The sequence below is a fragment of the Azospirillum sp. UENF 312511 genome, assembly GCF_058780635.1.
Map to the genome: position 1 here is coordinate 173,336 of NZ_JBSNCG010000003.1, position 222,232 is coordinate 395,567.

A 222,232-nucleotide genomic window follows, 5' to 3' on the forward strand; every position below is an offset into this window, starting at 1 on the left:
AAGCGCATCCCCCTCACCCTAACCCTCTCCCCGGAGGGGAGAGGGGATTATGACCACCGATCCCTTCAAGCCGGAACGGCGGTTCCTTCCGTCGGCTCCGCCTCGGCCGCCCGTACCTTGCGGCGTTCATGGGCCGCCCAAGCCCGCTCGTGCAGATGATAGGCCACCGTGTTGCACAGCGGCTCCACCAGCGCCAACGCGCCGCCCACCGCGATGCTGCCGGTCATCAGATAGCCGACCGTGAAGGCCACCGTGAAGTGGATGCAGGCAAAGCTGAAGGTCTTGGTCATCGCTGAACTCCCGAACGCCGCCGTTTCTGTTCAGCCTCAGCATGCGCGTCGGACGGCGACAGGTCCAATCGAACGATCCAAACAGATCAATAGACAGTCCCTATTCATCAACGGAAGGGACGGCGGCGGTCGCCCGCTTCCGGCACGCTGCCGCGGCGCAGCCGGGTGCCCGGCGGAACGACTTCGAAGGCGCGGCTGTGCGCCGGCTCCAGCAACCGCACCTCGGGCCGCTTGAAGAAGGGAATCAGCGCAGCCCCCATGACGAACCCGCCGACATGCGCCCAGAAGGCCACCCCGCCGCTGTCGTCGGAGGTCGGGGTGGTGACTCCGCTGAGGATTTGCCCAAGGAACCAGAAGCCCAGCACCAGCACCGCCGGGACGCTGATGACACGCACGATGATGATGAACCAGAAGAAGACGCCGACATTGGCCCGCGGGTGCAGCACCAGATAGGCGCCAAGCACCCCGCCGATGGCACCGCTCGCCCCCACCATCGGCACCTCCGAGGTTGGGGCGGCGAAGCTCTGGGCGAGCGCCGCCGCCGTCCCGCAGAGCAGGTAAAAGACCACGAAGCGGCCCCGCCCCATGCTGTCCTCGACGTTGTTGCCGAAGATCCAGAGGTACAGCATGTTGCCGGCGAGGTGCAGAAAGCCGCCATGCATGAACATGGAGGTGACGACGGACATCCAGGGCGGAACGACCCGCAACGGCTCCGGCAGCTCGGCGTGGCCGAACAGCACCGCCGGAACGAGGCCGAAGGAATAGACCGCGAGGTTTCCGGCCCGCGCGCCCAGCGAGAGCTGCCACAGGAACACCATCACGCACAGCGCGATCAGCGCCATGGTGACGACCGGCGTCCGCCGTGTCGGGTTGTCGTCGTAGATGGGCAGGAACAGCATCGGCGGCGCTTTCGGTTGGGGCGGCCCTGTTCAGTACGATGGTCCCGCCTAACAGTTCCGCCAAGACGTACGGGACACACGTACAGGCGGAAGTCGGCAAAGAAAAACCGGCGCCCCTCGCGGAGCGCCGGTTTCGCTGACTAAAGCCGCGGTGCGGATCAGGTGCCCGCTATCAGGTGCCCTGGGGCTCCGGGTCCATCCCGCCGCTTTCCTTGGTGGTCGGCACCGACGGGCGACGGCCCGAGGTCGGGGTCGGCTGCTTCGGCGGGGCCGGGGAGAAGCCTTCGCGCTCGTCGTTGCGGATCAGCGGCTCGCCGCGCAGCAGGCGGGCGATGTCCTCACCGCTCAGGGTCTCATACTCCAGCAGGCCCTTGGCGATGGTGTGCAGCTGGTCGATGTTCTCCGTCAGGATGCGGCGAGCCTCGCCGTACGCCTCGTCGACGATCCGGCGAATTTCCTCGTCCACCGTGCGGGCCGTGGCGTCGGACATGTTCTTGTGCTGGGTGACGGAGTGGCCGAGGAAGACCTCCTGCGTCGGCTCGCCGTAGAGCAGCGGGCCCAGCTTGTCGCTCATGCCCCACTCGGTGACCATGCGGCGCGACATGTCGGTCGCCATCTTGATGTCGCCCGACGCGCCGGTGGTCACACGGTCCTTGCCGAAGATCAGCTCTTCCGCGATGCGGCCGCCCATGGCGACGCGCAGGTCGGCGTGCAGCTTGGCCTGGGACAGCGAGATGCGGTCGCCTTCCGGCAGACGCATCACCATGCCGAGCGCGCGGCCGCGCGGGATGATGGTGGCCTTGTGCACCGGATCGCTGTCCGGCTGGTGGATGGCGACGATGGCGTGACCGGCCTCGTGATAGGCGGTCAGCTTCTTCTCGTCCTCGGTCATGACCATGGAGCGGCGTTCCGCGCCCATCATGACCTTGTCCTTGGCGGCCTCGAACTCGGCCATGCCGACGACGCGCTTGCCGATGCGGGCGGCGAGCAGAGCGGCCTCGTTGACGAGGTTGGCGAGGTCGGCGCCCGAGAAGCCCGGGGTGCCGCGCGCGATGACCTTGGCGTCGACGTCCGGGGACAGCGGCACCTTGCGCATGTGGACCTTGAGGATCTTCTCGCGGCCCAGCACGTCGGGGTTCGGCACGACGACCTGACGGTCGAAGCGGCCCGGACGCAGCAGCGCGGGGTCGAGCACGTCGGGACGGTTGGTCGCGGCGATGAGGATGACGCCCTCGTTCGCCTCGAAGCCGTCCATCTCGACCAGCAGCTGGTTCAGGGTCTGCTCGCGCTCGTCGTTGCCACCGCCCAGGCCGGCGCCACGATGGCGGCCGACGGCGTCGATTTCGTCGATGAAGATGATGCAGGGGGCGTTCTTCTTGCCCTGCTCGAACATGTCGCGGACGCGGCTGGCGCCGACACCCACGAACATCTCGACGAAGTCGGAGCCGGAGATGGTGAAGAAGGGCACGTTGGCCTCACCCGCCACGGCGCGCGCGGTCAGGGTCTTACCGGTGCCCGGCGGGCCGACGAGCAGCACGCCCTTCGGGATCTTGCCGCCCAGACGCTGGAACTTCTGCGGGTCCTTCAGGAACTCGACGATTTCCGCCAGCTCCTGCTTGGCCTCGTCGATGCCGGCGACGTCGTCGAAGGTGACCCGGCCGACCTTCTCCGTCAGCAGGCGCGCGCGGGACTTGCCAAAGCCCATGGCCTTGCCGCCGCCCGACTGCATCTGACGCATGAAGAAGATCCAGACGCCGATCAGCAGCAGCATCGGGAACCAGGACAGCAGGACGGAGAACAGCGACGGCACGTTGCTGTCGTCCGGAACGGCGCTGATGCGCACGTTCTTCTGCGTCAGCCGCTCGACCAGCCCGGCTTCGGGCGGGACGTAGGTGCTGAAGGACCGGCCGTCGGTGAAGTGGCCGGAGACCTGGTTTCCTTTGATGGTGACGTCGGCCACTTGGCCGCGGTCCACTTCGGCGAGAAGCTCGCTGAACGGAACCGTCGTCTGCGGGCTGCGCGTGGAAGAGCTCTGGAACAGGTTGAACAGGGCCACCAGCAGCAGCCCGATGATGATCCAGAGCGCGAGATTCTTGCCGAAATTGTTCACGTCAAAAGCCTTTCTGCGAACCCTGCGCGGAAAGGTAGGCTGATGCGGAGCCACCCCTCCCGGGCTTACGGGCACGTTCCCAGATTAAATAATGCCGACACGGTCCGAAACAACCGGAAAAGCTGGACCGGCCAACACCACCCCGGGCGCGTGCAAAGCGACCGCCGAAAGGGGGAATCCGGGCCGCGAAAATCCCAGATGCGGCACCGCCGCCAGCCCGTTTCCGTCCCACAGCGCCGGCAGCGTCTCACGGACCGGTTCGGGCAGGCCGATGCGGCCCGAATCCGGGCCTGCGGACCGCACCATTTGCCACCCTTCCCGCCCCAATGTTGCCACGGTCACCGCCCCGCCCGCCCCCACCGCCAGCCGAACGGCGAATCGGCGATCCCACCAGACTTCTCCGCCGGGGGTAAGGCTCAGCCGTTCGGTGACCCCGACCGGCTCCCGCGCGATCACCAAATGCCCCTTCCGCGGAAGGATGCGGCAGCCGCCCAAGGTACGCCCCCGGAAGCCTTCCCCCGCGATCTCGGCGAACAGGCGCTCCGCCGCCTCGTCCTTCGGCGGGTAGGCGGCACCCCCCGTCGCGGCGATGCAGCGGGTCAGCGCGCGCAGGCCAAGCTCCTCCGGTGCCGCCAGCAACGGCTTCGGGTCCAGCCGCAGCCAGCCCTCCGGATGGACCTCCACGGCCTCGGCCAGCAGGGCGGCGGTTCCCGCTTCCAGCGCGTTGCGGGCGCGGGCGGCCCGGCGGGCGAGGTCGGCCAGACGCGGCGGGTCCAGCCCTTCAGCGGCCAGCGCCTCCCCCGCCGCGCGCAGGCGGGCGCGGGCGAAGCGCGGGTTGCGGTTGGAGGGGTCCTCGATCCACTCCTGACCGAAGGCGCGGCAGGTCGCCACCAGCCGTTCATGGGGCAGGTCCAGCAGCGGCCGGATCACCCGCACCGCACCGGCCGCGCGCACCGGCGCCATGCCGGCCAGTCCGTCGATTCCGGAGCCGCGGGCGAAGCGCAGAAGCACCGTCTCCGCCTGGTCGTCGCGGTGGTGGGCGAGCGCCAGATGGAGAATGCCCTCTTCCCGGCAGCGCTCGGCCAGCAGGCGGTGGCGCGCGGCGCGGGCTGCCTCCTGGATGCCGGTCGCCGGCTTCTCGCCGTCCCAGCGCAGAATGGCGTGGGCGACGCCGCGGGCCCGGAGCCAGCCGCCCACACGAGCAGCCTCCGCCGCGGACTCGGCGCGCAGGCCATGATCGACGATCAGCGCGAGGACATCCCCGCCCCGCTCCGCCGCCCACCGTTGGACGAGCAGAACCAGCCCGAGGCTGTCCGCCCCGCCGGACACGCCCACGGCCACGCGCGGCCGCGTCTCGAAGCCGCCCAGCCGGTCCATGCGGGCGGCGAACTCACGCGCGGAGATCGGCCCCGCGGAAATCGGCCCCGCCGGGTCGGACGCGTTCACCGCACCCGTCAGGCGCAGTTCAGGCGGCGGCGCTCGGTGTCGGCACGGCGCTTCACGCTGGCCGAGGCTTCGGGGAACTTGGTGATCAGCTGGTTGAAGGCCGTGCAGGCGTCCTTCTTCTGGTTCAGCTGCTGCAGCGACATGCCGAGCTTCAGCAGGTTGTCGGCCGCCTTGTTGTTCTTCGGATACTTTTGCACGCCCTCGGCGAAGGCGACGGCGGCGTCCTGGAACTTGTTGCGGACGTAGTAGGTCTCACCCAGCCAATACTGGGCGTTGCCGGCGAGCTGGTGACCCTTGTTCTTCGCCAGGAAGTCGCTGAAGGCCTTTTCCGCCTTGTCGTAGTCGGACTGGCGCAGCAGTTCGAAGGCGTGCTCGTACTGCTTTTCCGGGGTCGAGTTGGCGGGCAGCGGCGCCACGGCGGCAGTCTGCGCCGGCTTGTCGGCAGCCTTCTCCGACGCCTTGGCGGCGCTGGGGGCCGCGGCCGGAGCCGCCGCGCTGGGCTTGGCCGGGGCGCCGAAGGGATCGCTGGCCGCCCCGCCGCCCTTGCTCTCCAGCTCCTTCAGGCGGAAATCGATGTCGCTGTTGACCCGCTCCAGCCGGTCCTTCATCTGCGAGATCTGATAGGTCGCCTCTTCGTAGCGCCCGGTCAGCTCCGACAAGGCGCGCTCCAGCTTCTGCAGCCGCACCTCGAAATCCGCGGCCAGGGACGGCTGGATCTCGGCGGTCTGCCCCCGCGTGTAGGAAGACCCCGGGTAGGCCTGCGCCACCTCGACGCGCCCGCCCAGCGCTTCCACCCCCGACTCCAGCCGGTCCAGACGGTCCTGCAGCGAAGCCGTCTGCGCGAAGACGGAACCGCTGCACAGCAGGCCGCCAAGCAGCAGGGCGGCGAAAGAAGTGGTCTTGGTCATGCGTCGAGGGTCCTGTCCGGGCGGGGAATGCCGTCGTGGGAGGGTGGCGGCCCAAGCGGGCGAAACTATGGCGGCTGTTTACCAGAAGCGCGCGCCCCTTGCACGGTGGTGATTTGGAAATCTCCCGCGCACCGGGCGCAACTCCTAAAGAGACCACAGAAAAAGGCCCCTTCCCGGTGTCCCGGAAAGGGGCCTTTTCCCTTAGAAGGTCATTAAAGAGCGTCTTACGCCTTGAGGATGCCGCGTCCGGCGAAGCGGGCGGCGGTGCCGAGCATCTCCTCGATGCGGATCAGCTGGTTGTACTTGGCCAGACGGTCGGAGCGCGACAGCGAGCCGGTCTTGATCTGGCCGCAGTTGGTGGCGACCGCCAGATCGGCGATGGTGCTGTCCTCGGTCTCGCCCGAACGGTGCGACAGCACCGCCGTGTAGCCGGCCTTGTGCGCCATGTCCACGGCTTCCAGCGTCTCCGACAGCGTGCCGATCTGGTTGACCTTGACCAGGATCGAGTTGCCCACGCCCTTCCGGATGCCGTCCGCCAGACGCGCCGGGTTGGTGACGAACAGGTCGTCGCCGACCAGCTGCACCTTGCTGCCGATGGCGTCGGTCAGCGCCTTCCAGCCCTCCCAATCGTCCTCGGCCATGCCGTCCTCGATCGAGATGATCGGGTAGCGGCCGACCAGATCGGCCCAGTAGGCCACCATCTGCTCCGACGCCAGCGACTTGCCCTCGCCGGCCAGCTCGTACTTGCCGTTCTTGAAGAACTCGGTCGAGGCGGCGTCGATGGCCAGCATGACGTCGTCGCCCGGCTTGTAGCCGGCGGCCTCGATGGCCTTCATCACGAAGCCCAGCGCGTCCTCGGTCGAGGCGAGGTTGGGGGCGAAGCCGCCCTCGTCGCCGACGTTGGTGTTGTGGCCGGCGTCCTTGAGCTTCTTCTTGAGCGCCTGGAAGATCTCCGAGCCCATGCGGATGGCCTCGGCGGCGCTCTCCGCGCCGACCGGCATGACCATGAACTCCTGGATGTCGATCGGGTTGTCGGCGTGGGCGCCGCCGTTGATGATGTTCATCATCGGCACCGGCAGCAGGTTGGCGAAGGCGCCGCCGACGTAGCGGAACAGCGGCAGGGCCGCCTCTTCCGCCGAGGCCTTGGCGACGGCGAGCGAGACGCCGAGGATGGCGTTGGCGCCGAGGCGGCCCTTGTTGGGGGTGCCGTCCAGCTCGATCATGGCGAGGTCGAGGGCGCGCTGGTTGGAGCCGTCGAGGCCGGCGATGGCGTCGAAGATCTCGCCGTTGACCAACTCCACGGCCTTCAGCACGCCCTTGCCGCCGTAGCGGGACTTGTCGCCGTCGCGCAGCTCCACCGCCTCGTGCGCGCCGGTCGAGGCGCCCGACGGGACGGCGGCGCGGCCGAAGGCGCCGGATTCGAGCAGGACGTCCACCTCGACGGTCGGGTTCCCACGGCTGTCGAGGATCTCGCGGGCGTGGATTTCGGTAATGGCGCTCATGTTTGTCCTTCCTCCGCGTTGCGCGCGTCCACTGGATGATCTTTCCAGGCGGATGATCTTTCCAGGCGAAAAAGAAGCGCGCGGGCTTGATAGCCCTGCGTGCGGGGGGATGCAAGGCCGCTGGGGCGCAACAACGCGCGGAAGGACGCCCGGACGGTGGAGCCCCCCTATCCGGTTGTGCAGCGCACCTGCATCCAAAGTCGCATAGACCACCTTGTCCCGTACCCGTAGCGTTCTAACGTTCGCTAGCGGGGCCGCCCGCAGCGGGCGGCAACAGCCCCTGGGAATCATCCCAAGGCCAATCCAAGCGCGGAGGACCCAACCATGAAGACCTGGCGCAAGCCCCAAATCGTCGAGATCGCCGTCGGCACCGAAATCAACGCCTACGCCTGCGCCCGTCTCTGAGCGCCGGTCGGTTCCCATGTGTGACGACCGCCGCCTGATTCGGGCCGCCTGATTAGGGAAGGCACCCCATGCTGACGATCCTCGTCCTTGGCTCCGCCGCGGGCGGCGGTTTTCCCCAGTGGAACTGCAACTGCGCGGGCTGCCGCCGCGCCCGCTCCGGCGACCCGGCGGCCCGTCCCCGCACCCAGTCGTCGCTCGCCGTCAGCGGTGGCGACGGGCGCTGGCTGTTGCTGAACGCCTCGCCGGACATCGGTCAGCAGATCCTCGCCAATCCGGCGCTGCACCCGCAGACCGCCGTGCGCCACAGCCCCATCGCCGCAGCGGTGCTGACCAACGCCGACATCGACCATGTGGCGGGCCTGCTGACGCTGCGCGAATCCCAGCCGCTGGCCGTTTACGCCACCGACCGGGTGCATCGTGTGCTGGAGGCGAACGCCGTATTCCGCGTGGTCAACCCGGAGCTGGCGCCGCGCCGCGCCATGGCGCTGGACCGGCCCTGGGTTCCCGCCGACGCCGCCGGAACCCCCTTCCCCTTCGAGATCGAAGCCTTCGCCGTTCCCGGCAAGGTCGCGCTCTATCTGGAGGACCCGTCCGCCACCGGCTTCGGCTCGGTGGCGGAGGACACGGTGGCTCTGCGCATCCGCGACCGCAACGGCGACGGGGAGTTCTTCTACATCCCCGGCTGCTCGGCCATGCCGGACTGGCTGGCCGACCGGCTGCGCGGGGCGCCGCTGGTGCTGTTCGACGGCACCACCTGGACCGACGACGAGATGATCCGCGCCGGCACCGGCAGCAAGACCGGCCAGCGCATGGGCCACATGGCGATGTCCGGCCCGGACGGCTCCATCGCCGCCTTCGCGGGGCTGGGCGTGCAGCGCAAGGTCTTCGTCCACATCAACAACACCAACCCGGCCCTGCTGGACGACTCGCCCGAACGGGCCGCCGCCACCGCCGAAGGTTGGGAGATCGCCCACGACGGGATGGAGTTCACGCTATGACGTCACTGCTGTCGCGCGAAGGTTTGGAACGCGAGCTGCGCGCCATCGGCGAGCGCCAGTACCACGACCTCCACCCCTTCCACAAACTGCTGCACGGCGGGAAGCTGAAGCGCGGGCAGGTCCAGGCCTGGGCGCTGAACCGCTTCTATTATCAGGTCTGCATTCCCAAGAAGGATCTGGCCCTGATGGCGCGGATGGACGATCCGGCGCTGCGCCGCATCTGGATTCAGCGCGTGCTCGACCACGACGGTTTCGGCGAGAGCCGGGAGCGCGAGGAGGGTAAGGTCGGCGGGATCGAGCGCTGGCTGCGCCTGACCGACGGACTGGGGCTGGACCGCGACTATGTCACCTCGCTGAGGGGCATCCTGCCGGCGACCCGCTACGCCGTCGATTCCTACGTCCATTTCGTGTCGAGCAAATCGACGCTGGAGGCCGTCGCCTCGTCCCTGACCGAGCTGTTCGCCCCGGCCATCCACCGCGAGCGCATCGCCGGGTTCGAGGCCTATTACGCCTTCGCCAACGACGCCACCCTGTCCTACTTCCGCAAGCGGCTGGACGAGGCGCCGCGCGACGTCGAGTTCGGGCTCGACTACGTGCTCGACAACGCCCGGACACCGGAGCAGCAGCAGCAGGTGATCGCCGCGCTGCGCCACAAGGCGGAGCTGCTGTGGGCGCAATTGGACGCGCTGCACCACGCCTATGTGTCGCCCGGCCTGATCCCGCCCGGCGCCTTCGTGCCGGACGACATGGAACCGACGGTCTACCGGCGATGACGGACGGCGTGACCGAGGAGGACCGGGTCCGGCTGGCCCCCGGCGTCATGCTCCGCCAGGACCGGGTGCGCGGCCACTGGCAGCTTCTGGGGCCGGAGCGCGTGCTGATCCTGGACGAGGTGGCGCTGGAGGTGGTGCGGGCCGTCACTGCACGGCCTCGGACGGGCCAGCCTCCGGTGACGGTGGGTACGGCCGTGGAGGTACTGGCCGCGCAATTCGACGCGCCGCGGGACGAGATCGCCGCGGATGTGTTGGAACTGTTGGGCGACATGATCGCGAAAGGGTTCCTGACCCGATGACCTTCTGTGGCGCCACGACCGGACTCGAACCGCCGCTGGCCCTGCTGGCGGAACTGACGCACCGCTGCCCGCTGCGCTGCGCCTACTGCTCCAATCCGCTGGCGCTCGAGCCGGCCAGCCGCGAGCTGGACACCGCCGCCTGGTGCCGCGTGCTCGACGAGGCGGCGGAACTCGGCATCATCCAGGTGCATTTCTCCGGCGGCGAGCCGACGGCGCGCAAGGACTTGGAGGCGCTGATCGCCCACGCCACCGCGGCCGGGCTCTACGCCAACCTCATCACCTCGGCGGTGCTGCTCGACCGGGCGCGGCTGGAGCGGCTGCGCGATGCCGGGCTCCAGCATGTGCAGATCGGCTTCCAGGACACCCAGCCCGCCAAGGCCGAACTGATCAGCGGCTTCCCCGGCGGCCAGCCGAAGAAGCTGGAGGTGGCGCGCGGGGTCACCGACGTTGGCATGGCGCTGACGGTCAACGCCATCGTACAGCGCCACAACATCGACCGGGTGGACGATTTCATCGACATGGCGCTGGAGCTGAAGGCCGGCCGGATCGAGATCGCCAACGTCCAGTATTACGGCTGGGCGCTGAAGAACCGGGCCGCCCTGATGCCGACCCGCGAGCAGCTGGTCCGCATGGACGAGCGGGTGCGCGTCCGCCTGCCGGAGCTGAAAGGCCGGCTGGTCGTCGATTACGTGGTGCCCGACTATTACGCCAAGCGCCCCAAGGCCTGCATGGGCGGCTGGGGCCGCAAATTCCTGAACGTGACGCCCAGCGGCTCGGTTCTGCCCTGCCACGCCGCCGAGACGATTCCCGGCATGACCTTCGACCGGGTGACGGAGCGCCCGCTGGCCGACATCTGGGCCAACTCCGCCGCCTTTCAGCGCTACCGCGGCACCGACTGGATGCCCCAGCCCTGCCGGAGCTGCGACCAGAAGGAGATCGACTGGGGCGGCTGCCGCTGTCAGGCGCTGGCGCTGACCGGAAGCGCCGACAACACCGACCCGGTGTGCGACCTGTCGGAGCACCACGGGCTGCTCGCCGACATAGCCGCAGAGGACGGCGGCATAGCCGAGGCGCCGATCACCTACCGGAGCTTCAGCCTCTTGTGACGCTATCTTAGCCCTCTCCCCTCCGGGGAGAGGGTGGCCCGGAGGGCCGGTGAGGGGGGTGCGCTTGTGCCGAACGTACCGCCACGCATACCCCCCTCACCCTAACCCTCTCCCCAGAGGAGAGGGGATTGGCTCACTTCTTCGGGGCGGTCGCCGCCGAGGCGCTGGTCTTGGAGCCACCGACCGCGGCGATGCGGCCCTTGATGTCGTCGTAGACGTTCTGCGGCACGATCTTCTTGCTGACCAGCTCGTCCTTGGACCGGTAGGGGCGGTTCTTCACGATGGCCTCGGACCGCGCCTCGCCGATTCCCGGCAGGGTCTGAAGCTCGTCCTTGCCGGCGGTGTTGAGGTCGATGACCTTGGCCTTTGCCGTCGTCGACGACGACCCGCTGCCCATCGGCGGGGCCGTGGTGGTGCCGCTGTGGCCCGGCGGCATGGCCGGCTTGGCCTGCGGCATCGGCGTGGTGGAAGGCGTTGCGGACGGCGCGGTCGATTGCGCGAGGGAGGGAACGGCGATCATCGCGCCAACACTGGCGATGGCGGCGATGGCGCACAGGCGGATCGGCTTCATGGCGTTGCTCCATGGCTCATTCCGCGGGCGCTCCACCATAAGCGCGGCGCCCGCGGTGCCAAGGCAACGCCGGGACCGGCACGCCGTTCCCGAACCTGTCCTTTCGTCAGCCTTTTGCGAGCCGATCGAAGGCCTGGAGCCGTGCCAGCAGGGCCGGCATCTCCTTCAGCGGGACCATGTTCGGGCCGTCGCTGGGCGCGCAGTCCGGATTCTCATGGGTTTCCATGAAGACCGCGGCAACGCCCACGGCGATGGCGGCGCGGGCCAGCACCGGAACGAACTCGCGCTGGCCGCCGGAGGTGGTGCCCTGCCCGCCCGGCTGCTGCACGGAATGGGTGGCGTCGAACACCACCGGGAATCCAGTCTCCGCCATGATCGGCAGGGACCGCATGTCCGACACCAGCGTGTTGTAGCCAAAGCTGGCGCCGCGCTCGCACAGCAGCACCTTGTCGTTGCCCGACGCCACCAGCTTCGCCGCGACGTTCTTCATGTCCCAGGGGGCGAGGAACTGGCCCTTCTTGACGTTGACCGCCCGGCCCGTCTTGGCGGCGGCGATCAGCAGGTCGGTCTGGCGGCACAGGAAGGCGGGGATCTGGAGGACGTCCATCACCTCGGCCACCGCGGCGCACTGGTCGGCCTCGTGCACGTCGGTGATCACCGGGCAGCCGAACCGCTCCTTGATCTCGGCGAAGATCGGCAGCGCCTTGTCCATGCCGAGGCCGCGCGCCGTGCTGATGGAGGTGCGGTTGGCCTTGTCGAAGGACGACTTGTAGATCAGCCCGATGCCCAGCGCGCCGGTCATCTCCACCAGCGCCGCCGCCGTCTCCAGCGCGTGGTCGCGGCTCTCCATCTGGCACGGTCCGGCGATCAGGGTGAAGGGCCGATCGTTGGCGATGGTCAGGTTGCCGATCTGGACGGTCTTGGCGGTGGTCATCCCGTGCTCTCCAAAAAGCAATGCGAGGGGACGCATGCCGAAGGCCCCCTCGCGCTGCCCATTCCTTCCCAGATATCGGCGATCCCGGTCAACCGGAATGGCGTCAACCCAGATGCTGCTTGAAGAAGGCTGCCGTGCGTCCGTTGGCAAGCTCGGCCGCCTCGGCGTCGAAATGGGCGCCGCCGGCGCGGGCGAAGGCGTGATCGACGCCGGGGTAGACGTGGGCGGTGATGTTCGGGTTGCCCTTCACCGCGGCCAGGATTTTCTCCCGTGCCTCCGCCGGGACGAACTGGTCCTTCTCGGCGATGTGCATCAGCAGCGGCTTGGTGATGCTCGCCGCCTCGCCGGCCAGACCGTCGAGACCGACGCCGTAATAGCTGACGTTGGCATCGGAATCGGAACGCGCCGCCATCATGAAGGCGAGCCGGCCGCCCAGGCAGTAGCCGACCGACCCGGCCTTGCCGGTGCAATCCGGATTCTGGCGCAACCACGCCAGGGTGGCCTTGAGGTCGTCCACCGCCTTGTCCTGGTCCATGCCGTTCATCAGGGCGAAGGCGCGGCTCCACTCCTCCTGGGTCTTGTCGGTGATCTGGACGCCCGGCTCCTGCCGCCAGAACAGGTCCGGACAGACGGCCAGCCAGCCCTGGGCGGCGAAGCCGTCGCACAGGTCGCGCATGACCTGATTGACCCCGAAGATTTCCTGGATGACGACGAGTCCCGGCGCCGGTCCGCCGCCCGCCGGCTTGGCCACATAGGCGGAAAAGCTGCCGCCGTCGCCGGCGGGGATGCTGATGTCGGTCATGGTTGTGTTCCTTCCCTTGGTTTTTTCCTGGCCCATAACGCAAAAGCGGCGGCCGTTGGCTCGGCCGCCGCTGTCACTATACCCACGGGAAACCCGGAACCGGAACACGCGGGGGAGGAATGCCCTCCCCCGTATGGTCACATCACACCAGCCGGCTCTGCTCGATCGCCGCCTTGATGAAGGAGGTGAAGAGCGGGTGCGGGTCGAAGGGCTTGGACTTCAGCTCCGGGTGGAACTGCACGCCGATGAACCAGGGATGGTCCGGGATCTCGACGATCTCGGGCAGCTCGCCATCCGGCGACAGGCCGGAGAACAGCAGGCCGACCTTCTCCAGCCGGTCCTTGTAATAGACGTTCACCTCGTAGCGGTGGCGGTGCCGCTCGGTGATGTCGGTGGTGCCGTAGACCTCCGCGACCTTGCTGCCGGGGACCAGCTTCGCCGGGTAGGTGCCGAGACGCATGGTACCGCCGAGATCGGTGCCCTCCGTGCGCTTCTCCAGGCTGTTGCCGCGCATCCACTCGGTCATCAGGCCGACCACCGGGTTGCCGGGCTTGCCCAGTTCGGTCGAGCCGGCGTCGACGATCCCGGCCATGTTGCGGGCCGATTCGATCACCGCCATCTGCATGCCGAAGCAGATGCCGAAATACGGCACCTTGCGCTCGCGGGCGAACTGGGCGGCGCGGATCTTGCCCTCCGTGCCGCGCGAGCCGAAGCCGCCCGGCACCAGGATGCCGTGGACGTTCTCCAGCCGCTGGACGGCGCTGTCGTCCTCGAAGATCTCCGAGTCGATCCAGTCGAGCTTGACCTTCACGTTGTTGGCGATGCCGCCGTGGGTCAGCGCCTCGGCCAGCGACTTGTAGCTGTCGAGCAGGCTGGTGTACTTGCCGACGACGGCGATGGTCACCTCGCCCTGCGGCTTGCGCACGCGCTCGACGATGCTGGTCCAGCGCGAGAGGTCCGGCTTGCCCTCGGTCGGCAGGCCGAAATAGGCCAGAACCTGGGTGTCGAAGCCTTCCTCGTGATAGCTGACCGGGACCTGATAGATCGAATCGACGTCCAGGGCAGCGATGACGCGCTCCGGCCGGATGTTGCAGAACAGCGCGATCTTCTTGCGCTCGTTCTCCGGAATCGGACGGTCGGCGCGGCAGAGCAGGATGTTGGCCTGAATGCCCATGCCCAGCAGCTCCTTCACGGAATGCTGCGTCGGCTTGGTCTTCAGCTCGCCCGCCGTCGGGATGTAGGGCAGCAGGGTCAGGTGGATGAACAGGGCGTTCTCCGGACCGACCTCATTGCCGAACTGGCGGATGGCCTCCAGGAAGGGGGTCGAACTCGATGTCGCCCACCGTGCCGCCGATCTCGCAGAGGATAAAGTCCTCGTCGGTCGTCTCGGCGCCGATGAAGTCCTTGATCTGATCGGTGACGTGCGGAATCACCTGCACGGTCGCGCCCAGATAGTCGCCGCGGCGCTCCTTGGCGATCACGTTCGAATAGATGCGGCCCGTGGTGATGTTGTCGCCACGGCGCGCGGCCACGCCGGTGAAGCGCTCGTAATGGCCGAGGTCGAGGTCGGTCTCAGCGCCGTCGTCGGTCACATAGACCTCGCCGTGCTGGTACGGGCTCATCGTGCCGGGGTCCACGTTCAGGTACGGGTCCAGCTTGCGAAGCCGCACCTTGTAGCCGCGCGCCTGGAGAAGCGCCCCAAGCGCCGCCGACGCCAGACCTTTGCCCAGCGAGGAAACGACGCCACCGGTGATGAAGATGTAGCGAGTCATGTCCGTCCGAAGACCTTCAGAGCCTGATCCGTTCCCCGAGTTCGGACCGTCCCCCGGGCGCTGCCCAGATCGACGATCCTCAAAAGAAAGAGGCGGCTTCGGGGGAGGCCGCCTCACGTCAGACCCGGCCGGAGCCGCGTCGCGTTTTGCCGGGCCGCTGTTACTGGGCGACCGGCGGGGCGGGCTGCGCCGGCGCGGCCGGCTGGGCGGGAGCCGCCGGGGCCACGGGCTGGGCCGGCATCGTGTCGATGATCGAGGTCGGCGCCCTGTGCGCGCCCGCCAGGACCGCCAGGACCAGGCTGGTCGCCATGAAGCAGCCCGCCAGGATGCCGGTGGTCCGCGTCAGCAGATTGGCGGTGCCGCGGGTGGACATCATGCCCCCCATATTGCCGCCGCCGATGCCGAGACCGCCGCCTTCCGACCGCTGGATCAGGATGACCCCGACCAGCGCCAGGGCGATCAGCAGGTGAATGACCAGAAGCACCGATTCCATGCAGCCCGTTCCCTTGATCCCTTCCCGGAGCGGTCCGCAGGGACCGCCCAAACCAACAGCGCGCCACGGACCTTGGCAAGGGCCCGTGGCGCGCGCCCACTGTTTTTAACGCGGTCCTGCGCGATATGCTAGCGGCAACTGGTGGCGATCGCCCAGAAATCGTCCGCCTTCAGCGCGGCGCCGCCGACCAGCGCGCCGTCCACATTCTCCACCGCCATCAGTTCCGCCGCGTTGCCCGGCTTCACCGAGCCGCCGTAGAGGACGCGCACCGCCTCGGGATCGGCGGTCTTGCCGGCCAGCTCCGCCCGGATGTGGGCGTGCATCGCCTTGACGTCGTCGGGAGTCGCGGTCTTGCCGGTGCCGATGGCCCAGACCGGCTCGTAGGCGATGACGGTGTTCGCCGCGGTGGCGCCTTCCGGGATCGAGCCCTTGAGCTGGCTGGCGACCACGCTGTTCGCCTGCCCGGCGTCGCGCTGGGCCTCCGTCTCGCCGACGCAGATGATGGCGATCAGACCCGCCTTGTGGGCGGCGGCGGCCTTGGCGGCGACCTGGGCGTCGGATTCGGCGTGGTCGGCGCGGCGCTCCGAATGGCCAAGGATGACGTAACGGCAGCCGGCGTCGGTCAGCATCGCCGGGCTGACGTCGCCGGTGTGCGCGCCGGAGGTCTTGGCGTGGCAGTCCTGCGCGCCGAGCGCCAGCGGGCTGCCGGAAATGGCGTCGCCCACCGGGAACAGCAGCGGGAAGGGCGGGCACACCAGCATGTCGAAGGCGACCGTCCCAGCCCCCGTCAGGCGCCCGGCGAGGTCCGAGGCCAGATCCAGCCCGTCGGCCTTCAGCCCGTTCATCTTCCAGTTCCCGGCAATCAGTTTGCGGCGTGCGGCCATGGCGTTTTCGTCCTCCGGCTCTCGTTTGTTGATGTGGGCGTTGTCGCGGGTGTTCGTTTTCAAAGTGCGCCCCCTGTCTAGCAAGGAGCGCCGGGCATTTCCACCCGCCCAACGGGTTCTTTCCGATGGGGAAACGCGGGGGAAATGGGGTGTTGCCGGGCTTTCGCGGGGTGCCTATGATGCCGCCCCGGCCGCAGGGCCGCCCTTTGCGCACTCACTTCGGGTCCCATGCTTCAGTTCATCCGCACTTACGCCGGTTCGTGGGTCGTCAAGATCCTGTTCGTGCTCCTCATCGTCAGCTTCGCGGCCTGGGGCATCGGCGACATGATCCGCACAGGCGGGATTTCCAGCACCGTCGCCTCCGTCGGCAAGGTGGAGATCGACCGGGCGGAGCTGGACCAGGAGTTCCGCCGCCAGATGGAACGGCTGCGCCCGATGATGGGCGGCAACCTGACGACGGAGCAGGCGCGCCAGTTCGGCCTGCTCGACCAGTCGCTGTCGGCGCTGGTGCAGCGCGCGCTCTACGATCAGGCGGCGCGCGACGCCGGGATCTCGGTCGGCCCGGACGTGGTGCGCCAGCGCATCGCCGAGGAGCCGGCCTTCCGCAACGCGCAGAACCAGTTCGACCCGAACCAGTTCCGCAGCGTGCTGCGCAACAACCAGCTGACCGAGGACGGCTACGTTGCCCTGTTGCGCCGCGAGACCGCGCGCGAGCTGGTGGCCGGCGCGGTCGGCGCCGGGGTGACCCCGCCGAAGCCGCTCGTCCAGGACCTCTACCGCTTCCGCGGGGAGCGCCGCGTGGCCGAGGTGGTCACCCTGCCCAATGCCGCAATCGGCGACGTCGGCGTGCCCGACGAGGCGGAGCTGACCCGCTATTACGAGGACCATCAGGTCCGCTTCACCGCGCCGGAATACCGCTCGCTGAGCATCGCCCAGCTCTCCGCCGACGAGATCGCCAAGGACATCCAGATCCCCGACAACGAGCTGCGCGCCGCCTACGACGAGCGCGCCGACGAGCTCGGCACGCCGGAGCGCCGCACGGTGGAGATGGTCCTGGCCGACGACGAGGCCAAGGCGAAGCAGATCGCCGAGGCCGCCAAGACCAGGGGCCTGACCGCCGCCGCCAAGGACGCCGGGACCGACGTCATCACGCTCGACAACGTCACCCGCAACGAGCTGCCGGAGATCGGCGACGCCGCCTTCGCCCTGGCCCAGGGTGCCGTCAGCGACGCGGTGCGCAGCGGGCTGGGCTGGCACGTCCTGACGGTCACCGCCGTCCAGCCGGGCGCCACCAAGAGCTTCGAGGAGGCCCGCGACCAGCTCCTCGCCGAGCTGCGCAAGGAGAAGGCGATGGATTCGCTCTACTCCATTGCCAACCGGGTCGAGGACCAGCTCGCCAGCGGCGCTCCGCTGGAGGAGGTCGCCCAGGCCCAGTCGCTGCCCATCGCCAAGATCGCCGCGGTCGACAGCAGCGGCAAGGCGCCGGACGGCAAGGACGCCGCCCCGGGCCGCCCGAACTTCGCTGCCATGGTGCAGACCGCCTTCCAGCTCGCCTCCGGCGCCACCTCGAACCTGACCGAGGCCCCCAACAACGTCTTCTACGCCGTGCGCGTCGACGGCGTGACGCCGGCCGCCCCCAAGGCGCTGGCCGAGGTGCGCGATCAGGCCGTCGCCGGCTGGCAGGACGACAAGCGCGCCAAGCTGGCCGCCGAGAAGGCTCAGGACATCGCCGCCAAGCTGAAGCAGGGCTCGGAGGCCGCGGCGCAGGACGTCGCCAGCCAGTCCGGCGCCAGCTTCGCCATGACCACGCCCTTCACCCGCGACGCCCGTTCGGTCGAGGGGCTGCCGGGCGAGCTGGTGCGCAAGCTGTTCGAGGTGAAGCCCGGCGAGACGGTGACCGGCGCCACCGCCGACAGCCAGGTCGTCGCCCGCCTGAAGGAGATCATCCCGGCGGACCCGGCGGCCTCCGACGCCACGCTGGCGACCGTGGAGAGCACCGTGGCCCAGGGGCTGGAAAGCGACATCATGGCCCAGTTCGGCAACGCGCTGCGCAACAGCTACCCGGTCGAGGTTCACCGCAACCGCATCGACCAGTTCTTCGCCAGCGGCAACTAATCCAACTCCGTCGCCCACTCAGTCGAGGCCCGTCCCGTGAAGGTTCAGCCGGAATTCGCCGCCTTCCACACCGCTTATGAGGCCGGCAAGCCGCAGGTGGTGTGGACCACGCTGGTCAGCGATCTGGAGACCCCCGTCTCCGCCTACATGAAGCTGGCCGACGGGCGGCCCTTCGGCTTCCTCTTCGAATCGGCGGAGCGCGGGGCGGGGTCGCGGCGCGACCGCTATTCGGTGATCGGCTTCAAGCCCGATCTGGTGTGGCGCTGCCGCCGCGACCGGGCGGAGGTGAACCGCAACGCCCTGCACGACCGCGACGCCTACGAGCCCATCGAGACCGCCCCGCTGGAGTCGCTGCGCGCCCTCATCAACGAGAGCCGGATCGACCTGCCGGACGCCCTGCCGCCGATGGCCGCCGGCCTGTTCGGCTACCTGACCTACGACATGGTCCGGCTGATGGAACGGCTGCCGGACGACAACCCGGACGAGCTGGGCATCCCCGACGCCATCCTGTCGCGGCCGAGCATCGTCGCCATCTTCGACAGCCACACCGATTCGGTGACGCTCGTCACCCCGGTCTGGCCGAAGCCGGGGGTCGACGGCAACGCCGCCTACGGCGACGCCCGCGAGCGTCTGATGGACGCGGTGGCCGATCTGGAGCGCCCTCTGCCCTACCGGCGGGAGCCGCGGACCAAGGACGGGCTGCCGCTCGCCTGGACCTCCAACACGACGCGCGAGGAGTATCACGCGATCGTGGAGCGGGCGAAGGAGTACATCCGGGCCGGCGACATCTTCCAGGTCGTGCCGTCCCAGCGCATCCGCTTCCCCTTCAAGCCGTCGCCGCTGGCGCTGTACCGCACGCTGCGCCGCCTGAACCCGTCGCCCTTCCTGTTCCACTGCGACTTCGGCGAGCTGTCGGTCGTCGGCTCCAGCCCGGAGATCCTGGTGCGCGTGCGCGACGGCAAGGTGACCGTCCGCCCCATCGCCGGCACCCGCAAACGCGGCGCCACGGCGAAGGAGGACCAGGCGCTGGCCGAGGATTTGCTGAGCGATCCGAAGGAGCTGGCCGAGCATCTGATGCTGCTCGACCTCGGCCGCAACGACGTAGGCCGCGTGGCGCGCACCGGCACCGTCAAGGTGACGCAGAAGATGATCGTGGAGCTGTACAGCCACGTCATGCACATCGTCTCCAACGTCGAGGGCGACCTCGACCCGAAGCACGACGCGCTGGACGCGCTGATCGCCGGCTTCCCGGCCGGCACCGTCTCGGGCGCGCCGAAGGTCCGCGCCATGCAGATCATCGACGAGCTGGAGAAGGCCCGCCGCGGCGTCTACGCCGGCTGCGTGGGTTATTTCGGCGCGTCGGGCGCCATGGACACCTGCATCGCGCTGCGCACCGCCGTTCTGAAGGACGGCATGATGTATGTGCAGGCCGGCGGCGGCGTGGTCGCCGACAGCGATCCGGAGGCCGAGTATCAGGAGACCGTCAACAAGTCGATGGCCCTGATCCGCGCCGCGGAGGAAACCGTCCGCGAGACCTCCGCCCGGTAAGGACCGCATGCCCCTCGATGCGCTGCTGCTGCCGCTGATCGTCAAGATCGTGGCGGCGGCCCTGGTCGTCGTCGCCGCCTCGCTGGCGGCGGAGAAGGCCGGCCCCTTCTATGGCGGCATGATCACCGCCCTGCCCGTCTCGACCGGCCCGGCCTTCGTGATGCTCGCGATGGAGCATGGCGACGGCTTCGTCGCCGACGCCGCCCTGTCGGGAATGGTCGGGAACGCGACGATCGTCCTCTATCTGGCGCTTCTCGTGCGGATAGCCCCGCGCTGGAGTATGCCGGCGACGGTCATCGCCAGTTCCGTCTTCTGGATCGCCACGGCGGCCACGCTGCGCTCCGCCGTCGCGTGGACGCTGCCGCTGGCGCTGCTGCTGACGCTGGCCTGCAATGGGATCGCCGCTTGGGCGGTGTCGACGCCGATTCCACAGGACACGGTGGTCCGGGTGGCGCGGTCGCGCTGGTACGACATCCCGGCCCGCGCCGGTCTGGTCGGCCTGCTGGTCGCCACGGTGACCACGCTCAGCCACAGCATCGGCCCGGCGGCCACCGGCATCGCCGCCGTGTTCCCCATCGCGCTCACCAGCCTGACGGCGATCCTGCACGGCCGCCTGGGCGGCGGCGTGGTCGCCGCGGCGATGCGCAGCGCGCTGCTGACCAACCCCGGCTTGGCCCTTGCGCTGACCACCGCCCATCTGCTGGCCGAGCCCGCCGGACGGTTCGTCGCGCTCGGCGTCGCTCTGGCGGTGTCGCTGTCCTGGGCCGGCGGCCTGCTGGTGTGGCGGCTGCGCCAGCCCGCCTGACCGGACCTCAGGCTGCCTGACCGCCGAAGTCGAAGCCGGCGCCTTCCACGGCCTTCTTCACCGTCTCCGGGGCGACTCCGCCCTCCACGGCCACGGTGCCGGCGTCGAGGTCCACCGTCACGGCAGCGCCCGGCGCCAGCTTGCCGATGGCGTTGGTGACGGAGCGGGCGCAGCCGCCACAGGTCATGCCGCCGACCTTGTAGGTGTCAGCCATGGAATTCTCCTCAAGCGGGACCGGCGGTCACCCGCCGGTGTGGTGGGCGCGCACGACGGCGCTGACCGGAACCAGGACGAAGCCGCGTTTCTGCACCTCCGGCATCCAGGAGGCCAGTGCGTCGATTGTCGCATCGTGCGGGTGGCCGATGGCGATGGCGTAGCCCTGCCGGCGCGCCACCTGCTCCGTCTTGGCGAGCTGGCCGCGCACCGCCGACACGGTCATCTCGTTGTCGAGGAAGATGTCGCGCCCGGCGAAGGGCATCTGAAACTCCCGCGCGAGGGTCAGGCCGGCGCTTTTCGCGGTGGTCCGGCTGTCCAGCCACAACAGGCCGCGCCGCGCGATCTCCCCCAGCACGGGCGCCATGGCCGCGGAGTCGGCGGTGAAGCGGCTGCCCATGTGGTTGTTGACCCCGACATAGCCGTCGAAGCTGTCCAGCGCCGCCTTGGTCCGGCGCAGGATCTCCCCCTTGTCCAGCGACACGCGCAGCGCCTGCGGTCCCGGATCGGCCGAGCCGCTCGGCTCCATGGGAAGATGAAGCATCAGCTCGTGCCCGGCGGCGCGGGCGGCACGGGCCTGGGCCGGCAGCTCGTGGGCGTAGGGCAGCCACGCCAGCGTCAACGGCGCCGGCAGCGACACCGCGCGATTCGAACGCTTGCGGTCCACGCCCATGTCGTCGATGACGATGGCGATGGCCGGCTTGCCCGGCGGGGCGCGGAAGGGCAGCGCGTTCTTCTTCCACAGCGGCGAGCCGGGGGCCACCTTGGGCGGTTCCAGCGGGGCGACGGGAGGCGGCAGCATCGCCACCACCGGCTTCGGCGTCATGGCCGGCGGCGGGGGTGGTGCGGGGAACCGGAACGGGGGCCGGCGCCTCGGTCACCTCGGGAGGCGGTGCCGGAACGGGCACCGGAGCGGGTTCGGCCTCGCGAACCGGCGGAGGCGGAGGCGGCACTTCGGCGACCTTGGGCGGCGGTGCCTTGATCGGCGAAGCGGGGGCGATGACCGGCGCCTCCCGCTCGACCACGCTCTCCCTCTCCGGTGCGTCGCGCCCGATGATAAAGCGCGCGCCGAGCGCCACCGCGAAGACCACGATCACGCCAGCCAGCGCCAGCAGGACCGGTGAGACGGCGCGTCCCGATGCGGCGGCGGGCGTTTTCGGCGATGGCTTCCGTGCCGCGGCTTTCTGAGGCTTGCGCGGCGGTTTCTTGGCCATGGGAAGGAATCTCGAACCCTGGTTTCCGGTTTGCGCGCAAGGTGGCACCCCCGCTCCGTCCCTGCAACAGCGGAGCGGGGTGGAGGCCTCCACCGGCTGGGACTATGCTGTGACCGCCATGCTCCGCACCCTCCCCCTCCTGGCGGTCCTTGCCGCCGCCACCGCGCCTCCGGCCCGCGCCGACGAGGTCCGCTGCCCGCCCAGCCTGACCGTGCAGGCCCAGCCGGAGGCGCCCGGCGGCTGGTCGCCCTACCCGGCGAAGGACCAGCACGCCTTCGCGGGCGTCACCCTGGTGGAAGGCGACCGGGCGTCGCAGATGGCCGCCCCGGCCCCGGCGGCACTGGAGCCGGACCGCAGCCTGCGGCGGGGCCGATCGGAAATCCGGCAATGGGACTTCCCCGCCGCGCGGCGCGACAACGTCTTCCTGATCTGCCGCTACGCCGGGACGCAGGCCACGCTGGCCATCGACCTGCCGCGCACCGTGCGGCGCTGCCAGATCACCGAGGAGACCGACGCGCGTGGCATGGTGCTGGACAAGCCGGCGACGGCGCCGCAGTTCCTCTGCCGCTGATTCTCCGCCAAGTCGAGGTTCGGACGGGCTGGAAATCCATGGCCTCAGCCGCTAGGGTACCCGCCTTGGAACAAGGCCGGAACGGTGTTCCGGGACGATCGGGCCGGGAACAATGACCCGTGACCAACGGACCGGAAACGACAGGCCGGAAGGATGCCGGGGCGCCCCATGCTGCTGCTCATCGATAATTACGACAGCTTCACCTACAACCTCGTCCATTACCTGGGCGAACTGGGCGCCGAACTGGACGTCCGCCGCAACGACAGCCTGACGGTGGCGGAGGCCATGGCGCTCCGCCCCGAAGGGATCGTGCTGTCGCCCGGCCCCTGCGACCCGGACAAGGCGGGCATCTGCCTGCCGCTGATCGACGCCGCCGCCAAGGCCGGCGTTCCGCTGATGGGCGTGTGCCTGGGCCATCAGGCCATCGGGCAGGCCTTCGGCGGCACGGTGCTGCGCGCGCCGGTGCCGATGCACGGCAAGGTCGACCGCATGTTCCACCAGGGGCGCGGCGTCCTGAAGGACCTGCCCTCGCCCTTCCGGGCCACCCGCTACCATTCGCTGATCGTCGAGCGCGCCACCCTGCCCGCCTGCCTGGAGGTCACCGGCGAGACGGAGGACGGCCTGATCATGGCGCTGTCCCACCGCGAGTTGCCGATCCACGGCGTCCAGTTCCACCCGGAAAGCATCGAGAGCGAGCACGGGCACAAGATCCTGGAAAACTTCCTGAACACGACCCGCCGGCTGGAGACCGCCGCATGAGCACGCCGTCCGCGCCGCACGGCGACCTGACCGACATGAAGGCCATCCTCGCCAAGGTCGCCGCCGGCAACGCCCTGACCGAGCCGGAGGCCTCGATGGCCTTCGACATCATCATGTCGGGCAACGCCACCCCGTCGCAGATGGGCGGCTTCCTGATGGCGCTGCGCGTGCGCGGCGAGACGGTGGACGAGATCACCGGCGCCGCTCGCGTCATGCGCGCCAAGGCGATCCCGGTGGAGGCCCCCGAGGGCACCATCGACACCTGCGGCACCGGCGGCGACGGCTCGGGCACCTACAACATCTCCACCGCCGCGGCGGTCGTCATCGCGGCCTGCGGCGTGCCGGTGGCCAAGCACGGCAACCGCGCCATGTCGTCCAAGTCGGGCGCCGCCGACGTGCTGGGCGCGCTGGGCGTCAACCTGGACTGCGACATGGGTCTGGTGCGCAAGGCCCTGTGGGACGCGCGCATCGGCTTCCTGATGGCGCCGCGCCACCATCTCGCCATGCGCAACGTCGGCCCGACCCGCGTCGAGCTGGGCACGCGCACCATCTTCAACCTGCTGGGGCCGCTGTCCAACCCGGCCAGCGCCAAGCGCCAGCTTCTCGGCGTCTACGCCAAGCAGTGGGTGGAGCCGCTGGCCCATGTGCTGAAGCGCCTGGGGTCGGAGGCCGCCTGGATCGTCCATGGCTCCGACGGGCTGGACGAGATCACCACCACCGGCCCGACCACCGTCGCCCAGTTGAAGGACGGTGAGGTCACGGTGTTCGAGATCGAGCCGGAACAGGCCGGCATCTTCCGTGCCCGGCCCGAGCTTCTGAAGGGCGGTGACGCCCATGTGAACGCCGAGGCCATCCGCGCGCTGTTCGACGGCGTCCAGGGCGCCTACCGTGACATCGTTCTGCTGAACGCCGCCGCCGCGCTGCATGTGGCGGGCAAGGCCGGCGACCTGAAGGAAGGCGTCGAGCGGGCCCGCCACGCCATCGACAGCGGTGCCGCCCGCGCCGTGCTCCAGCACCTCGTGTCCATCACCAATTCATCCGCCACCACCGAACCGGTTGCCGCGCCATGAGCGACGTCCTGACCCGAATCTGCGACGACAAGCGCGCGCTGGTCCACGCCCGCAAGTCCGCCCGTCCGCTGTCCGCGGTGGAGGACGCCGCCCGCAGCGCCGACCCGGCGCGCGGCTTCATCCGCGCGCTGCGCCGCACGGTGGACGGGGGCCGCTACGGCCTGATCGCCGAGATCAAGAAGGCCAGCCCGTCCAAGGGCCTGATCCGCCCGGACTTCGACCCGCCGTCGCTGGCCCGCGCCTACCGTGAGGGCGGCGCCACCTGCCTGTCGGTGCTGACGGACGAGCCTTACTTTCAGGGCTGCGACGACTATCTGCTGGCCGCCCGCGCCGCGGTGGACCTGCCGGTGCTGCGCAAGGACTTCATGGTCGATCCCTACCAGATCGCCGAATCCCGTGCGCTCGGCGCCGACTGTATCCTCATCATCATGGCGGCGCTGAGCGACGCGCAGGCCGCGGAGATCGAGGACGCCGCCATCGCCTGGGGCCTGGACGTGCTGGTTGAGGTGCACAACCGCGAGGAGCTGGACCGCGCCCTTGCGTTGAAAACCCCGCTTCTCGGCGTGAACAACCGGAACCTGAAGACCCTGGCGGTGGACATCGCCACGACCGAGGAACTGGCGGCCCATGTGCCCGCCGATCGCATGCTGGTCGCCGAAAGCGGTCTCTACAGCCCGTCGGACCTGTCGCGCATGGCCGCGGTCGGCGCGCGCTGCTTCCTGGTCGGTGAATCGCTGATGCGGCAGGAGGATGTGACCGCGGCCACCCGCGCCCTGCTCGCCTGAGACAAAACAAGAAAGCAATGGGGAGGAGCGACGCCGTGCCGAACGTGACCATTGCCCGGGAAAGCCCGCTCCAGGACGAAGTGGTTCAGCTCATCGAAGAGCTGGACCGCTATCTGGGCGACTTATACCCGGCCGAGAGCAACCACCTGCTCGACCTGCAATCGCTGGCCAAGCCGGACATCCGTTTCCTGGTCGCCCGGCGGTCGGGAACCGTGGTCGGCTGCGGCGCCATGCGCATCGACACCGACGGTGGCTATGGCGAGGTCAAACGGATGTTCGTCCAGCCGACCGCGCGCGGCGGCCAGATCGGGCGCCGCCTTCTGGAACGCATCGAGGATGAGGCCCGTGCCGCCGGCCTGTCCCTGCTGCGGCTGGAGACCGGCGTCTATCAGGACGAGGCCATTGCCCTCTACCGCAAGCAGGGTTTCGCCAACCGCGGCCCGTTCGGCCCCTACGGTCCGGACCCGCTGAGCCTGTTCATGGAGAAACCCCTATGACCGACCAGCCCGCAAGCGGCTTCACCCACTTCGACGCCGAAGGCCGCGCGGTCATGGTGGACGTGTCCGGCAAGGCCGACACGGAGCGCTCGGCGACCGCCCGCGGCTCCGTCCTGATGCAGCCGGAAACGCTGGCCCTCATCCTCCAGGGCGGCCTCAAGAAGGGCGACGTCCTGTCGGTGGCGCGGCTGGCCGGCATCATGGGGGCCAAGCGCACGCCGGACCTGATCCCGCTGTGCCACCCGCTGATGCTGACGTCGGTCAAGGTGGACCTGACCTGCGACCCCGAGCGCAACGCCGTGGACATCACCGCCACCTGCAAGCTCAGGGGCCAGACCGGCGTGGAAATGGAGGCGCTAACCGCCGTGTCGGTCGCCGCACTCACCGTCTACGACATGTGCAAGGCGGTGGACCGCGGCATGACCATCACCGAGGTGAAGCTGCTGCACAAGGCCGGTGGCAAGAGCGGCGAATGGGGGAGCGCGGTCTGATGCTACAGGTCGGTGAAGCCCGCGCCCGCATCCTCGCCGCCTTCACCGCCCTGCCGGCGGAGACGGTGCCGTTGCCCGACGCGCTGGGGCGCGTCCTGGCGGAGCCCGCCGGCGCTCGCCTGACTCAGCCGCCCTTCGCCGCCGCGGCCATGGACGGCTGGGCCGTCCGCGCCGCCGACATCGTCCCGGCGTCGGCGGAAGCTCCCGTCACGCTGCGCCGCATCGGCGAGTCCGCCGCTGGCCACGCCTTCGCCGGATCGGTCGGCGCGGGCGAGGCCGTGCGCATCTTTACCGGCGCGCCCCTGCCCGCCGGGGCCGACGCCGTGGTGATGCAGGAGGATTGCGAGGACGCCGGGGACCGCGTGCGCGTCGGGCGCGCCGTGCCCGCGGGTCGCTTCATCCGTCCCGCCGGATTGGACTTCACCGCGGGAGAGGAGTTGCTTCCCAAAGGACGGCTGCTCACCGCCCGCGACGTCGCCCTGGCCGCCGCGGCCAACCTGCCCTGGCTGCGCGTCCACCGCCGACCGCGGGTCGCCGTGCTCGCCACCGGGGACGAGATCGCCCTGCCCGGCGATCCGCTGGGACCGAGCCAGATCGTCAGCTCCAACGCGCTCGGCCTCTGCGCGCTGGTCGCCAGCCAGGGCGGCCTCGCCCACAATCTCGGCGTGGCCAAGGACGATCCGGAGCATCTCGCCGCCATGGCCGCCGGGGCGGCCGGCTGCGACCTGCTGGTGACCACGGGCGGCGCCTCGCAAGGCGAGCACGACCATGTGCGCGACGTACTGGGCGGGCTGTCACTGGACTTCTACCGCGTCGCCATGAAGCCCGGCAAACCGTTGATTTTCGGGACGGCGAACGGCGTTCCGCTGCTCGGCCTGCCCGGCAATCCGGTGTCCACCGGGGTGGCCGCCCTGCTGTTCCTGGTGCCCGTCCTTCGCCGTCTCCAAGGCTTGCCCGCCGAGAACACCACGCTCGCGGCGCGGCTCGGCGCGCCGCTGAAGGCCAACGACGACCGCACCGACTTCATGCGCGCCACCCTGTCCACCGGGACGGACGGCGAGCCCATCGCCACGCCCTTCCCGCGCCAGGACAGCGCGATGATGTCCCGGCTGGCCCGGGCCGACGCCCTGATCGTCCGCGAGCCGCAGGCAACCGCCGCCGCTGTGGGCGACCGCGTGACGGTGATCCCGCTGAGCGGCGGTGTCCTGTCGCTTTAATCCGTTCCGCACGGGAAATCCATTTGGGAGTCCTGTCCGTCGATTTGCGATTGATTTCATCCGTAGGGCTTGACGGGGGTTAAGAACCAAACTAGAACAAGATGGAACGTTTTGCTTTTGTTCCATATCTAGTGCGGAACCGGCCGGGAGGCACAAATGCTCACGCGCAAGCAGCATGAATTGCTGCTTTTCATCAACGAGCGGCTCGGACAGGGCGGTGTGTCCCCTTCCTTCGACGAAATGAAGGACGCTCTCAACCTGAAGTCCAAGTCGGGCATCCACCGCCTCATCACGGGGCTGGAGGAGCGCGGCTTCATCCGCCGCCTGCCCCACCGCGCCCGCGCGCTGGAGGTGCTGCGCCTGCCGGAGGGGCTGGAGACCGCCCGCACCCGGCCGCCGCGCGCCAAGTTCGAGCCCAACGTCATCAAGGGCGACTTCAGCTTCGCGGGACGTGAGGCGAACCCGGCGTCCGAATCCGTGCAGTTGCCGCTCTACGGCCGGATCGCCGCGGGCACGCCCATCGAGGCGTTGCGCGACGGTTCCGCCTTCGTGGACATTCCCGCCGCCATGCTCGGCATGGGCGACCACTACGCGCTGGAAGTCGCCGGCGATTCCATGGTGGAGGCCGGCATCCTCGACCATGACACGGTGGTCATCCAGCGCTGCGACAGCGCGGAGAACGGCTCCATCGTCGTCGCCCTGGTCGACGACGCCGAGGTCACGCTGAAGCGCCTGCGCCGCAAGGGCAACACCGTGGCGCTCGAACCGGCCAACGCCGCCTACGAGACCCGCATTTTCGGCGCCGACCGCGTTCGGGTGCAGGGTCGCCTCGTCGGTCTGGTGCGGAAGTACTGACCGCAGGATGCTCCGGGGCGGCGGCTCAGCGCGCCCCGGTCTTTCCATCGGGGAGCTTTCCTCCCATCGTCCACGGGCGGTCGCCGCGCCGACCGCGCACGCTTTCCACCCGGATGCCCTTGTCCGACAGGGTGAGCGTGTGCGCGCCCTCCCGCCGCAGTTGCCAGCGGTCGATGACCAGCGGCGCCCGGCACCCGCGCGACGGGACCGCGACCACCACCGCATCGGCCACCGCGCAATCCTCCGGCAAGGCGTCCGGCTGGCGCAGCAGCGCCACCGTCTTCCCCTGCGCGCGGTAGAGGCACCCCAGGGCGTCGCAGCGCAGCCGCCCGTCCAGGCTCACCCCGGCGAGCGGCCAGACATCCTGACCGGCCTTGTCCTCCGGCTTTTCCATGCCGCCGCGCCGCCTCCACGTGTTGGCGACCCGGCCATCGCTGGCGGTGGAGAGGCTGAGGATCCCATCCGCGCCGCGCGCGCCCATCAGTTTTCCGTCCTCCGACACCAGGATGTCGGGCCGCGGCGCGACGGCCGGGGCGACCAGCCCGCCGGCCAAGGCCACCAGCCCCAGCCAGCGCCAGCGTCCCGTCCAGATGGCCAGCCACAGCCCGCCCAGAGTGACCGCCGCGATGGCGGCGTCCGGCATGGCCGGCAGAAACGCCGTCGCTCCGGGCAGCGCCGCGGTCCGCTCCGCCGTCTCGATGACCAGCCGGACGCCCCAGCTCATCGCCGTCACCGCCGGCCCCTCCAGCCCGAAGGGCAGCAGCAGGTAGGACAACAGGCTGAAGGGCATGATCCACACCGTCGTGATGGGAATCGCCACCATGTTGGACAGCACACCGTAAAAGGCGACCTGCTGGAAATGGTAGAGCCCGTAAGGCGTCGTCGCGACGGTCGCCACCACGCTGGAAAAGGCGATGCCGCCCAGCGCCATGGCGCCCTTGCCGAGCCAGCCCATGTCGCGCCGCCGCCGCACCGCCCAGGGCGTGAAGCGTTCGAAGGCGGCGATCAGGGCGACGACCGCCGCGAAGGACATCTGGAAGCTCGGCCCCAGCATCCCCTCCGGGTCATAGAGGACGGTGACGATGCCGGCGAAGGCGACCAGCCGCATGCTGATCGGCGACCGATCGGCGATCACCGCTCCCATGACCAGACCGGTCATCAGCACCGACCGCAGCGTCGGCAAGGGCGCCCCCACCAGCAGCGTGTAGAGGATGGCCGACAGGATGCCGGCCAGCGCCGCGATCTTCTTGATCGGCCAGCGCAGCGCCACCCAGGGAACCAGCGCCAGCAGCGCCCGCACCACCCAGAAGACGATCCCCGCGGCGATGCCCACATGCAGGCCGGAAATGGACAGGAGGTGCGCCAGACCGCTGTCGCGGAAGGCGTCCATCATCGGTCCCGGAATCGCCGCCGCGTCGCCGTTCAGCAGGGCGGCGGTGACGCTGGCCTCCGCGGAATCGCTCACGACGGCACGCACCCGCTCGGCGATGGCGGCGCGCGCCCGCTCAAAGGCCACCGTCACCCGGCGCCAGCCGTCGGGCGGCGGCGCCTCCTGGGCGACGGGGGCGCCCATGACGAAGCCGACCGCGCCGAAGCCTTCGAAATAGGCGCGCCGCTGCAGGTCGAAGGCTCCCGGCTCCGCCGGGGCGGCCGGCGGGTGGAGCATGGCGCGCAGCCGTACCACCGTCCCGGCCTCCGGCGGTGTCACCTTGGCCGGCAAATGCAGGCGGACCCGCTCCGGCGTCGCCTCCGGGGCCAGCCGCTCCACCATCGGTTCACCGATCATCAACCGCGTGCCGGTGGGCTGCCGTTCGATCGCCAGCACCCGCCCGGTGACCTGCACCGGTCCAAGCTCGCGCGTCAGCATTGGCGCCATCGCCGCCACGCTGTGCAGTTGCGCCGCCGCGAAACCCAGAGCGACGCTCAACAGCCCCAGCAGCAGAACGACCGGCGCCAGACGCCGCCGCACCAGCCACAGCAGAGCCAGACAGCCGACCACGGCGCCCGGCCCCAGCCAGAGCGGCGGCTCGGCATGCAGGCCGAAATACAGGGCCACACCCGCCCCGGTCCCCACGGGCAGCCACAGCGCCCAGCGCTCCCGTTCCGCGGCAAGGCATTCCAGAGCCGCAACGAGAAGGCGCGCGCCGACGCCGCGACGGACAGGACCGGCATCGCCCTCCGCCGCCAAACCTCCGGCCATGCCCTCTTCAACCCCGTGGGCCATACTGTCGCCTATGCGCGCAAGGCAAATGCCTCCGGCGCCGTTAATGTGTTACACCACCGCACCACCGCAGTCGCACCGCAGCCGCCGCATCTCGGCCGCCGCAGCACTGTAGCAGCGCCGAACCTGGAATTGAGCCTCCCATGACCGTCGTCACCCGTTTCGCCCCGTCGCCCACCGGCTTTCTCCACATCGGCGGTGCCCGCACCGCATTGTTCAACTGGCTGTACGCCCGACGCAACGGCGGCACGTATCTGCTGCGCATCGAGGACACCGACCGCCAGCGCTCGACGGACGCGGCGGTGGACGCCATCCTCGACGGCCTGTCCTGGCTCGGCCTCGACTGGGACGGCGACGCGGTCAGCCAGTTCGCCCGCAAGGACCGCCACGCCGAGGTGGCGCAGCAGATGCTGGCGGCTGGCCGCGCCTATTACTGCTACGCGAGCCCCGAGGAGTTGGAGGAGATGCGCGCCGCCCAGAAGGCGGCGGGCCAGCCGGTGCGCTACGACGGGCGCTGGCGCGACCGCGACCCGTCCGAGGCTCCGGCCGGCGTGAAGCCGGTGATCCGCCTGAAGGCGCCGCAGGAGGGCGAGACGGTCCTGAAGGACCGCGTCCAGGGCGAGGTGACGGTGCAGAACGCCCAGCTCGACGATCTGATCCTGCTGCGCGCCGACGGCACCCCGACCTATTTGCTGGCGGTGGTGGTGGACGACCACGACATGGGCGTGACCCATGTCATCCGCGGCGACGACCATCTGACCAACACCTTCCGCCAGATCCAGATCTTCAACGCCATGGGCTGGGACCTGCCGGAGTTCGGCCACATCCCGCTGATCCACGGTCCGGACGGCGCCAAGCTGTCGAAGCGCCATGGCGCGCTGGGCGTCGACGCCTACCGCGACATGGGCTACCTGCCGGAGGCGATCCGCAACTACCTGCTGCGGCTCGGCTGGGGGCACGGCGACGACGAGATCATCTCCACCGAACAGGCCGTGGAGTGGTTCAACCTGGAGGGCATCGGGCGCTCCCCCTCGCGCTTCGACTTCGCCAAGCTGGAGAACCTGAACGCCCACTACATGCGGCAGGCCGACGACGCCCGCCTCGTGGGTCTGGCCGCCCCGCGGCTGGAGGCCGAGCTTGGCCGCGCGCTGACCGAGTCGGAACGCGATCTGCTGACCCGCGCCATGAACGGGCTGAAGCAGCGCGCCCGCACCGTGGTCGATCTCGCCCAGAGCGCCCGCTTCTACCTCGCCGCCCGTCCGCTGGCGATGGACGAGAAGGCCACCGCGCTGTTGGACGAGAAGGGCCGCGGCGTCCTGACCGACCTTGCCGCCCGCTTCGAGGCCGAGGCCGACTTCACCGCCGCCGCCCTCGAAGGGCTGGTGCGCGCCTTCGCCGAGGAGCGGGGCGAGAAGCTGGGCAAGATCGCCCAGCCGCTGCGCGCCGCGCTCACCGGTTCCACCGTGTCGCCCCCCATCTTCGAGGTGGCCGAGATCCTCGGCCGCGCGGAAACACTGGCCCGGATGAAGGATGCCGCAACTGCAGCACGGGGATAACTTCCGTGCGTTGATATCCGCCCGGCATAGAACTATGCTGCGCGCATTCGAAAAGGGCGTTAAGCCCCAACCCTAAAGATAAGGACGTGCCGAGATGACCCAAACCGCGGACAAGGCCGATACCTTCACCCTGATCGACAACCGGACTGGCAAGCAGGTCAGCCTGCCCGTGATGAAGGGAAGCACGGGTCCGGACGTGATCGACATCCGCAAGCTCTACGCCGAGACCGGTTGTTTCACCTACGATCCGGGTTTCACTTCGACGGGCAGCTGCGAGTCCAAGATCACCTACATCGATGGTGATGAGGGTGTTCTGCTGCACCGCGGTTATGCCATCGACGACCTTGCCGAGCACGCGACCTTCCCGGAGGTCTGCTTCCTCCTGCTCAACAACCATCTGCCGAACGCCGCCGAGAAGGAAGAGTTCGAGGGCATCCTGCGCGGCCACTCGATGGTGCACGAGCAGCTGACCCGCTTCTACAGCGGCTTCCGCCGCGACGCCCACCCGATGGCGGTTCTCTGCGGCGTCGTCGGCGCGCTGTCGGCCTTCTACCACAACTCGACGGACATCGAGGATCCGGTGCAGCGCAAGATCGCCGCGCACCGCCTGATCGCCAAGATCCCGGCGATCGCCGCGATGGCCTACAAGTACTCGGTCGGCCAGCCGTTCATGTACCCGCGCAACGACCTGTCCTACGCCGAGAACTTCCTCTACATGACTTTCGGCACGCCGTGCGAGCCGTACAAGGTCAACCCGGTCCTGTCCAAGGCCATGGACAAGATCTTCATCCTGCACGCCGACCACGAGCAGAACGCCTCGACCTCGACCGTCCGTCTGGCCGGCTCGTCGGGCGCCAACCCGTTCGCCTGCATCGCCGCCGGCATCGCCTCGCTGTGGGGTCCGGCCCATGGCGGCGCCAACGAGGCCGTGCTGAAGATGCTGGAGGAGATCGGCTCCGTCGATCGCATCCCGGAGATCGTCCGCCGCGCCAAGGACAAGAACGACAACTTCCGCCTGATGGGCTTCGGCCACCGGGTCTACAAGAACTACGACCCGCGCGCCCAGGTCATGCGCAAGACCTGCCACGAGGTCCTGGCCGAGTTGGGCATCAAGGACGAGCCGCTCCTCGACATCGCCATGGAGCTGGAGAAGATCGCCCTTGAAGACCCGTACTTCGTCGAGAAGAAACTGTACCCGAACGTCGATTTCTACTCGGGCATCATCCTGAAGGCGATGGGCTTCCCGACCAGCATGTTCACCGTGCTGTTCGCCGTGGCGCGCACCGTCGGCTGGATCTCCCAGTGGAAGGAGATGATCGAGGACCCGGTCCAGAAGATCGGCCGTCCGCGTCAGCTCTACACCGGCGCGACCAAGCGGGACTTCATCCCGCTGGCCGAGCGTGGCTAACCGGCCGACAGCACACATCGGGACGGGTGGCTCCGACGGAGCCGCCCGCAGCCCGGCTGCGTTCATCGTTCCGGCGCGGCGGGTCCGTCAGGGCCAGCCGGCCGCGAACGACAACAAGCCGCCGCTCTCGCGGCGGCTTCGCCGCATCGTCTTCTATGCGGTGATTGTGGCGATGATCGCCGCGGTGGTGCTGATCTGACCGTCTAGCCCTGGGTGATCGGGATGTGCGGCCCTTCCGCCGCCACACGCACCATCCATGCGCGCACCGCCGGATAGCCGGACAGGTCGAACCCACCCTCCTCCGCCACATGCGTGTAGGCGTAGAGCGCGATGTCGGCGATGCTGAAGCGATCGCCCACGAAAAAGCGGCGCTCCGCCAGATGCCCGTCCATGACACCCAGCGCGTCGTGGCCGAGCCGGCGCTTGGTCACCAGCCCCAGCTTGCGCTCCTCCGTCATCTCCACGTGGTGCGTGATCCAGAAGCGCACGGTCGCGACGTTCGGTTCGTGGCTGTACTGCTCGAAGAACATCCATTGCAGGACCCGCGCGCGGCCTTCGCGGTCGTCGGGCAGATAGGGCGTGCCCTCCCCCAGATACCACAGGATCGCGTTGGATTCCGGCAGATGGCTGCCGTCCTCCAATTGCAGCGTCGGGATGCGCCCGTTCGGATTGCGGGCCAGAAACTCCGGGGTGCGGGTTTCCGCCCGGTCGATGTCCAGTTCGATCCGCTCATAGGGGATGCCGAGCTTGTGCAGCAGCAGCCGGCACTTGTAGCCGTTTCCGGAAGACAGGTTGTCGTAAAGGCGCAGCATGGGGGCGTGTCTCCGCTCCAAATCCATCCGATGGCGGATATAAACACGAAACGGAATCAGGCGCCAGCGCAGCCCTGCGGAAACGGTACGCCGAGCCGCTCCAACCGCGCCCGATCCGCAGCGGCCTCCGCCAGCAGCCAGTTCCGGAAGGCGCGGAGCACGCCGCGTCCGCGCCCTTCGGCCGGTGCGGTCAGCACATAGCGGTCGCCGCAGGGCACCGCCGGTCCGAAGGGGCAGACGAGCCGTCCCGCTTCCAGCGCCTCCAGCACCAGCGACGGGCGCCCCAGCGCAATCCCCTGCCCGGCCATGGCCGCCTGGATCACCATCACCGATTCCGAAAAGCTCAGACTGCCTGCTCCATTCAGACTTACCCCGCTGCTGGCGCGCCACAGACTCCAGTCCGGTGACGCCTGATAATGCAGCAGCGTCTGGCGGGACAGGTCGGCCGGGCCGGACAGCCGCCCGGCCAGCGACGGCGCACAGACCGGAAACAGCGGCTCTTCCGACAGAAGCGCCCCCGCGGGACCGGGATCGCTGCCGCGCACGTAGCGGATCACCGCCCAGCCCGCCTCGGCCTCCGACGCGCGCTCGCTGTTGCCCCCCTCGATGTCCAGCCGCAGGTTCGGCCGGCCGTCCAGGAAGCGCCCCAGCCGCGGCACCAGCCACAAGGCCGCCCAGGTGCGCGGCGCGGCGATGCGCAGCCGTTCCGGTCCTTGTCCGGCGATGCGGTCCCAGCTTTCCTGAACCCGCCCCAGCCCGGCGGTGCAGGCTTGCGCGAGATCGCGCCCGGCGTCGGTCAGGTGAAGCCCCTGCGGGGTGCGGTCGAACAGACGGACCTTCAGCCGCTTCTCCAGATCGCCCACCTGACGGCTGACCGCCCCATGGGTCAGGCCAAGCTCGTCGGCGGCGCGCGTCATGCTGCCGTGCCGGGACGCCGCTTCGAAGGCGGCCAGGGCGGTGAAGGGAAGACGCGGCATCGGTGGCGCTGTCGGGTTTCGCTGTGAGGATTTCTCACACCCATGCCCTGCGAAGTCAATTGTGGACCGGCGGAGCGGCGGGCAGGCTTGGGCGCAGACACCGAACCATCCCGGCACTTCACATGACCATGACCTTGTCCATCGCCGACATCTCCACTCTCGATGACGGCCGCCTGCGCGCGGACCTGGAAGCTCTTCTGGAGGACGCGGTGAACAGCGGCGCCTCGGTCGGCTACCACGCTCCGCTGGCCCCTCACTGGAAGCGGGCCTTCTGGGACGGCGTGGCCGGACTGCTGTCGGGTAGCGCGCACCGGCTGCTGATCGCCTGCGGACCGGACGGAGACTTGCTGGGAAGCGTCCAGTTGGCGCTGTGCACCAAGCCGAATGGCGCGCACCGCGCCGAGGTGCAGAAGCTGCTCGGCTTCACCGGCCATCGGCGGAACGGAGTCGCGCGACGGCTGATGGCGGCGGTGGAGGACACGGCCCGTGGTCTGGGGCGGTCGCTGCTGGTGCTCGACACGTTGAAGGGCGACAGCGGCGAGCCCTTCTACGAAGCGACGGGCTGGCGTCGCGCCGGGCTGATTCCCGGCTACACGGTGGAAGCGGACGGCGCCTTTCACGACACCGTCCTCTTCTACAAAACGCTGTGAGACCGCTTACTTCGTCTCGATCAGCTCGACCTTGTAACCGTCCGGGTCCTCGATGAAGGCGATCACGGTGGTGCCGTGCTTCATCGGACCGGGCGGACGCGAAATTTTGACGCCTTCCTTGGCGAGCTGCTCGCAGGTGGCATAGATGTCCGGCACGCCCAGCGCGATGTGGCCGTAGGCGGTGCCGATGGCGTAGGGCTCGGCTTGGTCCCAGTTGTGGGTCAGTTCCAGGACGGCGGTGTCCTTCTCATCGCCGTAGCCGACGAAGGCCAGCGTGAAGCGACCGCCCTCATAATCGTTGCGGCGCAGCAGCTTCATGCCGAGCAGGCGGGTGTAGAAGTCCAGCGACTTCTCCAGATCATAGACCCGGAGCATCGTGTGCAGCAGGCGGAATTGGCTCATGGTCTCGTCTCCCAAGCGGGTTCTTGCGCTCTCGTTTTATCCGGCCTCGTCTTATCCAACCGGCCGGCGGCAACCTCCAGCACGACCTGGGCGGCGCGCTCACTGGGCGGCGTTCCGCCCTGCCCCAGCCAGCGCGCCACCTCCGCCACACCGTCGATCTGCGTCGCGCGAGCGGCGGGATCGTCGAGCAGGCGCCCCAGTTCGGACGCCAGCCGGTCGGGACGGCAGTCCTCCTGAAGCAGTTCCGGCACCAACATGCGGTCGAGCATCAGATTGACCAGATTGACGTATTTGACCCGGATCAGCCGCCGGTACAAGGCCACCGTCACCGGGTTGAGACGGTAGGCGATCACCGTCGGCAGGCGGGCCAGCGCCAGCTCCAGCGCCACCGTGCCGGACGCCGCCAGCGCGGCCTCCGCTGCCGCGAAGGCATCGTATTTCGGAGCGTCGCCCTCGACGAGGATGGTGCGCAACGGCCACCCCGCCACCTCCGCCGCCACGCGGTCGCGCACCGTCGCCACGGTCGGCACCACGGCGACCAGCCCCGGATGAGACGGCAGCAAGCGTTCCAGCGTGGCGCGGAAGTCGGGGAGGAGGCGGGACACCTCGCCCTTCCGGCTTCCCGGCAGGACGGCGACGACCCGCGCATCCGGTGCCAGCCCATGGGTCTCCCGGAAGCGCTGCGCGTCGCCATGCCCGGCGCCGCTCTCAACCACCGAATGGCCGACAAAGGTGCAGGGAAGCCCCTCCCTCTCGAAATAGGGCGGCTCGAAGGGCAGGATGGCCAACAGATGATCGTAGATCGCCGCGTACTTGGCGGCGCGCTTCGGCTTCCACGCCCAGACGGTTGGCGCTACGTAATGAATCAGCGGGATGTCTGGCACCTGCGCCTTGACCCGCTTGGACACCCGCACGGTGAAGCCCGGCGAATCGATGCCCACCACTGCGTCGGGCCGCAGCCGCAGGATCTCGGCGACGGTCTGGTCGATGCGGCGCAGCAGGTTCGGCAGATGGGGCAGCAGTTCGAACACGCCGAACAGAGTCAGCTCGCCCATCGGGAACAGGCTCTCCAGCCCCTCCGCGACCATCTTCTCGCCGCCGATGCCGGCGAAGCGCACCCGCCCGCCGGTCAGCCGTTTGCAAGCGGCCATCAGCCGCGCGCCCAGCGCGTCGCCGGAGGGCTCCCCGGCGATCAGGAAAATCAACGGATCGCTCACGACCGAGTCTCCGACGCAACGGTGATGCCGACGACGAACAGACCCAGCCGGTCGGCGGCCTCGGCCACCGCGGCACGGTCCACCAGCAGGCTTCCGCCCGCCTCGACGGCAATGCCGCGCAGACCGGCGCGGGCGGCGTTCTCCACCGTCGTCACTCCCATGGTGGGCAGGTCGAGGCGTCGGTCCTGCTGCGGCTTCTTCACCTTGACCAGCACGCCGCCCGGTCCAGGACGCGCCAGCCCGGCGCAGCGGGCCAGCATGGCGTCGGTGCCCTCGATGGCTTCCACGGCGATCACGATCCCCTGCTGGACCACGGCGCCTTGTCCGACGTCGAGCGCACCGAGCGTGCGGGCAACCTCGACCGCGCGGGCAATGTCGCGTTCGGCCTCGGCGTCCGGCCGCAGCCGGCCCACCGGCCCCACCGGAGTGAGAAGCTCGCCGAGGAGGTCGTGCAGGCCGACCACGCGGAACCCCTCCCCTTCGAGTTCGCGCGCGACGGAGCGCAGCAGCCCGTCGTCGCCCAGCGCTCGGGTGCCGACCTTGGCGAGGAACTTGGTGGTGTACCAGTCGGGAAGAAGCTCGGTGAAGGACGGCCGACGCACTGGTCCAGCGAAGACCAGTTCCCCGACCTTTTCCTTCTTCAACCGGTCGATGATGCTGCCGGCGGCGCCGAAGCGGCTCCACAGATGGGGGAGTCCCTCGACGGTGGCTGGGTCCGTGTGGCCGTCGAAGGCGACGACGAAGACCTCGCGCCCTTGGCCGCGCACCGCGGCGGCGATGCGGGCCGGCAAGGTGCCGCCGCCCGCCAGGATGCCGAGCTTGGGAAGAGGCTGCGACATGGCCGGGACTCTCCCAGGAAACGGAACGTAAAAAGAGGGGCGTGAAGGCCCCTCAGCCCTCGCGCGGCTGGCAGAGCGACCGCGAGGCGCGCGCGAAAGTCAGCACGTCGGCGACCAGCGTCTGCTGCCCCATGTCGCGGCCGACCTCCTCCATGCGCTCGGCGAAGGTGCCTTCGTTGCCGAACAGCAGGCGATAGGCGGCGCGCAGGGCGTGGATCTCGTCCTTCTGGAAGCCGCGACGCTCCAGCCCGACGAGGTTCAGGCCGGCCAGACGCGCCCGGTCGCCCATGACGAGGCCATAGGGGATCACGTCCTTCTCGACGCCGGACATGCCGCCGATCATGGCGTGCGACCCGATGCGGACGAACTGGCGGACCGCCGACAGCCCACCGATGGTCACGAAATCGCCCAGATGGACATGGCCGGCCAGCGTGGCGTTGTTCGCCAGGACCGCGTGGTCGCCGACGACGCAATCGTGGGCGATGTGGACGCCGACCATGAACAAGCCGTTGTCGCCGACCCGCGTGACCATGCCGCCGCCCTCGGTGCCGGGGCTCATGGTGACATGCTCGCGGATCTGGTTGTTGCGCCCGATGATCAGTTCAGACGGCTCGCCCTTGAATTTGAGGTCCTGCGGGCGGTGGCCGATGGACGCGAACGGGTAGATGACCGAGTCCTCGCCGATGCGCGTGCGGCCTTCGACCACCACATGGGAGGTCAGCCGCACACGGTCGCCGAGTTGGACATCCGGTCCAACCACACAGAAGGGACCGATGGAAACGTCTTCGCCCAGCCTGGCGGCCGGATCGACGACCGCCGTCGGGTGAATGGAAACGCTCATTTCTCGTCCAGGATCATGGCGGAATAGACGGCTTCGGCGACCAGGACACCGTTGACCTTGGCCTCGCCCTTGAACTTCCACACGTTAGCGCGCTGGCGCTGCTTGCTCACATGGATGTGGATGGTGTCGCCGGGCGTGACCGGACGGCGGAAGCGCGCCTCGTCCACGGTCATGAAGTAGACCAGCTTGCCCTCGGACTCCTTGCCCAGCGTGGCGACCACCAGCACGGCGGAGGTCTGCGCCATCGCCTCGATGATCATCACGCCCGGCATCACCGGTCGCGAAGGGAAGTGACCCTGGAAGAACGGCTCGTTGATGGTGACGTTCTTCACGCCGGTGGCACTTTCGCCCAGCGTGATGTCGATCACCCGGTCGATCATCAGAATCGGATAGCGATGCGGGATCATTTCCATGATCCGCATGATGTCGAGGTCGGCTATCTTCTTGTTGTCCGCCGTCACATCCATGGCCCGGCCGCCCGCCTTTCAAAATCCACGAGAACGCCCCGCGCTTCGCCTGCGGCGGCACGGGACGAAGCCCCTTGTGCCCCATTTCCAGGGATTTGGCAATCCCGACGCCGTGAACGGTTCGCCTCCTCCCCCCACCCGGCGCAAACGAAAAAGCCGCCGCGCCTCCCGAAGGAAGCGCGGCGGCTCATCCGCTTATGCCTTATCGCCGCTCGCGCCTTACTGCTTGGGAACGGTCAGCGCGACCTGGGGCAGCTTCTTGTTCACCCGCTCCAGCACGATGTCCGTCACGTCGAGCTGGGTGTCGACCAGAACGAACTGCTGGCGGGCGAGGACCAGATTGGCGCCACGCTCGCGCGCGACGTCGGCCACGATCTCCACCATGCTCTTGTGAACGACGGCCATCGCCTCGTTCAGCGCGTTTTCCAGGGCGCGCTTGCGGCTCTGCACCGTCTTCTGGACCTCGCCGACCTGCTTCTCGAAGTCGCGGCGCTTGTTGGCCAGCGCGTCCGGAGCCAGCACGGTCTGCTGCTTGCGCAATTCCTCCTCGGACTTGCGCAGCTTGTCCTCCAGGGAGGCGATTTCCTTCTGGTAGGTCTCGCGCAACGATTCGAAGGACTTCGAGACACCCTTCGAGGCGTTCGACTCCTGCATGATCTTCTGAACGTCGACCACCGCGATGACCGGCGCCTTGAGGTTGTCGGTCGGCTTGTCCTGGGCGAAGGACGGCGTCGCCATCGCGACGCCCGCCAACACCGCACCGGCGGCGACCAGCGCCCTGAGCTTGCTGAGCTGCATGTTAGAACCTGGTTCCAAAGCTGAAACGGAAGATCTCTTTCTTGTCGTAATCTTCCTTGAGAATCGGGATCGCAAAGTCAAGGCGGATCGGCCCGAAGGGCGAGCGCCAGGACAAGCCGGTACCGACCGACAGACGGAGCGATTCGTCGTCGGGGACGAGCGGATCGTTGATGTCGACCTTGCCCAGCGTGCCGACGTCGGAGAAGGCGTGGCCCTTCAGTCCGAACTCCTCGGGCAGACCGACCGGGAAGCTCATCTCCACCGAACCGCGGTAGTAGCGGGTGCCGCCCAGGGCGTCGCCGGTGCGCAGGTCGCGGGGGCCGATGCCGGCGGTGTTGAAGCCGCGCAGCGTGTCGCCACCGATGAAGAAGCGATCGGACAAGGCGATGCCGTCGTCACCGATGCCGACGATGTAGCCGACCTCGCCGGTGGCACTGACGACCCAGCTGTCGTCGAACAGCGGCAGGTAGTAGCCGGCGCCGAGACGGTTGCGCAGGAAGCGCGCGTCGCCACCCAGACCCGCAAGATCGTTGGTCAACCGGATGTAATAGCCTTCGGTCGGGCTCAGGCGGCTGTTGCGGCGGTCGTAGGTCAACTCCTGCCCGATCAGCGAGGTCAGGCGCGAGCCCTTCTGGTCCTGAATGTACCGGGACGCCGAGCTGGGAACGCTGGTGATGTCGGTGTTTTGGAGCTGGTAGTAGACGCGCTGGCGCAGATTCTCCGTCAGCGGATAGCCCATGCGCAAGGCCATGCCGGTGCTCTTCTCGTCGAAGGAGCTTTCGTCCTGATAGTCGCGGGTGATGCGGAACAGGTCGAAGCCGGCGGACAGGTCGCGGTCGAGGAAATAGGGCTCGGTGAAGGAGACGTCGTATTCCTGGCGGCTGCCCGACACGGTGGCGCCGAAGCGCAGATCCTGGCCGCGGCCCAGCAGGTTGCGCTCACGGATCGAGAAGTCGGCCAGCGGACCGTCCGAGGTCGAGTAGCCGGCACCGATGGAGATTTCACCGGTCGACTGCTCGGTCACCTCGACGTTCATCACGGTGCGGTCGGGCGCCGAGCCCTCCGCGGTGGTGATGTTGACGCGCTCGAAATAGCCGAGATCCTTGATGCGCTGTTCGGAGCGGCGCAGCTTGGTCGTGCTGAACGGGTCGCCTTCGGACAGCAGCATCTCGCGCCGGACCACCTTGTCCAGCGTGCGCACGTTGCCCGTCACGTCGATGCGCTCCACGAAGACGCGTGGCCCCTCGACGATGTCGTAGACGATGTCGATGGTCTGGTTTTCGCGGTTGCGCGAAATCCGCGGCCGGACGTCCACGAAGGCGTACTGCAGGTCGCCGACCGAATTGGACAGCTTGGTGATGGTGTTCTCCACCTCCTGCGCGTTGTACCAGTCGCCTTCGCGCGTGGTCAGCACGCTGCGCAGCTGCTCCGGGTCCAACGCCTTCAGGGAGGTGCTGATGTCCATCTTGCCGAACTTGTAGCGCTCGCCCTCGTCCACCGTGAAGGTGATGACGAAGTCCTCGCGGTCCGGCGTCAGCTCCGCCACGGCGGAGACGACGCGGAAGTCGGCGTAGCCCTCCTTGAGGTAATAGCGGCGCAGCAGGTCGCGGTCGTAGTTCAGGCGATCCGGATCGTAGTTGTCGTCCGACGTCATGAAGCGCCACCAGGCGCTTTCCCGCGTCTGGATCGCCTCGCGCAGCGTCCCGTCGGAGAACTTCTCGTTGCCGATGAAGGTGATGCTGCGCACGCCGGTGCGCACACCCTCGTTGATCTCGAACACCAGATCGACGCGGTTCTGGTCGAGCTGGATGATCTTCGGCTCGACGGTCGCGGCGAAGCGGCCCTGGCGGCGGTAGATGTCCAGGATGCGCTGCACGTCGCTCTGGACGCGCGTGCGGGTGTAGACGACGCGGGGACGGAGCTGGATTTCCTTCTCCAGATTCTCCTTCTCGATGCGCCGGTTCCCCTCGAAGGCGATGCGGTTGATGATCGGGTTTTCCGCCACCTGCACCACCAGCACGTCGCCGTCGCGCTTCAGCACGACGTCGGCGAACAGGCCCGTGTTGAACAGGGCCTTCAGCGACTGGTCGATGCGGTCGGGATCGAAGGGATCGCCGGGCGCCACCGCGAGGTAGGAGCGGACCGTCGTCGGCTCGATGCGCTGGACGCCCTCCACCCGGATGTCCCGGATGGTGCCGCCCGAAAACATCTGCGCCACCAGCGTCCCGTCACCGAAGGCGGCGGACTTCGCCGCCCCCGGATTGGGCGCGCCCGCCTGGGCCCAGGCTGCGTGGGAAAGGGCAAGAGAAACCGTCGTCATGGCGCAACCGGCCATCAGGCCGAACGCCAGAACCCTGCTCGACACCCGCAAAGCTCGCTCCCTGGCTTTGGGGGCATCCCTCAGGAAATGAGCCCCCTAAAGAAATCCACCACGCGAAGCTGAACGAGATCGTTCCACGTGGCGAAAACCATGAGCGTTAATACCAAAGCAAGCCCGATGCGGAAACCGTATTCTTGCGCTTTAGGTCCGAGAGGACGCCCACGGAGTCCTTCAAGGGCGTAGAACATCAGATGGCCGCCGTCAAGCAGCGGAACCGGAAACAAATTGATCATGCCGAGGTTCACGGACAGGAAGGTCATGAACCAGATCAGCGGGTACCAGCCGGATTGCGCGACCTCGCCGGACATCTGGGCGATGCGCAGCGGCCCGCCCAGCTCCTCGGTCCCGCGCGAGCCCTCGATCATCTGGCCGAGCGCCACGAAGGTGCCGGAGACCATGCCGACGACCTCCCGGCCCGCCTGCCACAGGGCGGTCAGCGGGTCGTGGCGCTTCGTCTCCGCCCCGCCGCGCATGATTCCGAGCTGGCCGATGCGGTGGGTGTTGCCGAGTTGGTCGGTGACCTCGCGCACGTCCGGAGTTGCCGTCAGATTGACCGAACGCCCATCGCGCTGCACCACCATCTCCAGCGGCGCCCCCGGCTGCATGGAGACGATCTGCCGGATTTCCTCGAATCGCTGGATGCCGCTGCCGTTGATCGAGACGATCAGGTCGCCCGGCTGCAGCCCGGCGCGCTCCGCGGCGCTGCCCGGCTGCACGCCGCCGACGTCCGGCGGCGTGAAGGACTGGCCGGCGGTGGCGAAGAGGATGGTCAGGGCGACGATGGCGAACAGGAAATTCGCGATGGGTCCCGCCGCAACGATGGCCGCCCGCTGGCCGAGCCGCTTGTGGTGGAAGGAGACCGCCTGCTCCTCGGCGCTCATGCTCTGCGTGTGGGCGCCGGGCGTGCTCGCCGGGTCGGCGTCGCCGAACATCTTCACATAGCCGCCGAGCGGGATGGCGCTGAACTTCCAGCGCGTTCCGGAGCGGTCGGTCCAGCCGAACAGCTCCGGGCCGAAGCCGATGGAGAAGACCTCGATCCGCACGCCGTTGCGGCGCGCCACGAGGTAGTGGCCGAGTTCGTGCACAAACACGAGCACGGTGAGGACCAGCAGAAAAGACAGAAGCGTGGTCCCGAAGCCGCCCATGACGTCCATCACATCCTTTGCATCCCGGAGCGGCTCCTTCGCGGTCCGCGCCCGGAAAAAGACTCAGCGTGCCAGGGCCGCGACCCGGTCGGCCGCCACGCGGCGCGCCTCGGCATCGGTGTCGCGCACCGCGCCCAGGTCGCGGAGCGGCCGGTGCGGCAGCGTGCCCAACACCCCCTCGACGATCCGTTCGATGTCGAGAAAGCCGATCCGGCGGTCGAGAAACGCCTGCACGGCCACCTCGTTGGCGGCACTGAGAATAGTAGGAGCGCCCCCACCGCTTTGCAAGGCGGCCCGGGCGAGCCTCAGGGCCGGGAATCGCTCGGGGTCCGGCGCCTCGAAGGTCAAGGTTGCGGCCTTGACGAGGTCCAGCCTTTCGGCGGGCGTCGGGATGCGCGCCGGCCAGCCGAGCGCGTAGGCGATCGGCGTGCGCATGTCCGGCGTGCCGAGCTGCGCCAGGACCGAGCCGTCCACATACTCGACCAGCGAATGCACGACCGATTGGGGATGGACCAGAACGTCGATCTTCTCTTCGGGGACGCCGAAGAGGAAATGCGCCTCGATGATCTCCAGCCCCTTGTTCATCATGGTGGCGCTGTCGATGGAGATCTTGGCGCCCATCTCCCAGGTCGGGTGGGCGACCGCCTGCTCGCGCGTCGCCGCGGCCATGAAGGCGCGGTCCTTCGTCCGGAAGGGGCCGCCGGACGCCGTCAGGATCAGGCGCTGCACGCTGTCCAGCCGGTCGAAGTCGAAAACCTGATAGATCGCCGAATGCTCGCTGTCGACCGGCAACAGGTTGGCGCCGTGGCGGCGCACCTCCTCCATCATCAAAGCGCCGGCGCAGACCAGCACCTCCTTGTTGGCGAAGGCGACGCAGGCGCCGCGGCGCACGGCGGCCAGCGTGGGCTCCAGCCCGGCGGCGCCGACGATGGCGGCCATCACCCAGTCGGCGGGACGCTCGGCGGCCTCGGCCACTGCCTGCGGGCCGGCGGCGGCCTCCACGCCGGTACCGGCCAGCGCCTCCTTGAGGTCGGCGTAGGCGGCGGGGTCGGCGACCACCGCCAGCTTGGGGCGGAGTTGCCGCGCCTGCTCGGCGAGGAGGGCGACGTTGCGGTTGGCGGTCAGCGCCTCCACCGGAAAGCGTTCCGGTTCGCGGGCGACAAGGTCCACCGTCTGCGTGCCGACCGACCCGGTCGAACCGAAGATCGTCACGCGGCGCGGCGCGTTCTCCGCCCCTTCAGCCTTCACAACCATGACCCAGTCACCACCATGCGATTGCCGTGCCGATGGTCGCGTGGAACAGGGCCAGCACCGGAGCCGCGCTGAGCAGCCCGTCGATGCGGTCCAGGATTCCCCCGTGACCAGGAATGAGATGGCCGCTGTCCTTCACGTTGTAACGGCGCTTGACCGCGGATTCGAAGAGGTCGCCCGCTTGCGCCACCACGGCCAGGACGGCGCCCACCGCAAGAGCCAGCAGCGGCCGTTGCGCGCCCGCGGCCAGAGCCACCCCCCAACCCACCAGGGCGGAGGAGGCCATGCCACCGATCAGGCCGGCCCAGGTCTTCTTCGGGCTGATGCGCGGGGCCAGCTTCGGTCCGCCGATGGTGCGGCCGGCGGCGTAGGCGCCGATGTCGGTCGCCCAGACGCCGAGCATGGTGAAGAGGAACAGCGCGAGGCCGGACTCCGGATCGTCGCGCAGCCACATCAGACCCGCCAGACCGGCGACGATGTAGAGGACGCCGCCTCCGGACAGACCGCGGTCCGGCCCGCCCGAGGCCACCGCGACGCCGGCCGTGGCCAGGATGGCGACGACGACGGCCGCCCATGGCCCGGCGGCGATCTGCGCGGCCAGCGCCAGCAGGACGCCGGCCACCGATAACGCGATGGCTGCACCCTTGCGGCGGCAGGGAACAAGGTTGCCCCACTCCACGGCGGAAGCCACGGCGCCGAGCGCGATCAGGGCGTGGAAAATCCAGCCGCCGGCCCAGACCGCGGCCAGGACGAGCGGAGCCAGGACGAGCGCCGAAATGACGCGCGTCTTCAGATCGCCGGATTTAGCGGGTGCCGGTGGTTGCGCCGAAGCGACGTTCCCGTCGGTGGAACTCTTCAATCGCCGCCTCCAGGTCACGCTTGGAAAAGTCAGGCCAGAGCGTGTCCACGAAGACCAGCTCGGCATACGCCGCCTGCCAGAGCAGGAAGTTGCTGATGCGCTTCTCGCCGCTGGTGCGGACGATCAGGTCGGGATCCGGGATGTCGGCGGTGAACAGGCGTTCGGACAGCCGGTCCTCGGTGATGTCCTCGGGATCGAGCGTCCCCGCTTTCACCTCTTCGGCCAGACGCCGCGCCGCCAGCGTGATCTCCTGGCGGGAGCCGTAGCTCAACGCCACCACGAGGGTCAGCTTGCGGTTGTCGCGGGTCAGGGTCTCGGCGTTGTCGATCAGCCCGATGATGTCCTTGGACAGGCGGGCCCGGTCGCCGATGACGCGCAGGCGCACGCCGTTCCGGTGGAGGTCGGCAATCTCGCTGCGCAGGTAGAAGCGCAGGAGCTGCATGAGGTCGGAAACCTCCTCCTCCGGCCGACGCCAGTTCTCGGACGAGAAGCTGAAGATCGTCAGATAGCCGATCCCCAGTTCGCCCGCGGCTTCGACCGTCCGGCGGACGGCGTCCACGCCCTTTTTATGGCCGGCGGTGCGGGGCAGCCCTCTGGACTTCGCCCAACGCCCGTTGCCGTCCATGATCACGGCCACGTGCGCGGGCGGGCGCAGGGGGCGGCTGTCTTCCGCGTCGCGCATGCCGTCAGACCTGCATGATGTCCTTTTCTTTCGCCGCAAGCGCATCGTCGACCAGCTTGATGTACTGGTCGGTCAGCGCCTGGACCTTCTCGCCGAGCCCCTTGTGCTCGTCCTGCGAGATGTCGCCGGCTTTTTCGGCCTTCTTCAGGCCGTCCATGCCGTCGCGGCGCACGTTGCGCACGGCGACGCGGGCCTGCTCGGCGTACTTGTGGGCGACCTTGGCCAATTCCTTGCGGCGCTCCTGCGTCAGGTCGGGCAGCGGCACGCGGATCGACTGGCCTTCCGTCTGCGGGTTCAGGCCGAGGCCGGAATCGCGGATGCCCTTCTCCACGGCCTTGACCATGCCGCGGTCCCACACCTGCACGACGATCAGACGCGGCTCCGGCACGCTGACGGTGCCGACCTCCTTGAGGTGCATCCTGGCGCCGTAAGCCTCAATGGTGACGGGCTCAAGCAGGCTGGCGGAGGCACGGCCGGTGCGCAGACCGCTCAACTCCTTGCGAAACGCCTCAAGCGCTCCTTCCATGCGGCGCTTGAGATCCGATGCATCGGGCGCAGCCACGGCTCACTCCGTTTCTTCGTTGATGATCGTAAACTTGCCCCGGCCCTGCATCACCTCGGCGAAAGCGCCGGGGGTGTGGATCGAGAACACGAGTATGGGGATGTGGCTTTCGCGCGCCAAGGAGATCGCGGAAGCGTCCATCACCTGCAGATCGTTCGCCAGGACTTCAAGATAGCCCAGGCGCTCGTAACGCTGCGCGTCCTTCACCTTCTTCGGGTCGGCGGTGTAGACGCCGTCCACCTGCGTGCCCTTCAGCAGAGCGTCGCAGCCCATCTCCGACGCGCGCAGCGCGGCGGCGGTGTCGGTGGTGAAGAAGGGGTTGCCGGTGCCGGCGGCGAAGATCACCACACGGCCCTTCTCCATGTGCCGGATGGCGCGGCGCCGGATGTAGGGCTCGCACACCGACGACATGGGAATGGCCGACTGCACGCGGGTCGCGACACCCATCCGTTCCAGAGCGCTCTGCATCGACAGGGCGTTCATGACGGTGGCGAGCATCCCGATGTAGTCGGCCGAGGCGCGCTCCATGCCGCTCGCCGCACCCTTCACGCCGCGGAAGATGTTGCCCCCGCCGATGACCAGGCTGACCTGGACGCCCAGCTGGATCACCGCCTTCACCTCGTTGGCGACGCGGTTGACCACCTCCGGGTCGAGGCCGTAGTCGCGCTGACCCATCAACGCCTCGCCCGACACCTTCAGCAGGACTCGTTTGAAGCGGATGCCGTCAGCCGGCTCGGTGGTCCCGGTGGTCTGGGCCATGGGGGGCTTTCTCCCGGTTGGTGTGAAGAGTGCGTGCGGCGGGTCGCCGGGTCCTTACTTCTGGCCGGCGGCGGCGGCGACTTCGGCGGCGAAATCGCTCTCCGCCTTCTCGATGCCCTCGCCCAGCGCGAAGCGGACGAAGCCCGTCACCTTGACCGGGGCGCCGACGTCCTTGGCAGCGTTCTCCACCACCTTGCGGACCTTGGTCTCGCCGTCGATCACGTAGGTCTGCTCCAGCAGCACCACTTCCTCGTAGTACTTGCGGATGCGGCCCTCGAGCATCTTCTCGACGATGTTCTCCGGCTTGCCCGAGGCGCGGGCCTGCTCGGCGAGCACGTTGCGCTCACGCTCCAGGGCGGAGGTGTCGACGTCTGCGATGTCCAGGGCGTCCGGACGGGCGGCGGCGATGTGCATGGCGATCTGCTTGCCCAGATCGTTCAGCTTGGCGGCGTCGCCGGTCGACTCCAGGGCGACCAGGACGCCGATCTTGCCGAGGCCCGGCGCGATGGCCGAGTGGACGTAGGACACGACGACGCCCGCCGGAACCGACAGCTTGGCCGAGCGGCGGATGTTCATGTTCTCGCCGATGGTGGCGATCAGGTTGGTCAGCTCTTCCTGGACCGTGCGGCCGGCGTCCGGATAGGCGGTGCCCTTCAGACCCTCGACGTCGCCCGAACCGGACAGGACCAGCTCGGCGGCCTTCAGGGAGAAGGCCTGGAACTTGTCGTTGCGCGCGACGAAGTCGGTCTCGGCGTTCACCTCGACGACGGCACCCGCGGTGCCGGCGGTGGCGACGGCGACCAGACCCTCGGCGGCGACGCGGCCGGACTTCTTGGCGGCGGCGGCGAGGCCCTTCTTGCGCAGCCAGTCAACGGCGCCCTCGAGGTCGCCCTGGGTCTCGGCCAGCGCCTTCTTGCAGTCCATCATGCCCGCGCCGGTCTTCTCGCGCAGTTCCTTGACGAGCGCGGCGGTAATCTCGGCCATGGTTTCGCCCTCTTCCTTCCGAACAGATCCAAGCGGATCGGGTTGATCCAAACAACTCATAAAAAAGGCAGCCGGGCCATAGGTCATAAGGCCCGGCTGCCCCGTATCACCGGGATCAGGCCTGGGCCTGTTCGGCCTCGGCCCCTTCCTCTTCCGGCAGCTGCTCGGCCGGAGCCTCCTCGGAGGAGCCGACGTCGATGCCGGCGGCGCTCATCTCAGCCTGCAGACCGTCGAGCACGGCGCCGTTCACCAGCTCGCAGTACAGGTCGATGGCGCGCAGGGCGTCGTCGTTGCCGGGGATCGGGAAGGCCACGCCGTCCGGATCGGAGTTGCTGTCGATCACTGCGATGACCGGAATGCCGAGCTTGTTGGCTTCCTTGACCGCGATCGACTCCTTGTTGGTGTCGATGATGAAGAGGACGTCCGGCAGGCCGCCCATCTCCTTGATGCCGCCCAGCGCGCGCTCCAGCTTGTCGCGCTCGCGGGTCAGCTCGAGGATTTCGCGCTTGGTCAGGCCCGAGGTGTCGCCGCCCAGACGCTCTTCCATCTCGCGCAGGCGCTTGATCGACTGGGAGATGGTCTTCCAGTTGGTCAGCATGCCGCCGAGCCAGCGGTGGTTGACGTAGTACTGGCCGCACTTCGACGCGGCCTCGGCCACCTTCTCCTGGGCCTGGCGCTTGGTGCCGACGAACAGGACGCGGCCGCCGCCGGCGACGACGTCACGGACGGCCTGCAGGGCGCGGTGCAGAGCCGGGACGGTCTGCTCCAGGTCGATGATGTGCACGCCGTTGCGCACGCCGAAGATGTACGGACCCATCTTCGGGTTCCAGCGACGGGTGTGGTGACCGAAGTGGACGCCGGCTTCGAGCAGCTGGCGCATGGTGAAAGACGGAATAGCCATTTGGAAAAGTCCTTTTCCGGTTGCTCCGCCGCGGGCACTGTCCGTTTGACAGGACACCGGATCGGGCCATCGGGGTAAAGCCGAGGGACCGCCAGCCCGCGTGAGGTTTTGACGACGGCGCTTACATAGCCCGCCGCAACCGCTTTGGCAACACCGGTTTGCCAATTCGGTCGGAAGCGCGATCCTGTTTTCTCCGCGGTTAACCGCGGTCTTGAGCGCTGTGCCAGAGCCGCAGGATCGAAACGGTTTCGTCTTCGCCGATGTCGTAGACGATGACATAGGGACGGACGACGACCAGTTCCCGCGTACCCTCGACCAAGCCCCGGCGGCCGCGTCGCGGAAACACCTGCAGGCTGTCACCCGCAAGAACCAACTCCTGGGCCAAGCGCCGAGCGGCGACCGGATTTTCCTGCGAGACATAGTGCAGGATGCGGACGAGGTCGGCACGCGCCGCCGCTCGCCAGACGACCGTCACAGGTCGCGAGTCTCCGGCGGCTCCGCACCGAACTCACCCTCGGCCACCCGCAACAGCCATTCCCGCATCTGCTCGTGCGGCACGCCGCGCCGGTCTGCGCGCGCCTTTGCGACCGCAGCCTTCAGAGCATCGGATTCGGCGGCTTCATCGTCGATCTGGCGGGCGAGGTTCGGCATGGCTTGAATATGACATCCCGGCGCGGCCTTTTCCAGCTGTGCACCCGATTACAGCTCCACCACCTCGACCACCCCCGGCACCGCCTTCAGCGCGGCACGGCTCTGGTTGGTGATGTTGAAGGAGCCGGGAAGCTGGATCTCCACCTCCTTCAGCGGGTCGATCTCGACCAGCAGGTGGATCTTGCCCTTGCCGCGGGCCAGCCGCTCCAGCATGCCGCGAATGCTCTCCACCGGCCCGCCGTCGCGCACCACCACCTTCAAGCCGTCCGAGACCTGGGCGACGGCGTCCTCCAGCGGCTTCACCTCCTGGCAGGTCAGGCGCATGTCCTCGCCGTTCATCTGAACGTCCACGGTCATCAGCACCGGGCGCCCGGCCTCCAGCAGGTCGCGGTTGGTCGCCAGCACCTCGGAGAAGACCGTCACCTCGTAGCCGCCGCTGGAGTCGGACAGCTCCACGAAGGCGAAGCGGTTGCCTGACTTCGCGGTCTTCTCCTTGCGGCTGACCACGATGCCGGCGACGCTGCGCCGGGTCGAGCCGCCGCCGGTCACCGCCGTGGCAAGGTCCGCCGATCGCACCACCCTCATGCGGCCCAGCGGCCCGGCGAAGGCGTCCAGCGGGTGGGCAGACAGGTAGAAGCCGATGGCGCCGAACTCGTGCTTCAGCTTTTCCAGCGGCTCCCACTCCTTGACCTTGGGCAGGTCCGGCTCCTTCAGCCCGCCCCCGGCGCCGCCGAACAGGTTGCCGATGCCGCTGTCGCGCTCCGCCGCTTCGGCCTGGGCGTAGCGGATCAGCGTCTCCAGCGCCGCGTGCACCTGGGCGCGGTTCGGGTTGATGCCGTCGAAGGCGCCGGCGCAGGTCAGGTTTTCAAGCTGGCGCTTGTTGATGGTCTTCAGGTCGAGGCGGCGGGCGAAGTCGAACAGGCTCTTGTAAGGACCGTTCTTGCGCCGCTCCTCCACCACCGCCTTCATGGCCGGCAGGCCGACGCCCTTCACCGCGGCCAGCGCGTAGCGCACCGCCTTGGTGCCGTCGGGCAGCGCCTCGACCCCGAAGATGCTGTCGGATTTGTTGATGTCCGGCGTCAGCAGCTTGATCTTCAGCCGCACCAGTTCCTGCCGGAAGACGTTCAGCTTGTCGGTGTTGCCGAGGTCGAGCGTCATCGACGCCGCCATGAACTCCACCGGGTGGTTCGCCTTCAGATAGGCGGTGTGGTAGGCGACCAGGGCGTAGGCGGCGGCGTGGCTCTTGTTGAAGCCGTAGCCGGCGAACTTGGCAACCTGATCGAAGATCATGCTGGCCTGATCGGGGTCCACGCCCTTGTCCTTGGCGCCGACGACGAACTTGTCGCGCTCCTTGTCCATCTCCTCCTTGATCTTCTTGCCCATGGCGCGGCGCAGAAGATCGGCGCCGCCCAGCGAATAGCCGGACAGCACCTGGGCGATCTGCATGACCTGCTCCTGGTAGATCATGATCCCGAAGGTCTCCTTCAGGATCGGCTCCAGGGCCGGATTCATGTAGTCGGGCAGTTCCTCCCCGTTCTTGACCTTGATGTATTTGGGGATGTTGTCCATCGGGCCAGGGCGGTAGAGCGACACCAGCGCGATGATGTCCTCCAGCCGGTTCGGCTTCAGCCGGCGCAGCACGTCGCGCATGCCCGAGCTTTCCAGCTGAAACACGCCCGTCGATTCGGCGCGCCCCAGGATCTCGTAGCTTCGGGGGTCGTCCAGCGTGACCGTGGTCAGGTCCGGTTTTTCCGGGATCAGGTCCACCGCCGTCTTCAGCACGGTCAGCGTCTTCAGGCCGAGGAAGTCGAACTTCACCAGCCCGGCCTGCTCGACGAATTTCATGTTGAACTGGGTGACCGGCATGTCGGAGCGCGGGTCTCGGTACAGCGGCACCAGATCGTGCAGCGGCCGGTCGCCGATCACCACGCCCGCCGCGTGGGTCGAGGCGTGGCGGTACAGCCCCTCCAGCTTCAGCGCGATGTTGACGAGGCGCGCCACCGTCTCATCGCCGTCGCGGGCCTGGCGCAGCATCTCCTCGCTGTCGAGCGCCTGCTGCAGCGTCACCGGGTTGGCCGGGTTGTTCGGCACCAGCTTGCAGATCTTGTCCACCTGCCCGTAGGGCATCTGCAGCACGCGCCCGACGTCGCGCAGCACGGCGCGGGCCTGCAGCTTACCGAAGGTGATGATCTGGGCGACGCGGTCGTAGCCGTACTTGTCCTGGACGTAGCGGATCACCTCTTCGCGGCGGTCCTGGCAGAAGTCCACGTCGAAGTCGGGCATCGACACGCGTTCGGGATTCAGGAAGCGCTCGAACAGCAGGCCGAAGCGCAGCGGGTCCAGGTCGGTGATGGTCAGCGCCCAGGCGACGACCGAGCCCGCGCCCGAGCCGCGGCCCGGCCCCACCGGGATGTCGTGCGACTTGGCCCACTTGATGAAGTCCGACACGATCAGGAAGTAGCCGGGGAACTTCATCGACACGATGACGTCCAGCTCGAACTCCAGCCGCTCGAAATAGGTCTTGCGGGTCTCTTCGCGCTGCTCCGGCGTCATGTCCAGGGTGTAGACGACGCTGTTCAGCCGCATCTCCAGACCCTCGCGGGACTGGGCGCGCAGCTCCTCCCCCTCGTCGCGGCCGCCCTCGCAGGGGAAGGGCGGGAGGATGGGCTTGATCGGCTTCAGCAGGAAGGAGCAGCGCCGGGCGATGGCGACCGTGTTGTCCACCGCTTCCGGCAGGTCCTTGAACAGGTCCCGCATCTCCTCAGCCGACTTGAAGCGGTGGTCGGGGGTGAGGCGGCGGCGCTCGGTCTGGCTGATGTAGGCGCCCTCGGCGATGCAGAGCAGCGCGTCGTGCGCCTCGTACATGTCCTCGGTCGCGAAATAGCAGTCGTTGGTGGCGACCAGCGGCAGGTCGTGGGCGTAGGCGAGATCGATCAGCGCCGGCTCGATGGCGTCCTCGATCACCGCGAAATGGTCGCGGTGGCGCTGAAGCTCGACATAGAGCCGGCCGGGGAACAGCCGCTTCAGCCGCTCCAGCACGTCGAGCGCCAGATCCTTCTGCCCCTCGCCCAGCAGCCGCCCGACCGAGCCGCCGGGACCGCCGGTCAGCGCGATCAGCCCGGCGGAATGGCCCTCCAGCGCATCCAGAGGGATCTGCGGCCCGGCCATCGGGTCCGATTCCAGGAAGGCCTTGGACACCAGCTTCATCAGGTTCCGGTAGCCCTCGTCGGTCTGGCAGAGCAGGACGAGCTGGTCGGGGACCGACGCCGCCTTGCCCGGCAGGCCCGGCTTGCCGTTGGCGGGACCGACTCGGGTGATGCCCAGAACCGTGCCGATGATCGGCTGCACACCCGAATCCGCGGCGGCCAGCGCGAACTCCAGCGCGCCGAACAGGTTGCCGGTGTCGGTTACGGCGACCGCCGGCATCTCCTTCTTCTGGCAGAGCTTGACCAGCTCCTTCACCTTGATGGCGCCCTCGGACAGGGAATAGGCGGAGTGGACGCGCAGGTGGATGAAGTCGGCGTGGGGCATGGCGGAGATGGGCACCGGTTCCAGCGAAGAGGGGACGTTTCCCCTTAGTCGTCGCGCATCCCGTCCCGCACTGCAAGGGACCAAGCGCGGGCCCGGCCATGCGGCGATGCGCCAACCCTGTCGAAGGTATGGGAAGATTCCCCGGTCATGCGTGTTCGTGCTATCGAAAGAGGCAGAGCCACGATCCGAGAATGACCCGTTCCATGCGCCGCATCCGCTCCAGCGCCGTCCTGGCGGTGCTGGCGGCCACGCTCCTCACGGCTTGCCAGACCACCGGCGCCCCCGCACCGTCCGCGGAGCAGACCCACCGGCCGCCGCCGACCGCTACGCCCGCCTCCCCCCTGTCCGACGCGCCGGGGCGCGTCGTTGCGCAGAACAAGGGCTGGGTCGTGCGGGCGCATCCGGCGACCAAGACCGGCTCGGCCTATTGCTACGCCACGCGGGCGGACGACTCCTCCCCCCTCTCCTTCCGGGCGACGGCGAAGGGCGCGGCCATGCTGGTCAACGCCGACCAGCACGCCCAAGCCGGCAAGGGCGCGGAAAGCCGCCTGACCGCCATCTTCCCCGACGGCGAGACCATGGCGCTTGAGGCCAGCCCCCTGCCCGACGGCGGCGTTGTGGTTCCGGTCGAGTTGCCCAAGTACGAGGATCTGTTCGAACCCTTCATGCGGTCGCGCGCGGTGACGCTGCAGCGGGACGGCGGCGGGACCGAGATCGGCGACGTCAATCTCGGCGGCTCCTCCTGGGCGCTGGCCGCGCTGGACGAGTGCCGCATCCTGCACACGGACAAGTGAAGCGATTCGGGGATCTGACCCGCGATGGGCGCATTGAGCGCCGCGTTGACCGGCGGGTTGTGCATCTCTAGCCTTCGGCTCCATGCGCACCGCCCACATCGGCCTTGCCGTCGCCGTCGCGGCGATCTGGGGCTTCAACTTCGTCGCCATCAAGGTCGGTCTCGCGGACTTTCCGCCGATCCTGTTCTGCGCCCTGCGCTTCGCGTTGGCGGCGCTGCCCCTTCTCGTGCTGGGGGTTCGCGGCGGTCCGCCGGTGCCCTGGCGCTTCATCCTGGGCATCGGGCTGGTGCTGGGGGTGGTGAAGTTCTCGCTGCTGTTCGTCGGGATGGACATCGGCATGCCGGCCGGACTGTCCTCGCTGGTGCTGCAGTCGCAGGCCTTCTTCACCGCCCTGTTCGCCGCGCTGGTGCTGGGGGAGCGGCCCGGTCCGAAGCAGGTGCTGGGCATGGCGGTGGCCTTCGCCGGGATCGGCCTGATCGCTCTGGAGATGCCGGCGGGCGAGTCGCTGCTCGGTCTGGGGCTGGTCATGGCCGCCGCGGCCACCTGGGGCGTGGCGAATCTGCTGATGAAGCAGGCCAAGGCGCCGGACCTGTTCCGCATGATGCTGTGGGTCAGTGTGGTGCCGCCGATCCCGCTGCTGCTGCTGTCGCTGGGGATGGAGGGCCCGGACCGGGCTTGGCAGGCCCTGACCCATCTGACGCCGCTGGGCGTCGGGGCGGTGGCCTACATCGCCTTCGGGGCGACGCTGTTCGGCTTCGCCGCCTGGGGCTTTTTGCTGCGCCACTATCCGGCGAGCCTGGTGGCGCCCTTCTCGCTGCTGGTGCCGGTCTTCGGCATGAGTTCCAGCGCGCTGGTCCTGGGGGAGAGCTTCACGCCGCTGAAGATGGCCGGCGCGCTTCTGGTGCTGGCCGGGCTGGCGGTGGCCGTGCTGAAGCTGCCTTCCGCACGGCCGGCCACCCATCGGCCCTGATTCGGGCCTGATCGCTCAGGTCAGGTTCTTCTTCAGGAACTCCACGGACCGGCCCCAGGCGAGGTCCGCCGCCTCCTTGTTGTAGCGCTCCGCCGACGTGTCGTTGTGGAAGGCGTGGTTCACGTTGTCGTACATGAAGAGTTGGTAAGACTTGCCGCCTTTTTTCAGGGCCTCCTCATAGGCCGGCACCTTGGCGTTCACATTGTTGTCCAACCCGGCGTAATGGAGCTGAAGCGGCGACTTGATGGTCGTGACCAGCGTCGGGTCGGGCGCCGGGCCGTAGAAGACGACGCCCGCCTTGAGGTCCGGCGCCTTGATGGCCAGCCGGTTGGTCATGCCGCCACCCCAGCAGAAGCCGATGGCCCCCACCTTGGCGTTGGAATAGCGGTAGGCCATCAGGTCGCTCATCGACGCGATCAGGTTGTTCACCGTCTTGTCGGGGTCGAGTTGGCCGATCATCTCGCGGGCACGGTCGGGGTCCTGCGGGGTGCCGCCCAGCGGGGACAGCAGATCCGGAGCCATGGCGACGAAGCCGGCCACCGCCAGCCGCCGCGTCACGTCCTCGATGTAAGGGTTCAGGCCACGGTTCTCGTGAATCACCACCACTGACGGCGCCTGCTCGGCCAGCTTCGGGCGGGCCCGGTAGGCCTGAACGTCGCCGGTCGCCCCCTGGAAGGTGACGCGGTCCGTGGCGATCCGGCTGTCGTCCTCCGGAACCTCGGCGGCCAGGGCGTAGTTCGGCTCGATCTGGGAGAGGATCGCCGGAATGGCCGCCGCGCTGCCCGCCAGCACCGCCAGCCGCTCCAGGAAGACGCGGCGCGGCAGCGGCCGATGGGTGTACTCGTCGTACAGATCGATGATCTTCTGATCCATGAACTCCGGTCCCTCCTTGTTGGGTTGCGCGAAGTCTGCCCCAGGACGCACCGATCACCAATCCGCCGAACGGCGATGCCACTCTTAAGCGGTTTGGCCGGTTGCCGCGGTTTGGCCGATCCCCCGGCCGCGCCGCGATGGCGGTCAAACCCGCGCGTGCTCCACGAGGACGCCGTCGCTCATTTCGAGCACCCGGTCCATGCGGTTGGCAAGCTCCAGGTTGTGGGTGGCGATCAGCGCGCCGACCCGCGCCTGCCGGACGATGGAGGTCAGCATGGCGAAGACCCCCTCCGCCGTGTGCGGGTCGAGATTGCCCGTCGGCTCGTCGGCGATCAGCAGGCCCGGCCCGTTGGCCAACGCGCGGGCGATGGCGACCCGCTGCTGCTCGCCGCCGGACAGGCGGGCCGGACGGTGGCCGGCGCGCGGCTCCAGCCCGACCATGCGCAGCAGTTCCAGGGCGCGCTCGCGGGCGGTGCGCTTCGCCACGCCGTTGATCATCTGCGGCAGCACGATGTTCTCCAGCGCGGAGAATTCCGGCAGCAGGTGATGGAACTGGTAAACGAAGCCGACCGAGCGGCGGCGCACCTCCGTCCGCTTCCCGTCGTCCAGGGCGGACACGTCGGTCCCGGCGATCCGCACCGTGCCGGCGGTCGGCCGTTCCAGCAGGCCGGCGATGTGCAGCAGGGTCGATTTGCCGGCGCCCGACGGGCCGACCAGAGCGACCAGCTCGCCCGCATGGACGGTCAATTCCGCCCCGCGCAGCACCTGAAGCTCGGTCCCCGCCTGCTCGAAGGTCCGGACGATCCCCGACAGTTCCAGCATCGGCTCACTCATAGCGCAGGGCCTCCACCGGATCGAGACGGGCCGCCCGCCAGGACGGGTAGACGGTGGCGGCGAAGGACAGGCCCAGCGCCATCAGCGTGACCTGGACCACCTCCGACCAGTCGATCTTGGCCGGCAGCTGCGACAGGAAATAAATCTCGGCGTTGAACAGGTTGGTGCCGGTCAGCGCCTGGATGCCCTGGCGGATCGTCTCGATGTTCAGCGCGAAGGACACGCCGAGCGCCACACCCACCAGCGTCCCCGCCACCCCCACCGAGGCGCCGGACAGGAAGAAGATGCGCATGATCATGCCGCGGGTGGCGCCCATGGTGCGCAGGATGGCGATGTCCCGCCCCTTGTCCTTCACCAGCATGATCAGGCTGGAGATGATGTTGAAGGCGGCCACCGTGATGATCAGCGACAGGATCAGGAACATCACGTTGCGCTCGACCTGGAGCGCGGTGAAGAAGCTGGCGTTGGACTGCTGCCAGTCGACCACCCGCCCCACCCCGGCCACCGCCGACTGGATGGCGTCGCGCGCCTCCCGTATCCGGGTCGGGTCGCTGACGAAGACCTCCAGCGAGGTCACCGCCTCGCCCGTGCGGAAGAAGGCCTGGGCCTCGGGCAGGGGCAAGAAGATGAAGCTGTTGTCGTATTCGAACATGCCGACGTCGAACACGGCGCCGATGGTGAAGCTGCGCATCCGCGGCACCGTGCCGAAGGCGGTGACGTTGCCCTGCGGCGCGATCAGGGTGAGCTGATCGCCGACCGCCAGACCCAGCCGCTGCGCCATGCGGATGCCGATGGCGATGTTGTCCTCGCCGAACGCCTCCACGGTGCCGCGCACGATGTTGCGCGACAGCGTCGGGCGCACCCGGAAGTCCTCCGGCCGCACGCCGCGCACCACCGCGCCGGAGGCGACGCCGCGCACCGACACCAGCGCCTGCCCCTCGACCGTCGGCGTCACCCCGACCACGCCGGACACGCCCTGCAGCCGCTGCACCAGCGGGTCATAGTCGGGCAGCGGGCCACCGCGGACGCTGTAGACGTTGAGGTGGCCGTTCAGGCCGAGCACGCGGCCCAGAAGCTCCGCCCGGAAGCCGTTCATCACCGACATCACGATGATCAGCGTCGCCACGCCGAGCGCGATGCCCAGCAGCGAGAATCCCGCGATGACCGAGATGAACCCTTCCTGGCGGCGCGCCCGCAGATAGCGCATCGCGACCATGCGTTCGAAGGCGGAGAAGATCATGCGGCTCCCGATGAGCGAAGGGCGGGCGACGGAGGCCCGGCAAAAGCAAAGGCGGCGGACCGCAACCAGTCCGCCGCCCCGCAACATAAGTGCTTAACCGTGGCAGGAAAAGGGCGACCTTCCAGCGACCTTCCAAGGCGCCCGCTCTCCCGCACCACGGTGTTACGCCGAGAGCTTCTCCAGCGCGCTGTCCACCGACAGCTCCTGCTTCTCGCCAGTGGCGCGGCGCTTCAGTTCGACCACGCCGTTCTTCAGGCCGCGCGGCCCGACGACGAGCTGCCACGGCAGGCCGATCAGGTCCATGTCGGCAAACTTCACGCCCGGACGCTCGTCGCGGTCGTCGTACAGCACGTCCAGCCCGTTGGCGCGGAGCTTGTAGTACAGCTCCTGGCAGACGCGGTCGGTCTCGGCGTCGCCGACCTTCAGGTTGACGAGGCCGACGTTGAAGGGCGCCACGGCGTCGGGCCAGATGATGCCGTTGTCGTCATGGCTGGCCTCGATGATGGCGCCCATCAGGCGCGACACGCCGATGCCGTAGGAGCCCATCTCGACCGGGACCGGCTCGCCGCCCGGACCGGCGACGACGGCGTTCATCGGCTTCGAGTACTTGGTGCCGAAGTTGAAGATGTGGCCGACCTCGATGCCGCGGGCCGACACCAGATCCGACTCCGCGACCGGGCAGTTGCCGGGCTCGTGCTTCTCGTCGGTGGCCGCGTAGATCGAGGTGTAGGTGTCGAAGAAGGGCTGCAGGTCCTCGTCGAAGCCCGGGGCGTTCTGCAGCACGTCGAGGGTCAGCCAATCCTTGTGGCAGAAGACGCCGCTCTCGCCGGTCTCGGCCAGGATGATGAACTCGTGGCTGAGGTCGCCGCCGATGGGGCCGGTGTCGGCGCGCATCGGGATGGCCTTCAGCCCCATGCGGGCGAAGGTGCGCAGATAGGCCAGGAACATCTTCTGGTAGGAGCGCCGGGCGCTGGCCGCGTCGATGTCGAAGCTGTAGGCGTCCTTCATCAGGAACTCGCGCCCGCGCATCACGCCGAAGCGGGGGCGGATCTCGTCCCGAAACTTCCACTGGATGTGGTAGAGGTTCAGCGGAAGCTGGCGGTAGCTCTTCACGAAGGCGCGGAAGATGTCGGTGATCATCTCCTCGTTCGTGGGACCGAACAGCATCTCGCGGTCGTGACGGTCGGTGATGCGCAGCATCTCCTTGCCGTAATCGTCGTAGCGGCCGCTTTCCTTCCACAGCTCCGCCGACTGGATGGTCGGCATCAGCAGTTCCTGGGCGCCGGCGGCGTCCTGCTCCTCGCGGACGATCTGCTCGATCTTCTTCAGGACCCGGTGGCCCAGCGGCAGCCAGGCGTAGATGCCGGCGCTGGTCTGGCGGATCATCCCGGCCCGCAGCATCAGGCGGTGCGAGACGATCTGCGCCTCGGTCGGGGTCTCCTTGAGGGTCGGCAGGAAGAAGGTGGACAGCCGCATGGCTCTGCTCTCGGTTTCGAGGGGATTCGTCCGGCGGTGCGCCGGTCCGCAACAGGGAGAGCGACTTTAGGAAGCCACCGCGCGCTTGTCCATCGTCACGGCACGCGTCAGGGGGCGGACCGCCCTATCGGACGGTGCGGCAATAGGCATAGACCTCGGCCTCGCTCGGCGCGCCGATGGGCTGGCCGTTGAAGTAAAGGCGGTTGGCGTACCAGGTCAGATAGCCGACCTCGACACCCGGCGCCGCCCCACCTTGCGGCACCGGGAAGCCCATGCGGCGGGCGAAATCCACGGTCACCGGGATGTCGAACCGCTCCAGCGGCGGCGCGGCGCCGGCCGAGCCCGGCAGGTCGGCGGGGGCCACCGCCTTGCCGTTCACATCCAGGCCGGGCGTGTAGTCCACCCCCGGCGCCGGGCGGTGAGCGGTCAGGAACCGGCAGGCGGAGAGATCGATCGGTTGCGCCGCTGCCCCACCGGACAGCGCCAGCATAGCGATGACGGACAGGGCGGAGCGGCGGATCATGGCGGACCTCAGCCTTGGGCGGCGGCGGACTGTTTCATGGATTTCCAGTAGGTGGCGAGATAGGGCATGCCCTTCTCCGCCTCCTCCTGGGTGCGTGCCGACTGGCGGATGTACTTGCCGAGGAAGGGCTTGTTCACGAACTCCATGTCGACGGCCGCCTTCAGCACCAGGAACTCGCCGATCCGGTCCGGCAGGTTGTAATGCCATTTCTGCAGGCATTCCGAGGTCACCCCCGGCTTCGCCTGATCCTGGCCCGACAGGTAGAATTCCTGGTGATGGTACTGGTTGATCTCCTTCCATGCCTGGAAGATGCGCGCCGGTTTCACGCGGACCAGCCCCTTCAGCACCTTGATGTCGTCATGGAACAGCGGCAGGTAGCCGCGGCGCTCGGCCTGCTCGTTCAGCATGGTGTAGAGGCCGGCCATCACGTCGCCCTCCGCACCTTGCTCGCTGGCCTTCTTTTCCGGCTTGTCCGTTTTGCGGCCGAACAGCGAGGCGAAGAAGCCCTTCTTCTTGGCCGGTGCCGAGGAGCCGCTGTCCGCCCCCACCTTCCGCTCGTCCCACAGCGCGTCCCAGGCGTAATCCCAGGCGGTGAAGACGGCGTTGGAGCGGTCGTCGAGGACGGTCAGCAGATAGTCGCGCCCGTCCCGCGGCCAATCCACGTCGCCGACGATGGCCCGCACCGGACGGCGGCTGAGCAGAACCGGGAAGATCCCGACGCGCACCAGTTCGGCGTAGATTTCCTGAAAGGATGGGGTCAAGGCAAAGGGGAGCTTGGCCGCCGGCTGCTCTTCGGGGGTCAGCAGTTCAAGACTCTTGCGGGTGCGGTCAAGCAGTTCGGTGGTCAGAATGGCCGCGAACTGCTCGAACTTCTCGTTATCACCCGCGGTCATCGGCGCCTCGGCATCGTTCTCCCCGCTGACGGCCGCAAATTCCGGCTGCGAACGCCGCCGCACTTGAATCCAAAGCCGGAACGGACGCTCGCCCGCCTCCCGCACAGTAGGATGAGCTATACCCGCAAAGGGTTAATTCATTCTGTACCGAAGCACAACGGTCCGTCTGCCTACGGACGAAGGTGATCGTGGGCTCCGTGAAGCGGGCCGGGACGAAAAAAGGACCGCGCGGCGATCGCGGCGCGGCCCGAGGTTTAGGGAGGAATTGCCACCAGGCGTCGGAAAAGAGGGAAGAACCCCTCTCGTCACACCAAGTACATTGAACCCGACCCCACCCGATGACAAGACGGAATTTGGAATAAACCAAGTCGTCAGCAAAGAATTCGCAGGTTTCGCCCAAGACATAGGCGGTTGATTACGTCATAGGCGCCGATATGCCTGCTTTATGAGCGTCGTATCCTGCGAACCCCTGCCGAACGGCGACCATCCAAGGGGGATCGAGCATGGCGACCTCGGACCAGACCGGGCAACGGGGCTGATGCGCGCCCGGCAGATAGCCGAGACTCATCAGGAATTCGCCGGTGATCTCGCCGCCGGTGAAGCGGAAGGTGCGCTTGAACAGCCGGATCCACTCCGCCTTGCTCAAGGGGTGATGGGCGCGCAGCCAGCCGTCGAACGATCCGTGCGTTTCGCGCAGGGCCACGATCCGCCGCGCGTTCTCAATGGCGGCGTCGACCTTCAGCCGGTTGCGGATGATTCCCGGATCGGCCAGCAGCCGTTCCCGCTCCGCCTCGCCATAGGCAGCGACGCGGTCGATGTCGAAAGCGTCGAAGGCGGCGCGAAAGGCCTCGCGCTTCTTCAGAATGGTCAGCCAGGACAGGCCCGCCTGATTGATCTCCAGAATCAGCCGCTCGAACAGCACCCGGTCGTCGGCGCTGGGGAAGCCGTACTCGCTGTCGTGGTAGGGGCCGTGATGCGCGTGGCCGGGCGCCGCGTCGCAATAGGTCAGGCTCACGCGAAGGCTCCTTCCGGGAGGGGGATCAGTGCGGCTTGGCCATCTCGCGGAAGGAAATCAGGTCCGACTGCACGATGCCGAAAATGACCAGCCACACCACCGCCGCGACCAGGGTCGTGGCGGCGAATTTCAGGAGGATGCGCGGGCGCTCCGGCGCGCTGCTCGCCATGCCCGGCTCGGGCTGGGCCGGGGTGCGCACGCCCCAGGGCAGCACCGCGAACAGCACCACCCACCAGACGACCACATAGACGCTGATGCCCGTCACCCAGCCCATCGCATGCCTCCGGTTTTCGCGCCTTGCCTCAGGCCTGCTCCAGCTCCACCAGGGTGCCGCAGAAGTCCTTGGGATGCAGGAACAGCACCGGCTTGTCGTGGGCGCCGATCTTCGGTTCGCCGTCGCCCAGAACGCGGGCGCCCTGCGCCTTCATCCGGTCGCGGGCGGCCAGGATGTCGTCCACCTCGTAGCAGATGTGGTGGATGCCGCCAGACGGGTTCTTTTCCAGGAAGCCGGCGATCGGCGACTTCTCGCCAAAGGGATGGAGCAGCTCGATCTTCGTGTTGGGCAGCTCGACGAAGACGACGGTGACGCCGTGCGGCGGCAGGTCCACCGGCTGGGACACCGCGGCGCCCAGCGTGTCGCGGTAGAGCGCGGTCGCCGCCGTCAGATCCGGCACGACGATGGCGACGTGGTTCAGCTTCCCGATCATGGGTCCTCCCGAAAGGCGTAACGTCGCAAAGACTTATACACGGACGAGGTGCACGTCCGTCACCGGCTTCTTGCCGTGCGTCGCGTTGAAACAGCGGCGGACGGCGATCCGAGCGGCGGCGCGCACCTGCTCGTCGTCGGAGCGGGCCGATTTCGGCATCTCGGCGACGGCCTCGCGCACCGCGTCCACCACGTCGAGCAGCATGTCGCGGTCCGCCGAGTCGTCGAGCAGCCCCATCACCGCGATCTGCGGCGCGGTCACCAGCTCGCCCTTGCCGTTCATCACCAGCGTGACGACGGCGGCGCCGTTGTGGACCATCCGGTGGCGCGCCCGCATCAGCCCGGTGTCGAGCGGGATCAGCCGCTTGCCGTCCAGCGCCATGCGGCCGGAGCGGACCTGCGCCACCACCCGCGGCGGCGCGTCAGGCGACAGCCGGATCAGGTCGCCGTTGCCGGGGACCAGAGCCTCCGGCACCTGACAGGCACGGGCCAGCTTGGCGTGCTCCAGCTGGTGGCGCTGCTCGCCGTGGACCGGCATGGCGATGCGCGGGCGCACCCACTGGTACATGCGGACCAGCTCGTCCTGCGCGGGGTGGCCGGACACATGGACCGGCGCCTCGTCGGCGGTGACGATGCGGATGCCCTGCCCGACCAGCAGGTTCTGCATGCGGCCGATGGCCCGTTCGTTGCCGGGAATCTCGCGGGAGGAAAAGATCACCACGTCGCCGCGCTGCAGCGACACCTGGGGATGGTCGTCCGACGCGATTCGGGCGAGCGCCGAGCGCGGCTCCCCTTGGCTGCCGGTGCAGACCAGCACCAGCTTGTCGCGCGGCACGTAGTTGGCGTCATGCTCGGTCAGAAAGGCCGGCAGGTCGGTCAGGTAGCCGTTGGAGCGCGCGGCCTCGTTGATCCGCCACATCGACCGCCCGACCAGCGCGACGTGGCGCCCGTGCGCCGCCGCCGCGTGGGCGATGCTTTCCAGCCGCGCGACGTTGGTGGCGAAGCAGCTCACCGCGACACGCACGTCGGGAAACTGCCCGATCAGCTCGGTCAGCGTCTTGCGCACGCTGCCTTCCGACCCGGAGCTGCCGGGCACCAGAGCGTTGGTGCTGTCGCCGATCAGCGCCAGCACGCCCTCGTCGCCGATGGCGCGCAGCCGCTCCTCGTCGGCCGCCTCCCCCACCAGCGGCTCGGGGTCGAGCTTCCAGTCGCCGGTGTGCAGCACCGTGCCGGCGGCGGTGCGGATCGCCAGGGCGTTCGGCTCGGGGATCGAATGGGTGACCGTCACATACTCGACCGAGAAGGGGCCGACCTCGATGGTGCTGCCCAGCGCCACCTCATGCACCGGCACCACCCCGGCCAGCCCGCGCTCGTGCAGCTTGGCGCGCAGCACGGCGGCGGTGAAGGGCGTGCAGTAGACCGGCACGCGAAGCTGCGGCCACAGATACTGGATGGCCCCCAGGTGATCCTCGTGCGCGTGCGTGACCACGATGCCCACGAGGTCGTGCCGGCGCTCCGCGATGAAGGCGGGGTCCGGCATGATGACGTCCAGCCCCGGCATCGTGTCGTCCGCGAAGGAGATGCCGAGATCCACCATCAACCACTTGCCGCGATGGCCGTAGAGGTTGAGGTTCATGCCGATCTCGCCCGAACCGCCCAGCGGCAGGAAGTAGAGCGCGTCGTCCTCGGGAGCGAACAGGTCGCCGTCTCCCTCGACCGGGTGGACGGAGGGAGCGGAGTCGGGATGGGTCATTGGGCCGTGTTGCGCTTGTGGATCAGGAGGAGGCCGCGCAGCGTGAGTTCGCCGTCGGTGTGTTCGATTACATGGGTTGCCTTGGCGAAAAGCACACCCAGCCCTCCGGTCGCGACGACCGTCATCGGCTCGCCGTACTCCGCCCGGATGCGGTTGACCAGCCCTTCGATCAGGCCGACATAGCCCCAGAAGACCCCGGACTGCATGCATTCGACGGTGTTGGTGCCGATGACGTGGCCCGGCTGCTGTATCTCGACGCGGGGCAGCTTGCTCGCCGCCATCTGCAGCGCCTCCAGCGACAGGTTCAAACCGGGCGCGATGACGCCGCCGCGGTAGTTGCCGTCGCGGTCGACCACGTCGAAGGTCGTCGCCGTGCCGAAGTCGATGACGATCAGCGGCGTCTTGTAGGTGGCCGCCGCCGCCACCGTGTTGACCAGCCGGTCGGCGCCGACCTCGTCGGGCCGGTCCACCAGCGCGCGGGTGCCGAGATCGACCCCCGGCTGGCCGACCACCAGCGGATCGCAGCCGAAATGATCCTTGCACAGACGCTTCAGGTTGAAGGTGGCGCCGGGCACCACGCTGGCGATGATGGCGCTGTCGATGTTCGCCGGGCCCAGGCCCTTCAGCGCCATCAGGTGGGTCACCCACACCATGTACTCGTCGGCGGTGCGCTTCTTGTCGGTCGCCGTGCGCCACAGGCCGCGCTGTTCGTCGCCCTCATAGATCGCGAACACCACGTTGGTGTTTCCGGCGTCGATGGCGAGCAGCATCTCTCAGGTCTCCACCGCGGGTGGGAAAAACACGTCTCCGGCGGCGATGCGCTGGCGCCCCGCCCCGTCATCCCGATCAAGCAACAGAACGCCGTCGCTGTCCAGATCGGCGAAGGTGCCGGTCAGCGTGCGGTCCGGCAGACGGACGACGATGGGCTCGCCCAGACCCCGCGCCCGCTTCAGCCAGGCGGCGCGCACCGGGCCGAAGCCATGCTCCGCCCAGACGCCGTACCAGCGCGCCAACTGCTCCGCGTAGATTTCCAGCAGGACCGCGGGCTGGAGCGCCGGGGCGCCCTCCGCCGCCAGCGACGTGGCCGCGTAGTCGGTGCCCTCGGGAAAATGCCGCAGGTTGATGCCGACGCCGAGCACCAGCCAGGAGACCCCGCCCCCGGCCGCTGCCTCCGACTCGAGCAGGATGCCGGACAGCTTGCGGCCATGCACCAGAACATCGTTCGGCCATTTGCAGCGCACGCCGTCGGGATCGGGGAGAACGGCGGCGGCGGTGTCGGCGATGGCGAGCGCCGCCACGAACGAAATCTGCGCCGCCTCGGCCGGCGGGCGCGAGGGACGCAGTATGGTCGAACTGTACAGATTGCCTTCCGGCGAGGTCCAGGCCCGGCCGCGGCGGCCGCGGCCCGACTCCTGCCGCTTGGCCCATACGATGGTGCCTTCGGCAGCCCCCGAACGCGCGAAGGCCTTCGCCTCGTCGTTCGTGCTGCCGACGGAGTCGAAGGCCATCACCCGGAAGCCCGAAGGCAGGCGCAAACGCGCCGCCTCCGCTTCGTTGCCTGCCGTCATCCGGCGAACAGCGAGGCCGCCGCCGCCGCCGCGTAGTTCAGGATCGGCGCCGGAACCACGAAGAACAGCAGGGTGAACAGGCCGGTGGCGATCAGGATGCCGGTCATCCCGTCATCGCCGATCTTGTCGAACGCCTCCACCGGCTCATCGAAGTACATGATCTTGATGATGCGCAGGTAATAGTAGGCGCCCACGACGCTGGTCAGCACGCCGATCACCGCCAGCGTGTAGAGCTGCGCCTCGATGGCGGCGAGGAAGACGTAGAGCTTGCTGAAGAAGCCGGCCATCGGCGGGATGCCCGCCATGGAGAACATGAACACCGCCATCGCGCCCGCCAGCAGCGGGTTGGTGCGCGACAGACCGGCGAGGTCCTTGATCTCCTCGACCATGCGGCCCTGCTGCTTCATGCACAGGATGACCGCGAAGGTGCCGATGTTCATGACGATGTAGACCGCCATGTAGATCAGCACGCCGCGCACGCCTTCCTGGGTGCCGGAGGCGAGGCCGACCAGGGCGTAGCCGACGTGGCCGATGGAGCTGTAGGCCATCAGCCGCTTGATGTTGCTCTGGGTGATCGCCGCGAAGGCGCCGAGCGACATCGAGAGGATCGAGCTGACGATGATGATCTGCTGCCACTGGTGGGCCAGATGACCGAACGGCTCGATCAGCAGGCGGGTGACCAGCGCGATGGCGGCGACCTTCGGGGCGGCGGCGAAGAAGGCCGTGACCGGGGTCGGCGCGCCCTCGTAGACGTCCGGCGTCCACATATGGAACGGAACGGCGGAGATCTTGAAGGCCAGACCGGCGACGACGAAGACCAAGCCGATGATGACGCCCACCGACGGATGCGCGCCGCCGGCGAACAGGGCGGCGATCTTGTCGAAAGAGGTCGTGCCGGCGAAGCCGTAGACCATCGACGCGCCGTACAGCAGCATGCCCGAGGAGAGCGAGCCGAGCACGAAGTACTTCAGGCCCGCTTCCGAGGACTTGGCGCTGTCGCGGCGGAAGGCGGCGATGACGTAGAGCGCGAGGCTCTGCGTCTCCAGCCCGACATAGAGGGAGATGAGGTCGTTGGCCGACACCATCATCAGCATGCCGAGCGTGGCGAAGAGCATCAGCACCGGGAACTCGAACCGGGCCATCTTCTCGCGCTCGTTGAAGCCGAGCGCGAGGAGGACCGACAGCGAGGCGGCGACGAGGATCAGCACCTTCATGAAGACGCCGAAGGCGTCCATCACGAAGAGGCCGTTGAAGGTGACGACCCGGCCGGTGCCGTAGCCCATGGTCAATATGGCAGCCAGCAGCAGCGCCACCATCGTCATGTAGCCGATGGGGCGCGTGAAGCCGTCGCCGCGGAACACGCCGATCAGCAGCAGGGCCATGCCGGCGCAGGCGAGGAAGATTTCCGGCAGGGCCGGCCAGATGTCGGGAAACACAGCGGTCATGTCGGAACCTCTAGCGCGCGGCGACGGAGACGTCGGCCCCGCCCTGAGCGGCGGCCAGCTTGGTCTGGTAGGTCTGGATCAGCTGCCCGACCGACGCCGAGGTGACGTTCAGGAAGCTGTTCGGGTAGACGCCCATCCACAGCACCACGACGATCAGCGGCAGGAAGATGGCAACCTCGCGGGTGTTCAGGTCGAACATCGCGCGGACGTCCGCCTTGACCAGCTTGCCGTACACGACGCGGCGGAACAGCCACAGCGCGTAGGCCGGGCCCAGGATCAGGCCGGTGGCGGCCAGGAAGGCGACCCAGGTGTTGTCGCGGAAGGCGCCGAGCAGGACCAGGAACTCGCCGACGAAACCGGAGGTGCCCGGCAGGCCGACCGAGGCCATGGTCATGAACAGGAAGACCACCGCGTATTTCGGCATGTTCTTCACCAGACCGCCGTAGCGGGCGATCTCGCGGGTGTGCAGCCGGTCATAGACGACGCCGACGCAGAGGAAGAGCGCGCCCGAGACGATGCCGTGCGACAGCATCGTGAAGATCGAGCCCTCGATGCCCTGCTGGTTCAGCGCGAACATGCCGATGGTGACGAAGCCCATGTGGGCGACGGACGAGTAGGCGATCAGCTTCTTCATGTCCTCCTGCGCCAGGGCGACGAGGGAGGTGTAGATCACCGCGACGATCGACAGGGCGTAGACCATCGGGGCGAAATACTCGGTCGCCTCGGGCAGCATCGGGATGTTGAAGCGCAGGAAGCCGTAGCCGCCCATCTTCAGCAGAACACCGGCCAGGATGACCGACCCGGCGGTCGGCGCCTCGACGTGGGCGTCGGGGAGCCAGGTGTGCACCGGCCACATCGGCACCTTCACCGCGAAGGACGCGAAGAAGGCCAGCCACAGCCAGAGCTGCATGTTGCGCGGGAAGTGGGTCGCCGTGATCGTCGGGATGTCCGTCGTGCCGGCCGCGAAGTACATGGCCAGGATGGCCAGCAGCATCAGGACCGAGCCGAGCAGCGTGTAGAGGAAGAACTTGAACGCCGCATAGACGCGCCGCGCCCCGCCCCAGACACCGATGATCAGGAACATCGGGATCAGCACGCCCTCGAAGAACATGTAGAAGAGGACGAAGTCCAGCGCGCAGAACATCCCCACCATGAGGGTTTCCAGCACGAGGAAAGCGATCATGTATTCCTTCACCCGGGTCTGCACCGCCTCCCAGGAGGAGAGGATGCAGAGCGGCATCAGGAAGGTGGAGAGGATGACGAACAGCATCGAAATGCCATCCACACCCATGTGGTAGGAGATCCCGAACTCGGGAATCCACGCCGCCTTTTCCACGAGCTGGTAGCCCGGGTTGCGCGGGTCGAAGTTGAACCAGATGAACAGCGACAGGACGAAGGTGATGACCGTCGTCCAGAGCGCGACGTAACGGACGTTCCGAACCACATCCGGCGTGTTGCCCCTGCAGAAGAGCAGGATCAGCGCCACACCGGCCAGCGGCAGGAAGGTCGTGAACGACAGGAGCGGCCAGCTAGCCATTGTTCTTGTTCCCCTTCAAACCGCTCAACCGAACACCGAGAGCCAAGCCACCAGCAGCACCACACCGATCACCATCGCGAAGGCGTAGTGATAGACGTAGCCGGACTGGAGGCGGCTGGCGCGCGCCGCGACGTCGCGGGTGGCGGCGGCGATCCCGTCCGGACCGACACCATCGATCACGGCGCCGTCGCCGGATTTCCACAGGCCGTAGCCCAGATACTTGGCCGTGCGCACGAACAGACGGTCGTACAGCTCGTCGAAGTACCACTTGTTGTACAGGAACTGGTGCACGCCACGGAACGTGGTGGCGACCTTCTCCGGCAGGCCCGGGATCGCCATGTACATGATGTAGGCGAGCGCGATGCCGATCAGGCCGACGACCAGCGGAGCCAGCTTGACCCAGCCCGGGGTGTGGTGGTGGGCCGCCTCGATGCTGTTGTTGTCCGCCAGCACCAGGATGGTCTTGCCCCAGAAATGCTCCATGCTGTGGCCGATGAACAGCTCGTGGAAGCCGAAGCCGGCGAACAGCGCGCCCACCGCCAGGACGGCCAGCGGGATCAGCATGACGATCGGCGATTCATGGGCGTGGTCGAAGACCGACTTCTCCATCCGCGGCTTGCCGTGGAAGGTCATGAACAGCAGACGCCAGGAGTAGAAGGCGGTCAGCAGGGCCGCGGCGATGCCGAGCGCGAAGGCGAACTTGCCGACCGGGCTGGCCGAGGCGAAGGCAGCCTCCAGGATCATGTCCTTGGAGTAGTAGCCGGCGAAGAAGGGCAGACCGGCCAGCGCGAGGTTGCCGATCCACATCACCGCGTAGGTGAAGGGAATCTTCCGCCAGACGCCGCCCATGTTGCGCATGTCCTGCTCGTGGTGCAGGGCGTGGATCACCGAGCCGGCGCCGAGGAACAGCAGAGCCTTGAAGAAGGCGTGCGTGAACAGGTGGAACATCGCGGCGCCGTAGGCGGAGACGCCCGCGGCGAAGAACATGTAGCCGAGCTGGCTCATGGTCGAATAGGCGATGACGCGCTTGATGTCGAACTGGGTGAAACCGATGGTCGCCGCGACGAAGGCCGTCAGGGCGCCGACCACGGCCACGATCTCCAGCGCCGTCGGGGCGTATTCGAAGACCGGGGACAGGCGGCAGACCATGAACACGCCGGCGGTCACCATGGTGGCCGCGTGGATGAGCGCCGACACCGGGGTCGGGCCCTCCATGGCGTCCGGCAGCCAGGTGTGCAGGCCGAGCTGGGCCGACTTGCCCATGGCGCCGATGAACAGCAGCAGGCAGGTGACGGTCAGCGCGTCAAAGTTCCAGCTGAGGAAATGCAGCGTCTGGCCGGCCAGCTCCGGCGCCTTGGCGAAGATCGCGTCGAACTGGACGGAGCCCGTCAGCACGAAGATCGCGAAGATGCCGAGCACGAAGCCGAAGTCGCCGACGCGGTTGACCAGGAAGGCCTTGATCGCCGCGTTGTTGGCCGAGGGCTTCTCGTACCAGAAGTTGATGAGCAGGTAGGAGGCGAGACCCACGCCCTCCCAGCCGAAGAAGAGCTGCACGAGGTTGTCGGCCGTCACCAGCATGAGCATGGCGAAGGTGAACAGCGACAGGTAACCCATGAAGCGCGGCTTCTGCGGGTCCTCGGCCATGTAGCCGATGGAGTAGAGGTGGACCATCGACGACACGGTGTTGACCACCACCAGCATGACCGCGGTGAGCTGGTCGACGCGCAGCGCCCACGACACGTCCAGGCCGCCGCTGCGCATCCAGCTCATCAGCTCGATCGTGCGGGGATGCCCGCCGACGGCGACGTCGAAGAACAGCACCCAGGACAGGATCGCGGAGAGCAGAACGGCACCGGTGGTGACGAACTGCGCGGCGCGGTCGCCCACGGTGGGCGGCCCGGCGACAACGTGATGGTCGTCGTGCCCGTCGTCGTGATGCTCATCGTGAGCGTGCGCGTCGTGCGCATGGGCATCATGGCCATGACCGTGGTCATGCCCGTGATGATCGTGGTGGCCGGCGTGCGCCGGCTCCGCCTTCGGCCCGCCGAACAGGGCGATGGAACCCGCGACGAGGAACGCCAGGAGCGGGAGGAATACGACAAGGACTTCCATGGCGCTGCCTTAGCCCCTCATCAGATTGATGTCTTCGACCCGGATGGAGCCGCGGTTGCGGAAGTACACCACCAGGATGGCGAGACCGATGGCCGCCTCGGCGGCGGCGACGGTCAGGATGATCATGGAGAAGACCTGCCCGACCAGATCGTTCAGGAAGACCGAGAACGACACCAGATTCAGGTTCACGGCGAGCAGCATCATCTCGATCGACATCAGGATGATGATGACGTTCTTCCGGTTGAGGAAGATGCCGAGGACGCCGAGCGTGAAGATGATGGCCGAGACCGTCAGATAATGCCCGAGACCGATTTCCATGATCACACGCCCTCCCCGGTCGGCACCTTGCGGATGGCGACCACGTCCTCGCGCCGACGGGCGAGCTGGGAGCCGATGTTCTGCTTCCGGACACCCTCACGCTGACGCAGGGTCAGGACGATGGCGCCGATCATGGCGATCAGCAGCACGATGCCCGACGCCTGGAACAGATAGACGTAGTGGGTGTAGATCAGCTGGCCGAGCTGCTCGGTGTTGGTCGCGCCGGCCATCGCCGCGACCGGCGCCGAGGCGGCTTTCTCCGCCGCCGGCGCGATGATCCAGCCGCCGAGCACAGCGGCCAGCTCGGCCAGCAGGATGAGGCCGATCAGCCCGCCGATCGGCAGGTACTGGAGCGCGCCCGCCCGCAGCTCGCGGAAGTTGATGTCGAGCATCATCACCACGAACAGGAACAGCACCGCGACCGCGCCCACATAGACGATCACCAGGATCATCGCGATGAACTCGGCCCCGAGCAGCACGCACAGGCCGGCGGCCTGGAAAAAGGCCAGGACCAGATAAAGGACCGAATGAACCGGATTCCGCGCCGAGATGACCATCACACCGGAGGCCACCAGCAGCGCGGCAAAGACGTAGAAGGCGATGCCTTGAACAATCATCGTTATCCCCGTTTCCGCTTACCGCACTGCAACGACTTACCGGTACGGCGCCTCGGCCGCGAGGTTCTGGGCGATTTCCGCTTCCCAGCGGTCGCCGTTCGCCAGCAGCTTCTGCTTGTTGTAGAAAAGCTCTTCACGGTTCTCGGTGGAGAACTCGAAGTTCGGACCCATCACGATGGCGTCCACCGGGCAAGCCTCCTGGCAATAGCCGCAGTAGATACACTTCGTCATGTCGATGTCGTAGCGCGTGGTGCGGCGGCTGCCGTCCTCACGCGGTTCGGCCTCGATGGTGATGGCCAGGGCCGGACACACCGCCTCGCACAGCTTGCAGGCGATGCAGCGCTCCTCGCCGCCGGGATACCGGCGCAGGACGTGCTCGCCGCGGAAGCGGGGGCTGATGGGGCCCTTTTCGAACGGGTAGTTCAGGGTCACCTTGGGCTTGAACATGTAGCGCAGGGTGAGCCCGAGGCCGCCCAACAGTTCGGTCAGGAACAGGCTGCGCGCCGCACGATCGAGGAACGCCATGGCCTCTTCGTCTCCTTCCTAGCGGGCGCCCCGTTCCGGGTGACGCCCGCGCATTCTCTTTGAAACTCGATCCGATGGTCCGTTCAGGCGCCGGTCACTTCGGCAGCCAGCCGAACGTCACCAGCACGCCGGCCGTCAGCACGACCCACAGCAGCGAGAACGGCAGGAACACCTTCCACCCCAGACGCATCAGCTGGTCGTAGCGGTAGCGCGGCATGGTCGCGCGGACCCACACATAGACGAACAGGCAGAAGGCGATCTTCAGGGCGAACCAGATCGGGCCGGGGATCCAGGTGAAGGGCGCGAACGGCAGCGGCGGCAGCCAGCCTCCCAGGAACAGGATGCTGGTCATCGCGCTCATCAGGATCATGTTGGCGTATTCGCCAAGGAAGAAGAGCGCGAAGGGAGCCGAGCTGTATTCCACCATGAAGCCGGCGACCAGCTCCGACTCGCCTTCCGGCAGGTCGAAGGGGGACCGGTTGGTTTCCGCCAGCGCCGAGATGAAGAAGATGACGAACATCGGCAGCAGCGGGATGGCGAACCAGATCGTCTCCTGCGCCTCGACGATCTTCGTCAGGTTCAGCGAACCGACGCAGAGCAGAACGGAGATGATGACGAGGCCCATCGAGACCTCGTAGGACACCATCTGCGCCGCCGAGCGCAGCGCGCCGAGGAAGGCGTAGCGCGAGTTCGACGCCCAGCCGGCCATCACGATGCCGTACACGCCCAGCGACGAGATCGCGAACAGGTACAGGATGCCGACGTTGATGTCGGCCAGCACCATGCCGTAGTCGAAGGGAATGACCGCCCAGGCGACCAGCGCCAGGAAGAAGGTCAGCATCGGGGCCAGATAGAACACGAAGCGGTTCGCGCCGACCGGCAGGATCTGCTCCTTCGCGAACAGCTTCAGGCCGTCCGCGAAAGGCTGCAGAAGCCCGAACGGGCCGACGATGTTCGGGCCCTGGCGGAGCTGCATGGCGCCCATGATCTTACGCTCGGCGTAGGTCATGAAGGCCACGGCCACCAGGAGCGGCACTACGATCGCCAGGATCTTGAGGACGATGATGATCAGCGGCAGCAGGAAGCCGCTCCAGAACTCAGCCATGGGTACCGGTCCTCTCCTGAGCGCTCTCGGCGGGCTTCACGGCGGGCTTCACGAACGTCTCGGCGCAACGAGCCATGGTCACCGAGGCGCGGCTGATCGGGTCGGTCATGTAGTAGTTCGCGACCGGCGACTGCAGCGGGGCCGCGTCGAGCGCGCCCTCCGTGCCGAACCGCGTCCAGGGGGCCGGCGTGACCGAACCGACCGCCGCGAAGACCGGGTTGACCTCGGCCAGACGGCGACGGATCTGCGTCAGGCTGTCGTAGGGCAGCTTGTGGCCGAGCTGTTCCGACAGGGCGCGCAGGATCTTCCAATCCTCCCGCGCCTCGCCGGGCGGGAAGGTGGCGAGACGCGCCTGCTGCGGACGGCCCTCGGTGTTGACGTAGAGGGCGTTCTTCTCGGTGTAGGCGGCGCCCGGCAGGATGACGTCGGCGCGGTGGGCGCCCTTGTCGCCGTGGTGGCCCTGGTAGACCACGAAGGCGTTGCCCAGAGCGGCGGTGTCGATCTCGTCGGCGCCCAGCAGGTACACCACGTCGATCTCGCCCTTCCCTGCCCCCTCGACGATGCCGGCGGTGCCGCGACCGCCCTCGCCCGGCAGGAAGCCGATGTCGAGGCCGCCGACGCGGGACGCCGCCGTGTGCAGCACGTTGAAGCCGTTCCAGCCGTCCTGAACCACGTTGAAGGTCTCGGACAGCTTGCGCACCGCGGCTTGAACAGCGGCGCCGTCCTTGCGGCGGAAGGCGCCGGCGCCGAGGATGACCATCGGGTTCTTGGCGCCGCGCAGCGCATCGGCGAAGGCATGCGTGCCGTCGACGAGCTGCTGCAGGGCGTCGGTGCCCGTGCCGAGATGGCTGTACGGGTAGGTCAGCTCGCGGGCCTCGCCGATCACCGCGACCTTCAGGCCACCCATCAGGTAGCGCTTGCGGATGCGGGCGTTGACGATGGTGGCTTCCCAACGCGGGTTGGTGCCGACCAGCAGGATGACGTCGGCCCGCTCGATCCCGGCGATGCCGCTGTTGAACAGGTAGCCCGCGCGGGACGAGGTGTCGAACAGGGCGCCGTCCTGGCGGCAGTCGATGTTGGCCGAGCCGAGGCCGGCCATCAGTTCCTTGAGCGCCAGCATGGACTCGGTGTCGGCCAGATCGCCCGCGATGGCGGCGATGCGGTTGCCCGGGACGCCCTTGACCTTGGCGGCGATGGCCTGGAAGGCCTCGGCCCAGGTCGCCGGCTGGAGCTTGCCGTCCTTGCGGACGTAGGGGCGGTCGAGACGCTGGCGCTTCAGCCCGTCATAGGCGAAGCGGGTCTTGTCGGCGATCCACTCCTCGTTGACGTCCTCGTTGACGCGCGGCAGGACGCGCATCACCTCGGGACCGCGGGTGTCGACGCGGATGTTCGAGCCGACCGCGTCCAGCACGTCGACCGTCTCGGTCTTGCGCAGCTCCCACGGGCGGGCCGTGAAGGCGTAGGGCTTGGACAGCAGAGCGCCCACCGGACAGACGTCGGCGAGGTTGCCCGACAGCTCCGACCCGATGGCCTTCTCGACGAAGGTGGTGATCTCCATATGCTCGCCGCGGTTCACCGCGCCGAGGTCGGGAACGCCGGCGATCTCGTTCACGAAGCGGATGCAGCGCGTGCAGTGGATGCAGCGCGTCATCTCGGTCCGGATCAGCGGCCCCATGTACTTGTCCTGGACGGCGCGCTTGTTCTCGCCGTAGCGACCACGGTCGAAACCGTAGGCCATCGCCTGGTCCTGGAGATCGCACTCGCCGCCCTGATCGCAGATCGGACAGTCCAGCGGGTGGTTGATCAGCAGGAATTCCATGACGCCCTTGCGGGCCTTGTGCACGAGCTCGGTGTTGGTCTTGACGACCATCCCGTCGCCGCAGGGCATGGCGCAGGCGGCCACCGGCTTGGGCGCGCGCTCCATCTCCACGAGGCACATGCGGCAGTTCGCCGGCACGCTCAGACGCTCGTGGTAGCAGAAGCGCGGGATCTCGATGCCCAGCTGTTCGCAGGCCTGCAGGATCGAGGTGCCCGGCTCGACTTCGATCTCGATCCCGTCGATGGTGAGTTTCGGCATGGGAAACCGGGCTCCTTACTCGGCCGCCAAGGACTTGGCGGCGTTGCGGTAGTCGAGGATGCGGCGCTCGACCTCCGGCCGGAAATGCCGGAACAGGCCCTGGATCGGCCAGGCCGCGGCATCGCCGAGCGCGCAGATGGTGTGCCCCTCGATCTGCTTGGTGACCTCCAGCAGCATGTCGATTTCCTCGACGCGCGCGTTGCCGGTCACCATGCGCTGCATGATGCGGTTCATCCAGCCGGTGCCCTCGCGGCACGGCGTGCACTGGCCGCAGCTCTCATGGGCGTAGAACTGGGACAGGCGGGCGATGGCCTTCACCACGTCGGTGGACTTGTCCATCACGATCACCGCCGCGGTGCCCAGGCCCGAGCGCACGTCGCGCAGGCTGTCGAAGTCCATCAGGACCGTGTCGCAGATCGACTTCGGCAGCAGCGGCACCGACGAACCGCCGGGGATGATCGCCAGCAGGTTGTCCCACCCGCCGCGCACGCCGCCGGCGTGCTTCTCGATCAGCTCCTTCAGCGGGATGCCCATCTCCTCTTCCACGTTGCACGGCTTGTTGACGTGCCCGGAGATGCAGAAGAGCTTGGTGCCGGTGTTCTTCGGACGGCCGAGACCGGCGAACCACGCCGCACCGCGGCGCAGGATGGTCGGAACCACCGCGATGGATTCGACGTTGTTCACCGTGGTCGGGCAGGAATAGAGACCGGCCTGGGCGGGGAACGGCGGCTTGTTGCGCGGCTGGCCCTTCTTGCCCTCGATGGACTCGATGAGCGCGGTTTCCTCGCCGCAGATGTACGCACCCGCGCCGCGGTGGATGTAGATATCGTAGTCGTAGCCGGTGCCGCAGGCGTTCTTGCCGATCAGCCCCGCCTCGTACGCCTCGTCGATGGCGCGCTGGACGTTGGAGCCCTCGTTGTAGAACTCACCGCGGATGTAGATGTAGCAGGCCGACGCGCCGATGGCGAAACCGGCGATCAGGCAGCCCTCGATCAGCTTGTGCGGATCGTGGCGCAGGATGTCGCGGTCCTTGCAGGTGCCCGGCTCGCCCTCGTCGGCGTTGATGACGAGGTAGACCGGCTTGTCCGTCACGTTCTTCGGCATGAAGGACCACTTCATGCCGGTGGAGAAGCCGGCGCCGCCGCGCCCGCGCAGGCCGGATTCCTTGACCTGCTCGATGATCCACTCTTTGCCCTGGGCGATCAGGGCCTTGGTGTTGTCCCAGTCACCACGCTTCCGGGCGGCGTCCAGGCCGAAGCTCTGGTAGCCGTACAGGTTGGTGAAAATGCGGTCCTCGTCGCGAAGCATCGCATCCCCCTCAATCGGCCGTGGTGGTGAAGGCCTTCAGAGTCGTCGGGCCGCCCACCGGTTCGGAGGACTGCCGGCCGATCTGCGAGCCGTGCTTGGGGATCTCGCCGCCCTTGAGGGCGTCGATGATCTTTTCCATGTGTTCCGGGCTGACGTCTTCGTAATAGTCGTCGCCGATCTGGACCACCGGCGCGTTGACGCAGGCGCCCGAACACTCGACCTCGCGCAGCGTGAACTGGCCGTCCGCGGTGGTCTCGCCGACGCCGATGCCCAGCTTGCGCTCGCAGGTATGCACGATGTCGTCCGACCCGCGCAGCCAGCACGGCGTGGTCGTGCAGACCTGGATGACGTGCTTCCCGACCGGGGTCTTGTTGTACATCGTGTAGAAGGTCGCGACCTCGTACACGCGGATGCGCGGCATGCCGAGCAGGTCGGCGACGGCGTCCATGGCGACGCGCGGCAGCCAGCCATCGCTCTGGCGCTGGGCCAGATCGAGCAGCGGCATGCAGGCGCTGGCCTGCTTGCCCGCCGGATACTTCGCGATGATGGCCTTCGCCCGGTCCAGGTTTTCCGGATTGAAGGCGAAGGAGGCCGGCTCCTTGGCCGGGTCGTGAGCCGGGGCGCTCATCGGTCAATTTCTCCGAACACGATGTCCATGGACGCGATGTTGGCCACCGCATCGGCCAGCATGTGGCCCTTCGACATGAAGTCGAGGCCCTGCAGGTGGGCGAAGCCTGGCGCGCGGATCTTGCAGCGGTACGGCTTGTTCGTGCCGTCCGACACCAGATACACGCCGAACTCGCCCTTTGGCGCCTCGATGGCGGTGTAGGTTTCGCCCGCCGGGACGTGGAAGCCCTCGGTGAAGAGCTTGAAGTGATGGATCAGCGCTTCCATCGACCGCTTCATCTCGCCGCGCGGCGGCGGGGAGACCTTGCGCTCCTCCGCGCGCACCGGGCCGTCGGGAAGCTCCTTCAGGCACTGGCGGATCATGCGGTTGGACTGGCGCATCTCCTCCATGCGGACGAGGTAGCGCGCCCAGCAGTCGCCGGTCAGGCCCACCGGCACGTCAAAGTCCATGCGGTCGTAGACTTCGTAGGGCTGCGACTTGCGCAGGTCCCAGGCGACGCCCGAGCCGCGCAGCATCGGGCCGGTGAAGCCCCAGTTGAACGCCTCTTCCTTGGTGACGACGCCGATGTCGACGGTCCGCTGCTTGAAAATGCGATTGTTCGTCAGCAGATTGTCAATGTCGTCAACAAACTTCGGGAAGCGCTCCGTGAACTCCCAGATGTCGTCGGTCAGGCCAGCGGGCAGATCCCAGGCGACGCCGCCGGGACGGAAATAGTTCGCATGGAGGCGCGCGCCGCACACACGCTCGTAGAACTCCATGAGGATCTCGCGTTCCTCGAAACCCCACAGCGCCGGCGTGATCGCGCCGACGTCGAGCGCGCCGGTGGTGATCGACAGGATGTGGTTCAGGATGCGCGTGATCTCGGAGAAGAGGACGCGGATGTACTGGGCGCGCAGCGGCGCCTTGATCTGCAGCAGGTTCTCGATGCCAAGCACATAGGCGTGCTCCATGCACATCGGGCTGACGTAGTCCAGGCGGTCGAAATACGGAACGGCCTGCAGGTAGGTCTTGTACTCGATCAGCTTCTCGGTGCCGCGGTGCAGCAGGCCGATGTGCGGGTCGCAGCGCTCGACGACTTCGCCGTTCAGCTCCATCACCAGACGCAACACGCCGTGGGCCGCAGGGTGCTGCGGCCCGAAGTTCATGGTGTAGGGCTTGATCTGGGTCTTGCCGCCGGACTGGCCGGCGGCGGGGTGTGCGGACGTGGCGATGGTCACGGCTTGCTCCCGGAGTCAGGGGCCTGGGCCTTCTCGTCGCCGGGCAGCATCACGTTCGTCATGCCTTCCCAGGGCGACAGGAAGTCGAAGCTGCGGAAATCCTGCGTCAGGCGGACGGGTTCGTAGACGACGCGCTTCTGGTCCTCGTCGTAGCGGCACTCGACATAGCCCGTCATCGGGAAGTCTTTGCGCAACGGGTGACCTTCGAAACCATAGTCGGTCAGGATGCGGCGCAGATCCGGATGGTCGGAGAAGAAGATCCCGAACATGTCCCAGGTTTCACGCTCGAACCAGCCGGCCGCGTTGTACACCGGCACGGCCGAGGCCACGGGAGTGTCCTCGTCGGTGGTGACCTTCACGCGGAGGCGCCGATTGTGCTTGTAGCTCAAAAGGATGTAGACGACCTCGAAGCGTTCCTCCCGCTCCGGCCAATCCACAGCGGTGACGTCGAGCAGCTGCTCGAACGAGCAGGTCGGATCGTCACGCAGGAAGGTGAGCGACTTGATGAGCGAGGGCCGGCGGACGGTCACCATCAGCTCGCCAAGCTTCAGCTCGACCTTCAGGACGTCATCGCCGAGCGTCGCGGCGATATGGTCCCCAAGTTCCTTCAACGCCTGTTCGGACATGGCCAGGACCTGCCTTTTTCTTATTCAGCGAGCGATGCGGTTGCCGCGCCGGATCTTCTTTTGGAGTTGCAGAATGCCGTAGACCAGCGCTTCCGCGGTCGGAGGACAGCCCGGCACGTAAATATCGACCGGAACGATCCGGTCGCAGCCGCGCACCACCGAGTAGGAATAGTGATAGTAGCCGCCGCCGTTGGCGCAGGAGCCCATCGAGATCACCCAGCGCGGTTCCGGCATCTGGTCATAGACCTTGCGCAGCGCGGGGGCCATCTTGTTGGTCAGCGTGCCGGCCACGATCATGCAGTCGGACTGGCGCGGGCTGGGGCGCGGAATGACGCCGAAACGGTCCAGGTCGTACCGGCTCATGTAGGCGTGGATCATCTCCACCGCGCAGCAGGCCAGACCGAAGGTCATCGGCCACAGGGAACCGGTGCGGGCCCAGGCGAGCACATCCTCGTACTTCGCCGTGATGAAGCCCTTTTCCTGGATCTCCTCGGTGACCGCGCGGAGATAGGCGTCCTGTTCCGGTCCGGGCGGAATCGGCGCCAGCTTGGCAGCCTCTACTCCCATTCCAGAGCTCCTTTCTTCCACTCATAGATGAAGCCGATGGTCAGGATCCCAAGGAACACGATCATCGACCAGAAACCGAAGAGGCCGATGTCCCCGAGCGCCACGGCCCACGGGAACAGGAAGGCGACCTCGAGGTCGAAGATGATGAACAGGATGGAGACCAGGTAAAACCGCACGTCGAACTTCGTGCGGGCATCCTCGAACGGCTCGAAGCCGCACTCGTAGGGGGAGAGCTTCTCCGAATCCGGATTCTTCGGGCTGATGACGTAAGACGCGCCAACCATCACCACGGCCAGCGCGATACCGATCAACAGGAACACCAGGATCGGAAGGTACTCAATGATCAGCGGGTTGGTCACCGCGGTCCTCCCATAAGCCCACGCCACGATCGCCGGTACGGCCCGTAATCGGCCGACGCGCGGTGTCGTGGCTGGAATGCCTTGGATTAGCCCATCAGACGGGGCGGAATATATGACGAGAGCGTGATCAAGGAAAGCGCTTTAAATCGCTTTCGGCCAACGAATCCACTCTGCGGAAATGAGCGGATGTCCTTGGTATTACCAAACTTTTTAAATGACCCTTCTCTCTATCCGGCTTATCGGATATGCGGGTCGAGCTAATCGGATATAGGGACCGCGGACCTGCCGGTAAAGCCGTGAAGGCTTCGTTTTCTTTGCAAAAAGGAGAATGCAGAGGGAGAGAATGGCGCGAGTGACGGGACTTGAACCCGCGGCCTCCGGCGTGACAGGCCGGCGCTCTAACCAACTGAGCTACACCCGCGCAACGCGGCGAAGTGAAATGCGCAAGAACAGGCGTCCGTGTCATAGGATCGCAGCGCAGTTTCCGGAGCCACGCCCCGTCGCCGATGGGCGGTTTCTAGCCGCCCGACGCATAACCTGTCAATCACGAATTTGAAAGGGACGTGCCGGAAGGACCGGGCGCGATGGTGGGCGATGAGGGCTTCGAACCCCCGACCCTCTCGGTGTAAACGAGATGCTCTACCGCTGAGCTAATCGCCCGCGCCGCGTCGTTGACCGGATTGGCGTTCCAGACAACGCAAAGCCGGCCAGCTTGTGCTGACCGGCGCGCACTATGCCCGGAATGCCCTGTCCGTTCAAGGCGTCATCACTTCAACCCGTCCTTCAGGGTCTTGCCCGGTTTGAACTTCGGTTGTTTTGACGCGGGAATGGCGATCTTCTCGCCGGTGCGCGGGTTGCGTCCCTCGCTGGCCGCGCGCTCGGAGACCGCGAATGTGCCGAAGCCGACCAGACGAACCTCCTCCCCGTTCTTGAGCGAGTCGGCGATGCCGTCGAAAACGGCGTCGACCGCCTTGGTCGCATCGGTTTTGGACAAACCCACGGCGTCGGCGACGTGCGCCACCAGATCGTTCTTGTTCACTTACTTCCCCCCTTCTCAAACCGGCAAAGAAAATGGAAGCAAAGCCGCCCAATGATTTCACGCATTCAAACGATAAACGCGACATCGCCCGCCCGTCAATTGCAGACGGGCGGGCGATGCGAAGCATGGTAGCGCTTTAAAGGTGCTTTAAACGCCGGACTCGATCAGTGACGAAGCACCTCGCCTCCGCCGTCGGTCTGCGGCTTGGCGACCGCCGGCTCGACCGCCTCCGGTTCCTTCCACTCAATGGGCTCGACTTCCCGAACCAGGGCGTGTTTCAGGACGTCGTCGACGGTGCTGACCGGAATGATTTCCAGGCCGCGCTTCACGTTGTCCGGGATGTCGGCGAGATCCTTCTCGTTGTCCTTCGGGATCAGCACATGCTTCAGGCCGCCGCGCAGAGCGGCCAGCAGCTTCTCCTTCAGACCGCCGATCGGGAGCACCCGGCCGCGCAGGGTGATCTCGCCGGTCATCGCCACGTCCTTGCGGACCGCGATGCCGGTCAGGACCGAGACGATCGAGGTGATCATCGCCACACCCGCCGACGGGCCGTCCTTTGGGGTGGCGCCCTCGGGCACGTGGACGTGGATGTCCCGCTTCTCGAAGAGCGTCGGCTTGATGCCGAAGGCGGTGGCCCGCGACTTGACGTAGCTCTCCGCCGCCTGGACCGACTCCTTCATGACGTCGCCCAGCTTGCCGGTGGTGGTCACACGCCCCTTGCCAGGGAGGCTGACCGCCTCGATCGACAGCAGCTCGCCGCCGACTTCCGTCCAGGCCAGCCCGGTGGTGACGCCCACCAGATCCTCAAGCTCCGCCTCGCCGAAGTGGAAGCGACGGACGCCGGCGTACTTATCCAGGTTCCGGCGGGTGACCGAGACCTTGGCGCCGGCGGAGCCCTTCATCAGGATCTCCTTCACGGCCTTGCGGCAGAGATTGGCGATCTCGCGCTCCAGACTGCGGACGCCGGCCTCCCGCGTGTAGTAGCGGATCAGGTCGCGCATCGCGTCGTCGGAGATCGTGAATTCACCCTTCTTCAGGCCGTTCGCCTCGATCTGCTTCTCGATCAGGTGACGCTTGGAGATTTCGACCTTTTCGTCCTCGGTGTAGCCGGCGACCCGGATGATCTCCATACGGTCCAGCAGCGGCTGCGGCATGCGCATCGTGTTGGCCGTGCAGACGAACATCACGTCCGACAGGTCGTAGTCGACCTCCAGGTAGTGGTCGTTGAAGGTGCCGTTCTGCTCGGGGTCGAGGACCTCCAGCAGGGCCGACGACGGGTCGCCGCGCCAGTCGGCGCCGAGCTTGTCGATCTCGTCCAGCAGGAACAGCGGGTTGGATGACTTCGCCTTCTTCATGCCCTGGATGACCTTGCCGGGCATCGAGCCGATGTAGGTGCGCCGGTGACCACGGACCTCGGCCTCGTCCCGCACGCCGCCGAGCGACATGCGCACGAAGTTGCGCCCCGTGGACTTGGCGATCGACTTGCCGAGCGAGGTCTTGCCGACGCCGGGCGGCCCGACGAGGCAGAGAATCGGCCCCTTCACCTTGTTCATGCGGTTCTGGACCGCAAGATACTCGAGGATGCGTTCCTTGACCTTCTCCAGGCCGTAATGGTCGGCGTCGAGGATCTTCTGCGCGAGCTTCAGGTCCTTCTTCACCTTGGTGCGCTTCTTCCACGGAATGGACAGCATCCAGTCCAGGTAGTTGCGCACCACCGTCGCCTCGGCCGACATCGGGCTCATGGAACGCAGCTTCTTCAGCTCGGCCAGTGCCTTGTCGCGGGCTTCCTTGGAGAAGCGGGTCTTGTTGATCTTCTCTTCCAGTTCGGCCGACTCGTCGCGGCCGTCCTCGGTCTCGCCGAGTTCCTTCTGGATCGCCTTGAGCTGTTCGTTGAGGTAGTACTCGCGCTGGGTCTTCTCCATCTGCCGCTTGACGCGGTTGCGGATGCGCTTTTCCACCTGCAGGACGCCGATCTCACCTTCCATGAAGGCGTAGACCCGCTCCAGACGCTCCGACACCGTGGCGCATTCCAGAAGCTGCTGCTTCTCCGGAATCTTCAGCGCGAGGTGGGAGGCCACGGTGTCCGCCAGCTTGCCCGGCTCCTCGATCTGGTTGATCGAGACCAGGACCTCCGGCGGGATCTTCTTGTTCAGCTTGATGTACTGTTCGAATTGCGAGACGACGGCCCGGCCCAGCGCTTCAAGCTCCTGGCTTTCCCCGACCTTCTCCTCGACGAGGTCGGCGTGGGCCTGGAAGAAATCCTCGTTCTCGGCGAACTTGGTGATGGACGCGCGCTGGCCGCCCTCCACCAGCACCTTCACCGTTCCGTCCGGCAGCTTCAGCAGCTGCAACACGGTCCCAACGGTGCCGACGCTGTAGATATCGGCCGGCGTCGGATCGTCCTGCGCGGCGTTCTTCTGGGTAACGAGAAGGATCTGCTTGTCGTCCTTCATAACGTCTTCCAGGGCGCGCACGGATTTCTCGCGGCCGACGAAAAGAGGCACGATCATGTGGGGGAAAACCACAATGTCGCGGAGCGGCAGGACCGGATAGAGGGCACCACGAGGGATTTCGAACATTGATTGGGCCTCTTTCATTGGGACGCCGTCAGCCCGGGATGGGCCTGGGAGGAACCCCGCCTCGGGGATGAGCGCAGGGATCGGAAACCGGCACTTTTTCTAACGTGGCACAGCCATAGCCCCCCTTCAAGGGCCAGAACCCCAATTCCGTATGGCGGTGCGGCAAGGGCTTAACCCTTGTCACGACGCGGCTGCGCCTTCACGGCGCCGTCGGCCTGACCGTCCTTCCACCGATGCCACACCTCTGCCGGTGGCGGCGGTTCGAAGGAGCTTTTCATGAAAAGATGCGCGCCCGCGGATCTGCGAAACCAACTGGTTGCCGATGCCGACGGCTTCCTTGGGAACAACATCGTCTGCTATCCGACGCAGCAGATGAACCGCTCCGACTTGCCTGAAATATACAAGTCTCCGTTTTTCTACCTGCTCGACCAGAGGCGGGAATTGCATGTCGAGACGGTCAACCGGGAGGTCTACAGGAAGAATTACACGGTCAGCCGCCGGTCAAGACTGTTGGGATTTTTCAGAAAGGATTGGGAGTGGAGCGTCGCCGGCGCTTATTGCCTCACAAGCCCCGACCTGGGTTTGCGCCCCATGACGACGCCCACGCCGAGCTGGTGCGCCTACTATCTTCCCTGGATTTCAGACAAGATCACCCAGATCACCTTGGGCGATGGCGCCGACCTGTTCTTCAACGCGACCATGGACGGCTGCTCCTTCGGCTGGGCCGCCAAGGCGAACCAGACAGTCAGCGTCGCTCACGCGAATTTGTGCAACATCGAGGGAATGACAGAAGACGCCACGGCGGCGGAACTGCGCAACCTCAACCCCGATTTCTCAATTTACGGGCCCAGCCGGTATCGCGCCTTCGGAGATCAAGCCAAATGCTCACTCGTCGGCGTGCGCGTCCAAGGGCGGTGGCGATTGTACAGCCAAGTCTATACCGAAGACATGAGCAGCGAGGGCGATGTTGTAAGATACGCGTACAAGATCTGCAACGTGAGCCGGTTGATGTGACCAGCGGCCCCGCCCGGGCATGAAAAAGGGCGCCCGAAGCGCCCTTTCTCGTTTTCGCAACCTCCGCCGGTGAGGGTCAGGCGCCAGGCGCCTGTTGCTCCCCGCGGCGTTCGGCGTGGACGTAGAGCGGCTTGGCCCGCCCCTCGACCACTTCCTTGTTCACCAGGATGCTCTCCACCCCCGAAAGCCCCGGGAGATCGAACATCGGGTCAAGCAGGATCGACTCCATGATCGAGCGCAGGCCGCGCGCGCCGGTCTTCCGCTGGATCGCCTTGTGGGAGATGGTGCGCAGGGCGTCGTCGGAGAACTCCAGACGGACGTCCTCCATCTCGAACAGGCGCTGGTACTGCTTGACCAGGGCGTTCTTCGGCTTGGTGAGAATCTCCACCAGAGCCGCCTCGTCGAGATCGGCCAGGGTGGCGACCACCGGCAGACGGCCGATGAACTCGGGGATCAGACCGAACTTCAGCAGATCCTCGGGCTCGACCTCGCGCAGGATATCGCCGGTCGAGCGCTCGTCCGGACCGCGCACGTCGGCACCGAAGCCGATCGAGGTGCCCTTGCCGCGCTGGGCGATGATCTTGTCGAGACCGGCGAAGGCACCGCCGCAGATGAACAGGATGTTGCTGGTGTCGACCTGCAGGAACTCCTGCTGCGGATGCTTGCGGCCACCCTGCGGAGGCACGGAGGCGACGGTGCCCTCCATGATCTTCAGCAGGGCCTGCTGCACGCCCTCGCCCGACACGTCGCGCGTGATCGACGGGTTGTCGGACTTGCGGCTGATTTTGTCGACCTCGTCGATGTAGACGATGCCGCGCTGCGCCCGCTCGACGTTGTAGTCGGCGGCCTGGAGCAGCTTGAGGATGATGTTCTCGACGTCCTCACCGACATACCCCGCCTCGGTCAGGGTCGTGGCGTCGGCCATCGTGAAGGGAACGTCGATGATCCGGGCGAGCGTCTGGGCGAGCAGCGTCTTGCCGCAGCCGGTGGGGCCGACCAGCAGGATGTTGGACTTCGCCAGTTCGACGTCGTTGTGCTTCGTGCCGTGCGCCAACCGCTTGTAGTGATTGTGCACCGCAACCGAAAGGACCCGTTTCGCGTGATGCTGGCCGATCACGTAATCGTCCAGTACCGCATGGATGTCGCGCGGGGTCGGCACGCCGTCGCGGGACTTCACGAGGGTCGTCTTGTTCTCCTCGCGAATGATGTCCATGCACAGCTCGACGCATTCATCGCAGATGAACACCGTCGGACCGGCAATCAGCTTGCGGACCTCGTGCTGGCTCTTGCCGCAAAAGGAGCAGTAGAGCGTGTTCTTCGAATCGCCGCTGCTGGACTTGCTCATCGGTACTCCGTCATCTCGCGGGGGACTGATCCGTATAACCTGTCAACCGCCTGCGGCGTCCCCCGACGCCGGTCCTTTCAAAGGTTGTCCCGGGCATGGCCCGTGACAAGGTTAACGCATCCGCTCATCCTTCGAACCCGATCCATCGGACCGGTTCCCCATCATTCAACAACAGGGAACCGGCGCAATCAATCATTAGTTCGCGCGCCCCATCAGGCGGCGTTGCCGTCGCCGATCGAGCCGGGGCGCTTTTCCACGACCTCGTCGATCAGGCCGAAGGCCTTGGCTTCCTCGGGCGACATGAACTTGTCACGCTCCATGGCCGCCTCGATGGTGTCGAGCGACTGGCCGGTGTGCTTGACGTAGATGTCGTTGAGGCGCGAACGCAGCTTCAGGATCTCCTGGGCCTGGATCTCGATGTCCGAGGCCTGGCCCTGGGCGCCGCCCGACGGCTGGTGGATCATGATCCGGCTGTTCGGCAGCGAGAAGCGCTTGCCCGGCGCGCCGGCGGCGAGCAGAAGCGAGCCCATCGAGGCCGCCTGCCCCATGCACACCGTCGACACCTGTGGACGGATGTACTGCATGGTGTCGTAGATGGCGAGGCCGGCCGAGACGTAGCCGCCCGGCGAATTGATGTAGAGCGCGATGTCCTTGCTCGGGTTTTCCGATTCCAGGAACAGCAGCTGCGAGCAGATCAGGCTGGCGACGGCGTCGTTCACGCCACCGATCAAGAAGATGATCCGTTCCTTCAGCAGGCGCGAGTAAATATCGTACGCTCGTTCGCCCCGGTTGGTCTGCTCGATGACCATCGGGACCAGAGCATTCATCTTCGGTTCGAAGTCGTACATGGTGGTCTTCCCTGCTCCCGCAGCTCGGTTAGTCGTCTGAGCAGTCTACATATAGGAATGGAAAGGGGCGACCGGTAGGCCGCCCCTCAACCTTTCTGACGATCAGGCCGCCTCGGCCTCCTCGTCGGGGTCCTTCATCAGCTCTTCGGCGGACACCGGCTTCTCGCTCACCTTGGCCTGGTCCAGGATGTAGTCGACGACCTTGTCCTCGAAGAGCGGGGCGCGGAGGTTTTCCAGCGCTTCCCGGTTCTGCTTGAAGAACTCGAACACCTGACGCTCCTGGCCGGGGAAGCGGCGGGCTTCCGCGATCAGGGCGCGGTTGATCTCGTCCTGGGTCACCTGGATGTCGTTGCGGCGGCCGATTTCCGACAGCAGCAGGCCCAGGCGCACGCGGCGCTCGGCGATGCCGCGGTACTCGGTCTTCAGCTCCTCTTCCGGCTTGCCGGCGTCCTCACCGGCGGTGCCATTCTTCAGCTCCTGCTGAAGGCGCTGCCAGATGCCCTCGAACTCGACGTCCACCATGCCCGGCGGGACCTCGAAGGAGTGCGCCTCGGCCAGCTTGTCGAGGAGCTGGCGCTTGACGCGCAGGCGCGACACGTTGGCGTACTCGCTCTTGATGCGGTCGCCGACGGCCTCGCGCAGCTTCTCCAGGCTCTCCATGCCGAACTCCTTGGCGAGGTCGTCGTTGACCTCGGCCGGGACGTTCTTGCGGAGTTCCTTGACGTCCACCTCGAACACGGTGTCCGCGCCCTTCAGGCGGTCGTGCGGGTAGTCCGCCGGGAAGGTGACCTTCACCGTGCGGTGCTCGCCGGCCTTGGCGCCGACCAGCTGGTCCTCGAAGCCCGGAACGAACTGGTTGGCGCCCAGCTCCAGCGGGTAGTCCTTGCCGTCCATGCCCGGCAGGGCCTCGCCATCGACCGAACCGGCGAAGTCGATCACGGCGATGTCGCCCTTCTCGGCCGCGCGGTCCTCGGTGACCGGGGCCTGCACCGAATGGGCCGAGGCCAGACGGGTCAGCGCCTCGTCGACGGCCGAGTCCTCGACCGTGGCGACCGGCTTCTCAAGCTCCAGGCCGCTGAGATCGCCCGGCTCGATGTCCGGCAGAAGCTCGACGCCCATGGTGTAGGACAGGTCGCCGCCGTCCTCGTACTTCTCGACGTTGATCTTCGGCTGCATGGCGATGCGCAGGCCGCGCTCGTTCAGCGCTTGGCGCGAGCTGTCGGCGATCGCATCCTCCAGAGCCTCGGCCAGCACGCTGCCGCCGTAGCGCTGCTTGATCACGGCAACCGGCACCTTGCCCGGACGGAAGCCGGGGAGCTGCACCGTCCGGCGCAGCTCTTCGAGCCGGCCCTGCACCTTCTGTTCGATATCCTGGGCGGAAATGACGACCTTGTACTCGCGCTTCAGGCCGTCGGCGCTGGTCTCGGTGATGTTCATCGGAACGAAAGCCTATCTCGTTGTCCGGCCCGGCGGCGCCCGTCCGGGCGGCCCGAAACCGTGTGTTCCCATGCGGTCCAAGCTGTTGCCATGGTGCGGGCGAAGGGACTCGAACCCCCACGACCGAAGTCACCGGAACCTAAATCCGGCGCGTCTACCAGTTCCGCCACGCCCGCAATGGCATAGACAGCCCGCGACGGGTGCGGAACACCCGACGGACTGCCGGCGAAGTCCGCTCTATAGCACAGGGTTCGCGCCGCAAACAGGCAAAATGGGCGCCGTTCCGCACGCCATTGGTGGGGGACGCCGGACGCGACGACGGACGCGATGACGACGGCGCCCCGGCGGGCGGCGAACCGGCTCATCCGCCCCCCTTTCCCAGCGACCGGATCGCGGAGGACGCGTTGACCTTGCCCTCCCCCCGGTAAGCCTCGTGGTTGGCGTCGATTTCGCCCAGCTTGTAGCGGTAGTTGATCATCATCCCGCAGGATTGCCGCACGCCTTTGGCCGAGCGGTCGCCCAGCCAGTTCAGCCGCTCCATGCGGGCGCCGTTGCTCAGATGGAAGTGCGCGACCGGGTCGACCGCCCGTGCCGGCGCCGCTCCCGCCCGCTCGCTGCGGCGGTCCGACGCGCGCGCCGTCGTCAGGTAATGGGCGCACAGCCGCATCAGTGGGCCGCGAAGCTGCTTCTGAATCTCGTCATGCGCGTGCCAGGAGGGCAGAGCCAGGGCGGCGGCCAGCACCGGCCGTTCGTCCGGATCGCCCTCCCCGTCCGATTCGCCGCCGTTCGGAAGCGCGGTCATGGCCTCGGCGATGCGTTCGGCCTCGGGCGGGCTGAGCAGCGAATCGCCGCGCTCGGCCAGTTCCCGGTCCAGCCAGCGGCGGAAGCCGGGAATCGGCGACAGGGTGGCGAAGCATTTGATGTTGGGGAATTCCCCGGTCAGCCCGTCGACCACCCGCTTGATCAGGAAGTTGCCGAAGCTGATTCCCGCCAGCCCGACCTGGGCGTTGGAGATGGAATAGAAGATGGCGCTGTCGGCGCTCTTCGGGTCGCAGACCGGGGCGGAGGGGTCGAGCAGCGCCTGGACGTTGTCCGACATGCCCTGGACCAGCGCGACCTCGACGAAGATCAATGGCTCGTTCGGCATGCGCGGGTGGAAGAAGGCGAAGCAGCGGCGGTCGGAGTCGAGGCGGTCTTTCAGGTCCCGCCAACCGCTGATCTCGTGCACCGCCTCGTACTTGATGAGCTTCTCCAGGAGCGAGGCCGGGCTGTCCCAGGTGATCCGGCGCATCTCCAGGAAACCGACGTCGAACCAGTTGCGCAGCAGGCTCTTGAGATCGTCCTCCAGGGCCTGGAGCAGCGGTTCGCCGCGCGCCATCTCCATCAGCTCGGCGCGCAGGTCGACCAGGAACTTCACCCCTTCCGGAAGGCCGTTGAACTGGGTGAGCAGCCGCAGCCGCGGCGGCTCCAGCGCGCGGCGCAGAGCGCGTTCGGCGTGGCCGCGCGACACCGGGTCGCCCGCCGTCTGGAAGGTCGCCATCGCCTGATCGACGGCGACACGGTCCACGTCGAAATCGCGCGCCAGCATCATCAGGAAATTGCGCCGCCCCTGCCCGTCCAGCGCCAGATAGGTGCGGCCGAGCTGCGCCGCCCGCGCCCGCGCCGACACCTCGCCGCCGCGGCCCTCCAGGCAGGCTTCGATCTGCTCCTTCAGCCGCTCCGCGTCTTCCTTGGGCAGATTGGCGCGCGGCGCCGCGCCGACCACCCCGCGGGCGGAGGCGGCGATCTCGCGCCAGCCCGCGCGCAGCGTGTCCAGGGTGCGGTCGAGCAGGCCCGGCGGCGTTCCCGCGCCGATGGCGGGGGGCTGGGTCGGGACGGGCTGGCTGGACCGGGTCTCAGCGGATTTGATCTCGGGCGTCTCGCTCATACCCAGAGTCTGGCGTGCGGGCGCGCTCTCGGCAAGCCATAGCTTGAGCCCGGCCTTAAGGGTAAGCCCCCTGTCCGGGCGTATGTATGCCCTGGGGACGCCGGGTCAGCGCGCGCCCGCCTTGAGCCGCTTCAGCACCCCCGGCAGCGCGTCCGGCAAATCCTCGGCGATCAGGCCCGGCCCGAAGGCGTTCGCCGCCTCGCCGTGCAGCCAGACCGCGGCGCAGGCGGCGTCGAACGTGTCCATCCCCTGGGCGATCAGCCCGAGCGCGATGCCCGCCAGCACATCCCCCGACCCGGCGGTCGCCAGATCGGCCGGAGCGTTGGCGTTGATGACGGCCCGCCCATCCGGTGCCGCGACCACCGTGTCGGCACCCTTCAAAAGGACGACCGCGCCGCAGCGCGCCGCAGCGGCACGGGCGCGGGTCAATTTGCCGCCCTCCTGCGCCGCGATGTCCGGAAAGACCCGGGCGAATTCGCCCTCGTGCGGGGTCAGCAGGCAGCGCGCGTTCAGCCGGTCGAGCAGGTCGTCGGGCGACTCGGCGAAGCTGGTCAGCGCGTCGGCGTCCAGCACGCAGGCCTTTCCAGCGCCCAGCGCGGCGAGCGCGTGGCCCCGCGTGTCCGCTCCGACTCCGGCGCCCGGCCCCAGCAGCACCGCGTTCTTGCGCGGGTCCGCCAGCAGGGCCTCGAAGGCGGCGCCGTCCGCCACGTCGGTCACGATCAGGCTGGGCGAGCCGGCGGCATAGATCGGCACCGAGTCGGGTGGACAGGCCACGGTGACCAGCCCCGCCCCGGCGCGCAGGGCGCCCCGCGCCGACAGCCGCGCCGCGCCGGTCATCCGCGCCCCGCCCAGCACCACCGCGTGCCCCCGCGCGTATTTGTGCGCGTCGAGCCGCGGCCAGGGGTAGCGCTGCCGCCACAGGTCGGGGCCGTTCACCAGGATTTGCGGCGCGATGGCGTCCAGCACGGTGTCGGGAATGCCGATGTCGGCGACCACCACCTCCCCGCAGAGGGCCCGGCCCGGCAGCAGCAGATGGCCGGGCTTGCGGCGGAAGAAGGTGACGGTCAGCGCCGCCTGCGGGGCCACCCCCATCACTTGGCCGCTGTCGCCGTGCAGGCCGCTCGGCACGTCCACGGCGACGACGGTGCGCCCGGCCATCGCCTCGACGACCTCCTTGGCCATGCCGTCGAGCGGGCGGGCCAGCCCGGCCCCGAACAGCGCGTCGATGACCAGGGGGTTGCCTTCCAGCAGCCACGGGTCGGCGGCCTCCACCGGTCCGGTCCAGCGCCCGGCCGCCACCGCCGCGTCGCCGCGCAGGGCGGAGCGCGACCCCAGCAGGGCCAGCCGCACCGGCCAGCCCGCTTCGAGAAGAAGACGCGCGATGACGAACCCGTCGCCGCCGTTGTTGCCCGGCCCGCACAGAACGACCGTCGGGTGCGGCGCCCAGCGCTCGCAGACCGCGCGCACCACCGCGGCCCCCGCCGCCTCCATCAGCACAGGCCCCGGCACGCCGCCCGCCATGGTCAGCGCGTCGGCGCGGTACATCTCCGCCACGGAAAGCAGTTCGTCCATCGCCTCCACCCGCCGCAATCCCGCATCACCGTCACCCGGCACAATAAGCACCGCGACGGCCGCAGCATAGCCGGGCACAGGGGGAATGAAAGGAATGGCCTGATTGGCACAGGAATTGGAAGGAGGAACTGGGGCGATGGATGGGACTCGAACCCACGACCGCTCGGACCACAACCGAGAGCTCTACCAACTGAGCTACCACCGCCACCGGGGGACGGAATGACCCGTCCGCAAACACCCCACCCGCCCGTTCGATCGATGCAACGCCGACGTGAACTCCTCACGAGGCACGCGCATCCACCGTCAAGGGGGACTGGGGCGATGGATGGGACTCGAACCCACGACCGCTCGGACCACAACCGAGAGCTCTACCAACTGAGCTACCACCGCCACCGGGGTCGCCTATTTGCCCCAAGGGACGGGGCGGGTCAAGCTCTATTTTCCACCACATTCATCAATGTGAAAAAGCTTGGCGAAGGCCGCCCCTACCCCATCCGAAAGGGTATGGCTGCGCGGATTGCTTGCAGCTTGTGCACAAATATTGTTCACTTCGCCCTATCCGTTGGCAGTCGCGTGCCGCCCACGGTGGCATCGGCCCGCTGCGGCCCGGCATCCCACGCAGCCGGATCGCAACCCCTCCGATTGGCACGCAACGTGCTTTACTTCGGACCGTCGGCAGAGCCGTGGACGGTGCCTGCCGGCGTTGGCACCTCGTACACGAGAGACCCATGAAGAAGATCGAAGCCATCATTAAGCCGTTCAAACTCGACGAAGTGAAGGAAGCCCTTCACGAAGTCGGCATCAAGGGCATCACCGTCACCGAGGCCAAGGGCTTCGGCCGTCAGAAGGGGCACACCGAGCTGTACCGCGGCGCGGAGTATGTGGTCGACTTCCTGCCGAAGGTGAAGATCGAGGTGGTGATGGAGGACTCCCTGGTGGAGCGGGCGATCGAGGCGATCCAGCAGGCCGCCCACACCGGCCGCATCGGCGACGGCAAGATCTTCGTCACCCCCGTGGAAGAAGTTGTCCGCATCCGGACCGGCGAGAAGGGAGGCGACGCGATCTGATCGCGTCCCGGAAACCCGACCACCGGCCAACATGAACCAGCCCCGCCCACAACCGACGCAAAGCCGGCCGACACCGATCGGGCCGACGCAGACCGTCGCAACCGCGACCGGAACGATCCGTGCGTGGAGACCCATCCGGGCGCGACTTTTTGTGCTGTCACGTTGTGTGCTTGGGAAAGGCATGACATAACGTCCGCCGCGAGCGCCGTCACCCGCCCCTCGGTCGGTTTGACGCAGCGGGACCCAAACCTCTTAAGCGTGGAAAAAGAGATATGTCCGACATCAGCAAGGTCTTCGACCTGATCAAGGAACACGACGTCAAGTACGTGGACCTCCGCTTCACCGACCCGCGCGGCAAGCTGCACCACACCGCTCAGCACGTCTCGACCATCGACGAGGACGTGTTCGAGGACGGCATCATGTTCGACGGCTCCTCGATCGCCGGTTGGAAGGCGATCAACGAGTCGGACATGATCCTCCAGCTCGACCCGACCACCGCCGTCATGGACCCGTTCTCGGCCCAGCCGACGCTGAACATCCTCTGCGACGTCTACGAGCCGTCGACCGGCCAGCCCTACGCCCGCTGCCCGCGCGGCATCGCGAAGGCCGCCGAGAAGTACATGGCATCGGCCGGCATCGGCGACACCGCCTACTTCGGCCCGGAAGCCGAGTTCTTCGTCTTCGACGACGTGAAGTTCAAGGTCGAGATGAACAAGGTGTCCTACGAGTTCGACTCGGAGGAAGGCCCGTACACCTCGGACAAGGACTATGAGGACGGCAACCTGGGCCACCGCCCGGGCGTCAAGGGCGGCTACTTCCCGGTCGCTCCGGTCGACAGCGGCTCGGACCTGCGCGCCGAGATGCTGAGCGTGCTCGCCGAGATGGGCGTGCCGGTCGAGAAGCACCACCACGAGGTGGCCGCTTCGCAGCATGAGCTGGGCATCAAGTTCGACACGCTGGTCCGCACCGGCGACAACATGCAGTACTACAAGTACGTCGTGCACAACGTCGCCCACGCCTACGGCAAGACCGCGACCTTCATGCCGAAGCCCGTCTTCGGCGACAACGGCTCGGGCATGCACATGCACCAGTCGATCTGGAAGGAAGGCCAGCCGCTGTTCGCCGGCAACCAGTACGCCGACCTGTCGGAGCTGGCGCTGTACTACATCGGCGGCATCATCAAGCACGCCAAGGCGCTGAACGCCTTCACCAACCCGACGACCAACTCGTACAAGCGTCTGGTCCCGGGCTATGAGGCTCCGGTTCTGCTGGCCTACTCGGCCCGCAACCGTTCGGCCTCCTGCCGCATCCCGTACGTCGCGTCGCCGAAGGGCAAGCGCGTCGAGGTCCGCTTCCCGGATCCGTCGGCCAACCCGTACCTGGCCTTCGCCGCCCTGCTGATGGCCGGTCTGGACGGCATCCAGAACAAGATCCATCCGGGCGAGGCGATGGACAAGAACCTGTACGACCTGCCGGCCGAAGAACTGGCCAAGGTTCCGACGGTTTGCGGCTCGCTGCGCGAGGCCCTGGACAGCCTGAAGGCCGACAGCGCCTTCCTGCAGAAGGGCGACGTGTTCACCAAGGACATGATTGAGTCCTACATCGACCTGCGCACCGAGGAGCTGCTGGCCTTCGAGACCATGCCGCACCCGATCGAGTACAAGATGTACTACTCGGTCTGATCCGTCGGACTTCGGTACTCCGGTGCCCGCCCCGCCCTCGCGGCGCGGCGGGCACCACCGGAGGGCCAAACCGTGGAGCAGAGCACGAAAAAGCCCACCGACGGCACCGTCGGTGGGCTTTTTCGTGTCCGGGACTTGAAGGGTGTCTCAGGCGGTGCCGCCGAAACGCCGCGCCGCCTCAATGGTCAGACCGGTGCCGACCGAGCCGAAGATGTTGCCCTCGACCACACGGGCGCCGGGCAGTTCGGCCAGGATGGCCGCCCGCACCTGCGGCAGCAGCGTGGAGCCGCCGGTCAGGAACACCGCGTCGATCTCCGCCGGCAGCGTGCCGGCCTCGGCCAGACAGGCGCGCACCCGCCCGCCGATGCGGCCGGCCAGGATCGCCGTCGCCTCGTTCAACTCGTCCACCGACACCGGGCGCGTCAGGCCGCCCCCGCCCCAATCCAGCAACAGGCCGGCCTCAGGTCCGTCGGACAGGGCGATCTTGGTGCGCTCCACCGCCATGGCCAGCGCGTGCCCCAGCCGATGCTCGACCACGCCGATCAGCCGCTCGATGCGGTCCGGAGTCGCGGAATCGCGCTTCAGACGCTCCAGATCGGCCATCGCCTTGGCGGTGTAGAGGAAGTTGATTTTCGACCAAGTCGCCAGATCGAAGAACAAATGCTTGGGGGCCAGCAGACCGGGGCGCTTCATGGCGCTGCCGTGGCCAAGCAGCGGCATGGCCGTCGCCAACGACAGGTCGCGGTCGAAGTCGGTGCCGCCGACACGGATGCCGTCGTTGGCCAGGATGTCGGCGCTGCGGTCGGCCCGCCCGCGCCGCTCCGGCCCGATGCGGACGATGGAGAAGTCCGACGTGCCGCCGCCGATGTCGGCGATCAGGGCCAGCTCCTCCCGCTCGACCTGCTGCTCGTAGTCGAGCGCGGCGGCGATCGGTTCGTACTGGAAGGAGATGCCGCGGAAGCCGACGGAGCGGGCGATCTCGCCCAGAGTCTCCTCCGCCGCGGCGTCGCCCGCCGGGTCGCCGTCCACGAAATGCACCGGGCGCCCGAGCACCACGTCGGTCAGTTCGCTGCCGAGCGCCGTCTCCGCCCGCTCCTTGACCGCGGCCAGGAAGGTGGCGATGACCGCGCGGAAGGTGATGCGGCCCTTGCGCAGCGCGGTGTCGGCGTCGATCAGGTCGGTGCCCAGCATCGACTTGATGGAGCGCATCAAGCGCCCCTCGACGCCCGACGCATAGGCGTCGATGGCCGCCTGCCCCACCGTCACCGCGTCGGCTTCGAAATCAAAGAAGACGGCGCTGGGCAGGGTCGTCCGCGCGCCGTCGAGGGCAAGCAGGCCGTAACCGCCCCCTCCCGTGCCGGCAGCCGCGGACGCCGTCCGCACGCCGAGCGTCGTGTTGGACGTGCCGAAATCGAGGCCGCAAGCCGTCATGGGAACCCCCGCCGTGATGGAAGGGGCGAGGCTATACAGGGGCCGGGCCTGCGGATCAAGACGCGCGACGGAACAGGCCGCGCTTGTCCTTCTTATTCGGCCGGGACACTGCGGGTGGCCACGATGTGGTTCAGGGTGATGGTCATCACCGCCTCGCCATGCTGGTTCAGCGTGGTGTAGGCCAGCCGGACCGTGCCACGGTCGCCGCGGCGGGACGGGATGGCCTCCACCACCTCCACCCGGACGCGCAGCGTGTCGCCGGGCCGCACCGGGCGCAGCCAGCGCAGTTCGTCGCCGCCCGAGCCGCCCAGGCTGGTGCCGGTGATGGCCCCGGTGTCGCGGAACAGCCGGAAGGTCAGGGACAGGGTGTGGAAGCCGCTGGCGATCAGCCCGCCGAACGGCCCCTCCGCGGCGGCCACCGCGTCCATGTGGAAGGGTTGCGGGTCGAAGCGCTGGGCGAAATCCATGATCTGGCTGTCGGTGACCGTCGCCCCTTCGGTGTCGATCACGTCACCGACGCGGAAATCCTCGAAGTAACGCCCCGCCATGCCCGCTGCCCTCCCGTTCCATCGGTCCTCGTATGGACAGCGCTAAATGTAGATGGCGCCATCCATATAGAGAACCGCTTTCCCGGCGATCTTCACACGGTCGCCTACCAGTTCACAGGACAGGGAACCGCCGCGGGCCGAGACCTGCCGGGCCTTCAGCCGCTCCTTGCCCAGCCGCTGCGCCCAATAGGGGATCAGCGTGCAATGGGCGGAGCCGGTTACCGGGTCTTCGGGAATCCCCTGGGCCGGCGCGAAGAAGCGGGAGACGAAGTCCACGCCGCCGCTGCCCGGCGCCGTCACGATGACCGCGTAGAAATCCTCCAGCCGGGCCAGGGCGCTCATGTCGGGGGTCAGGCCGCGCACCGTCGCCTCGTCGTCATAGACGACCACGAGGTCGCGCGCCTTCAGCAGCGCCGTCGGCGGCGGTCCGCCCAGCGCGTCGAGCAGGCCGGCCGGCGGCCCGGCCAGCGGTTCCGGCGGGCGGCTGGGGAAATCCAGCGTGTAGAGGTCGCCGTTGCGAGTGACGCTGAGGGTTCCGGCTTCCCGGGTGGCGAAGTCGATGCGCGGGCAGCCCCACTCCAGCATCGTCGCGATGACGAAGGCCGAGGCCAGCGTGGCGTGACCGCACAGGTCCACCTCGACCGTCGGGGTGAACCAGCGGATCTCGTAACCGTCGCCGCGGCGGACGAGGAAGGCGGTCTCCGCCAAGTTGTTTTCCGCCGCAATGGCCTGGAGCGTCGCGTCGGGAAGCCAGTCCTCCAGCGGCACGACCGCCGCCGGGTTGCCCGCGAACACCGCGTCCGCGAAGGCATCGACCTGATACAGGGGAAGGCGCACGGTGCCTCCTTAGGGTTTCTCGGTGAATAGGAATGCCTGGGCGTGCCGCTCCATCCCCGCCGCCTCGTAGAAGGTGACCGCCTTGGGCGCCGACAGGAGAAGGCAGGTCACGCCCTCCCCCACCGCGGCGCGGGTGCGGCGCATCAACTCCTTGCCGATGCCGCGCCCCTGACAGGCGCGGTCGACGGCGAGGTCGGACAGGTAGCAGCAGAAGGCGAAATCGGTGACGGAGCGGGCGACGCCGATCAGGTCGCCGTCCGCCTTGCGGGCGGTGACGATCAGGCCGGCGTTGCGCAGCATCGCTTCCACCCGCGGGCGGTCCGCGACGGGCCGGCGTTCGGCCAGCCCGGAGCGGTGAAGCACGTCGATGAAGGCGTCGGCGGTCAGGTCGGGCTCGACGGCGTAGAGGATCGCATCGGCACTCATCGCATCAACCCCGCCAGAACGGCTTGTTGACCTCGCTGTCCACGTCGGCGCGGGACACGCCGATGTCCTTCAGCAGATGATCGTCCAGCCGCATCAGCGCCTGCCGCTGCCGCCACCGCTCGTAGCCGTTCAGGCCGGCCTCCATCACGAACCAGACGGGGCGGATGCCGACGGAGAGGGCGCGCGCGATGACCTTGAAGACGGTCGTGAACGAGGACGATCCGGACGAGCGGGTCGCTTCTGTGATGCGCATAATGTGCCTCCTTCATCAAAACATTCGGCCCCGAACAATCGAGACAATGGTGATTATGTCCGCGCAATCATCCCGGTCAATGTCGTTATTGTCACCATTACATTTCCGATATCGGATGTATCCCGCCGGCCACACCCACCCGTGACACCCCCCTGGACGAGCCCAACCTCCGGCGCCCTCACCCTCCGGGCATGAAAAAGGCCGGCCGCGGAAAGCGGCCGGCCCGGTGTGGCGCCCTGACTGGCGCCGGATGCGGTCCCGTTACTCGCGGTTGCCCATGAGCTGGAGGAGCATCTGGAAGAGGTTGATGAAGTTGAGGTAGAGCGAGAGGGCGCCCATGACGGCGAGCTTGGTGTTGGCCTCATGCCCGTAGCCCTCGGCGTACTCCTCCTTGATGCGCTGGGTGTCGTAGGCGGTCAGGCCGGTGAAGATGACCACGCCGATCACCGAGACGGCGAACTGCAGCGCGCTGGAGCCGACGAAGATGTTGACCAGGCTGGCGATGACGATGCCGATCAGGCCCATCATCAGGAACGAGCCCATCTTCGACAGGTCGGCCTTGGTGGTGTAGCCCCACAGGCTCATCGCCGCGAACATCGCCGCGGTGATGAAGAACACCCGCGCCACGCTGGCCCCGGTGAAGACCAGGAAGATCGACGCCATCGACACGCCCATCACCGCGCAGAAGGCCCAGAACAGCCCCTGCAGCGCGGTCGCCGACATCGCGTGGAAGCGGAAGGACAGCACCATGATGAAGGCCAGCGGCGCCAGCATCACCACCCACTTCAGCGGGGTCGTGAAGATCGGAACGTACAGCGCCGGCGTGCTCGCCACGAACAGCGCCACAAGCCCCGTCACGCCAAGGCCGAGCATCATGAAGTTGTAGACCCGCAGCATGTGCTTGCGCAGGCCCTCGTCGAACGCCGCACGGTCCACGCCCGCGGCGCCGGCGCCCCAACAACTCTGGTTGGGATACTGGTCGAACATTGCGAAAACTCCCTCGTTCAAGCTTCTAACCGGCAAGCCTCGGACCGGCGGGGGGCACATGGCAGCAAATTGGGCAGCGGGTCTGCCGCGCTTGAGCGGCGGCGGGACGGTATGCCTGCGCTGTCCACCGAAAAGGCCCTCCAGATGCGGTCATGCCCGTCGGCGCAAAAGCGGATGAAGAGGTCCGACATCGCGGCCGACGACTCGGCTGCCAGAGGGGCCCGGACCCTGATTGCCCTAATAGTTGGCCGTGTGGCCGGCGCCTTTCAAGATGCCCGCCCGCTCAGCGGTTCCACACGAACGGGAGCTTGGAACACGCCTGGCTGTTCCCATATGGCGGCTTGGGAGCGACCGGTCCGGGAAGCCGGGCCGCCGCTTCACCCGTCAACAACCACCAGAGCCGGATCAACAACATGGAGAGTGCCGCGTTGAGCGACCAGCACCACAGACGCCTCGAACGGCGGGTGGATCGCATCCAGGAGAAGCTTCCCGACTCCATGGCGCGGGTGTTGGCTTGGCTCCGCGAGCCGCGGGCGACCTGGGTGCGCGTCCCCGCCGGGCTGCTGCTGATTCTCGGCGGTCTGCTCAGCTTCCTGCCTGTGCTGGGCATCTGGATGCTGCCCCTCGGCCTCGTGCTGCTCGCCTACGACGTTCCGTTCCTTCGCCCGCCGATCAACCGCGCGCTGGTGCGCGGCGAGCGGCGCTGGAAGGAGTGGAAGCGGCGGCGCCGCGCCGCTTCCTCGTCCTCATGACCGTCATCCTCTGACTGCACCGTTCCGTCAGGAATAGGAGCCGGTGCGGGCCGGCGTGCGCTCCAGCGGCCCTTCACCGGGGCTGTAGCGCTCCGAACGCGGACCGGACAGGCGGTCGTGGTCCTCGTCCGCCACCATGGCCTTCAGCGGGCAATGGCCGCTCATGCCGCGGGCCACCAGGGCGGCGCCAGCCAGACCCATGATGGCGCCCCGCACGTCGGCGCCGCGGCGCACGCCGCCCGCCGCCATGACAAGGCCGAGGCCGGTGGACACGGCGCGTTCCAGCGGCCCGAGATTCCGTTCGCCCCCAAAGAAGCGGTCGTAGGTGTGTCGGATGGCGTTTTCGGCGCTCATGCCTGAATTCTCCCGGCTGTGCCCGGCGCGAAAGGGATGCCGAAGCGGCGCCGGGCGGTCCTGACTGCAACGCCCGCCCGGCCATCCGGGTTCCCGAGTTGCCAGCGCAATCGGAACCGCACAATTGCGACAATGCGGTGACACTTGTCGAGCGATCGGTACAATGTCATCATTGTCCCCATGACACATTGGGTTCCTGATCTGGAGGGGCGGCAAGGCCCCCGTTACCGCGCCATCGCCGACGCCCTGTCCGACGACATCGCCAACGGACGGCTCGCCCCCGGCACGCGGCTTCCCACCCACCGCGACCTCGCCTACCGCCTCGGCGTCACCGTCGGCACCATCACCCGCGCCTACACCGAGGCGGAGAAGCGCGGGCTGATCGGCGGCGAGGTCGGGCGCGGCACCTTCGTGCAGGGGCAGCGGCACATGCCCCCCTCCGACCCCTTCAGTTGGACGCCCCGGCCCGAACCCTCCGTCGTCAACATGACCGTCGTGACGCCGGAGCACCCGATGTCGGTGCCGATGATGGGCGCCACCCTGGCCGCCATCGGCGCGTCACCGAATCTCGGGGCGCTTCTGGAATACGCGCCGCACGCCGGCCTGCCCGCGCACCGCGCCGCCGGGGCGCAGTGGCTGACGCGGCAGCACCGGGTGGCCACCTCCGCCGACACGGTCCTGCTGACCACGGGCGCGCAGAACGCCATGGCGGTGGCGCTGGCCGCGGTGGCGCGCCCCGGCGACGTTGTGCTGACCGAGCGGCTGACCAACTACGGCATCAAAACCCTGAGCGCGGTCGAGGGCTACCATCTGGAAGGCATCGCCATCGACGAGCATGGCGTGGTCCCGGACAGTTTCGACAGCGCCTGCCGCCGTCTGGCGCCCAAGGCCCTGTATCTGGTGCCGACCATGCACAACCCCACCGCCTCCGTCATGCCGCAGGCCCGGCGCGTGGAGATCGCCGCCATCGCCCGCCGCTACGGGGTGATGCTGGTCGAGGATGACGTGTTCGGCTTCCTGGTCCATGACGCCAAGCCCATCCAAGCCATCGCCCCGGACGTCACCGTCTACGTCAACAGCTTGTCCAAGAGCGTGTCGGCCGGCCTGCGCGTCGGCTATGTGGTCGCTCCGCCGGCCCTGGTGCCGCGCGTCGAGGCGGTCATCCGCGCCCTGCAATACTCCTCCCCGCCCCTGCCGCCGGAGGTCGCGACGCGCTGGATCACCGACGGCAGCGCCGACCGCATCGCCGAGGCCCAGCGCGGAGAAGCCATGGCGCGCCAGCAGATCGCCCGCTCCATCCTGCCCGCCAGCGCCGTCTGCGGGCACGCGTCGGCGCAGCATCTCTGGCTGGTCCTGCCCGAGCCCTGGCGGCGCGACGATTTCATCGCGGAGGCGCTGCGGCGCGGCGTGAAGGTGACGGGCGGCGACGTGTTCGCCGTGGGCCGGGCCAGCGCCCCCCACGCCGTGCGGCTGGGCCTCTGTCACCCGCACAGCCGGGACGAGCTGGCGCGCGGCCTGCGCACCCTGGCCGACCTGCTGGAAAATCCGCAGACGGCGATGCTGTCGATCGTGTGATCGAGGAGAAGCGGAAGGGCCGCGCCCTTACGGGAACGGCCGGACCGTGTGCAGATGGTTCAGCGGGCCGTGACCATGCCCGAAACCGGGAGCCGAGCGGATGGCCTCGTCCACATAGGCGCGGGCGCGGGCCACCGAATCGCGCACGCTCAATCCCTGGGCGATGCCGGCGGCGATGGCCGAGGCCAGGGTGCAGCCGGTGCCGTGGGTGTGCGGGGTGTGGATGCGACGCCCCTCGAACACCTCCTCGCCATCCTCGGTGAGCAGCAGGTCGCACAGCCGCTCGTCCTCCAGATGGCCGCCCTTCAGCAGGACGGCCTTCGGTCCGAAGGTGCGGATCATCTCGGCGGCGCGGCGCATGTCGTCCAGGTTGCGCACCGGGATGTCGGTCAACGCCTCGGCCTCCGGCAGGTTGGGGGTGACCAGCTCCGCATGGGGCAGCAGGCGCTTGCGCAGGGTCTGCACGGCGTCGGGCTCCAGCAGGAAATGACCGCTCTTCGAAACCATCACCGGATCGACGACCAGCGGAACGTTGATGGCCCGCGCCTCATACTCGCCGGCCACCGCCTCGATGACGGCGGCGGTGGCGAGCATGCCGATCTTGATGCTGTCGGCCCCGAGATCCTCCAGCACCACCTTCATCTGCAGGGCGACGAAGGCCGGATCGACGGGCAGCACACCAAAGACCCCCGTCGTGTTCTGCGCGGTCAGCGCCGCGATGGCGGTCATGGCGAAGGCGTTCAGCGCGCTGACCGCCTTGATGTCCGCCTGGATGCCGGCACCGCCGCCGGAATCGGACCCGGCGACGATGAGAACACGGCCGTTGATCGGGTGGGCCTGCATCGGGATTGCTTCCGTCTGGTCGTCTGGTTGGAGGGTGGGCCTTAGGAGGCGGTCTCCAGCCGGGCGGCGTCCGTGATGGCGCCGGCAATGTCGGCCACCACCGCGTGCACCAGCCCTTCGTCGTCGCCTTCCGCCATGACGCGGATCACCGGCTCGGTCCCCGACTTGCGGATCAGGATGCGTCCCGACCCGTTCAGCCGCGCCTCGCCGTCGCGGATCGCCGCCTGGACGGAAGCGATCTCCAGAGGCTTCGACCCGGCGGCGAAGCGGACGTTGGTCAGCTTCTGCGGCACCGGGGCGAAGACCTGGCAGACCTCGCTGGCCGCCCGGCCGCCGGACTGGATCAGCACCGCCAGGACCTGGAGTGCGGCGATCAGCCCGTCGCCCGTCGTGGAATAATCGGACAGCACGACGTGCCCCGACTGCTCCCCACCGACGTTGTAGCCGTGCTCGCGCATATGTTCCACCACATAGCGGTCACCGACCGGCGTGCGGACCAGAGCGATGCCCAGCCCCTGGAGGTGCCGTTCCATGCCCAGGTTGGACATGACCGTGGCGACCACGCCGCCGCCCTTCAGCGTCTGCGCCTGCGCCCAGGAGGAGGCGATGAGCGCCATCACCTGATCGCCGTCGACGACGCGCCCGGCCTCGTCGACCATGATCAGGCGGTCGGCGTCGCCGTCCAGCGCGATGCCCAGATGGGCGCCGTGGGCCACCACCTGCTCCTGCAGGGTGCGGGTGGCGGTGGCGCCGCAGTCCTTGTTGATGTTCAGGCCATCCGGGTTGACCCCGACCGGGATCACGTCGGCCCCCAGCTCGTACAGCACCTTCGGGGCGACGCGGTAGGCGGCACCGTTGGCGCAGTCCACGACGATCTTCAGCCCGTCCAGCCGCAAGCCGCGCGGGAAGGTGTTCTTCACATACTCGATGTAGCGGCCCGTCGAATCCTCAAGGCGCGAGGCGCGGCCGAGATCGGCGGAGCCGGCGAGGTCCGGCGCGAAGGGCTGGCCCATGCGCGTCTCGATGGCGATCTCCACCGCGTCCGACAGCTTGTAGCCGTCCGGGCCGAACAGCTTGATGCCGTTGTCCTGATACGGGTTGTGCGAGGCGGAGATCATCACGCCGAGATCGGCGCGCAGCGAGCGCGTCAGCATGGCGACGGCGGGCGTCGGCAGCGGGCCGAGCAGCACCACGTCCATGCCCATGGAGATGAAGCCCGCGGTCAGCGCCGGCTCCAGAAGATAACCCGAGAGGCGGGTGTCCTTGCCGATCACCACGCGGTGCCGGTGGTCACCCCGGCGGAACTGCAAAGCGGACGCCATCGCGACGCGCAGGGCGGTTTCCGCCGTCATCGGGTCGATGTTGGCGGTGCCACGGATGCCGTCGGTGCCGAACAGGTGTCGCGTCATGAAATCCCTCAGGAATAGGCCAGTCACTGTACCGCAATCGCGGATGTGGTGAGAAGGTCATCGCTTGCCGCGGGGGGCAGGGTCAAGAACCCTTCCGCGCAGACGCCAAAGGGTTACGCGCACGCTGCGATCACGGCACCCTTGCAGGGTGCAGCCCCTCCCAGACGGCGCGCGCCTGGATCGTTTGGGGAACGTCATGCACACGCAGGATCTGCGCGCCCTGGTTCAGCGTTTCCAGCCCCCCGGCCAGCGAGCCGCCCAGACGCTCCTTCGGCGGCTCGCTGCGCGACAGCTTGCCGATCAGGGTCTTGCGCGACAGCCCGATCAGCAGGGCGCAGCCCAGCCCGTGATAGAGGGCGGTGTGGCGCAGGATGTCGAGATTGTGCTCCACCGTCTTGCCGAAGCCGATCCCGGGATCGATGGCGATGCGCTCCAGCGCCACCCCGGCGGCGAGGCAGGCCTCCACCCGCTCTTCCAACCAGTCGAACACGTCGAGCGCCGCGTCCTCATAGGTCGGGTTCTGCTGCATGGTGCCGGGTTCGCCCCGCATGTGCATGACCACCACCGGGGCCGCCTTCTCCGCCACCAGCGGCAGCGCGCCGAGGTCGCGCAGCCCGGCCACGTCGTTGATCAGCGCCGCCCCGGCGTCGAGCGCCGCGCGCATCACCCGCGCGTGGCGCGTGTCCACCGAGACCACGGCGCCCTTGGCCGCGAAGTGGCGGACGACCGGCAGGACGCGGGCCTCCTCCTCCTCCGGCGACACGGGGGCGGAACCGGGACGGGTGGATTCGCCGCCGACGTCCAGCAGGTCGGCGCCGGCCTCCAGCATCGCCTCGCCATGGGCGATGGCGATTCCGGCGTCGAAGAAGTCGCCCCCATCGGAAAAGCTGTCCGGCGTCACGTTGACAATGGCCATGATGCGCGGACGCCCGAGGTCCAGCCCGGCGAACGGCGCCCGACCACGGGTCAGTGCGCCCAGCCGCTTGTCGAGGCTCTGCGCCACGGCGGTGCCGCGCTCCCACCCCCAGGCCATGATTTCGGTCAGCGGCGCGAAGGCCCGCTCGATCCGCGCCCCCTGCCGGACGATCAGTTCGGCGGTGGCGAAGGAAAAGCGCCCGCCGGCCAGCGGCACCGCCGCCCCGGCGCTCCAGGCGGCGATGGGCAGCAGCCCGACCGGCCTCAGATAGACGCGGACACCACCCTCCCCCGCCCAGGGCGCGAAGGAGGCGAGCGAGCCGGCGGCGGATTTCGGGGCGGGTTTGGCGATCGGAGTCTTTGCGATCGGGGGCATGGCGACGATTCGTGCAGCGGAACGGAAGACCGCAGCCTGTCACGGCGGGAAGCCCCGGCGCAAGAGACTGCGGTCCATCGTTTCACCGGAGTTTCACCGGAACGCCGTTGCTCTCGGTGTTATGCGCTCTTGGGCAGCGGGGCCAGGGCAGCCAGCATCTGCTTCTTGCGCTCGCCATAGATGCTGCCGAGTTCCTCGGCGCGCTTGTCGTCGAGCGCCTTCTTGGCCTCCTCGAACAGCTCCTCCTCCTCCTCGTCGAGGTGGTGGCGGGTGACCTCGCCCAGCACCTGGAGCTTGGCCTTCCAAGCGGTGCTGTCGGCGGGCATGGCGTTCAGCTCGTCGAGGAAGCCGTTGATGATGTGGTGCTCGTTCAGGCCCTCGGTGGTCTCCTGCTTGGTGTTCTTGGCCTTGGACAGCGATTGGTAGAAGACGGCCTCCTCGATCTTGCCGTGCGCCCACAGCTCGCGCTGCAGATCCTCATAGGCGGCGCGCCCGTCGCCGTCCGCCTTCTCGGCCGCGTCGAGCAGGCGGCGGATGGTGTCGTGGTCCTGCTTGATCCGGTCGAAGATGCTGGTCATCGGTCCTGTCCCGTTGTTGCGGTGTCTCGACGGGATTCAACCCTGGCTCCGATCCCGGTGTTCCCGGTGCCAAACGGGGTCAGCCATGCCGAACCATCCAGTGCAGGCTGAACAGGCTCCGCTCGTCGGTCCAGCTCCGCTCGGTGCGCCAGCCGGCGCGGGCGGCGAGGCGACGGAAGCCGGGGACGGAGTATTTGTAGGAGTTCTCGGTGTGGATCGTCTCGCCGCGGGCGAAGCGGATGGGATGGCCGGCGACGCGGACGGTCTGGTCCTCCAGGCTGCGCAGATGCATCTCGATCCGTCCGCGCGCGGTGTCGTAGCGGGCCACGTGGGCGAAGCGGTCCAGATCGAAGGTGCCGTCCAGTTCGCGGTTGATGCGGGCCAGCAGGTTCATGTTGAAGGCGGCGGTTACCCCGCGGGCGTCGTCATAGGCGGCCTCCAGCACCGCCGGGTCCTTGCGCAGGTCCACCCCGATCAGCAGCCGCGCCCCGGCCCCGAGCCGCCGCCCCAGGCCGCTCAGGAAGGTCATCGCCTCGGCGGGCCGGAAATTGCCGATGGTGCTGCCGGGAAAGAAGGCCATCGTCCGTTCCGGCGCGACACCCCGCGGCAGCGCGAAGCCCCGCACATAATCGGCGGCCACCGGCACCACCGTCACCGCCGGATAGTCGCCGGCCAGCCGGGCGGCGGCGGCGATCAGATGGTCGTGGCTGATGTCCACCGGCACATACATGGCCGGCGCGTCCAGCGCGTCGAGCAGGATGCGCACCTTGACGCTCGACCCGCTGCCCAGCTCCACCAGGGTGGCGCCGCGCCCGGCCAGACCGGCGATCTCCTCGGCGCGGTCGTGCAGCAGCGCGGTCTCGGTCCGCGTCGGGTAATATTCGTCGAGCGTGCAGATGGCGTCGAACAGGGCCGAGCCCTCGGCGTCGTAGAAATACTTGCAGGGCAGGCTCTTGTCCGGGCGGGACAGCCCTTCCAGCACGTCGGACAGGAACACGTCATCCTGCGCCGGCCCCTGCGCGAGATGGGCGCGGGCGGCGGAAATTGCGGTCATCAAGCGTCCTCCGCGAGGCGCACGCCGCTGAACATCCAGCGTTGGTGCGGATAGAAGAAATTCCGGTAGGTGGCGCGGGCATGGCCGTCCGGCGTGGCGCAGCATCCGCCGCGCAGCACATACTGGTTGGCCATGAACTTGCCGTTGTATTCGCCGACCGCCCCGACAGCGGGACGGAAGCCCGGGTAGCCGCTGTAGGCGCTGGCCGTCCATTCCCAGACGTCGCCGAACATTTGGGCAAACCCCTCGTCCGCCGCGGCGGCCACCGGGCGAAGCAGCCCGCTACCCAGCGTGTTGCCGGTGGGAGAAAGCCCGGTGGCGGGAATGCCGGCGGCGGCGGTTTCCCACTCGGCTTCCGTCGGCAGGCGCTTGCCGGCCCAGCGGGCGAAGGCGTCGGCCTCGTAGAAGCCGACGTGGCTGACCGGGGCGTCCTCGTCCAACGGATGCTCACCCAGCAGGGTGAACTCCCTCCAGCCGCCGTCCTCGCCGCGCCGCCAGTAGGCCGGCGCCTCCCACCCCTCCGCGTTGACCGTGGCCCAGCCGTCGGACAGCCAGAGCGCCGGGTTGCGGTAACCGCCGTCCTCGACGAAGGCCAACCACTCCCCGTTGGTCACCGCGCGGGAGAACAGCCGGAAGGGGCGCAGCAGCACCTCGTGCCGCGGTCCCTCGTTGTCGAAGGCGAATCCCTCGCCCGCATGGCCCACCGCGACGATCCCGCCGTCCACCGCGATCCAGCGCCCCTCATGGGCGGGGCCGCGCAAGGCGGGGCGGTACGGACGGTAGGCGGGCGCGACCGGGTTGCAGGAGAACAGGTGCAGCAGGTCCATCAGGATCAATTCCTGATGCTGCTCCTCGTGGGCGAGGCCCAGCGTCACCAGCGGGGCCAGCCTCTCGGCGTCGCCACGCTCCAGCAGGGTCAGCATGGCGGCGTCGACATGGTCGCGGTAGGCCGCCACCTCGGCCACGCCGGGCCGCGTCACCAGACCGCGCCGGGGCCGCGGATGGCGGGCGCCGACGGCCTCGTAATAGGAGTTGAAGAGATAGCCGAAAGCCGGATCGAAGGGCCGGTAACCCGGCAGATTCGGACTCAGCAGAAAGGTTTCGAAGAACCACGTCGTGTGGGCCAGATGCCATTTGACCGGGCTGGCGTCCGGCATGGACTGCACCACCTGATCCTCCGGCGACAACCCGACAGCCAGTTCCGCCGAGGTGGCGCGCACCCGGCGGAATCGGTCGGCGAGTCCGCCGGCTTTGGCGGCTGTTTTGAGCATGGGCGCTGTTTCCCTCCCCGCCTGACAGGTTCCGGTAAAGCTGTGCCGCTTCGCAGGGCCGCCAACCCTCCTTTCGGAGTGGCCCGGACGCACCGCCCGGCGGCAACGCTCCGCCCCACTGCCTGTTCACAGCGGATGACGCACGGATTCCGACGATCGAACGATGGAGGAACGGCATTCATGCAACCGCGTCTCAAACCCATTGACGAGCAGGTGATCGTCATCACCGGCGCGTCGAGCGGAATCGGGCTGGTCACCGCCCGCATGGCCGCCCGGCAGGGCGCGAAGGTCGTCCTGGCCGCCCGCGACCGCGACGCGCTCGCCCAGGTGGCGGAGGAGATTCGCGCCGAAGGCGGGGACGCGATCCACTGCGTCGCCGACGTGGCCGACCCCGACGCCCTGCGGAGGGTGGCCGACGCCGCGGTCCGCAGCTACGGCCGGATCGACACGTGGGTGAACAACGCCGGCGTGGCGATCATCGGCAAGCTTCTGGACACCGCCCCGGACGACCACCGCCGCCTGTTCGAGACGAACTACTGGGGCGTGGTCAACGGCTCGCTGGCGGCCATCCCCCACCTGCGGCAGGACGGCGGGGCGCTGATCAACATCGGCAGCGTGCTGTCCGACCGCGCCATCCCGCTCCAGGGCGCCTATGTCGCCACCAAGCATGCCGTGAAGGGCTTCACCGACGCGCTGCGCATGGAGCTTGAGGCGGAGGGCTGGCCCATCTCGGTCAGCCTGATCAAGCCGGCGGCGGTCGACAGCCTGTACGAGGACCACGCCCTGAACCTGCTGGACGCGGAGCCGAGCAACCCGCCCCCGGTCTACGCGCCAGAGGTCGTGGCGAAGGCCATCCTGCATTGCGCCCGCCGGCCGATGCGCGACCTCTATGTCGGCGGCGGCGCCAAGCTGTTCGCGCTGGCGGAAACCTTCGCGCCGCGGCTCACCGACCGGATCATGGAGCGGACCCTGCCGCGGGTCATCCGCTCCGGCGGGCCGCGCCGCCCGCGCAACGACGCCCTGCACAGCCACGGCGACGACGGGCGGGAACGCGCCGGCCGGCATCGCTTCGTGCGGGAAACCAGCCTCTACACCGAGGCCAGGATGCATCCCTGGGTCACCGCCGCGGTGGTCGCCGGTTTCGGCGTGCTGGCCGGGGCGGCGATGGCGCGCGGCTGGGTGCGGGACGAGGACGCAGCGTCGGGGCTGAACCGGCACCGCCGGTCGATGCGGCGGCATCGGGACCGGATGGACGAGGAAGGGCGCACCATCGGCCACAACGCCAAGCCGGCATGGCAGGCCGCGGAAGAAGGCATGGTGACCTTTCCCCGCTGACCGCCGGTCTACACCGACTCCCTCGCCGCCTCGGTCACGGGAGCGTGGTGGCGCCCGCGGGTGGCGCGCAGCGCCAGGATCGGCTCCAGCTCCTCCGCGAGGACGGGGCGGCTGAACAGATAGCCCTGGAAGCTCTCGCACTTCAGGCTGCGCAGAAGCTGGAGCTGCGCCTCCGTCTCCACCCCCTCGGCGACCACCGACAGGCCGAGGCTGCGGCCCAGACCGACGATGGCGCGCGGGATGGAATCGCCGGTTCCATCCTGCTCCAGATCGAGGATGAAGGAGCGGTCGATCTTCAGCTTGTCGATCGGGAAACGGTGCAGGTAGTTGAGCGAGGAGTAGCCGGTGCCGAAATCGTCCAGCGCGATCAGGCACCCGCGCTGCTTCAGCGCGCGCAAGGTCGCGATGGCCAACGGAATGTCGTCGATCAGGGTGCCCTCGGTCACCTCGATCTCCAACTCCCACCCCTGGAGGCCGTTGCGGTCCAGCGCGGCGTCCACCTTGGCGGGAAGCTGACCATCGCGGAACTGCTGGGCGGAGACGTTGACGGCGACCGGCACCGTCAGGCCGATCTGGTCGTGCCAGCGGCGGATCTGGGCGCACACCTCGTCCAGTACCCAGTCGCCGATGGCCTGGATCAGGCCGGTTTCCTCGGCCACGGGCAGGAAGCGGTTCGGCATGATGAGGCCGGCTTCCGGATGGCGCCAGCGCAGCAGAGCCTCCACCCCGACCACGAGATCGTCGGAAATGCGCAGCTGCGGCTGGTAGACCAGGAACAGCTCCCGGTTCTGCAGGGCACGGCGCAGCGCCGCCTCCAGGTCCAGACGCTCGCGGGACCGCGCGCCCATCTCGCGCGTCACGAAGCGGTAGGCGTTCCGCCCGGCGTCCTTGGCGTTGTACATGGCGATGTCGGCGCAGCGGATCAGTCCCTCCGCATCCTCCGCGTCGTCGGGAAACAGGCTGATGCCGATGCTGGGCGACACCACGAAGTTCCGCCCGCCGATGGTGAAGGGCGCGGCGAGCTGCGCCATCACCTTTTCCGCCACCGCGGCGGCCACGCCCGGCGTCTCGATGTTCGGGACGACGATCAGGAATTCGTCGCCGCCCAGCCGGCCCACCGTGTCCGATGGACGCATCGCCCCGTGCAGCCGCCGCGCCACCGACCGCAGCACTTCGTCGCCGAAGGAATGGCCCAGGCTGTCGTTGATGATCTTGAAGCGGTCCAGATCGATGAACAGGACGGCGACCCGCGCGCCGTCGCGCCGCGCCTCCCGGGCCGCCTGGGCGATGCGGTCGAACAGCAGGACGCGGTTGGGCAGGCCGGTCAGCGGGTCGTAATGGGCCAGATAGTGGACGTGCTGCTCGGCCCGCCGCTTGTCGCCGATGTCTTCGACGAAGGCCATGACGAAGGGCGGGTCGCCGGGTGTGGACACCGGCTGGAGGTGAAGAGAGAAGTGGCTGTGCCGTCCACCGGCCAACAGCAGGCGGTCGACCTCCAGCCGCGCGCTCTCCCCGGCAATCGCGGAGTCGATGGCGGCGATCACCGCCGGGTCCGGGGCGCGCAGCCTCGTGTCGGTTCCGATCAACCCGTCGCGCGCCACCCCGACCGTGCGGGCGAAGGCCGGGTTGCAATCGGTGATCCTGGCGTCCGGCCCGATCAGGGCGATGCCCAGCGGCGCTTGGTTGAACAGCAGGTCCAGTTCCGTCTCACGCTGGCGCAGCGAGGCGGTGATGCTCCCGGCGATCACCAGCGCCCGGTGGCGCGTCGCGGCCAGCGCCCACAGCAGGGCGGACAGCAGCAGGCTGAGCGACAGCCCCGTCGCCAGAACCAGTGTCGGCTTCCAGTGGTCCAGCCCTTCCTCGAAACTCGCACGGCTCTCGTACTGGACCGACCAGACGCGGTTGACCAGGGCGAGATCGCGGCTCGTGGTCAGCAGCGGCCGGTCCGACGCCTCCGGGCGGCTGCGGTAGAGGGGAAAATCCCCTTGCCCTTCGAACACCGTCGCCGCGACGTCGCCCATCCGGCCGAACACGGACTCCGCCAGCGGCGCGACCTGGATCGGCGTCATCACCAGACCGGCGAAGGCGACCCGCCGCTGTTCCTGCGTGGCGGGGCGCTGCCCGTCACGGTAGACGGCCTGGAAGACCAGGAAGGAAGGCGACGACGGCTCCCCCTCGTCGAGCCGCAGACCGACGACGCGGACGACCGTCGGCTCGCCGCTGTCCCGCGCCTGCTCCGCGGCGGCACGGCGCACCGGCTCCGCCAGCAGATCATAACCGAGCGTGCGCAGGGTGCGTTCGTTGACCGGAGCGGCGTACAGCGTGACGAGCCGCATCGGGCCTGTGGTGTCCGGCCAGATCCGGAAGCCGCGGAGCCCGTCCATCCGGGCCTCCGTCACCAGCTCCGGGCCGGTCCATTGATCGGCGACCCGCGCGAAGGCGACGGCGGTCACCGCCGGAAAGCGCTCGGCAAGATGCAGCCCGTCGACGAACCGGTTCCATTCCGCGCGCTTCACCTCGGGATAGGCGGTGAACAGGGCGGCGGCGGAGCGCGTCACCTGCACGTAGGCCTGGATCTGATTCTCGAAACGGCGGTGCAGTTCCTCCACCCGCAGGGCGAACCGGCCTTCGGCCTCCGCAGCGACGCGCTCTCGGGTGTCGTGCCACACCAGCGCGGTCAGCAGAAGCGCTGCCAGCAGAACCAGAAGGGGAAGGCGCTTGGGAATGGTCAGCGCATCGGTGGCGGAGTCGGCCATGGCATCGGCAGCGGACTCGCCCGGCGCGCGGTCGATCGGATCGGGGCTGGAAGACCTCTGCATGGGGCCGTACCGAAGCTGCCTGTGACGCCGCCACCCGGACTCCGACCATCGGAACGACGCGCGCCGGTAGACCTTAACCAGAATGTGCGCGTGCGAGAAGCGTATAAATATGGGCGAAATCACCCACAGCGTGCGACGACGCTCAAAACTCCTGCAACACCTTGGGACTGTTCTGCAAAAGCGTTTCGATCATGCCGAGGATCTGCTCGATCTTCGTGCGGGTGGCGTCCAGTTCGTCGGCCGTCTTGTCGTCGATGCCGGCCTCCATCAGCATCATGTCGAAGGCGTTCAGCGTCTCCGAAAAGGCTTTCTGTTCCGCCTGGAGCACGTCGAAGGCGCCGAGCGAGCTGGTCAGCGCCAGCGGCGGATCGCTGACGAAGGCGTAGCTGATGTCGGTGAAATGGGCGATGGCCGTCAGCTTCTGCCGGATCACCCATTGCGGAAAGTTCGGCGGCAGGTCGTTCCCCGTCTCCGGAAGACGCTCCTGGATGGAGAAGACCAGCCCCTGGATGTCGAGATAGGCGTTTCGGATCTCGCGGAAATGGGGAAAGGTCTTGGGCTTGCCGGCGTTGCGGACACGACCCAGCCGGGCGTTGTCGTCGGTCAGCTTGCGCGCCATCTGGACCACGATGTTCGCCACCTTCCCCATCGCCCCGTCATCCTTTTGTCTCGCGGCTGTCATCGATCTATAGCATGCGCCGCCCGGCCGAGGGCAGGACGTTCACTGCGCCGGCCGCCCCTGCGCCTGCGGCAGGCGGTCGCCCACCCCGCGAAGCAGCGCCTCGCGCGCCGCGTCGTCGGGTGCCGCGTCCAGCGCCCGGTGCAGGTCCAGCAGGAAGGCGGCGTAGCGGTTGTGCCAGTCCCGCCCGGCGGTCACGGCCTCCGGCTCCAGCCGCGACGGACTGCCCTCGGTCGTTGCCGGCGCCTGTGCCGGGACGGAGGCGGTCAGGTCGGCCACCTCGTCCAGTTCGGGCAGGCGGATCAGCGCCGGGTTCCAGCCGCGGCGGACCAGGGCGTCGCGCAGACCGGCGCGGGCCTCCTCCTCGCCATGCACCAGGAACAGGCCGCGCTTCACGCCCTGCCGCGCCGCCACCCAGGCCAGCAGGCTGCTGCGGTCGGCGTGGCCGGAATAGACGTCCAGCGACCGGATGCGGGCGCGCACCGCGATCTCCTCGCCATGGATGCGGACGTTGGCCGCCCCCTGCTGCAACAGGTGGCCCAGCGTGCCCGGCGCCTGATAGCCGACCAGCAGGACCGTGGCCTCCGGGCGCCACAGATGGTTCTTCAGGTGATGGCGGATGCGCCCGGCGTCGCACATGCCGCTGGCCGCCATGACGATGGCGCCGCCCTTGATCGCATTGAGCTTCTGGCTCTCCGCTGCGGAGCGCACACGGTGCAGGTTGGGCCGGGCGAAGGGATCGCCCCCGGTGCCGAGATCGGCCAGATGGCGGCGGAACACCCCGGTGACGGAGTCGGCCAGCGGCGAGTCGAGGAACACGTCGACCAGCGGGATCTCGCCGCGGTCGAACAGCCGGTGCAGGTCGTAGAGAAGCTCCTGCGTGCGCTCCACCGCGAAGGCCGGGATCAGCAGCGGGCCGCCCGCGGCGAGCGCCGCCCGCACCTCGTCGCGCAGCAGAGCCTGCCGCTCGGCCTCGCCCACCTCCACCCGCTCGCGGTTGCCGTAGGTGGTCTCCAGCACCATCCAATCGGGCCGCGGCGGCCCTTCCGCGTCGGCGTGGAAGGATTTGCCGCCCGGCCCGAGGTCGCCGGAGAACAGGATCGCCTCCGCCGTCCCGCCGCGCGTCACCTCCAGTTCCACCGACGCCGAACCGAGGATGTGACCGGCCTGCCAGAAGCGGGCGCGGATGCCGGGCAGCACCTTCACCCACTCCCCGTAATCGACCGCGTGCAGGTGGCGGATGGCCGCCTGGGCGTCGGCCTGGGTGTAGATCGGCTCCACCGCCGGGCGCCCGCGCTGGCGGTTGCGGCGGTTCAGCCGCTCGACTTCCGTCTCCTGGATGTAGCCGCTGTCGGGCAGCATGTAGGCCAGCAGGTCGGCGGTGCCGGCGGTGGTGTGCACCCGCCCCTTGAAGCCCTGGCGGACCAGCTTCGGCAGCAGGCCGGAATGGTCGATGTGCGCGTGGGTCAGCAGCACCGCCTTCACGGCGGACGGCTTGAAGGGGAAGGGCCGGTAATTCAGCTCCTTGACCGTCTTGGTGCCCTGAAACAGGCCGCAGTCGATCAGCAGATCGCCGTCGCCGGTGCGGATGCGGAAGCAGGAACCGGTGACCGTGCCGACGGCGCCGTGGAAGGTGAGGGACAGTGTCATGGCGAAACCCCGCCTTGTTGTGCCCTGTCCCTCTATCCTGCCTGACGAAGGGTTACCGGCCCGTCAACAGGGGCCCATCAACAGGGGGCTGCCAGCGCGTCGGCGATCAGCCGGGCGAGCGGCAGGGCGTTGCTGGGGTGCGGAACCCCGTCGCAGGACAACGGCATCCCCAGCCCTTCGGATTGGAAACGGGCGGCCACCGCCGCATCGAACAGGGCGTGGACCCCGAACACCCGGACCGACGCCGCCCCCGCGGCCCGCGCCGCCCGTGCGCAGGAGAAGATGGTCTCGCCGGAGCTGATGACGTCGTCGACGATCACCACGGGCCGGCCGGCCAGCGGCGCGTCGGCGGGCAGGGTTACCGTCACGTCGCGGTCGCCGCGCCGCTCCTTCCGCCCGACCAGGGCGGCGAGACCGAGCGGCCCGGCCACCGCCTCGACCAGCGGGGCGGCCTCCTCGTCCGGGCCGACGATCACGGCGTCGGGCGCGACCCCGTCACGGCGCAGCCGCTCGGCGATGGCTCCGGCGCCACTGAGGCAGATGGAGGGCCGCCCGACGAACACCTCGTCCAGCGTGTGGGTGCGGTGGAGATGCGGCTCCACGCAGACGAAGCGGTCGAACAGCCGGCCCAGCCAATCCCCCACCACCGTCTGGCTCACCGGCTCGCCCGGGCGGAACACCGCGTCCTGACGCATGTAGGCCATGTAGGGGGCGACGAGGCACAGCTCCGTGGCGCCCTGGCGGCGCAGGACGGAGGCGGCCAGCGTCAGTTCCACCAGCTTGTCGTTCGGGCGGTCGAGCGAGCGGTAGACCACGGCCCGCTCCACCGATTCGGGCAGGCGGACGAGGCTTTCCCCATCCGGAAAGCGGTGCAATTCGGCGATGTGGCAGGGAACGTTCAGGGCCTCGGCCAGACGCCGCGCGCCGTCGGCCGATTCCGGAAATCCATAGACGCCCGTATAGCGGGCCATGCTGTTCCCTCTTGCGTTGCGCGCCCGGACATGGGCGCCCCTCTCGGCCCGTACTATGCCGCAAGGGCCGCAGCGGGGCGACCACGACCTTAGGCGCAACGTTACCGTGAAGGCGATAGGACGGCAGGGACGGACTCCTGAAAATGATGCTGCGGCGGTCTTCCACTCATTGACCACAGACGAAGGTATGAGGCAGTTTCCCGCCATGCGCGTGCTCATCGCCGACGATACGGTCCTGATGCGCACCATGCTCTCGGAGCAGGTGGCGTCCTACGGCCATGACGTGATCCTGGCCAGGGACGGCCGGGAAGCGCTGAACCTTGCCCAGGCTGAACCCTTCGACATCGCCATCATCGATTGGGAGATGCCGCGGCTGTCGGGGCTGGAGGTGTGCTGGCTTCTGAAGGCCGATCCGCGCACCGCCTACAGCTACCTGATCCTGATGACGTCCCACGACGAACCCTTCTACGAGATGAAGGCACTGGACGCCGGAGCGGACGACTTCATCCACAAGCCGGTCAACCGCGCCCACCTCAAGGCGCGGCTGAAGGCGGGCGGCCGCATCACCGAAATGCACCGGCTGCTGGTCGCGCAGGCGCAGACCGACCCGCTGACCGGCGTCGCCAACCGGCGCGCCCTTCTGGACCGTGCGGGTGAGGAGATCCAACGGGCGCAGCGGGCGCGGCAGCCTCTGTCCCTGCTGATCGCCGACATCGACCATTTCAAGCGCATCAACGACAGCCGCGGTCACGCCGCCGGCGACGAGGCCTTGCAGCGTTTCGTCCGGACGCTGGACGGCGCCCTGCGCCCCGGCGACCTGATCGGGCGCTACGGCGGGGAGGAGTTCGTGGTTCTGCTTCCCAACACCGCGCTGGCGGATGCGTCGGCCGTGGCGGAGCGCTTGCGCCAGCGCGTCGCCGCGCAAGAGATGGGGCCGGACGGCAATTCGTTCCGCATGACCGCCAGCTTCGGCGTCGCCCCGGTGACGCCGGGCGCTCCCGGCGGCATCGACGACGCGCTCCGGGTGGCCGACGCCGCGCTGTATCGGGCGAAGGCCGAAGGGCGGAACCGCGTGGTCCCTTCTCAAAGCACCCAGTAAAACCCGGATCTGTTAGGCTAAAACTGCTGATTCTCTTCAACCTTAAGATAGTTCTAATCTATCCCTTTGTTCGTCCAGATCATCTCGGCCATGGCTTGGTTGCGGAGCCTTGGCGTCAGACCCTAAGTCGGAGGTCCTTAAGCTACGGCCCGAAACATCGCTCCCAATGACGGAACGTCATGGGTTGACAACCGGTCGAATTGATATGCCAACACACTGCCGCCGACATGAACTCAACGGCTCCGCTCAACCCGAAATAAGCAATTAAAAGAAGAAACAGTAATATTTTTCATATTATCCAGCAACGATATTATTGATATACAAAATACAAAGTTCAATATATAGATGAAAATAAATGGAACTATGAAATTATCCAAGCAGTCACTATTATAGTACTTAAAAATGACGTCAATAGCACTATTCGACAGTCCGTAACCATCACATCTTTTAATCATTTCTCCCGACACCCCCGGGCTCGTCTCGCAAGCAGGCAGGTGCATCACCAAACCAACCAAAAATGAGCTTTTGAGTATATTGATTTTGTTTCTTGAGTAGACAAACAACATTAGCCCTAAAACAATTAGACAGGAAAACAAAAATACATTCTTTGCCTTATACCCTCCTGATACTGTGTATTCTGACCCAATAAAATATGATATGTATAGAGTTCCAATTATACTTGGACCGAAATAAAGCGCGGCCGCGGCAAGCCTCAACCTCACGCGACTAACTTGGAAATGCTTCATTTGTTCATAAGACACTATATTTCTTGTTATTGAATAATATTCCATTATTAGAGAGCAGAATGCCATAAATATAGATAAAAATATTACGATAACACGGACATCAAAAAACTCTGATCCGCCTTGATAACCAGAAAAATTGTCTGAAAAATACATTATAATTGCAACCGAAATAGCAGAAAATATTTTAGCTATCATGCCATAAGAGGCGCCAATGAAAAGGAAGCCATTAACTATCACTAATCTTGAAGTCTTATCTTTTATAAACTTGTACGGAACGCTCGCATAAACAAGAAAATAGTTTGCCAAAACAATATAAACTAATATGTATAAATTTGAGTAATCTGGGATTATATCAATATGCTTTTGTGGAACATGGTACATTTTAGCGAATATGTATAAAACACCAAGAGCAATAATATTCCCAATGATCGCAGAAACAATTATTTCATAAATGTTCATAACCCATGGATTCATTAAATTATTATCTGACAGCTCTTTCGAGTTCATAAAAAAGAGGCTTCTTCCTCGCCTTATCTCCCTCTTTGTGTTGAAGAACATTTCAAATGGCTTCAATGAGACAGCCTCGCATATCGCATCCACAATCATAGATCTAGCCAACTCAACCTCCGATTACACATATTAGGTAGATACCTTTATTCCTAAATGATAACCGCTGCACGATGCTTGCTCAACAGATTTTCCCCTTTTTACCGATATTGTAGAGGGCTAGTGCGCAACTCAATGATTACGATGGTGTATGGATGTCTTTTTTTGGCTGATATGAATAAAAAATTCAACCCATCTTGGATGGATCCTTAATAACCACTCTCAAGGCGTTCACACACCGCCCCTTTCGCCCGTCTCCGGCAGCGAAGACAACGGGATGCGGGGAACAGGCGATGCGCCATGTCCATGTGGCGTTTCTGGAGGGGACGAAGGTCCTGATCGTCCGGCGGCGCGAGGTCAGCACGTGGTGGGGCCGCGGCCCGGCGGAGCCGCGGGTCGTCGACGCCGCGGGCCAATGGGCGGTTCCCGGCGGCGGCTACGAGAGCGTCACCAGCCCGCTTGCGGCTCTCCAGCGCCTGTTCCACGAACAGACCGGCCTCGCCTTCCCCGACGGCCGGACGGCGGAGCCCTGGCGCCCCACCTCGCGGAGCTTCACGCTGTATTTCGTTCCGATGACCGGGCTGGAGTCGCTGGCCTCCTCGATCACCCTGCGGGTTGCGCAATCCGCCGTCACGCCCGGGCGCCCGGCGGGCGGCGCCATCGTGAACTGGGAGCTGTCCTCGGCCCACGTCGTGCCGCTCGCCAAGGTGGTCGCCCATCTGGGGGTGCGCCAGCCGGTCTCGCACGAGAACCAGCTCGCCATCACCCGGCAGGCGATGCGCTCGCCCTCCTCCCAGTCGATCGAGCGCTACGCGACCATGGCCGCGATCATCGCCCTGCAATGAGCCCGCCCCGCTGGCCTCAACCCTCGCTCTCCCCCGGCGGGGTGCGGACGGCGGTGGCCGCGAGATACTGGGCCGCCGTGCGCAGCAGGAACTCCGCCACCGCCATGTCGCCCAGGTCGCGGTCGGGGCCGCCCAGCCGGTGGCGGCGGTCCGCGTCGATCAGGCCGGTGGCGATCACCTGCGCGGTCAGCCACGCCCGCTGCTCCTCATCCGGCACGCCGGCCATGCGCTCCAGCATCTCGTTGCAGGCATGGTCGATCGTTCCCAGGCCGGGCCGGTCGGACGACAGGTAGCTGGTTTCGTTCTGCGGCGCCGGCTCCCCAACGTAGGAGCGGGCGAGCAGCGCCGTCTCCAGGGTCAGCCGGAAGGCGGTGCGGCGTGGCCGCCCCTTCCGCCGCAGCCGCAGCGCCATCATGGTGAAGAGCTGGGCCACCGCCTCCACCCGCTCCGCCGGCACCTCGTCAAGGATGTCGACGATCTCGGCGCTGACGGCGTTGCGCGGCGCCTTCTCGCCGGGCCGCACCACCGCGGTGGCGAAGACGGCGATCAGGGTGCGCAGGGCATCGGCCTGTTCCACGGGAGAGATGCGGCCGATCTGGGCGGGGTCGAACATGGGGGCGCTCCGCTCTGGCTGGGAGGGATCAACAACTCCTTCCAGCAATGTTGGAACGCGGGGGCGGTCAGGAATCCCCCTCCTTCGGGTCGATGGTCTCCGCCCGTCGGCTGATCAGCTGGTAGAGCCCGAGCCCGAGCACCATGAAGACGATGACCATCAGCAGGATGGCCGGATACACCATGTCGCTCATCTGCGAGGTCCGCGCCTCGAACACCAGCACCAGCCCTTCCAGGCTGGCGGCGATGATGATGGTGGTCAGGAACTTGGTCAGGGTGCGCCGCGCCTCGTCGGCGTGCCGCAGTTCGCGGTCGTGCTCCAGCTCCTCCTCATAGAGATACTTGGCGATCTCGAAGACGGCGATGGCCAGAACGATCATGCCGACGCCGTCCAGCAACCCGTGGGTCGTCGCCTCGATGTCGAGGAGCAGAAGGCTGTGAAACACCGAATAGGCGGCTACGCCGATGAACACCAGGGCGAACAGCATCAACACGCCGGTCGCCAGGAAATACATGACCCGCGACGCCTTTTGAAATCCGTTCCCCACGATGCGCTTCCCTTTCCGACGCGAGAGCCTGTCCTGCGGCTGTCAACGCATCGTCCCGGCTTTCGGACCGCAGCCTTGCGGGTCACCCCGGAAGGGAAGGTGGAACCGGCGGCCCGGCCCGCGTGTTTGGAGTCAGGCAGCACAGGGGATTGTGCCTCCTCGACAGGCTCCGCCGCGCTCCCTGAAGCGGCGGAGCCTTTCTTTTCCTGCCCCTTGTCTTCTCCTGCCCCTTGCGTTTATGGCTGCGGTGCCGGACCACGCCGACCACGGAACCGCCCCATGCCCGACACCCCGCCGCCCTCCGCCGAGTCCCTGCACGCCCTGCTCGACCGCTACCTGCGCTGCCCGTCCGAGCCGCTGCGCGGGGAACTGAATGAGGCTTTGACCGCCTTCCAGACGGCCTGGATACACGCCCGCGCCGGGCAGGACGCCCCGACGGCGCCCCCGCCCACCCCCGCCGCACCCGGCCGCGCCCCGGCGAAGCCGAAATTCCCGATCGCCGCCGCCGATCTGGCGGTGCTGGAGCGGATGGCCGAGGGCTGGGTCCCCACTGCGGCGGAGGTTCCCCGCTGGGTCTGGTTCGAGAACCGGGAGCTTGTGACGATGGAGCCCAACCCCGCCGGCAGCGGGCCGGAGGTGATGCGCCTCGCCCCCGCCGGTTGGGCCGCGCTGGGCCGCCAGCCGGGCTGAGCGGCGGCCCAAAAAAAGCGGGCAACAAAAAAGGGAGGCCGAAGCCTCCCCTTTCCTTCCTGGCGACCGGCTCCGCTTACTTCGGAACCTTGCCCTGCACGCCCTCGACGTACCAGTCCATCTTCAGGATCTGCTCGTCGGTGGCCTGCTTGCCCTCGGCGATCACGACCTTGCCGGACTGGTCCTTCACCGGGCCCTGGAAGGAGTGGCGCTTGCCTTCCATGATGTCGGTGCGGGTCTTCTCGGCCGCCGCGACGACGTCCGCCGGGAGCGCCGGGTTGTAGGGGGCCAGGAACAGCATGTGGTCCTTGAAGCCGCCCCAGGTGTCCTGCGACTTCCAGGAGCCGTCGAGCGCCGCCTTGACGCGGTTCACGTAATACTCGCGCCAGTCGTCGACGATGGCGGTCAGGTGCGCCTTCGGGCCGAAGCGGGTCATGTCGGAGGACTGGCCGAACACCCACAGGCCGCGCTCCTGCGCGACCTGGATGGCCGCCGGGCTGTCGGTGTGCAGCGAGATCACGTCGGCGCCCTGGTCGATCAGCGCCTTGGCGGCCTCGGCTTCCTTGCCGGGGTCGTACCAGCTGTTCACCCAAACCACGCGCACCTCGGCCTTCGGGTTCACCTCGCGCATGGCGATGGTGAAGGCGTTGATGCCGCTGACCACCTCGGGGATCGGGAAGGAGCCGATGTAGCCGATGATGTTCGACTTGGTCATCTTGCCGGCGATCTGGCCGATGACCGTGCGGGCCTCGTAGAAGCGCGCGGAATAGGTGGCAACGTTGGCCGAGCGCTTGTAGCCGGTGGCGTGCTCGAACTTCACGTCGGGGTGGCGCTGCGCGACCTTCAGCGTCGGGTTCATGAAGCCGAAGGAGGTCGTGAAGATCAGCTTGTGGCCGGAGGAGGCCAGCTGCTCGATCACGCGCTCGGCGTCGGCGCCCTCGGGCACGTTCTCGACGAAGGTGGTGGTGACCTTGTCGCCCAGCTCCTTCTCCACGGCCAGACGGCCCTGGTCGTGCTGGTAGCTGTAGCCGTGGTCGCTGATCGGACCGACATAGACGAAGCCGACCTTCATCTTCTCCTGGGCGTCGGCCGCGCCGACGCCCAGCGCCAGCATGGCGGCGCCGGTGGCCAGACCCATCAGGGCCTTGCCCATGGTCCTTCTGTTCACGTGTTTGCTCCCTGATCCAATTGATTGAGCACGAACGTAAGACTTGCAGACATACCGGCGCCCGTCAGGCGTGAGCCCGTCAGGCATCGGGATGGAAAACCTTCCCGAGGCTGGCCGGCGCGTTCAGCCGGATACGGGCGACATCGCGTGAAATCACCACCAGGACGATGACGGTAGCCAGATAAGGCAGCATCGACAAGAGTTGTGACGGAATGTCGATTCCCAGCCCCTGGACGTGGAGCTGCGCGATGGTCACCCCGCCGAACAGCCAGGCGCCGAGCAGCACGCGGCCCGGCTTCCAGGTCGCGAAGACCACCAGCGCCAGCGCGATCCAGCCGCGCCCGGAGGAAATGCCCTCAGCCCACATCGGCGTGTAGTCCAGCGACAGAAAGGCCCCGCCCATGCCGCTCATCGCGCCGCCGAACAGCACGGCGAGGAAGCGGATGCGGATGACCTTGTAGCCGAGCGCGTGGGCCGCCGCGTGGTTCTCGCCGACCGCACGCAGGATCAGCCCCTTGCGCGTGGCGTAGAGGAACCAGTGCACCGCCGGCACCGCCGCCAGCGCCAGATAGACCAGCGCGTCCTGCCCGAACAGCGCCTTGCCGATCACCGGCAGGTCGGTCAGGCCGGGGATGTAGAGCTCCGGCACGTCGGCGATGGGGATGCCGACGAAGCCCTGCCCGATCAGCGCCGACAGGCCGACGCCGAACAGCGTCAGCGCGAGGCCGGTCGCCACCTGGTTGGCGAGCAGGAGCAGGGTCAGCACGCCGAACAGCGCCGCCATGCCCGCCCCCGCCGCCGCCCCGGCGACGAAGCCCAGCGTGGAGCTGCCGGTCTGCACCGCCACTGCGAAGCCGCAGACGGCGCCCACCAGCATCATGCCCTCGACGCCCAGGTTCAGGACGCCGGACTTCTCCACCACCAGCTCGCCCAGAGCGGCGAACAGCAACGGCGTGGCGGCGGCCAGCATGGCCGCCAGGATCGGGCCGATCAGGGCCAGTTCGGCGCTCATGCCGCAGCCCTCCCCACCCCGGACCCGGCAGCGCCTTTCGCGCCGAAGCGCACGCGGTAACGGATCAGCACGTCGGTCGCCAGCAGGAAGAACAGCAGCATGCCCTGGAACACACCGGTGATGGCCTTGGGCAGGCCGAGCGCGATCTGCGCCGCCTCGCCGCCGATGAAGGACAGCGCCATCAGGAAGCCGGCAAGCAGGATGCCCACCGGGTGCAGCCGCCCGAGGAAGGCGACGATGATGGCGGTGTAACCGTAGCCGGGGGAGATGGTCGGGTTCATCTGGCCGATCGGCCCGGCGACCTCGCCCAGCCCGGCCAAGCCGGCCAGCGCGCCGGACAGCAGCAGCGTCAGCCAGATGATCTTCTTCTGGTTGAAGCCGGCGTAGCCCGCCGCCGTCGGGGTCAGGCCGATGACCTTGATCTGGAAGCCGATGAAGGTCCGCGCCATCAGAAACCAGCCCGCCGCCACCGCGAGCAGGGCGAACAGCGACCCCAGATGCACGCGCGTCCCAGCGACGAGCAGCGGCAGCACCGCGTCGGCCTCGAACAGGCGGGATTCCGGGAAGGCGAAGCCGTCCGGATCGCGGTAAGGGCCGTGCATCAGGTAGTTCAGCAGATGCAGCGCCACATAGTTCAGCATCAGACTGGTCAGGATCTCGCTGGCGTTGAAGCGCACCCGCAGGAAGGCGGGGATCGCCGCCCACAGCGCGCCGCCGGCCATGCCCGCGACGATCATCAGCGGCAGCAGCCACCAGCCGCCCTCGCCGTAGAAAGCCAGCGCCAGACCGCCGCCGGTGATGGCGCCGAGCGTGAGCTGCCCCTCGGCCCCGATGTTCCAGACGTTGGCGCGGAAGCCGATGGCGAGGCCGATGGCGCAGAGCACCAGCGGAGTCGCCTTGACCGCCAGCTCACCGAGGCCGCGCAGCGACATCAGCGGCGCGATGAAGAAGGCGTGCAGCGCCTTCACCGGGTCGAAGCCCATGGCCCAGAACAGCAGGAAGCCGCTGACGAGCGTGAGCGCGACCGCCAGCAGCGGCGTCGCGTAGACCATCGCGCGCGACGCCTCGCCGCGAGGTTCGAGACGGAGGAGGGTCATGCCCGTGCCTTACCGAGGATTGCCCCCTCTCCCCCGCTCACGCGCAAACGAAGTTTGCGCTGACGCGGCAGGCGGACCAAAGGTCCGCCGGGAGCGGGGAGAGGGTTGGGGTGAGGGGGTTGCGCAGGGCGCGGCGTCCGGCAGAAGGGCATCCCCCTCACCCTCCCCTCTCCCCAGAGGGGAGAGGGTATGAAGCGTCGGTCCCATCACTCCTCATCCTCGTCGGGCGGGTGGTTGAACAGGCCGCCCATCAGCAGGCCGATCTCCTCCACGCTGGTGTGGTGGGTGGGACGGCTTTCCGAGAGATGGCCGTGGAACAGCACGGCGATGCGGTCGCTCAGCACGAACAGCTCGTCCAGATCCTGGCTGATGACCAGAACGGCCGCACCCGAGCGCGCGAGGTCGATCAGCGCACGGTGGATCGCCGCCGCCGCACCGGCGTCCACGCCCCAGGTCGGCTGGCCGACCACCAGCAGGCGCGGCTTCTGAAGAATCTCGCGGCCGATGATGAATTTCTGGAGGTTGCCGCCCGACAGCGACCGCGCCTCCGCCCGGTGGCCGTGGGTGACCACGTTGAAGGCGCCGATGATCCGTTCGGCGTAGGAGCGCGCGCGCCCGAAATGCACCAGCCCGCTGCGCACCAGCGGCTCGCGGGCGTAGCCGGAGAGCAGCGCGTTCTCCGACAGGCTCAGCTCCGGCACGGCGCCGCGGCCCAGCCGCTCCTCCGGCACGAAGGCCAGGCCGAGCAGGCGCCGCTCGCGTGGGCCGAGATGCCCGGCGGGCCGCCCCTCGATGGCGACCGACGCCGGGTCAGGCACCAGAGCCTCGCCGCTCAGCGCGGCCATCAGCTCCGCCTGGCCGTTGCCGGCCACACCGGCGATGCCCAGGATCTCGCCGGCCCGCACCTCGAAGGACACGTCCTTCAGGTTGGTGGCGAAGGGGTTGTCGGAGGTGGTGGAGAGGTGGCGGACCTGCAGCTTCGCCGCCCCGGCCTCGCCCTGCGGCAACCGCTCCGGGGTCGACAGCTCGGTGCCGATCATCATCTCGGCGAGGCTGCGCGCGGTTTCCCTGCGCGGATCGCAGCTCCCCACGACGCGCCCGCCGCGCAGCACCGTGGCGGTGTCGCAGAGCGCGCGGATCTCCTCCAGCTTGTGGCTGATGTAGAGAATCGTGCAGCCCTCCGCCGCCAGCCGGCGCAGCGTCTCGAACAGGCGGGTCGCCTCCTGCGGCGTCAGGACCGAAGTCGGCTCGTCCATGATGAGCAGCTTGGGGTCCTGGAGCAGGCAGCGCACGATCTCCACCCGCTGCCGCTCGCCGACCGACAGGTTGTGGACGTGGCGGCGCGGGTCCAGCGACAGGCCGTAGCGTTCCGACACCTCGGCGATGCGCGCCGACAGCGCGTCCATCGGGCCGGGCTGATCGAGGCCGAGCGAGATGTTCTCGGCGACCGTCAGCGTGTCGAACAGGGAGAAATGCTGGAACACCATGCCGATGCCCAGCCGGCGGGCGCCCGCCGGATCGGGAATGTGCGCATCATGCCCGTTCCACTGAATCCGGCCGGCGTCGGCGTGCAGCACGCCGTAGATGATCTTCACCAGCGTCGACTTACCGGCGCCGTTCTCGCCCAGCAGCGCGTGGATCTCCCCCGGCCGGAGGACGAGATCGACCTGATCGTTCGCCAGACAGCCCGGAAAGCGCTTGGTGATGCCGCGCAGTTCGAGCCGGTGCGGAGGGGATGACACGGATGGGGAATCCAAGGAGACGGACCGGGTAGGGGTGAAGTCGGCAGGGCATTGCCAAAGCCATGCCACTTTCGGAGAAGTCTTGCCCGTCAAGGCTGTTCGCCGTCAACAGGGGAAGCGGTTGCCCAGCCTGCGGTCATTCGCCCCGTTTCGGGCGCCTGTCGCAGCCCAACAAAGCGGCAGATGACCCAACAAATCAGCAGTTGCTTCGCACACGGACAGATGCCACGCCGCCGCACGGTTGACAAGAGGCCGCCGTCGTCCTCAGCTATGGGAAGGGCCGCCATTTCCGGCGGCCTTTGCTTATGGAGCTTTTGGAATGAACCGCAAGTCGATGCTCGGCGATCCGCCGCCGATCCGAATCACCCCCCATGACCTTGGGCGTCTCGACGTCCTTCTCGCCCATCTCAGCCAGCCCGCCGGCGTCATCGACTTCCTCCAGCGCGAGGTCGACCGCGCCGATGTCGCGGATTATTCCGACGACGGCGGAACGCCCTTCGTCCGGCTCGGCAGCCGGGTCACCTTCGCGGACGACCGGGGCACGCGGCATACCGCCACACTCATCACACCGGACGAAGCGGCCCGGCGCCAGGACGGCATCTCGATCCTGACACCGGTGGGCGCCGCCCTGCTCGGCCTGTCCGAGGGGCAATCCATCGCCTACGGCACGCTCGACGGCCGCACCAAGTCGGTGCAGGTCTTGCGGATCGAACCTCCGGCGGCCTGACGGCCCGCCTGAAGGACCATCTGACGGTCCATCGACCACGGCTTGCACCGTGGCGCGTCCGCGGAAAAGGCGGACGCGCCATGCAAGGGCACAGACCTCGCCACCCTTGCCTCCCCTGCCCCCTTCGCCCAACTATCGGGGACGTGAACGGGACAGTCGGAGCAAGGGCATGACGGCGGAACAGGCGGGCTACGCGATCCTGGAGGATCGGGGCGTCATCGCGGTCGCGGGCGAGGACCGGGCGGCCTTCCTGCAAGGGCTGGTGTCCAACGACGTGCGCCGTGTCGCAGCGGACCGCGCCGTCTACGCCCTGTTCCTGACCCCGCAGGGCAAGTTCCTGCACGACTTCCGCATCGCCGAATCGGACGGCGCCCTTCTGCTCGACCCCGAGACGGAGCGGCGCGAGGAATTCCTGCGCCGCCTGAAGATGTACAAGCTGCGCTCCAAGATCACGCTGGAGGACCGGGCCGGCGCCATGCTGGCCGTCGCCCTGTTCGGCGGCGACGCGCTTGCGCGGCTGGGTTTGCCGGAGGAGGCCGGGGCCGCGATCCCCTTCGCGGACGGCGTCGCCTTCACCGACCCGCGCCTGCCGGCGCTGGGCGCCCGCGCCTTCCTGCCGCGCGAGGGCGCCGCGGCGGCGCTGGAGTCGGCGGGCTTCGTTCCGCGCCGCGCGGAGGACTACGACCGGCTGCGCCTGTCGCTCGGCGTACCGGAGGGCAGCCGCGACCTCACCCCCGACAAGGCTCTGCCGCTGGAGAACGATCTGGACGACCTCAACGCCATCTCCTGGGACAAGGGCTGCTACATGGGGCAGGAGCTGACCGCCCGCACCAAGTACCGCGCCCTGATCAGGAAGAAGCTGTTCCCGGTGACGCTGGACGGCCCCCTGCCCGCCCCCGGCACGCCGGTGACGCTGGAGGGCAAGGAGGTCGGCGAGATCCGCAGCGGTCATGGCTCCTCCGCCCTGGCCCTGTTGCGATTGGAAGACCTCACCCGTGCGGGGCAAGACGGATTGGTCTTGACAGCCGGAGAGGCCACAGTCACGCCGGCAAAGCCAGTCTGGGCAAGCTTTTGAGTTCTTCGTCACTTTTATTCCCAAAACTTGCACGGACTAGCCGAAAGATTTTTTCGATTTTCCGCGTGACCATTCCCGCCGAGGCGCTGTTGTCGAACTGCCTTACCGAGACAAACCAAGGCACTCGACAGAAACGCCGAAACACGGAGAGGAGTGAGTTATGCGTAGGGAAATCATCGCGGCTGCGTCCGTCCTGGCGCTGATGACCGGCACGGCGATGGCGCAGACCACGTCGCCGACCACCGGCAGCCCCACCACCGGCGCCCCGACCGCGACCGAGATGAACAAGAGCAGCAGCGCCACCACCGGCAGCGCCGCGGGCCTGACCGGCGGCACGCTCGCCAGCGCCGAGAACATGATGGGCAAGAACGTCTACGGCACCGACAACGAGAAGGTCGGCGAGGTCGAGGACATCATCCTCGACAGCAACGGCCAAGCCCGCCAGCTCGTGATCTCCTCGGGCGGCTTCCTCGGCATCGGCGAGAAGCAAATCGCCGTGGACATCGGCAACGCCAACTGGGACGCCCAGCAGGAGCGCGTCCAGCTCTCGGGCCTGACCCGCGATCAGGTGAAGGAGATGCCGGAGTTCGAGTACTCCGACACCACCACCTCGCTGAACCGCAACAAGGACAAGGCCGGCGACACGGTGAACGGCGCGGCGAGCCGCTCCTCCACCGGGACCTCCGGCACCATGACCGCCCCGGGCGGCGCCACCGGCACCCCGCCGGCCGCTCCGTCGGGCACCGGCCAGTAATCGCCGATCCGGTCATGAAAAGCCCCCGCGGCCAAGCGCCGCGGGGGCTTTTCCCTGTTCGGAATCGTGCTTACGGACGCGCGACGTGCCAGACGTTGTTGACGCCGTCGCCGGTGGTGTCGCCCGGCTTGCCGTCTTTCGCCCAGTTGTAGAGCGGCTTGCCCTTGTAGGCCCACTGCATGGAACCATCGTCGCGGGTGACGACCGAATAGTCACCCATCGCCTTGGCGCCCGCCGGGGCCATCAGGGGCGGCCAGTTGGTGGCGCACTGCCCGTTGCAGGCGGACTTGCCGCCCGCATCGCGGTCGAAAACGTACAGCGTCATGCCCTTGCTGTCGGTCAGCACGGGGCCGCCGGCCGACTGGCCGGTCTTGGCGGGCATGGCGCCCTGCGCGAAGGCGGACGGCGCGAAACCAGACGGCGCCACGAGGCCGAGCGCCAGCGCGATCGCCGCGGCGGCGGTGAAACGGGTGAAGCGGTGCATGGACGGAACCTCCCTGTCGTGACGGGGCGGGTGATTGGACCCGGCCCTCACTGACAGGACGCCCGCCGCGCCGCTTTATTCCGTCCCCACCCGAAGGATGATCAGGCCCGCAGCAGATCGACGAAGCGTCGGCAGGCGGCGATGTCCACGCGCAGGGCGGCGCGGCGCTTGGTCGCCTCCGGGTCTTCGCCCCAGGCTTCGATCTGGAAGGTCTCGTCGAGCTGCGACACCTCGAACGCCTCCTCGGCGTCGATGCGCCCCTCGACCAGCGCCAGCGCGACGATCAGCGAGCCGCAGGAGCCGGTGGCGGTCTGGAGCGCCGACAGCGTCCAGTCGTCGTAGGCCTCGACCGCATTGCGCAGGGCGCGCAGCGCCTCGGGCGGCTGCGGCTTGGGCATCAGACCGGCGTTGACGTGCAGCGGCGCGTCGTAGCGCAATGTCGCCCAGTCGAGCAGCGGCTGCCAGCGCTGCGCCTGCCGCTCCACCAGGTTCCGGGGATGCTCCGCGCGGTAGCAGAGGAGGTCCGTCTCCGCATAGGCGGCCACGCCGTCGACGATGGCGGCGCGCCCCTTGCCGATCAGGTCAACCGCCGTGCTGGCGAGCTGCATCAGCGGCATGCTGTCCGGAGCGATGTCCTCGGGCTGGGCGTCCCATTCGGCGGCGACGGCCTGGGCCAGCGGCCAGCTCGCGAAGACCAGCGGCGCCTTGGCCGGGCTGCGGATCGGGCGGTTGTCCAGGCGCACCTCGAAGCCGCCGCCGGCGGCCTCGTCGACGGAGGCGGTCTTGTAGAAGCGCTTCATCAGGGTCCTTCGAATGCTCTCTTAACGGTGCAACAGGTCCAGCACGGCGCCGGCCACCTCGCGCCCGCGGTGGACGATGCGGTCGGCCCCGGCGCCCTCCAGCTCGGCCACCGCGTGATAGCCCCAGGAGACGCCGACCGACGCGACCCGCGCGTTGCGGGCCATCTGAATGTCGTAGGTGGTGTCGCCGATCACAACCGTCCGCGCCGCCTCCACCCCGGTTTCGGCCAGGGCGCGGTAGACCATGTCGGGGTGCGGCTTGCCGGGGCCGATGTCGCTGGTCTGGAGCGTAACGAAACGGTGCGCCAGCCCGTGATGGGCCAGCACGGCGTCCAGCCCGCGCCGCGACTTGCCGGTCGCCACGCCGAGCAGAACGCCTTCCGCCTCCAGCGCGTCCAGCGTGTCGCGCAGGCCGGGAAACAGCGGCTCGTGCAGGTCGCCACGGTGGCGCAGCGCCGCGAAGGCGTCCTTGTAGCTTTCCGCGACGGCCACATGGCGGTCGGTGTCGAGGTCCGGAAGCAGTTGCGACACCGCCTGCACCAGCGGCAGCCCGACCATGCGGCGCACCTCCAGCGGGTCCGGCTCGCCCAGACCGTGGACGGCCCAGGCGCTGGTCATGGCGTCGATGATGGCGAACTGGCTGTCCACCAGCGTGCCGTCGCAATCGAACAGGGCCAGCCGCAGCGGACGGGCATTCTCTGAGCTGCTCACGGGCATCGCCTCCGGGACGCGGGTCGTACCGGACTTATGCGGGCCGCGTCGGGAAAGCGCAACTCACTTTGCCGGCTGCGACACCGAAGGGCGCCAATGGAGCAGATGGACCGCCCCGCCCAGCAGCAGGCCCCAGAAAGCTGAGCCCACCCCGGCGAAGGACAGGCCGGAGGCGGTGACCAGCATGGTGACCAGCGCGGCCGTCCGGTTCGCCTCCACCTGCACGGCGCCCATCAGGGCGGAGCCGAAGGCGCCGACGAGTGCCAGCCCGGCCACCGCCTCGATCAGGATCGGCGGGGAGCGGGTGACCATCACCGCCGTCACCCCGGCCAGCCCGGCGAACAGGATGTAGCCGACGCCGCCGACGAAGGCGGCCTGCCAGCGCCGCGCCGGGTTGGGGTCGGCGTCCGGGCTGGCGCAGAGCGCCGCGGTGATCGCCGCGAGGTTGATGGTGGGCGCGCCGCCCAGCGCCGTCAGGGCGGAGGCCGCCCCCGTCGCCAGGAAGATCGGGCGGGTCGGCGGCGCGTAGTTGTAGGTCGCCAGGACGGCGAGGCCGGGAATGTTCTGCGACGCCATGGTGACGACGAACAACGGCAGGGCGATGCCGACCATCGCCTCCCAGGTGAAGACCGGCTGCACGAAGGTCACGCTGGGCCACAGCGCGCCGGACAGCGCCGCCCCGCCGGCCAGACCGCTGGAAGGGTCCAGCGCCATCGCCCCCAGCGCCACCGCCACCGCGGCGGGCACGGCGTAGAGTCTTGCCACCCGCCCCACCACCGCCCAGGTCGCCAGCACCAGCAGCGCCATTCCCGGCGCCTGCGACACCGCCAGGAAGGGGGCGAGGCAGAGCTTCAGCAGGATGCCCGCCAGCATGCCGTTGGCCAGCGGCTTCGGAATCGCGGCAATCCAGCGGCCCAGCGGCGACCACAGCCCGGCCAGGACGATCAGGACTCCGGTCGCCATGAAGGCCCCCACCGCGGCGGCGAAGCCGCCCTCCACCGCCCCGGTGGTGGCGAGCAGCGCCATGCCCGGCGTCGTCCAGGCGATGCTGATCGGCTTGCGCCGGTGCAGGCTGAGGCCCATCGCCGTCAGCCCCATGGCGAAGCCCAGCAGGACGAGGCCCGACACCACCTGCTCCGTGCCGGCACCCACGGCGGTTAGCCCATGGATGACCACCGCCACCGAACTGGCGTAGCCGACCAGGGCCGCCAGCAGGCCGGCGCCGACCGCGCGCAGGGAAAACCCCGTCGAAAGGCCCGTCGCCGGGACGGTGTCGGAAGAGGACATGGCGCGAAACCCTCCATCGGGGGTGCAGGACGATGGGGAAGGTGATAGATTGGATCCAATATCCTGGCAAGGGGAGATCACGCATGGCGCTTAACGACGGGCTGTCGCGCCTCGTGGCGCGCGCGCGACCGCGCCACCGCACCACCGCGGAGTTCGTGGAGGCGACGCTGCGCGAGGCGATCCTGTCCGGGGTCATCGCGCCGGGCACGCCACTGCGGCAGGAGGAGCTGGCGGAAACCTTCGGGGTCAGCCGCATGCCGGTGCGCGAGGCATTGCGCCAGTTGGAGGCGCGGGCGCTCGCCGAGTTCCACCCGCACCGCGGGGCCGTCGTCGCGGAAATCTCGGCGGCGGACGGCGCCGACATCGGGGCGATCCGCATGGCGCTGGAACCGATGGCGCTCCGCCTGTCGCTGCCCGGCCTGACGGCGGCGGACCTCGATCAGGCGGAGGAACTGATCGCCGAGATGGATGGAGAGGCCGATCCCGGCCGCATGGGGGAGCTGAACCGGCGCTTCCACATGACGCTCTACGCGCGGGCCGGGCGGCCCCGGCTGCTGGCGCTGACGGAGCAGCATCTGCTGGCCGCCGACCGCTATCTGCGATTCCAGTTCGCGGCGCTGGGCTACCGGCCGCGGTCGCAGGACGAGCACCGCGCGCTGCTGGCGGCCTGCCGGGCGGGCGATGCGGACACGGCCTGCCGACTGGTCACCGACCATGTCGGGCAGGCGGCGGAGCAGCTTACGGCGTTTCTGGAGGGGCGCGAAGCGGGGTAAACCCCGCCTCTATTCGACCCCCTCGAACGGATCGCCCTTCAGGCTGGCGCTGAAGCCCAGATACTTCCAGGTCGTCAGCATGTGGTCGGGCAGCGGCGCCGTCACGTCGATCATCCGGTTGCCGCCGCGCGGGTGCGGCAGGATCAGGCGGCGGGCGTGCAGATGCAGCTTCTTCTGGACCTCGGCGCCCGGAAGATAGGCCCCCTGTCCGGCGTACTTGCCGTCGCCCAGGATCGGCGTGCCGATGGCGTTCATGTGGACGCGAAGCTGGTGGGTGCGCCCCGTGCGCGGCCACATGGCGACGAAGGCCGCCTGCTTGCCCAGGTTTTCCAGCACCGTGTAGTAGGTGACGGCGCGCTTGCCGTCGTCCTCGTCGCCGGCCACCCGCTCGCCCTGCGGCCCGCCTTCCTTGGCCAGCGCGAGGTCGATCTTGCCCTGGTAGGGCTTCGGCACGCCGACCGTGGCGGCCCAGTAGATCTTGCGCACGTCGCGGCCGCGGAACTGCTCGGTCAGCTTGGACGCCGCGAAGGTGTTGCGCGCCAGCAGCAGGACGCCCGAGGTGTCCTTGTCCAGCCGGTGGACCAGCTTGGGCCGCTCCTTCGCGTCGAAGCGCAGGGCGTCCAGCATGGCGTCGAGATGCTTGGTGGTGTTGGTGCCGCCCTGAACGGCGAGCCCGGCCGGCTTGTTCAGCGCGATGACGTCGCCGTCCTTGAAGAGAACCAGCGCCTGGAGCGTCGCGATGTCCTTGTCCGACATGGCCGGCTTCTTCGGCGCGGGGGCCGGGGCGGCGCCCTCCGGCTTGGCCCAGTCGGCCAGCGGCGGGATGCGGATGGACTGGCCGGCGGCGAGCCGGGTCGAGGTCTCCGCCCGCTTGCCGTCCACGCGGATCTGGCCGGTGCGCAGCAGCTTCTGAAGATAGCCGTGCCCCACGTCGGGGAAATGGCGCTTGAACCAGCGGTCGAGGCGCACATCGGCCTCGTCGGACGTCACGGTCCGGGTTTCAACGCTGGGGGCTTTGTTCTCACTCATCAAACGGGCACCGAAACAAGAGAACGCACGACCGCGAGGCCGGCAAAGAAACCCGCGATGGTCAGCACCATCGAGGCGAGGATGTAACCCGCCGCCGCCGGCAGGGCGTTCCGCTCCACCAGCAGACCGACGTCGAGCGTGAAGGAGGAGAAGGTGGTGAATCCCCCCAGCACACCGACCATCAGCAGCGCCCGCAGCTCCGGCGAGGGCGACCACACCAGCGCGGCCAGCTCCGCCAGCACGCCCATGGTGAAGCAACCCACGGCGTTCACGATCAGCGTCCCAAAGGGAAACTGCGTGCCCAGCCATTGGCCGACCGCCGTCATCAGCAGATAGCGCGCCATGGAGCCGACGGCACCGCCGACGGCGACCGCGGCGAGCGTGGACGGTGATGCGATCACGAAGCCTCCGGAACGGACGGGACGACGGGCATCCCGCGCGGATTAGAGCCAGAATTGCGGCGGCTTGTCACGCGCCGGGCGCAGCATCCCCCGCATTCCGGTCGCCCACACCGAAGATCCAGCCCTCCTGCCGCCGCGCCCGCGCGTCCATCGCCGGCGGAACTCCACACCGCCTCCCGCCCGGCCAGCCAGCGCAGCCCCGCCGCGGAGACCAGCGCGTCCGCGTCATGGTCGGTCACCGCCCCGGACAGGCCGGCGGGCGGCGCGCCGAGGACGGCCAGCGCGGCGTCGACCGCCGCCCCGTCGCGGATCTTGCGCAGCCCGAAGCCGGCGCGGATGAGGAACAGGCGCGGGTAGATCTCGCAGAAGACGGTGCGGCCCGGCCCCGGAGCGTCGAAGGGCCAGACCGCCATCCGTTCCGGCGCCGCCTGCTTCAGAGCGCGCAGCATCCGCATCCCGGCCAGCCCGCCCTTCCCCACCTGCTTGGCGCCGATCAGCTTGTAGGGGCTCTGCGGGCTGCCGTAGCCGTCGGCGCGGCACACCCGCTCGGTCAGCCGGTGCGGGTCGCGGTACCAGTCCGGCTGCATCCCGGCGCGCCAGAAATCGGCGCCGTAGTCCGGGTGCGCCGCGAAGCCGCCTCCGGCGAAGTCCGGCTCCGCCCCGGCCACCGCCTCCACCCGGTCCCACAGGTCGAACACCGTCGCCGCGTCGGGGTCGGGGAAATAGCGCTGAGCCACGTCGAAGGGCAGCGAGAAGGCGCAGTCGATTCCGACCAGCGCCGGCCCGCGCTCCAGCCCGTCGAGCAGCCAGTCGAACACGGCGGTGCGCGACCATTGCCGCTCCGTGGGCGCGACGATCCGCGGCGGCCCCTCGGCGCCGCATTCGGCAACGGCAACGCCCGCGTAGCGCTTGCCGGCGGCGCCCGACCAGTCGATGGCGATGAAGCGTGAGAATGCCGGAACTGAGTCACCCACCATCATGCCCACGCGCCTCCTCCCATTTCACGAATCCTGACACCGAGCATCCGTGAAACAACACGAAGTGTGCGGGGACAACGACGACATCGGGCGCTGCAGTGACGCGCGCTCCTTCACCAGCACGACCATGACTTATGGGTTCGAACGCGCCGGCCCGCCAGACGCTCCGGTCTGGATTCTCGGGGTCGCCTACCCGAAGCCGTGAAACGCGTCTACTCCTCGCCCTCGGCCGCCTTGCGCTCGCGCAGGCGCGCCCAATAGTCCTGGCGCTTCTTGATCTCGCGCTCGAATCCGCGCTCCACCGGCTGGTAGAAGGCGCGCCGCGCCATGCCCTCCGGGAAGTAGTTCTGGCCGGAAAAGCCGTCCGCCGTGTCGTGGTCGTACTCGTAGCCCTTGCCGTAGCCGATCTGCTTCATCAGCTTGGTCGGGGCGTTCAGGATGTGCTTGGGCGGCATCAGGCTGCCGGTTTCCTTGGCGGCGCGCACCGCGCTCTTGTAGGCGGTGTAGCCGGCGTTCGACTTCGGCGCCGTCCCCAGATAGATCACCAGCTGGGCGATGGCGAGTTCCCCCTCCGGGCTGCCCAGCCGCTCGTAGGCCTCCCAGGCGGCGGTGGCCTGGGCCAGCGCGTTGGGGTCGGCCATGCCGATGTCCTCCACCGCGAAGCGGGTCAGCCGCCGGGCGATGTAGCGCGGGTCCTCGCCACCTTCCAGCATGCGGGCGTACCAGTAGAGCGCCGCGTCGGTGTCCGACCCGCGCAGCGACTTGTGCAGCGCGCTTATGAGGTTGTAATGCCCCTCCTGCGCCTTGTCGTAGAGCGGGGCGCGACGCTGGATGGCGGTGGCGAGCGCGTTGTTGTCGAGAAGCGCCCCGTCCTCCGGCACCGGCAGGGCGAACAGCTCCTCGCAGAGGTTCAGGCAGAAGCGCCCGTCGCCGTCGGCCATCGCCTTCAGTGCGGACCGCGCGTCCGGCGTCAGCGGCAGCGGGCGCCCCATCTCCGCCTCGGCCCGCGACAGCAGCTTTTCCAGCGCTGCGTCGTCCAGCCGGTTCAGCACGAAGACCTGGGCGCGGGACAGAAGCGCCGCGTTCAGCTCGAAGGACGGATTCTCGGTGGTGGCGCCGACCAGCGTGACGGTGCCGTCCTCCACATAGGGCAGGAAGCCGTCCTGCTGGGAGCGGTTGAAGCGGTGGATTTCGTCGATGAACAGCAGCGTGCCCTGCCCGGCCGCGCGCCGCGCCCGCGCGGCGTCGAAGACCTTGCGCAGGTCGGCCACGCCGGAGAAGACCGCCGACAGCGGCTCGAAATGCAGGTCGGTGGACAGGGCGAGCAGCCGCGCGATGGTCGTCTTGCCGCAGCCGGGCGGCCCCCACAGGATCATGGAGGCCAGCCGGCGCGCGGCGACCATGCGGCCCAGCGGGCCGTCGGGCTTCAGCAGATGCTCCTGCCCGACCACCTCGCCCAGGCTGCGCGGGCGCAGCCGGTCGGCCAGCGGGCGGGGGGCGCCCGCCTCGAACAGGCCGCCGGTGGCTCCGGAGTCGCCGCGTTTGCTCATCGCCGATCCACCGATCGCACCGGACCGGTCACTGGTTGGTGGGCGCGCCGCAGCGCTGGTAGCACATGCGCAGCGAATGCTGGCAGTTGTCGGTCGGCGAGAAGATGCCGCCGCGGTCCGGACGGTCGAGCCCGCTCTGCGCGCGCGCGGCGACCGAGTCCATGCAGGAGTTGTTGCTGCGCTCGCACTGGGCGCGGCAGGAATCGTCGCTGCCGACGCCGCCGTCCAGGCGGAGCGACGGGTCTTCGACCCCGCGGGCCGGGCGCGAGGATGCCGGCGCCCCGGCGGGAGCCGTCGTAGGGGCCGTGGTGGAGGCCGCCGGAGCACCGCCCACGGCGGCGCCGGACGAACGCCCCGGCGCGTCCGCGCAGGCGGCGAGCGCAACCAGGGCGAGGGCCAGCACCGGCCCCAGAATGAGTTTCGGACGGAACATCTCGGCTTTGACTCCCATTGTTCTTGCGTGACCCCGGACGTTGGCGGATGGTCCCCCGCATTGGACCATGCCGCGGGCTCGGCGCCCACTATGCCGGGAACGCAAGCGATAAGGGAATGCCTCAAATGAGTCCCAACAATCCCGGCCCGTCGCCGCGCCGCCGGACATCGACCACCGTCTTCGTGGCGCTGCTGATCGGCGGCCTGCTGCTGCTCATCGTGCGCATGCTCTCCATGCCCACCGTCAGCGCCGGCGAGGTCGTGCTGCCCCTGCTGGCCGGCATCGGCATGGCACTGGCCATCGGGGTGATGGTCATGCGCGACCGCCGCGAGCGCAACGCCCTGCCCCCGTCGGAGCGCAACCGCCAGGACCGCGGGATGCCCGATTGATGTTGGCCGGAAAATGAGGGTGACGCGCGGGGCCGAGCCCCGCGCCGCTCACACGAATTTGAAGCTGAGCAATCCGCCGATGATGATGACCAGCAGGACGGTCGTCACCAGCATCAGCCGCTTTTCGATGATGTCGCGCACCTGCGGCCCATAGAAATGCAGCAGGATCGCGATCATGTAGAATCGCGAGAATCGTGCGACGATCGAGCACAGGATGAACACCGTCAGGTCGAGGTGCGCGAATCCCGCGGTGATCGTCAGCAATTTGTAGGGTATGGGCGTGATGCCCTTGAGAATCAGGAACCAGGGGCCGAATTCGGCGAACATGTCCTGAAAGCGCTGAAACGACTCTTGTGCGTTGTAGAGGTCGATGATCAGCCGTCCGATGCTCTCGAACAGATAGAACCCGACCGCGTAGCCGAACAGCCCGCCGATCAGCGAGGCCAGTGCGCAGATGTTGGTGTAGCGCCAGAGCTTCTTGGGCTCCGCCAGACACATCGGCACCAGCATGACGTCGGGCGGCAGAGGGAAGAAGGAGCTTTCCGCGAAGGAGACGGCGGACATCCACCAGACGGCGTCCTTGCGGGCGGAGAGCTTGAGAATCCGGTTGTAGAGAGGTTTCAGCATACCGCGCGCGCGGCGCCCTCCCGAAGTGACGGAACCCGAAAACCGGAAACCCTCCCTCCGGGGATGAACCCGAAGGGAGGGCCGGTCGGTCACCTATATCGTCGTCCGCGGCCCGGTGGGCAACGGCGGCGACAAGATTTCACGATCGCTCAACCGGGGGCTCAGCCCTCGGCCTCGACCTCTTCCTTGATCTCCACCGGGCCCGAGTTCCTGGCCCTTGGCGGCGACATCGCGGTCGACCAGTTCGATCACGCCCATGGCGGCGGCATCGCCGTAGCGGAAGCCGGCCTTCAGAACGCGGCTGTAGCCACCCTGGCGGTCCTTGTAGCGGTCGGCCAGGACGGTGAACAGCTTGGTCACCATCGCGTCGTCGCGCAGCTGCGCGAAGGCGAGACGGCGGTTGGCGAGGCCACCCTTCTTGCCGAGGGTGATCAGACGCTCGACGATCGGGCGCAGATCCTTGGCCTTCGGCAGGGTCGTCTTGATCTGCTCGTGCTTGATCAGGGCGTTCGCCATGTTCGAGAACATGGCCTTGCGGTGGCTGGTGGTCTTGCTGAACTTACGTCCGGAAACGCCGTGACGCATGACGGTCCTCCTTCATGGCGTGGCCCCCCTCGGGGAGCCGGTGGTGAACCCGACCGCCCAGTTTTCGGCTGGTACGGCGCGGGGCGGGCCGGTTGGTGGCCCTGGGAACACTTGCCCCTCCCCGGCCCTCCCCCGCCTTCGGCAAGGGAGGGAGATCATCCCCTCCCCTGCGAAGCGGGGGAGGGTCAGGGAGGGGGCAATAAGGTGTGCGAGACTTAGTACGGCTCTTCCAGACGCTTGGCCAGCTCTTCGATGTTCTCGGGCGGCCAGTTCGGGATTTCCATACCGAGGTGCAGACCCATCTGGGCCAGCACTTCCTTGATCTCGTTCAGCGACTTGCGGCCGAAGTTCGGCGTGCGGAGCATCTCCGCCTCCGTCTTCTGCACCAGATCGCCGATGTAGACGATGTTGTCGTTCTTGAGGCAGTTGGCCGAACGGACCGACAGTTCCAGCTCGTCCACCTTGCGGAGCAGGTTCTTGTTGAACGGAACCTCCTCGTGCTTCTCCTCGGCGACCGCGTGGGTCGGCTCCTCGAAGTTGATGAACAGCTGCAGCTGGTCCTGGAGGATGCGGGCGGCGAGCGCCACCGCGTCGTCCGGCTTCACGGCGCCGTTGGTCTCGACGACCATCGACAGGCGGTCATAGTCGGTGACCTGCCCGACGCGGGCGTTGTCGACCTTGTAGGAGATCTTGCGGACCGGCGAGAACAGCGCGTCGACCGGGATCAGGCCGATCGGAGCGTCTTCCGGACGGTTCTGGCTGGCCGGGACGTAGCCCTTGCCGGTCTCGACCGTCAGTTCCATGTTCAGGCGGGCGCCGTTGTCCAGCGTGCAGATCACGAGGTCCGGGTCCATCACCTGGATGTCCGCGCCGGTCTCGATCATGCCGGCCTTCACCTCGCCGGGGCCTTCGGCGCGCAGGCGCATGCGCTTCGGGCCGTCACCACCCATGCGCAGACCCATCGACTTGATGTTGAGGACGATGTCGGTCACGTCCTCGCGCACGCCGGGGATGGACGAGAACTCGTGCAGCACGCCGTCGATGTGGATCGCCGTGACGGCCGCACCCTGCAGCGAGGAGAGCAGCACGCGGCGCAGCGCGTTGCCGAGCGTCAGACCGAAGCCACGCTCCAGCGGCTCGGCCACGACGGTCGCCGTGCGGTCGGCGTCGTCACCGGGCTGGATGTCCAGCTTGTTCGGCTTGATCAGTTCCTGCCAGTTCTTCTGAAGAGCCACGGTATTACCTCATGCCATCGGGGTGGACACACGTCCGCGGGGACCGGCCGTTCCCATCCGATGGCGCCGCGATGGCTGCGGCGCCTGTCCCGGAACGGCGGGTCCCCGCGGGTGCGGAGTAGCGATGCTTCTTAGACGCGACGCTTCTTCGGCGGACGGACGCCGTTGTGCGGGATCGGCGTGACGTCGCGGATCGAGGTGATCTGGAAGCCGATCGACTGCAGAGCGCGCAGCGCCGACTCACGTCCCGAACCCGGACCCTTCACCTCGACCTCGAGGGTCTTCATGCCGTGCTCCTGGGCCTTGCGGCCCGCGTCCTCGGCGGCGACCTGGGCGGCGTAGGGGGTCGACTTGCGCGAACCCTTGAAGCCCATCGTGCCCGACGACGACCAGGCGATGGTGTTGCCCTGCGCGTCGGTGATGGTGATCATCGTGTTGTTGAAGGAGGCGTTCACGTGAGCGACGCCGGCGGTGATGTTCTTGCGCTCGCGACGACGAAGACGCTGCGAAGCGGCTGAGGGCTTGGCCATGGTCCGTGCGTCCTCTTACTTCTTCTTGCCGGCGATCGGCTTGGCCGGACCCTTGCGGGTGCGGGCGTTCGTGTGGGTGCGCTGGCCGCGGACCGGCAGGCCCTTGCGGTGACGCAGGCCACGGTAGCAGGCCATGTCCATCAGACGCTTGATGTTCATGGCGACCGAACGGCGCAGGTCGCCCTCGACGCGGTAGTCGGCGTCGATGGTCTCGCGGATCTTGAGGATCTCGTCGTCCGTGAGCTGGTTCACACGGCGCTCCGCCGGGATCTCCAGCTTCGTGCAGATTTCCTTGGCCTTGAAGGGGCCGATGCCATGAATGTAGGTCAACGCAATCTCCACGCGCTTCTGCGCGGGGATGTTGACGCCAGCGATACGCGCCACGCCTGCTCTCCTCGATATCTCAACGGCAGCCCTCATGGGCCGCCTACACACCGATTGATCCCCGATCCGGACGCCGGGGCCCGAAGGCCCGGAGGCAAAACACGGATACGGGACGCACAATGTCTCCCGCCGGGCCGGTTGGGCCGCGGGAGGGTGCGACTATAGAAAAAGCCGGAAATCTGTCAAGGCCGTTCTGCGGCGTTACCGTGCTTTTCCCGGTGCCCGACCATTGTGGGGAGGCGGACCGCGGTTGACAAGCCGGACGGCAGAACTTGAGATGAACGGCCCGCCCCGAACGGAACAATCCGAACGGCACATATCAGAAGGCAGTCCCATGACCCGCAAAGGCATCCCCTTCCGGCGCTTCCGCCTGACCAAGATCGTCGCCACGCTGGGGCCGGCCACCGCGACGCCGGAGATGATCCGCGCGCTGTTCGAGGCGGGCGTGGACGTCTTCCGCCTGAACTTCAGCCACGGCACGCACGAGGACCATGGCCAGCGCCTCGCCACGCTGCGCGCGCTGGAGGCGGAACTCGACCATCCCATCGCGGTGATGGCCGACCTTCAAGGGCCGAAGCTGCGGCTGGGCACCTTCGTCGATGGCCCCATCACCGTCGAACCGGGGCACCGCATCCGCCTCGACCTCTCCACCGAGCCGGGCGACGCGACCCGCGTCGGCCTGCCCCACCCGGAAATCTTCGCCGCGCTTGAGCCGGAGGCGGAACTGCTGGTGGACGACGGCAAGGTCCGCCTGCGCGTCGTCGACTGCAGCCCCGACCACGCCGACTGCGTCGTGCTGTCCGGCAGCCGCCTGTCCGACCGCAAGGGCGTGAACGTTCCGGGCGTCGTCCTGCCGCTGACGCCGCTGACCCCGAAGGATCACGAGGATCTGGCCTTCGCCTTGGACCAGGGGGTCGACTGGGTGGCCTTGTCCTTCGTGCAGAGGCCGGAGGACGTGGCCGAGGCGCGCAAGCTGGTCGCCGGGCGTGCCGCCCTGCTGTCGAAGATGGAGAAGCCGCAGGCCATCCAGCATCTGGAGCGCATCGTCGAACTCTCGGACGGCGTCATGGTCGCCCGCGGCGACCTCGGCGTGGAGATGCCGGCGGAGGACGTGCCGAGCATCCAGAAACGGATCATCCGCGAGTCGCGCAGGGCCGGAAAGCCGGTGATCGTCGCCACCCAGATGCTCGAGTCGATGATCGGCGCCCCGGCCCCGACCCGCGCCGAGGCGTCGGACGTGGCGACTGCGGTCTATGACGGCGCGGACGCGGTGATGCTGTCGGCCGAGACCGCGGCGGGCACCTACCCCATCGAGGCGGTGTCGATGATGGACCGCATCGCCCGCCGGGTCGAGCAGGACCCGCTCTACCGCACCATAACCGACGCCCAGCATCCCGACCCGCAGCAGACTTCCACCGACGCCGTCACCGCGGCGGCGCGGCAGGTCGCCCACACCATCCAGGCCGCGGCCATCGTCACCTACACCACCAGCGGCTCCACCACGTTGCGCGCCGCCCGCGAGCGGCCGGAGGTGCCGATCATGTGCCTGACGTCCAGCCTGGAGACGGCGCGGCGGCTCCAGCTCGCCTACGGGGTGCACAGCGTGCACTCCGCCGACGTGACCGACTTCAACGAGATGGTCCAGAAGGCCGCCCGCTGCGCCTACGAGGACGGGCTGGCGGTGGAGGGCCAGCGGCTGGTCATCACCGCCGGCGTGCCCTTCGGCACCCCCGGCAACACCAACATCCTGCGCATCGCCTGGGTGGATGCGCAGTAAGAGGAAAGCCGTCAGGCCGGCGCACGCTCCGCCGGCGCGACCCGGGGAAAGCGCAGGGTGAAAGCCGCCCCGCGGCCCGGCGCGCTGTCGAGCGCGATGCGGCCCCTCAGCCGGCGGGTGGCGATGTTGTAGACGATGTTCAGCCCCAGCCCGCTGCCGCCCGTTCCACGGCTGGTGGTGAAGAAGGGCTCGAACACTTTGCCATGGAGTTCGGACGGGATGCCGCGCCCGTCGTCGGCATAGACCAGCTCCACCTCGTCGCCCCCCACCGCGCGCGCGGCAACGCGCAGCGTCCCGTGCTGGCCGGGGGCGTAGCCATGGATGATCGAGTTCATCACGAGGTTGGTCAGCACCTGGCTGAGCGCGCCGGGATAGCCGTCGATCAGCAGATCCGCCGGGCAATCCACCTCCACGCCGTGGGCCGCCCGCTTGATGCGGACGCCCAGGCTGCGCAGCACCTCGTCGATGTAGTCGCGCAGGTCGAACACGCGGCGTTCCTCGCTCGCCTGATCGACGGCGATCTGCTTGAAGCTCTGGATGAGCTGGGCGGCACGGTCGATGTTCAGCAGCATCAGCTGTGCCGCCTCCCCCGCCATGTCGAGGAAGTCGGCGAAGTCGGGCCGGCGCAGCGTTCCCGCCTCGAAATCGCGCCGGATGACCCGGGTCCGTTCCGCCATCAGCGAGGCGCCGGTCAGGGCGATGCCGATGGGGGTGTTGATCTCATGCGCCACCCCCGCCACCAGGGACCCCAGCGCGGCCATCTTCTCGGACTGGATCAGATGCGCCTGCGCCTCCTTCAGGTCGCGCAGGGCGCGTTCGGCCTCCTCGCGCGCGGCGTGGGCGCGTTCCTCGGCGCGGACCCGTTCCGACACGTCGGTGTGCGAGCCGACGAGGCGGAACAGCTCGCCGTCCGGGCCGAGCACGCGAATGGCGCGGGTCAGCATATGGACCACCGCCCCGCTCTTGTGGTGGAAGCGCTGAATGAACTGGCACTCGTTCGTCACGCCCTTGACGAGGTCGCGGGCCATGTTCATGGACAGCTCGCGGTCCTCGGGCAAGATCAGCTCGGTCCAGCGGGCGACGGAGTTGTCCATCTCATCCTCGCCATAGCCGAGCATCCCCCACCAGTAGGGCGACAACCACAGCTCTCCCGTGCGCAGGTCCCATTGCGAGACCCCTTCACGCGCGGCGCGGATGGCCAGCTCGAACAATTCACGGCTGGCGATGATCTCCCGCTCGGCGTTCCGCCGCTCGGTCACGTCGGTGTAGGTGACGACAAAACCGCCGTCCGGCAGGGGCCGGGTCAAGCACTCCACGACCTGCCCGTCGGAGCGGGTGCACTCCCACAGCCGTTCCGCCGCCGCAGGCCGGACGGGCAAAGGTTCTCCCAGCGCCGCCGAGAGCCCCTGATCGGGCAAGGCCAAGTCGGATAGGGCCAACTCGGACAGCATGTCGGGGCACACGCTCCCCGGCCCGAAGGCCAGCCCCTCCCCGACCCGTCCAGCGATGGTCGCGTAGGGCGTGTGGTAACGCAGGAACTCCGGCTCCAGCCCCAGAAGCTCCCCGGCACGCCCGTTCCAGGCGACCAGCCGAAGCCCCCGGTCGAAGGCCATCACCCCCTGGCCCAACCCGTTCAGGACCGCCCGGCTCTGGTCCCACTGGGCTTCGAGCGCCTGTTCGGTGCGCTTGCGGGCGGAGATGTCGCTGATGCAGGCGAGCATGGCGTCCTCGCCCCGGAACCGGAACCGCCGGGCGGAGACCATCGCCCAGAGATCGCTGCCGTCGGGCCGGCACAGCCGGGTCTCGAACCCATCCACGCCGCCCACCCCGTCGCGCAGGGCGCCGAGGAGCCGCTCCCGCTCCGCCGGTTCGGTGTAGTAGGCCTTGGCGAAGCTGCGCCCGACCACATCGTCGAGCGGCACCCCGAACAGCCGGCCGGCGGGCTGGTTGACCGCCATCACCAAGCCGTCGGACAGCCGGGTCACCACCAGGGGAACGGCGATGGCCTGCATGATCGCCCGCTCCGCCTCGCCGGCCCGGTCGCCCAGAAGGTCCTCCAGACCGAAGAAGCCGGTGTCCTCCTGCGGGACGCCACCATCACCGGCAAAGGTCAACACCAGGTCGCCGCCCTCGCCCTCCGCTGGAATCAGAAGTCCGCGTTCCTTATACGGCGCAACCGCAAACGCCACCGTCTCCCCCGCGCGCAGCCGGTCCGCCACCACGGCGGCGTCCTCACGCAACGGAAGCGACGCCAGAAGGGCGTCGAGGCGATCCCCCGGACAACCGCCCAGCGACGCCCGGAACACGGCGTTGGCCCAGATCAGGCGCCCGTCGGCATCGAAGCGGGCAAGGCCGGCAGCGGCCATCCGCAAACACTCCCCTTCATTCCCCAAGACGACGGCCGCCGGATGAGACCGGTCGGGCGCCCCCGAGTCCATCCGCTGCGAATTCATACAAAATGAATCTACACCAGTTTATCCGGGCGGCACCATGGCGCCTCCCGCATTCCTGTATGCGCACCCATGTTCTAGCCTCCGCCACCCCCGGCCCGGAAGGACCGACCGCCGCATGTCCGAATTTGCCGCCTACGGCGGGCTGTTCCTCACCGCGTTCCTGGCCGCGACCATCTTCCCGGCCCAGTCGGAAATCCTGCTGGTCGGCATGCACGCCACCGGCAACTACGACCACCTGGCGCTTCTGCTGTTCGCCACGGCGGGCAACGTGCTGGGGTCCGTGGTCAACTGGGCGCTCGGGCGCTACCTGATGCATTTCCAGGACCGCCGCTGGTTCCCGGTTCCCGCGTCCATGGTGGCGCGGGCCACCCGCTGGTACCAGCGCTTCGGGGTGTGGTCGCTGCTGCTGGCCTGGATGCCCGTCATCGGCGATCCGCTGACGCTGGTGGCCGGCATCCTGCGGGTGGACATCCGGGTTTTCCTGCTGCTGGTCACCGCGGGCAAGGCGGCTCGCTACGCGGTGCTGGTCCTGGCCGTGTGAGCGGCCTACATTCACCCCATGGATGACCAGACCGCCCTTGCGGAGGATGCACCCGTCTGCGCCTCCCCCCTGCGGCGCCGGCTGTGGCTGGCGCTGGGCTACGCCGCGGTCGGGCTGGGCATCGCGGGCACCGTGCTGCCCCTTCTGCCGACCACCCCGTTCCTTCTGCTGGCCGCCGGGGCCTTCGCCAAGAGCAGCCCCGCCCTGCGCGACCGGCTGTACCGCGACCCGCGTTTCGGCCCGCTGCTGCGCGACTGGCAGTCCGAAGGAGCGATCCCCCGCAAGGCGAAGGCGGCGGCGCTGATCGGCATGAGCGTGAGCTGGGCGATCGTGGCGCTGACCGCCAGCCGCCCGCTGGTTCCCATCCTGGCCGGCACCTGCATGGCGGCGGTGGCCGTCTACATCGTCACCCGCCCCTCCCCATCCCGGCCCGCACCGCAGGACGCGGCGTCCGACGGCACGACGGTGGAGGACGCAAACGTTTCCGCATTGCGAAACGAAGCTTGAGCCAATCGGCCGATGGACGTATTACAGCCGGTAATCCCGGCCGGTCACCAGCGCCGCTGAAAAATCCTTATTATCCATAGGGATTTCTCAAATCCGTTCTCGTCTTGATCCCGATCAAGAAGCGCTCGGGTCCCGTCCGCTATTGTCCGGTCTTGCGTCCCTATCCGGAGCCAAGGCAGACGATATGCCAGACGGAAGCGCTGTCACGCCGGCGAAAATCCAGTTTTTCGAAAGCCAGAAGAAGATCCACCCGAAGGCCGTCTCCGGACGCTACCGGCGCTGGAAGACCATCCTGACCTGGATGCTTCTGGCGGTCTTCTTCATCGCCCCCTGGATTCGCTGGGAACGCGGCCCCGACGCGCCGGCCCAGGCGGTGCTGTTCGACCTGACGACGCCGCGCTTCTTCATCTTCTGGATCGAAATCTGGCCGCAGGAGATCTACTACCTCACCGGAGTGCTGATCGTGGCGGCCCTGGGGCTGTTCCTGGCGACGGCGCTGGCCGGGCGCGTGTGGTGCGGCTTCACCTGCCCGCAGACGGTGTGGACCGACCTGTTCGTCTGGATCGAGCGCGCCTTCGAAGGCGACCGGGCGGAGCGCATCCGTCTGGACAAGGCCCCCTGGAGCGCGAAGAAGGTCCTGCGCAAGACCGGCAAGCACGCCGGCTGGCTGGCCCTGTCCGTCATTACCGGCTTCGGCTTCGTCGCCTTCTTCACCGACGCGCCGCGCTTGGCCGTCGATCTGCTGACTTTCAACGCGACCTACGAGGCGGCGGGCTTCTTCGCGCTGTTCGCGGGCATGACCTACGTCATGGCCGGCTGGACGCGTGAGCAGATGTGCTACTACATGTGCCCGTGGCCGCGCATCCAGACCGCGATGCTGGACGAGCACAGCCTCGTCGTCACCTACGACACGCTGCGCGGCGACACCCGCGGCCCGAAGCGCAAGTCGCAGAGCTGGGACGAGCGCCGGACCAAGGGGTTCGGCGACTGCATCGACTGCGGCCAATGCGTGCAGGTCTGCCCGGTCGGCGTCGACATCCGCACCGGCGAGCAGGCGGACTGCATCAATTGCGGCCTGTGCGCCGACGCCTGCGACAACATCATGGTGTCGCAGGAGTTGCCGAAGGGCCTGATCCGCTTCGACAGTCTGGCCGCTCAGGACACCCGCGCCCAGGGCAAGACTTACCAGTGGCGGCTGATCCGCCCCCGCACCATCGTCTACGGCCTGCTGATGCTGGTGATCACCGGCGCCATGGCCTGGAGCTACGCGCTGCGCCCGCGGCTCGACATCGCCGTGCAGCGCGACCGCGCCCCGCTTTTCGTCACGCTGCAGGACGGCACCATCCGCAACGCCTACACCTTCAAGGTCTCCAACAAGACCCGGCAGGACCGTTCCTACACGCTGGCCGCCGCCGGCATCGCCGGTGCCGAGGTGAAGGTGGTGGGCGAGCGCGACGAGGACAGCGGCAGCGCGGTCAGCCACATCTCCGCCTCGCCGGACAGCGTGGCGACCTACCGCGTCTACGTCACGGTGCCGCGCGACTCCGTGCCGGACGCCTCCACCCCGGTCACCTTCCAGCTGACCGACACCAACAACGGCGACCGGGACAGCTACAAGAGCGTGTTCCTGGCGCCGGGCAGCAAGTAAGCCTGCCGGACATTCCATAAGGACCGCCGCCCATGACCTCCGCAAAGCCCGCCCGCATCGGCATCGTCACCGTGTCCGACCGGGCCAGCCAGGGCATCTACGAGGACAAGGGCGGCCCGGCCATTCGGGAGGAGCTGGAGCGCATCGTCGTCTCCCCCTGGGAGCCGGTGGCCCGCGTGATCCCCGACGACCGCGAGGGCATCGCCGCCACCCTGATCGAACTGGCCGACCAGGAGCGTTGCGACCTGATCGTCACCACCGGCGGCACCGGCCCCGCCCCGCGCGACGTGACACCGGAGGCGACGGAGCAGGTCTGCGAAAAGATGATGCCCGGCTTCGGCGAGCTGATGCGGTCGGTCAGCCTGACCGTGGTGCCGACCGCCATCCTGTCGCGCCAGACCGCGGGAATCCGCGGCAGCAGCCTGATCGTGAACCTTCCGGGCAAGCCTTCCGCCATTCACGATTGCCTGATGGCGGTCTTCCCGGCAATTCCGTACTGCCTCGATCTGATCGGCGCGGCGCGCATCGACACTGACCCATTGGTCTGCAAGGCATTCCGCCCGAAGTCCTGAGCTTTTGCCTATACCCTTTTTGCGCGTGCGGAGAGGAATACCATACGCATGGCCATGTTGCCTTGCGGGAACCCGTGCTCACCTTTTTCGTTCGAGGGGAGCGGGGTCCCCGATCAAGGTGAGCCAGCCATGCTGTTCGATTTCGAGCCTTCGGGCATCAACGACACCTATCTGCGCCTGACCCGGCGCGGTGTTTCCTGCATCGTCGCTCCGGCCGGGGCGTGGAACGGGTTGCTTCGGGTCAACTACATCGTTGCCGGGTCGCCCGGCGGCGCCGATCCCCACATGATCTACCGCTGCCTGGACATCGGGTGGGACGACGGGCGCTTCTGCTGGAAGGGCCGCGCCGCCCCGGTGATGACAACCTCCGCCATGGTGGACATCCTGCAGGAACGTGGGCTCGTCACCAACGGCGAGGCCGAGCGGCTGCTGTTCGGCATCAACAGCCCGGCGTCGGGCGGGTCGTCGGACGAGGCGCTGATCGCCCGCGCCATGCTTCTGGGCTGCACCTTCTCGCCGATCTACGAGGACGCGCCGCTGAGCAGCGGCCCGCCGCGCGTGGGCGGTTTCGCCCTGCGCACCCTGGCCGATCCCGGCGCTTTCGTGCTGACCGCCCGCGACGGCCTTCCCGTGCTGGACGCGCCCGCCCGCGACGCGCTGAAGCGCCTGATGGCCGAAAACGGCATCACGGTCTGACGGCGGCTTTTTTTCTCCAACGTGACGGATTGTATTTGACGGCGGTCAAAGAAGGGTGACCGCCCCCGGCGCAGTGTGACGGCATGACCGATGCCTCCAACGCGCGGGGAACACCATGACCAGTTCCGTTGCCGACCAGCCGGACCGCCCGCCGGTCCCCCTGATCTTCGCCTATGGGTTCCGGCCCTTCTTCCTGCTCTCCGGCCTTGCCGCGCCCGTCCTGCTGGCCGCCTGGATCGCCGTGCTGGCGACCGGGTCCTGGCCGGACGGCGCCGTCCCGGCGGCCTCCTGGCACGCGCACGAGATGCTGTTCGCCTTCGTGGTCGCCGCGGTGGCCGGCTTCCTGCTGACCGCCGTGCCGAGCTGGACGGGGACCAAGGCGCTGTCCGGCCTGCCGCTCGCCGGCCTGACGGCGCTGTGGCTGGCCGGGCGGGTGGCGCTGCTGCCCGTCCTCGGCGTGCCGCTGCCGGTTGCGGTCATCCTCGACCTCGCCTTCCTGCCGGCGCTCGGCGTGGCGCTGGCCGGGCCGCTGGTGGCGGCGGGCAAGATCCGCAACACCGCCTTCCTCGCCCTGCTGGGCCTGCTGACCGCCGCCAACCTGCTGTTCCATCTGGACTGGCTGGGCGTGCTGCCGGGCGGCACCGCGCTGGGCGAGACGCTGGCCATCGGCGTGGTGCTGATGATGATCGCGGTGATCGGTGGGCGCATCGTCCCGGCCTTCACCCGCAACGCCCTGCGGCTGCGCGGGCTGGACGGCTCCGTCGTCTCCCGCCCCTGGGTGGAGAAGGCGACGCTCGTCTCGACGCTGCTGATGATCCCCGCCGACCTCGCTCTGCCGGGCACCGCCATCGCCGGATTGCTGGCGCTTGTCGCGGCGCTCGCCCACGCCCTGCGGTTGGCCGGTTGGCAGCCGGCGAAGACGCTGGACCAGCCGATCCTGTGGGTGCTGCATCTCGGCTACGCCTGGGTGCCGGCGGCGCTGGCGCTGAAGGCCGCGCACCTGCTGGGGGCGGGCGTGGAAAGCTCCGCCTGGGTCCATGCGCTGACCGCGGGGGCCTTCGCCACGATGATCCTGGCGGTGATGACGCGGGCCACGCTCGGCCACACCGGGCGGATGCTGGTGGTGACCCGCCCGACCGTGGCCGCCTACATCCTGCTGACCGCCGCAGCGCTGCTGCGGGTGCTGGCGCCCGAGCTGCCGGGCGGCCTCTACTGGACCGCCCTGGAGGCCGCCGGTGCGGCCTGGATCGCGGCCTTCGCCTGCTACCTCTACGTCTACGCGCCCATTCTGCTCGCCCCGCGGGCCGACGGCCGCTCCGGCTGAGGTCCACCGGGCTGAAGAAGGCCCATCGCACGTGGGCTGCGTTTCCCGATGAGGCTGGTGGCGAAGCGGCGCTGGAGGTCTTCCGGATCACGGAAAATCTCCGCGCAGCCGGCCTTGCGCAGGTCCTGCTCCGCGAAGCCGCCGCACAGAACCCCCACCACGGTCAGCCCGGCCCGGCCCGCGGCCTTGGCGTCCCAGGGGCTGTCGCCGACCACCACCGCCTCCTCCGCCGGCAGGCCAAGCCTCTCCAACGCCGCCTCGAAGATGTCCGGGTGCGGCTTTGACCGCTCCGCGTCGTCGGACGAGGTCTCCACGTCCACCAAGTCCGTGATCTCCGCCGCGCGCTTGTAACGCTCCAGCTCGTCCCCCTTGGCGGAGGAGGCGAGCGCGATGCGCAGCCCCTCGGCGTGGAGATGCTGGAACAGGCCGCGCACCCGGCGGAAACCGCGGACCTTCGGCATGTATTTGCGAGCGAACAGCTCGTGCCGGAAGTGGTCCAGCTCATCTTCGATGCGGTCCAGATCCTCCTCCGGCACGAAGACCGGCATCAGCTGGTCGCCGCCCTTGCCGATCTGGGAGCGCACCGCGTCGAACTCCGCGTGGTAGCCGAAATGCCGGATCGCCTCCACCCAGGCGTGGGCGTGCAGGTCCACCGAGTTCGACCAGGGTGCCGTCCACGTCGAAAATGACGGCCTTCAGAACGCCGCTCATCGCCGCCTCCTCACCATGCTGCCCACGTGTTTTTGGGGGTATTCCTTCTCGAACAGACGGCGTGGCGCAGCGTTCCTCGGGCCGGTGTGCGGTGCGATAGAATTTGTCACATGGACCCGTCATAGCTGTGATCCGTTCACCCCCTACACAGATTGGGAAGAACGGACATGCCCAAGACGTTGAAGAGCTACGCCGCCCTCATCGGTCGCGCCCGCCACGCCGTGCAACGCTTCAGCCGCCGCCGCGCCCGCCGCGTGCCGATGGAGCATCTCGACCTCGGCCTCTTCCAAAGCGACATCCGGCTGTAGCGCCACCCTTTCGGATGGCTCCCTATCAACCGGAGGCGCCCCCTTCACGCCGCGCGATCGCGCTCCGCCATAGGACTCCCCCTCCGTCCTAGGCGGGCAAGCTGAATGTTTCCGCAGGAACCGGCGCGCTATCGTCGCGCGGTCCATCCAGCGGAGCCTCAGCCCCCATGACCGCCACCTTCGAGTCGGCCAGCGTCGAGACAACCAGTTTCGAGGATCAGTATTTCTCCGGCGCCGCCCTTTACGGCGACGACTTCGACGCGGCCCGGATCGCCCGCTGGTACGGGGTCGAGGCGCGGGACCCGGCGGCGGAGTTCGCGCGCACAGCGCCCGAGCGGCCCGGCTACCGCTACGAATACCACGCGCTGAACCACCGCCACGCCTTCCGCTTCCTGGCCGGGCGGCGCTTCCGGCAGGCGCTGGCCTTCGGCTGCGCCGCGGGGGACGACGTGGCGCCGATCGCCGGGCAGGTGGACCGCTTCCTCGCCGTGGAGCCCATCGAGCGCTTCTGGAAATCCGACATCGCCGGCACCCCCGCCGAGTACCGCCGGCCCACGCTGGGCGGGCGCATCGACTGCGTGGACGGGGCGAACGACCTGACCGTCTGCCTGCACACGCTGCACCACATCCCGAACGCCGGCGCCCTGCTGGCCGAGTTCGCCCGCGTCACCGCCCCCGGCGGGCTGTTCATCCTGCGCGAGCCGATCAGCACCATGGGCGACTGGCGCCGCCCCCGCCGCGGCCTGACCGCCAACGAGCGCGGCTTCCCCGTGGCGTGGCTGGAGGAACGCTTCGCCCGGCTGGGCTTCATGATACGGCAGCGCCGCTTCTGCTCCTTCCCGCTGACCGAGCGGCTGGGACCGCTGATGGGCGTTTCCCTGCCCTACGGCAACCCGCTGCTGGTGCGGCTGGACGAGGCGGCCTGCGCGCTGACGCGGTGGAACATCGCCTACCACCGCGACTCGCTGCGCAAGAAGTTCGCCCCCGGCGCCGTCTATTACGTGCTGGAGCGCACTACGACGCCAAAGCGTCTGTAAAGGTCGCCGCGTCGACGTTGCCGCCGCTCAGCACCACGGCGACGGTGCGGCCAGCCGCCGGCAGCTTGCCCGTCAACACGGCGGCCAGCCCGACCGCCCCACCCGGCTCGACCACCAGCTTCAGGACGGTGAAGGCGTAGGCCATGGCGGCCTTCACCTCGGCGTCGGTGACGGCGAGGCTGCCGGACAGCAGGTCCTTCATCACCGGGAAGGTCAGGGCGCCCGGCGTCGGGGTCAGCAGCGCGTCGCAGATGGAGCGCTGCCCGGCTGTGTTCTCCACCCGCTCCCCGGCGGCCAGCGAGCGCGCCACGTCATCGAAGCCCGCCGGCTCCGCCGCCCACAGGCGGGCATCGGGGAAGGTATGGCGCACCGCCGTCGCGACCCCGGACATCAGCCCGCCGCCGCTGCACGGCGCGATCACGTCGTCGGGAACCGCGCCGATGGCCTGCGCCTGTGCGGCGATCTCCAGCCCGACCGTGCCCTGCCCGGCCATGATCTGCGGGTGGTCGTAGGGCGGCACGGTGGCCGCACCCCGCTCCGCCGCGATGGCCGTGGCGATGGCTTCGCGGCTTTCGGTCCAGCGGTCGTAGAGCACGACCTCGGCGCCGTAGCCGCGGGTGTTGGCGATCTTCAGGGCCGGCGCGTCGCTGGGCATGACGATGACCGCGGGCATGCCGAGCAGCGCCGCCGCCGCCGCGACGCCCTGGGCGTGGTTGCCCGACGACCAGGCGACCACCCCGCCCCGGCGCTCCTCCGGCGTCAGCTGGGACAGCCTGTTGAAGGCGCCGCGGAACTTGAAGGAGCCGCTGCGCTGCAGGACCTCTGGCTTCAGCAGGACACGCCCGCCGACCCGCTCATTCAGCAGGGCGTTCTCCAGGAGCGGCGTGCGCACGGCGAAGCCGTCCAGCCGCGCCGCGGCCTCGACGATGTCCTGGTGGCCGATGGCAAAGGAATTCGACGCAGGCATGGCTCAGCGGCCTCCGGAAACGTTGAGAAGGGCGCCGGTCACGTAGGACGCGGCGTCGGACAGCAGCCACAATACGGCTTCGGCGACCTCGTCCGCCGTCCCGGCGCGCCCGGCGGGCGGGATCAGGGCGGGGTTGTCGAGCCGGTTGCCGATGCCGGGGATGATCTGGATGTCGGTGTCGATCAGGCCGGGCCGCACGCAGTTCACGCGGACGCCCTCCTTCGCCACCTCGCGGGCGAGGCCGACGGTCAGGCTGTCCACCACGCCCTTGCTGGCCGCATAGCCCACATACTCGTTGGGCGAGCCCAGCACGGCGGCAATGGAGCCGACGTTGACGATGCTGCCACCTTTCCCGCCGTGGCGGGTGGACATGCGGCGCACCGCCTCCCGCGCGCAGAGGACCGCGCCGGTCACGTTGATGTCCAGCATGCGGCGCAGGTCGTCCGGCGCGGCCTCGTCAAGCCGTCCGTAAGGGCCGATGATGCCGGCGTTGTTGACCAGTCCAGCGGTGGGGCCGAAGCGGTCCTCCGCCGCGTCGAACAGAGCGCGGATGTCCTCTTCACGAGCCGCATCGCCTTTGACGGCCTGGGCCTGCCCGCCGGCCTCGCGGATCGCCGCCAGCGTGGCCTCCGCCGCCGCGGTGTTGCCGATGTAGGAGAAGGTGACGGCGTAGCCGCGCTGCGCGGCCATGCGGGCGACCGCCGCCCCGATACCCCGGCCGCCGCCGGTGACGACCAGCGATGTGAGCGTGGTGGACATGGTTTCTCAGCCCTCCTGCGGGTTGCCGGCCAGCCGGTCGAAAATCCGGGCGAGCGCGCCGTCGCCCTCGCGCCCCAGCCCAACCGCGGCGGCCATGGTGAAGAGTTGCAAAGCCGAGGCGGCCAAGGGCGTCGGCACCGTCAGCCGCCGCGCGGCGTCCATCACGTTGCCCAGGTCGGCCCCGACGATGCTTAGCGGCCGTTGCGAGGGGATGTGGAAGGGACCGGCGGCGAGGATCTCGGCCAGCCGCTGCGGATCGACCCCGGCGCGGACGCCGAAAGCCGTGGCCTCCGCCACCGCAGCGGCGTGGATGCCGGTCAGCATCTGCTCCACCGCCTTCACGGCGGAGCCCTGCCCATGCTCGGTGCCGACGCGGTGCAGCGTGCCCGACGCGGCCGCGATCAGGTCCGCCGCTCGTACGAAGGCGTCTTCGGGGCCGGAGGCCATCACCACCATGCGCCCCTCGGCCGCCCGCACCGGCCCGCCGCCGACCGGTGCGTCGAGCATCAGCAGGTCCCGCTCGGCGAGGCGGCGGCCGATGGCGGCGGCCATGTCCGGCGGGACGCTGGTGGAGAGGACGACCACGCCGCCCTTCGGCAGGGTGCCGGCCACGCCCTCGGCGCCGAACAGCACCTCCTCAGTCTGATCCGCCGTGGCGACCAGGACGATGACGCGATCCACCCGGCGCCCGACGTCGGCGGGCGATCCCGCGGCCTCCCCGCCATGGGTGACGAGGCTCATGCATTTGGCGGCGTCGAGGTCGCAGCCGACGACCCGGAAGCCGGCACGGAGCAGCGACAGCGCCACTCCCATGCCCATGGAGCCGAGCCCGACGACGCCCGCGCTGCGGACCGGTTCCAACGCATCGCTCATGATCCCCCCTGCGGACGCGTCCGCGTCTCCCCGTGGCCCGTTAGCAATGGCCGTTGCTTCGGAGTGTCGGGGGCGCGGCGGGGAGCGTCAAGCGGCGGATGTTTCACGCCCTGATCCGCTTCGGGACGCGCAGCAGCACCCACAGCACCAGAAGATGCGCCGCCATCCAGGCCAGCGCCGCCGCGGGCATCAGCAGGTCCGGCGCCGTGCTGGCCGCGGCGACGCGCAGCGCGGCGGACAGGCCGACCAGGGCGATGGCGGCGGTGGCGGGCCGGGAGAAGTCCGGCGGCAGCGCCTCGCGCTGCAGGGTCGCGCGCACCATCATGGAGGCCGCCAGCGTGCCCAGCGCGCCCGCCCCGATCACGTGCCAGCCCGCCCCGCCGGTCAGCGGAGCCAGCCGCTCCACTCCCAGGAACAGCCAGCCGAGCCCGAGCCAGCCGTAGCCCAGATGCAGACTCCACAGGTCCGGACGCTTCAGCACGGCACCCGTCCGCCAGCGCGCCAGACGCGCCCAGGCGGTCACCCCGGCCAGCGCGGCGCCCGCCGCCCCGATCCAGGCCAGCGGGCCGGTCGTCAACCCGGCGGCCACGGTCAGGGCGGCCAGCACCGCTCCGGCGACACCGGCCCATTCCAGGCGCGGCTGCACCCGCTCGACCAGCGTCCCGCCCTGCTTGCGGACTTCCCCCGCCGTGGCCGACGGGATGATGCGCCCGCCCATCACCAGCATCAGGATGCCGACGAGATGAAGCGCGAACAGGGCGCCCGTCCGCCCGCCGTCGCCGCCCCACCAGACCAGCGCCTCGGCCAGCGCGAAGGCGCCGATCACCGGGCCGAACAGCCTGTTGTGGCCGCTCTTGGCGGCGCGCAGGAAGGGCACGCCGGCGATCACGAAGAGCGCCAGCGGATAGGCCAACGCCAGCGGTGCCGCGACCTCCGGCGGCAGGCCGCCCAGCACCGCCAGCCGCCCGGCCAGCCACGCGGCGAAGGCGACGGTCAGCGCCATCCCGGACGGTCGCGTCAGCAGGAAGCCGCCGACCACCGCCAGCGCGTAGCCCATCAGCATCTCGTGGGCGTGCAGCGCCGGGGTCCAGCCGATGCCGAGCCAGCCGAAATAACCGGCCACCCACAGCGGCACGCTGAGCGCCCCATAGAGCGCGGCGGCGGGAAAGAACAGGCGGTGCCCCCACGGACGCTGCGGGGGCGGCGGGACGAAGGCGCTCATGCGGCGACGACAGCAGAAGCGGTGGTGACGGGGCGCAGATGCTCCTCGCCCCAGGCCTTCAGCGCCAGGATGATCGGCTCCAGGCTCCGCCCGCGCGGCGACAGGCTGTATTCGACGCGCGGCGGCACCTCCGCATAGACGGTGCGGACCAGCAGCCCGTCCGCCTCCAGCTCGCGGAGCTGGGTGGTCAGCATGCGCTGGGTGACGTTCGGCACGCGGCGACGGATCTCGTTGAAGCGCAGCGTGCCGTCCAGCAGATGGTAGAGGATCAGCCCCTTCCACTTCCCGCCGATGAGGGCCAGAACACCCTCCACCGGGCAGCCCGGCGAGCAGTCCAGGTTGGCGTGGGGAACGCGGGCCATGACGGTATCCTTTTCGACACTATGTGCGTTTCATGTGCATTCTTGCGCCCCGGTGCTGCAAGGCGCAAGTCTGTCGGCAGAGCACACCACGCCGCAACAAGCACCCAACAACAAGCACAAGGACTTCAGGCCATGCGCGCTGTCGCCTTCACCCAATCCCTGCCCATCGACGCCCCCGACGCCCTGATCGACGTCGAGCGCCCCCGCCCCGAACCCCAGGGCCGCGACCTGCTGGTCAAGATCGAGGCCGTCTCGGTCAACCCCGTGGACACCAAGGTCCGCCGCAACATGCCGCCCGCACCGGGCGCCATGAAGGTGCTGGGCTGGGACGCCGCCGGCACCGTGGTCGCCGCCGGTCCGCAGGCCACGCTGTTCAAGCCGGGCGACGCCGTCTTCTACGCCGGGGCCATCGACCGCGACGGCACCAACGCCGAGTTCCATCTGGTGGACGAGCGCATCGTCGGGCCGAAGCCGGCCAGCCTCGACTTCGCCCAGGCCGCCGCCCTGCCGCTGACCAGCATCACCGCGTGGGAAGCCATGTTCGACCGGCTGGACGTGCGGCGTCCGGTGCCGGGGGCGGCCAACGCCATCCTGATCGTCGGCGGGGCCGGCGGCGTCGGTTCCATCGCCATCCAGCTCGCCCGGCGGCTGACCGACCTGACGGTCATCGCCACCGCGTCCCGTGAGGAGACGCAGGCTTGGTGCCGCGATCTGGGCGCCCATCACGTCGTCGACCACCGCAAGCCGCTGGCCGCCCAGGTGGAGGCGTTGGGCATCGGCGCCCCCGCCTTCGTCTTCTCGACCAACGACACCGGCGCCCACCTGCCGGAGATCGCCGCCCTGATCGCCCCGCAGGGCCGCGTCGCGCTGATCGACGACCCGGCGGGGCTGGACGTCATGGTGCTGAAGCGCAAGAGCGTGTCGCTGCATTGGGAGTTCATGTTCACCCGGCCGGTGTTCGGCACCGCCGACATCGACGCCCAGCACGCGCTGCTCAGCGAGGTGTCGCGCCTCGTCGACGCCGGCACCGTCCGCACGACGCTGGCCGAGACGTTCGGCACCATCAACGCCGCCAACCTGACGCGCGCCCACGCCCTGCTCGAAAGCGGGCGGGCCAAGGGCAAGATCGTGCTGGCCGGCTTCTGAACCCCTCCTTGCCTTTTGGGCGGGGGACGGCCAGTCTCCCGTCCCAAGGGAGCGGAGCGGAGAAGCGGGAATGGCCGGGGTGAAGTGGCTCGGATGCCGGAAGCGGGCCGGCGAGACCGGTGCGTCTTGGGCGGCGCCATGACCCGCCTGCGCATCCGCATCGACTTCGACACCGGCGGCTCGGTCGGGCCGGGCAAGATCATGCTGCTGGAGCGGATTCGGGAAACCGGTTCCATTTCCGCCGCGGCGCGGACGTTGGACATGTCCTACCGCCGCGCCTGGCTGCTGGTCGACGACCTGAACCGCATCTTTGCCGAGCCGGTGGTCTCCGCCGCGGTGGGCGGCAAGCATGGCGGCGGGACCGCGCTGACCGCCTTCGGCGAGCGGGTGATCGAGCATTACCGAGCGGTGGAGCGCGATGCCTTCGCCGCCACCACCCCCCGGCTGGAGGCGTTGGAAGGGATGCTCAACGCCGGGTATGGCGCGGGAAGCGACCCGGCGGACGACGGCAGCTTCTCCGGCGACCCTGGGCTGAAGCCCGGCTGCAAGCCGGCCTGACGGTTCTTCCAAACGGCGAGAGGGGTTGGGGCGACGGGGGAGCCGTGGTATGGGAAGGCGGATTTTCCACCGCCCTTTCCCGCATCGCTCACGCCAAGGATTTCCGCCATGCGCCCGGTCAAGATCGCCCCGTCCATCCTCTCCGCCGATTTCGCCCGGCTGGGCGAGGAAGTGCGCGCCATCGATGCGGCGGGCGCCGACTACATCCACATCGACGTGATGGACGGCCATTTCGTCCCCAACATCACCATCGGCCCGGCGGTGGTGAAGGCGCTGCGCCCGCACACGGCGAAGCCCTTCGACGTGCATCTGATGATCTCCCCGGTGGACCCCTACATCGCCGCCTTCGCGGACGCCGGCGCCGACATCATCACCGTCCATCCGGAAGCCGGCGCGCACGTCCACCGCACCATCCAACTCATCAAGTCGCTGGGCAAGAAGGCCGGCCTGTCGCTGAACCCGGCCACCCCGCTGGAGGCCGTCGACTATCTGCTGGAAGACCTCGACCTCGTCCTGGTCATGACGGTCAACCCCGGCTTCGGCGGGCAGAGCTTCATCGCCAACCAGCTTCCCAAGATCCATGAGCTGCGCCGCCGCATCGACGCGCTGGGCAAGCCCATCGACCTCCAGGTGGACGGCGGCATCAACGGCGAGACCGCCCGCATCGCCATCGAGGCGGGGGCCAACGTTCTGGTCGCCGGAACCGCCACCTTCACCGGCGGGCCGGACCGTTACGCCGCCAACATCCGCGCTCTCCGGAGCTGATCTCCGGCCCACCCCTCTCCCTCCCGGCCATGCTCCAGGTGGGTTTATCCGCAAGAGGGTCCTCCTTCGGGCAGAACCAAACGCCGTTCTGGGCGTTATGGCTGCGTGGGATCGAGGACATCGATACTGGAGGGAGAGAGGTTATGGGTATTCTGTGGACGATCATCATCGGCTTCCTGGCCGGCATCGTCGCCAAGTTCCTGATGCCGGGCCGTGATCCGGGCGGCTTCATCATCACCACGCTGCTCGGCATCGCGGGTGCCTTCGTCGCCACCTATCTGGGCGAGGCCGTGGGCTGGTACCGGGCGGGCGAAGGGGCCGGCTTCATCGGCGCCATCGTCGGCGCCATCATCATCCTGGCCATCTACCGCATGATCGCCGGGCGCCGGACCACCGTCTGAGACTGCGGCACACCACACCGCACACGCAAAGGGCGGCCCGACGGGGCCGCCCTTTCGCTTTTCCATACGGACCGCAGATCACCGGATCGCAGTTGTTACGCCAGGGCAACCGGGCTCGGCATGAAGACCGCGCGGGAGATCGCCGCCTGGATCGCCTCGTTGGTGAAGGGCTTGCGGACAATCTGGCCGAGATGGCGGGCATCCGCCTCCTCCAGGTCGCCGTCGAAGGCCGTGACAAAAATGGTCCGCATGGCGCGCTTCTGGCGCAGCCGGCGGGCGACCTCGACCCCGCTGCCGCCGTCGGCCAGCCGGACGTCGAGCAGGGCCAGCGTCGGCTTCTCGGCCTCCAGCAGTTCCAGGGCCTCCTGCTCGTTGTTGGCGGTGCCGCAGACGACGTGGCCCATGTCGGTGACCAGCGAGCCGATCTCCATCGCCAGGATCGGGTTGTCCTCGACCACCAGAACCCGCTGGGTCAAGGCGTTGCGCACCTTGTCGCGGGCGACCGTCAGCCGGTCGTGGCCCTCGGGCGCGGGGATCTGCAGCACCTGGGCGGCCTCGGGAACCGTCAGCCCCTCCAGCGTGATCAGCAGATACATGCGCCGCTCGCCTTCCGGCAGGGATGCCAGCGCCCGTTCGATGGGGTGCGGCGACGGGGCCGGCAGCCCGTCCCCGTCCTCGTCGAACAGCAGATTCAGCAAGGCGTAGAGCGGCACCCGCGCGCCCGCTTCCAGCCCGAAGCGGGACGGGGCCATCACGGCGACCTCGACGCAGCGCGTCACGAGATCGTCACCGCGTTCGGTCGCTCCGGTCAGCGCGCGCGCGTAGCGGCGCAGGTAAGGGAGATGATCGTAAAGCTGGCGTGCGTAGACTCGCATGACCCGTTCTTCCGCGCCGGTGGGTGGGTCCGTCCGGCCTTCGGCACCGAGGGGCGCTGGCCGGTCGGCTTGATTCATAACTTGTTAACACTCTGAAACACTATCACGCCCCCCAAGGAGGGCGAACCGAAAAAAAGGCCGAGTCCCCCTTCCCCCGTTGGCAGAGGCCACATGGCCGAACCGCATCGCTGGGCCTACCGCGCCTGCTCCCGCTGCTGGCGCGACCGCCACTGCCAGGGCTTCTCCACCTGCCCCGCCCACAGGCCCAGCCGGCGGCTCTGCGCGAAGGCCTCGCTGGAGGCGTAGGCCGGCGACAGGCCGCGGTAGGCGAAGGCCCAGCCGCGCGCCACCATGGCCGCCCCCAGATCGACGCCGAGCACCCGGCATTCGCCCAATTGCTGGCCGTTGCGGTCGCGTTCGGCGATGGTGCAGGTCACCTCCTGGTCCTTGATCAGGCTGGCCAGCACCGCGGTGGCGATGCGGAAGCAGTCCAACTCATGCCCGTACCGGTTCCGGCATTTCTGCCCGACGTCGGGGGCGTCGATCCCCATCAGGCGAACCGGCGTGCCCTTGATGGACAAGGTATCGCCCTCCATGGCGACACCCTGTCCTTTTAACGTTTCATTGGGGGTGTTGGCGACCTTGCCTTTGGTCGTCCCTCCCTGGGCATACACCGTTCCGGTTGAGCACAGGACGAGAAGCGCCACCAAAGGAGCGAGCCACTCAGAACAAGGTCGGCGCGTCATCGGGCGGTGCATCGTCCAAGGGAGCCGCGCACGCCTCGTCGTCGTTGCGCACGTTGTTGACGCGCGGTCCCACCGGATGGGCCTCCAGCAGCGCGTCGGGCGCCGGCTTCAGCAGCCCCTCCAGCACCGGCAGCGGGGCGGCGGGGTCCAGCCACAGGTCCCAATTCGTCTCGTCGAGGATCACCGGCATGCGCTCGTGCAGCGGCTTCAGCACCGCGTTGGCCGTGGTGGTGACGATGGTCAGCGTCTCCAGGGGGTCCGCGGGGGCCGGGCCGCCCTTCGGGCCGTTCCAGCGCTCCCACAGGCCGGCGAAGGCGAAGGGCGCGCGGTCGCGGCGGCGGATGGCGTAGCCCTGCTTGCGCTTGCCCTCCGCTTTCCACTCATAGAATCCGTCCACGGGGACGAGGCAGCGCCGCTTGCGGAACGCTTCCCGGAAGGACGGCTTCTCGGCCAGCGTCTCCCCGCGCGCGTTGATCAGCCGCGCGCCGATGGACGGGTCGTCCGCCCAGAAGGGCACGAGGCCCCAGCGCAGGGTGACCAGATGGCGCCCATCCTCCTCCCGCCGCACGGCGGGCACCGGCTGGGTGGGAGCCACGTTCCAGCGGGGCTGGAGGTTCGGCAGTTCGGGGAAGCCGAACAGCCGCTGAACCTCCGCGGCCGGCGTGGCGAGTATCATGCGTCCGCACATGGCCTAAGAATAGGTGGCCCAGCGCCCCCACGCCACCGCCGGCTTATGCCCAACCGAGGGTTTTCGCCGGCCAAGGCTCCGCCTATCTTCTCCGGGTGTCTCTCCACGCCATAGGAAAGCCCCGCCCCATGATGAAGTTCGGCATCGGCCAGCCGGTCCCCCGTACCGAAGACGCGCGCCTGCTGACCGGCGGCGGGCGCTACACCGACGACGTGTCGCTTCCCGGCCAGACCTACGCGGTCTTCGTGCGCTCCCCTCACGCCCACGCCGACATCCGCGGGATCGACGCGGTGGAGGCGGCGGCGCAGCCGGGGGTGCTCGGCGTCTTCACCGTCGCCGACCTGGAGGCGGACGGCATCCAGCCGATCCCCTGCGCCGCGGCGCTGACCCAGCGCGACGGCTCCCCCTACGTCGCCCCGCCCCGCCCGGCGCTGGCCAAGGGACGCGCGCGCCACGTCGGCGATCCAGTCGCCGTGGTGGTGGCCGAAACGCTGGACGCCGCCCGCGACGCGGCGGAGCTGGTGATGGTCGATTACGACGACCGGCCCGCCATCGCCGGCACGGCGGAGGCGCTGGAGGCGGGCCGCCCGCAGGTGTGGGAGGAGGCGCCGGGCAACCTCTGCTTCGACTGGGAACAGGGCGAGGAAGAGGCGGTTGAGTCGGCGATTGCCAAGGCTGCCCGCGTGGTGGAGCTGGAGATCGTCAACAACCGCGTCGTCGCCAACCCGATGGAGGGCCGCGCCTGCCTCGCCGCGGTGGAGGCGGAGACCGGCCGGCTGGTCATTTACGTCACCAGCCAGGGCGTGCACGGGCTGCGCAAGCAGTTCGCCCAGCTGTTCGGCCTGCCGGAATCGAAATTCCGCGTCGTCACCACCGACGTCGGCGGCGGCTTCGGCATGAAGCTGTTCAACTACCCGGAATATATGGTCTGCCTGTTCGCCGCGCGGCGCCTGAACCGGCCGGTGAAATGGGCGGCGGAGCGGACCGAGGGCTTCCTCAGCGACGACCACGGGCGCGACCATGTCAGCCGCGCCCGGCTGGCGCTGGACGGCGACGGGCGCTTCCTCGGGCTGCGGGTGGACACGGTCGCCAATCTGGGGGCCTACCTGTCGAACTACGGCCCCTTCATCCCGACCGACGCCGGATCGGCGATGCTCGTCGGCTCCTACACCACACCGGCGGTCTATGTGCGGGTGAAAGGCGTCTTCACCAACACCCAGCCGGTGGATGCCTACCGCGGCGCCGGTCGTCCGGAGGCGGCCTATCTGCTGGAACGGCTGATCGATCATGCCGGGCGCGTCACCGGCCTCGGACCGGCGGAGATCCGGCGGCGCAACTTCATCCCACCCACCGCCATGCCCTACGCCACGCCGATGGGCCAGACCTACGATACCGGCGAATTCGAGCAGAATCTGCGCGACGGGCTGGAGCTGTCCGACCACGCCGGCCTGCCCGCCCGCAAGGCGGCGGCGAAGGCGCGCGGGAAGCTGCGCGGGGCCGGAATCGCCACCTACATCGAGGCCTGCGCGGGCGGCGGCGCGGAGCAGGCCACCGTGCAGGTCAACGGCGACGGGCGCATCGTCCTGATGATCGGCACCCAGACCAACGGCCAGGGCCACGAGACCGCCTACAAGCAGATCATCGCCGACCGGCTGGGCGTCCCGCCGGAGGATGTGGAGGTCGTGCAGGGCGACACCGACCGGGTGTCCTGGGGGGCCGGCACCGGCGGCTCCCGCTCCGTCCCGGTGGGCGGGGCGGCCCTGGCCGAGGGCGCGGCGCGCGTGGTGACCAAGGCGACCGAGGTCGCCGCCGACCTGCTGGAGACCGCCGCGGTGGACGTCGAGTTCGTCGAGGGCCGCTTCAGCGTCGTCGGCACCGACCGCAGCGTCTCCTTCAAGGAGGTGGCCGCCAAAGCGGCGGCGCAAGGCCCCATCGCCTTCACCGAGGTCGCCCGCTGGACCCCGCCCGCCAACACCTTCCCCAACGGTTGCCACGTGGCGGAGGTCGAGGTCGATCCCGACACCGGGGTGGTCGAGGTCGTCGGCTACACCGTCGTCGACGATTTCGGGACGGTGGTGAACCCGCTGCTGGTCATGGGACAGGTCCATGGCGGCGTCGCCCAGGGCATCGGGCAGGCGCTTCAGGAGCGGGTGGTCTTCGACCCGGACAGCGGCCAGCTGCTCAGCGGCTCCTTCATGGACTACCAGATGCCGCGCGCCGTGGACGTGCCGGACATCCGCATCAAGCTGAACTGCGTGCCCAGCACCACCAACGCGCTGGGCATGAAGGGCGCCGGCGAGGCCGGGGCCATCGGCGCGCCGCCCGCCGTCATCAACGCCCTGGTGGACGCGCTGTCGGACTATGGAATCGACCACATCGACATGCCGGCAACCCCTCTGTCCGTATGGACCGCGATCCAGACGCATAGTAAAGCCGCTGCGGAATGACGAAGAACGGAGTAACGACGTCATAGGCCTTATTTCCAAACCCGATGTCACACCTTGCGTCGAATAAATTTGAGACAATATACGTGCTATAATGAATTAACATAGAATCACCCCAAGAGAGAAACGGGCATGACGGCGGAGCGGATCAGGGGCGGCGGGTGCGGCGGGCAGTGCACCGAGGGATTGGGATTCGACTTCACCATGGCCTTTCAGCCCATCGTTGATGTCGGTGATGGGCCCGGCGGCGGGCGGCCTTGGGCGCATGAGGCGCTGGTGCGCGGCCTCGACGGCCAGGGGGCCGGCTGGGTGCTGGGCCAGGTGACCGAGGCCAACCGCTACGCCTTCGACCAGGCCTGCCGGGTCAAGGCGATCGAGTTGGCCGCCAGCCTCGGCATGGGCCAGCAGCCCGACACCCGGCTGTCGATCAACTTCCTGCCCAACGCCGTCTACCAGCCCGAAGCCTGCATCCGCGCCACGCTCGCCGCCGCCAAGCGCACCGGCTTCCCGCCGGAGCGCATCATTTTCGAGGTGACGGAAAACGAGCGGGTCGTCGACGGCGCCCATCTGAAGTCGATCTTCACCGAATACAAGCGCCAGGGCTTCCACACCGCCATCGACGATTTCGGATCGGGCTATTCCGGCCTGAACCTGCTCGCCGAGTTCCAGCCGGACATCATCAAGCTGGACATGGAGCTGACCCGCTCCATCGACACCGACCGCACCCGCCGCAGCATCGTCAGCGCGATCCTCACTGTGTGCCGCGATCTGGGGATCACCCCGGTGGCCGAGGGCATCGAAACGCCCGGCGAGGCGAGGGTACTGCGCGATCTGGGGATCACGCTGATGCAGGGCTATCTGTTCGCCCGCCCGGCGGTGGAACGGCTGGAGGCGACGCCCGTCATGGACTTCGAATTGGCGGTGGCCTGAGCGGACTACAGCATCCGCGGGCGGCGCACCGCCCGCGGCCGCGGGGCGGCGTAACGCCCCCTTTGCTCTGTCGCGAGGGTCAGCGCCTCGTGCGCGATCAGGCGGCGGTAGTCACCGTCCACCCGCGAGAACATGGCGAAGGCGAATTTGACGGCGTCGGGGGTGGGGCTGGTGGCGGCCTCGCGGAGCGCGTTGCGCAGCATGCGCAGCTCCAGCACGCCTTTGACGCAGATGCGCTCGACCGCCTGAGCCAGGATGTCGATCGAACACAGGGACGCCTCGTCGTCGAGTCGGTACTGCACCCGTCCCTCGCCAGGAAGAACCGTCACGGACCGGCCGGGTTCTAGCTTGGGCTGGGCGGGAATGCCAGAGTTTCGGTGAGGCGGTGGTGTGGGGAGTGGTTGCGGCGAGCCCCCCTCCCGACCTCCCCCCGCTGCGCAGGGGGAGGAGTTAAGCCCTCCCCTGCAAAGCGGGGGAGGGTTTGGGTGGGGGCCCTACGCTCCCCCCTTCTCACCGCCCCGGCGGGCGGATGCGCCAGATCGCCGCCGGGTTCTGTTGCGGGTCCAGCCAGACATGCTGGAACTTGCCGATCCAGGTGAAGCGCTGGCCGGTGAACAGATCCTCCACCTGGACATGGGCGCCATCGTCCAGCCCCAGTTCCCACAACGGAACCTCGATGGTGCCGCCATGGCCGTTGTGCGGGTCGAGGTTCACCGCGATCAGGATCACGTTGTCCCTGCTCTCCGTCATCTTGCCGTAGAGCAGGATGTTGTCGTCGTAGGCGTTGTAGAACTTCAGGTTCGTGAACTTATGAAGCGCCGGGTTCTCCGCGCGGATCCTGTTCAGCCGCGTCACGTAATCGACGATGTTGCCGGGCTTGTTCCAATCCCAGTGCCGGATCTCGTATTTTTCGGAGTGGTTGTACTCCTCCTTGCCCGGATAGGGGTCGGCCTCGCAGACGAAATACGGGGCATAGAGGCCGTAGACGCCCGACAAGGTCCCGGCCAGCACGGCACGCATCATGTGGGCGGGCCGTCCGCCATGGACCAGGATCGGCGGCAGGATGTCCGGCGTGTTGGCGAAGAAGTTGGGCTGCATATAGTCCTTGGACTCGCCCTGGGTCAGCTCCGTCAGATACTCGGTCAGCTCCGCCTTGGTGTTGCGCCACGTGAAGTAGCTGTAGGACTGGGTGAAGCCGATCTTCGCCAGCCGCCGCATCAGCTTGGGCCGGGTGAAGGCCTCGGCGAGGAACAGCGCGTCGGGGAAGCGGTCCTGCACCTCGCGGATCATCCACTCCCAGAAGGGGAAGGGCTTGGTGTGCGGGTTGTCGACGCGGAAGATGCGCACCCCCTCGTCGCACCAGAACAGCACCACGTCGCGCAGCGCGTACCACAGGTCCGGGTAGGACTCGCGGTAGAAGCTGACGTTGACGATATCCTGGTACTTCTTGGGCGGGTTCTCGGCGTAGCGGATCGTGCCGTCGGGGCGCCAATAGAACCACTGCGGGTGCGACTTGATCCAGGGATGGTCGGGGGAGCACTGGACGGCGAAGTCCAGCGCGATCTCGATCCCGTGCCGCCGCGCCTCCTTGACCAGCCGGCGGAAGCCCTCGAAGTCGCCGATCATCGGGTCGATGTCGGCGTGCCCGCCCTCCGAGGCACCGATGGCGTAGGGCACGCCGGGATCGTTCGGGCCGGGGTTCAGCGTGTTGTTGCGCCCCTTGCGGAAGCTGCGCCCGATCGGGTGGATCGGCGGGAAATACAGCACGTCGAAGCCCATGCCCCGGATGAAGGGCAGCATGTTCGACACGTCGTCGAAGGTGCCGGGCCGCGACGGGTCCGGGGAGGCCGAGCGCGGGAATATCTCGAACCACGCCGAATAGCGGGCCGCGGTGCGGTCCACATAGACCTCCAGATCGCAGCCGTAGCGGGACAGATACTGCCGCTCCCCATATTTGGCCATGGCTTGGCGCGGCTCGTCCGACAGGGCGTAGGCGGTCAGCTCCGCCCCCTGCAGGCTGTTCATCCGCTCGACCACCCGCTCCAGCGCGGCGCGGCCCTCGCCCTCGTTCAGCCCAACCGCGTGTTCGACGAAGCGGCGGCCCTCGATCAGCTCCAGCCCGACGTCGAGACCGGCGTCGTTCTTCTTCTTGAAGTCGGCACGCCAGCTCTCCCAGACGTCGCGCCACGCCAGGATGCTGTACTGGTAGCGCGTGTTGCGGGTCAGCGGCAGCTTACCGATCCAGCGGTCGTTGTCGAAGAAGGTCATGGGCACCTCGCGCCATTCCTCCTCGTCGACCGGGCGGTAGGTGACGGCGGCGCCGAGCACGAAGGTGCCGTCGGTGTAGATGTCCGCCCACACCTCCATCACGTCGCCGACCACCCGCTTGACCGGGAAGCGTCCGCCGTCCAGTTCCGGATAGACGTTCTCGATGGTGACGCGGCGGGAGGCCAGCTCGTCCATCCAAGCGCGGGTGGCGGAGTCGTGCTCCGCTCCGCGCTCGCCCAGATGGTTCAGCTCGATGGGGCGGCTCTGCGCCGGGCGGGCGCGGAAGACGCGCATCTCCAGCGGGCGCAGACGCAGGTCGCGGCCCGGCTCGAAGGGCAGCGGTGCGGCCTCCGGCGTCACGTCCTCGAAATCGGCGAAGCCGCCGCCGGTGCTGGCCAGCAGCGGACCGGGGTCGATGGCGTGGGGCTGGTTCTCATCGGGGTTGATGAGCAGGACGGAACAGCCCTCCCCGCTCCCGTTGGCCCAGCCGCTGGTCTCACGGATCAGCCCGATCACCGGGTTGTGGGGCGAGGTCACGCGCCGCTGCGGCCCTTCGACGTTCAGCGCCGGGCTGTCCGCCTTCATGGCGTTGACCGCACCGATGAAGCCGGTCAGGTCCAGCTTCGGCTGCTCCCAGTCGTCCGGCGTCGTGTTCACCACGTCCAGCTTGCGGGTGAAGCCGTATTCGAACCCCACCGGCATCATCACGCCGGTCGAGAAGGAGGCGGCGAACAGGTAGTGCATCTTCAGCTGGGCGGCCAGCCGCTCGGTGTCCTGGCTGCCGACCTCCGCCGCCAGACGGTCGGTGTCGTGGCTTTCCGGAAAGGCGATGGAGGGGGCGATCCAGCGGAACTCGTCATACTGGTCGAGCAGCCAGTCGGACTTGAAGTCCCACCATTTGGCGCTGTTGAACAGGAAGTCGAAGCCCGCTCCACAGAGGTCGCGCACCTGCTCCACCGTGCAGCCCAGCGTCTCGGCGAAGAACTTGACCTCCGGATCGGCCTCGCGGGAGCGCTCGATCAGCGTCTTCCACACCTCCGCCGGGATCTGGTAGGCGGCGTCGCAGCGGAAGCCCTTCACGCCCAGCCCGATGTAATGGCGCAGGTAGCGCGTCCAATAGTCGGTCAGCCCCGCCCGAACCTCCGCCCGCTCGTAGTCGAGCATGGCGAGGTCGCCCCAGATGGTCACCCGCGACGGGTCCACCGGGTCGACGGCGCGCGGGCTGTAGAGGTCGCCGTTGGCGTCGCGCCGGTACCAGTCCGGATGCTCGCCGACCAGGATCGCGTCCTTGGCGGTGTGGTTGATGACGAGGTCGAGCATGACCGACTGGCCGTGCCGCCCCGCCTCGGCGATGAAGCCGCGCAGCAGCTCGTCCGGATGCTCCGGCGCGCCGCCCTGGATACGGTCGTGCAGCCGGTAATAGTCCTTCACGGCGTAGAGGCTGCCGGAAAAGCCCGGATAGTGGATCGGGTTCAGGAACAGCCAGTCGAAGCCCATCCCCTGGATGCGGGGCAGATGCCCGGCCCAGTCGCGCATCGGGCCGACGAGCGTGGGAAACAGGTTGTAGATGCGCGGTCCGGCGGTGGCCATCGGGGAATTCCTCCTGGTCGGCAGCGGCACGCCAGCCGGTCGCCGCTGGTTGACAAGCGTGGCGCCTCCCGTGGATCGTCCAGAAGACCGTCACCGGCCGAAGGACCATCACCGGAAGGACCATCGCGAGGTTGCAACGCGCGCCCTGCGGGGCGCACGCGCTCAACCCCTGCGAAGCGCGAAGGTTCCGAAACCTGACACTTGGGCCAAAACACTTGGGCCAGACATTTCGAAAGGTGCGTGCATGGGCAACGGAAACGGCAAGATCCGTCTCGACAAGCTCGATATGACGGCGGAAGGCATCGGCAGCAAGGACGACTACGAACGCCGCCTCGCCAAACTCCAGAAGGACCTGCTGCACATCCAGCAGACCTACTGGCACGAGAAGCGCCGGGCCATCCTGGTGTTCGAGGGCTGGGACGCCGCCGGCAAGGGCGGCTGCATCCGCCGCCTGACCGAACCGCTCGATCCCCGCGGCTTCCATGTCTGGCCGATCGGCGCCCCGGCGGCGGACGAGCAGGGCAAGCACTACCTCTACCGCTTCTGGACCAAGCTGCCCGCCCCCGGCACCTTCGCCATCTTCGACCGCTCCTGGTACGGCCGCGTGCTGGTGGAGCGGGTGGAGGGCTTCGCCGAGAAGGAGCAATGGAAGCGCGCCTACGACGAGATCAACCAGTTCGAAAAGATGCTGACCGATGACGGGGTCCGCATCATCAAGATCTTCATGCACATCACGCCGGACGAGCAGCTCAACCGCTTCCGCGAGCGGCTGAGCAACCCCTACAAGCGCTGGAAGCTGACCGAGGAGGATTTGCGCAACCGCGCCCGCTGGGACGACTACAGCAAGGCCATCGAGGCGATGTTCGAGAAGACCTCGACCGAGGCGGCACCCTGGCAGGTCGTCCCCGCCAACTCCAAATGGCACGCCCGCCTGAAGGTCATGGAGATCGTCACCGAGGCGCTGAGCCGCGGCGTCAACGTCGCGCCGCCGCCCATCGACCTGACCGTCGCCCGGATCGCCGCGGAGGTGCTGGGCGTCCACCTGACCTTCGACGCGAAGGAGAAGGACTGACCGCCGGCGCCCTTGGCCTCGGTCACTTCGTCGCGGTGGGCGTGCGGGCGGTTGCCTGACGCGCCGGCATCTCCTAGCGTTGGTTCGCGGGTAAAACAATAAGCAGGGTGCGTTCGATGGACGAGGTCAAGACGGGTGCCGAGGCCGGGGCGGAGGACAAGCCGCGGAAGAAGCGCAAGGCGCTGAAGCTGAAGGACCTCGGGCTCGGCGTGCCGGCCACCGGCGGTGAGGTGCTGCGCGACGCCAAGGAGGTCGCGGCCATCGAATCCCACTGGCGCGGCCTCGGCGGCGGCAAGGCGGCGAAGGGCGGCAAGAAGGTCAAGTACATCGACGAACTGGCCCGCCTGCAGTTCGAGCTGATCAAGCTGCAGGAATGGGTGCGGGTCAACGGCCTGAAGGTCTGCGTGCTGTTCGAGGGGCGCGACGCCGCCGGCAAGGGCGGCGTCATCAAGCGCATCACCGAAAGCCTCAACCCCCGCGTCTGCCGGATCGTGGCGCTCGGCACGCCGACCGAGAAGGAGCGCGGGCAATGGTACTTCCAGCGCTACGTGGCGCAGCTTCCCGCCAAGGGTGAGATCGTCCTGTTCGACCGCAGCTGGTACAACCGCGCCGGCGTCGAGCATGTCATGGGCTTCTGCACCGACGCGGAGTACCAGGAGTTCCTGCGCGCCTGCCCGCTGTTCGAGGAGATGCTGGTCCAGTCCGGCATCATCCTGATCAAATACTGGTTCTCGGTCAGCGACGAGGAGCAGGAGAAGCGATTCACCGAGCGGATGCGCAACCCGATCAAGCGCTGGAAGCTCAGCCCGATGGACCTCGAATCGCGCAAGCACTGGGTCGAGTATTCCAAGGCCAAGGACGCCATGCTGGAGCACACCGACAAGAAGCTGACCCCCTGGTACATCGTCGACGCCGACGACAAGAAGAAGGCGCGGCTGAACTGCATCCACCATCTGCTGCAGCAGATCCCCTACCAGGACATCGCCCCGGTCGAGCTGGACCTGCCGCCGCGGCAGAGCGACGACGGCTACAAGCGGCCGAAGAAGTCGAAGCAGAACTGGGTGCCGGAGGTGTACTGACCACAGCCGCCAAACGGGCGGTCAGTCCCGCCCGTAGAGGCTGCGTTCCCCCAGTTCCTCGCCGCGCTGCCGCTCCAGCTCCTGGCTGTAGCGGCGCAGGGCGTAGGCCTCGGTGACGTAGCCGACGATCCGGCGGTCGGTGGGCGACGTCACGACCGGCAAGGCCTCCACCTCGGCGCTGCAGAAGCGCTGCAGCACGCTGCGCACGTCGTCGCCCGGCCGCAGGAAGTCGTCGGCGTGCTTGGCCAACTCGCCGACCGGCGTCTTTGCGTCCTCGTCGCCGAGCGACGGGTCGTGAACGGCGCCCATGTCGATGATGCCGGCGTAGGACCCGTCCGGCTCCACCGCGAAGACGGTCTTGGCGGCGCCCAGCGGGTGCAAGCGGCGCAGCGTGTCCAGGGTCTGGGTGGTCAGGATCGTCTTCACGTCGCCGCGCATCAGCCGCATCGCCGTCAGCTCCGACACCCAGCCGACGTCGTAGGCGCCGCGGATCGGCACGCCGCGCAGGTGGAAGCGCCACGTCGCGAAGGAATAGCCGAAGGCCTGCCGGACCACGGTGGTCGACACCACCACGCCGATCAGCACGCCGGACGCCGCCCAGAAATCCTGCGTCGCCTCCAGCACCAGAAGCACCATGGTGACCGGCGCGCCGATGATGCCGGCGGCCACCGCCCCCATGCCGGCCAGCACCAGCAGCATCCGGTCGAGCCCCAGCCCCGGCACCAGCAGTTCGACCACCCCATAGGCCAGCCCGCCGAACAGCCCGCCGAGAAGCAGCGAGGCGCTGAACAGCCCGCCGCGGAAGCCCGAACCGAGCGACAGGGCCGACGCGACGATCTTGGCGACCAGCAGGATCGCCATGGCCTCCAGTCCGCGGGCCAGCTGCGACGGATCGGCGCCGGGTCCGGCCCCCAGCACCTGCGGCACCGCCAGGGCCAGCGCGCCAAGAGCGAGCCCGCCCAGCGCAGGGCGCCCCCAGACCGGAATGGGCAGCGCGCGGAAACCGCGCTCGGCCACCGTCACCGCCTGCATGGCGAGGATGCTGAGCCAGCCGGCCAGGAAGCCGAGGACCCCGCAGGCGACATAGTCCCAGCCCTCCACCGCCACCGGGCGGCCGAAGAACAGGGCCGGCGACGGATCGGTCAGCCAGTGGGCCACCGCCACCGCGGCGACCGACGCCGCCCCGATCGGGGCCAGCGTGGCGATGGTGTAGCCACCCATGACCAGTTCGAAGGCGTAGAAGGCGCCGGCCAGCGGCGCGCCGTAGGCGGCGGAAATGGCCGCCGCAGCCCCGCAGCCGACCAGCGTGCGCAAATCCGCCCGCCGCAGATGGAGCTTTTGGCCAAGTGTCGAGGCAATGCCCGCCCCCGCCTGGGTGTAGGCCGCCTCCATCCCCACCGACGCGCCGGAGCCGTTGGACAGCAGGGTCGCCAGGGTCAGGCGCAGGCTGTCGATCAGGGACATCTTGCCGCCGTAGAGGGCGTTCGCCTCGACCGGGTCGACGATGTCGTTCGAGCGCCAGCGCCGCACCAGCTTCACCATCACGCCGAGCAGCAGGCCGCCGATGGCCGGCACCAGCAGGGTCCGCCAGGGGTCGGACAGCGCGGCCTCGCCCAGATCCTGCCCATGGGCGACCGAAAAGACGAAGGACTGCGTCCAGACCACGGCCTCGTGCAGCAGGGCGACGGCCAGCCCGACCCCGGCGCCGATGGCCCCGGCGAGCATCAGCACGCTCAGGACGCTGTCGCGCAGGCTCCGCCGTGTCAGCACCCTGAGGAACCGCCGGCCGGGGTTTCGTGCTCTGGTCAGGGCGCCCGCCGCATCCCCCGCGGAGCCCCGGATTCCCGTCATGTCGTCCGGCATGCCGGTCAATGTGTGCCCTGCCTCCGCGCCGTCAACCGCAGGGCGCGGTCCTACCCCCTTAGGGCTTGCCCGTCTGGGCCGGCGCCGGAGAGGCCGGCGCCTGAGCCGAAGGCTGGGCGGAAGGCGGGTTGACCGCGAGGCGGCGCAGAACCTCCGCCAGATTGTCGCGCACCTTGTCGGCCAGCCCGATGTCAGCCTCCTGCGCCTCATGGAACAGGATCGTGAACAGGCGGCCCGGCGACAGGAAGAAGGTCAGCGAGACGTGCATCTTGCCCTCCTTCATCGCGCAATCCACCGAACCGGTGCGCAGCGCCAGACCGGGCAGATCCTCGACGGCGCTGAGCGACGCGGCCGGCGTGCCGCCCTCGCAGCGCTTCTTCATGGCATCGACGTAGCCGGCGGACAGCTCCTCCAGCTTGGAGCCCTCCTCGACCATCCGCTCGCGGATGCCGCCGACGATCGGACCGATGCGCCAGGCCATGTCGGCGGGGCGCTCACCCTTCGGCACATTCTCCAGCGACACGCGCTTAACGTCGCGCACGCCGGCCGCCTTCAGCAGGTCGGCCAGCCCTTCCGGCAATTCGTCGGGGCGGGTCGCGACCTTCTTGGTGCGGGTGTCGATGGGCGGAACGGCGCCGGCCTTGTCCACGCAGGTCTTCAGGTCGGTGAGCACCTTCTTGGTGCCCTTCAGCGCGAAGGCCATGCGGTCGGCGTCGGAGGCGAAGACCACCTCCTTGCCGTTCATCAGGGCGGTGTAGAGTTCCTCGTCCTTGCCGTTGGGGATGACCAGCATGTCCGGCTTTGGCGCCAGCGCGCGGCGCTCGCGCGTCAGCTTGCCGTCGACCACGACCTTGACCTTCCACTGTTCGCCGCCCGGCAGCTCGGCGCCCGGGATGCCCATGCCGAGATTGACCTCACCCTTGACGTTGCGCGCGATCATCAGGACATGGCCGGTGTCGAAACGGCCCTCGATGGCGCAATAGGCGAACTTGCCGTCCCGGTCGCGCGACGGGCCGCCTTCCCAGCCGTCCTCAAGCTCGGCCGGCCCGGTCTTCTCGGTGGGATCGGCGGCGGCCGGAGCCGACGGCGCCGACGGAGCGACGGTGCGGGGCGCCGGCGCCGGTCCGGAGGACGGCGCCGGGTAATACATGGTCGGCGGGTTCACGGGGACCAGCTCCGCCACCTGCGCCCCATCGGCGTGGGCGGCGGCGGCGCCCAGCAGAAGAAGGGAGGAGAGTGCAGCAGCGACGGCTTTGTCCAGCATGGCAGAGGTAATCCTTACGGGCGGGGCGACGCCGGAAGCTAGCCCCGCCGTTTGGGATCGGCAAGCGCAAGACGAGAAAGTCACGACAAAGATCCCGGCCTGTTGCCGCAATGCCGAATTGCGTCCGGCGCCGCCCTCGGCAACCGGTTTCCCCGCCCCGTCAGCCGCCCAGAAACGCGTCCCGCACCGCATCGGCGGGAAGGGTGTCCACCGGCCCGTCATGGACCGCCCGGCCGAGCCGCAGCAGCACGACGCGCCCGGCGGCGGACAGGGCGCGGGCGGCGCTCTGCTCGGCGACCAGAACCGCCGTTCCGGTCGCGGCGATGGCGCGGACGGCGGCGAAGACCTCCCCGGCCAGCTTGGGCGACAGGCCGAGCGACGGCTCGTCGAGCAGCAGGACCCGCGGGCGGCCCATCAGCGCGCGCCCCACCGCCAGCATCTGCTGCTGCCCGCCGGACAGGCGCCACGCCCGTTCCTCCGCCTTGCCCTCCAACGCCGGGAACAGGGCGAAGACGCGCTCCAGGTCGCACGCGCGCTCGGTCCGGCCCAGCCAGCTCGCCACCTCCAGATTGTCGCGCACGCTCATGCCGGGGAAGACGCGCCGCCCCTCCGGCACATAGCCCAGGCCGCGGCGCACCCGCCGTTCCGGGGCGAGGGCGCCGATCTCCTCGCCCGCCAGCCGGACCCGCCCGCCCGTCGCCGGGACGAGGCCGAGGATGGCCTTCAGCAGCGTGGATTTGCCCGCCCCGTTGGCGCCCAGCAGGGCCACCGCCTCCCCGGCCGCCACGGACAGCGACAGCCGGTCCACCGCCACCGCCCCGCCATAGCCGGCGGTCAGCCCTTCCACGCGCAAGAGAGGTTCGCTCATCACGCCCCCTCCCCCAGATAGGCGGCGACCACGGCGGGATCGTTGCGCACCCCCTCCGGCGGGCCGGCGTAGAGCGGGCGGCCCTGGTCCAGGCACAGCACATGGCCGGCGAGCGGCAGCAGGAAGCCCATGTCGTGCTCCACCACCAGCAGCGCGGTGCCGGTGGCGGCGATGGCGCGCAGGTGACCGGCCAGTTCCGCCTTCTCCCCGTCGGTCAGCCCCGCCGCCGGCTCGTCGAGCAGCAGTACGGCGGGCTGGCGGGCCAGCGCGCGGGCCAGTTCCACCCGGCGGCGCAGCGCCGCGGGCAGTCCGGCACAGGGCTTCCCAGCGAGGTCCGCTGCGCCCAGCCGCTCCAGCGCCCATAGGGCGTGGGCCTCGGCCTGGGCGATCGAGCCGTCGCGCTCCAGCCGCGCCGCGGCCACGGCGGCCAGGACGCTCGCGCCCTCCGGCAGGCTCACCGCCTGGAAGGTGCGGGCGATCCCGGCGCGGGCGATGCGGTCGGGCCGCTGTCCAGCCAGGTTCTTCCCACCCATCAGCACCCGCCCGCCGTCCGGCGTCTCCAGGCCGGAGATCAGGTTGACCAGCGTCGTCTTGCCGGAACCGTTGGGGCCGATCAGCCCGGTGATGGTCCCGGCCTCCAGCGTCAGCGACACGCCGTCCACCGCCCGCACCCCGCCGAAACCCTTGGTCAGCCCTTCCACCCGCAGCAGGGGACCGGTCGGGATGACCATCTCCGGAGGTGCGGTGGGCTTGGGCAACGGCGCCGGGCGGGACGGGAACAGCCGGTCAAGCAGCCCAGTCAGCCCGTGCGGCGCCAGCACGATGGTGGCGAGCAGCGCCACGCCATAGACGATCAGATAGCTGCGCTCCAGGAAGCGGAACCACTCCGGCAGGTGGAGCAGCAGCACCGCCCCCAGGATCGCCCCGACCACCCGCCCCCGCCCGCCGACCACGGCGATGGTGAGGACGGAGACCATGACCGGAAATTCCAGCACCTCCGGCGAGACGACGCGCTGGGTGTGCACCGCCAAGGCGCCCGCCGCCCCGGCATAGACGGCGCTCAGCGCGAAAGCGGCCAGCCGCAGCCCGCCGACGTCCAGCCCCAGCGTGCCCGCGGCCAGCGGGTCGTCGCGCACCAGCGTCAGCGCCCGCCCCCAGCGCCCGCGCGCCAATCTCCAGGCGAGCAACCCGCCCAGCGCCACGAAGCCCCAGACCACCGCCGCCAGCGGCACGCCGCGCGGCACCGCCCAACCGAACAGGACGATGCCCGGCACCCCCGGCAATCCGTTGGCGCCGCCGGTCAGGCCGGGGCTGTTGACCGCCAGCAGATGGACAACCTGCGCGATGCCCAGCGTCGCCAGCGCGAAGTAATGGGATTCCAGCCGCAGCACCGGCAGTCCGACCAGCAGGGCCAGCAGCAGCGGCACCAGCAGCGACACCGGGAAGGTCGCGGCGAAGCCCCACCCCCACTGGCTGCCCAGGATGCCGGTGGCGTAGGCCCCGATTCCGAAGAAGGCGCCATGGGCCAGCGACAGCGCGCCGCCCAGCCCGAACACGATCTGGAACCCGATGGCGGCCAGCGCGTACACCCCCGCCACGGTCAACACGCGCAGCCCGTAGGGCGACGCGTACAGCAGCGCGTACGCCAGCAGCACCGCAAGCATCATTCCCTCCCCCGCCCAGCGGGGGAGGGTCAGGGTGGGGGCCAGCGCCCACAACTTGCACACGCCCTTACGCACGGCGCCGCGCCGCCTCCCCGAACAGCCCCTGTGGACGGGCCACCAGGATGACCAGCAGCGTGGCGTAGAGCAGCCCCAGCGCCACCGGATAGGACAGCACCGACGACACCCCCACCTCGAACAGCGCGATCAGCAGCGCGCCGGCCACCGCCCCGGGGACCGAGCCCCAGCCGCCGATGGTCACGGCAATGTAGGCCTTGAGGATCAGGTCGCCGCCCGCCGTCGGCGTGACGAAGTAGCGGTTGGCAAGCAGCAGCCCCGCCGCCCCGGCGAAGGCGGTGCCGAGCGCGAAGGTGATCAGGATCATCGCCGTCACCGGCACGCCGCAGGCCCGCGCCATCTCCGGGTCCTGGGCCGTGGCGCGCAGGCGCCGGCCGAGCTGGGTCCGCCCGAACAGCCATTGCTGCCCGGCGATGAGCAGAGCGGCAACGGCGATGATCGCCAGCGACTGCTCCGCCACCACCAAGCCACCGAGGTCGAGCGTCCCCCCGCTCAGCAGCGGCGGGGCCGCCCGCGGTTCCGGCCCGAACAGGGCGGAGGCGCCGTTCTGCAGGATGATGCCCGCCGCGATCGTGCTGATGAAGACCGCCACCGGTGGGCGGCGCCGCAGCGGCAGATAGGCCGCAGCCGCCAGCAGCAGCCCCAGCCCGGCCATCAGCACCAGCACCACCGGCAGCAGGAGCAGCCCGGGCAGCGGCAGATACCCCGGCAGATGCGGCGCCAGCGCCACGCCGAGCAGCCCGCCGGCCATCACGAGATCGCCCTGCGCGAAATTCACCGCCGCGGTGGCGTTCAGCACCAGCACGAAGCCCAGCGCGACCAGCGCGTAGGCCGCGCCCAGGGCGAGGCCGTTGACGAGAAGCTGCAGGGTGATCAAGGCCCGCTCACTTCACCGCGCCGGTCACCACACCGGTCAGGTTGTCGTAGCGCTTGGCGATCGCCGGCACCCGTGAGGCGCCGTCGTAGCAAACGATCACCGCGGAATGCGCCATGTTGCCCTTGCCGTCCGACCGGTAGGTCATGGCGAGGCCCTGGTGGGTCCCGCCGGACAAAGTCTTGCGCACCGCCTCCGCGCTGTCCGCGCCGCCCTGCACAGCCGCCAGCACCATGCGGATGCCGTCATACTGGCCGAGCGCGAAGGCGTCCGGCTCCGCGTTGAAGGCGGCGCGGTAGGCGGCGGTGAAGGCCTCCACCTCTGGGTTGCCGCCGGAGATCGGCGAGGCCGCCGTCTCGGCGCAGACGCCCTTCAGCTCGGCCGGCTCCAGAAGCGCCGCGGTGCTCGGCTGGTGCATGGCGGAGCCGGCGACGATCGGCACCGCCACCCCGTTGGCTGCCGCCTGCCGGATGAACAGGGCGGTCGGGCCGGAATGCAGGTGCAGCACCAGCACGTCGGGCTTGGCGGCCAGCGCCTTTGTCAGGACCGCCAGCAGATCCTTGGCGGCAGGGTCCACCCCCTCCTCGAACACCGGCTCGACGCCGAGCTTCTTGAAGGCCTGCTCCAGATGGGCCTTGCCGCTCTGCCCGTAGGCCGTCGTCTGGTAGATCACCGCCGGGCGCTTCTTGCCCAACTCCTCCGTCACGTACCGGGCGTGGGCCTCCTTGGTCACGGCGTCGCCGGGGAAGAAGCGGAAGACCCAGGGGTTGCCCTGCTCGGTGATGCTCGCCGTGCCGGAGACCGTGACCAGCGGAATGCCGTAATCCTGGGCCAGCGGCAGCATCGCCAGCATCTGCGTGCCCAGCATGCTGGCCGCCACCGCCGTGACCTTGCCGCCTGCCGCGCGCTCCAGCGCCGTGACCGCAGCCTCCGGCGAGGTGCCGGTGTCGATCACCTCCGACCGCACCGCGACACCCGCGGGCGCGTCCTTCAGCGCCAGGACGGCGCCGTTGCGCTGGCTCGTCCCCTCCAGCGACAGGAAGCCGGTCAACGGCACCAGCACGGGGACCGAGGCCTCGCCCGCCCGCGCCGCGCCGGGCAGGAGCGACGACGAAAAGGCCGCCGTAAAGACCGTTGCCGAGAGGATGGAAAGGAAGCGCCGCATGGATGTGTCTCCTCCTGCCCGGCGAAGAACCGCGCGAGGACGAGGAGGCCAGGGGTGTAGCGGCGGCACAGCCTCGAACGCTTGGCTCCCTTCGCTGGCATGACCCAGATCAGGTTCGATGGGTGTGGTCTCAGCCCGCCTTGCGGCAGGCACCCCAGCCGTTCGTGTGCACAGTGTGAGCCCGGCGCGCGGCTGTCAAGCGGCGGCCCGGCGCCTTTTCACAATTTCGCAACGCAACAGACACCGGAGAGTCGCGCTTCCCGTGGTTCCTTCCGCCGCCCCCGGCCCGCGCCGGACCGTTGCCCCAACCGGAAAGTCGTCACGAAGCATGCGGCCCACCCCGTCGCACAGCACCGTCACCCTGCACCCCTTCGCCACGGCGCAGGGCGGACGCGGGCTGCGCACCGTCCTGTCGGGGCGGATCGACCACGCCGCCCTGCCCGGCCTGACGCCGCTGCTCCGCCGCGTCGCGGACGCGCGGGCAGTGACCCTGTGCGTCGATCTGGGGCGGGTGGAGTTCCTCGATTCCTGCGGCATCGGCATTTTGCTGGCGCTCCGCAATGCGGTGCTCGACCACGGCGGCGCCATCGCCTTCGAAAATCACCCGCCGCGGATCCGGCGCGTGCTGGAACGCAGCCGGATCGTCGCCCTGACGGACTCCCCGCGCATCATTGACGGCGGGCTGGCGCTTCCCGCCGCCGCCTGACCCGTCAGTCGCCGCGGCGCAGCGTTTCCCGATAGAGGATGTAGAGCCCGCTGGCGATGATGATCCCGGCACCGGCCAGCACCGTGGGGGTCGGCACGTCGCCGAAGACCAGGAAGCCGAGCAGGGTCGCCCAGATCATCCCCGTGTATTCGAAGGGCGCCACCACCGCGGCGCGGCCCAGGCGGAAGGCCTGGGTCATCAGCACCTGCGCCGCGCCGCCCAGCGTGCCGACCAGAAGCATCAGCCCCAGGTCGAAGCCGCCCGGCTGCACCCAGTCGGGGATCGCCGCCACGCCGCTTACCACCGTGGTGGTCAGCAGCAGATAGACGACGATGGCCGTGTTGCTTTCCGTCCGCGACAGGCCGCGCACCGCGATCATCGCCAGCGCGTAGAAGAAGGCTGCGGCCACACCGACGAAAATCGGCAGGAGCGGCGCGTCGGCCTCCGGGCGGGCCATCACCACCACGCCACCGAAGCCGACCAGCACCGCCGCCCAACGCCGCCAGCCCACCGGCTCGCCGAGCAGCGGCATGGACAGCGCCGTGATGAACAGCGGCCCGGCGAAGCTCAGCACATAGACCTCGGCCAGCGGCAGATGCTTGAAGGCGTAGAAGAAGCAGCCCATCGACAGCAGCCCGGCCAGCGAACGGAAGACGTGGGCGACCGGGCGCCGTGTGCGCATCCCGCCCCACCCGCTGCGCGCCACCGAGATGCCGCCGACCAGCACCACCGCCACCACCGACCGCGCGAACATGAGCTGCGCCACCGGATAGCCGCTGCTCAAGTATTTGATGAGCGTGTCCATGCCCGCGAACAGGAAGATGGCCAGCACGAAGCAGCCGATGGCACGGCGGGTGTCGTCGCTGGCGGCAGCGGCGGGAAGAGCGGCGGCTTGGGTCATGATTGCACAGTATATGAGCAGCCCGGATGCTGCCCAATGCCGCAACCGCAGGTCTGGCCCGCGCCACATCGCCCGGAGGCCACATTGCCCAGAGAAAGCACCGGCGTTTCACGCTTCGTGAATCGACGTTCGGGCGTTTGGCGAAGCGGCCCCGGCCTTTCGCGGATCGGCGCTGGCCCCGTCCGGTGCCTCGGACAGTCTGGCGGGCGTCACCACCGCAAGGGTCCGCCATGCCGACCGTAGCCTCGCTCACCGCCACACTCGCCACCAAGGTGAAAGCCGCCGCCTGCCGTTTCCTGCCGGAGCGGGTCATTGCCCCGATCCTTGCCCGCCGTCTGGCCGAGCGCGAGCCCCACCCCTGGCCCGCGCCCGCCGTCCTTGGGCAAAAGGACGGTGTCGTCGTGGTGGGCGCCGGCATCGGCGGGCTGACCGCGGCGGCCCTGCTGGCGGAGGCAGGGGTCCGCGTCACCGTCCTGGAAGCGCACGACCGCCCGGGCGGCTATTGCTCCTCCTGGGAGCGCAAGGTCCGGCTGCGCGACGGGACGGTCGGGCGTTTCATCTTCGATGCCGGGGTGCACGACGTCAGCGGCACCCGTCCGGATGGCCCGGTCGGGCATCTGCTGCGCACGGTCGGCGTGGCGGACCGCGTGCGCTGGCAGCCGGTGAACCGTGGCATCGTCCGGGGCGGTGTCTTTGAGCCGCTGCCCGGCGACGCCGAGGGTCTGTCCACCCTGATCGCGCGGGAGCATCCCGACAGCGCCGCCGGGGCCGCTGCCTTTCTGGAGGAGATGCGCGGCGTTTACCGCGACCTCTACCGCGGCTGCGCCGAGACCGGACTTCCCCACATCCCGCGCGACGTCGCAGCGATGCGCGCCTATCCGCTGGAGTGCCCGCAGGCCTTCCGTTGGCAGGACCGCGGCTTTCTGGAGATGCTGGAGCATTACGTGCCCGACGCCGGAGCCCGCGCCCTGCTGTCCAGCCTTACCAACTACCTGTCGGACCGGCCGGAGCGGCTGGGCGCCACCCAGATGGCGCCGATCTTCGGCTACGTCTTCGACGGCGGCGCCTATCCGGAGGGCGGATCGCAACGGCTGGCCGACGCGCTGGTCGAGACGATCCGCGCCAAGGGCGGGGAGGTCCGGCTGTGCACCCCCGTCCGCCGCATCCTGGTCGAGGACGGCCGGGCCGCCGAGGTCGAAATCATGGACGGGGAGCGCATCGCCGCCGCCGCGGTAATCTCCAACGCCGACGCCCGGCGGACCCTGCTGGAGTTGGTGGGGGAGAAGCATCTGCCCGCCGGGAGCGCGGATCAATATCGCGCACTGCTCCCCTCGACCTCCGCCTTCCTGGTCACGCTGGCGCTGGACATCCGTCCCGACCTGCCGGCCATGATCTTTCTGAAGGATGCCGGGATGGCGCTGGCCCTGCCCTCCGCCCATGACGCCACCCTGGCGCCGCCGGGCTGCGCCTCGCTGACGTTGATGCGGCTGGACCCGGCGGGCGGCGCCTGGGACCGCTCCGCCCCTGACTACCGCGCGCGGAAAACGAGGGAGGGCGACGCGATGATCGCCGCGGCCGCCGCCGTGATCCCGGATCTGGAGCGCCACATCCTGCACCGGCAGGACGCCAGCGCCGCCACCTTCGCCCGCTACGCCCACACGACGGAAGGGGCGATCTATGGCACCGATCCGGCGCTTCCCGCCAAGTCGCCGGTGCCCGGCCTGCTGCTGGCCGGCGGCGGGGTCTTTCCCGGCCCGGGGGTCGAGGCGTGCGTCATCTCGGGCCGCCTCGCCGCGGAGGCTCTGGTGGGGCCGGTGCGGGCGCGGCAGGCCGAGGGCGTACGACGTGCCGCGTAAGCCGCCTCCTACAGCCGGATGCGGTCGGCGATCAGCGGCCCGGCCGACGGGGCGCTGTCGGCCACGGTGAAGGCGCGGCGGAGCAGCGCCGCCGCATCCTCCGCCTGCGCCGCGCTGCGGGCATGGACCACGGCGAGCGGGCGCTCCGCCGGCCCCACCGAAGCGCCCAACCCGGCGACGTCGGCCAGCCCGACCGCGAAGTCGATGGGATCGGTCGTCTTGGTCCGCCCGCCGCCCAGGGCCACCACGGCGATGCCGACCGCCCGCACGTCGATGGCCACCACCACGCCCGCGCGCTCGGCGAAGACCGGCTGGACGACGGGGGCGGCGTCCAGATAACGGTCCGGCGCATCCAGCAGGTCCGCCGGACCGCCCAGCGCGTGGACCATCCGGGCGAAGCGCTCGGCGGCCTGCCCGCTCGCCATTGCCTGGTCGAAGCGGGCGCGCCCTTCGGCCGCGTCGGGAACCAGCCCGGCCAGAACCAGCAGCTCGGCGGCCTGGGCGGCGGTGACCTCGTAGAGCCGGGAGTCGGCCGCGCCGCCGCGCAGGATGTCGATGCACTCCCGCATCTCCAGCGCGTTGCCGGCGGTCAGGCCCAGCACCTCGTTCATGTCGGTCAAGAGCGCGACGGTGGGCAGCCCGGCGCCCTCGGCCACGGTGACGAGGCTGTCGGCCAGTTCCCGCGCCTTGGCGATGTCGGGCAGGAAGGCTCCGGAACCGAACTTCACGTCCATCACCAGCGCGTCCAGCCCCGCCGCCAGCTTCTTCGACAGGATCGAGGAGGTCAGCAGGTCGATGGTCTCCACCGTCGCCGTCACGTCGCGGATGGCGTAGAGGCGGCGGTCGGCGGGGGCGATGTCGTCGGTGGCGCCGATCACCGCGCAGCCGACCTCCTTCACCACCCGCTCCAGCGTCGCCCGGTCGGGCTTGGCGCGGTAGCCGGGGATGCTCTCGAACTTGTCGAGCGTGCCGCCGGTGTGGCCGAGCCCGCGCCCCGACACCATCGGCACGAAGCCGCCGCAGGCGGCCAGCGCCGGGGCGAGGATCAGGCTGACCTTGTCGCCGACGCCGCCGGTCGAATGCTTGTCGACCACCGGTCCCGGCAGGTCCAGATGGTCCCAGCGCATCACCGTCCCGGAATCCCGCATGGCCAGCGTCAGGGCCACCCGCTCCTCCAGCGTCATGCCGCGGAAGAAGACGGCCATGGCGAAGGCCGCTGCCTGCCCTTCGCTGACGGAGCCGTCGGTGATGCCGCGCACGAAGGCGCCGATCTCCGCCGCGTCCAGGCGTGCGCCGTCGCGCTTCTTGCGAATCAGTTCCTGGGGAAGCATCCGTGCGTCCGTTCCGTGGTCGAGTCTGTCGCGCGGATCAATAGCCGGCGGTGGCCGGCTGGGCAACCGCTCCACCGCCCTTGCCGTCACCCTTGCCGTCTTTGGCGTCCTTGTCCTTGTCCTTGCCCTCGCCCTTTCCCTCACCCTTGCCGCCGCCATGGCCGGCGGTGGCGAGCAGCGAGTCCAGCAGCGCCGACGCGCCGAAGCGGAAGGTGTCCGGCTTGGCCCAGCCCTTGCCCTGGATCGCGGTGGCGAGCGCCAGGAAGGCCGCCGCCCCATCGGCGTCGCGGATGCCGCCCGCCGCCTTGAAGCCCACCGGCTTGCCCAACTCGTGGATGACGTGCAGCAGCAGCGCCGCCGCCTCCAGCGTCGCGGCCGGCTGCACCTTGCCGGTGGAGGTCTTCAGGAAATCCGCCCCGGCGGCGATGGAATCGCGGGCGGCCCAGGCCAGCAGCTCCGGGTCGGGAAAGCAGCCGGACTCCAGGATCACCTTCATCGTCACGTCGGTCCCGCAGGCCTCGCGGCAGGCGCGGATCACGTTCATCGGCTGGGTGCGGGCGCCGTCGATGAAGGCGCGGTAGGGAAGCACCACGTCGATCTCGTTCGCGCCGTCCTTGATGGCCGCCTTGGTCTCCGCCGCCACCGTCGCCGCGTCGGCCTCGCCCGAGGGGAAGTTGACGACGGTGGCGATCTTCACGCCGCTGCCCTTCAGCGCCTTGCGCGCGGTCTTGACGAAGCGCGGCCAGACGCACACCGCGGCGACCTTGCCGGCGGGGGTGACGGCGCGCTTGCACAGCGCCTCCACCGTCTGGTCGGTGTCGTCGTCGTTCAGGCTGGTCAGGTCGAGCAGGCCGATGGCCCGGCCGGCCCCCTTGGCGTCGGCCTTGACGGCGGCCGCAGTGTCGAGCGCCCGTTGCAGATCGGCGGGAAGTTTCATGACCGGCGTCCTTCGTCTATGTGCAGCCCGTCGAGAAAGCCGGTCAGCAGCCGCTCCAGATCGGAGGAGGCGGCCGAGGCGGCGCGCAGGGTCTGGTCATGGTCCACCGGCCCGTCGCCGAGTCCCACCCCCAGGTTGGTGATGACCGCGCAGCCCACGACCCGCAGGCCGCAATGCCGCGCGACGATGCATTCGGGCACCGTGGACATGCCGACCGCGTCCGCCCCCAGGACCTTCAACATCCGGACCTCGGCCGGCGTCTCGAAGGAGGGGCCGGGATAGGCGGCGTACACGCCCTCGACCAGATCGATGTTCAGCTCCAGCGCCCGGCGCCGCATCAGCGCGCGCAGGGCGGGGTCCCAAGCGTCGGTCATGCTGGGGAAGCGCGGGCCGAAGTTGTCCTCGTTGGGGCCGGTCAGCGGGTTGGCGCCCAGCATGTTGATGTGGTCGGAAATCGCCATCAGCCGCCCCGGCCCGACCTCCACCCGCAGCGAGCCGGCGGCGCAGGTCAGCACCAGCGTGTCGCAACCGGCCAGCTTCAGGGCGCGGACCGCCGTCTTCAGCGCGTCGAAGCCGTTGCCCTCATAGGCGTGGACGCGCCCCTGCATGCAGGCGACGGGCTGGCCGCCGAGATGGCCCAGCACCAGCCGGCCCATGTGCCCCTCCACGCTGGGCAGCGGGAAGCCGGGCAGGTCGCCATAGGGCATGACGGTCGCCCCCTCGATCCGGTCGGCGACCCCGCCCAGGCCGGAGCCGAGCACGATCCCCACCCGCGGGCGGAAGCCGGGGACCCGGTGCAGGATTTCCGCGGCGGCGCGTGCGGCGGTCATGGCGGTCAGTTCCCCTCAGAAGTCGAGATTGTCAGGGCCGAAGGAATGCGGCAGCAACTCGTCCAACCGAAACGTTTGCCGAAGCCCTTCCGGTCCACAGACATGAATCGGCGTGTCGGGTTTGGCGAACTCGCGCAGGCGCTGGCGGCAGCCGCCGCAGGGCGTGCACAGCCGGCCGTCGCCGGTCTGGCCGCCCATCACCGCGATCGCCCGGATGCTTCGGTCCCCGGACAGGATCATCGCCCCGATGGCCGAGGCCTCGGCGCACTGACCCTGCGGGTAGGCCGCGTTCTCCACATTCGCCCCGGCGTGGATGCGCCCGGATTCGCCCAAAATGGCCGCACCGACCGAAAAATGAGAATAGGGCGCGTAGGCCTGCGCCATCGCGTCGCGGGCGGCGGCAATCAGGGAGTCGGCGATCAGGGAATCCAGCGGGTCGCTCATCACCGTTCCTTCACGTAGGGGACGCCGCTGGCCCTGGGCGCCACCGCCCGGCCGACGAAGCCGGCGAGCAGAAGCACGGTCAGCACATAGGGCAGCATCTGGATGAACTGCACCGGGATCACTCCCACCACCGGCAGCGGCACGCCCTGCAGGCGGACCTGCACCGCGTCGGTGAAGGCGAACAGCAGGCAGGCGAACAGCGTCGGCCAGGGCCGCCATTTCCCGAAGATCAGCGCGGCCAGCGCCAGATAGCCTTTGCCCGCCGTCATGTCGCGCACGAAGCCGGCGCCGTGGGCGGTGGACAGATAGGCACCGGCGATCCCCGTCAGCACCCCGGTGATGATCACCGCCTGATAGCGCAGCCGCGTGACTGACAGGCCCGCCGTGTCGACCGCCGACGGGTTCTCCCCCACCGCGCGCAGCCGCAGCCCGAAGCGCGAGCGGGTGAACACCCAGTGGGTCGCCACCACCAGAAGAACGGTCAGCCAGATCAACACGTTGGCGTCATCGATCAGTTCCCGGTAGACGGGGCCAAGGACCGGAATCTCGGACAGCGCCTCCACCCCCGGCAGACGGACCTGCGGCAGCCGCGCCTCCCCCGGCAGCAGCGGGGTCTGGCCGCCCTGGCGGAACCAGGCGTAGGCCAGGGTCGGCGCCAGCCCGGCGACCAGGATGTTGATCGCCATGCCCGACACCACCTGGTTGCCCTTGTGGGTGATGCAGGCGAAGCCATGGACCAGCGCCAGCGCCACCGAGGCCGCGACGGCGGCGCCCAAGCCCAGCCAGGGGCTGCCGGTGGACGACGCGACGGCGGCGGCGAAGAAGGCGCCGGCCAGCATCTTGCCCTCCAGCCCGATGTCCACCACCCCCGCCCGCTCGCTGTAGAGCGCCGCGAAGGCGGCGAGCACCAGCGGGGTCGCCACGCGGATGGTGGCGTCGGCCAGCAGCAGGACGACGAGCAGGGCGTCATCCATGCGCCGCCCCTCCCCTGCGGCGGCGGAACAGCGCCTCGACCCGCGGCTTGAACAGGTTCTCCAGCGCCCCGGCGAACAGGATGACGAGGCCCTGGATGACCATCACCAGCTCCCGGTTCACGGTGGGGTATTCGAAGGACACCTGCCCGCCCCCCTGCGCCAGCACGCCGAACAGCAGCGCCGCCAGGATGATCCCCACCGGATGGTTGCGCCCCATCAGCGCCACGGCGATGCCGACGAAGCCCACCCCGCCGGTGAAGTTCAACAGGATGCGGTGCTGCACCCCCATGATCTCGTTCACCCCGACGAAGCCGGCAAGCGCCCCGGAGATCGCCATAGCGAGGATGATGTTCTGCGCCGGGGAGATGCCGGCATAGATCGCGGCCCGCTCATTCCTCCCGACCGTGCGGATCTCGTAGCCCCAGCGGGTCCGCCACAGGAACAGGTAAAACAGCGCGCAGCAGGCCAGCGCCCACAGGAAGGACAGGTTCAGCGGCGAGGCCGGGATGGCGACGCCGATCCAGCCGAGCGCCCGGTCCATGGTCGGCAGCCAGACGCCGGGATCGAACTCCCGCGTTTCCGGCGACTGCGATCCGGGGCGGATCAGCACGTCGACCAGCAGGTAGGTCATGATCGCGGCGGCGATGAAGTTGAACATGATCGTCGTGATGACGATGTGGCTGCCGCGCTTGGCCTGGAGCCAGCCGGGGATTGCCGCCCAGGCCGCCCCGAACAGCGCCGACAGGGCCACCGCCCCCAGCGCCGCCACCGGCCAAGGCCAGCCGGTCAGCGCCAGCCCGACGAGCCCGGCCCCCAGCCCGCCGAGATAGGCCTGCCCCTCCCCACCGATGTTGAACAGCCCGCAATGGAAGGCGATGGCGACCGCCAGCCCGGTGAAGATGTAGCTGGTCGTGTAGTAGAGGGTGTAGCCGATGGCCTCGGGATAGCCGACCGCCTCGGTCACCAGCAGCGCCAGCACGTCCAGCGGATTCTCGCCGATCACCAGGATGACCAGCCCGGACAGGACGAGGGCGGCCAGCAGGTTCAGCAGCGGCAGAAGAGCGTAGCCGACCCAGCCGGGCACCTCGCCCGGCCGGCCGAAGCCCCGGCCCGTCACCCCCTGCGCCGCGTCCTGCGCCATCCCGGCTCCATCCCTGGTCACGCCCGTTCACAAGCCGGACGGCTCGAACGTCCCTGCCCACTGGAAAGTGCCCCGCGCACGGGACCAGCGCAAGCGGGAGCGTTCGGGGTCAACCTTACGCTGCCTCCGCCACCCCGGCCATCATCAGGCCGAGACGCCGCTCGTCCGCCTCGCCCGGGGCGACCTCGCCCACCAGACGGCCGTCGAACATGACCAGGATGCGGTCGGACAGGGCGCGAATCTCGTCCAGCTCCACCGACACCAGCAGAATCGCCTTGCCCTGGTCGCGCAGCGCCACCAGACGGCGGTGAATGAACTCGATGGCGCCGATGTCCACGCCGCGGGTGGGCTGGCCGACGAGCAGCAGGTCGGGATTACGCTCCATCTCGCGGGCCAGCACGATCTTCTGCTGGTTGCCGCCGGAGAAGTTGCCGGCGGGCAGGCGCGGGTCGCGCGGGCGCACGTCGTAGGCGTCCATCTCCGCCGCACAGCGGTCGAACAGCGCGCGGCGGTCCATCAGGAGCCGCCCGTTGAAGGCCGGATCGCCCTGATGGCCGAGGATCGCGCACTCCTGCGCCTCGAAGCCGGTGACGAGGCCGACCCGCTGCCGGTCCTCCGGGACATGGCCGACACCGAGGGCGCGCAGCCCCCGCGCCGTGAAGCGGTCGGGCGTGGCGGTCAGCTCCTCCCCGCGCAGGCGGACGGAGCCGCCCGCCGGTGGACGCATCCCAGCCAGCGCCTCCAGCAGTTCGGACTGGCCGTTGCCGGAGACACCGGCGATGCCGACGATCTCCCCGGCGCGCACGGTCAGGCCGACGCCCTTCACCCGCTCCACCCCGGCGCCGTCGCGCACGCGCAGGCCGGAGACCTCCAGCACCGCCGGGCCGGGCGTGGCCGGCGCCTTCTCCACCCGCAGCGGCACCTTGCGCCCGACCATCAGCTCGGCCAGTTCCTCGCGGCTGGTGCGGGCGGTGGCGACGTTCGCCACCACCTGCCCGCGGCGCATGACCGTCACGTTGTCGGTCAGCTCCATGATTTCGCGCAGCTTGTGGGTGATGATGACGACCGTCTTCCCCTGCCCGCGCAACGCGCGGAGGATGCGGAAGAGGTGGTCGGTCTCCTGCGGGGTGAGGACGCCCGTGGGCTCGTCGAGGATCAGGATGTCGGCGCCGCGGTAGAGCGCCTTGAGGATCTCCACCCGCTGCTGCGCCCCCACCGGCAGCTCGCCGACCGGGCGGTCGAGGTCGACCTCCAGCCCGTAGTCGCGGGCGAGCCTGGTCAACTCCGTCCGCGCCCGCGCCATCCCGGCGGCCAGGGTAACGCCGCCCTCCGCGCCCAGCAGCACGTTCTCCAGCACCGTGAAGGGATCGACGAGCATGAAATGCTGGTGGACCATGCCGATCCCGGCGGCCAGGGCGTCGCGCGGGCTGCGCACCGCCACCGGGCGGCCGTCCACCAGGATGGTGCCACCGTCGGCGGGCAGATAGCCGTAGACGATGCTCATGATCGTCGACTTGCCGGCGCCGTTCTCGCCGATCACGCCGTGGATGGTGCCCTTCGGCACGGCCAGCGACACGTCGCGGTTGGCGTGGTTGGCGCCGAACCACTTGTTGACGCCGCGGGTTTCCAGAGCGGGAGGGTGTTGGGGCATGGGGACTTTCAAGATTGGAAGGTCCTTGCCCCCACCCTTCCCACGGCTTCGCCGCGGGCCCCTTCCCTCCCCCGCTTCGCAGGAGAGGGGGCTATATCCCCTCCCCTGCGTCAGCGGGGGAGGGTTAGGGAGGGGGCAGCGCATGGCGACACAGAAGCTCAGCTCACGGCTGATACGGCTTCACCGCCAGCTCGCCAGCGATGATCTTGCGCTTGGCGTCCTCGACCGCCTTCTCCATCTCCGCCGTGACGAGCTTGCGGTTGCTCTCGTCGAGCGCGTAGCCGACGCCCTCCTCCTTCAGCCCGACGACGCGGTGGCCCGGCGTCCAGCTGCCGTCCTTGGCCGACTTCATGCAGTCATAGACGGTCACGTCCACCCGCTTGACCATCGAGGTCAGGATCTTGCCCGGATGAATCCAGTTCTGGTTGCTGTCCACCCCGACGCCCAGCTTGCCGGCGTCCGCCGCGGCCTGGAGCACGCCCAGCCCGGTCGCCCCGGCCGCCGCGAAGACCACGTCGGCGCCGCGCCCGAACTGGCTCTTGGCCAGCTCCGCCCCGCGGGTGGGGTCGTTCCAGGCGGCGGGGGTGGTGCCGGTCATGTTGGTGAAGACCTCGCCGTCCGCCTTCACATGCTTCACGCCCTGCTCGTAGCCGGTCAGGAAGTTGCGGATCAGCGGGATGTCCATGCCCCCGATGAAGCCGACCTTGCCGCTCTGCGAGGCCAGCGCCGCCAGCATGCCGACGAGGAAGGAGCCCTCATGCTCCTTGAAGGTCACCGACTGGACGTTCGGCAGGTCCAGCTTGTCGTCGATCAGGCAGAATTTCGTGTTGGGATACTCCCGCGACACCTTGTCCACGGCGGCGGACTGGGAGAAGCCGACCGCCGTGATGACGGTGGCGCCGCGCCGCGCCATGTTGCGCAGCGCCTGCTCGCGCTGGCTCTCGCTGGTGACCTCGAACTCGCGGTAGACGATCCCGGTCTCCTTCTTGAAGCGCTCCGCCCCGTTGTAGGCCGCCTCGTTGAAGGACTTGTCGAACTTGCCGCCCTGGTCGAACACCACCGCCGGCATGAACTCGTCCGCCGCCAGGGCGGGGCCCACGGCGGGAACGGCCGCCGCCGTCAGCGACAGCGCCAGAATGGTCAGAATGCGCGTCATCGTCATCGTTCCGCTTCCCCGTTCCGGTTCGCCCGCTTGCCGGGTCGTGGCGGCCAGGATAGCCGCTCCTCCCGCCCGGTGACAGGGGGCACATGGCAGGGGGAATTCCGCCGCAGGCCATGGCCCGTATGGGACCTCCGCCCGCGACGCCGGTTGACGGATGGGCGGTGGCCCGCTATCACGCCCGCCATTGCCCGGAGGAGGGGCTCGGAGGAGGGAATCGCAGATTGGACGAGGTGATCGGCGTGCATGGTCTGGTGGTGCTGCTGCAGGGCATCGTCCTGGGAATCGCCATCGCCGCCCCCGTCGGTCCGATCGGCCTGCTCTGCATCCGCCGCACGCTCCAGCACGGGCCGCTGATGGGTTTCTTCACCGGCTTCGGCGCCGCCGTGGCCGACACCATCTACGGCGCCATCGCCGCCTTCGGCGTGTCCGCCGCCCTGGACTTCCTGCAGGGGCATGAGATCGCCTTCCAGCTCGTCGGCGGCATTTTCCTGCTCGTCGTCGCCATCCGCACCTTCCGCCAGAAGCCGGAGGACGAGGAGCGCGAGGCCGCCAGCGCGCCCGACACGCCATCCTTCCTCGGCGGCTTCATGACCGGCCTGTCGCTGACCCTGACCAACCCGGCGACCATCATGGCCTTCATCGCCATCTTCGCCGGCTTCGGTCTCGGTGGAAATCTGGGTCGGGTGGACGCCTCCACGCTGGTGGCCGGCGTCTTCATCGGCGCGTCCTTGTGGTGGTTCACCCTGTCCATGGGCGTCGCCGCCGTGCGCCACCGCATCTCCGACCGCGGGCTGACCCGGCTGAATCATTGCACGGGGGTGGCGCTGGCGGCCTTCGGCCTCTGGGCGCTCGGCATGGCCTTCACCGGCATGGCCGGCTGGGCCATGGGGTAATCTCTTAAGGGCTGAGCGGGGCCCCCGCCACCGGCGGGTCGCCATCCGGCCCACGCGACGATTTCTGGGCGCGGCGGATGCCGTGGAAATGGCTGACCAGCCGGTACAGGTACAGCCCGACCAGCACCACCAGCAGCCCCACGGTGAAATAACCCACCAGACTGTGCGCGAAGGGCCAGCGGGACAGCATGTAGCCGGTCCAGGCGAGCAGCAGGGTCCACAGGATCGACCCGACCCCGGAATAGAGGCAGTAGAGCGGGATCGACATCCGGCAGGCCCCCGCCGGGATCGAGATCAGCGTCCGCACCCCCGGCACCGGCTGGGTCAGGAAGACGGCGATCCCGCCATGCTTTCCAAACCACTCCGTGCTTCGTCGGACCTTCCTGGGGTGGATCGTCAGCCAGTGGCCGTAGCGTTTTAAAAAGGCTTCCAGCCGATCGCGGCCCATCAGACGGCTGGGCAGGAACCAGACCAGTTGCCCGGCCAGCGAGCCCAACCCACCGGCCAAGGCAACGCCGAACAGATTGTACTCGCCCTGCGCCGCCGCGATGCCGGCCAATGGAATGACCAATTCCGCGGGAACCGGCGGGATGACCCGCGCCAGGACCAGCAGCAGGAAGATGCCCACGTAATTCATCGTGTGCATCACATCGACCAGCCAATTGGTCAGTCCGCCAGCCATTTCTGCCCACCCAGATTTTAATCCGTCAAAAAACAAGCCGGCGGGCCATCGGTTCCTGAACGATATCGCGGCGCAAAACCGCATGTCACATTCAGACAATAAATGTTTGGATATAAAATAGGTAAGAGACTTACACACCTCTGTATGCAGTCGAGCGTCTCCGTTCGATACCTGCCATGGCGCATCCAATCCGCCATGTCGAAAAAGAGAGAACCGCCATGCTTCTAAGCAACTTCAAGATATCCACGAAAATCTTGTCCATCATCATCTTGCTGGGAGCCATCTGCGCGGGCATCACGGCGACGTCGGTCTCCGGATTGGACGCGCTGAGCCGCGCCACCGACGAGATCAAGGCTTCCGGGGATGACATGAGGGTCGGCGCGCGGCTGAATCGCTTGGTGGCTGAACTGCTCCGCGACGAATACCGCATTGCCGCCAACCCGGCCGACCTGCCGGAGGTCCTGCCCTCCATCACGACGGGCCGCGAAACGCTGTCCACGAACCTCACGAGGGTCAAGGAAACCGCTGACCCCGAGCAGAAGCGCTTGCTGGCAGACTTCGAAGCGGCGTTGTCGCTCTACAAGACTCAATTGGAACAGACTCTGGCCGTTGCCCGTCAGATCAACGCGAAGGGCGCCGTCGGATTCCATCAGGACATTCTCTCTTCGGTCGAGAACAGCGCCGTCGCCGCGCGGAAGCTCCAGGATCTGAGCGTCAAATACACCGCCTACACCGACGACAAGGCGGCACGGCTGTCCGACGACGCCTCCCAACTGGCGGAGCGGCGGGCCGTCCAGCTCATCGCGGCGGCCGCGGTCGGCATTCTCGTCGGGCTGCTGCTGGGCTGGCTCATGTCGCAGTTCGGCATCGTCCGCCCGGTGACCGCCATCGTCGCCTGCCTGCGTGGGCTGGCCGACGGCAAGCTGGACACCGAGGTGTACGGCACCGACCGCAAGGATGAAGTCGGCGCGATCGCCGCCACCGCGGACGTGTTCAAGCGCAACCTCCTCCACAGCCGCGCGATGGAGCGGGAGGCCAAGGAGGCGGAGGCCCGGTCCCAGGCGGAGAAGCGCGCGTCGATGCTCGCGCTGGCGGGCCGCTTCGAATCGCAGGTGGGCGTCATCGTCAACGACGTCGGCGGCGCCGCGACGGAGCTTCAGGCCACGGCCGCGCAGCTCGCCTCGGCGGTCGAGGAGGTCGGCGCCCAATGCAACGCCGTGGCCGGAGCGTCGGAGGAGGCCAGCGCCAACGTGCAGACGGTCGCCTCGGCGTCGGAGGAGATGTCTGCCTCCATCCATGAACTGGCCGAGCGCGTGACCCGCGCCGCCGCCCGCTCCAAGGCCGCGGCGGAGGGGGCCAATCTGGCCCAGGCCCAGCTCAATTCCCTGTCCGCCGCCATCGAACAGGTCGACCAGATCGTCGCTTCCATCAACGCCGTCGCCGCCCAGACCAATCTGCTGGCGCTGAACGCGACCATCGAGGCCGCCCGCGCCGGGGAGGCCGGCAAGGGCTTCGCGGTGGTGGCGAGCGAAGTGAAGAACCTCGCCAACCAGACCCACGCGATGACCGAGCAGATCGGCAACCAGATCGCCGCGGTGAAGAACGCCTCCGGCCGGACGGTGGACGCCATGCGCGCCATCATCACCCAGGTCGAGGACATCGACCGTTCCACCGCGGAGATGGCCGCCTCCGTCGAGCAGCAGAGCGCGGCGACCGGCGAGATCAGCCGCAACGCCCAGCAGGCCGCCAACGGCACCGCGGAAGTGTCCAGCAACGTCGCCGGCATCCAGCAGGCGGAGTCGGAGACCAGCGCCGCCACCCACAGCGTGAAGGAGGCGGCCGACCAGCTGGCCGAACGCGCATCGAGCCTGAAGCGCGAGGTGGATCAGTTCCTGTCCGAAGTGCGCGCGGCCTGATCGACCGCGCGTCTCCAAAGCCCCTAGCCCCGGGTGCCGCCCGGCGGCGGGGGCGGCGGGGCGCTTTCCGCCACGGCGGCGCGGCCCGGATCGCGCTTCTGGCACTCCAGCAGGATGTCGCGCGCGATCGGCGCCGCCGCGGTGGACCCGCCGCCGCCATGCTCCACGAACACCGCGCAGGCGTAGCGCGGGGAACTGACCGGCGCGTAGGAGATGAACAGCGCGTGGTCGCGCTCCCGCCAGGGCAGGTCCTCGTTCTTCTTCACCCCGGTGCTGCGCTCGGCCATGGTGATGCGGCGGACCTGGGCGGAACCGGTCTTCCCGGCCATCTCATAGCCGGGCTCGGTGATGCGCGACTTGTAGGCGGTGCCGTTCGGCGCGTTGGTCACCTCGTAGAGGCCGCGCAGGACGAGGTCGAGGTTCTCCTTCTTCACCCCGATCGGCGGCCAGCTCGTCTGTTCGCCCGACAGCGCCTTGATCTGCTTGGTCAGGTGGGGCTTCACCGCGAAGCCGCCGTTGGCCAGCCGCGCGGTCATGGCGACGAGCTGCATCGGCGTGGACAGCACGTAGCCCTGCCCAATCGCCGCGATCAGCGTCTCGCCCTGCGCCCAGGGCTTGCCGAGCGCGCCCTTCTTCCAGTCGATGGAGGGGATCAGGCCCGGCCGCTCGTGCGGCAGGTCCAGCCCGGTCAGCTGCCCCATGTCGAAGCGGTTGGCCATCTCGGCGATGCGGTCGATGCCGATGCGCCGCGACACGTCGTAGAACCACACGTCGCAGGAATGGCGCAGCGCGCCGACCACGTCCACCGTGCCGTGCCCGCCCTTCTTCCAGCAATGGAAGCGGTGGTCGCCGAGGTCCATGTGGCCCGGGCAGAACACCGAGTGGTTGCGGCTGATCAGGCCGGATTCCAGCGCCGCCAGGGCCACCACCGGCTTGAAGGTCGAGCCCGGCGGGTACTGCCCGGCCACCGCCTTGTTGTTCAGCGGGGTCGCCTGGTTGGACAGCAGTTCCTCCCACAGTTCGGCGCTGATGCCCATGGTGAACTGGTTGGGGTCGTAGCTGGGGTGGGAGCACAGGGCGTAAATGCCGCCGGTGTGCACGTCCATCACCACGCAGGAGGCGCTGACCTCCTGCGCCAGCCGCTGCTGCACGAATTTCTGCAGGCCGATGTCGATGGTCAGCTGGACCTCGCGGCCCGGCTGCCCCTCGTCGCGCGACAGCTCGCGGATGACGCGCCCGACCGCGTTGACCTCGAGCTGGCTGGTGCCCGCCGTGCCGCGCAGCGCCTTCTCGTGATACTTCTCCATCCCGGCCTTGCCGATGCGAAAGCCGGGCAGCGACAGCACGGGGTCGCCGTTCAGCTCCGCCTCAGACACGGCGCCGACATAGCCCAGGATGTGGGCGGTCGCCTCCGCCTCCGGGTAATGGCGGATCTCGCCGACCTCGATGGCGACGCCGGGCAGGTCCGGCGTGTTCATCTCGATGGTGGCGACCTGTTCCCAGGTCAGGTTCTCGCGCACGGTGACCGGAACGAAGCGGCGCTTGCGGTGCAGCTCGCGCATCACGCGGCGGCGGTCGCCGTCGGTCAGCGGGACGATCTTGGAAATCTTGTCGAGCGTGTCCTGGATGTTGCGCGTGCGCTCCGACACCACGACGACGCGGTAGTTCTGCTGGTTCACGGCCAACGGCGCGCCGAACCGGTCGACGATGGTGCCGCGCGACGGAGCGACCAGCCGCAGGCTGATGCGGTTTTCCTCCGCCAGCATGGTGAAGCGCGCGGATTCCACCACCTGCAGGTAATAGAGCCGCCCGACCAGAGCGGACAGACCGGCGAGCTTCAACCCGCCCAGCACGGCGGCGCGGCGGGTCAGCAGGCGGTAGCGGTCGGTGTCGCGGTCCATCGCAGTCAAAGGCTCACATCCCCTGCCAGATCATCCCTGCCGGCTATTCCTGCTCGTCACCCCAGTCCATCACCCCTGAAGAAACGCGCGGTGCACGCGGATCAGCATCCAGGCGATGGCCGGGAAGAAGGCCATGGTCAGCAGCGCCTGGAACAGCGCCGGCCGGAACGGCAGCACCGTCGCCTGGAGCGCCGAGAAGGCCAGCCACTGGATGCAGGCCACGCCCATCATGACCAGCCCGAAGCCGAACCACATCAGGGCGAAGGTGCTGGACACCAGCACGCGCCGCTGGCTGGACACCGCCCAATGGACCAGCACCAGCACCAGCGCGTTCACCCCCAACGGCCCGCCGGTCAGCAGGTCCTGCAGCAGACCGATCAGGAAGGCGGTGCCCGGCCCCATCAGGTCGGGTCGGTGGATCGCCCAATAATAGACGGCGATGGCGGTCAGGAAAGGCGCCACCGACGCATAGCCGGGCAGCGGCACCGGGATCATCCCGGCCAGCGCCAGCATGACCGTCACCGCGAACGGGGCGAGATTCCGCCCCGTCTTGTCCAGCCGCTGCCACAAGGTCAGCGTCATTTCGACTCGGACGACGGTTCCGCCTCGCTTCCCGGCAGGCTGAACTCGACCAGCTGCAGGTGCTCGACCCGCGACAGATCGACGTTCGGCTGCACCCGGACGCCACGTTCACCAGCCGAGGACACCACGCCCACCGGCAGGCCCGGCGGGAACTGCCCGCCGTGACCGGAGGTCACCACCCGCTCGCCCACCTGCACCGGGGCTTCCGGCGGCAGGTAAAGGAGTCGCGTCTGGTCGGAATTGTCGCCCGCCATCACCGCCCGCTGGCGCGAGCGCTCCAGAACCACGGGGATGCGGGTGTTGATGTCGGTCAGCAGGAGGACGCGGGCCGACCACTCCCCGACCTCGATCACCCGGCCGACCAGCCCGCTGCCGGCGATGGCCGCCTGCCCCTTGCGCACCCCGTCGCGGCGGCCGGCGGTGACCACCAGCGTGCGCAGGAAGGAGCTGCCGGGAGCGGCAATGACCCGCGCCGTGATGAAGGAGGAGGCCGGCTCCGGCGTCGCCTTGAGAAGGGAGCGCAGGCTGATGTTCTCCGCCTCCAGCCGCAGCGCCGCCTGCTTCCACTGCAGCAGCCGCGCGTTCTCCGCCTTCAGCCGCTGGTTCTCCTCGAAGGCGTTCTGCACCTCGACCACCAACTCCACGACATGGGCGGCGGTGGCGGCGGGGCGGGAGATCGCGTCGAGGATCGGGGCGAAGGCGTCGGTCACCCGGGCGCGCGCGCTGTCCACCGACAGCGCGTCGATCCGGCCCACCATCATCAGGGCGACGGAGGCGAGCACCAGCAACAGGAAGGAGAAGCGCTGGGCGAGCGCCCGCAGCGGGGCGGCAAGGCGCACGACGGAACCGGAATTGCGAGGCTTCACAGGATCATCCCGTCCAGGTACGCGATCCGCCCCCGGCTACGCCGGCGAATGGACGAACCACCGGGGGAACCCAAGCGAGCAATACACCAATCAGTAGGCGCTGACCAAGACGTTTCGCAGCGTCTTCATCTCTTCCAGCGCCCGCCCGGTGCCCAGCGCGACGCAGGACAGCGGGTCGTCGGCAATCGACACCGGCAGGCCCGTGGCATGGCGCAGGACGAAGTCCAGGTTGCCCAGCAGGGCGCCGCCGCCGGTCAGCACGATGCCCTTGTCCACGATGTCCGCGGCCAGTTCCGGCGCCGTGTGCTCCAGCGCGACCTTCACCGCCTCGACGATGGCCGACACCGGCTCCGCCAGGGATTCGGCGATCTGCCGCTCGGAGATGATGAGTTCCTTGGGCACGCCGTTCATCAGGTCGCGGCCCTTGATCTCCAGGATGCGGCCCTCGCCGTCTTCCGGCGGGCAGGCCGAGCCGATTTCCTTCTTGATCCGCTCCGCCGAGCCTTCGCCGACCAGCAGGTTGTGGGTGCGGCGGATGTAGCCGATGATGGCCTCGTCCATCTTGTCGCCGCCCACGCGGACCGAGCGGGAATAGACGATGCCGCCCAGCGACAGAACGGCCACCTCGGTGGTGCCGCCGCCGATGTCCACGACCATGGAACCGGTCGGCTCCGTCACCGGAAGCCCGGCGCCGATCGCGGCGGCCATCGGCTCCTCGATCAGGAAGACGCGGCGGGCGCCGGCGGCCTCCGCCGATTCCTGGATCGCGCGGCGCTCGACGGCGGTGGAGCCCGACGGCACGCAGATGATGACCTGCGGGCTGGCGAAGCTGCGCCGGTTGTGCACCTTGCGGATGAAGTGCTTGATCATCTCCTCGGCGACTTCGAAGTCGGCGATGACGCCGTCGCGGAGGGGGCGGATGGCCTGGATGTTGCCGGGCGTGCGGCCCAGCATCATCTTCGCCTCGTCGCCGACGGCCAGCACCTGCTTCTTGCCGCGGACGTTGGCGATCGCCACGACCGAGGGTTCGTTCAGAACGATGCCGCGGCCCTTGACGTAGACCAGGGTGTTGGCCGTCCCCAAATCGATCGCCATGTCGGCGGAAAGCACGCCGAGGAGTTTGGAAAGCATGGACCCGACTAACTCTTCAATGCGGTTGAGACGGCCTTGCCGGCGATGTGCCCGCTCCGGTGCGGAGGGCCACGCCCGCCAACGGTTCCATAGACGAATGCCCCTTCGCGCTCAAGCGGAGAGTGCAACCGGCACGCCTTGCCGAGCCCTGTTGCCGGCGCCCGTGGGGCGGTCGCCGGCGCCGGTCCGGCGCTCTGGTCGATGGGAGGCGGTCCTTGAGGCAAGGCCGGTCCCGGCGGAATGTCCAGTCCCCGAAGTGCAGGCGGAACGCCGCCCTCCGGTGCCCGCCACACTGCCGCGTCAGGGTTAATTTTCCGTCAACAGGAGGCGGATACCTCCGGCGTCCGGCCAAACCGCCCCGCTCGCGGCGGGGGTATCCTTAGGCTGATTCCCAACCCGCCGCAACGGCTTTGTGTCGGGTTTGAAACCGCTCCGGCGGCCTCAATGATGGTCTGATTTCGCCGCGGCCGCAGCCTTGCCGTGCGCTCCGTGATGGCTCCCCTCCAGCCGGTCCATCAGGGCCAGCAACACGCCCGACACCACGAAGGTCATGTGGACGATGACCATCCACATCAGATTTTCCTTGCTGGTGTTGTCGATGTTCATGAAGCTCTTCAGCAGATGGATGCCGGAGATCGCCACGATGGAGGCGATCAGCTTCAGCTTCAGCCCGCCGAAGTCGACCTTGCCCATCCAGTCCGGACGGTCCTTGTGGTCGGCCACGTCGATCTTCGACACGAAGTTCTCGTATCCCGAAAAGATCACCATCAGCAGCAGGTTGCCGGCCAGCGACAGGTCGATCAGGGTCAGCACGGCCAGCAGCACGTCCTTCTCCTGCATCTCCAGCACATGCGGGACGATGTGGAAGATCTCCTGGGTGAACTTCGCCAGCAGGAGCACCAGCGACACGACGAGCCCCAGATAGAAGGGGGCGAGCAGCCAGCGGCTGGCGAAGATGATCTGTTCGAAACGGCGTTCGATCATGACGGTCGGCGTCCGTGCTTGGTCATAAGGGGTAGGAGGGCCGGACTCTTGCCATTTCGCACATGCGAAATCAACCGTTCCCATGCCGCACCCGCCGTGTAGCCCCGTGGCAAGAGCACTGGCCTGCGGGGCTGCGAAACGGTAACGTTCCCGGCCGTCCGCCGCACCGATAAGGCCAGTCCCATGAAGCACCCCGCCCCGCACATCGTCACCGCGTTCGAAGACGCCATGAAGCGGCTGAAGGCCAGCATCGTGCAGATGGCGGGCGCCGCGGAAACCCAGCTCGACGGCGCGCTGACCTGCCTGACCCAGCGCAACCCGGAGCAGGCCCGCGCCATCGTCGAGTCCGACGCGCGGCTCGACAGCTACGAGCACGAGATCGAGGCCAACTGCATGCGCATGCTGGTGCTTCGCCAGCCGGTGGCCGACGACCTGCGCGAGGTGATCGCCGCGCTGAAGATCGCCGGCAACCTGGAGCGCGTCGGCGACCACGCCGCCAACACCGCCCGCCGCGCCGTCGCCGTGGCGGAGTTTCCCGAGTCTCCGGCGATGAGCACCCTGCCCAACCTGGGCCGTCTGGTGCGCCAGCGCCTGACCACGGCGGTGGACGCCTATGTGGACGGCGACGTCGAACTGGCGCTGCGCGTCTGGCGCACCGACGACGAGGTGGACGCGCTCTACACCAGCCTGTGCGAGAGCATCAACCAGTCGGCGGCCCGCCTGCCGGAGATGTTCACCGCGCACATGCACCTGCTGTTCATCGCCAAGAGCCTGGAGCGCATCGGCGACCACGCGACCAACATCGCGGAGGTGGTGCATTTCGTGCACACTGGCCGGCCGCTGCTCGACGAGCGGCCGAAGGCGGACCGCTCGCGGGGGGATGTGTGAGGGAAAGCGAGCGTTTGCCCCCTCCCCCGGCCCTCCCCCGCTTTGCGGTGGAGGGAGGTATGTCCCCTCCCTCGCGCAGCGGGGGAGGGTTAGGGAGGGGGCCAAAGTTTCCCATTCCTGCACCCCAAAAAACGAAAAAGCGCGCCTCGCGGCGCGCTTTCCCGTTTCTTGATCCAGGAACCGATCAGTTCTTGGACTTGTCCACCAGACGGCGCTCGGCGATCCACGGCATCATGGCGCGCAGCTTCTCGCCGACCTGCTCGATCGAGTGCTCGGCGTTGCGGCGGCGGGTCGCCTTGAAGGACGGCTGGCCGGCCTTGCACTCCAGCATCCAGTCGCGGACGAAGCGGCCGGTCTGGATGTCCTCCAGGACGCGCTTCATCTCGGCCTTGGTCTCCGGGGTGATGATGCGCGGGCCGGTCTTGTAGTCGCCGTACTCGGCGGTGTTGGAGATCGAGTAGCGCATGTTGGCCATGCCGCCCTCATACATGAGGTCGACGATCAGCTTCACCTCGTGCAGGCACTCGAAATAGGCCATCTCCGGGGCGTAGCCGGCCTCGGTCAGCGTCTCGTAGCCGGCCTTGATCAGCTCGGTCAGGCCGCCGCAGAGCACGGCCTGCTCGCCGAACAGGTCGGTCTCGCACTCTTCCTTGAAGGTCGTCTCGATGATGCCGGCGCGGCCGCCGCCGATGGCCGAGGCGTAGGACAGGGCGATGTCCAGCCCGTTGCCCGAGGCGTTCTGGTGCACGGCCACGAGGCAGGGCACGCCGCCGCCGCGCTGGTATTCGCCGCGGACGGTGTGGCCGGGGCCCTTCGGCGCGATCATGAACACGTCGAGGTCGGCGCGCGGCTCGATCAGGTTGAAGTGCACGTTCAGGCCGTGCGCGAAGGCCAGGGCGGCGCCTTCCTTCAGGTTCTTGGCAAGGTCGTCGCGGTACAGGTCGGCCTGCAGTTCGTCCGGGGTGAGGATCATCACCACGTCGGCCCAGGCGGCGGCCTCGCCCGGAGCCATGACCGTGAAGCCGGCGGCCTCAGCCTTCTTGATGGTGGCCGAACCCGGGCGGAGGGCGATGCGCACGTCCTTCACACCGCTGTCACGCAGGTTGTTGGCGTGGGCGTGGCCCTGGCTGCCGTAGCCGACGATGACGACCTTCTTCCCCTTGATCAGGTTCACGTCGGCATCACGATCATAATAGACGCGCATGGTGGTCTTCCTTGGATTTTTCGATCTGGTGGTGCGAGTTTTGCGCAGCGGAATTACTCCACCGGCGAAAGGGCCGCGTCAAGCACAAGACTGTTCGGCAGACCTGCAAAAGGACGGCGGGCTGGGTCGCCTCCCTGTCATGGGTGGCGTCATAGCCCGCCGTTTCGGGCCGGGATCAGAACCCGGTGGCTCCCTTCGACATGGCGACAACGCCGGTCCGGCTGGCCTCGACGAGGCCGAGCTGGGCCATCAGCCCGACGAAGTCATCGACCTCCGCCGTCGTGCCGGTCAGTTCGAACACGAAGGAGGTCAGGGTGGCGTCCACGACCTTCGCCTTGAAGATGTCGGCCAGGCGCAGCGCCTCGATGCGACGCTCGCCGGTGCCGGCGACCTTGACCAGCGCCAGTTCGCGCTCCACCGACGGCCCCTCATCCGTCAGGTCGTGCACCTTGTGCACCGGCACGAGGCGGTCGAGCTGGGCCTTGATCTGCTCCACCACCATGCGGGTGCCGGAGGTGACCAGGGTGATGCGCGACAGGTGGTCGGCGTTGTTCACCTCCGCCACCGTCAGGCTTTCGATGTTGTAGCCGCGGCCCGAAAACAGGCCGATGACGCGGGCCAGCACGCCCGGCTCGTTGTCCACCAGCACGGCGATGGTGTGCTTCTCGATCTTCTCTTCCACGATCCGTACTCCGCCAGAGGGCCTTCAACCGTTCGTCTTGGTCGCCACGATCAGACCAGCACCATGCCGTCTTCCGGCGTGGCGTCGGACGGGCTGTCCTCCGGACCGAACAGGATTTCGTTGTGGGCCTTGCCGCCGGGGATCATCGGGAAGCAGTTCTCCTTCGGGTCCACGGCGATGTCGATGATGCAGGGGCGGTCGGTGACGGCCAGCATCTTCTCGATGACCTCGTCCACCTCGGCCACCGTGGTCGCGCGCAGGCCGACGCAGCCCCAGCTTTCCGCCAGCTTCACGAAGTCGGGCAGCGCCTCGGAGTAGCTGTTGGAGTAGCGGGAGCCGTGCAGCAGCTCCTGCCACTGGCGCACCATGCCCATGTACTTGTTGTTCAGGATGAAGATCTTGACCGGGGCGCGGTACTGCACCGCCGTGCCGATCTCCTGCATGTTCATCAGGAAGGACGCCTCGCCCGACACGTCCACGACAATGGCGTCGGGGTGGGCGAGCTGCGCGCCGATGGCCGCCGGCAGGCCGTAGCCCATGGTGCCCAGGCCGCCGGAGGTCATCCAGCGGTTCGGCTCGTCGAAGGGCAGGAACTGGGCGGCCCACATCTGGTGCTGGCCAACCTCGGTCGTCACGTAATGGTTCTTGCCGCGCAGAGCCTCGCGCAGCCGCTCCAGCGCGTACTGCGGCTTGATGACCGCCTCGGTGCGGTTGTAGTTCAGGCAGTTGCGGGCGCGCCAGCCCTCGACCTGCCCCCACCACTCCTTCAGCGCGGTCTGGTCGGCGCGCTTCTGGCGGGCCTTCCAGATGCGGATCATGTCCTCCAGAACGGCGCCGGCGTCACCGACGATGGGAATGTCCACCGCGACGTTCTTGTTGATCGAGCTGGGGTCGATGTCGACGTGGATCTTCTTCGAGCCCGGCGCGAACTCCGACAGCTTGCCGGTCACGCGGTCGTCGAAGCGGGCGCCGATGTTGATCATCACGTCGCAGTTGTACATGGCGAGGTTCGCCTCGTACGTGCCGTGCATGCCCAGCATGCCCAACCACTGCGGGTCCGACGCCGGGAAGGCGCCCAGCCCCATCAGGGTCGAGGTGATCGGGAAGCCGGTCATCTTCACGAACTGGGTCAGCAGCTTCGCCGCGATCGGGCCGGCGTTCACCACGCCGCCGCCGGTGTAGAAGATCGGGCGCTTGGCGGTGGCGATCAGCTCGATGGCCTCCTCCACGCGGGCGATCTCGGGCTTCACCTGCGGGCGGTAGGTCTTGTGCTTGACCTCGGTCGGCGGGATGTAGGTGCCGTCGGCGAACTGCACGTCCTTCGGGATGTCGACCAGCACCGGGCCGGGACGGCCGCTGCGCGCCACGTAGAAGGCCTCGTGCATGGTGCGGGCCAGCTGGTTGACGTCCTTCACCAGATAATTGTGCTTGGTGCAGGGGCGCGTGATGCCGGTGGTGTCAGCCTCCTGGAAGGCGTCGTTGCCGATCAGATGGGTCGGCACCTGCCCCGACAGGCAGACCAGCGGAATGCTGTCGCACAGCGCGTCGAGCAGGCCCGTCACGGCGTTGGTGGCGCCGGGGCCGGAGGTCACCAGCACGCAGCCCACCTTGCCGGTGGAGCGGGCGTAGCCTTCCGCGGCGTGCACGGCGGCCTGCTCATGCCGGACCAGGATGTGCTTGATGTCGTTCTGCTGGAAGATGGCGTCGTAGATCGGAAGTACCGCGCCGCCCGGATAACCGAAGATGATGTCTACGCCCTGATCCTTCAGGGCCTTGATGACGATCTGCGCGCCGGTCAGCTTCTGTTCGGGCATAGCTCACGACCTTCCAATGGGGGCCCCTCTTTTCACGGGCGGCCCTGTTCCTTCTCAAACCCCGGCGATGGCCTGCTGGGAAAACAAGGGGTTATCCCCAAAGGCGAAGGCCGGGACCGGCAAACTAGACAATCCGCCGGTCACCGGTCAACCCATTTTGCGAATGATCGAAAAGATTTTTTGCCGCAGTTTTTCCAAATATTTCGCAAGCTGGAAAGACCGCCCTCCCCGCAAAGCCGTTCTCACACGCGAACGGCCTGCCCCGCGGGTGCGAGGCAGGCCGTTGCGCGAGGACCGGCGGAGGTTACGCCGCGACGGTTTGAAGCAGGCCGCAGAGGCGGCGGATGCCTTCGCGGATGCGCTCCGGGTTGTTGTTGGAGAAGCTGAGGCGCAGCGTGTTCTTGCCCGAGCGGTCGGCGTGGAAGGCCGAGCCGGGGACGAAGGCGACGTTGGCGTCCTTGATGGCGCGGGCCAGCAGGTCCACCCCGTCGGTGCCCTCCGGCAGCTCGATCCAGACGAACATGCCGCCTTCCGGCTTGGTCCAGGTCACCCCGGCCGGGGCAAACTCGTCCAGCGCGGTCAGCATGGCGTCGCGGCGCTCCTTGTAGCCGGCGCGCAGGCGGCGGATGTGGCTGTCGAAGTTCTGCGACACCACGTCGTGCAGCACGATCTGGTTGATGGTGCTGGTGTGCAGGTCGCCGGCCTGCTTCATCAGGACCAGCCGGTTGATGACCTCGGCCGGGCCGTTGATCCAGCCCACGCGCAGCGCCGGCACCATCGTCTTGGAGAAGGAGCCGCAGAAGAGCACGTTGGTGATCTTGCCACCGTTGCGGGCGGCGTCCAGCGCGACCATGGACGGGATCGGCTCGCCCTCATAGCGCAGCTCGGTGTAGGCGGCGTCCTCGACGATCGGCACGCCGTGCTTGGCGCAGAGGTCGAGCAGCGCCTCGCGGCGGGCCAGCGAGATCGTCGTGCCGTTGGGGTTCTGGAAGTCGGGGACGAGGTAAAAGAACTTCGGCTTCTGCTCCAGCGCCGCCTCCACCGCGGCGAGGTCCGGCCCCTCGGCGTCGCCGGGAACGGAAAGATACTGCGGCTCGTAGGGCGAGAAGGCCTGGAGCGCGCCGAGATAGGTCGGGCGGGTCACCAGGATCTTCTCGCCCGGCCCGATCAGCAGCTTGCCGACGAACTCCAGCGCCTGCTGCGACCCGCTGGTCACCAGCACCTCGTCCAGCCCGGCCTGGATGCCACGGCGGCTCAGATAGGCGCAGATCCACTCGCGCAGCGGCGTGAAGCCCTCGCTGATGGTGTATTGAAGCGCGCCGCCGGCCCCGCTGTTGGACTGGAAGATCTTCTCATAGGCGCGGGCGATGGCCGCGGTCGGGAAGAAATCGGGGTCCGGGATGCCCCCGGCGAAGGAGATGATTTCCGGCCGTTCGAGCAGCTTCAACAGCTCCCGGATTTCCGAAGCTCCCATACCGGCGACGCGACCGGCAAACACGTTTCCCCAATCGACCGTCACTTTCAATCCTCCTGAGGGTCAACGACGCAACGTCGTTTCAAGATAGGTCAGTATTGCTTCACTAAGTGGTCTTGTGTAGAGCGAATTGATCGTATGGCAGCCATGCAGCGCGGAGGCTGGAGGCCGCGCCGCGAGCTGGTGGCGGAACCATGTGACCTGCCGCTTCGCGTAGCGGCGCGTCGATTGCTGAGCCAGCGCAATGGCTTCGTCGAGGGTCAGCGCGCCGCGCAGATGGTCGCGCAGTTCCGGCACACCCAGCGCCTTCATCGCCGGCAGGTCGGGATCGAGGCCGAGCGCGTCGAGCCGCCGCACCTCCTCCAGCGCCCCCTGCCCCATCATCACCCGGAAGCGGCGGTCGCAGTTGGCGTAGAGCGCGTCGCGCGGCGGATCGATCACCAGCACGGAGAAGGCCAGCCCCTCCGGCGCGCCCTCGGCGCGCTGGGTCTGCCAGTGGGACAACGGATGGCCGGTGGCCTCCAGCACTTCCCAGGCGCGGGTCAGGCGGGTGGTGTCGCCGGGGTTCAGCTTGGCCGAGGCCGGGTCACGGCCCACCAGCTCCGCGCGGAACGCCTCGCCCCCCAGCTCCTGGAGCCGGGCGTGGGCGGCCTTGCGGACCTCGTCGGGGACGGCGGGGACGGCGCTCAAGCCCTCCATCAGCGTGCGCAGGTAGAGGCCGGTGCCACCGACGACGATGGGCAGCCGCCCGGCGGCGTGAGCGGCGGCGATCTCGGCCAGCGCCATGTCGCGCCAGCGCGCGGCGGACCCGCGCTCCGCCGCCGGCAGCACGCCGTAGAGCCGGTGCGGGGCCAGAGCCAGATCCTCCGCCCCCGGACGGGCGGTCAGCACGTCCAAGTCGGCGTAAAGCTGCATGCTGTCGGCGTTGATGACCGTGCCGTTGCGCGCCAGGGCAATGTCGAGCGCCATGCCCGACTTGCCCGAGGCCGTCGGACCGCCGATCACCACCACATGCCGGTGCTGCACATCCCGGTTCCGCGGGCTGTCCTCTGCCATGTCGCCTTGCCTGACGTTCCTCCGGCTACAGCGTATGGCAGGGGAAGGCTCGGCTTGGCAAGGGCGACCGGTGCGGCGACCGATGCGGGGCCTCAGCGAACCGTGATCGTCCCGGTCATGCCGAAACTGCTGTGCAGCGGTTCATGGCAGGCCAGGTCGTAGGTTCCGGCCTCGACCGGAACGAACTCCACCACGTCGGTCTGGCCGGCGGGGATCTCCAGATTCACCAGGGCCGGCGTCTCGACGGCGCCTTGCGCGGTGGTGACCCGCCGCACCGCGATGGCCTTGAAGAAGCCTTCGGAAGTGAAGGTGTGCGCGACGGTCCCGCGGTTCTCCAGCGTCAGGCGGTACGGAGTTCCCCGCTCGAAGGCCAAACGGTCGGGCTGGAACTGGAACTCGTCCAACCGCACGGTCACAGGGCGGGCCTGCGCCCAATCCACCGCCGAGACGCGCGCCGCCACGTCGCCGACATAGCCGGGCGGCGGGCGCTGCGCCAGATCGGTCCCGGCGCCGCATCCGGCCAACAGCAGGGTGAAAGCGAGAATGGACGGGGTAAGAAGGGTGGCAGGCCGCTGGATCATGGACGAACCCTCCCGCGATTTGAGCGGAAACGCGGCGGGAGGCTTCCGGGTCCCCGGCGCGGAATGTCTACGACGCTTGGCGGAGTGGGTTGGCGCAAACTCCCGGCTGTGCTAGGCAGCGCGCGCGCCCTTCCCCACGGCTCTTCCAGGATCGCCCCACCATGAGCGCTGTCGTTACGCTGATCGCCGCCGCCTCCGCCGTTCTCGACGAGCAGGCCGTGCAGGCCGCCCGCGCGTCCCTGACCGCGCTGGGGGCCGACACCGCCAAGCCGGACTGGCTGGCGCCGGACCGCGCCTGCGACATCGCCGAGGATGGGCTGGTGCCCGAGCAGGCCGAAGCCGCCGTCCGCCACGCGCTGACCAATCTCGTGCCGGGCGGGCTGGCCGTGGACGTCATCGCCCAGAAGCCGGGCAACCGGAAGAAGCGCCTGCTGGTCGCCGATATGGAATCGACGATCATCGAGCAGGAGATGTTGGACGAGCTGGGCGATTACGTCGGGCTGAAGGACCACATCGCCGCGATCACCGCCCGCGCCATGAACGGCGAGATCGACTTCAAGGGCGCGGTGCGCGAGCGGGTCGCCCTGCTCAAGGGCCTGAACGAGAGCGTCGTCGACGAGGTGTGGCAGCGCGCCACCCTGATGCCGGGCGCCAAGACTTTGGTTTCCACCATGCGCGCCAACGGGGCAACCTGCGTCCTGGTCTCCGGCGGCTTCCGCTGCTTCACGGAGCGGGTGCGCCAGTGGGTCGGCTTCGACGACGACCGCGGCAACGTGCTGGAGGTGGTGGACGGCGTCATGACCGGTGCGGTGGTCGAGCCGATCCTCGACAAGGACAGCAAGCTGGAGGCCCTGCTCGCCTACGCCGGGGAGCGCCACGTCCCGACCATCGAGACGATGGCCGTCGGCGACGGCGCCAACGACCTGCCGATGCTGCTGGCCGCCGGGCTGGGCGTCGCCTTCCACGCCAAACCGACGGTGGCCGCCCAGGCCCGCGCCCGCGTGGACCATGGCGACCTCACCGCCCTGCTGTTCGCCCAGGGCTACCGGATCGGGGAGTTCGTGGAGGGCTGACCGCCCACCAACGCACCTCACAAAGCGAAAGGGCACCGGCGGTCTCCCGCCGGTGCCCTTTTCGTTTGGGAGCCCCCGGATCAGCCCTGGCTGAGCGGGATGGCGACGAAGCGCAGGTCGCCGTGACGGTCCACCAGCAGCAGGATGGACTTCTTGCCCTGCTCCTTGGCCTTCTGGATCTTGGACGTCACGTCCTCCGGCTTGCGGACCTCCTCCTGGCCGACCTCGATGATGACGTCGCCGGCGCGGATGCCCTTTTCCGACGCGGTCGAGTTGCCGGCCACCTCGGTCACCACGACGCCCTTCAGCTCGGGCTTGATCTCGAACTGCTGGCGCAGCTCGGGCGTGATGTTGGTCAGCTTCAGGCCCAGCGTCTCGGTCGGCTTCTGGGCCGGGGCCTGCTGCGGCTGGCGGCGCTGCTCCTCCGGATTGGCGGCGAGAAGACCCGATTCCTCGGCGGCCTCAAGCTCGCCCACCTTCACTTGGAGCTGCTGCGACTTGCCCTTGCGCCACACCTCGATCGGGACGGCCTTGTCGATCGGCGTTTCGGCGACGACGCGCGGCAGGCGGCGCATCTCGTTGATTTCCTTGCCGTCGAACTTGGTCACCACGTCGCCCGCCTGGATGCCGGCCTTGGCCGCCGGGCCGTTCGGGGTGATCGAGGCGACCAGCGCGCCCTTGTGGCCCTGCAGGCCCAGGCTCTCGGCGATCTCCGGGGTCACGCCCTGGATGCGCACGCCCAGCCAGCCGCGGCGGGTCTTGCCGTACTCGCGGAGCTGCGCGACCACCTGCTTGGCGAGGTTGGACGGGATGGCGAAGCCGATGCCGACCGAGCCGCCCGACGGCGAGAAGATCGCCGTGTTGATGCCGATGACCTCGCCATTCAGGTTGAACATCGGGCCGCCGGAGTTGCCGCGGTTGATCGAGGCGTCGGTCTGCAGGAAGTCGTCGTAGGGGCCGGCGTTGATGTCGCGCTGGCGCGCCGAGATGATGCCGGCGGTGACCGAGCCGCCCAGGCCGAACGGGTTGCCGATGGCCAGCACCCAGTCGCCCACGCGCATGGCATCCGAATCGCCGAAGGGCACGGCGACCAGCGGGTGGCTGGTGTTGATCTTCAGCAGGGCGACGTCGGTCTTCGGGTCCTTGCCGATCAGCTCCGCCTTGATGTTGGTGTCGTCCTGCAGGATGACGGTGATCTCGTCGGCGTCCTGGATGACGTGGTTGTTGGTAACCACGTAGCCGTTCTTGGCGTCGATGATGAAGCCGGAGCCGAGCGAGGTCGACTTGCGCGGCTGCTGCGGCTGGTCCTGCTGCTGACGGTCGAAGAAGTCGCGGAAGAACTCCTCGAACGGCGAGCCCGGCGGGAACTGCGGCATCTCGGGACGGGCGCCCTGCTGGCGCTGCGGCACCGCCTGGCTGGTGGAGATGTTGACCACGGCGGGCAGCAGCTTTTCCGACAGGTCGGCGAAGCTGGTCGGCGCCGGGCGCGACTGGGCCATGGCGGGGGTGCCGACGGCGGCGGACAGCCCCAACAGGAGAGCGGCGATCAGCGGCACGACGCGCAGCCGGCGGCCGGATTCGGCGCGGTGGATGGGGTGGTTCGGGTTCAACTCAGCTCTCCCTGCCGGACATCCGGCACCTTCTTGTTCCAATCGGCCATCTGTTCCAATCGGCCCGCGGTTTCATGCGACTCGCGGTCCGAGGGGGCGCTTCACCGATCCGTGTGCCGGATGTAATCCCCGCGCCTCACCGCTTCAAGCAAAGGCGCACGGGTCCCATCCGCCACGGAGGACGCGCGAGTATAGAAGTCGGAGTATGGCCGGAAAATGGCGGCGCGGTCCAGCGACGCGCGCGCGGCAAAAGGGTGTCAGGCGCCGCGCAGAAGCCAGACGAATCCGACGCCGGCCATCGCCGTCACCAGCCCGACGGTGCGCAGCCGGTTCTCCGGCATCGTCAGCGCTTCGACGATCAGACGCCGCATCGCGGACGGGAACAGCGCGTAGAGCACGCCCTCGATCACCAGGACCAGGGCCAGCGCGGTGAGAAAATCCGTCATCGGTCGGGCGGCATTTCGGAAAAGGAAGTCTGGGCGGGAAGACAAAATCGGGGTGGGAGAACGGGAGCCCCCACCCCACCCCCTCCCCCGGGACGGGGGGAGGGGGAGACGAGCGCGACGTCTTACTGCTGCTGGGCGGTCGCCGGGGCCGGGGCCCGCTGCGGCACGGCACCGCTGCCCGAGGCCGGCGCCGGCTGGCCGTTGCCGCCACCGGTGATGTCGCCGAAGTAGCGGAAGAACTCGCCGGTCGGGGACAGCACCATGGTGGTGTCGTCCTTGTTCAGCGACTTCCGGTAGGCTTCGAGCGTCCGGTAGAAGCTGTAGAACTGCGGGTCCTGCGACGTCGCCTCGGCGATCATCTTCAGCGCCTGGTTGTCGCCTTCACCGCGCAGGATCTGCGAATCGCGCTGCGCTTCGGCCAGGATGACGGTGCGCTCGCGGTCCGCGCGGGAGCGGATCTGCTGCGACTGCTCCTGACCCTGGGCGCGGGCCTCGGCGGCTTCGCGCTCACGCTCCGACCGCATGCGGGCGAAGATCGACTGGCTGGTCTCCTCCGGCAGGTCGGCGCGGCGGATGCGGACATCGACGATCTCGATGCCGAAGCGCTTCGCCTCGTCGTTCACCTGCCCGCGGATGTCGTTCATCACGCGCGGACGCTCGTCCGACAGGATGGCGAGCAGCGTCACGCTGCCGAGAACGCGGCGGAGCGCCGAGTTCACGATGGCGTTCATCCGCGTCTCGGCCACCGCCTCGTTGCCGGCGGTCTGGTAGAAGCGCAGCGGGTCCAGGATGCGGTAGCGCGCGAAGGCGTCCACGTCCAGGCGCTTCTGGTCGGCCAGAATGACCTGCTCCACCGGCGGGTCGAGGTCGAGCACGCGGCGGTCGAGGATGCGGACTTCCTGGATGAAGGGAACCTTGGCCTTCAGGCCGGGTTCGCGGATGACGCGCATCGGCTCGCCGAACTGGAGGACGAGCGCCTGCTGCGCCTCGTTCACCGTGAACAGCGAGGCCGAGGCGAGCACGCCCGCGGCGAGGATGCCGATGCCGGCGACCAACAATGTGCGGTTCATGGCATCCCTCCTCAACGGGCCGGCTGCTGGCCGGCGGGCCGCGCCGGAGCAGGCTGAAGCTGGTTGAGCGGCAGATAGGGAACCACGCCCTGGGCACCCTGCGCGTTGCCGTCGATGATGACCTTGTTGGCGCCGCTCAGGATCTCTTCCATGGTCTCCAGATACATGCGCTTGGCGGTCACGTCCTTGGCGGTCGAGTAGGCGTCGAACACCTTGCGGAAGCGGTCGGCGTCACCCTGGGCCAGGTTCACGACCTGCTCGCGGTAGGCAGAGGCTTCCTGGATCAGCCGTTCCGCGTCGCCTCGGGCGCGCGGGATCACGTCGTTCCGGTAGGCCTCGGCCTCGTTGCGGGCGCGTTCGCGGTCGGCGCGGGCGCGCTGCACGTCGTTGAAGGCGTCGATGACGGGCGACGGCGGGTCGGCCTTCTGCAGCTGCACCTGCGTCACCTCGATGCCGCCCTCATAGTCGTCCAGCATGGCCTGGAGGAGCTGGCGGGTGGAGGTTTCGATCTGCTGGCGGGCCTCGGTCAAGGCCGGCTGCAGGTCGGTGCGGCCGATGACCTCGCGCATCGCGCTTTCCGCCGCCTTCTTCACGGTGGCCTCGGGGTCGCGGATCTTGAACAGATACTCGCCCGCGTCCTTGATGACCCAGAAGACGGTGAAGTCGATGTCGATGATGTTCTCGTCGCCGGTCAGCATCAGCAACTCGTCGGGAACGTCACGGTCGCCGCGACGCCCGTCGCCGGCCGAGCGGTAGCCGACCTCGATGCGGTTGACGCGCGTCACCTTGGGCATCAGCACCGTTTCGATGGGCGACGGCAGGTGGTAGCGCAGACCAGGCTGCTCGGTGCGCACCCACTGGCCGAAGCGCAGCACGACGCCCTGCTCGTCCGCCTCGACGCGGTAGATGCCGCTGGCCAGCCAGACCACGGCCAGCAGGCCGACGACGAGCGCGATGCCCCGGCCGCTGCCGACGCCGCCCGGCATCACCCGCTTCAGGCGGTCCTGGCCGCGGCGCAGCAGATCCTCCAGGTCCGGCGGCTGCGGCCCTCCGCCGCCGCCACCACCGCCGCCTCCACCGCCACCCGGCGGACGGCCCCACGGATTCTGACCGCCACCACCCGGCGGAGGACCCCAGGGGCCGCCACCGCCGCCCCCTCCCTGATTGCTCCACGGCATTCCGTTCGTTCCCCTTCGCGCTCTCTCAATTCTTGGGACGGAAATTCCGAAAAACAAATCGTTTCCGGACCGTCCGATCCCTTTACCATTATTGTCCGCCGGCCCTATAGTGCCCATCCCATTCGGGGAAGGATTTCACCGACGGATATCCGCCAATATCGGGAAGGAAGCGGAGTTTTCAACCATGGCGCAGGTCAGCGAAGCTCAAGTCCTTGAAGCTCTGAGGACGGTTGTCGATCCGGAACGGGGCAAGGACGTCGTCAGCCTCGGCATGTTGTCCGGACTTGTCGTGCGTGACGGGCACGTCGCCTTTTCGATCGAAGTGGACCCCAAGCGCGGCGCCCAGGCCGAGCCGGTGCGCCACGCCGCCGAGAAAGCGGTGGAGGCCCTGCCGGGCGTTCTGTCGGTCACCGCGGTCCTGACGGCGCACCGCCCCGCCGGTCAGGGTGCCGCCCCGCAGCAGGGCCACGGGCACGATCACGGGCACTCCCATGGCGGGCATGGCCACTCCCATGCCGGCCACTCCCACGGCCAGCCGGCGGAGCAGAAGCCGCTGGTGCCGGGCGTGAAGGCCATCGTCGCCGTCGCGTCGGGCAAGGGCGGCGTCGGCAAGTCCACCACGGCCAGCAACCTCGCGCTCGCCATGGCGGCGAACGGGTTGAAGGTCGGGCTTCTGGACGCCGACATCTACGGCCCGTCCATGCCGCGCATGCTGGGCATCTCCGGCCGGCCGACCAGCCGCGACGGCAAGATCCTGGAGCCGATGGAAAACTACGGCATCAAGGTGATGTCGATGGGCTTCCTGGTGGCCGAGGACACGCCGATGATCTGGCGCGGCCCGATGGTGATGAGCGCGCTCCAGCAGATGCTGCGCGACGTGAACTGGGGCACGCTCGACGTTCTGGTGGTGGACATGCCGCCGGGCACCGGCGACGCCCAGCTCACCATGGCGCAGCAGGTGCCGCTGGCTGGGGCGATCATCGTCTCGACCCCGCAGGACATCGCTCTGCTCGACGCCCGCAAGGGGCTGAACATGTTCCGCCGCGTGGACGTGCCCGTCCTCGGCATCATCGAGAACATGAGCTACTTCTGCTGCCCGAACTGCGGCCACCGCACGGACATCTTCAGCCACGGCGGCGCCCGCAAGGAGGCGTCGGACCTGGGCATGGAGTTCCTCGGCGAGGTCCCGCTGCACCTCGACATCCGTGAGACCTCCGACCAGGGCCAGCCCATTGTGGTGTCCCAGCCCGAGTCGGAACACGCGAAGGTGTACCGCGGGATTGCCAAGCGCCTGTGGGAGAAGATCGCCGGCGAACAGGGTCCGGCGCGGGCGGCGCCGCGGATCGTGGTGTCGTAAGGGGACGTGCTTGCCCCCACCCTCCCCACTTCGTGGGTCCCCTCCCTCCCCCGCTCTCGGCGGACCGAAGGTCCGCCTGCCGCGTCAGCGCAAACCTTTGGTTTGCGCGAGAGCTGACGCAGGGGAGGGCCTAAGTTCCCTCCCCTGCGTTAGCGGGGGAGGGTTAGGGTGGGGGAAAGCCTTTAGGGGGTGGGGCCGATGCCGGATTTCGTGACGTTGGTGGTGCTGCTGGCCGCCGTGGTTCTCGCGGTGCCGGTGGCCAAGCGGATCGGCTTCGGCGGGCCGCTCGGCTATCTCGCGGCGGGGTTGGCCATCGGGCCGGGCGGGCTCGGGCTGGTGACGGACGTCGAGGCCATCCGGCACGTCTCGGAACTCGGCGTCATCATGCTGCTGTTCCTGATCGGGCTGGAACTGCGCCCCGCCCGCCTCTGGGTGATGCGACGATCGGTCCTGGGGCTCGGCGGTGCCCAGGTCGCGGTGACCTCCGTCGTGATCGCCGCCGCCACCATTTTCCTGCTGGGATTCACCCCCGCCGCCGCGGCGGTGACCGGATTCGGCCTCTCCCTGTCCTCCACCGCCATGGTGCTGCCCATGCTGGCGGAACGGGAGTTGCTGACCACCAACGCCGGACGCAGCGCCTTCTCGATCCTGCTGTTCCAGGACCTCGCCATCATCCCGGCGGTGGCGCTGCTGCCCCTGCTCGGCCATGGCGCCGGGGAGGTGCCGGACGCGGGAACCGCGTGGCTGGCCGTGCTGAAGGCCGGCGGAGCGATCGCGGTGATCCTGGCCGGCGGGCGCTACCTGCTGCGCCCGGTGCTGCGCATCGTGGACGGCGCCCGGACGCCGGAGATCTTCACCGCCACCGCCCTGCTGATCGTGCTGGGGACCGCCATGTTCGCCGCCTGGGCGGGGCTGTCCATGTCGCTCGGCGCCTTCATGGCCGGGGTGCTGCTGTCCGATTCGGAGTACCGGCACGAGGTGCAGGCCGACATCGCGCCGTTCGAGGGGCTGCTGCTCGGCCTGTTCTTCGTGTCGGTGGGCATGGGGGCCGACGTGGCGGCGCTGATGGCCGAGCCGGTGCGCTACCTGTCGCTGGCGCTTGGGCTGATGGCGTTGAAGGCGGCGACGCTGTTCGGGCTGGCCCGCCTGTCCGGCCTGCGTCCGGGCGGCTCGACGCGGCTGTCCACCGTGCTGAGCCAGGGCGGCGAGTTCGGCTTCGTGCTGTTCGGGCTGGCCGTCGGCGTCGGGGCGATGACCGGGGGGCAGGCGGCGACGGCCATGCTGGTGGTCACGCTGTCGATGATCGCCACCCCCTTCGTCTTCGCGGCGGAGGAGCGCTGGCTGGCGCCGCGGCTGATCGTGAAGCCCGTCCGCCCCTACGACACCATCGCACCGGACGGGGAGCCGCCGGTGCTGATCTGCGGCTTCGGCCGGGTCGGGCAGATCGTCGGGCGCGTGCTGCGGATGCGCGGCATCCCCTTCACGGCGCTGGAGCAGAGCGCCGAGCAGGTCGACGTCGTGCGGCGCTTCGGCAACAAGGTTTATTACGGCGACCCGTCGCGGCTCGACCTGCTGCGCGCCGCCGGAGCGGACAAGGCCAAGGTGCTGGTGGTGGCTCTGGAGGACATGGAGCAGTCGCTGCGCGTGGTCGAGCTGGCGACGCGCCATTTCCCCCACCTCGTCATCCACGCCCGCGCCCGCAACCGCCGCCACGCCCATTTCCTGATGGACCGCGGGGTCACGCATTTCGTGCGCGAGACCTACGATTCCAGCCTGCGGCTGACCGGCGGCGTGCTGGAATCGCTGGGCCTGCCGCCGGAGGAAACCCGGCACACGCTGGACACCTTCCGCGAGCACGACGAGCGCACGCTGATCCGCCAGCACGCCGTGCACCACGACGAGAACCGCCTGATCCAGACCTCCCGTCAGGCCGCCGCCGAGCTTCAGGCCCTGTTCGAGGCCGACCGCGAGGAACCGGATGGGGAGCGCGACCGCAAGACCGTCTGACGCCCCTCCCCCGCCTCAGCCGATCAGACCTCACCCGATCAGCAGGCTGTCGTCAGTGATGTCCTCGCCGCCGCGCTGCTTGGCGAACAGGGCCAGCAGATGCGGCACGTCCAGCCCGGCGCGCTGCTCCCCCGACACGTCGAGCACGATCCGGCCCTCGTGCAGCATCACCGTGCGGTCGCCGTAGTCCAGCGCCTGCCGCATGGAGTGGGTGACCATCAGCGTGGTCAGCCGGTTCTCCTCGACGATGCGGCGGGTCAGGCCGAGCACGAACTCCGCCGTTCCGGGGTCGAGCGCCGCCGTGTGCTCGTCGAGCAGCAGGATCTTCGACCCGGCGAGCGTCGCCATCAGCAGGCTGACCGCCTGCCGCTGCCCGCCGGACAGCAGGCCCATGCGGTCGTGCAGCCGGTTTTCCAGCCCCAGCCCCAGTTCCGCGATGCGCTCGCGGAAATGCCGGCGGCGGTCGCCGCGCAGGGCGAAGCCCAGGCCGCGGCGGCGCCCGCGGGCGGCGGCCAGCGCCATGTTCTCCTCGATGGTCAGCGCGGTGCAGCTTCCGACCATCGGGTCCTGGAAGACGCGGGCGACCAGCGAGGCGCGCTTCGGCGTCGCCCAGCGGGTGACGTCGACCCCGTCGATGGCGATGCGGCCCTCCTCGGCGATCACGTCGCCGGCCAGCGCACCCAGGAAGGTCGACTTGCCGGCGCCGTTGGAGCCGATGACGGTGACGAACTGCCCTTCCGGGATCGTCAGGTCGACGCCGCGCAGGGCGTGCTTTTCCAGCGGGGTGCCGCGCCCGAAGGTGACATGGATGCCGTTGACCGTGATCATCGGGCGGCCTCCCTCTTCTTCGACGCGGCTTTCAGCCGCATCCGCGGCAGGATCAGCGCCACCGCAACCAGGACGGCGGTGACGAGGTTGAGGTCGGAGGCCTGGAGCCCGATGGCGTCCGCCGACAGGGCAAGCTGGACCGCCAGACGGTAGAGGATGGAGCCGACGACGCAGCCGACCAGCGCCCACAGCATCGCGCGGGCCGGCAGCACCGTCTCGCCGACGATCACCGCGGCCAGACCGACCACGATGGTGCCGATGCCGGTGGTCACGTCGGCGAAGCCGTTGGTCTGGGCGAACAGCGCCCCGGCCAGGGCGCACAGCCCGTTCGACAGGGCCATGCCGGCGTAGATGTGGAAGTCCGTCTGCACCCCCTGGGCGCGGGCCATCCGGGCGTTGACGCCGGTCGCCCGCATGGCGAGGCCGAATTCGCTGTTCAGGAAGCGGGACAGCAGCAGGACGATCACGACCACCACGACCAGGACGACGAGCGGCCTCACCACATGGTCGGGCAGCCCCAGCCCGTAAAAGGGCGTCAGCACCGTGTCCTGCATCAGCAGCGCCACGTTCGGGCGGCCCATCACGCGCAGGTTCACCGAGAACAGCGCGATCATGGTCAGGATGCTGGCCAGCAGGTGCAGGATCTTGAAGCGGACGTTCAGCGTCGCCGTGACCAGCCCGGCCATCGACCCGGCCAGCGCCGCGACGAGGCTGGCGATCCACGGGTTGACCCCGGCGACCAGCAGCGTGGCGCAGACCGCCGCCCCCAGCGGGAAGCTGCCGTCCACCGTCAGGTCCGGGAAATCGAGCACCCGGAAGGACAGGTACACGCCGAGGGCGACCAGCGCGTACACCAGCCCGATCTCGACGGCCCCGAAGAAGGCGATTTCACTCATGTGTGTATCCGGCTTCGCCGGCTTTGCCCCCACCCCAACCCTCCCCCGCTGCGCGGGAGAGGGAGAATCAGTCCCCTCCCTCGCCGAAGGCGGGGGAGGGCTAGGGAGGGGGCAGAGCCAGCGGAACTTGGTCCTTGCAGATTAAACTTACTGCCCGACCACCTTGGTCGCGCGCTGGGTCACCGCCTCGGGGATGGTCACGCCCATCGCCGCCGCGGATTTGGGGTTCACGAACAGGTCGGTGCCCTTGGCGAAGGTTACCGGAACGTCGCCCGGCTTCTCGCCCTTGAGGATGCGGACCACGGCCTCGCCGGTCTGGCGGCCGACCTGCCGATAGTCGAAGCCGATGGAGGCCACCGTGCCGCGCGCCACGCTGTCGGTGTCGGCGGAGAAGACCGGCAGCTTGGCCTGCTGGCCCACCGCGACGACGCTCTCCAGCGCTGAGACGACCGTGTTGTCCAGCGGCACGTAGATCGCGTCGGCCTTGCCGACGAGGCTGCGGGCGGCGGGCTGGGCATCGGCGGACTTGGTGGCGGTCGCCTCGACCACGGTCAGCCCTGCCTTCTGCGCCTCGTCCTTCAGCGCCTTGACCAGCGAGACCGAGTTCGGCTCGCCGGCGTTGTAGAGGACGCCCAGACGCTTCACGGACGGCACGATCTCACGGATCAGCGCGACATGCTCGGCCACCGGGGCCATGTCCGACACGCCGGTGACGTTGGCGCCGGGCTTGTCCAGGCTGCGGACGAGTTGCGCGCCGACCGGGTCGGTCACCGCGGTGAAGACCACCGGAATGTCGCGGGTCGAGGCGACGACGGCCTGGGCGGAGGGGGTGGAGATCGGAACGATCACGTCCGGACGGGCGCCGGCGAACTGGCGCGCGATCTGCGCGGCGGTCGCGGGGTTGCCCTGGGCGCTCTGATACTCGACCTTCAGGGTGTCACCCGGCGTGTAGCCCGCGGCCTTCAGCGCCTCGATCACGCCGTCGCGCGTGGCGTCCAGCGCCGGATGTTCAACGATGGCGGTGATCGCGACGGTCTTGGTCTGGGCGAAGGCGGCGGCGCTCGTCAGCGCGACAGCCGCCGTGGCGGCGGCGAGAAACAGGCGGGTGATCGTCATGGCTCCAGGCTCCCGGAGGGGGTTTGTGCATCCCGTAGACGCCCAGGGGCCGGTCCGTCAACTGCCGGAGCAGGAATCCGATGAGCGAAGACCCGCGCGACGCCCGACTCCAAGCCCGAACTCAATGCCCTCGAATCCGCCATCGCCGACATCGAGGCGGAGGCCTGCGCCGCCGCGCACGCGCTGTGCGCCCATGAGCTTCAGATGCGGCTGGAGAACATCGCCCGCCGCGTGGAGGCCCTGCGCACGGCGCAACCCTGGGGTGCGGGCGACGGAACGGCGTGACGATCGGTCGCTCCCTCCCCATATGAGGCCCTTCGGGGAGCGGATCGCAGGGGTACGGTCATGACGGCGGAAGACAGGGCGGTGGAAGACGGCACTCAGGACGGCGCGCGGTCGAAGACGACGGCGGCGCTGCGCGGGCTGATGGGGCAATGCCCGGCCTGCGGACGCGGGCGCCTGCTGCGGAACTATCTGAAGCCGGTCGACCACTGCGCCCATTGCGGCGAGGCGTTCGGCCATCTGCGCGCCGACGACGCCCCGCCCTGGATGACCATCCTGATCGTCGGCCACATCATCATTCCGGCGGTCCTGTCGGTCGAGCAGAGCTACGAGCCGGCCACCTGGGTGCATCTCACCATCTGGCCGCTGCTGACCCTGTTGCTGACCGGCCTGCTGCTGCCGCGTTGCAAGGGCGTGGTGCTGGGCCTGCTGTGGAGCACCGGCGCGCCGGGGTCGGAGCGCGCCTGAGACTCAATCGAAACTGAGCGCGAAGCTCGCCCGCCCTTGCCCGCCCTGGAAGCGCTGCCACATCACCCCGAAAGCGGCCTCCAGCGCGCGGGTGAAGCGCACGCCGTTCAGCGCCGGGGATGCCGCCAGCCGGTCCCGCAGGCCGCCGCGCAGGGCCGCTAGCGCCGCCGGGTCGGCCACCAGCGCCGCCGCCTTGGCGACGTAGCCGTCCGGCCCGTCGGCCACTAGATCGGACAGCCCCGCCGAGGCGAGGTGCGTCACCGAATGGCGGGCGCAGAAGCGGTCGCCGCCCAGCGTCACCACCGGCACGCCCATCCACAGCGCCTCCAGAGTCGTCAGACCGCCGGAATAAGGGAAGGGGTCGAGCGCCACGTCGACCTCGCCGTAGCCGGCCAGGAACTCCCGGTGCGGCGCCCCGCCCCGCAAATCCACCCGCGCCGGATCCAGCCCGGCCCGCTCGAACAACGCCAGGGTGCGCGCGGCGGTGCCGGCGTCGTCCAGCCCCGGCGTGCGCAGCAGCAGGCGGGAGCCGGGAACGGCGCCCAGCACGCGCGCCCACAGCGCCGCGACCTCGGCGTTCAGCTTGGGCAGCGCGTTGAAGGAGCCGAAGGTGGCGTGGCCGCGCGTCGCCAGCGGCAGCGAAGCCACAGCCGGCGCGTCCTCGGGCGGCGCCCAAGGGACGTAGGCGTCCGGCATGCGCACGACGCCCTCGATGCACCAACCGTCCGATCCCGGCGGGCTCTGCCGGGAATCGGAAATCAGGTAATCCATGGCCGGCAGGCCGGTGGTGCCGACATAGCCCGCCCAGGTTGCCTGCACCGGCGCCGCGCGCCGCGCGAAGACCGGCAGGCGGTTGCCGAAGGTCTGCCCGGCCAGATCGACCAGGATGTGGATGCCGTCCGCCTGGATGCGCCGGGCCAAGGTCTCGTCGTCCAGGCCGGTGGTCCAGACCCAGTGGTCGGCGTGGGCCATCAGCCGCTCGGTCTTCCAGTCCGGGTTGGCGGTGTTGGCGTAGCACACGACCTCGAAGGCCGAGCGGTCGTGGTTCGCCAGCACCGGCTCCAGGAAGAAGCCCACGGGATGGGCGCGGAAGTCCGGCGAGACATAGCCGATGCGGATCTTCGGGGCCGGTGCGGCCACCGCGGGCGCCGGACGGTCGGGGTAGCGGGCGCCCCAGTCCGCGTGGGCCTGGGCGATGGCCGGCATGGTCAGCCCCGGCACGAACTGCATCAGGTAGAGGCGCGAGGCGTGCAGCGAATCGACGGTGCCGTGCTGCGCCACCACGGCGTCGATTTCCGCCAGGGCCTCGTCCGCCCGCCCCTGCATGGCGAGCACGCGGGTGGCGCGGTTCGCCCGCACCTCCGCCCGGCCTGGCGCCAGCGCGAGCGCCGCCCCATAGGCGTCGTCGGCCTCGCCCAGCCG

214 protein-coding genes, 5 tRNA genes, 2 pseudogenes and 1 riboswitch (1 of these 222 only partly in view) are annotated in these 222,232 nt (G+C 68.6%); of the genes and pseudogenes, 63 read left to right on the top strand and 158 right to left on the bottom strand.

What is annotated here, in order from left to right; all coding sequences use genetic code 11:
• Positions 1-65 precede the first annotated feature (65 nt).
• The 6 genes from ACWPN7_RS12130 to eno all read right to left on the bottom strand — a co-directional run bounded on the left by ACWPN7_RS12130 (position 66) and on the right by eno (position 7,155).
• Positions 66-290 (bottom strand): DUF2061 domain-containing protein, encoded by a 225-nt coding sequence (locus ACWPN7_RS12130; protein WP_014240206.1) that lies wholly within the window; start codon positions 288-290, stop codon positions 66-68.
• Between the two features lie 107 nt (positions 291-397).
• Entirely contained in the window at positions 398-1,189 is a 792-nt protein-coding gene (locus ACWPN7_RS12135; RefSeq protein ID WP_349621653.1) for a rhomboid family intramembrane serine protease, read from the bottom strand.
• A 172-nt stretch (positions 1,190-1,361) separates the two neighbouring features.
• A complete protein-coding gene (gene ftsH, locus ACWPN7_RS12140) occupies positions 1,362-3,299 on the bottom strand; it encodes an ATP-dependent zinc metalloprotease FtsH (protein ID WP_014240204.1) in 1,938 nt (645 codons plus the stop codon).
• An 84-nt stretch (positions 3,300-3,383) separates the two neighbouring features.
• A complete protein-coding gene (tilS, locus tag ACWPN7_RS12145) occupies positions 3,384-4,745 on the bottom strand; it encodes a tRNA lysidine(34) synthetase TilS (protein ID WP_459197672.1) in 1,362 nt (453 codons plus the stop codon).
• Between the two features lie 8 nt (positions 4,746-4,753).
• Positions 4,754-5,653, bottom strand: a complete 900-nt coding sequence (gene ybgF / locus ACWPN7_RS12150; protein ID WP_459197673.1) for a tol-pal system protein YbgF — start codon at positions 5,651-5,653, stop codon at positions 4,754-4,756.
• 224 nt (positions 5,654-5,877) lie between these two features.
• On the bottom strand, positions 5,878-7,155 hold the full coding sequence (gene eno, locus ACWPN7_RS12155; protein ID WP_492273294.1) for a phosphopyruvate hydratase: 1,278 nt from the start codon (positions 7,153-7,155) through the stop codon (positions 5,878-5,880).
• A gap of 324 nt (positions 7,156-7,479) precedes the next feature.
• On the opposite strand from eno, the gene pqqA reads away from it, so the two are divergent.
• The 5 genes from pqqA to pqqE all read left to right on the top strand — a co-directional run bounded on the left by pqqA (position 7,480) and on the right by pqqE (position 10,736).
• Complete coding sequence (pqqA, locus tag ACWPN7_RS12160; RefSeq protein WP_014240199.1) at positions 7,480-7,560, top strand: pyrroloquinoline quinone precursor peptide PqqA; 81 nt, start codon at positions 7,480-7,482, stop codon at positions 7,558-7,560.
• A 68-nt stretch (positions 7,561-7,628) separates the two neighbouring features.
• Complete coding sequence (gene pqqB / locus ACWPN7_RS12165; RefSeq protein ID WP_200475307.1) at positions 7,629-8,558, top strand: pyrroloquinoline quinone biosynthesis protein PqqB; 930 nt, start codon at positions 7,629-7,631, stop codon at positions 8,556-8,558.
• Positions 8,555-9,331, top strand: a complete 777-nt coding sequence (gene pqqC, locus ACWPN7_RS12170) for a pyrroloquinoline-quinone synthase PqqC (RefSeq protein WP_349620504.1) — start codon at positions 8,555-8,557, stop codon at positions 9,329-9,331. The genes pqqB and pqqC overlap by 4 nt, the downstream gene beginning before the upstream one ends.
• A gap of 8 nt (positions 9,332-9,339) precedes the next feature.
• Positions 9,340-9,630 carry a PqqD family peptide modification chaperone gene (locus tag ACWPN7_RS12175; protein ID WP_459197675.1) on the top strand — a complete coding sequence of 97 codons (291 nt, stop codon included), beginning with the start codon at positions 9,340-9,342 and terminating at the stop codon, positions 9,628-9,630.
• Positions 9,627-10,736, top strand: coding sequence for a pyrroloquinoline quinone biosynthesis protein PqqE (gene pqqE, locus ACWPN7_RS12180; protein ID WP_459197676.1), 1,110 nt, complete (start codon positions 9,627-9,629; stop codon positions 10,734-10,736). Before ACWPN7_RS12175 ends, pqqE begins: the two co-directional genes overlap by 4 nt.
• Before the next feature lie 133 nt (positions 10,737-10,869).
• On the opposite strand, the gene ACWPN7_RS12185 is transcribed toward pqqE, so the two are convergent.
• From ACWPN7_RS12185 to tpiA, 6 genes and pseudogenes are all read right to left on the bottom strand, one after another.
• Positions 10,870-11,307, bottom strand: a complete 438-nt coding sequence (locus tag ACWPN7_RS12185; RefSeq protein ID WP_201044625.1) for a ComEA family DNA-binding protein — start codon at positions 11,305-11,307, stop codon at positions 10,870-10,872.
• A gap of 106 nt (positions 11,308-11,413) precedes the next feature.
• Complete coding sequence (kdsA, locus tag ACWPN7_RS12190; protein WP_038528264.1) at positions 11,414-12,241, bottom strand: 3-deoxy-8-phosphooctulonate synthase; 828 nt, start codon at positions 12,239-12,241, stop codon at positions 11,414-11,416.
• Between the two features lie 103 nt (positions 12,242-12,344).
• A complete protein-coding gene (locus ACWPN7_RS12195) occupies positions 12,345-13,043 on the bottom strand; it encodes a dienelactone hydrolase family protein (protein WP_349620499.1) in 699 nt (232 codons plus the stop codon).
• 142 nt (positions 13,044-13,185) lie between these two features.
• Positions 13,186-14,815, bottom strand: a pseudogene (gene pyrG / locus ACWPN7_RS12200) (CTP synthase).
• 160 nt (positions 14,816-14,975) lie between these two features.
• Positions 14,976-15,308, bottom strand: coding sequence for a preprotein translocase subunit SecG (gene secG / locus ACWPN7_RS12205; RefSeq protein ID WP_038528272.1), 333 nt, complete (start codon positions 15,306-15,308; stop codon positions 14,976-14,978).
• A gap of 128 nt (positions 15,309-15,436) precedes the next feature.
• Positions 15,437-16,192 (bottom strand): triose-phosphate isomerase, encoded by a 756-nt coding sequence (gene tpiA / locus ACWPN7_RS12210; protein ID WP_038530980.1) that lies wholly within the window; start codon positions 16,190-16,192, stop codon positions 15,437-15,439.
• 228 nt (positions 16,193-16,420) lie between these two features.
• Between tpiA and ACWPN7_RS12215 the strand changes: the two genes are divergently transcribed.
• The 3 genes from ACWPN7_RS12215 to ACWPN7_RS12225 are packed head-to-tail and all read left to right on the top strand — an operon-like array spanning position 16,421 to position 20,660.
• Entirely contained in the window at positions 16,421-18,307 is a 1,887-nt protein-coding gene (locus ACWPN7_RS12215; protein WP_451991833.1) for a SurA N-terminal domain-containing protein, read from the top strand.
• 36 nt (positions 18,308-18,343) lie between these two features.
• Entirely contained in the window at positions 18,344-19,855 is a 1,512-nt protein-coding gene (gene trpE, locus ACWPN7_RS12220; RefSeq protein ID WP_456525485.1) for an anthranilate synthase component I, read from the top strand.
• Positions 19,856-19,862: 7 nt separating this feature from the next.
• Positions 19,863-20,660 (top strand): hypothetical protein, encoded by a 798-nt coding sequence (locus ACWPN7_RS12225; protein WP_492273295.1) that lies wholly within the window; start codon positions 19,863-19,865, stop codon positions 20,658-20,660.
• Between the two features lie 7 nt (positions 20,661-20,667).
• On the opposite strand, the gene ACWPN7_RS12230 is transcribed toward ACWPN7_RS12225, so the two are convergent.
• Positions 20,668-20,874, bottom strand: coding sequence for a heavy-metal-associated domain-containing protein (locus tag ACWPN7_RS12230; protein ID WP_038528284.1), 207 nt, complete (start codon positions 20,872-20,874; stop codon positions 20,668-20,670).
• Between the two features lie 27 nt (positions 20,875-20,901).
• Positions 20,902-21,699, bottom strand: a complete 798-nt coding sequence (locus ACWPN7_RS12235) for a divergent polysaccharide deacetylase family protein (RefSeq protein ID WP_492273296.1) — start codon at positions 21,697-21,699, stop codon at positions 20,902-20,904.
• A gap of 152 nt (positions 21,700-21,851) precedes the next feature.
• Between ACWPN7_RS12235 and ACWPN7_RS12240 the strand changes: the two genes are divergently transcribed.
• From ACWPN7_RS12240 to lexA, 9 genes are all read left to right on the top strand, one after another.
• Positions 21,852-22,061 (top strand): hypothetical protein, encoded by a 210-nt coding sequence (locus tag ACWPN7_RS12240; protein ID WP_492273297.1) that lies wholly within the window; start codon positions 21,852-21,854, stop codon positions 22,059-22,061.
• Positions 22,062-22,205: 144 nt separating this feature from the next.
• Entirely contained in the window at positions 22,206-22,658 is a 453-nt protein-coding gene (locus ACWPN7_RS12245; RefSeq protein ID WP_456530005.1) for an STY0301 family protein, read from the top strand.
• A 168-nt stretch (positions 22,659-22,826) separates the two neighbouring features.
• The gene (locus ACWPN7_RS12250) at positions 22,827-23,417 is read left to right on the top strand and encodes an anthranilate synthase component II (protein WP_349620495.1); all 591 of its coding nucleotides are present in this window, start codon (positions 22,827-22,829) and stop codon (positions 23,415-23,417) included.
• Entirely contained in the window at positions 23,414-24,487 is a 1,074-nt protein-coding gene (gene trpD, locus ACWPN7_RS12255; protein ID WP_407824872.1) for an anthranilate phosphoribosyltransferase, read from the top strand. The genes ACWPN7_RS12250 and trpD overlap by 4 nt, the downstream gene beginning before the upstream one ends.
• Positions 24,484-25,272 (top strand): indole-3-glycerol phosphate synthase TrpC, encoded by a 789-nt coding sequence (gene trpC, locus ACWPN7_RS12260; RefSeq protein WP_038528296.1) that lies wholly within the window; start codon positions 24,484-24,486, stop codon positions 25,270-25,272. The genes trpD and trpC overlap by 4 nt, the downstream gene beginning before the upstream one ends.
• 35 nt (positions 25,273-25,307) lie before the next feature.
• A complete protein-coding gene (locus tag ACWPN7_RS12265; protein ID WP_407824870.1) occupies positions 25,308-25,769 on the top strand; it encodes a GNAT family N-acetyltransferase in 462 nt (153 codons plus the stop codon).
• Positions 25,766-26,260, top strand: coding sequence for a cyclic pyranopterin monophosphate synthase MoaC (gene moaC / locus ACWPN7_RS12270; RefSeq protein WP_407824869.1), 495 nt, complete (start codon positions 25,766-25,768; stop codon positions 26,258-26,260). The genes ACWPN7_RS12265 and moaC overlap by 4 nt, the downstream gene beginning before the upstream one ends.
• Entirely contained in the window at positions 26,260-27,477 is a 1,218-nt protein-coding gene (locus ACWPN7_RS12275; protein ID WP_459197677.1) for a molybdopterin molybdotransferase MoeA, read from the top strand. The genes moaC and ACWPN7_RS12275 overlap by 1 nt, the downstream gene beginning before the upstream one ends.
• 156 nt (positions 27,478-27,633) lie before the next feature.
• The gene (gene lexA / locus ACWPN7_RS12280) at positions 27,634-28,332 is read left to right on the top strand and encodes a transcriptional repressor LexA (protein WP_459197678.1); all 699 of its coding nucleotides are present in this window, start codon (positions 27,634-27,636) and stop codon (positions 28,330-28,332) included.
• Between the two features lie 25 nt (positions 28,333-28,357).
• Here the strand turns inward: lexA and ACWPN7_RS12285 are convergent, their stop codons facing one another.
• The gene (locus ACWPN7_RS12285) at positions 28,358-30,532 is read right to left on the bottom strand and encodes a ComEC/Rec2 family competence protein (RefSeq protein ID WP_459197679.1); all 2,175 of its coding nucleotides are present in this window, start codon (positions 30,530-30,532) and stop codon (positions 28,358-28,360) included.
• A gap of 164 nt (positions 30,533-30,696) precedes the next feature.
• On the opposite strand from ACWPN7_RS12285, the gene gltX reads away from it, so the two are divergent.
• The 3 genes from gltX to ACWPN7_RS12300 all read left to right on the top strand — a co-directional run bounded on the left by gltX (position 30,697) and on the right by ACWPN7_RS12300 (position 33,716).
• Positions 30,697-32,109: a glutamate--tRNA ligase gene (gene gltX / locus ACWPN7_RS12290; protein WP_038528308.1), complete on the top strand. Its 1,413-nt coding sequence runs from the start codon at positions 30,697-30,699 to the stop codon at positions 32,107-32,109.
• A gap of 94 nt (positions 32,110-32,203) precedes the next feature.
• Positions 32,204-33,517: a citrate synthase gene (gene gltA / locus ACWPN7_RS12295; RefSeq protein ID WP_492273298.1), complete on the top strand. Its 1,314-nt coding sequence runs from the start codon at positions 32,204-32,206 to the stop codon at positions 33,515-33,517.
• Positions 33,510-33,716: a hypothetical protein gene (locus tag ACWPN7_RS12300; RefSeq protein WP_014240168.1), complete on the top strand. Its 207-nt coding sequence runs from the start codon at positions 33,510-33,512 to the stop codon at positions 33,714-33,716. Before gltA ends, ACWPN7_RS12300 begins: the two co-directional genes overlap by 8 nt.
• Before the next feature lie 4 nt (positions 33,717-33,720).
• Here the strand turns inward: ACWPN7_RS12300 and ACWPN7_RS12305 are convergent, their stop codons facing one another.
• Positions 33,721-34,329, bottom strand: a complete 609-nt coding sequence (locus ACWPN7_RS12305; RefSeq protein WP_459197680.1) for a glutathione S-transferase family protein — start codon at positions 34,327-34,329, stop codon at positions 33,721-33,723.
• 56 nt (positions 34,330-34,385) lie between these two features.
• On the bottom strand, positions 34,386-35,306 hold the full coding sequence (locus tag ACWPN7_RS12310) for a LysR substrate-binding domain-containing protein (protein WP_459197681.1): 921 nt from the start codon (positions 35,304-35,306) through the stop codon (positions 34,386-34,388).
• A 122-nt stretch (positions 35,307-35,428) separates the two neighbouring features.
• Between ACWPN7_RS12310 and ACWPN7_RS12315 the strand changes: the two genes are divergently transcribed.
• Positions 35,429-35,956 (top strand): GNAT family N-acetyltransferase, encoded by a 528-nt coding sequence (locus ACWPN7_RS12315; protein WP_459197682.1) that lies wholly within the window; start codon positions 35,429-35,431, stop codon positions 35,954-35,956.
• Positions 35,957-35,962: 6 nt separating this feature from the next.
• Here the strand turns inward: ACWPN7_RS12315 and gloA are convergent, their stop codons facing one another.
• The 18 genes from gloA to dnaE form a co-directional block, all read right to left on the bottom strand.
• Positions 35,963-36,358, bottom strand: coding sequence for a lactoylglutathione lyase (gloA, locus tag ACWPN7_RS12320; RefSeq protein ID WP_200475293.1), 396 nt, complete (start codon positions 36,356-36,358; stop codon positions 35,963-35,965).
• A complete protein-coding gene (gene lpxB, locus ACWPN7_RS12325) occupies positions 36,355-37,575 on the bottom strand; it encodes a lipid-A-disaccharide synthase (protein ID WP_459197683.1) in 1,221 nt (406 codons plus the stop codon). Before lpxB ends, gloA begins: the two co-directional genes overlap by 4 nt.
• Entirely contained in the window at positions 37,572-38,414 is an 843-nt protein-coding gene (locus ACWPN7_RS12330; RefSeq protein WP_014240162.1) for an LpxI family protein, read from the bottom strand. Before ACWPN7_RS12330 ends, lpxB begins: the two co-directional genes overlap by 4 nt.
• A gap of 52 nt (positions 38,415-38,466) precedes the next feature.
• Complete coding sequence (gene lpxA / locus ACWPN7_RS12335) at positions 38,467-39,255, bottom strand: acyl-ACP--UDP-N-acetylglucosamine O-acyltransferase (protein ID WP_038528327.1); 789 nt, start codon at positions 39,253-39,255, stop codon at positions 38,467-38,469.
• Positions 39,252-39,722, bottom strand: a complete 471-nt coding sequence (gene fabZ / locus ACWPN7_RS12340; protein ID WP_014240160.1) for a 3-hydroxyacyl-ACP dehydratase FabZ — start codon at positions 39,720-39,722, stop codon at positions 39,252-39,254. Before fabZ ends, lpxA begins: the two co-directional genes overlap by 4 nt.
• 219 nt (positions 39,723-39,941) lie before the next feature.
• Positions 39,942-40,520 carry an OmpH/Skp family outer membrane protein gene (locus tag ACWPN7_RS12345; RefSeq protein ID WP_459197684.1) on the bottom strand — a complete coding sequence of 193 codons (579 nt, stop codon included), beginning with the start codon at positions 40,518-40,520 and terminating at the stop codon, positions 39,942-39,944.
• A gap of 1 nt (position 40,521) precedes the next feature.
• Positions 40,522-42,891, bottom strand: coding sequence for an outer membrane protein assembly factor BamA (gene bamA, locus ACWPN7_RS12350; RefSeq protein WP_492273299.1), 2,370 nt, complete (start codon positions 42,889-42,891; stop codon positions 40,522-40,524).
• Between the two features lie 29 nt (positions 42,892-42,920).
• Positions 42,921-44,054 (bottom strand): RIP metalloprotease RseP, encoded by a 1,134-nt coding sequence (gene rseP / locus ACWPN7_RS12355; protein ID WP_492273487.1) that lies wholly within the window; start codon positions 44,052-44,054, stop codon positions 42,921-42,923.
• A 54-nt stretch (positions 44,055-44,108) separates the two neighbouring features.
• A complete protein-coding gene (locus ACWPN7_RS12360; protein WP_038528334.1) occupies positions 44,109-45,299 on the bottom strand; it encodes a 1-deoxy-D-xylulose-5-phosphate reductoisomerase in 1,191 nt (396 codons plus the stop codon).
• A gap of 7 nt (positions 45,300-45,306) precedes the next feature.
• Entirely contained in the window at positions 45,307-46,155 is an 849-nt protein-coding gene (locus ACWPN7_RS12365; RefSeq protein WP_349620482.1) for a phosphatidate cytidylyltransferase, read from the bottom strand.
• Positions 46,100-46,837 carry an isoprenyl transferase gene (locus tag ACWPN7_RS12370; protein WP_038528337.1) on the bottom strand — a complete coding sequence of 246 codons (738 nt, stop codon included), beginning with the start codon at positions 46,835-46,837 and terminating at the stop codon, positions 46,100-46,102. Before ACWPN7_RS12370 ends, ACWPN7_RS12365 begins: the two co-directional genes overlap by 56 nt.
• A 4-nt stretch (positions 46,838-46,841) precedes the next feature.
• On the bottom strand, positions 46,842-47,399 hold the full coding sequence (frr, locus tag ACWPN7_RS12375; protein ID WP_014240153.1) for a ribosome recycling factor: 558 nt from the start codon (positions 47,397-47,399) through the stop codon (positions 46,842-46,844).
• 3 nt (positions 47,400-47,402) lie between these two features.
• Positions 47,403-48,158: a UMP kinase gene (pyrH, locus tag ACWPN7_RS12380; protein ID WP_014240152.1), complete on the bottom strand. Its 756-nt coding sequence runs from the start codon at positions 48,156-48,158 to the stop codon at positions 47,403-47,405.
• A gap of 54 nt (positions 48,159-48,212) precedes the next feature.
• The gene (gene tsf, locus ACWPN7_RS12385) at positions 48,213-49,142 is read right to left on the bottom strand and encodes a translation elongation factor Ts (protein ID WP_459197686.1); all 930 of its coding nucleotides are present in this window, start codon (positions 49,140-49,142) and stop codon (positions 48,213-48,215) included.
• A 115-nt stretch (positions 49,143-49,257) separates the two neighbouring features.
• Positions 49,258-50,043: a 30S ribosomal protein S2 gene (gene rpsB, locus ACWPN7_RS12390; RefSeq protein ID WP_038528344.1), complete on the bottom strand. Its 786-nt coding sequence runs from the start codon at positions 50,041-50,043 to the stop codon at positions 49,258-49,260.
• A gap of 199 nt (positions 50,044-50,242) precedes the next feature.
• Positions 50,243-50,518, bottom strand: a complete 276-nt coding sequence (locus ACWPN7_RS12395) for a type II toxin-antitoxin system RelE/ParE family toxin (RefSeq protein WP_038528347.1) — start codon at positions 50,516-50,518, stop codon at positions 50,243-50,245.
• Positions 50,515-50,694, bottom strand: a complete 180-nt coding sequence (locus ACWPN7_RS12400; protein ID WP_114858461.1) for a hypothetical protein — start codon at positions 50,692-50,694, stop codon at positions 50,515-50,517. Before ACWPN7_RS12400 ends, ACWPN7_RS12395 begins: the two co-directional genes overlap by 4 nt.
• Before the next feature lie 48 nt (positions 50,695-50,742).
• A complete protein-coding gene (gene dnaE / locus ACWPN7_RS12405) occupies positions 50,743-54,225 on the bottom strand; it encodes a DNA polymerase III subunit alpha (RefSeq protein WP_459197696.1) in 3,483 nt (1,160 codons plus the stop codon).
• A gap of 191 nt (positions 54,226-54,416) precedes the next feature.
• Here dnaE and ACWPN7_RS12410 point away from each other — a divergent pair, with 191 nt between their 5' ends.
• Entirely contained in the window at positions 54,417-55,019 is a 603-nt protein-coding gene (locus ACWPN7_RS12410) for a hypothetical protein (RefSeq protein WP_459197687.1), read from the top strand.
• Positions 55,020-55,101: 82 nt separating this feature from the next.
• Positions 55,102-55,989: an EamA family transporter gene (locus tag ACWPN7_RS12415; RefSeq protein WP_038528356.1), complete on the top strand. Its 888-nt coding sequence runs from the start codon at positions 55,102-55,104 to the stop codon at positions 55,987-55,989.
• Positions 55,990-56,004: 15 nt separating this feature from the next.
• On the opposite strand, the gene ACWPN7_RS12420 is transcribed toward ACWPN7_RS12415, so the two are convergent.
• The 30 genes from ACWPN7_RS12420 to lon form a co-directional block, all read right to left on the bottom strand.
• Positions 56,005-56,862 (bottom strand): dienelactone hydrolase family protein, encoded by an 858-nt coding sequence (locus ACWPN7_RS12420; protein ID WP_038528359.1) that lies wholly within the window; start codon positions 56,860-56,862, stop codon positions 56,005-56,007.
• Positions 56,863-57,006: 144 nt separating this feature from the next.
• Positions 57,007-57,696, bottom strand: a complete 690-nt coding sequence (locus ACWPN7_RS12425; protein ID WP_038528362.1) for an ABC transporter ATP-binding protein — start codon at positions 57,694-57,696, stop codon at positions 57,007-57,009.
• Positions 57,689-58,936 (bottom strand): lipoprotein-releasing ABC transporter permease subunit, encoded by a 1,248-nt coding sequence (locus ACWPN7_RS12430; RefSeq protein ID WP_137114342.1) that lies wholly within the window; start codon positions 58,934-58,936, stop codon positions 57,689-57,691. The genes ACWPN7_RS12425 and ACWPN7_RS12430 overlap by 8 nt, the downstream gene beginning before the upstream one ends.
• 162 nt (positions 58,937-59,098) lie before the next feature.
• Positions 59,099-60,412: a proline--tRNA ligase gene (gene proS / locus ACWPN7_RS12435; RefSeq protein WP_038528368.1), complete on the bottom strand. Its 1,314-nt coding sequence runs from the start codon at positions 60,410-60,412 to the stop codon at positions 59,099-59,101.
• 124 nt (positions 60,413-60,536) lie between these two features.
• Positions 60,537-60,935: a hypothetical protein gene (locus ACWPN7_RS12440; RefSeq protein ID WP_038528371.1), complete on the bottom strand. Its 399-nt coding sequence runs from the start codon at positions 60,933-60,935 to the stop codon at positions 60,537-60,539.
• Between the two features lie 8 nt (positions 60,936-60,943).
• Positions 60,944-61,828 carry a hypothetical protein gene (locus tag ACWPN7_RS12445; protein WP_038530999.1) on the bottom strand — a complete coding sequence of 295 codons (885 nt, stop codon included), beginning with the start codon at positions 61,826-61,828 and terminating at the stop codon, positions 60,944-60,946.
• A 415-nt stretch (positions 61,829-62,243) separates the two neighbouring features.
• Positions 62,244-62,843, bottom strand: a complete 600-nt coding sequence (locus ACWPN7_RS12450; RefSeq protein ID WP_014240139.1) for a DNA-3-methyladenine glycosylase I — start codon at positions 62,841-62,843, stop codon at positions 62,244-62,246.
• 25 nt (positions 62,844-62,868) lie between these two features.
• On the bottom strand, positions 62,869-63,117 hold the full coding sequence (locus tag ACWPN7_RS12455) for a DUF1467 family protein (protein WP_014240138.1): 249 nt from the start codon (positions 63,115-63,117) through the stop codon (positions 62,869-62,871).
• Positions 63,118-63,145: 28 nt separating this feature from the next.
• Positions 63,146-63,550, bottom strand: a complete 405-nt coding sequence (mce, locus tag ACWPN7_RS12460; RefSeq protein WP_038528376.1) for a methylmalonyl-CoA epimerase — start codon at positions 63,548-63,550, stop codon at positions 63,146-63,148.
• Between the two features lie 33 nt (positions 63,551-63,583).
• Positions 63,584-65,302 (bottom strand): ribonuclease J, encoded by a 1,719-nt coding sequence (locus ACWPN7_RS12465; protein ID WP_492273300.1) that lies wholly within the window; start codon positions 65,300-65,302, stop codon positions 63,584-63,586.
• A complete protein-coding gene (locus tag ACWPN7_RS12470; RefSeq protein ID WP_038528379.1) occupies positions 65,299-66,072 on the bottom strand; it encodes a type III pantothenate kinase in 774 nt (257 codons plus the stop codon). The genes ACWPN7_RS12465 and ACWPN7_RS12470 overlap by 4 nt, the downstream gene beginning before the upstream one ends.
• A gap of 3 nt (positions 66,073-66,075) precedes the next feature.
• A complete protein-coding gene (locus tag ACWPN7_RS12475) occupies positions 66,076-66,870 on the bottom strand; it encodes a biotin--[acetyl-CoA-carboxylase] ligase (protein ID WP_492273301.1) in 795 nt (264 codons plus the stop codon).
• Complete coding sequence (nuoN, locus tag ACWPN7_RS12480; protein ID WP_014240133.1) at positions 66,867-68,315, bottom strand: NADH-quinone oxidoreductase subunit NuoN; 1,449 nt, start codon at positions 68,313-68,315, stop codon at positions 66,867-66,869. Before nuoN ends, ACWPN7_RS12475 begins: the two co-directional genes overlap by 4 nt.
• Positions 68,316-68,325: 10 nt before the next feature.
• Positions 68,326-69,852, bottom strand: a complete 1,527-nt coding sequence (locus ACWPN7_RS12485) for an NADH-quinone oxidoreductase subunit M (RefSeq protein ID WP_014240132.1) — start codon at positions 69,850-69,852, stop codon at positions 68,326-68,328.
• 24 nt (positions 69,853-69,876) lie between these two features.
• Positions 69,877-71,964, bottom strand: coding sequence for an NADH-quinone oxidoreductase subunit L (gene nuoL, locus ACWPN7_RS12490; RefSeq protein WP_459197690.1), 2,088 nt, complete (start codon positions 71,962-71,964; stop codon positions 69,877-69,879).
• Positions 71,965-71,973: 9 nt separating this feature from the next.
• Positions 71,974-72,282 carry an NADH-quinone oxidoreductase subunit NuoK gene (nuoK, locus tag ACWPN7_RS12495; protein ID WP_014240130.1) on the bottom strand — a complete coding sequence of 103 codons (309 nt, stop codon included), beginning with the start codon at positions 72,280-72,282 and terminating at the stop codon, positions 71,974-71,976.
• Between the two features lie 2 nt (positions 72,283-72,284).
• Complete coding sequence (locus tag ACWPN7_RS12500) at positions 72,285-72,899, bottom strand: NADH-quinone oxidoreductase subunit J (RefSeq protein WP_035673018.1); 615 nt, start codon at positions 72,897-72,899, stop codon at positions 72,285-72,287.
• Between the two features lie 36 nt (positions 72,900-72,935).
• Positions 72,936-73,424 carry an NADH-quinone oxidoreductase subunit NuoI gene (nuoI, locus tag ACWPN7_RS12505; RefSeq protein ID WP_014240128.1) on the bottom strand — a complete coding sequence of 163 codons (489 nt, stop codon included), beginning with the start codon at positions 73,422-73,424 and terminating at the stop codon, positions 72,936-72,938.
• Between the two features lie 94 nt (positions 73,425-73,518).
• A complete protein-coding gene (nuoH, locus tag ACWPN7_RS12510) occupies positions 73,519-74,529 on the bottom strand; it encodes an NADH-quinone oxidoreductase subunit NuoH (protein WP_014240127.1) in 1,011 nt (336 codons plus the stop codon).
• Complete coding sequence (gene nuoG, locus ACWPN7_RS12515) at positions 74,522-76,606, bottom strand: NADH-quinone oxidoreductase subunit NuoG (protein WP_456525501.1); 2,085 nt, start codon at positions 76,604-76,606, stop codon at positions 74,522-74,524. The genes nuoH and nuoG overlap by 8 nt, the downstream gene beginning before the upstream one ends.
• Before the next feature lie 15 nt (positions 76,607-76,621).
• The gene (gene nuoF, locus ACWPN7_RS12520; protein ID WP_014240125.1) at positions 76,622-77,914 is read right to left on the bottom strand and encodes an NADH-quinone oxidoreductase subunit NuoF; all 1,293 of its coding nucleotides are present in this window, start codon (positions 77,912-77,914) and stop codon (positions 76,622-76,624) included.
• A 10-nt stretch (positions 77,915-77,924) separates the two neighbouring features.
• On the bottom strand, positions 77,925-78,542 hold the full coding sequence (nuoE, locus tag ACWPN7_RS12525; RefSeq protein ID WP_459197692.1) for an NADH-quinone oxidoreductase subunit NuoE: 618 nt from the start codon (positions 78,540-78,542) through the stop codon (positions 77,925-77,927).
• Positions 78,539-79,687, bottom strand: a complete 1,149-nt coding sequence (locus ACWPN7_RS12530) for an NADH-quinone oxidoreductase subunit D (RefSeq protein ID WP_038531004.1) — start codon at positions 79,685-79,687, stop codon at positions 78,539-78,541. Before ACWPN7_RS12530 ends, nuoE begins: the two co-directional genes overlap by 4 nt.
• A 68-nt stretch (positions 79,688-79,755) precedes the next feature.
• Positions 79,756-80,385 carry an NADH-quinone oxidoreductase subunit C gene (locus tag ACWPN7_RS12535; protein ID WP_038528393.1) on the bottom strand — a complete coding sequence of 210 codons (630 nt, stop codon included), beginning with the start codon at positions 80,383-80,385 and terminating at the stop codon, positions 79,756-79,758.
• A 24-nt stretch (positions 80,386-80,409) separates the two neighbouring features.
• A complete protein-coding gene (locus ACWPN7_RS12540; protein WP_014240121.1) occupies positions 80,410-80,952 on the bottom strand; it encodes a NuoB/complex I 20 kDa subunit family protein in 543 nt (180 codons plus the stop codon).
• A complete protein-coding gene (locus tag ACWPN7_RS12545; RefSeq protein WP_014240120.1) occupies positions 80,943-81,311 on the bottom strand; it encodes an NADH-quinone oxidoreductase subunit A in 369 nt (122 codons plus the stop codon). Before ACWPN7_RS12545 ends, ACWPN7_RS12540 begins: the two co-directional genes overlap by 10 nt.
• Positions 81,312-81,655: 344 nt before the next feature.
• Positions 81,656-81,732: transfer RNA gene (locus ACWPN7_RS12550), tRNA-Asp, on the bottom strand.
• Between the two features lie 164 nt (positions 81,733-81,896).
• Positions 81,897-81,971, bottom strand: a tRNA-Val gene (locus tag ACWPN7_RS12555).
• 106 nt (positions 81,972-82,077) lie between these two features.
• Positions 82,078-82,350 (bottom strand): HU family DNA-binding protein, encoded by a 273-nt coding sequence (locus ACWPN7_RS12560; protein WP_038528397.1) that lies wholly within the window; start codon positions 82,348-82,350, stop codon positions 82,078-82,080.
• 164 nt (positions 82,351-82,514) lie between these two features.
• Positions 82,515-84,929 carry an endopeptidase La gene (gene lon / locus ACWPN7_RS12565; RefSeq protein ID WP_038528399.1) on the bottom strand — a complete coding sequence of 805 codons (2,415 nt, stop codon included), beginning with the start codon at positions 84,927-84,929 and terminating at the stop codon, positions 82,515-82,517.
• Between the two features lie 276 nt (positions 84,930-85,205).
• Between lon and ACWPN7_RS12570 the strand changes: the two genes are divergently transcribed.
• Complete coding sequence (locus ACWPN7_RS12570; protein WP_459197693.1) at positions 85,206-85,943, top strand: hypothetical protein; 738 nt, start codon at positions 85,206-85,208, stop codon at positions 85,941-85,943.
• 76 nt (positions 85,944-86,019) lie between these two features.
• On the opposite strand, the gene clpX is transcribed toward ACWPN7_RS12570, so the two are convergent.
• The 8 genes from clpX to ACWPN7_RS12610 form a co-directional block, all read right to left on the bottom strand.
• Entirely contained in the window at positions 86,020-87,288 is a 1,269-nt protein-coding gene (gene clpX / locus ACWPN7_RS12575; RefSeq protein WP_038528404.1) for an ATP-dependent Clp protease ATP-binding subunit ClpX, read from the bottom strand.
• Between the two features lie 212 nt (positions 87,289-87,500).
• Complete coding sequence (gene clpP, locus ACWPN7_RS12580) at positions 87,501-88,136, bottom strand: ATP-dependent Clp endopeptidase proteolytic subunit ClpP (RefSeq protein WP_038528407.1); 636 nt, start codon at positions 88,134-88,136, stop codon at positions 87,501-87,503.
• A gap of 102 nt (positions 88,137-88,238) precedes the next feature.
• The gene (gene tig, locus ACWPN7_RS12585; protein ID WP_038528410.1) at positions 88,239-89,573 is read right to left on the bottom strand and encodes a trigger factor; all 1,335 of its coding nucleotides are present in this window, start codon (positions 89,571-89,573) and stop codon (positions 88,239-88,241) included.
• Between the two features lie 91 nt (positions 89,574-89,664).
• Positions 89,665-89,749: transfer RNA gene (locus ACWPN7_RS12590), tRNA-Leu, on the bottom strand.
• A gap of 185 nt (positions 89,750-89,934) precedes the next feature.
• Entirely contained in the window at positions 89,935-91,500 is a 1,566-nt protein-coding gene (locus ACWPN7_RS12595; RefSeq protein WP_459197694.1) for a malonyl-CoA decarboxylase, read from the bottom strand.
• Positions 91,501-91,605: 105 nt separating this feature from the next.
• The gene (locus tag ACWPN7_RS12600) at positions 91,606-93,072 is read right to left on the bottom strand and encodes an NAD(P)H-hydrate dehydratase (RefSeq protein WP_456522486.1); all 1,467 of its coding nucleotides are present in this window, start codon (positions 93,070-93,072) and stop codon (positions 91,606-91,608) included.
• A gap of 129 nt (positions 93,073-93,201) precedes the next feature.
• A tRNA-His gene (locus ACWPN7_RS12605) sits at positions 93,202-93,277 on the bottom strand.
• A gap of 109 nt (positions 93,278-93,386) precedes the next feature.
• Positions 93,387-93,462: transfer RNA gene (locus tag ACWPN7_RS12610), tRNA-His, on the bottom strand.
• Between the two features lie 338 nt (positions 93,463-93,800).
• Here ACWPN7_RS12610 and ACWPN7_RS12615 point away from each other — a divergent pair.
• Positions 93,801-94,139 (top strand): P-II family nitrogen regulator, encoded by a 339-nt coding sequence (locus ACWPN7_RS12615; RefSeq protein ID WP_014240107.1) that lies wholly within the window; start codon positions 93,801-93,803, stop codon positions 94,137-94,139.
• A 272-nt stretch (positions 94,140-94,411) separates the two neighbouring features.
• Entirely contained in the window at positions 94,412-95,821 is a 1,410-nt protein-coding gene (glnA, locus tag ACWPN7_RS12620) for a type I glutamate--ammonia ligase (RefSeq protein WP_014240105.1), read from the top strand.
• Positions 95,822-95,968: 147 nt separating this feature from the next.
• Here the strand turns inward: glnA and ACWPN7_RS12625 are convergent, their stop codons facing one another.
• From ACWPN7_RS12625 to ACWPN7_RS12650, 6 genes are all read right to left on the bottom strand, one after another.
• Positions 95,969-97,252: an Hsp70 family protein gene (locus tag ACWPN7_RS12625; protein WP_038528420.1), complete on the bottom strand. Its 1,284-nt coding sequence runs from the start codon at positions 97,250-97,252 to the stop codon at positions 95,969-95,971.
• 92 nt (positions 97,253-97,344) lie between these two features.
• Positions 97,345-97,800, bottom strand: a complete 456-nt coding sequence (locus ACWPN7_RS12630; RefSeq protein ID WP_014240103.1) for a MaoC family dehydratase — start codon at positions 97,798-97,800, stop codon at positions 97,345-97,347.
• A 42-nt stretch (positions 97,801-97,842) separates the two neighbouring features.
• Positions 97,843-98,637, bottom strand: coding sequence for a PhzF family phenazine biosynthesis protein (locus ACWPN7_RS12635; RefSeq protein WP_038528422.1), 795 nt, complete (start codon positions 98,635-98,637; stop codon positions 97,843-97,845).
• Between the two features lie 9 nt (positions 98,638-98,646).
• Entirely contained in the window at positions 98,647-99,063 is a 417-nt protein-coding gene (locus ACWPN7_RS12640) for a GNAT family N-acetyltransferase (protein WP_038528425.1), read from the bottom strand.
• Between the two features lie 4 nt (positions 99,064-99,067).
• A complete protein-coding gene (locus tag ACWPN7_RS12645) occupies positions 99,068-99,316 on the bottom strand; it encodes a DUF1127 domain-containing protein (protein WP_038528427.1) in 249 nt (82 codons plus the stop codon).
• 261 nt (positions 99,317-99,577) lie between these two features.
• Positions 99,578-100,303, bottom strand: coding sequence for a Bax inhibitor-1/YccA family protein (locus ACWPN7_RS12650; protein WP_492273302.1), 726 nt, complete (start codon positions 100,301-100,303; stop codon positions 99,578-99,580).
• Between the two features lie 428 nt (positions 100,304-100,731).
• Here ACWPN7_RS12650 and ACWPN7_RS12655 point away from each other — a divergent pair, with 428 nt between their 5' ends.
• On the top strand, positions 100,732-101,055 hold the full coding sequence (locus ACWPN7_RS12655) for a hypothetical protein (protein WP_038528432.1): 324 nt from the start codon (positions 100,732-100,734) through the stop codon (positions 101,053-101,055).
• Between the two features lie 27 nt (positions 101,056-101,082).
• Here the strand turns inward: ACWPN7_RS12655 and ACWPN7_RS12660 are convergent, their stop codons facing one another.
• Positions 101,083-101,409, bottom strand: coding sequence for a YgaP family membrane protein (locus ACWPN7_RS12660; protein ID WP_014240096.1), 327 nt, complete (start codon positions 101,407-101,409; stop codon positions 101,083-101,085).
• Between the two features lie 180 nt (positions 101,410-101,589).
• Here ACWPN7_RS12660 and ACWPN7_RS12665 point away from each other — a divergent pair, with 180 nt between their 5' ends.
• Positions 101,590-102,984, top strand: a complete 1,395-nt coding sequence (locus ACWPN7_RS12665) for an aminotransferase-like domain-containing protein (RefSeq protein WP_038528435.1) — start codon at positions 101,590-101,592, stop codon at positions 102,982-102,984.
• A gap of 27 nt (positions 102,985-103,011) precedes the next feature.
• Here ACWPN7_RS12665 and thiD read toward each other — a convergent pair whose 3' ends face one another.
• The 6 genes from thiD to egtB form a co-directional block, all read right to left on the bottom strand.
• Complete coding sequence (thiD, locus tag ACWPN7_RS12670) at positions 103,012-103,827, bottom strand: bifunctional hydroxymethylpyrimidine kinase/phosphomethylpyrimidine kinase (protein WP_175428576.1); 816 nt, start codon at positions 103,825-103,827, stop codon at positions 103,012-103,014.
• A 41-nt stretch (positions 103,828-103,868) separates the two neighbouring features.
• On the bottom strand, positions 103,869-105,236 hold the full coding sequence (glmM, locus tag ACWPN7_RS12675) for a phosphoglucosamine mutase (RefSeq protein ID WP_103040645.1): 1,368 nt from the start codon (positions 105,234-105,236) through the stop codon (positions 103,869-103,871).
• Positions 105,237-105,366: 130 nt separating this feature from the next.
• Positions 105,367-106,527, bottom strand: coding sequence for a dihydropteroate synthase (folP, locus tag ACWPN7_RS12680; RefSeq protein WP_459197845.1), 1,161 nt, complete (start codon positions 106,525-106,527; stop codon positions 105,367-105,369).
• 119 nt (positions 106,528-106,646) lie between these two features.
• Entirely contained in the window at positions 106,647-107,105 is a 459-nt protein-coding gene (locus ACWPN7_RS12685) for a hemerythrin domain-containing protein (RefSeq protein WP_014240091.1), read from the bottom strand.
• Between the two features lie 79 nt (positions 107,106-107,184).
• Complete coding sequence (egtD, locus tag ACWPN7_RS12690; protein WP_459197846.1) at positions 107,185-108,159, bottom strand: L-histidine N(alpha)-methyltransferase; 975 nt, start codon at positions 108,157-108,159, stop codon at positions 107,185-107,187.
• The gene (egtB, locus tag ACWPN7_RS12695) at positions 108,159-109,430 is read right to left on the bottom strand and encodes an ergothioneine biosynthesis protein EgtB (protein WP_200775857.1); all 1,272 of its coding nucleotides are present in this window, start codon (positions 109,428-109,430) and stop codon (positions 108,159-108,161) included. Before egtB ends, egtD begins: the two co-directional genes overlap by 1 nt.
• A 180-nt stretch (positions 109,431-109,610) precedes the next feature.
• Between egtB and ACWPN7_RS12700 the strand changes: the two genes are divergently transcribed.
• The gene (locus ACWPN7_RS12700; protein WP_149650449.1) at positions 109,611-110,765 is read left to right on the top strand and encodes an SDR family oxidoreductase; all 1,155 of its coding nucleotides are present in this window, start codon (positions 109,611-109,613) and stop codon (positions 110,763-110,765) included.
• An 8-nt stretch (positions 110,766-110,773) separates the two neighbouring features.
• On the opposite strand, the gene ACWPN7_RS12705 is transcribed toward ACWPN7_RS12700, so the two are convergent.
• The 4 genes from ACWPN7_RS12705 to ACWPN7_RS12720 all read right to left on the bottom strand — a co-directional run bounded on the left by ACWPN7_RS12705 (position 110,774) and on the right by ACWPN7_RS12720 (position 116,884).
• Positions 110,774-113,584, bottom strand: coding sequence for a bifunctional diguanylate cyclase/phosphodiesterase (locus ACWPN7_RS12705; RefSeq protein WP_459197848.1), 2,811 nt, complete (start codon positions 113,582-113,584; stop codon positions 110,774-110,776).
• Positions 113,585-113,726: 142 nt separating this feature from the next.
• Positions 113,727-114,233, bottom strand: coding sequence for a hypothetical protein (locus tag ACWPN7_RS12710; protein WP_038528447.1), 507 nt, complete (start codon positions 114,231-114,233; stop codon positions 113,727-113,729).
• 72 nt (positions 114,234-114,305) lie between these two features.
• Entirely contained in the window at positions 114,306-115,913 is a 1,608-nt protein-coding gene (locus ACWPN7_RS12715; protein WP_407825528.1) for an MBL fold metallo-hydrolase RNA specificity domain-containing protein, read from the bottom strand.
• A 77-nt stretch (positions 115,914-115,990) separates the two neighbouring features.
• The gene (locus ACWPN7_RS12720; protein ID WP_459197850.1) at positions 115,991-116,884 is read right to left on the bottom strand and encodes a ribose-phosphate diphosphokinase; all 894 of its coding nucleotides are present in this window, start codon (positions 116,882-116,884) and stop codon (positions 115,991-115,993) included.
• A 187-nt stretch (positions 116,885-117,071) separates the two neighbouring features.
• On the opposite strand from ACWPN7_RS12720, the gene ACWPN7_RS12725 reads away from it, so the two are divergent.
• Positions 117,072-117,983: a GGDEF domain-containing protein gene (locus ACWPN7_RS12725; protein ID WP_492273303.1), complete on the top strand. Its 912-nt coding sequence runs from the start codon at positions 117,072-117,074 to the stop codon at positions 117,981-117,983.
• Between the two features lie 233 nt (positions 117,984-118,216).
• Here ACWPN7_RS12725 and ACWPN7_RS12730 read toward each other — a convergent pair whose 3' ends face one another.
• A complete protein-coding gene (locus tag ACWPN7_RS12730) occupies positions 118,217-119,335 on the bottom strand; it encodes a hypothetical protein (protein ID WP_492273304.1) in 1,119 nt (372 codons plus the stop codon).
• Positions 119,336-119,628: 293 nt separating this feature from the next.
• Here ACWPN7_RS12730 and ACWPN7_RS12735 point away from each other — a divergent pair, with 293 nt between their 5' ends.
• On the top strand, positions 119,629-120,180 hold the full coding sequence (locus ACWPN7_RS12735; RefSeq protein WP_459197853.1) for an NUDIX domain-containing protein: 552 nt from the start codon (positions 119,629-119,631) through the stop codon (positions 120,178-120,180).
• 16 nt (positions 120,181-120,196) lie between these two features.
• Here the strand turns inward: ACWPN7_RS12735 and ACWPN7_RS12740 are convergent, their stop codons facing one another.
• Both ACWPN7_RS12740 and ACWPN7_RS12745 read right to left on the bottom strand, forming a co-directional pair.
• Entirely contained in the window at positions 120,197-120,793 is a 597-nt protein-coding gene (locus ACWPN7_RS12740) for a hypothetical protein (protein WP_038528457.1), read from the bottom strand.
• 67 nt (positions 120,794-120,860) lie between these two features.
• Complete coding sequence (locus tag ACWPN7_RS12745; protein ID WP_014240080.1) at positions 120,861-121,340, bottom strand: hypothetical protein; 480 nt, start codon at positions 121,338-121,340, stop codon at positions 120,861-120,863.
• Positions 121,341-121,619: 279 nt separating this feature from the next.
• On the opposite strand from ACWPN7_RS12745, the gene ACWPN7_RS12750 reads away from it, so the two are divergent.
• Positions 121,620-122,030 carry a hypothetical protein gene (locus ACWPN7_RS12750; RefSeq protein ID WP_038528462.1) on the top strand — a complete coding sequence of 137 codons (411 nt, stop codon included), beginning with the start codon at positions 121,620-121,622 and terminating at the stop codon, positions 122,028-122,030.
• A 76-nt stretch (positions 122,031-122,106) separates the two neighbouring features.
• Here the strand turns inward: ACWPN7_RS12750 and ACWPN7_RS12755 are convergent, their stop codons facing one another.
• The 4 genes from ACWPN7_RS12755 to ACWPN7_RS12770 form a co-directional block, all read right to left on the bottom strand.
• Positions 122,107-123,183: a BMP family ABC transporter substrate-binding protein gene (locus ACWPN7_RS12755; protein WP_014240078.1), complete on the bottom strand. Its 1,077-nt coding sequence runs from the start codon at positions 123,181-123,183 to the stop codon at positions 122,107-122,109.
• A gap of 94 nt (positions 123,184-123,277) precedes the next feature.
• On the bottom strand, positions 123,278-124,210 hold the full coding sequence (locus tag ACWPN7_RS12760) for an ABC transporter permease (RefSeq protein ID WP_038528464.1): 933 nt from the start codon (positions 124,208-124,210) through the stop codon (positions 123,278-123,280).
• Positions 124,207-125,307 (bottom strand): ABC transporter permease, encoded by a 1,101-nt coding sequence (locus tag ACWPN7_RS12765; RefSeq protein ID WP_038528467.1) that lies wholly within the window; start codon positions 125,305-125,307, stop codon positions 124,207-124,209. The genes ACWPN7_RS12760 and ACWPN7_RS12765 overlap by 4 nt, the downstream gene beginning before the upstream one ends.
• 206 nt (positions 125,308-125,513) lie before the next feature.
• Positions 125,514-127,049, bottom strand: coding sequence for an ABC transporter ATP-binding protein (locus ACWPN7_RS12770; RefSeq protein WP_081862924.1), 1,536 nt, complete (start codon positions 127,047-127,049; stop codon positions 125,514-125,516).
• Positions 127,050-127,368: 319 nt separating this feature from the next.
• Between ACWPN7_RS12770 and ACWPN7_RS12775 the strand changes: the two genes are divergently transcribed.
• From ACWPN7_RS12775 to ACWPN7_RS12785, 3 genes are all read left to right on the top strand, one after another.
• Positions 127,369-127,776: a GreA/GreB family elongation factor gene (locus tag ACWPN7_RS12775; protein ID WP_038528471.1), complete on the top strand. Its 408-nt coding sequence runs from the start codon at positions 127,369-127,371 to the stop codon at positions 127,774-127,776.
• Positions 127,777-127,945: 169 nt separating this feature from the next.
• Positions 127,946-128,851 carry a CAF17-like 4Fe-4S cluster assembly/insertion protein YgfZ gene (gene ygfZ, locus ACWPN7_RS12780; protein WP_459197854.1) on the top strand — a complete coding sequence of 302 codons (906 nt, stop codon included), beginning with the start codon at positions 127,946-127,948 and terminating at the stop codon, positions 128,849-128,851.
• Between the two features lie 160 nt (positions 128,852-129,011).
• The gene (locus ACWPN7_RS12785; RefSeq protein WP_492273305.1) at positions 129,012-129,605 is read left to right on the top strand and encodes a PRC-barrel domain-containing protein; all 594 of its coding nucleotides are present in this window, start codon (positions 129,012-129,014) and stop codon (positions 129,603-129,605) included.
• A gap of 70 nt (positions 129,606-129,675) precedes the next feature.
• Here the strand turns inward: ACWPN7_RS12785 and ACWPN7_RS12790 are convergent, their stop codons facing one another.
• The 4 genes from ACWPN7_RS12790 to ACWPN7_RS12805 form a co-directional block, all read right to left on the bottom strand.
• Positions 129,676-130,089, bottom strand: coding sequence for a COG4315 family predicted lipoprotein (locus ACWPN7_RS12790; protein ID WP_247875111.1), 414 nt, complete (start codon positions 130,087-130,089; stop codon positions 129,676-129,678).
• Between the two features lie 101 nt (positions 130,090-130,190).
• Positions 130,191-130,889, bottom strand: coding sequence for an ATP12 family chaperone protein (locus ACWPN7_RS12795; protein ID WP_014240068.1), 699 nt, complete (start codon positions 130,887-130,889; stop codon positions 130,191-130,193).
• A 21-nt stretch (positions 130,890-130,910) separates the two neighbouring features.
• Positions 130,911-131,600 (bottom strand): HAD-IA family hydrolase, encoded by a 690-nt coding sequence (locus ACWPN7_RS12800; RefSeq protein WP_456525516.1) that lies wholly within the window; start codon positions 131,598-131,600, stop codon positions 130,911-130,913.
• 63 nt (positions 131,601-131,663) lie between these two features.
• Entirely contained in the window at positions 131,664-132,887 is a 1,224-nt protein-coding gene (locus tag ACWPN7_RS12805) for a benzoate/H(+) symporter BenE family transporter (RefSeq protein ID WP_459197855.1), read from the bottom strand.
• Between the two features lie 83 nt (positions 132,888-132,970).
• Between ACWPN7_RS12805 and ACWPN7_RS12810 the strand changes: the two genes are divergently transcribed.
• Positions 132,971-133,660: a GntR family transcriptional regulator gene (locus tag ACWPN7_RS12810; protein WP_038528480.1), complete on the top strand. Its 690-nt coding sequence runs from the start codon at positions 132,971-132,973 to the stop codon at positions 133,658-133,660.
• Between the two features lie 9 nt (positions 133,661-133,669).
• Here the strand turns inward: ACWPN7_RS12810 and ACWPN7_RS12815 are convergent, their stop codons facing one another.
• From ACWPN7_RS12815 to ACWPN7_RS12835, 5 genes are all read right to left on the bottom strand, one after another.
• Positions 133,670-134,689: an RluA family pseudouridine synthase gene (locus tag ACWPN7_RS12815; RefSeq protein WP_459197856.1), complete on the bottom strand. Its 1,020-nt coding sequence runs from the start codon at positions 134,687-134,689 to the stop codon at positions 133,670-133,672.
• The gene (crcB, locus tag ACWPN7_RS12820; protein ID WP_149650462.1) at positions 134,689-135,090 is read right to left on the bottom strand and encodes a fluoride efflux transporter CrcB; all 402 of its coding nucleotides are present in this window, start codon (positions 135,088-135,090) and stop codon (positions 134,689-134,691) included. Before crcB ends, ACWPN7_RS12815 begins: the two co-directional genes overlap by 1 nt.
• A complete protein-coding gene (locus ACWPN7_RS12825) occupies positions 135,087-136,070 on the bottom strand; it encodes a hypothetical protein (RefSeq protein ID WP_492273306.1) in 984 nt (327 codons plus the stop codon). Before ACWPN7_RS12825 ends, crcB begins: the two co-directional genes overlap by 4 nt.
• A gap of 209 nt (positions 136,071-136,279) precedes the next feature.
• On the bottom strand, positions 136,280-137,617 hold the full coding sequence (locus ACWPN7_RS12830; protein ID WP_038528491.1) for a replication-associated recombination protein A: 1,338 nt from the start codon (positions 137,615-137,617) through the stop codon (positions 136,280-136,282).
• A gap of 28 nt (positions 137,618-137,645) precedes the next feature.
• Positions 137,646-138,050 (bottom strand): hypothetical protein, encoded by a 405-nt coding sequence (locus ACWPN7_RS12835; RefSeq protein WP_144243479.1) that lies wholly within the window; start codon positions 138,048-138,050, stop codon positions 137,646-137,648.
• 125 nt (positions 138,051-138,175) lie between these two features.
• Here ACWPN7_RS12835 and ACWPN7_RS12840 point away from each other — a divergent pair, with 125 nt between their 5' ends.
• The gene (locus tag ACWPN7_RS12840; protein ID WP_038528496.1) at positions 138,176-138,439 is read left to right on the top strand and encodes a hypothetical protein; all 264 of its coding nucleotides are present in this window, start codon (positions 138,176-138,178) and stop codon (positions 138,437-138,439) included.
• Between the two features lie 48 nt (positions 138,440-138,487).
• Here the strand turns inward: ACWPN7_RS12840 and ACWPN7_RS12845 are convergent, their stop codons facing one another.
• The 5 genes and pseudogenes from ACWPN7_RS12845 to rpsM form a co-directional block, all read right to left on the bottom strand.
• Positions 138,488-139,066: a YqaA family protein gene (locus ACWPN7_RS12845; RefSeq protein ID WP_014240057.1), complete on the bottom strand. Its 579-nt coding sequence runs from the start codon at positions 139,064-139,066 to the stop codon at positions 138,488-138,490.
• Between the two features lie 198 nt (positions 139,067-139,264).
• A pseudogene (rplQ, locus tag ACWPN7_RS12850) lies at positions 139,265-139,651 on the bottom strand (50S ribosomal protein L17); the annotation flags it as partial.
• A 215-nt stretch (positions 139,652-139,866) separates the two neighbouring features.
• Positions 139,867-140,886 (bottom strand): DNA-directed RNA polymerase subunit alpha, encoded by a 1,020-nt coding sequence (locus tag ACWPN7_RS12855; RefSeq protein WP_014240055.1) that lies wholly within the window; start codon positions 140,884-140,886, stop codon positions 139,867-139,869.
• 131 nt (positions 140,887-141,017) lie between these two features.
• Positions 141,018-141,416, bottom strand: a complete 399-nt coding sequence (rpsK, locus tag ACWPN7_RS12860) for a 30S ribosomal protein S11 (protein ID WP_012974490.1) — start codon at positions 141,414-141,416, stop codon at positions 141,018-141,020.
• Between the two features lie 15 nt (positions 141,417-141,431).
• Entirely contained in the window at positions 141,432-141,800 is a 369-nt protein-coding gene (rpsM, locus tag ACWPN7_RS12865) for a 30S ribosomal protein S13 (protein WP_014240054.1), read from the bottom strand.
• A gap of 334 nt (positions 141,801-142,134) precedes the next feature.
• Between rpsM and pyk the strand changes: the two genes are divergently transcribed.
• Positions 142,135-143,577: a pyruvate kinase gene (gene pyk / locus ACWPN7_RS12870; protein WP_103040721.1), complete on the top strand. Its 1,443-nt coding sequence runs from the start codon at positions 142,135-142,137 to the stop codon at positions 143,575-143,577.
• Positions 143,578-143,588: 11 nt separating this feature from the next.
• Here the strand turns inward: pyk and ACWPN7_RS12875 are convergent, their stop codons facing one another.
• On the bottom strand, positions 143,589-145,943 hold the full coding sequence (locus ACWPN7_RS12875; protein WP_459197858.1) for a PAS-domain containing protein: 2,355 nt from the start codon (positions 145,941-145,943) through the stop codon (positions 143,589-143,591).
• Positions 145,944-146,145: 202 nt separating this feature from the next.
• Here ACWPN7_RS12875 and ACWPN7_RS12880 point away from each other — a divergent pair, with 202 nt between their 5' ends.
• The 6 genes from ACWPN7_RS12880 (at position 146,146) to ACWPN7_RS12905 (ending at position 151,318) form a co-directional block, all read left to right on the top strand.
• A complete protein-coding gene (locus ACWPN7_RS12880; protein WP_349620375.1) occupies positions 146,146-146,571 on the top strand; it encodes a YqaA family protein in 426 nt (141 codons plus the stop codon).
• A gap of 18 nt (positions 146,572-146,589) precedes the next feature.
• Positions 146,590-147,078, top strand: coding sequence for a YbaN family protein (locus ACWPN7_RS12885; RefSeq protein WP_459197859.1), 489 nt, complete (start codon positions 146,590-146,592; stop codon positions 147,076-147,078).
• A gap of 184 nt (positions 147,079-147,262) precedes the next feature.
• Entirely contained in the window at positions 147,263-148,726 is a 1,464-nt protein-coding gene (gene ccoG / locus ACWPN7_RS12890; RefSeq protein WP_407824909.1) for a cytochrome c oxidase accessory protein CcoG, read from the top strand.
• A 32-nt stretch (positions 148,727-148,758) separates the two neighbouring features.
• Positions 148,759-149,298 (top strand): molybdopterin adenylyltransferase, encoded by a 540-nt coding sequence (mog, locus tag ACWPN7_RS12895; protein ID WP_349620373.1) that lies wholly within the window; start codon positions 148,759-148,761, stop codon positions 149,296-149,298.
• A 129-nt stretch (positions 149,299-149,427) separates the two neighbouring features.
• Positions 149,428-149,994 (top strand): hypothetical protein, encoded by a 567-nt coding sequence (locus ACWPN7_RS12900; protein WP_103040725.1) that lies wholly within the window; start codon positions 149,428-149,430, stop codon positions 149,992-149,994.
• 115 nt (positions 149,995-150,109) lie between these two features.
• Complete coding sequence (locus tag ACWPN7_RS12905) at positions 150,110-151,318, top strand: NnrS family protein (protein ID WP_459197860.1); 1,209 nt, start codon at positions 150,110-150,112, stop codon at positions 151,316-151,318.
• On the opposite strand, the gene ACWPN7_RS12910 is transcribed toward ACWPN7_RS12905, so the two are convergent.
• Positions 151,270-151,971: an HAD family hydrolase gene (locus tag ACWPN7_RS12910; protein ID WP_492273307.1), complete on the bottom strand. Its 702-nt coding sequence runs from the start codon at positions 151,969-151,971 to the stop codon at positions 151,270-151,272. The genes ACWPN7_RS12905 and ACWPN7_RS12910 overlap by 49 nt on opposite strands.
• Before the next feature lie 225 nt (positions 151,972-152,196).
• On the opposite strand from ACWPN7_RS12910, the gene ACWPN7_RS12915 reads away from it, so the two are divergent.
• Both ACWPN7_RS12915 and ACWPN7_RS12920 read left to right on the top strand, forming a co-directional pair.
• Positions 152,197-152,337, top strand: a complete 141-nt coding sequence (locus ACWPN7_RS12915) for a hypothetical protein (protein ID WP_160174807.1) — start codon at positions 152,197-152,199, stop codon at positions 152,335-152,337.
• A gap of 167 nt (positions 152,338-152,504) precedes the next feature.
• On the top strand, positions 152,505-153,374 hold the full coding sequence (locus tag ACWPN7_RS12920) for a class I SAM-dependent methyltransferase (RefSeq protein ID WP_456511445.1): 870 nt from the start codon (positions 152,505-152,507) through the stop codon (positions 153,372-153,374).
• Here ACWPN7_RS12920 and ACWPN7_RS12925 read toward each other — a convergent pair.
• The 5 genes from ACWPN7_RS12925 to ACWPN7_RS12945 all read right to left on the bottom strand — a co-directional run bounded on the left by ACWPN7_RS12925 (position 153,352) and on the right by ACWPN7_RS12945 (position 157,557).
• Entirely contained in the window at positions 153,352-154,341 is a 990-nt protein-coding gene (locus tag ACWPN7_RS12925) for a threonine/serine dehydratase family protein (RefSeq protein ID WP_459197862.1), read from the bottom strand. The two genes, ACWPN7_RS12920 and ACWPN7_RS12925, sit on opposite strands and share 23 nt — an antisense overlap.
• A gap of 3 nt (positions 154,342-154,344) precedes the next feature.
• A complete protein-coding gene (locus ACWPN7_RS12930; RefSeq protein WP_492273308.1) occupies positions 154,345-155,100 on the bottom strand; it encodes an SDR family oxidoreductase in 756 nt (251 codons plus the stop codon).
• A gap of 6 nt (positions 155,101-155,106) precedes the next feature.
• A complete protein-coding gene (locus ACWPN7_RS12935; RefSeq protein WP_459197864.1) occupies positions 155,107-155,973 on the bottom strand; it encodes an NAD(P)-dependent oxidoreductase in 867 nt (288 codons plus the stop codon).
• 103 nt (positions 155,974-156,076) lie between these two features.
• The gene (locus ACWPN7_RS12940; RefSeq protein WP_149650472.1) at positions 156,077-157,195 is read right to left on the bottom strand and encodes an NnrS family protein; all 1,119 of its coding nucleotides are present in this window, start codon (positions 157,193-157,195) and stop codon (positions 156,077-156,079) included.
• Positions 157,192-157,557, bottom strand: coding sequence for a winged helix-turn-helix transcriptional regulator (locus ACWPN7_RS12945; protein ID WP_103040732.1), 366 nt, complete (start codon positions 157,555-157,557; stop codon positions 157,192-157,194). The genes ACWPN7_RS12940 and ACWPN7_RS12945 overlap by 4 nt, the downstream gene beginning before the upstream one ends.
• 132 nt (positions 157,558-157,689) lie before the next feature.
• Here ACWPN7_RS12945 and ACWPN7_RS12950 point away from each other — a divergent pair, with 132 nt between their 5' ends.
• The 4 genes from ACWPN7_RS12950 (at position 157,690) to ACWPN7_RS12965 (ending at position 160,427) form a co-directional block, all read left to right on the top strand.
• Positions 157,690-158,703 carry a zinc-binding alcohol dehydrogenase family protein gene (locus ACWPN7_RS12950; protein WP_103040733.1) on the top strand — a complete coding sequence of 338 codons (1,014 nt, stop codon included), beginning with the start codon at positions 157,690-157,692 and terminating at the stop codon, positions 158,701-158,703.
• Between the two features lie 138 nt (positions 158,704-158,841).
• Positions 158,842-159,261, top strand: a complete 420-nt coding sequence (locus tag ACWPN7_RS12955; protein ID WP_103040765.1) for a winged helix-turn-helix domain-containing protein — start codon at positions 158,842-158,844, stop codon at positions 159,259-159,261.
• 108 nt (positions 159,262-159,369) lie between these two features.
• Entirely contained in the window at positions 159,370-160,026 is a 657-nt protein-coding gene (rpe, locus tag ACWPN7_RS12960) for a ribulose-phosphate 3-epimerase (RefSeq protein WP_459197865.1), read from the top strand.
• A gap of 143 nt (positions 160,027-160,169) precedes the next feature.
• Entirely contained in the window at positions 160,170-160,427 is a 258-nt protein-coding gene (locus tag ACWPN7_RS12965) for a GlsB/YeaQ/YmgE family stress response membrane protein (protein WP_014240033.1), read from the top strand.
• A gap of 95 nt (positions 160,428-160,522) precedes the next feature.
• Here ACWPN7_RS12965 and ACWPN7_RS12970 read toward each other — a convergent pair whose 3' ends face one another.
• The 3 genes from ACWPN7_RS12970 to ACWPN7_RS12980 all read right to left on the bottom strand — a co-directional run bounded on the left by ACWPN7_RS12970 (position 160,523) and on the right by ACWPN7_RS12980 (position 162,724).
• Positions 160,523-161,302, bottom strand: coding sequence for a PhyR family response regulator anti-anti-sigma factor (locus tag ACWPN7_RS12970; RefSeq protein ID WP_459197866.1), 780 nt, complete (start codon positions 161,300-161,302; stop codon positions 160,523-160,525).
• A gap of 194 nt (positions 161,303-161,496) precedes the next feature.
• On the bottom strand, positions 161,497-161,898 hold the full coding sequence (locus ACWPN7_RS12975; protein ID WP_459197867.1) for a thermonuclease family protein: 402 nt from the start codon (positions 161,896-161,898) through the stop codon (positions 161,497-161,499).
• A 127-nt stretch (positions 161,899-162,025) separates the two neighbouring features.
• Positions 162,026-162,724 carry an SOS response-associated peptidase gene (locus tag ACWPN7_RS12980; RefSeq protein ID WP_459197868.1) on the bottom strand — a complete coding sequence of 233 codons (699 nt, stop codon included), beginning with the start codon at positions 162,722-162,724 and terminating at the stop codon, positions 162,026-162,028.
• Positions 162,725-162,864: 140 nt separating this feature from the next.
• Between ACWPN7_RS12980 and ACWPN7_RS12985 the strand changes: the two genes are divergently transcribed.
• The gene (locus tag ACWPN7_RS12985; RefSeq protein WP_459197869.1) at positions 162,865-165,183 is read left to right on the top strand and encodes a xanthine dehydrogenase family protein molybdopterin-binding subunit; all 2,319 of its coding nucleotides are present in this window, start codon (positions 162,865-162,867) and stop codon (positions 165,181-165,183) included.
• A 129-nt stretch (positions 165,184-165,312) separates the two neighbouring features.
• Positions 165,313-166,110, top strand: a complete 798-nt coding sequence (locus ACWPN7_RS12990; protein WP_103040736.1) for an EAL domain-containing protein — start codon at positions 165,313-165,315, stop codon at positions 166,108-166,110.
• A 5-nt stretch (positions 166,111-166,115) separates the two neighbouring features.
• Here the strand turns inward: ACWPN7_RS12990 and ACWPN7_RS12995 are convergent, their stop codons facing one another.
• Both ACWPN7_RS12995 and ACWPN7_RS13000 read right to left on the bottom strand, forming a co-directional pair.
• The gene (locus tag ACWPN7_RS12995; RefSeq protein ID WP_144243480.1) at positions 166,116-166,439 is read right to left on the bottom strand and encodes a hypothetical protein; all 324 of its coding nucleotides are present in this window, start codon (positions 166,437-166,439) and stop codon (positions 166,116-166,118) included.
• Between the two features lie 181 nt (positions 166,440-166,620).
• Positions 166,621-169,968, bottom strand: coding sequence for a maltotransferase domain-containing protein (locus tag ACWPN7_RS13000; RefSeq protein ID WP_459197870.1), 3,348 nt, complete (start codon positions 169,966-169,968; stop codon positions 166,621-166,623).
• A 244-nt stretch (positions 169,969-170,212) separates the two neighbouring features.
• On the opposite strand from ACWPN7_RS13000, the gene ACWPN7_RS13005 reads away from it, so the two are divergent.
• Positions 170,213-171,040, top strand: coding sequence for a polyphosphate kinase 2 family protein (locus ACWPN7_RS13005; protein ID WP_014240025.1), 828 nt, complete (start codon positions 170,213-170,215; stop codon positions 171,038-171,040).
• A gap of 116 nt (positions 171,041-171,156) precedes the next feature.
• The gene (gene ppk2 / locus ACWPN7_RS13010; protein ID WP_198129148.1) at positions 171,157-172,119 is read left to right on the top strand and encodes a polyphosphate kinase 2; all 963 of its coding nucleotides are present in this window, start codon (positions 171,157-171,159) and stop codon (positions 172,117-172,119) included.
• 21 nt (positions 172,120-172,140) lie between these two features.
• On the opposite strand, the gene ACWPN7_RS13015 is transcribed toward ppk2, so the two are convergent.
• From ACWPN7_RS13015 to ACWPN7_RS13040, 6 genes are all read right to left on the bottom strand, one after another.
• Positions 172,141-173,889 (bottom strand): chloride channel protein, encoded by a 1,749-nt coding sequence (locus tag ACWPN7_RS13015; RefSeq protein ID WP_492273309.1) that lies wholly within the window; start codon positions 173,887-173,889, stop codon positions 172,141-172,143.
• A gap of 151 nt (positions 173,890-174,040) precedes the next feature.
• Positions 174,041-175,246: a hypothetical protein gene (locus ACWPN7_RS13020; RefSeq protein ID WP_451991714.1), complete on the bottom strand. Its 1,206-nt coding sequence runs from the start codon at positions 175,244-175,246 to the stop codon at positions 174,041-174,043.
• Between the two features lie 160 nt (positions 175,247-175,406).
• Complete coding sequence (locus ACWPN7_RS13025; protein ID WP_459197871.1) at positions 175,407-176,114, bottom strand: ABC transporter ATP-binding protein; 708 nt, start codon at positions 176,112-176,114, stop codon at positions 175,407-175,409.
• Positions 176,114-177,781: a branched-chain amino acid ABC transporter ATP-binding protein/permease gene (locus tag ACWPN7_RS13030; RefSeq protein WP_492273310.1), complete on the bottom strand. Its 1,668-nt coding sequence runs from the start codon at positions 177,779-177,781 to the stop codon at positions 176,114-176,116. Before ACWPN7_RS13030 ends, ACWPN7_RS13025 begins: the two co-directional genes overlap by 1 nt.
• Positions 177,782-177,845: 64 nt before the next feature.
• On the bottom strand, positions 177,846-178,730 hold the full coding sequence (locus tag ACWPN7_RS13035; protein WP_456511440.1) for a branched-chain amino acid ABC transporter permease: 885 nt from the start codon (positions 178,728-178,730) through the stop codon (positions 177,846-177,848).
• Between the two features lie 7 nt (positions 178,731-178,737).
• Positions 178,738-179,892 (bottom strand): ABC transporter substrate-binding protein, encoded by a 1,155-nt coding sequence (locus tag ACWPN7_RS13040; RefSeq protein ID WP_459197873.1) that lies wholly within the window; start codon positions 179,890-179,892, stop codon positions 178,738-178,740.
• A gap of 69 nt (positions 179,893-179,961) precedes the next feature.
• Positions 179,962-180,059: riboswitch (TPP riboswitch) on the bottom strand.
• A gap of 161 nt (positions 180,060-180,220) precedes the next feature.
• Between ACWPN7_RS13040 and ACWPN7_RS13045 the strand changes: the two genes are divergently transcribed.
• Positions 180,221-180,598 carry an STAS domain-containing protein gene (locus ACWPN7_RS13045; protein WP_103040741.1) on the top strand — a complete coding sequence of 126 codons (378 nt, stop codon included), beginning with the start codon at positions 180,221-180,223 and terminating at the stop codon, positions 180,596-180,598.
• A 4-nt stretch (positions 180,599-180,602) separates the two neighbouring features.
• Here the strand turns inward: ACWPN7_RS13045 and ACWPN7_RS13050 are convergent, their stop codons facing one another.
• A complete protein-coding gene (locus tag ACWPN7_RS13050; protein ID WP_451991707.1) occupies positions 180,603-181,499 on the bottom strand; it encodes a DMT family transporter in 897 nt (298 codons plus the stop codon).
• 230 nt (positions 181,500-181,729) lie between these two features.
• Here ACWPN7_RS13050 and ACWPN7_RS13055 point away from each other — a divergent pair, with 230 nt between their 5' ends.
• Entirely contained in the window at positions 181,730-183,355 is a 1,626-nt protein-coding gene (locus ACWPN7_RS13055; RefSeq protein WP_459197874.1) for a phytoene desaturase family protein, read from the top strand.
• Between the two features lie 8 nt (positions 183,356-183,363).
• Here the strand turns inward: ACWPN7_RS13055 and deoA are convergent, their stop codons facing one another.
• The 8 genes from deoA to ACWPN7_RS13095 all read right to left on the bottom strand — a co-directional run bounded on the left by deoA (position 183,364) and on the right by ACWPN7_RS13095 (position 191,825).
• The gene (gene deoA, locus ACWPN7_RS13060) at positions 183,364-184,686 is read right to left on the bottom strand and encodes a thymidine phosphorylase (protein ID WP_459197875.1); all 1,323 of its coding nucleotides are present in this window, start codon (positions 184,684-184,686) and stop codon (positions 183,364-183,366) included.
• Positions 184,687-184,723: 37 nt separating this feature from the next.
• On the bottom strand, positions 184,724-185,623 hold the full coding sequence (gene deoC, locus ACWPN7_RS13065; RefSeq protein ID WP_492273311.1) for a deoxyribose-phosphate aldolase: 900 nt from the start codon (positions 185,621-185,623) through the stop codon (positions 184,724-184,726).
• Entirely contained in the window at positions 185,620-186,453 is an 834-nt protein-coding gene (locus ACWPN7_RS13070; RefSeq protein WP_459197876.1) for a purine-nucleoside phosphorylase, read from the bottom strand. The genes deoC and ACWPN7_RS13070 overlap by 4 nt, the downstream gene beginning before the upstream one ends.
• 15 nt (positions 186,454-186,468) lie before the next feature.
• Positions 186,469-186,897: a cytidine deaminase gene (cdd, locus tag ACWPN7_RS13075; RefSeq protein ID WP_038528572.1), complete on the bottom strand. Its 429-nt coding sequence runs from the start codon at positions 186,895-186,897 to the stop codon at positions 186,469-186,471.
• Positions 186,897-187,871, bottom strand: coding sequence for an ABC transporter permease (locus ACWPN7_RS13080; protein WP_038528574.1), 975 nt, complete (start codon positions 187,869-187,871; stop codon positions 186,897-186,899). Before ACWPN7_RS13080 ends, cdd begins: the two co-directional genes overlap by 1 nt.
• Entirely contained in the window at positions 187,864-189,012 is a 1,149-nt protein-coding gene (locus tag ACWPN7_RS13085) for an ABC transporter permease (protein ID WP_459197877.1), read from the bottom strand. Before ACWPN7_RS13085 ends, ACWPN7_RS13080 begins: the two co-directional genes overlap by 8 nt.
• Before the next feature lie 115 nt (positions 189,013-189,127).
• A complete protein-coding gene (locus tag ACWPN7_RS13090; protein WP_459197878.1) occupies positions 189,128-190,663 on the bottom strand; it encodes an ABC transporter ATP-binding protein in 1,536 nt (511 codons plus the stop codon).
• Positions 190,664-190,826: 163 nt separating this feature from the next.
• The gene (locus ACWPN7_RS13095; protein ID WP_459197879.1) at positions 190,827-191,825 is read right to left on the bottom strand and encodes a BMP family lipoprotein; all 999 of its coding nucleotides are present in this window, start codon (positions 191,823-191,825) and stop codon (positions 190,827-190,829) included.
• Between the two features lie 230 nt (positions 191,826-192,055).
• Between ACWPN7_RS13095 and ACWPN7_RS13100 the strand changes: the two genes are divergently transcribed.
• Positions 192,056-192,718 carry a LysE family translocator gene (locus ACWPN7_RS13100; protein WP_459197890.1) on the top strand — a complete coding sequence of 221 codons (663 nt, stop codon included), beginning with the start codon at positions 192,056-192,058 and terminating at the stop codon, positions 192,716-192,718.
• A gap of 4 nt (positions 192,719-192,722) precedes the next feature.
• On the opposite strand, the gene ACWPN7_RS13105 is transcribed toward ACWPN7_RS13100, so the two are convergent.
• The gene (locus tag ACWPN7_RS13105) at positions 192,723-193,400 is read right to left on the bottom strand and encodes a DedA family protein (RefSeq protein ID WP_492273312.1); all 678 of its coding nucleotides are present in this window, start codon (positions 193,398-193,400) and stop codon (positions 192,723-192,725) included.
• Positions 193,401-193,654: 254 nt separating this feature from the next.
• Between ACWPN7_RS13105 and ACWPN7_RS13110 the strand changes: the two genes are divergently transcribed.
• Positions 193,655-195,316 carry a methyl-accepting chemotaxis protein gene (locus ACWPN7_RS13110; RefSeq protein WP_492273313.1) on the top strand — a complete coding sequence of 554 codons (1,662 nt, stop codon included), beginning with the start codon at positions 193,655-193,657 and terminating at the stop codon, positions 195,314-195,316.
• Between the two features lie 23 nt (positions 195,317-195,339).
• Here the strand turns inward: ACWPN7_RS13110 and mrdA are convergent, their stop codons facing one another.
• From mrdA to ACWPN7_RS13135, 5 genes are all read right to left on the bottom strand, one after another.
• Positions 195,340-197,217 carry a penicillin-binding protein 2 gene (gene mrdA, locus ACWPN7_RS13115; protein WP_014240003.1) on the bottom strand — a complete coding sequence of 626 codons (1,878 nt, stop codon included), beginning with the start codon at positions 197,215-197,217 and terminating at the stop codon, positions 195,340-195,342.
• A 69-nt stretch (positions 197,218-197,286) separates the two neighbouring features.
• Positions 197,287-197,799, bottom strand: coding sequence for a rod shape-determining protein MreD (gene mreD, locus ACWPN7_RS13120; RefSeq protein WP_038528586.1), 513 nt, complete (start codon positions 197,797-197,799; stop codon positions 197,287-197,289).
• Positions 197,796-198,665 carry a rod shape-determining protein MreC gene (gene mreC, locus ACWPN7_RS13125; protein ID WP_492273314.1) on the bottom strand — a complete coding sequence of 290 codons (870 nt, stop codon included), beginning with the start codon at positions 198,663-198,665 and terminating at the stop codon, positions 197,796-197,798. Before mreC ends, mreD begins: the two co-directional genes overlap by 4 nt.
• Positions 198,666-198,755: 90 nt before the next feature.
• Complete coding sequence (locus ACWPN7_RS13130; RefSeq protein ID WP_014240000.1) at positions 198,756-199,796, bottom strand: rod shape-determining protein; 1,041 nt, start codon at positions 199,794-199,796, stop codon at positions 198,756-198,758.
• 441 nt (positions 199,797-200,237) lie between these two features.
• A complete protein-coding gene (locus tag ACWPN7_RS13135; RefSeq protein WP_014239998.1) occupies positions 200,238-200,780 on the bottom strand; it encodes a TIGR00645 family protein in 543 nt (180 codons plus the stop codon).
• A gap of 183 nt (positions 200,781-200,963) precedes the next feature.
• On the opposite strand from ACWPN7_RS13135, the gene phoU reads away from it, so the two are divergent.
• Positions 200,964-201,668 carry a phosphate signaling complex protein PhoU gene (gene phoU / locus ACWPN7_RS13140; RefSeq protein ID WP_014239997.1) on the top strand — a complete coding sequence of 235 codons (705 nt, stop codon included), beginning with the start codon at positions 200,964-200,966 and terminating at the stop codon, positions 201,666-201,668.
• 184 nt (positions 201,669-201,852) lie between these two features.
• Here phoU and ilvC read toward each other — a convergent pair whose 3' ends face one another.
• The 6 genes from ilvC to ACWPN7_RS13170 all read right to left on the bottom strand — a co-directional run bounded on the left by ilvC (position 201,853) and on the right by ACWPN7_RS13170 (position 208,479).
• On the bottom strand, positions 201,853-202,872 hold the full coding sequence (gene ilvC, locus ACWPN7_RS13145) for a ketol-acid reductoisomerase (protein ID WP_014239996.1): 1,020 nt from the start codon (positions 202,870-202,872) through the stop codon (positions 201,853-201,855).
• 175 nt (positions 202,873-203,047) lie between these two features.
• Positions 203,048-203,554 carry an acetolactate synthase small subunit gene (ilvN, locus tag ACWPN7_RS13150; protein WP_014239995.1) on the bottom strand — a complete coding sequence of 169 codons (507 nt, stop codon included), beginning with the start codon at positions 203,552-203,554 and terminating at the stop codon, positions 203,048-203,050.
• Positions 203,555-203,604: 50 nt separating this feature from the next.
• Positions 203,605-205,368 (bottom strand): acetolactate synthase 3 large subunit, encoded by a 1,764-nt coding sequence (locus tag ACWPN7_RS13155; protein WP_014239994.1) that lies wholly within the window; start codon positions 205,366-205,368, stop codon positions 203,605-203,607.
• Between the two features lie 304 nt (positions 205,369-205,672).
• On the bottom strand, positions 205,673-206,887 hold the full coding sequence (locus ACWPN7_RS13160) for an aminotransferase-like domain-containing protein (protein WP_459197881.1): 1,215 nt from the start codon (positions 206,885-206,887) through the stop codon (positions 205,673-205,675).
• Positions 206,888-206,905: 18 nt separating this feature from the next.
• Positions 206,906-207,898 (bottom strand): tRNA (adenosine(37)-N6)-dimethylallyltransferase MiaA, encoded by a 993-nt coding sequence (gene miaA, locus ACWPN7_RS13165; RefSeq protein ID WP_459197882.1) that lies wholly within the window; start codon positions 207,896-207,898, stop codon positions 206,906-206,908.
• Positions 207,899-207,990: 92 nt separating this feature from the next.
• Positions 207,991-208,479 carry a cupredoxin domain-containing protein gene (locus tag ACWPN7_RS13170; RefSeq protein WP_459197883.1) on the bottom strand — a complete coding sequence of 163 codons (489 nt, stop codon included), beginning with the start codon at positions 208,477-208,479 and terminating at the stop codon, positions 207,991-207,993.
• A gap of 161 nt (positions 208,480-208,640) precedes the next feature.
• Here ACWPN7_RS13170 and serB point away from each other — a divergent pair, with 161 nt between their 5' ends.
• On the top strand, positions 208,641-209,552 hold the full coding sequence (gene serB, locus ACWPN7_RS13175; RefSeq protein ID WP_459197884.1) for a phosphoserine phosphatase SerB: 912 nt from the start codon (positions 208,641-208,643) through the stop codon (positions 209,550-209,552).
• An 80-nt stretch (positions 209,553-209,632) separates the two neighbouring features.
• Here serB and ACWPN7_RS13180 read toward each other — a convergent pair whose 3' ends face one another.
• From ACWPN7_RS13180 to hflK, 4 genes are all read right to left on the bottom strand, one after another.
• A complete protein-coding gene (locus ACWPN7_RS13180) occupies positions 209,633-211,162 on the bottom strand; it encodes a DegQ family serine endoprotease (RefSeq protein ID WP_038528601.1) in 1,530 nt (509 codons plus the stop codon).
• A gap of 257 nt (positions 211,163-211,419) precedes the next feature.
• On the bottom strand, positions 211,420-211,608 hold the full coding sequence (locus ACWPN7_RS13185; RefSeq protein ID WP_014239988.1) for a DUF2065 domain-containing protein: 189 nt from the start codon (positions 211,606-211,608) through the stop codon (positions 211,420-211,422).
• Between the two features lie 122 nt (positions 211,609-211,730).
• Positions 211,731-212,678 carry a protease modulator HflC gene (hflC, locus tag ACWPN7_RS13190; protein ID WP_014239987.1) on the bottom strand — a complete coding sequence of 316 codons (948 nt, stop codon included), beginning with the start codon at positions 212,676-212,678 and terminating at the stop codon, positions 211,731-211,733.
• Positions 212,679-212,689: 11 nt separating this feature from the next.
• Complete coding sequence (gene hflK / locus ACWPN7_RS13195; RefSeq protein ID WP_492273315.1) at positions 212,690-213,856, bottom strand: FtsH protease activity modulator HflK; 1,167 nt, start codon at positions 213,854-213,856, stop codon at positions 212,690-212,692.
• Positions 213,857-214,040: 184 nt separating this feature from the next.
• Here hflK and apbC point away from each other — a divergent pair, with 184 nt between their 5' ends.
• Both apbC and ACWPN7_RS13205 read left to right on the top strand, forming a co-directional pair.
• A complete protein-coding gene (apbC, locus tag ACWPN7_RS13200; RefSeq protein ID WP_038528607.1) occupies positions 214,041-215,213 on the top strand; it encodes an iron-sulfur cluster carrier protein ApbC in 1,173 nt (390 codons plus the stop codon).
• Positions 215,214-215,411: 198 nt separating this feature from the next.
• Positions 215,412-217,220 carry a monovalent cation:proton antiporter-2 (CPA2) family protein gene (locus ACWPN7_RS13205; protein WP_492273316.1) on the top strand — a complete coding sequence of 603 codons (1,809 nt, stop codon included), beginning with the start codon at positions 215,412-215,414 and terminating at the stop codon, positions 217,218-217,220.
• 30 nt (positions 217,221-217,250) lie between these two features.
• On the opposite strand, the gene ACWPN7_RS13210 is transcribed toward ACWPN7_RS13205, so the two are convergent.
• From ACWPN7_RS13210 to ACWPN7_RS13220, 3 genes are all read right to left on the bottom strand, one after another.
• Positions 217,251-218,048: an ABC transporter ATP-binding protein gene (locus ACWPN7_RS13210; RefSeq protein WP_038528612.1), complete on the bottom strand. Its 798-nt coding sequence runs from the start codon at positions 218,046-218,048 to the stop codon at positions 217,251-217,253.
• Complete coding sequence (locus ACWPN7_RS13215) at positions 218,045-218,944, bottom strand: ABC transporter permease (RefSeq protein ID WP_200777016.1); 900 nt, start codon at positions 218,942-218,944, stop codon at positions 218,045-218,047. The genes ACWPN7_RS13210 and ACWPN7_RS13215 overlap by 4 nt, the downstream gene beginning before the upstream one ends.
• Positions 218,945-219,091: 147 nt before the next feature.
• Positions 219,092-220,060 (bottom strand): ABC transporter substrate-binding protein, encoded by a 969-nt coding sequence (locus ACWPN7_RS13220; RefSeq protein WP_103040753.1) that lies wholly within the window; start codon positions 220,058-220,060, stop codon positions 219,092-219,094.
• A gap of 345 nt (positions 220,061-220,405) precedes the next feature.
• On the opposite strand from ACWPN7_RS13220, the gene ACWPN7_RS13225 reads away from it, so the two are divergent.
• A complete protein-coding gene (locus ACWPN7_RS13225) occupies positions 220,406-220,810 on the top strand; it encodes a DUF983 domain-containing protein (protein WP_038528624.1) in 405 nt (134 codons plus the stop codon).
• A gap of 3 nt (positions 220,811-220,813) precedes the next feature.
• Here the strand turns inward: ACWPN7_RS13225 and ACWPN7_RS13230 are convergent, their stop codons facing one another.
• A protein-coding gene (locus tag ACWPN7_RS13230; protein WP_459197886.1) for an O-linked N-acetylglucosamine transferase, SPINDLY family protein crosses the window boundary here: on the bottom strand, positions 220,814-222,232 show its 3' portion. 477 nt of this gene lie beyond the right edge of the window; the window shows 1,419 of its 1,896 coding nt (coding positions 478-1,896); its start codon lies off the right edge, out of view — the gene reads right to left on this strand; its stop codon occupies positions 220,814-220,816.

Bases quoted from the DNA above. Each gene is read 5' to 3' on its own strand.
- ACWPN7_RS12130 (WP_014240206.1), bottom strand. From the start codon at position 290: ATGACCAAGACCTTCAGCTTTGCCTGCATCCACTTCACGGTGGCCTTC.
- ACWPN7_RS12135 (WP_349621653.1), bottom strand. From the start codon at position 1,189: ATGCTGTTCCTGCCCATCTACGACGACAACCCGACACGGCGGACGCCG.
- ybgF (WP_459197673.1), bottom strand. From the start codon at position 5,653: ATGACCAAGACCACTTCTTTCGCCGCCCTGCTGCTTGGCGGCCTGCTG.
- eno (WP_492273294.1), bottom strand. From the start codon at position 7,155: ATGAGCGCCATTACCGAAATCCACGCCCGCGAGATCCTCGACAGCCGT.
- pqqA (WP_014240199.1), top strand. From the start codon at position 7,480: ATGAAGACCTGGCGCAAGCCCCAAATCGTCGAGATCGCCGTCGGCACC.
- pqqB (WP_200475307.1), top strand. From the start codon at position 7,629: ATGCTGACGATCCTCGTCCTTGGCTCCGCCGCGGGCGGCGGTTTTCCC.
- pqqC (WP_349620504.1), top strand. From the start codon at position 8,555: ATGACGTCACTGCTGTCGCGCGAAGGTTTGGAACGCGAGCTGCGCGCC.
- pqqE (WP_459197676.1), top strand. From the start codon at position 9,627: ATGACCTTCTGTGGCGCCACGACCGGACTCGAACCGCCGCTGGCCCTG.
- ACWPN7_RS12185 (WP_201044625.1), bottom strand. From the start codon at position 11,307: ATGAAGCCGATCCGCCTGTGCGCCATCGCCGCCATCGCCAGTGTTGGC.
- kdsA (WP_038528264.1), bottom strand. From the start codon at position 12,241: ATGACCACCGCCAAGACCGTCCAGATCGGCAACCTGACCATCGCCAAC.
- ACWPN7_RS12195 (WP_349620499.1), bottom strand. From the start codon at position 13,043: ATGACCGACATCAGCATCCCCGCCGGCGACGGCGGCAGCTTTTCCGCC.
- secG (WP_038528272.1), bottom strand. From the start codon at position 15,308: ATGGAATCGGTGCTTCTGGTCATTCACCTGCTGATCGCCCTGGCGCTG.
- tpiA (WP_038530980.1), bottom strand. From the start codon at position 16,192: ATGGCCGCACGCCGCAAACTGATTGCCGGGAACTGGAAGATGAACGGG.
- ACWPN7_RS12215 (WP_451991833.1), top strand. From the start codon at position 16,421: ATGCTTCAGTTCATCCGCACTTACGCCGGTTCGTGGGTCGTCAAGATC.
- ACWPN7_RS12225 (WP_492273295.1), top strand. From the start codon at position 19,863: ATGCCCCTCGATGCGCTGCTGCTGCCGCTGATCGTCAAGATCGTGGCG.
- ACWPN7_RS12230 (WP_038528284.1), bottom strand. From the start codon at position 20,874: ATGGCTGACACCTACAAGGTCGGCGGCATGACCTGTGGCGGCTGCGCC.
- ACWPN7_RS12235 (WP_492273296.1), bottom strand. From the start codon at position 21,699: ATGACGCCGAAGCCGGTGGTGGCGATGCTGCCGCCTCCCGTCGCCCCG.
- ACWPN7_RS12245 (WP_456530005.1), top strand. From the start codon at position 22,206: ATGCTCCGCACCCTCCCCCTCCTGGCGGTCCTTGCCGCCGCCACCGCG.
- ACWPN7_RS12250 (WP_349620495.1), top strand. From the start codon at position 22,827: ATGCTGCTGCTCATCGATAATTACGACAGCTTCACCTACAACCTCGTC.
- trpD (WP_407824872.1), top strand. From the start codon at position 23,414: ATGAGCACGCCGTCCGCGCCGCACGGCGACCTGACCGACATGAAGGCC.
- trpC (WP_038528296.1), top strand. From the start codon at position 24,484: ATGAGCGACGTCCTGACCCGAATCTGCGACGACAAGCGCGCGCTGGTC.
- moaC (WP_407824869.1), top strand. From the start codon at position 25,766: ATGACCGACCAGCCCGCAAGCGGCTTCACCCACTTCGACGCCGAAGGC.
- ACWPN7_RS12275 (WP_459197677.1), top strand. From the start codon at position 26,260: ATGCTACAGGTCGGTGAAGCCCGCGCCCGCATCCTCGCCGCCTTCACC.
- lexA (WP_459197678.1), top strand. From the start codon at position 27,634: ATGCTCACGCGCAAGCAGCATGAATTGCTGCTTTTCATCAACGAGCGG.
- ACWPN7_RS12285 (WP_459197679.1), bottom strand. From the start codon at position 30,532: ATGGCCGGAGGTTTGGCGGCGGAGGGCGATGCCGGTCCTGTCCGTCGC.
- gltX (WP_038528308.1), top strand. From the start codon at position 30,697: ATGACCGTCGTCACCCGTTTCGCCCCGTCGCCCACCGGCTTTCTCCAC.
- gltA (WP_492273298.1), top strand. From the start codon at position 32,204: ATGACCCAAACCGCGGACAAGGCCGATACCTTCACCCTGATCGACAAC.
- ACWPN7_RS12305 (WP_459197680.1), bottom strand. From the start codon at position 34,329: ATGCTGCGCCTTTACGACAACCTGTCTTCCGGAAACGGCTACAAGTGC.
- ACWPN7_RS12310 (WP_459197681.1), bottom strand. From the start codon at position 35,306: ATGCCGCGTCTTCCCTTCACCGCCCTGGCCGCCTTCGAAGCGGCGTCC.
- ACWPN7_RS12315 (WP_459197682.1), top strand. From the start codon at position 35,429: ATGACCATGACCTTGTCCATCGCCGACATCTCCACTCTCGATGACGGC.
- gloA (WP_200475293.1), bottom strand. From the start codon at position 36,358: ATGAGCCAATTCCGCCTGCTGCACACGATGCTCCGGGTCTATGATCTG.
- ACWPN7_RS12330 (WP_014240162.1), bottom strand. From the start codon at position 38,414: ATGTCGCAGCCTCTTCCCAAGCTCGGCATCCTGGCGGGCGGCGGCACC.
- lpxA (WP_038528327.1), bottom strand. From the start codon at position 39,255: ATGAGCGTTTCCATTCACCCGACGGCGGTCGTCGATCCGGCCGCCAGG.
- fabZ (WP_014240160.1), bottom strand. From the start codon at position 39,722: ATGGATGTGACGGCGGACAACAAGAAGATAGCCGACCTCGACATCATG.
- ACWPN7_RS12345 (WP_459197684.1), bottom strand. From the start codon at position 40,520: ATGCAGCTCAGCAAGCTCAGGGCGCTGGTCGCCGCCGGTGCGGTGTTG.
- rseP (WP_492273487.1), bottom strand. From the start codon at position 44,054: ATGGACGTCATGGGCGGCTTCGGGACCACGCTTCTGTCTTTTCTGCTG.
- ACWPN7_RS12360 (WP_038528334.1), bottom strand. From the start codon at position 45,299: ATGGTTGTGAAGGCTGAAGGGGCGGAGAACGCGCCGCGCCGCGTGACG.
- ACWPN7_RS12370 (WP_038528337.1), bottom strand. From the start codon at position 46,837: ATGCGCGACGCGGAAGACAGCCGCCCCCTGCGCCCGCCCGCGCACGTG.
- pyrH (WP_014240152.1), bottom strand. From the start codon at position 48,158: ATGGCCCAGACCACCGGGACCACCGAGCCGGCTGACGGCATCCGCTTC.
- tsf (WP_459197686.1), bottom strand. From the start codon at position 49,142: ATGGCCGAGATTACCGCCGCGCTCGTCAAGGAACTGCGCGAGAAGACC.
- rpsB (WP_038528344.1), bottom strand. From the start codon at position 50,043: ATGGCTATTCCGTCTTTCACCATGCGCCAGCTGCTCGAAGCCGGCGTC.
- ACWPN7_RS12400 (WP_114858461.1), bottom strand. From the start codon at position 50,694: ATGCCGAACCTCGCCCGCCAGATCGACGATGAAGCCGCCGAATCCGAT.
- dnaE (WP_459197696.1), bottom strand. From the start codon at position 54,225: ATGCCCCACGCCGACTTCATCCACCTGCGCGTCCACTCCGCCTATTCC.
- ACWPN7_RS12410 (WP_459197687.1), top strand. From the start codon at position 54,417: ATGACCCGTTCCATGCGCCGCATCCGCTCCAGCGCCGTCCTGGCGGTG.
- ACWPN7_RS12415 (WP_038528356.1), top strand. From the start codon at position 55,102: ATGCGCACCGCCCACATCGGCCTTGCCGTCGCCGTCGCGGCGATCTGG.
- ACWPN7_RS12420 (WP_038528359.1), bottom strand. From the start codon at position 56,862: ATGGATCAGAAGATCATCGATCTGTACGACGAGTACACCCATCGGCCG.
- ACWPN7_RS12425 (WP_038528362.1), bottom strand. From the start codon at position 57,696: ATGAGTGAGCCGATGCTGGAACTGTCGGGGATCGTCCGGACCTTCGAG.
- ACWPN7_RS12430 (WP_137114342.1), bottom strand. From the start codon at position 58,936: ATGATCTTCTCCGCCTTCGAACGCATGGTCGCGATGCGCTATCTGCGG.
- proS (WP_038528368.1), bottom strand. From the start codon at position 60,412: ATGCGGCTGTCCACCTTCTTCCTGCCGACCCTCAAGGAGACCCCGACC.
- ACWPN7_RS12440 (WP_038528371.1), bottom strand. From the start codon at position 60,935: ATGATCCGCCGCTCCGCCCTGTCCGTCATCGCTATGCTGGCGCTGTCC.
- ACWPN7_RS12445 (WP_038530999.1), bottom strand. From the start codon at position 61,828: ATGACCGCGGGTGATAACGAGAAGTTCGAGCAGTTCGCGGCCATTCTG.
- ACWPN7_RS12455 (WP_014240138.1), bottom strand. From the start codon at position 63,117: ATGGGCTGGGTGACGGGCATCAGCGTCTATGTGGTCGTCTGGTGGGTG.
- mce (WP_038528376.1), bottom strand. From the start codon at position 63,550: ATGATCGGGAAGCTGAACCACGTCGCCATCGTCGTGCCGGATCTGACG.
- ACWPN7_RS12465 (WP_492273300.1), bottom strand. From the start codon at position 65,302: ATGACCCATCCCGACTCCGCTCCCTCCGTCCACCCGGTCGAGGGAGAC.
- ACWPN7_RS12470 (WP_038528379.1), bottom strand. From the start codon at position 66,072: ATGCTGCTCGCCATCGACGCCGGAAACACCAACGTGGTGTTCGCGATC.
- ACWPN7_RS12475 (WP_492273301.1), bottom strand. From the start codon at position 66,870: ATGACGGCAGGCAACGAAGCGGAGGCGGCGCGTTTGCGCCTGCCTTCG.
- nuoN (WP_014240133.1), bottom strand. From the start codon at position 68,315: ATGACCGCTGTGTTTCCCGACATCTGGCCGGCCCTGCCGGAAATCTTC.
- ACWPN7_RS12485 (WP_014240132.1), bottom strand. From the start codon at position 69,852: ATGGCTAGCTGGCCGCTCCTGTCGTTCACGACCTTCCTGCCGCTGGCC.
- nuoL (WP_459197690.1), bottom strand. From the start codon at position 71,964: ATGGAAGTCCTTGTCGTATTCCTCCCGCTCCTGGCGTTCCTCGTCGCG.
- nuoK (WP_014240130.1), bottom strand. From the start codon at position 72,282: ATGGAAATCGGTCTCGGGCATTATCTGACGGTCTCGGCCATCATCTTC.
- ACWPN7_RS12500 (WP_035673018.1), bottom strand. From the start codon at position 72,899: ATGATTGTTCAAGGCATCGCCTTCTACGTCTTTGCCGCGCTGCTGGTG.
- nuoI (WP_014240128.1), bottom strand. From the start codon at position 73,424: ATGGCGTTCCTCGATCGTGCGGCGCGCAGCCTGTTCCTGACCGAACTG.
- nuoH (WP_014240127.1), bottom strand. From the start codon at position 74,529: ATGGCTGAGTTCTGGAGCGGCTTCCTGCTGCCGCTGATCATCATCGTC.
- nuoG (WP_456525501.1), bottom strand. From the start codon at position 76,606: ATGCCGAAACTCACCATCGACGGGATCGAGATCGAAGTCGAGCCGGGC.
- nuoF (WP_014240125.1), bottom strand. From the start codon at position 77,914: ATGCTTCGCGACGAGGACCGCATTTTCACCAACCTGTACGGCTACCAG.
- nuoE (WP_459197692.1), bottom strand. From the start codon at position 78,542: ATGAGCGCCCCGGCTCACGACCCGGCCAAGGAGCCGGCCTCCTTCGCC.
- ACWPN7_RS12530 (WP_038531004.1), bottom strand. From the start codon at position 79,687: ATGAACTTCGGGCCGCAGCACCCTGCGGCCCACGGCGTGTTGCGTCTG.
- ACWPN7_RS12535 (WP_038528393.1), bottom strand. From the start codon at position 80,385: ATGTCCGAACAGGCGTTGAAGGAACTTGGGGACCATATCGCCGCGACG.
- ACWPN7_RS12540 (WP_014240121.1), bottom strand. From the start codon at position 80,952: ATGGGAGTAGAGGCTGCCAAGCTGGCGCCGATTCCGCCCGGACCGGAA.
- lon (WP_038528399.1), bottom strand. From the start codon at position 84,929: ATGTTCGAAATCCCTCGTGGTGCCCTCTATCCGGTCCTGCCGCTCCGC.
- ACWPN7_RS12570 (WP_459197693.1), top strand. From the start codon at position 85,206: ATGAAAAGATGCGCGCCCGCGGATCTGCGAAACCAACTGGTTGCCGAT.
- clpX (WP_038528404.1), bottom strand. From the start codon at position 87,288: ATGAGCAAGTCCAGCAGCGGCGATTCGAAGAACACGCTCTACTGCTCC.
- clpP (WP_038528407.1), bottom strand. From the start codon at position 88,136: ATGTACGACTTCGAACCGAAGATGAATGCTCTGGTCCCGATGGTCATC.
- tig (WP_038528410.1), bottom strand. From the start codon at position 89,573: ATGAACATCACCGAGACCAGCGCCGACGGCCTGAAGCGCGAGTACAAG.
- ACWPN7_RS12595 (WP_459197694.1), bottom strand. From the start codon at position 91,500: ATGAGCGAGACGCCCGAGATCAAATCCGCTGAGACCCGGTCCAGCCAG.
- ACWPN7_RS12600 (WP_456522486.1), bottom strand. From the start codon at position 93,072: ATGGACGAACTGCTTTCCGTGGCGGAGATGTACCGCGCCGACGCGCTG.
- ACWPN7_RS12615 (WP_014240107.1), top strand. From the start codon at position 93,801: ATGAAGAAGATCGAAGCCATCATTAAGCCGTTCAAACTCGACGAAGTG.
- glnA (WP_014240105.1), top strand. From the start codon at position 94,412: ATGTCCGACATCAGCAAGGTCTTCGACCTGATCAAGGAACACGACGTC.
- ACWPN7_RS12625 (WP_038528420.1), bottom strand. From the start codon at position 97,252: ATGACGGCTTGCGGCCTCGATTTCGGCACGTCCAACACGACGCTCGGC.
- ACWPN7_RS12630 (WP_014240103.1), bottom strand. From the start codon at position 97,800: ATGGCGGGGCGTTACTTCGAGGATTTCCGCGTCGGTGACGTGATCGAC.
- ACWPN7_RS12640 (WP_038528425.1), bottom strand. From the start codon at position 99,063: ATGAGTGCCGATGCGATCCTCTACGCCGTCGAGCCCGACCTGACCGCC.
- ACWPN7_RS12645 (WP_038528427.1), bottom strand. From the start codon at position 99,316: ATGCGCATCACAGAAGCGACCCGCTCGTCCGGATCGTCCTCGTTCACG.
- ACWPN7_RS12650 (WP_492273302.1), bottom strand. From the start codon at position 100,303: ATGTTCGACCAGTATCCCAACCAGAGTTGTTGGGGCGCCGGCGCCGCG.
- ACWPN7_RS12660 (WP_014240096.1), bottom strand. From the start codon at position 101,409: ATGAGCGCCGAAAACGCCATCCGACACACCTACGACCGCTTCTTTGGG.
- ACWPN7_RS12665 (WP_038528435.1), top strand. From the start codon at position 101,590: ATGACACATTGGGTTCCTGATCTGGAGGGGCGGCAAGGCCCCCGTTAC.
- thiD (WP_175428576.1), bottom strand. From the start codon at position 103,827: ATGCAGGCCCACCCGATCAACGGCCGTGTTCTCATCGTCGCCGGGTCC.
- glmM (WP_103040645.1), bottom strand. From the start codon at position 105,236: ATGACGCGACACCTGTTCGGCACCGACGGCATCCGTGGCACCGCCAAC.
- folP (WP_459197845.1), bottom strand. From the start codon at position 106,527: ATGCCCCCGATCGCAAAGACTCCGATCGCCAAACCCGCCCCGAAATCC.
- ACWPN7_RS12685 (WP_014240091.1), bottom strand. From the start codon at position 107,105: ATGACCAGCATCTTCGACCGGATCAAGCAGGACCACGACACCATCCGC.
- egtD (WP_459197846.1), bottom strand. From the start codon at position 108,159: ATGACCGCAATTTCCGCCGCCCGCGCCCATCTCGCGCAGGGGCCGGCG.
- egtB (WP_200775857.1), bottom strand. From the start codon at position 109,430: ATGCTCAAAACAGCCGCCAAAGCCGGCGGACTCGCCGACCGATTCCGC.
- ACWPN7_RS12700 (WP_149650449.1), top strand. From the start codon at position 109,611: ATGCAACCGCGTCTCAAACCCATTGACGAGCAGGTGATCGTCATCACC.
- ACWPN7_RS12705 (WP_459197848.1), bottom strand. From the start codon at position 113,584: ATGCAGAGGTCTTCCAGCCCCGATCCGATCGACCGCGCGCCGGGCGAG.
- ACWPN7_RS12710 (WP_038528447.1), bottom strand. From the start codon at position 114,233: ATGGGGAAGGTGGCGAACATCGTGGTCCAGATGGCGCGCAAGCTGACC.
- ACWPN7_RS12715 (WP_407825528.1), bottom strand. From the start codon at position 115,913: ATGACACTGTCCCTCACCTTCCACGGCGCCGTCGGCACGGTCACCGGT.
- ACWPN7_RS12720 (WP_459197850.1), bottom strand. From the start codon at position 116,884: ATGGCCCGCTATACGGGCGTCTATGGATTTCCGGAATCGGCCGACGGC.
- ACWPN7_RS12725 (WP_492273303.1), top strand. From the start codon at position 117,072: ATGAGGCAGTTTCCCGCCATGCGCGTGCTCATCGCCGACGATACGGTC.
- ACWPN7_RS12730 (WP_492273304.1), bottom strand. From the start codon at position 119,335: ATGATTGTGGATGCGATATGCGAGGCTGTCTCATTGAAGCCATTTGAA.
- ACWPN7_RS12735 (WP_459197853.1), top strand. From the start codon at position 119,629: ATGCGCCATGTCCATGTGGCGTTTCTGGAGGGGACGAAGGTCCTGATC.
- ACWPN7_RS12740 (WP_038528457.1), bottom strand. From the start codon at position 120,793: ATGTTCGACCCCGCCCAGATCGGCCGCATCTCTCCCGTGGAACAGGCC.
- ACWPN7_RS12750 (WP_038528462.1), top strand. From the start codon at position 121,620: ATGCCCGACACCCCGCCGCCCTCCGCCGAGTCCCTGCACGCCCTGCTC.
- ACWPN7_RS12755 (WP_014240078.1), bottom strand. From the start codon at position 123,183: ATGGGCAAGGCCCTGATGGGTCTGGCCACCGGCGCCGCCATGCTGGCG.
- ACWPN7_RS12760 (WP_038528464.1), bottom strand. From the start codon at position 124,210: ATGAGCGCCGAACTGGCCCTGATCGGCCCGATCCTGGCGGCCATGCTG.
- ACWPN7_RS12765 (WP_038528467.1), bottom strand. From the start codon at position 125,307: ATGACCCTCCTCCGTCTCGAACCTCGCGGCGAGGCGTCGCGCGCGATG.
- ACWPN7_RS12775 (WP_038528471.1), top strand. From the start codon at position 127,369: ATGAACCGCAAGTCGATGCTCGGCGATCCGCCGCCGATCCGAATCACC.
- ygfZ (WP_459197854.1), top strand. From the start codon at position 127,946: ATGACGGCGGAACAGGCGGGCTACGCGATCCTGGAGGATCGGGGCGTC.
- ACWPN7_RS12785 (WP_492273305.1), top strand. From the start codon at position 129,012: ATGCGTAGGGAAATCATCGCGGCTGCGTCCGTCCTGGCGCTGATGACC.
- ACWPN7_RS12790 (WP_247875111.1), bottom strand. From the start codon at position 130,089: ATGCACCGCTTCACCCGTTTCACCGCCGCCGCGGCGATCGCGCTGGCG.
- ACWPN7_RS12795 (WP_014240068.1), bottom strand. From the start codon at position 130,889: ATGAAGCGCTTCTACAAGACCGCCTCCGTCGACGAGGCCGCCGGCGGC.
- ACWPN7_RS12805 (WP_459197855.1), bottom strand. From the start codon at position 132,887: ATGTCCTCTTCCGACACCGTCCCGGCGACGGGCCTTTCGACGGGGTTT.
- ACWPN7_RS12810 (WP_038528480.1), top strand. From the start codon at position 132,971: ATGGCGCTTAACGACGGGCTGTCGCGCCTCGTGGCGCGCGCGCGACCG.
- ACWPN7_RS12815 (WP_459197856.1), bottom strand. From the start codon at position 134,689: ATGAGTGAGAACAAAGCCCCCAGCGTTGAAACCCGGACCGTGACGTCC.
- ACWPN7_RS12825 (WP_492273306.1), bottom strand. From the start codon at position 136,070: ATGATGGTGGGTGACTCAGTTCCGGCATTCTCACGCTTCATCGCCATC.
- ACWPN7_RS12830 (WP_038528491.1), bottom strand. From the start codon at position 137,617: ATGAGCAAACGCGGCGACTCCGGAGCCACCGGCGGCCTGTTCGAGGCG.
- ACWPN7_RS12835 (WP_144243479.1), bottom strand. From the start codon at position 138,050: ATGTTCCGTCCGAAACTCATTCTGGGGCCGGTGCTGGCCCTCGCCCTG.
- ACWPN7_RS12840 (WP_038528496.1), top strand. From the start codon at position 138,176: ATGAGTCCCAACAATCCCGGCCCGTCGCCGCGCCGCCGGACATCGACC.
- ACWPN7_RS12845 (WP_014240057.1), bottom strand. From the start codon at position 139,066: ATGCTGAAACCTCTCTACAACCGGATTCTCAAGCTCTCCGCCCGCAAG.
- rpsK (WP_012974490.1), bottom strand. From the start codon at position 141,416: ATGGCCAAGCCCTCAGCCGCTTCGCAGCGTCTTCGTCGTCGCGAGCGC.
- pyk (WP_103040721.1), top strand. From the start codon at position 142,135: ATGACCCGCAAAGGCATCCCCTTCCGGCGCTTCCGCCTGACCAAGATC.
- ACWPN7_RS12875 (WP_459197858.1), bottom strand. From the start codon at position 145,943: ATGGCCGCTGCCGGCCTTGCCCGCTTCGATGCCGACGGGCGCCTGATC.
- ACWPN7_RS12880 (WP_349620375.1), top strand. From the start codon at position 146,146: ATGTCCGAATTTGCCGCCTACGGCGGGCTGTTCCTCACCGCGTTCCTG.
- ACWPN7_RS12885 (WP_459197859.1), top strand. From the start codon at position 146,590: ATGGATGACCAGACCGCCCTTGCGGAGGATGCACCCGTCTGCGCCTCC.
- ccoG (WP_407824909.1), top strand. From the start codon at position 147,263: ATGCCAGACGGAAGCGCTGTCACGCCGGCGAAAATCCAGTTTTTCGAA.
- mog (WP_349620373.1), top strand. From the start codon at position 148,759: ATGACCTCCGCAAAGCCCGCCCGCATCGGCATCGTCACCGTGTCCGAC.
- ACWPN7_RS12900 (WP_103040725.1), top strand. From the start codon at position 149,428: ATGCTGTTCGATTTCGAGCCTTCGGGCATCAACGACACCTATCTGCGC.
- ACWPN7_RS12905 (WP_459197860.1), top strand. From the start codon at position 150,110: ATGACCAGTTCCGTTGCCGACCAGCCGGACCGCCCGCCGGTCCCCCTG.
- ACWPN7_RS12915 (WP_160174807.1), top strand. From the start codon at position 152,197: ATGCCCAAGACGTTGAAGAGCTACGCCGCCCTCATCGGTCGCGCCCGC.
- ACWPN7_RS12920 (WP_456511445.1), top strand. From the start codon at position 152,505: ATGACCGCCACCTTCGAGTCGGCCAGCGTCGAGACAACCAGTTTCGAG.
- ACWPN7_RS12925 (WP_459197862.1), bottom strand. From the start codon at position 154,341: ATGCCTGCGTCGAATTCCTTTGCCATCGGCCACCAGGACATCGTCGAG.
- ACWPN7_RS12930 (WP_492273308.1), bottom strand. From the start codon at position 155,100: ATGTCCACCACGCTCACATCGCTGGTCGTCACCGGCGGCGGCCGGGGT.
- ACWPN7_RS12935 (WP_459197864.1), bottom strand. From the start codon at position 155,973: ATGAGCGATGCGTTGGAACCGGTCCGCAGCGCGGGCGTCGTCGGGCTC.
- ACWPN7_RS12940 (WP_149650472.1), bottom strand. From the start codon at position 157,195: ATGAGCGCCTTCGTCCCGCCGCCCCCGCAGCGTCCGTGGGGGCACCGC.
- ACWPN7_RS12945 (WP_103040732.1), bottom strand. From the start codon at position 157,557: ATGGCCCGCGTTCCCCACGCCAACCTGGACTGCTCGCCGGGCTGCCCG.
- ACWPN7_RS12950 (WP_103040733.1), top strand. From the start codon at position 157,690: ATGCGCGCTGTCGCCTTCACCCAATCCCTGCCCATCGACGCCCCCGAC.
- ACWPN7_RS12955 (WP_103040765.1), top strand. From the start codon at position 158,842: ATGACCCGCCTGCGCATCCGCATCGACTTCGACACCGGCGGCTCGGTC.
- rpe (WP_459197865.1), top strand. From the start codon at position 159,370: ATGCGCCCGGTCAAGATCGCCCCGTCCATCCTCTCCGCCGATTTCGCC.
- ACWPN7_RS12965 (WP_014240033.1), top strand. From the start codon at position 160,170: ATGGGTATTCTGTGGACGATCATCATCGGCTTCCTGGCCGGCATCGTC.
- ACWPN7_RS12970 (WP_459197866.1), bottom strand. From the start codon at position 161,302: ATGCGAGTCTACGCACGCCAGCTTTACGATCATCTCCCTTACCTGCGC.
- ACWPN7_RS12975 (WP_459197867.1), bottom strand. From the start codon at position 161,898: ATGGAGGGCGATACCTTGTCCATCAAGGGCACGCCGGTTCGCCTGATG.
- ACWPN7_RS12980 (WP_459197868.1), bottom strand. From the start codon at position 162,724: ATGATACTCGCCACGCCGGCCGCGGAGGTTCAGCGGCTGTTCGGCTTC.
- ACWPN7_RS12985 (WP_459197869.1), top strand. From the start codon at position 162,865: ATGATGAAGTTCGGCATCGGCCAGCCGGTCCCCCGTACCGAAGACGCG.
- ACWPN7_RS12990 (WP_103040736.1), top strand. From the start codon at position 165,313: ATGACGGCGGAGCGGATCAGGGGCGGCGGGTGCGGCGGGCAGTGCACC.
- ACWPN7_RS13000 (WP_459197870.1), bottom strand. From the start codon at position 169,968: ATGGCCACCGCCGGACCGCGCATCTACAACCTGTTTCCCACGCTCGTC.
- ACWPN7_RS13005 (WP_014240025.1), top strand. From the start codon at position 170,213: ATGGGCAACGGAAACGGCAAGATCCGTCTCGACAAGCTCGATATGACG.
- ppk2 (WP_198129148.1), top strand. From the start codon at position 171,157: ATGGACGAGGTCAAGACGGGTGCCGAGGCCGGGGCGGAGGACAAGCCG.
- ACWPN7_RS13020 (WP_451991714.1), bottom strand. From the start codon at position 175,246: ATGCTGGACAAAGCCGTCGCTGCTGCACTCTCCTCCCTTCTTCTGCTG.
- ACWPN7_RS13025 (WP_459197871.1), bottom strand. From the start codon at position 176,114: ATGAGCGAACCTCTCTTGCGCGTGGAAGGGCTGACCGCCGGCTATGGC.
- ACWPN7_RS13030 (WP_492273310.1), bottom strand. From the start codon at position 177,781: ATGATGCTTGCGGTGCTGCTGGCGTACGCGCTGCTGTACGCGTCGCCC.
- ACWPN7_RS13040 (WP_459197873.1), bottom strand. From the start codon at position 179,892: ATGCGGCGCTTCCTTTCCATCCTCTCGGCAACGGTCTTTACGGCGGCC.
- ACWPN7_RS13045 (WP_103040741.1), top strand. From the start codon at position 180,221: ATGCGGCCCACCCCGTCGCACAGCACCGTCACCCTGCACCCCTTCGCC.
- ACWPN7_RS13050 (WP_451991707.1), bottom strand. From the start codon at position 181,499: ATGACCCAAGCCGCCGCTCTTCCCGCCGCTGCCGCCAGCGACGACACC.
- ACWPN7_RS13055 (WP_459197874.1), top strand. From the start codon at position 181,730: ATGCCGACCGTAGCCTCGCTCACCGCCACACTCGCCACCAAGGTGAAA.
- deoA (WP_459197875.1), bottom strand. From the start codon at position 184,686: ATGCTTCCCCAGGAACTGATTCGCAAGAAGCGCGACGGCGCACGCCTG.
- deoC (WP_492273311.1), bottom strand. From the start codon at position 185,623: ATGAAACTTCCCGCCGATCTGCAACGGGCGCTCGACACTGCGGCCGCC.
- ACWPN7_RS13070 (WP_459197876.1), bottom strand. From the start codon at position 186,453: ATGACCGCCGCACGCGCCGCCGCGGAAATCCTGCACCGGGTCCCCGGC.
- cdd (WP_038528572.1), bottom strand. From the start codon at position 186,897: ATGAGCGACCCGCTGGATTCCCTGATCGCCGACTCCCTGATTGCCGCC.
- ACWPN7_RS13080 (WP_038528574.1), bottom strand. From the start codon at position 187,871: ATGGATGACGCCCTGCTCGTCGTCCTGCTGCTGGCCGACGCCACCATC.
- ACWPN7_RS13085 (WP_459197877.1), bottom strand. From the start codon at position 189,012: ATGGCGCAGGACGCGGCGCAGGGGGTGACGGGCCGGGGCTTCGGCCGG.
- ACWPN7_RS13090 (WP_459197878.1), bottom strand. From the start codon at position 190,663: ATGCCCCAACACCCTCCCGCTCTGGAAACCCGCGGCGTCAACAAGTGG.
- ACWPN7_RS13095 (WP_459197879.1), bottom strand. From the start codon at position 191,825: ATGACGATGACGCGCATTCTGACCATTCTGGCGCTGTCGCTGACGGCG.
- ACWPN7_RS13105 (WP_492273312.1), bottom strand. From the start codon at position 193,400: ATGGCTGGCGGACTGACCAATTGGCTGGTCGATGTGATGCACACGATG.
- mrdA (WP_014240003.1), bottom strand. From the start codon at position 197,217: ATGGACCGCGACACCGACCGCTACCGCCTGCTGACCCGCCGCGCCGCC.
- mreD (WP_038528586.1), bottom strand. From the start codon at position 197,799: ATGACGCTGACCTTGTGGCAGCGGCTGGACAAGACGGGGCGGAATCTC.
- ACWPN7_RS13130 (WP_014240000.1), bottom strand. From the start codon at position 199,796: ATGCTTTCCAAACTCCTCGGCGTGCTTTCCGCCGACATGGCGATCGAT.
- ACWPN7_RS13135 (WP_014239998.1), bottom strand. From the start codon at position 200,780: ATGATCGAACGCCGTTTCGAACAGATCATCTTCGCCAGCCGCTGGCTG.
- phoU (WP_014239997.1), top strand. From the start codon at position 200,964: ATGAAGCACCCCGCCCCGCACATCGTCACCGCGTTCGAAGACGCCATG.
- ilvC (WP_014239996.1), bottom strand. From the start codon at position 202,872: ATGCGCGTCTATTATGATCGTGATGCCGACGTGAACCTGATCAAGGGG.
- ACWPN7_RS13155 (WP_014239994.1), bottom strand. From the start codon at position 205,368: ATGCCCGAACAGAAGCTGACCGGCGCGCAGATCGTCATCAAGGCCCTG.
- miaA (WP_459197882.1), bottom strand. From the start codon at position 207,898: ATGGCAGAGGACAGCCCGCGGAACCGGGATGTGCAGCACCGGCATGTG.
- ACWPN7_RS13170 (WP_459197883.1), bottom strand. From the start codon at position 208,479: ATGATCCAGCGGCCTGCCACCCTTCTTACCCCGTCCATTCTCGCTTTC.
- serB (WP_459197884.1), top strand. From the start codon at position 208,641: ATGAGCGCTGTCGTTACGCTGATCGCCGCCGCCTCCGCCGTTCTCGAC.
- ACWPN7_RS13185 (WP_014239988.1), bottom strand. From the start codon at position 211,608: ATGACGGATTTTCTCACCGCGCTGGCCCTGGTCCTGGTGATCGAGGGC.
- hflC (WP_014239987.1), bottom strand. From the start codon at position 212,678: ATGAACCGCACATTGTTGGTCGCCGGCATCGGCATCCTCGCCGCGGGC.
- hflK (WP_492273315.1), bottom strand. From the start codon at position 213,856: ATGCCGTGGAGCAATCAGGGAGGGGGCGGCGGTGGCGGCCCCTGGGGT.
- apbC (WP_038528607.1), top strand. From the start codon at position 214,041: ATGGCGCAGGTCAGCGAAGCTCAAGTCCTTGAAGCTCTGAGGACGGTT.
- ACWPN7_RS13205 (WP_492273316.1), top strand. From the start codon at position 215,412: ATGCCGGATTTCGTGACGTTGGTGGTGCTGCTGGCCGCCGTGGTTCTC.
- ACWPN7_RS13210 (WP_038528612.1), bottom strand. From the start codon at position 218,048: ATGATCACGGTCAACGGCATCCATGTCACCTTCGGGCGCGGCACCCCG.
- ACWPN7_RS13215 (WP_200777016.1), bottom strand. From the start codon at position 218,944: ATGAGTGAAATCGCCTTCTTCGGGGCCGTCGAGATCGGGCTGGTGTAC.
- ACWPN7_RS13220 (WP_103040753.1), bottom strand. From the start codon at position 220,060: ATGACGATCACCCGCCTGTTTCTCGCCGCCGCCACGGCGGCTGTCGCG.
- ACWPN7_RS13225 (WP_038528624.1), top strand. From the start codon at position 220,406: ATGACGGCGGAAGACAGGGCGGTGGAAGACGGCACTCAGGACGGCGCG.